Source organism: Blattabacterium sp. (Blatta orientalis) str. Tarazona (genome assembly GCF_000334405.1).
GTDB lineage: Bacteria > Bacteroidota > Bacteroidia > Flavobacteriales > Blattabacteriaceae > Blattabacterium.
The window spans coordinates 346,030-576,715 of record NC_020195.1 but is presented as its reverse complement, the minus strand read 5'-3'; the positions used below and the strand labels follow the sequence as shown (position 1 = coordinate 576,715).

Here is a 230,686-nt window from a genome sequence, read left to right as displayed (position 1 = left end):
TACCTATATAGTAACAGGAATAAGCACCATTACTATAATTGCTATTTATCTAAAAAAGAAAGGATGTTTACCTTTCTTTAATGAAAATCACTTACATGATTTAAGTAAATATCTTTTTTCCACTAGTTTATTGTGGACTTATTTGTGGTTTTCACAGTTTGTCCTTTATTGGTACGGAAACATACCGGAAGAAATTTCTTTTTTTCTAAAAAGAGAAGAAGTCTACGGGTCCATTCATTTTTGGATGCTTATTTCAAATTTTTTGATTCCTTTTTTAGGTTTAATGAGCAGCAGATGTAAAACTAATCCAAGAATAGTCTTTATAATTGCTAGTATATTACTTTTTGGACATTATATAGATATATACAATTTAATAGCTCCAGATGTAAATGGAATCTTTGATCCTAAATTTGGATTATCTGAAATAGGATCTTTCCTATTGATAGGTTCTATTTTTAGCTATATTTTATTTAGAAACTTAAACAAGAAAAACTTCATTCTATTGGAAACCCTCTTTTCAAGAAAGTAAAAAATACAAATATCCTTATATATAATCTGGAATCCTCAAATATTTTTCTCTAAAAAAAAATATTTTGCTCCATAAGGACTAAAAAATATGATTCCATGATAACTGGATAGATTTTCTATTTTATGAGGAAGAAAAAAAGTTTGATAAACTTCATATCGATTTAAAAGAATATTTTTTTTGGAAAACTTTGTCATTACTCTTCTTAAGTAGATTATTTTTTCCACAAAACCAATCATAAGACTTAATCAAAAAACTTTTTGAAAAAAAGAAGGAAAATTTACAGATTTAGTGATAATAATTTTAATCATGATTTTTTTCTTTTACAAAATTCATTATGGATTTATTAGATCCAAAAAGTGTTAATATATCTCCTTTTTGCAGAATCGTATCTCCAGTCACCAATCCGATTACTTTTCTTGTGGATGAATTTCCCTTATACGACATCGGATTTTTAATATCTCGTATTACAGTGATTAAAGAAACGGAATATTTTTGTGTTAATTTCAGACTTTTCACAGACTTTCCATTAAAGGAATACGGAGAAAAAACTTCTGCAATAGAATATTTATTATCCACTCTAAAATAATCTAAAGCATAATTAAAGGATATTTGTTTAGTTAATCGGAAAGCTGCGTCTTGTTCTGGATGTACAACATCGTTAATCCCCATTGCCTCTAATATAGTATCATGTATTTTTGATAAAGATCGACTAACTATTCTAAGATGTTTATATTTTTTTAGTATCGCCGTAGTTACTATTGATGATCCTTCGTTTTCTCCAATAGCTACAATTCCTAAATCAGCTTGTTGTATCGGCAATACTTTATAAGCGGCTTCATTATTAGCATCCATACATACAACATTGGCTATATGATCTTTTAATAAGTCCACCTTTTCCATTTTATGGTCTACTCCAAAAACTTCATGACCATTATCTGTTAAATTGAGAGCTAAAGATCTTCCAAAATTTCCTAAACCGATAATTATAATTTTCATAATATCATTAATTTATGAGAATATTTCCTTGAGGAACCCGATAATAATAATGACTATTTATTCTATTTTTTAATAATCCTACCATAATATTAAAAACTCCAATTCTTCCTAATAACATTAAAATGATTAATACTAACTTACTTCCATCAGATAAATTAGAAGTAACTCCTAAAGATAATCCTACTGTTGAAAAGCGGAAAAACTTCAAAAGAAATGGATAAAATCTCTTTTTCTGGATCCAAAAAAAGAATAATAAAAATGCTTATATATATGACAATTAAAGATAATATGATAATAGCAAAAGAACGTCTAACAGACTCTGAAGAAATCTCTTTTCTTTGAATTTCTAATCGATTCTTTCCTCTAGATAAAGAAATAACATTCATTAAGGCTAATGCAAAAGTACTTGTCTTAATTCCTCCACCTGTAGAAGCGGGGGAGGCACCAATCCACATCAAAAAAATAGTAAATAATATAGTAAGAGGAGTCCATTTATTCAGGTTCAATACTTGAAATCCCGCTGTTCTAGATGTGGCAGAAGAAAAAAATGAAGCAATCCATTTTCCAGTAAAAGAAGGATGTTCGATAAGAGAGAAATGCAATTCACTGAAATAATAAAAAATGGTTCCAGAAAAAAGTAAAATAAAGGTTGTGAATACAACAATTTTTGTATTCAAAGTAACAATATGAGCAGGATATCTAAAATATTCTTCTTTAAAAACTCTGTAAAAATATTTTTTGAGTGTAATCCATATATATGTAAAAAAATTAAATAAAATATTAAAACCTATTCCTCCCAATATTAATAAACAGGCAATAATAAATTGTAATAGATAATTAAACCTAACAGATTCAGAATAAAGACCTTTACTAAGAGTAGAAAATCCACTATTACAAAAAGCAGATATGGAATGGAAAATAGAAAAAAACAAAGGACTATCAGTTTCTATGAAGTTTTTTTCCTTATTAATAGAAAAATAAATTAACAAAGTTCCTATAATTTCTACTGTTAAAGTAAACAGAACAACTTTTACGGCTAAACTAAGAACATTATTAGTAGTTTTTGTATTCAAAAAATTGCTAATGTATATTCCTTCTCTAAAAGAAAAACCATCCCTAAAAAAATAACTAAAAAAAGAAGTGATGGTTAAAATTCCTAAACCTCCGAGTTCTACTAACGTTAGAATAATCACTTTCCCTAAATAGGTAAAATCTTTTGCGGTATCTAATACTACTAGACCTGTCACACAAACGGCACTAGTAGAAGTAAACAAAGCATCTATAAACGAGATATTTTTAACTGTGGAAGTCGGAAGCATAAGCAAGACTGCTCCTAAAAAAGATAGAAATACAAAACTAGTAATAAAAATAAAAGCAGGATTATGTATTTTTACATATATTATTCGCATGAAATAAGTAATACGAATCAATATGTATAAAGTCAAACAAATTAATAAGGTGATTTGTATATCTGTTATCTTATCAGTTTTGGAAAAAAAGAATTGTCCAACAGAAAAAATAAAAGAAGTAATTAAAATAAAAAAAGATAAAAAAATCATGGATTTATATCCCTTGTAAAGACTCCTTTCGAACAAAAAACAAAAATGAAAAATACTAAGTAGGAATATTATTCCCATGAGAATCCCTATATCTAAAACAGGATTTATAGATGTTTTCCACCCTAAAGAAATAATTATATAGAAAAATGTTATTGGAGTTATAAATGGTAATATATTTCGGAATATAATTTGGATCATAATTTTCTATGCTTACTTACTACTCTTATCTATGAAATATTTTTTATTCTCATATTCTCCAATATTTCCTTGTACACACTGATATCCTATAACATTATAATTAGTTCCTATTTTTGTTTTTCTTATTTTTTGCATGCCATCTAAACTGAATAATATTCCGGTAAAATAAATAATTTTATTTTTAATGATTGCATGAGCCCCAATCCTACCTTAGCAAAGGTAGCTACTTTCCAAGAGTTATTATATAATTTTTTTAATCGAGTATTTATATTTCCTCATTAAATAATACACAATGGGATGATGAGGAGAACGATTCTTCCAAAAAATCCTTTTTATAAGACTTTCGGTAGCTATAACGGCTTCTATTTTAGAATTCAATAAAAAATTTCTAGATCCTTTATATATTAATAATAAATCGGAAAAACTTCCCCGCTTCAAATAAGCAGAAAAAACTATTTTTTCTGGAAGAAAAGTAGGAACATCTTTTAAAGAATGCACAGCCATATCAATTTTTCTAGAAAGAAGAACATCAGTTAAATTTCTAGTGAAAATACCTACTTTGAAGGATTTTTTGAACTTCTATTGCTTGAGAAATAGCTAGCGGACTATCTCTTATTCCTATTCTATTCTAATAATTCTATTCAAAAAAATCTTTATTTGTTATTATAAATAACATGGAATAAATTTTTCAATGTTATTGAATTTTTTATTACAAAATTTCACGTAGGAAAGAAAAGACATATCCATTGCAGATGGATAAATAGGAAAAATAAAACGAAAATTATCCGTAAATAACTTCTCTACTTTTGGACAAATTATATTTCCAAATAAATATACTTTTTTATTCTCTGTTATAGACTTGAAAAAATAACCACCAAACTTTTTTATAGAAATAGGACATAATCTTTTTTTATATTTATTAAATAAAGTTGTATAAAAAAGATCAGATTTTGCATGTATCATAGGAATTAAAAATCCATCTTGGACATCTATTTTTTGACTCAAAATAGTTAATGAATCTAATGATAATAAGGGAATGCCTAAAGCATAACATAAACCTTTAGCAGCCGATATTCCTATTCTTAAGGAAGTGTAGGACCCTGGACCTTGACTTACACAAATGGATTGTAAATCATTTATATTAATTTTTGAAATTTTTATAGCATATTGTATAAATGTATGTAATTTTTCTGAATGAAGATGTTTATCTGTATGTTCTTCTATGGATATTAAGCATATGCCGTTTTTTGCTATGCTCACCGAGCAATTTTTTGTAGAAGTTTCCAAATTTAGGATCAAAGTCATATTATTTTTTTTTACAATCAAAATATTTAAAATGAAAAATAATGCAAAAAAAATAGTTCACTATATTGTTCAGTGGTTAAAAAAATACATAAAAAAAACTCAATCAAATGGTTTTGTTATTGGAATATCCGGAGGTATAGATTCTTCTGTGACCTCCATGTTAGTAGCTATGACTAAATACCCAACTTTCACATTAGAAATGCCTATTTTAGAAAAACATCCAAATTTTCTATCTGAACAACATGTAAATTTTTTAAAATCTAGATTTTTAAATGTTCATCATCTAAAAAAAGATCTATCTTCTTTATTCATTTCTTTTATTCACACTATGAATGATCATATTACAGAAAAAAAAAATAAACCTTTGGCTTTAGCCAATGCAAAATCTCGTATCCGTATGTTAACTCTATATTATTACGCAAATATAGAGAATTATTTAGTGGTAGGAACTGGAAATAAAGTAGAAGATTTTGGAGTTGGATTTTTTACAAAATATGGGGACGGAGGTGTCGATATACATCCTATAGCAGATTTAACTAAAAGTGAAATCCGTTTTCTTGCTAAAGAATTAAATATTATTGATGGAATACAAAAAGCTGAACCTACAGATGGATTATGGGAAGATAAAAGGTCAGATGAAGATCAGTTAGAAGCTACTTATGAAGAATTAGAATGGGCAATGAAAATCGCAGAAAAAAGGAAAAAAATTTTCATGAAACCTTTAAAGGAAGAGAATATGATATTTTGAAAAAATATCAATATCTACACAAAAAAACGAGCACAAAATTAGACCTATTCCTATCTGTGAAATTCCTAATATTTTAAGAAATGGAAAAATAATCTCCTAATTCTTGGAAAGAAAAAGAGAAACATATCAATCCAAAAACCTTTTCGTACCTTTGTTTTTCATGGATTAAGTTAAATTATGATGGGAGAAGAGTATAAAAAATTTTTAGAAAAAGATAATAAGGATACTAATTTTTTAGAAAATCATGAAACTCCAATACGTGATGATGCTTTTCTTATAAGCGATGAAAAAAAAATTGATAAAATAGAAAAACATTTTTTCCACATTATGGAAATTTTAGGTTTGGATATGAATGATGATAGTTTACGCAGTACACCTAAACGTGTAGCAAAAATGTTTATAAAAGAAATATTTAGCGGACTAAATCCAAAAAATCATCCTCATTTATCCACTTTTGAAAATAAATATAAATATAATCAGATGTTGATAGAAAAAAACATAATAGTTTATTCTACTTGTGAGCATCATTTTCTACCTATTGTTGGAAAAGCACATGTTGGCTACATTTCCAATGGAAAGGTAGTGGGTCTTTCTAAAATCAATAGAATCGTAAATTTTTACGCAAAAAGACCACAAGTTCAAGAACGTTTGACTATGCAAATTGTTAAATCTTTACAAAAAATACTAGATACAAAAAATGTTGCTTGTGTTATAGACGCAAAACATTTATGTGTAAATTCTCGTGGAATTCGAGATATAGATACCAGAACGATCACTACTGAATTAGTAGGAGCATTTAAAAAGATTCGGAATTCGAAGAGAATTTTTCCATTATATTGGAAGATCCTAATTTTATGAATATAGAAAATTATATACGTTATATACGAGATCATATACAAATATATAATTCTTTTACCGGAAAAAAAGAATTATTTAAACCTATTCATAAGGAATATATAGGAATTTATGTTTGTGGTCCCACTGTTTATAATCATCTTCATTTGGGAAACTGTCGGACTTTTATATTATTCGATTTAGTTTTCCGTTATTTTAAACATTTAGGTTATAAAGTCCGCTATATCAGAAATATTACGGATGTAGGACATTTAGAAAATGATAGTGATGATGGAGAAGACAAAATTCATCAAAGATCTCTTTTTGAGGGAATTGAGCCTATGGAAATTGTTCAAAAATATACTTTATCTTTTCATCATATATTAAATATTTTCAATACTTTACCTCCAAGTATTGAACCAACAGCTACTGGTCATATTATAGAACAAATTGAGATGATTCAAAAATTGATTCAAAAAAATTTAGCTTACGAAAATAATGGATCTGTTTATTTTAACGTAAAAAAATATAGCCAATTATGTTCTTATGGAATATTGAGTCATAATAGAATCGATCAACTTTTTAAGAAAGAATCTAATTTTCTGGGTGAAAAACAACATTTTCAAGATTTTTCTCTTTGGAAAAGAGCTAAACACAGTCATATTATGAACTGGAACTCTCCATGGGGAAAAGGAGTGCCAGGTTGGCATATAGAATGTACAACAATGAGTACAAAATATTTAGGAGAAGTTTTTGATATTCACGGTGGAGGAATAGATCTTAAATTTCCCCATCATGAATGTGAGTTAGCACAAGCAATAGGAGTTTATAACAAGAATCATCTTGCACATTATTGGATGCATACGCACATGCTTACTTTAAATGGAAAAAAAATGAGTAAATCCACAGGAAATTACTTATCCACAAAATATTTAATCTCTAAATATCATCCAATAGTCATTCGATTCTTTATATTACAATCTCATTATCGTAGCCTTTTAAACTTTTCTCAAAAAGGACTTATAGATGCAGAGAAAGGATATCATCGTTTAATTAATGCAATAGAAAAATTAGAATTTTTTTCTAAAAGTGATAAGGAAAATATATCAAAATTTGATGTAAATAAATGGATAAAAGATTGTTATGAAGCTATTAATGATGATTTTAACACACCTTTATTAATCTCCTATCTCTTCCAAGTGACTCACATTTTGAATCATTCTATTAACTATATAGGGAGTTCTATACATTTATTAAAAAAATATATGAATCATTTTTTATTTGATATACTTGGTCTTCAAAAAATAGAAAAAAATCCCTCTGAAAAAACGTCTAAAAAATTAAAAATACTTACTGAAATATTAATAAAAATTCGAACAGAAACAAGAAAAAAAAGAAATTGGGTTCTTTCAGATTTAATTCGCGAAGAACTATCGCGTATAGGGATTTCATTACATGATGACAAACTTGTTTAGTCTTTTTAATGTTTTAAAGCTTGATCTATATCTTCAAGAAGATCTTCTTCATTCTCTATTCCAAAAGATAAACGTATAAGAGAATCTTGAATTCCTGCGTTTCTTCTAACCTCTAAAGGAGTAGATTTATGCGTCATAGTTGCCGGATGACAAATTAAACTTTTTGTTCCTCCTAAACTTTCTGCTAGTTTAAATAATTTAGTAGAGGTTACAACTTTTTTTGCCGCTTCTATAGTATCCTCTTTAAGACTAAATGACACTATTCCTCCGAAATAGAGTTGTTGTTTTACTGCTATTCTATGATTTTTATGCTGGGATAATCCAGGATAATAAACCTTATCAATACAGGTATTTTTTTCTTCCAATAAAAAAGAGGCTATCTTAAATGCATTATCAGACTGTTTTTTAATACGTAGATACAAAGTTTGACACCCTCTTATAGTTAACCAACAATCAATAGGAGATAAAATTCCTCCAGTCGCATTTTGAATGTATTTTAATTGTTCATATAAATCTGGATTTTTCACGGTCATTAGTCCAGCTAATACATCTGAATGTCCTGCTAGATATTTTGTAGCGCTGTGAATAACTATATCTGCTCCTAAACTGAGAGGATTCTGAAGAGCTGGAGTAGCAAAAGTATTGTCTACAACAACTAAAATGTTTGGGTTTACTTTTTTAGAATTTTCACTAATATACTTAATATCAGATATTTTTAAAGTAGGATTAGTAGGAGATTCTAACCAAATCATCTTAGTTTTAGGAGTAAGGATAGAAATAACATTTTCTGCATAGGTAGTATCCACGAAATGGGTTCGAATTCCTAATTTTTTATATAAATTTAATAAACGAAAAGTCCCCCCATAAATATCATCCACAGCAACTATTTCATCTCCAAACTCTAATAATTTTAAAACAGCATCCACAGATGCTAACCCAGAAGAAAAAGCTAAACTCGCATAGCCTTTTTCTAAATCTGTAATTAATTTTTCCAATATTTTTCTTGTAGGATTATTGGTTCTTGTATAATCAAAACCTTTATGAACTCCAGGAGATTCTTGAATATAAGTAGAAGTCTGGTATATGGGAGTAGAGATAGCTCCTGTTAGAGGATCTGATAAAATGTTTTGAATTAGTTTTGTTTCTTCCTTCATCGTCATTGTATTTTGCACAAATTTATATACAAATGTACTCTTTCAATTCAAAAATTCAAAAAATGAAATTTGTAAATTCTTTTTTTTAGAGAATAGAATATTTACCTTTGTTTATGGAAAAAAATCTAAATTTGTTTCCTACTTTTTTTGAATGACTTTAGCTTTAAAAAAATTAGGATTATATTACTTTTTGATTTTTATTTTTCTTACAAATCTTTTTGCTAATGAAAATGAAAATAAAAATATAGATATAGCTAAGACTATTCTTGAACATGTAAGTGATTCTCACGAATGGCATGTTGTAGGAAATCATGAAAAGGGAATTATATTTTCTTTACCAATTATTTTGTGGAATAATGGATGGGAGTTTTTTTTATCCTCTCAATTTTCTCATGGAAAAGTAGTCAAAGGAAAATATGGAAATTATAAAATGTTTCAAGAAAAAATATATAAAACAAATTCTGTTGGAATTTTATATATAGATGCAAGAGGTTTTCCTAAAAATGATAGACCTTTGGATTTTTCTGTTACAAAAAATGTAGTGTCTATTGGAATATCCTTTTTAATATTATGTTACATTTTTAGGAGAATGAGATATAGCTATAAAAATCATCAAACGAAATGGAATTTCGGAATTTTCTTAGAATTCTTAATTTTATTTATTCGTAATGAAATAGTTATTCCAAATGTTGGGGAAAAAAAATATAAAACCTATTTTCCTTTTTTGTTGACTGTTTTTTTTTTCATATTGGTTAATAATTTAATAGGTCTTTTACCAGGATTCCCAAATGTTACAGGAAATATAAGTGTTACATTGGTTTTAGCAGTAATTACTTTCATAATCATCAATATTAAAGCCAATAAAAATTATTGGAAACATATTTTTTGGATGCCAAATGTTCCCATAGGGATAAAATTTTTGTTAGCCCCCATAGAATTTATAGGGATTTTCATTCGTCCATTAACTTTATGTATTCGTTTATTTGCTAATATTACTGCTGGGCACATCATTATTTTAAGTTTTATTTGCCTTATTTTTATTTTTAAAAATTTTTTTATTGCTAGTTTTTCCATTATTTTCGGCTTTTTTATTTCCTTGTTGGAAATTATGGTGGCTTTTTTGCAAGCCTTTATTTTTACGAATTTATCTTCTTTACTTATAGGAATGGCTGTAAAGGAATATGAACATAAAACGTATTAAAATAATATTATCATTATGGATATAAATTTAATTTATTCAGGTTTAGCCGCTTTAGGTGCTGGAATTGCTGTAATAGGAGCTGGTTTAGGAATTGGGAAAATTGGAAGTTCAGCCATGGATGCTATTGCTAGACAACCTGAAGCTTCAGGAAAGATACAAAATGCCATGATTGTTGCTGCAGCTCTTATTGAAGGAGCCGCTCTGTTTGGAATAGTAACCGCTTTATTAGCTGTGTTTAAATAAGTTTTTGTAATGGATTTGGTTACTCCTTCTATCGGTTTAATTGTTTGGCAGACAATAATATTTCTGATATTGATCTCCTTTCTTTCCAAATATGCGTGGAAACCAATTATGAAATTCATTGATCAAAGAGAGGAAAAAATTAGAATTTCTATAGAAAAGGCTGATTTAGTTCAAAAGGAATTGAAAATGGTAGAAAATAAAAAAAATCAAATTTTGAAAGAAACTCGCATAAAAAGAGATAGAATTTTGGAAGAGGCCATTCAAATTAGAGAAAAAATAAAACATAAAGCTATAGAAGAAGGTGTTTGGAGAAAAAAAGCTTATAGAAGAGACAAAAAAATTATGCAGGGAGAGAGAAAAATGGCCATACAGGAATTGAAAGATCAAATAGGGGATATTTCCATAATAATTGCCGAAAAAATCTTAAAGAAAGAGTTGGATCCAAATCAAAAAACGAATAAACAAGAAAAATTGATCAAAGAATTAGTAAACAAATTATAAAAATGTTTTCGAAAAAAAAAGTGACTAGACATTATGCTAAAGTTCTTTTTGAGCATTTGATGAATAACGAGAAAAGAGATTCTACTTATCATAAAATTAAAAAAATATCCTTCCTCTTATCTAAAAACATTGAGTTGAATAAGGTTTTGTGTACCTCTTTGTTAAGTCCTGCAAGGAAAATAAAAATTTTAGAAAAAATTTTCTATCCTTTCGATCCTTTTATTTTTCATTTTATAAAAATTTTAACAGCACGAAAAAGAGAACATCTTTCCAAAAAGATTTTTTTGGAATATCAAAAAATTTATCAGGAAAAAAAAGGATTGTTAAAATGCTCCCTTATTTCTGCTTTTCCATTAAGAATGGATCTTCAAAAAATTATTATAAATAAAATCATTTCTTTAGAATCAAAAAAAAATAATAAAAAATATCAGATTATTAATAAAATAGATGAATCCATTCTTGGAGGTTTTTTGCTTCGTATAGGATACAAAGAATGGGATTTTAGTGTGAAGGGACAATTATTTAGTATTCAAAAACTATTGAAAAATTCAGTTTAAAGCATTTATTTTCATGTCCGATTTAAAATATTCTGAAATATCATCGATTCTTAAAAGACAATTATCTGATTTTCAATATGAGTCGAAATTATCTGAATCCGGGGTTATTGTTCAAGTAGGAGATGGGGTAGCTAGATCTGTTGGATTGAATTCTGTATTTTCTGGAGAAATAGTGGAATTTCATACTGGAATAAAAGGAATAGCCTTGAATTTGGAAGAAGATCATGTAAGTATCGTCTTAGTAAATTCCTCTAAAGATGTCAAAGAAGGAGACATTGTAAAGCGTACAGGGAAGGTTCTTTCTCTTCCAGTTGGAGAGGGGATGCTAGGTCGCGTAGTGGATGTATTAGGAAATCCGATTGATGGAAAAGGCCCTATAGAAGGGCAATTATTTGATATGCCCTTGGAAAGAAAAGCTCCAGGTGTTATTTATAGAGAACCTGTAAAAGAACCTCTTCAAACAGGAATTAAATTTATAGATGCTATGATTCCTATAGGAAGAGGACAAAGAGAATTAATTATTGGAGATAGACAAACAGGGAAGACTACTATAGCCATTGATACTATTCTCAATCAGAAAGAATTGTATAATACAGATAAACAAGTTTATTGTATTTATGTAGCTATAAGCCAAAAAGGATCTACCATAGCCAGAATCACGAAAACTTTAGAGGATAAAGGAGCCATGTCCTATACAGTTATAGTCGCAGCAAATGCTTCTGATCCAGCAGCTATACAAGTGTTTGCTCCGTTTTCTGGTACGGCTATTGGAGAATACTTTCGTGATACGGGTCGTTCTTCTTTGGTAATTTATGATGATCTATCCAAACAAGCTGTTTCTTATAGGGAAGTATCTTTGTTATTACGACGTCCTCCTGGCAGAGAAGCATATCCAGGAGATGTTTTCTATTTGCATTCTAGATTATTAGAACGCGCAGCTAAAATAATAAAAGATACAAAAATAGCTCAAAAAATGAACGATATTCCAGAATCTATCAAAGAATATGTAAAAGGTGGAGGTTCTTTAACCGCACTTCCTATTATTGAAACACAATCTGGAGATGTTTCTTCTTATATTCCTACCAATGTCATTTCTATAACAGATGGACAAATTTTTTTAGAAAAAGATCTATTTCATTCTGGAGTACGTCCTGCAATTAATGAAAGTATTTCTGTTTCCCGGGTAGGAGGTTCTGCTCAAATTCAATCTATGAGAAAAATATCTGGAACTTTGAAATTAGACCAGGCTCAATTTCGAGAATTAGAATCTTTTTCAAAATTTGGTTCTGAATTAGATCCTATAACTATGGAAATTATAGAGAAGGGAAGAAGAAACATAGAAATATTAAAACAACCTCCTCATTCTCCATATAATATATCCGATCAGATTGCTATTATTTATGCTGGAACTAAAAATTTTTTGAAAAAAGTACCTATTGAAAAAATATCCTCTTTTGAAAAGGAATATCTTTTTTATTTAAATGAAAAACACCAAGAATTATTGAAAGATTTGAAAGAAGGGATTTTCAACAAAAAATTAGCTGAAATTCTGGAAAGAGTCGCCATGGAACTAAGTGAAAAATATTCTTCTTAAGAGAACTTTTATGTCTAATCCAAAAGAAATCAAAAAAAGAATTTTATCTATAGATTCCGTTGTAAAAACAACGGAAGCTATGAAAATGATTTCTATCGTGAAATTACGAAAATCCAAAGAATTGCTTTTACATATAAAAAGATACTCAGAATCTATAGAGCAATTATTTCAACATTTTCTGTTATCATTCCATGATAAATTAGAAAATATTCAGGATAACAAATATTTTTTTTCTTCAGGAAAAAAGAAATTGTTTATAGTCATAACTTCTAATCGTGGATTATGTGGAGCTTTCAATTCCTTAATTTTTGATAAAATTCATAGATATATTCAAGAAAACGGTTATTTGAAAAAAGATTGTATTTTTTTTTCTATCGGAAAAAAAGGATTTGATTTTTTATCGAGAAAATATAATATGTATAAGAAAAAAAAAAAAATACCAAATAATTTTACTTATAAATATAAAGATGTAATCATTTTTGTAAAAGAATTAATTGAAGATTTTTTTTCCAAAAAATTTCATTCGATATATTTGATTTACAACCATCTAAAAAATTCATTTTTTCAAGAAATAATTATAGAACAATTTTTTCCAATTATTTTTACAAATTTTGAAAATAAATCCTCAAAAAAATCATCTAATTATTCTATTTTAGAACCATCTAAAGAAGAAATTTTGGATTATATTATTCCTAAATTTCTTAGTGTGAAACTATTTAAAAGTATATTAGAATCATCTACTTCAGAACATACTGCACGTATGATGTCTATGCATAAAGCTACAGAAAGTGCCTCTGACATTAAAAAGAATCTTATGTTGAATTATAATAAAGAAAGACAAACTTCCATTACTAAGGAAATACTTGAAATTATTAGTGGATTAGAAGCTTTAAGTGAAACTAATTAATTAATGGGAGTGAAGGACATTCCGTTTATTGATTACATTTGTTGTTAAGTAATAAGGTTTTTTATTCAACATAAAAAAAATTATGAAAAAAATATTAACAGGAATTCAAAGTACAGGAACTCCTCATTTAGGGAATATTTTGGGAGTGATAATTCCATCTATAAATATGGCTAATAATTCAAAATACTCTTCGTTTATATTTGTGGCAGATTTACATTCACTGATACAAATGAAAGATCTGGAAACTATCCGTGATAATACTTATCAAATTGCGGCAGCATGGTTATCTTTTGGTTTAAATACAGAAAAAAGCATATTTTATAGACAGTCGGATGTTTCCGAAGTAACTGAATTAGCTTGGTATTTTAATTGTTTTTTTCCTTATCAAAGACTTACATTAGCTCATTCTTTCAAAAGAAAAATCAATCTGAAAGAGAAAATTAATGTAGGTTTGTTTACATATCCTATGTTAATGGCAGCTGATATATTGCTTTACAATGCAGAAGTCATTCCCGTAGGAAAAGATCAGTTACAACATATAGAAATAACACGCTATATAGCCAGTCGTTTAAATAAAAAAATAGGTCAAAAACTATTTGTTTTACCTAAAGCTTTCATCCCAATAGAAACTGGATTAGTTCCTGGGACAGATGGAAAAAAAATGAGTAAATCAAAAAAAAATTGGATTAATATTTTTTCTTCAGATGAAATTCTAAAAAAACAAATTATGAGCATTCATACGGATAATAAATCTTTAAAAGAAAAAAAAAATCCGGATAAAGATTGTATAATGGCTTTGTATAGATTGTTAGCTCCACTTGATAGAGTAGAAGAAATGAAAAAAAAATATATAAAGGGAGGATATGGATATTTAGAGGCTAAAAAAGAATTGTATGAGTGTATTCTAAAAAGATTTTCATCTGAAAGGATGAAATTTTCTTCTCTTGTAAAGAATAAATCTTTATTAGATCGTATTTTTTATTTAGGAGCTAAAAAAGCAAGAAATATAGCTTATGAAAGATTAAATAAGATTCGAAAAACTTTCAAATTTAATTCTTTATTTTAAGATTTTACATTGTGTCATAATGACACAATTATAAAACATGGCAAATCTTTTGCTTCTAGAGCATAGAATTGTTTTCTAAATATTTTTTATGTTATGAATATCAATCAAAAAAATACTGATTCTCAGAATGAAAAGAATCCTTTAGATCTATCTGAAATGGAAAATTCTTGTCAAGAAAAAACAGAACATTCATTAAAAGAAGTAGAAATTTTTAAAGAAAAATTGGAAAAAGAAAAAGATAAATTTTTACGTCTTTTTGCAGAATTTGAAAATTATAAAAAACGTATTCAAAAAGAAAGATTTGATCTTTTTAGATCTGCTCATCAACAAATTATTATAGATTTAATCCCTATTTTAGATGATTTTGAAAGAGGACTTAAAGAGCTGAAAAAATCAAAAGACGAAGCTCTCATTCAAGGAGTATCTCTAATACAGGAAAAACTCATAAAAATTTTAAAAGAAAAAGGATTGAATAAAATAAAAATCAAAAAAGGAGATGATTTTAATACTGATTTCCATGAGGCCATTACACAAATTCCAGCTACAACAGAAAATTTAAAAGGAAAGATTATGGAAATTATAGAATCTGGATATATCCTACAGGAAAGAGTTATACGACATGCCAAAGTTATTACTGGAAAATAATTAACTTTTATCTTCATGGTGAAAAAAGATTATTACGAAGTATTAGGTGTTTCTAGAAACGCTTCTTCAGAAGAAATTAAAAAAGCTTATCGAAAATTAGCCATTAAATATCATCCAGATAAAAATCCGGATAATAAAAAGAAAGCAGAAGAAAAATTCAAAGAAGCGGCTGAAGCTTATGAAGTATTAAGCAATCCGGAAAAAAGACAACGTTATGACAAATTTGGACATGCCGGTGTTAAAGGAAGTAGTTCTGGATCTGGAATGAATATGGAAGATATTTTTGCAAATTTTGGAGATATTTTTGCGGATGCCTTTGGAGAGGGATTTTCTGGTTTTGGATTTGGAAAATCAACACGAAATAGAACTATTAAAGGAAGCGATTTGAGAATCAGAGTAAAACTTACCTTAGAAGAAATAGCTAATGGAATAGAAAAAAAAGTAAAAGTAAAAAGATTGAAAGTAGCTAGTGGCGTTCACTTTAAAAATTGCACTTCTTGCAATGGAACGGGTCAAATTACCCGTATAGCTAATACCATTTTAGGGAGAATGCAAACAACTTCTCAATGTTCCATATGTTCTGGAACTGGAAAAAGTATTGATAATATCCCTTTTGGCGCTAATAAACATGGATTAATTAAAGAAGAAGAACTAGTAAATATACAAATACCTGCAGGGCTGACAGAGGGAATTCAACTTAAAGTTTCTGGAAAGGGAAATGAAGCTCCATTTGACGGAATTTCCGGAGATTTAATTGTATTAATTGAAGAAATTCCTCATCCAAAATTAAAAAGAGAAGGCTGTAATCTTCATTATGATTTATATATTTCATTCCCAGACGCGATATTAGGAGTCTCAAAAGAGGTTCCTACCATTAGTGGAAAAGCCCGTATTAAAATAGATCCAGGAACACAATCAGGAAAAACTCTCAGATTAAAAAATAAGGGATTACCTAATATTGAAGGATATGGATATGGAAGTCTTTTTATTCACGTGAACGTTTGGACTCCAAGAAAAATCAATGAAGAACAGAGAAAATTCTTTGAAAAAATGAGAAAAAATGAAAATTTTCTCCCTCATCCTGGAAATTCAGAAAAATCTTTTTTTGATCGTGTTCGAGAAATGTTTTCTTAAATTATATTTTTTTTTCAAACCCTATGTGCTCCTTTAAACTTTACAAAAAAAATCTATTCTTTATGAAAACTCCATTTTTGTCTTTTTATTCTGATGCAAAAAAAAAGAGTAGTAGTAGGACTTTCAGGAGGAGTTGATTCTAGTGTTGCAGCATTACTTCTCAAAAAACAAGGTTATGAGGTGATCGGTTTATTTATGCATAACTGGGATGATTCTGTTTTTAATCAATGTACTTGGAAAGAAGATAGTATTGATGCTTTGTTAGTAGCTAAAGATTTAAATATTCCTTTTCAAGTAGTAGAAATGAAAAAAGAATACGAGGAATCTATTATTAATTACATGTTTGACGGATATAGATCTGGGAAAACTCCTAATCCAGACATTTTGTGTAATCGAGAAATAAAATTCAATGTTTTTTTGAAAAAATCCATTGATTTAGGGGCTGATTTTATTGCCACAGGTCATTACGTTAATAAAAAAAAATTAATAAAAAATAATAAAATCATATATCGTCTTCTTGTTGGAAAAGATTCTAATAAAGATCAATCCTATTTTTTATGTCAGTTAACACAATATCAATTGAAAAAATCTCTATTTCCATTAGGTACATTGACTAAAAATCAAGTTCGTAAAATAGCGGAAAAAAATAGATTATGTAATGCATATAAAAAAGATTCTCAAGGATTGTGTTTTGTAGGGAAAATTCAATTATCCAGATTTCTTCAAAAAAAAATATTTCCAAAAAGAGGAGAAATCGTTATGATTGATTCAAACGCTTTAATGTATCATCCAAAAAAAAAACCTTTTTGTCAAAGGAAGAAGAATGTTTTTTTATCCAAAAGAAAAAAATATCAGAAATCAGATGGAAAAGTAATTGGATATCATCATGGGTCTCAATTTTTTACAAAAGGACAACGAAAAGGGATTTCTATAGGAGGATATAAGAAAGCTCTTTTTGTGATTGAAACCGATATCAAAGAAAATATAGTTTATACAGGGATGGGGAAAAATCATCCAGGTTTATATAAAAAATCCTTATTTATTCAGGAAAAAGACATTCATTGGATTCGGGAGGATCTAGCTCTATTAAATGGAGAAAAAATGGAGGTTTTTTGTAGAATTCGTTACAGACAACCTTTGCAAAAAGCCTTGTTATACAAAATCAAAAACGGAATGTTTATAGAATTTGAAATTCTACAATGTGCTATTACCGAAGGACAATTCGCTGTATGGTATTTGAATGAAGAATTAATAGGATCAGGAGTTATTTCATAAATTATTATAATATTTATCAGGATAGATTTATTTTTTTAATATTGAATCTATTTTTGATATCAAAATTGAAATATTTCAATAATAAATATGTTTTTTTATTGAAATAATAAAATACTTTATACAAACGAATTCTCAATTATAAACTTTAAAATATTTTCATTAATAAATAGAAAAATCAATTATATTTTAAAAATAAATACAGGAAAAACAATTTTATATAATCGATTTTTTTCATATTTTTGCATATTATATAATTTATGATATGCATAAGTAAATTTTCTTAAAGGAATAGTATTTTTTTTAATCCCTACTTGATAATCGATTCAGTAGGGCTTTTTGATTTATAAAACATCTCATGAAAAAAAGAATTAATAATTTTAGCAGAAAAATTACGGAAGAACCTAATTTACCAGCTTCACACGCTATGCTTTATGCCACAGGGTTAAAAGAAACGGATTTTTGTAAAGCTCAAATAGGAATAGTTAGTAACTGGTATGAAGGAAATCCTTGTAATATGCATTTGAATCAACTAGGAAAAAAGATAAAATCTTCGATCATAAATAAAAATTTAATAGGGTTTCAATTTACTACTATAGGAGTGAGTGATGGAATTACTATGGGAACCTCTGGGATGAGGTATTCACTTCCTTCCAGAGAATTAATAGCGGATAGTATAGAAACCGTGGTCGATTCACATCATTATGATGGAGTCATAGCTATACCTGGATGTGATAAAAATCTTCCAGGAGTTATGATGGCTTTACTAAGATTAAATAGACCTTCTATTATTGTCTATGGAGGTAGTATCTCTTCAGGTTGTTATAATGGGAAAAAATTAGACATTGTTTCTTCTTTTGAGGCTTTAGGTAAAAAAAATACTTGTAAAATATCAGAAAAAGAATATAAAGATATTGTAAAAAATTCCTGTCCAGGACCTGGAGCTTGCGGAGGAATGTACACAGCTAATACCATGGCTTCTGCTTTAGAAGCTATGGGAATGACGTTGCCTTATTCTTCGTCTTCTCCATCCACAAGTGAAAATAAGAAAATAGAGTGTGAAGAAGTTTCGATTTTTATTAAAAAACTTCTAGAAAAAAACATAAAGCCTAAAGATATTGTCACAAAAACTTCTATAGAAAATGGAGTGAAACTAGCTATGTGTTTAGGTGGATCTACTAATTTAGTTTTACACTTTTTAGCTATTGCTAAATCCGCAAATATAAATTTTACTTTAAAGAACTTTCAAAAAATCAGTAATCAAGTCCCTCTTATTGGAAATCTAAAACCAAGTGGAGTTTTTTTAATGGAGGATATCCATATGTATATTGGAGGAATGCCCGTTATTATAAAATATTTATTAAATGAAGGAATTTTATCTGGAGATTGTATAACAGTGACGGGGAAAACTTTATCTGAAAATATGAAAAATGTCCCGAATATGACTTTTAATCAAAAAATTATTTATTCCTTAAAAAAACCAATCAAGAAAGATGGACATATCCGAATTTTATATGGAAATCTTTCTCCAGAGGGAGCCATAGCAAAAATTACTGGTAAGGAAGGAATAATTTTAGAGGAAAAGCGAATGTTTTAATTCAGAAAAGAGGCAAATCAAGCTATTTTAAATCATAAAGTTCATCATGGAGATGTCGTGGTCATTAGATATGTAGGTCCAATAGGAGGTCCAGGAATGCCTGAAATGCTTAAACCAACGTCTTATATTATGGGTTCTGGATTAGGAAAAAATGTAGCTCTTATTACGGATGGACGGTTTTCTGGGGGATCACATGGATTTGTTGTCGGGCATATTACTCCAGAAGCCCAATCTGGAGGACCAATAGCTTTGATTAAAAATGGAGATTTCATTAAAATAGATGCAGAAAATAATACTATAACTCTTGAAGTAGAAGAAGAGGAAATAAAAAGAAGAAAGAAAGTTTGGACCTCGCCTGTATTAAAAGTGAAAAGAGGGTATCTATATAAATATATAAAAACCGTTTCTACAGCTTCCGAAGGTTGTATTACAGATCAATTTTAATTGTGTATGGAAAACAAGTTATTCTCTGGTTCAGAAATAGTAATAAAAACTCTTTTATATGAAGAAGTAGAATATATTTTTGGATATCCAGGTGGAGCTATTATGCCTATATATGATTCTCTACACGATTATTTAAATATGATTTCTCATATCTTAATGCGTCATGAGCAAGGATCTATTCATGCCGCACAAGGTTATGCTAGAGCTACTGGAAAAATAGGTGTATGTTTTACGACATCCGGTCCTGGAGCTACCAATTTAATTACTGGATTAGCAGACGCCTTAATAGATAGTACTCCCATCGTGTGTATTACTGGACAAGTATCTTCTCATCTTTTAGGTACTGATGCTTTTCAGGAAACGAATATTATAGATATATCTATTCCTGTGACCAAGTGGAATACTCAAGTTTTGAGAGCGAAAGATATTTGTGAATCTATCCAAAAAGGATTTTTTATAGCTAAAAAAGGGAGACCAGGACCCGTATTAATAGATATCACCAAAGATGCTCAATTTCAAAGAACTGAATTTCTTTATAATCGTTGTAAATATGTTAAAAATTTTCATCCATATCCTTGTATAAAAGAAGAAAGAATAAAAGAAGCTGCTGATTTAATCAATTCGTCTAAAAAACCTTTAATTCTTGTAGGGCAAGGAGTGATTTTGGCTCATGCAGAAAATGAATTTAAAAAATTTATCGAAAAAACTGGAATTCCAGTTGCTAGTACCCTTTTAGGATTAGGAAGTTTAGAAAGTCATCATCGTCTACATGTAGGAATGCTAGGAATGCATGGAAATTACGCCCCTAATCTTCTAACTAATCAGTGTGATATTCTCATTGCTATAGGCATGCGTTTTGATGATCGTGTTACAGGAGATGTAAATAAATATGCGAAACAAGCTAAAATTATCCATTTAGAAATAGATCCTTCTGAAGTTAACAAAAATATATTATGCCATATCCCTATTTTAGGAGATTGCAAAATTTCCTTAAAGAAATTGACTTCTTATGTCAAAGAATCTACTCATGAAAAAATGGATAGAAAAATTCTATCAATTAAGAAAAAAGAAGAAGAATCCGTCATAAAAAAGGATCTTAATCCAATGAAAGAGGGAATGACCATGGGGGAAGTGATTAAGTGGATAAATCAATATAAACAAAAAAATGCCATACTTGTAACAGACGTAGGGCAACATCAAATGATAGCTTCTAGATATTTTGATTTTACCTATAAAAAAAGTCAGATAACTTCTGGAGGTCTAGGAACCATGGGGTTTGCTTTACCTGCTTCTATAGGAGCAAAATTAGGGGCAAAAGAAAGACAAGTCATCTGTATTGTTGGAGATGGGGGGATTCAAATGACTATACAAGAAATGGGAACTATTTTACAGAATAACATTCCTATAAAAATTATATTACTAAATAATAATTTTTTGGGAATGGTTCGTCAATGGCAACAACTTTTTTTTGATAAACGTTATTCTTGTACAGAATTAGTTAATCCAAATTTTGTAAAATTAGCCGATGCTTACAATATTGAAGCAGAAAGAGTCAATAAAAGAGATGAATTAGAAATGGCTGTTAAAAAAGCATTCTCTTTCCCTAATGCTTTTTTGTTAGAAATAGTAGTAGAACAAGAGGATAATGTTTTTCCTATGATTCCTGCAGGAGCTTCTGTAGATGAGATTCGTTTAACATAATAATAATAAATAAATAATAAAAATACTATGAAGCATCAATTCAGAATAATAATTTTAGTGGAAAATCAAATAAGATTGTTGAGTAGAATACTTGTTCTATTGAATCGTAGAAATTTAAAAATTAATCATATCAATGTCTCTCATAATGAAAATGATACCATAGATATGGATAACGTTCAATATATTCTCGATTTAGAATGTCACGAAGAACAATTGATTAAATTGACAAAATTAATTGAAAAATTAATTGGGATCATTCATGTTTACTCTTTCAAAATAAAGGAAAAAAATTCCAGAGAAAATTCCTGGAAACAAATAGATTTACCATTAGCAACATCTTAATTAAGAAAATTAAATTTTAAATAAATCATGAAAATAAAATTTGAATCCGTAGAAGAAACCATTGTAACAAGAGAAGAGTTTCCATTATCGAAAGCTAAAGAAATCTTAAATAAAGAAACTATTTCTGTCTTAGGATATGGAGTTCAAGGACCTGGTCAATCTCTTAATCTAAAGGATAATGGTTTTAGAGTCATTGTGGGACAAAGAAGGAATTCTTTATCTTGGAAAAAAGCTTTAGAAGATGGATGGATTGAAGGAAAGAATCTTTTTTCCTTAGAAGAGGCTTCTGAAAGGGGAACTATATTGATGTATTTGCTATCAGATGCTGGTCAAATTTCTTTTTGGCCTACTCTTCATAAAAATCTGACCAAAGGAAAATCTTTATACTTTTCGCATGGATTTGGATTAACATTTTGTGAAAAAACTAAAATTCATCCTCCTAAGGATATAGATGTTTTTTTAGTAGCCCCCAAAGGTTCAGGAACAAGTTTAAGGAGACTTTTTAAACAAGGAAAAGGAATTAATTCTAGTTATGCCATTTATCAGGATTATAGTGGAAAAAGTTTAAAAAAAGCTCTTTCTATAGGTATAGGAATTGGATCTGGATATTTATTTGAAACAACTTTTCAAAAAGAAGTCTATTCTGATTTAGTAGGAGAAAGAGGAACTTTAATGGGAGCCATACAGGGAATTTTTTCCGCTCAATATCAGATTTTAAGAGAAAAAGGGCATTCTCCTTCGGAATCTTTCAACGAGACAGTAGAAGAATTAACTCAAAGTCTTATGCCATTAGTATCAGAAAATGGAATGGATTGGATGTATGCTAATTGTTCTACCACTGCACAAAGAGGTGCTTTAGATTGGTGGAAAAAATTTAGAGATGCTACTTTACCTGTATTTAGAAGTTTATATCAAGAAGTTTCTTCAGGAAACGAGGCTGAAAGAATTATAGAGGAAAATAGCCTTCCAGATTATAGATTGAAATTAGAAAAAGAATTGACTTCTCTTCGAGAAAGTGAATTATGGGAAGTAGGGAAGACGATTCGTGATCTAAGACCAGAAGAAAACAAGTAAATAAAATATTTTATTGACATTTTTTTATTTTTAAAATATTGAAAAATAAATTATATTTTCCTTCTTATGAAGAAGTTGTTAAGGCAAAAAACCTATTAAAAGATATTATTTATGAAACTCCCTTGCAGAGAAATTCTATTTTGTCCGAAAAATATCAAGCTAATATTTTTTTGAAAAGAGAAGATTTGCAGATTATACGTTCTTATAAAATTAGAGGAGCATATAATAAAATAAAAAGTTTATCCCATATAGAACTAAAAAAGGGAATTGTTTGTGCTAGTGCAGGAAATCATGCACAAGGTGTAGCTTATTCTTGTAATATATTACAATTACCAGGAAAAATTTATATGCCTAGTACTACTCCTAAACAAAAAGTAGAAAGAGTTAAGATGTTTGGAAAAGAAAATGTGGAAATTGTTCTTATTGGAGATACTTTCGATGCAGTAAGTTATGAAGCAATGAAAGATTGCAAAAAGAATAAAAAAATATTCATTCATCCTTTTGATGATATTAAAATTATTGAAGGTCAGGCTACTGTAGGTTTAGAGATTTTAAAACAATCTAATTATCACTCTATTGATTACGTTTTTATTCCTATTGGAGGAGGAGGGTTGGCTTCAGGCGTAGGAAGTATTTTTAAACAATTTAGTCCAAAAACTAAAATCATAGGAGTAGAACCTCAGGGCGCTCCATCTATGAGTTATTCTTTAAAAAAAGGAAAAGTAATAGAATTAAAAACCATAGATAGATTTATTGATGGTGCTTCAGTAAAAAAAGTAGGGGAATTAAACTTTAACATATGTAATCAAATTTTATCTGAAATAAAGACAGTCCCGGAAGGAAAGGTTTGTACTACTATTTTAGATTTATATAATTTGGAAGCTATTGTAGCCGAACCAGCTGGAGCTCTTTCAATATCTGCATTAGATTTTTATTCTAAAAAAATAAAAGGAAAGACTATAGTTTGTGTATTAAGCGGTGGAAATAACGATATTACTAGAACAGAAGAGATAAGAGAAAGATCTCTTTTATATGAAGAAAAAAAACATTATTTCATTGTAAAGTTTCCACAAAGAGCAGGAGCCTTAAAAGAATTTGTTAATAATATTTTGGGGCCAAAAGATGATATTGCTTATTTCGAATACTCGAAAAAAAATTCTAAAGAAGAAGGGCCAGCTATAATAGGAATAGAATTAGCAGATAAGAATGAATTTTCTGGATTACTAGGAAGAATGAAAAAGTATAAAGTTCATTTTCAGTATCTAAATAAAGATCCGGATTTATTTCGTGTTCTTATATAAATTTTGTACCCACGACTGGATTTGAACCAGCACATCCTAATCGGATACCACCCCCTCAAGGTGGCGTGTCTACCAATTCCACCACGTGGGCGATTAATTTGTAGAAGAAATAGGGTTTTTTCCATTAAAAATAATTGTAATGCTCCTAATGTAATGCTAAACAATTTACACGAGATCCATTAGATTCAAAAGGAATCTTTTAAGAAGAACTATATACAGATAACCAAGAAAATTTTTTAGTATAAGAATAATATAGATCTTAATCTTGATCTTTTAATTTATCGAAATTTTTTTCACTAAGAAACCGGCATTATTAATAAGTATGTCTACGAACATCCATTCCCATAAAATTTTTTCTATTTTTTTATAGGAATATTTTTTAGTTAAGTCCATTTCTAATGGAATAAAAATTCCAAATGGGTGATTTTTGAATTTTAATAATTTACTTCCATCTCTGGATATAGCTAAAACATAATGCCCCATATTTAAGAATTCTTTTGCTATTTCATATCCTATTCCATTTTCGCCACCTGTAATTATTACTTTCTTTTTCATCTTTTCGTAAAGATAATTTATTTTTGCTTAATAAAATTGATTTATATTATTATTTAATTAAAAAAAAAGAAAAAGAATATGAATATAGCAATAATAGGATATGGAAAAATGGGAAAATCTGTAGAAAAAATAGCGAAAATTAGAAATCATCAAATTTCCTTTTTTTCTAACGAAAGTCCTAATTGCATTTCCTTGAAAAATACGGATGTGGCTATAGAATTTACTCAGCCAGACTCTGCTTTTAAGAATATAAAAATTTGTTTGGAAAATAACATCCCTATAGTATGTGGAACTACAGGATGGCTAGAAAAATTTCCTTTTATTAAGGATCTTTGTAAAAAAAATAACGGAACTTTTTTATATTCTTCTAATTTCAGTATAGGGATGAATATATTTTTCGAGATCAATCATCAACTATCAAAATTTTTATCTACATACGCCACAGATTATGAAGTAAAAATTGAGGAAATTCATCATAAAGAAAAAATAGATAAACCTAGTGGAACGGCTATTTCTTTAGCAAAAGATATTATTAATAATAAAATGAAAAAAGCATGGATCTTAGATAAGAAAGATACAAAAGATCAAGTATTAATCATTTCCAAAAGATTGGAAAAAATTCCGGGAACACATATAGTGACATATCAATCTAAAATAGAAGATATAGAAATAAAACACAAAGCTCATAGCAGAGAAGGATTTGCATTAGGAGCCATTATAGCTGCAGAATGGATTAGAAATAAAAAAGGTTTTTTTTCTATGAAAGATGTATTAGGATTAGGAATATAGATCTGATCCTATCATCAGATGTATCAATATCTTTTTTTTAGTGGAATTTTTTTATTTCTTGAACATATTATTCATGTTTTCGGGACATGGAGACTGTTAAAAAAAATGGGAATCAGTTATCTTCAACAAATAATTCCAATATACAATATTGTTTTTCTTTTAAAAATTTCTCATAGACCTATTTGGTGGATTTTTTCTTTTATTTATTCCATTAACAAGTATTTTTTTGCTTATAACTTTATGGATAGATTTACTTCGTTTTTTGGAAAGACAAGTAAAAAAGATATTTTTTTATTTTTTCTATCTCTAGGAGGATATATCTATTATATAAATTACTCTAAAAAACTGGAAACATCCAAAATAATCTACAAAGAGAAAAAAAATACAGGATCAAATATCCTATTTGCTATGATTCTTTCTTTTCTTACACACACTTATATAGTTCAACCATTTGCCATTCCTACTTCTTCTATGGAAGGATCTTTACTAGTAGGTGATTTTATATTAGTCAGTAAAATTCATTATGGATTGCGAATGCCTATAACTCCAATATCTATCCCTTTTACACATAACACTATAATAGGTAAATGGAAATCTTATATTTCTTTTTTTCAATGGCCTTATTTCCGTTTCTCTCCTATACAATCTATAATGAGGAATGATATTGTAGTTTTTAATTTTCCTAAAGATTTAAATCATCAAGTAATAGATAGAAAAGAAAACTATATCAAACGTTGTGTAGGTTTACCGGGAGATATAATTTCTATTAAAAATGGAATTTTATTTGTAAATAAAAAACAGGAAAAAGAAAATGGGTTTCCCTATCAGATAAAAAAACAACAAGTTTATCTTATTAAAACAAAAAATATTCCATTAAATATAGAATTTCTTAAAGAAAATATGGATATAGAAGATATTGATATAATAGGGGAAAAAAATGACGAATATTTTTATCAAATTATGTTGACTGAAAAGAAAGCAATACAGATCAGAAATTTATTTGAAAATATAATTTATATCAAAAAATACCTATTACCAAGAAATTTTTCGGAAGATTCTATATTCCCAAGCCATTTTGGTTGGAACAGAGATTTTTTTGGCCCTTTGTATATTCCTAAGAAGGGAGATATTATTAAATTAAATTCAAAAAATATTCATATCTATTATGATATTCTTGTAGATGAAGGAAATAAAATAAGAAAAGAACGTTCATGTTTCGTCATCAATAATAAAAAAAATAATCATTATAAAATACAAAAAAACTATTACTTCATGATGGGAGATAATAGACATAATTCTTCCGATTCTCGTTATTGGGGATTCGTTCCGGAAGATCATATAGTAGGAAAACCTATATTCATATGGATGAGTATAGATTGGGATCGAAAAAATCCTTTAAATTTTCTCAATTGGAAATTTCGTTGGGATCGTATTATGACTACAGTAGATGGAAAAAACTCCTATTTATCCTTTTTTCTTACATTTTTATTTATATATTTTTCTTATTTCCTCTTTTATAAAAAAAATCCTGAATGATTTCTTAAAAGCGATTTTCTTTTTTTAGAAAAAAATTTCCTATAAAATAACCAGATAATATTCCTCCGATGTGAGCAAAATGTGCGACTCCAGGCGCCAAATTAAAAATAGCCGAAATCAAACTCCCAAAAATAAAAATCAGAAGAGCTTTTCGTACAGCAATTGGAAAAGGAAATGGTAAAATAAATATTTTGTGTTCTGGAAAATATCTAGCAAAAGCTCCTACTATTCCACTTACAGCTCCAGAAGCCCCCATCATTGGAGAATACATAGAACTGTAAAGATTGATACGTTGTTCTTGATTTAAATAATCAAATGTTCTTTTTGCTTGGGAAAAATCCAATGAATGAACGAAATAATAAAGAATACTAGTATTGAACACTAATTGTAATAACGCAGCTAAAATACCTGATAAAAAATAGGTGATCAAAAATTTTTTAATTCCTAACAAAGTTTCCATTTGGCCTCCAAACATGAATAAGGCTAACATGTTGAAAAAAATGTGCAGAAAAAGACGCTTGGAATGTACAAACATATGAGTAAAAATCTGATAGAATTCAAATCTATTATCCAAAGGATGATATAAAGAAAGAATATTTTCTATTTTATATTGTGAAAAAACAAAAGTAGCTGTATATACAAGTATATTAATACTAATTAAGTGTTTTACAGCATCTGAATTAAAATTTGATATATAAAAATTCACTTACAAAATTGTTTTTTAAAAAATTGTTATTTAACACAAAAAATATAGGATCTCCTGTATACGTATAACTTGTATTTTCACAAGAAAAAAATCTCTAATTAAACATTTCATTTTATCAGAATGTAATTTTGTCCCGTATTTTATGGCAGCAGATTTAGCTATAGATTTAATAAGTATTTTTTTGTTATTTTTTTCTCCTTTAGCAAAATTATATGTTAAAATATTGTGAAAAATTTCAACCAGAATATTTTTATGTATTTTTTCCGGAATAGAATATAAGTAGGCCGATTTTTTCCAAAAGTATAAATGAAATCCCATTTCAATTAAGTCATCTTTAATGTTATTTAATGAGTTTAATTCATGCTTTAACAGTCTCACTTCAATTGGAAAAAGAACTGTTGGCTTATTAATTTTTTTTTCTTTTTGAAAAAAAAATTCAAATAATATATTTTGATGAGCTCTATGTTGATCTACCAAGATGATATTTTCCTCCTTCCATGGAAAAATTATATATTTTCCATTTATCTGAAAAGTTTTTATATCTTTTTCATTAGAAACATAGCTAGATAACTTTTTTGTAAAATGAATATCGATAAAAAAATCTGATTTTTTCATTTTATGGATCAAATTCTCTAACTGAATTACTTTTCTTTTATAAGAAAGTTCTTCAAAAAAAGAATTATAATGATTCATCAAAAAAAATGATTCTTTATAGGAATCACAAGAAAATAAAAAATCTGAATGATTTAAATCCTCCTTTTTGACCTTATATTGACAAGATATAACATTTTTTATTTCCTGTTGAATCATATTTCCAATTAGATCTTCTTCCTCCAATTTTGCTTCTTTTTTTGTAGGATGAATATTCCAATTTACTAAACTTGGATCTATATGAATAAAAATAAAATAGGAAACTGTTTTTAAATTTTTTAAAATTCCATCATAAGCGGAAAGTATTTTTCTATGCAAGAAATTATTTTTTATGCTACGTTGGTTAACAAATAGAAATTGATCTCCTTTTCGTTGTACATAAGCATCTGGTTGACTAACAAAACCTTCTATAAGAATTCTACTTTTTTTGATGATAATTGGTATTAATATTTTATTTTTTTTACTAAAAATTTCTTGGATTCTATCCTTTAAAGAAGCCTTTTTAAAAGAAAAAAGAATTTTATCATTATGATAAAAACGATAGACAATATCTCTATGTGCTAAAACGATTTTATAAAATTCATTAACAATATGTTTAAATTCTATTCGGGAAGATTTTAAAAACCGTCTCCTAGCAGGAATTTTATAGAAAATGTTTTTCACAGAGATTCTAGTCCCTTGAAGCATATTTATGGGAATTTGTTTTTTTATTTTTCCTTCTTCTATAAGGAGATGAAACCCCATAACCTCTTCTTTATTTTTAGTTTGTATTTCTAGTTCAGAAATGAAAGCAATGGAAGCTAATGCTTCTCCACGAAATCCTTTCGTTCTAATTCTAAAAAGGTCCTCATTGGTTTTTATTTTAGAAGTAGCATATCGCTGATAACTCATTCTAGCATCATTAAAACTCATTCCATATCCGTTGTCTATTAATTGAATTAAAGTTTTTCCTGAATCTCTTATAAATACATCAATCATTTTAGCCTTTGCATCTATTGAATTTTCCATAAGTTCTTTTAATACAGAAGAAGGACGTTGTATTACTTCACCCGCAGCAATTTGATTGATCACTTTTTTAGGTAATAATTGAATAGAATTGTTCATCATTCAACAGATTTACGAAAAATCGCCATAGATAAAGCTGTTTTAGCGCATTCTATGCCTTTATTTCCTTTTTTTCCACCGGATCTATCCAAAGATTGCTGTTTATTTTTGTCAGTAAGAACACAAAATATAACTGGAACATCATATTGAATATTTATATCCTTTATTCCTTGTGAAACCGCTTGAGAAAGATACTTAAAATGACAAGTTTCTCCTTGTATAAGAGATCCTATGACAATAATAGAATCAAAATTATAACAAAGAGCTATTTTTTTAGCTGAATAAATGAGTTCATAGCTTCCTGGAACTTTCCAGGTTTTGATTCTTTCTTTTAAAATTCCTGATTGAATTAAAGTTTTATATGCTCCTTTATATAGTTTATCGGTAATATCATTATTCCATTGTGCCACTATAATAGCAAATCTTAGATCATTTTTTCTTAATTTATCTATTTGATATACAGGAGTTTTTTTCATGTAAAATTTACAATTTATTTTCAATAAACATAAGATATTTCTCTACACTTTCTTTATGCAGAAAAATAGGATATTTTTTTTCAATTTTTTTAAGAAAAATTTAGAATTTTTGTATTTTTTCATAGAAAAAGTTAATAATGCCGCTTTGTAATAATAAAGTGGCGTAGTGATTTCATTTTCTCTTATATTAGCTGCTTTAACGTAATTTTTTAAAGCCTCATTTTTATTTCTAATCTGTGCAAAGGCATCTCCTATCATTCCATATTTGATAGAGGATAAAAATTCATCTTTTGCAGAAAAATTTCTCATCATTTTTATAGATTCTTTATAGTTGCCTAATTTATAAAAGCAAATTCCAGCATAAAATTTAGAAATATTACCTGCTTTAGTAAAAGGATACTTAGTAACAATTCCATAAAATCCTAGATAAGGAATTTTTAATTTTTTTTTATTTAAAGCTTCATCTATAGCTCCCTGAGAAAGATATTTTTGTGCATAGTTTAATTCTTCCAGAGCTTTTTCCTCGGATGTAGATAAAACAAATTTTTTATAAAAAAAATAGATTCCTGCTGTTATAACAATTAGACTCAAAAAAAAACCATAATTTTTTCTTTTTAAAAAAGGACAAAGACTAAAATTTATCATAATGATAACAGGATTTTTTTTTCATTTTAAAGAAAATTGACTAAATTTTTTTCTAAAATATACATAAAATCATTTAGTTTTTTTTTCGTATTACTTCTATACTCTTTATTCTTTTATGATCTATGCTTCTTATAATGAAAGAATAGTTCAAAAAATTAATTTTTTGTTTCCGTTTTGGAAATTCTTTATTTCTTTCCATAAGAAATCCTCCCAAAGTATCTGCATCTCCTTTTTTTTTTCGTAAAAATACTTCCTCTTTTATTCCCATAATACGATAAAAATTGATCAGAGAAGTTTTTCCATCAAATAAATAATTATTCTGATTTAGTTTTGAATAAGACATGTCTTCTTCATCAAATTCATCTACAATATCTCCTACTATCTCCTCAATAACATCTTCAAGAGTAATTAATCCACAAGTTCCTCCGTATTCATCTACCACAATGGCTAAATGGATCTTTCTTTTTTTAAAATCACTTAAAAGATCATCTATTTTTTTGTTTTCTGGAACAAAAAAAGGAGGATGAATCAGTTTAGTCCATTGAAATTCTTTTTCATGAATAAATGGAAGAAGATCTTTAGCAAAAAGCACTCCTTCTATATCATCAATACTGTCTTTATAAATAGGAATTCTTGAATATCCCTGATAACGAACTAATTCTAAAACTTGAGAAAAAAGAGTATTGCTGCTCAAAGCAAACATATCTATTCTTGGAGTCATGATTTGATGTATTTCTGTATTTCCAAAATTTACAATTCTTTGCAAAAAGAGACATTCTTTAACATTTTTTTGATGAGAAGATGCAATTTTTAAAGCCTTTGAAAGTTGATCCACAGATATTCTATTTTTTTTCTTTCTCATCTTTTTTTCTATAAGTTTAGAAATTATGATCATAATTTTACTAAAAGGATCTAGGAGTTTTCCAAGAAAAATCAAGGTTTTTGACATAAAGAGAGCAAAACGAAAATTATTTTTTCGAGCATATATTTTTGGAATTATTTCTCCAAATAAAAGTAAAATAAAAGTTAAAAAGACCACTTCTAAAAGAAAATTTAGAGGAATTGAAAAACTTTTTTTCCAAGATTTTGTTATTAAATATGAGCTTAATATAACAATTCCTATATTAGAAAAATTATTGGATATCAATATTGTAGCTAAAAGTTTTTTTCTATTCTTAAGAACATTTAACACTCTATCTCCTCTAGATGGATTTTTTTTTATTTCTCTATCAATAGTTTTTTTTTCAAGACAAAAAAAAGCAGTTTCTGATCCAGATATAAGTGCAGAAAATAATAGTAAGATTATTATTAACACAAAATAAATAAATATTTGAAAATATAGAGTGCTTTCTAAAAAAATGATCGTCGAAGATTCTTTTTCCAAGAGATTTAATTTTGATGATAACAAAACTAAATCATTTTTTCATGTTTTAAAAACAAGGTAATTGGACGAGGAAAAGGGTATTCAACAATTTTTTCGTATGGAATGAAAAAAAAATTATCAAAGTATTTTTCTTTTTGAACATTTTGTATGATTCTACAATTTAAAAATTGAATGGATAAAGTCTGATGAGTTAACTTATGTATTACTTGATAAATAATAGAATCAGCAATTATCCTAAACCTCGTCCAAATCTTATCTTTTATTTCGCTAATGGAAAGATTTTTTTCTGATTCTATTAACGGAAAATCATACAAACCTTTCCATATGTCTTGGTTATTTCTTTTCTGAATACAGAGATGGTTCTTTTTATCCCATATAAAAACATAATAAAAAAATCTATGCAAAACAGATTTTTTTATTATGTTTTTAACAGGAAGATCATAGACTGTTCCATTTTTCAATGAAAAACAAGAAGATTTTACTGGACAGTAGAAACATTTAGCTTTCCTTGGAGTGCATAAAGTAGAACCTAAATCCATGACAGCTTGATTGAAAATGCCTGGATCGTTATGATCCATGATTTTTAAAATGAAAAATCTAAATATATTTTTTGCTCTAAAAGATGTGATATTATGGTAAATTCCTAGATATCTAGAAAATACTCTATAAGCATTTCCATCCAAAGCAGGAATCACTTCATCGAAACATATAGAAGCTACAGCTGCCCCTGTATATGGGCCTATCCCTTTATATTTGATTAATTCTTTATATTTTTTTGGAAAAAATCCACTTTGTTTTTCTTTTACCAATTGTTTAGCAAACAAATGTAAATAGCGAGCTCTTGTATAATAACCTAATCCTTCCCATTCTTTCAACACTTCTTTTTCTTCTGCATCGGCTAATTTTTCTAGATTAGGAAATTTTTTGACAAAATCTAAATAATATTTTATAGTTTTTGATACTCTTGTTTGTTGCAACATAAATTCCGAAACTAATACATAATATGGATTTTTAGTCTCTCTCCAAGGAAGTTTTCGATAATTATTTTTATACCAGTTTATTATTTTTTTAGAAAAATTCATATCTATGTTAATTTTAGAGCAATTTTATAAAAAATTGGTATATTTAGGAAACCGAATTTTGTTATTCGATATATAATGATTAAACATGACAAAAGCAGATATAATAACAGAAATCATATCCGAAACGGGATCTGAGAGAATTGACACGCAAAAGGTGATAGAAACGTTTATGAAAAAAATAAAACAAAGCTTAACATCTGGAGAAAATGTTTATTTACGAGGATTTGGATCCTTTATTATTAAATACAGAGCGAAAAAACTTGGACGTCATATATCAAAAGATATGTCTATTGTCATTCCAGAGCATAATATACCAGCATTTAAACCTGCAAAAGAATTTACTGAGTTAGTAAAAAAAAACGTCCCTATTAAAAAATAATATGTAGGTGATACACAACGACTTAAAATTATGCCCAACGGAAAAAAAGAAAAAGACGTAAAATTTCTACCCATAAAAGAAAAAAAAGAAATAGGAAAAATAGACATAAGAAAAAAAAATAAAAATTTTTATCAAAAGTTCATCTTTTATAATTTTTAAAACTTTTTTCCTTGTTTTTGTGTATGAATAAAGAGTTAGTTATAAATGCAGAAGAACAAGAAGTAAAAATAGCCCTTTTAGAAGAAGGGAAGTTGCTGGAACTTCACCGAGAAGTTTTCAATAAAAAGTTCTCTGTAGGGGATATATATTTAGGTGTAGTAAAAAAAATTTCATATGGATTAAATGCGGCTATCATTGATATAGGATATTCCAAAGGAGCTTTTTTGCATTATAATGATCTTGGATTTCAAATAGAAAAAATGTTAAGTCTGATAACTCAAAAAAAAATTCTTTTTTCTCAAAAAGGAGATAGGAGTTCTATAGAAAAAATTTTATATCCTGGACAAAAAATTTTGGTTCAAATTTCGAAAGAACCCATTTCCAATAAAGGACCAAAATTAACTGCAAAGTTATGTATTCCTGGAAGAAATTTAGTATTAATTCCTTTTTCAGAAAAGATTTCTATTTCTAAGAAAATTAAAAACACGAAAGAAAAAAGTCGATTAATTTCTTGTATAAAGAAAATACAACCAAAAGAATTTGGAATTATTATTCGAACGGCAGCTTATTCAAAAAAAGAACAAGTTTTTAAAAAAGAACTATTTTTTTTAAGAAAAAAATGGAAAAATATATTAAGTAATTTAATCAAATTACCTCCAGTTAGGGTTTTAAGCGAAAGTAGTAAAACTTCTTGTTTATTAAGAGATACATTCAATGATGATTTTAAATCTATTTATTGTAATAATAGGTTCCTTTGCCAGGAAATTCATTCTTATTTATCTTTTATCGCCCCAGAAAAAACCAGCATTATTAAACATTATAGAGGAGATATTCCCATATTTGAAAAATATGGGATTGAAAAACAGATACAAACTTCTTTGGGGAAAAATGTTCCTCTTGCAAATGGAGCTTATCTTGTTATTGAACATACTGAAGCTTTACATGTTATAGATGTAAATAGTGGGATGATTAATCACATTAAAAAAAATTGTACAGAATCAGAAAGAATAGATACTATATTAAAAATCAATCTTTTAGCTGCAACTGAAATCGCTAGACAACTGAGATTAAGGGACATGGGAGGAATAATTGTAGTAGATTTTATAGATATGTCTGAGCCCTATCAAAGAAAAAAATTATATGAACATTTGAAAGAAAAAATGAAAAATGATAGAGCCAAACATCAAATTTTACCTCCAAATGAATTTGGTTTAGTTCAATTTACTCGTCATAGAGTAAGAGCTGAATTAAAAGCTAATCATCATGATAAAAAACATCAAGAATCTCCTATAGTTTATATTCATCATTTAGAATTTATTCTAGAAACTCTTGTAAAAGATAAATTTCATAAAGGAATACAATTACATATACATACTTTTGTGGCGGCATATCTGAAAAAAGGATTTCCTTCTATTCAACATAAATGGCTGTTTAAATATAAAAAATGGATTAAAATTATTCCTAGAGATTCTTTTAAATACACGGAATATCAAATTTTCAATAAAAATAAAGAAGTAGTTTCCTCTAAAAGAAATTAATTTCTTAAATTTATTAATGTGGGCGTGGTGGAATTGGTAGACACGTCAGACTTAGGATCTGATGCCTATCAGGCATAAGGGTTCGAATCCCTTCGTCCGCACATTTTTCCTCCATCAATAGAATTTTTTTTGATCTTTGATAGGTGTATTTTCGATCAGAAATCGATAATCTATCATACAATCATCTCATCAAATGAAATAAGGGTATAAAATCCTTTTTTTGAAAAATATTTTCTCATTCCATCTCTATAACTGATTAAAACAAAATCACCTCCCCAAGCTCCTAAACTTTTTACCAAACCTAAATAATCTGGAAAATATGTTTCTTTTATAGTAGGGATATCTAATATTTCGGATATAATCTTTTCGTGTTTAAACAAAAGTTCTTCAATTCTTTTAAAGTTTACAAAAGGAATTTTTTGTGTAATAGAAGATATGAAATCCATACTTTTACTAAAGATCTTTAGATTTTTTTTTTTTAGAAAAAATCGGATACTTTCAGAAGTATTCTGTTTTTTGTTTAGATATAAAAAAAAAAGTTTTTTTTTAAATGATGGATTAAAATCTATAGGAATAACATGAGGTCCTTCATTTTTTAATCTTCTAAAAATTATAGGTTTCGAATAATATCCACAAGCAATATCATATCCACTTCCTGGAAAATTTTTTTCTAATAATAAATGAGGTTTTACTCTGGACCATTTTGCTATATTACTGATCAAAGTAGAACTACTTCCTAATCCCCAATTTCTAGGAAATTCTAATTTCGTTTTTACATATATTCCAAATGTATTGGAAAGAAAATTTTTTCGAATTTCTCTGGATTTTAGCAATAAATTTCTTAATCGAAAAGCCGTTTTTTTTTCTGTTTCATAACAGATATCTAAAGAAGGAAGTTGAAAGATTCCCTCAAACCAAAGTTTATCTTTTTCATCAAAACTCTTCCAGAGTAAAAATTTAGAAGATAAAGTAGATAAACAGGGATAGGTAGGTTTATTTTTATAATAAAATATGGTAAATGATTGTCCTTTAATTGTGGGTAAAGCTAAACCAAAAGCTCCATGCAAAATTAAATACTCTCCTGTTAATAACAATTTTCCATGACTATAATAATAAAAAAAATGTAAATCTTGTAATTTCATATTTTTAATTATTCTTTTTTATAATCTTCTTTATTATTCCTTGTAAAACGTTTCCTGGTCCTACTTCAGTAAATGAAACTGCTCCTTTTTGTATCATATTTTCTACTGATTGTTTCCATTTAACAGGAGAAGTTAACTGTTCGATAAGATTTTTTTTTATTTCATCAGAATTACTCACTGATTTAGCGATTACATTTTGATATATTGGACATTTAGAATCTTTAAAAGTAATTCTTTCCATAAAGATTTTTAATTTTTTTTTAGCTGGTTCCATAATAGGAGAATGAAATGCTCCATGAACGGGCAGTTTTAAAATTTTTTTAGCCCCAATTTCTTCTAAAGAAGCACAAACTCTTTTCAGAGCTTTTTCTTCTCCGGAAATTACTAATTGTCCAGGACTATTATAATTAGCTGGAACAATAATCCCAGGATCTTTTTTACAAACATTCTCTATTATCTCATCTTCTAACCCAAACACGACTGCCATCCCTCCATATATAGACTCACATATTTCTTGCATCAGAGTAGCTCTTTTATCTACTAATTTTAATCCATCCTCAAAAGAAAATACTTCAATAGCAGCTAAAGCAGAAAATTCTCCAAGAGAATGTCCAGCTACCATATCCGGATAAAAATCATTTAATATTTTTGCTTGTATTACTGAATAGATATAAATAGCCAATTGTGTGTACTTAGTTTTTTTTATAACTTTCATAGTAGAACCGTCGAACATGATGTTTGTCATTTTAAATCCCAAAACGTCATCGGACAATTGATACAATTTTTTTGCTAAACTAGAAGTTTTGTATAAATCTTTTCCCATGCCTAAAAATTGGGATCCTTGACCTGGAAATATATAAGCCTTCATATTCCTAATAAATTTTTAATTTGAACAAAATTAATAACGTTTTATAATGAAAATAACGGATACTCATACTCATTTATACATGAAACATTTTGATGTAGATAGAGATTTAGTCATAAAAAAAGCGATATTTAATGGAATAAATAGGTTCTTTCTTCCATCTATAGATAGCTCAACTATTCATAAAATATTAAAATTGGAAAAAAAATATCCGAAAATATGTTTTCCAATGATCGGATTGCATCCAAGTAAGGTCCATCCAGAAAGTTTAGAAAAAGAATTAAATAATATAAAAAAATGGTTAGATCTACATTCTTTCATTTCTTTAGGGGAAATTGGGATGGATTTTCACTTAGAAAAAAAATTTATTATGGAACAAAAATATGCTTTTCAAACTCAAATAAAATGGGCAAAAATGAAAAATTTACCTATAGTTATTCATTGCAGAAAAGCTTTTGATCAAGTTTTTGAAATTCTAGAAGAAACTTTTCCTACTACAAAAGGAATTTTTCATTGTTTTTCCGGAACTTTAGAACAAGCAAAAAAAATTATTGATTTTGGATTAAAACTAGGCATTGGAGGGATTATCACTTTTAAAAAAAACGATCTCAGCCACTTTTTACATAAAATTAGTTTAAAAAATATCGTATTAGAAACAGATTCTCCATATTTATCTCCAGATCCATTTAGAGGAAAAAGAAATGAACCCATTTATCTAAAAATAATTTTAAAAAAACTTTCTCAAGTTTATTCTATTCCAGAAGAAAAAATAGCTGACATTATTAATATGAATGTACAAGAACTTTTTTTTAATTAAATCATTTTATCCGGTTTTACTAATTTATCAAATTCCTCTATGGTTAAATATCCTAACCTAATAGCTTCTTCTTTTAAAGTAGTGTTATTCACATATGCACATCTTGCAATTTTTGCAGATTTTTCGTATCCTATGCTGGTGTTAAGCGCCGTCACTAGCATTAAAGATCTCTCTAGTAGTTCTTGAATCCTTGCATGATTTGGAGTGATCCCTTGAACACAAAGATTGGAAAAAGAAATGCTAGCATCTGACAAGAGTTGTGCAGACTGTAAAAAATTATAAGCCATTAAGGGTTTAGAAACATTTAATTCATAATTTCCTGATGCTCCAGCTATTGAAATAGCCATATCGTTTCCTATTATTTGTGTACAAACCATCATAAGAGCTTCACATTGTGTCGGATTTATTTTTCCAGGCATGATAGAAGATCCAGGTTCATTTTCAGGAATAAAAATCTCTCCTATTCCTGAACGAGGTCCAGAAGCTAAAAAACGGATATCGTTTGATATCTTCATTAAAGAAACCGCCATTTGTTTTATAGAAGCATGAGATTCTACTATGGCATCATGAGAGGCGATAGATTCGAATTTGTTATCTGCCACTTTAAATGGAAGTCCAGTATATTTACAAATATAGTCAATGACTTTAAAATCATATCCTTCAGGTGAATTTAATCCAGTTCCTACAGCTGTTCCTCCAATAGCTAACTCAGAAAGATGATCTAAAGTTTTTTTGATAGAATTTAACCCGTGATTCATTTGAGAAACATAACCGGAAAATTCTTGTCCTAAAGTTATTGGTACAGCATCCATAAGATGAGTTCTTCCTATTTTAACCACATTCTTGAATGAATGGCTTTTTTTTTCTAAGGTAGAACGCAATTTTTCCAGAGAAGGAATGGTTTTTTCTACCAATTTTTTATAAGAAGCCATATGCATGACGGTAGAATAAGTATCATTAGAAGATTGAGACTTATTAACATCATCATTAGGATGTATAAAAGACTTACTTTTTCCAAGTTTCTCTCCCATTAAAACTTTAGATCTATTAGATATCACTTCATTTACATTCATATTAGAATGCGTTCCAGATCCTGTCTGCCATATAACTAAAGGAAATTGATCATCTAATTTTCCTTCTAGAATTTCTTCACAAACCAAAGAGATAAAGTCTCTTTTCTTTTTGGACAAAATACCTAATTCAAAATTAGCATGTGCAGCCGCTTTTTTTAAAAGAGCAAAAGCGTAAATAATTTCCATAGGCATAGATCCTTCCAATCCGATTTTAAAGTTATTTCTTGATCTTTCTGTTTGTGCTCCCCAATACTTATCCACAGGAACTTGAACTTCTCCCAATGTATCTCTTTCTGTTCTAAAAATCATTTTCCTATTTTTTTACGAAATTAATAAACTTTATATAAAAAAAACATGTATGATAATTAAATTTATAGGATTTTTACTCTTCCTATTCATAGCCATATCTGGATTTTGGTGTGTTATTTTTTTATCTTTTTTTAGCATATACTGGCTTATCAGTGTAGGAATGAACATCATAAAAAAATTGTAAAAAAGAATCGAAAATAGAATAGCTTTTTATGAAAAAAAAAATATTTAAGAGTAAATATTTTTGGATCAGTCTATTTTTCTTTATATGGATGTTTTTTTTTGATACAAATTCTTTAGTATTACACTGGAAATTTAAAAAAAATATAAATAAAATGATCTCAGATAGAGATTCTTTAAAGAAAAAAATTTTTTTGGAAGGAAATCATTTAAAAAAATTAAAGACAGATCCTAAATATCTGGAAAAATTAGCTAGAGAAAAATTCTACATGAAAAAAGAAGATGAGGATTTGTTTGTCATAATAAAAAAAAATTAACGCCCCATATACACTAACAAAATACTTAAATCTGAAGGAGAAACGCCGCTAATTCTTGATGCTTGTGCCAATGAAATTGGACGATGATAAGCTAATTTTTCTCTAGCCTCTAGAGAGAGAGATTGTATTTTTTCATAATTAAAATTTTCGGGAATTTTAAGATTTTCAAGTTTTAACAATTTTTTTGCATTTTCTTTCTCTCTATCAAGATATCCTCTATATTTAATCCGAATAGATACTTGCTCCAAGATTTCTTGAGAAAAATTATTTTTTTCTATTTTATTTTTTAAGGATGGAATAGAAATAATATCATGGATATCAATTTCAGAACGGGATAGAATAATATCTATTTTTTTTTCATGAAATATGATTGGAGATTTTTTTTCAATCAAAATAGGATTGATAATTTCTGGTTTTAAATTCTCCTTTTGAAAAAAAGAAAGACATTTTTCTACCTTAGATTTTTTTTTATCTACTGCTTTCATTTTTCCATCTGAAATGAGCCCAATTTTATATCCCATATAGGTTAATCTTTCGTCTGCATTATCTTGACGTAATAACATTCTATACTCAGCTCTTGAAGTAAACATTCTATAGGGTTCTTCTGTTCCTTTTGTTATCAAATCATCTATTAAAACCCCTATGTAAGCTTGACTTCTTTTAAGAATAAAAGGGTCCTTTTGATGAATTTTTAAATGAGCATTAATTCCTGCAATTATACCTTGCGCGGCAGCTTCTTCATATCCTGTTGTTCCATTAATTTGTCCAGCAAAAAAAAGATTACTAATTAATCTACTTTCTAAAGTAAGTTTTAATTGTATAGGAGGAAAATAATCATATTCAATGGCATATCCTGGTCTTAACATTTTTGCTTTTTCAAATCCTGAAATGTTTCTCAAAGCTTGAGATTGTATTTTTTCTGGTAAAGAAGTTGAAAATCCATTTATATAGACTTCTACAGTATTCCAACCTTCTGGTTCTACAAAAATATGGTGTTCTTCTTTATCTGGAAATCTATAAATCTTTTCTTCAATAGAAGGACAATATCGAGGACTTATGCCTTGAATAGATCCTGTAAAAATTGGAGAAAGTTTTAAATTTTTACGAATTAAATCATGAACTTTTTTATTGGTACATGTAATATGGCATTTACGTTGTTTCCTTAATTTTATAGTATTTGAAAAAGAGAATTTCTTAGGATTTAAATCTCCTTCTTGAGATCCCATTTTATGGTAGTTTAAAGAACGTCCATCTACTCTTGGAGATGTTCCTGTTTTCATCCTTCCATATCGAAATCCTAAACTTTTTAATTGCTCTGTAATTCCTTTAACTTCTTGTTCCGCTATTCTTCCTCCACTAACAATCTTTTTTCCAATATGAATTTTTCCATTTAAAAATGTTCCATTTGTGAGAATAACCGATTTTCCTTTAATTTTTATTCCAAAAGAAGTTATAACTCCTTTTACTTTTTCCTTTTTTACAATTAAAGAAGTAACTGTATCCTGATATAGATCTAATTTTTTATTTTTTTCCAGAAAAGATCTCCAATTATTAGAAAATAATTTTCTATCACATTGAGCTCTTGGACTCCACATTGCAGGCCCCTTAGATTTATTTAACATTCTAAATTGTATCATACTATAATCTGTAATTATTCCGGAATAACCTCCTAAAGCATCTATCTCTCTTATAATCTGCCCCTTTGCTATTCCTCCTATAGCTGGATTACAAGACATTTGACCGATGGTTTGTAAATTTGTAGTGATTAGCAAAGTTTTGGACCCCATATTAGCAGAAGCGGATGCCGCTTCTGCTCCTGCATGACCACCTCCAACTACAATCACATCATAAGTATCTGAAAATAAAAACATGATTTTTTCAAAATTGAAATAAAATTAAATAAAACTCCTCTTTTTTCTTCATGAGTTTTTCATTTATTCTATCCTCATATCCCAAGAAATGCAATATCGCATGTATCATAACTCTTTTTAATTCAACTTGAAAAAGTTGATTCCATTGTTGAGAATTCTCTAAAACACGATCTATGCTAATAAAAACATCTCCAGATATATTATTAGGAGTATGAATAGAAGAATAAGCAAAAGCAATGACATCTGTATAATAATCTTTTTGTAGATATTTTTTATTTAGATTTAAAAGATAATGATCATTACAAAAAATATAATTAATATTTCCAACCTCTTTTCCTTCATTTCTTAATATAAGGTAGATAGTTTGAATAAGAAGAGATCTATTTGTAATAGAGAAGTTAGAAATTTCGTAAAAAAAATTAATCATAAAAAAATTTTTTTATTTTTACGACCACAAATAAATAATTCATATTAAATGAAATGAAAAAAATAAGAAATGCCATTCCAAATATCTTTACTTTATTAAATCTACTTTTTGGATGCATTTCTATAACTTTTTTGCAATCAAAATGTTTTGAATATTCTGCTATTTGCACCATATTTTCATTGACCTTTGATTTTCTAGATGGATTTCTTTCTAGATTCATGAAAAATGAAAGTAAATTAGGTAAAGAATTAGACTCTTTAGCAGATATGATCTCTTTCGGTTTAGTTCCATCGATTATCGTTTTTATTCTCTTGAAAAATATAGAAGGGAACCAAAAAGTTCCATTCATTGAATGGTCAGCTTTTCTAATTGCCATATTTTCTGCATGGCGTTTAGCGGAATTTAATATACAAAACTCTTCTAGAAAAAATTTTGGGTTAACTACTCCAGTAAATGCTTTGTTTTTTACTTCTTTATCTATTCTAAAAAGTAGAAATATAGATTTTCTTGTATTATCTCCTATAAAAATGCTTTTTACGATTTTCTTTTCTTGTTACTTTCTTATATCTAAAATAACAATGCTTTCCTTGGTTTTTAAAGGTATTTCTTGGAAAAAAAATAAAATACGTTATTTATTTTTATTGATTAGTATATTTCTTTTATTAATTTTACACTTAATAGCGTTACCATGCATTATCATTTTTTACATTATAACTTCAATTTATTTTCATAGATTTAGAAAAAATTCACATTAACACATGAAACTACGACTTTATCGTCCTATTTGCTTCTTCGATATAGAAGCTACAGGAGTCAATATTGGAAAAGATAGAATCATAGAAATATCTATATTGAAAATATTTCCAAATGGAAATCAAGAAGATAAAACCTGGCTTATTTTTCCGGAAATACCTATTCCACCAAAATCTACAGCTATTCATGGAATTAAAGATGAAGATGTCGCAGGACAATTACCATTTAAAGATGTAGCCATTCATATTTTTAGAATGATTGAAAATGCTGACTTAGCGGGATATAATTCTAATAGATTTGATATTCCTATTTTAGTGGAAGAAATGCTACGCGCTGGGATATCTTTCGATATCAAGAAACATAAAACAATAGATGTTCAAGTCATTTTTCATAAAATGGAACCTAGAACTCTTTCCGCTGCTTATAAATATTTTTGTAAAAAAAACCTGATAAAAGCTCATAGTTCTAAAGCAGATACATTTGCTACATACGAAATATTGCTGGCACAACTAGAAAAATATCAAGATCTAAAACAAGATGTAAAAAGTTTAAACCAGTTTTCCCACCAAAAAAATTTAGCGGACCTTGCTGGTTTTGTAAAGATAGATGAAGAAGGAAACGAAATATTTAATTTTGGAAAATATAAAGGAGAAAAAGTTTATGAAATTTTCGAAAAAGATCCAAATTATTATGGTTGGATACAGAATTCTGATTTTCCCTTATATACAAAAAAAATATTAACAGGTGTCAAATTACGGAAATTTAATAAATAATTATTTAGCAAGATCTTCTAATTTTTTTGAAATAAAAAGAGTTAAATTTTTACCATGCAACAAATTTTTGGATAAAAGAGTTAAATTGAAGGCCTCTTGAATAAGGATTCTTTTATTCTCTTCTTTTGGTTCCTTTAATATTTTTTTTATTAAAAGATGATTTGTGTTAACAATTAATTGATAAAATTTATTTTGATCATTTTCCACAATTTTTCTTTCTAGAGTATTCATCTCTCTCATTTCTCTCATTCTTCGTAAAAATTCTGGGATGATAATTAAAAAAGGGGAGTCCTTCTTTGACAAATTTTCCAATTTTACGGAAAATTTATATTCTTTCATTAAATGAGTGTTGATAAGATTTTTTAAATCTTCTTTCTCTTTTTCCGAAAGTTCGGAAGAATACTTTTCCTCTTTGTGAATTAATTTATCAATAGGATCTGAATCTATACGAACAAAAGAAATATCTGGATAATCCATTTCCAGTTTTTGGATCAAATGGACTGTAAGTGGACTATTCAAAACTAAAACTTCATAAGATCTATCTTCCGCATTTTTAATATAACTATATTGTCTTTCTTTATCTGAAGTATAGAGAAAAATAATTTTTCCATCTTTGTTCTTTTGAAAGTTTTTTATTTTTTCTTTGAATTCTTCCAAAGTAAAAAACATCCCATTTATAGTAGAAAAAATAAAGAATTTTTGGCTTTTCAAAAAATTTTTTGTGCTAATCATTCCATATTCTACGATAATTTTGATATATTCCCACTTCTTTTGGAAATTTCCCCTATCTGTTCTAAACATAGAATCTAGTTTATCCGATACCTTTCTTGTAATATATTTTGATATATTTTTTACAGATGTATCTGATTGCAAATGAGAACGTGATACATTAAGAGGAATGTCTGGAGAATCAATAACACCTTTTAATAAACTGAGAAAATCTGGAACCACCCCCTCTAAGTTATCCGTAATATAAACTTGATTTTGGTATAGATGTATTCTATCTCTCTGAAAATCAATTTTACTTTCTATTTTTGGAAAATATAAAATTCCTGTTAAACGAAAAGGATGATCGATATTTAAATGAATCCAAAATAAAGCATTTTCTAATTGATTTGGATATAATTCATGATAGAAATCTAGATAGTCTTTATCCCTTAAAAGGGTAGGATTTTTTTTCCAAGCAGGAGTAGTATTATTAATGGATATCTCTTCCTCTTTTTCTGTTGAAGACAGATAGATAATTATAGGCATAAATTTACAATATTTTTGAAGCAATTTTAAAATACGATCGTATTCTAAAAATTCTCTACTTTCTTCATTAAGAAAAAGAACTATTTCCGTTCCTCTATCTCTTTTTTCTATTTCCTTCATCCTGAATGTTGGAGTTCCTTCGCAAGACCAAAAGATAGAAGGTGAATCTTTTTTATAAGATTGAGTGTAAATAACTACCTTACTAGCTATCATAAAAGAAGAATAAAAACCTAATCCAAAATGTCCAATAATAGAAGATGCAGAATTTTTTTCTTGATATTTTTGAATGAATTCTTCCGCACCAGAAAAAGCTATTTGATTGATATATTTTTCTACTTCTTTTTTCGTCATTCCAATTCCATTATCGATGATATGAATGGTTTTATTTTCAATTTTTACTTTGATTTTTAAATCATCAATCCTTTCTTCTATTTTTCCTAATTTTGCTATAGTTTTTAATTTAAGAATAGCATCCGTTGCATTGGATACTAATTCTCTTAAAAAGACTTCTTGATCTGAATAAAGAAATCTTTTAATGATAGGAAAAATATTATCTGAAGTAACACTAATTTTATCCTTTTCCATAAAAATTCGAGATGTTTTATGCAAATAAAAGAAAAATCACAAAGATTATACCATTTTCAATGAAAAAAACATTATGTCAGTCCTATATTTGTATTTTTGGAATAAAAAAAGAATCAATAAACTTTTTTCCATCAAATTCTTTTAAATCTTGTATTTTTTCTCCTACTCCAATATATTGAATAGGAACTTGAAACTGATCCATGATCCCTATAACCACCCCACCTTTAGCTGTTCCTTCTAGTTTAGTTAATATTATGGAAGTAACTTTTACAAAAGAAATAAATTTTTTGACTTGTTCAAAAGCATTTTGTCCCGTAGAAGCATCCAAAACAAGCATAATTTCATGAGGAGCTTTAGGTATAACTTTTTTCATTACTCTACTTATTTTAGCAAGTTCTTCCATAAGACCAACGCGATTTTGCAATCGACCAGCTGTATCAATCAATACAATATCCACATTTCTAGATTGAGCAGATTGTAAAGTATCGTATGCTACAGACGCTGGATCTGCATACATATGTTGTTTTATTAGTGGGACATTAACTGTATTTGACCATATTTCAAGTTGATTTATAGCTGCTGCACGAAATGTATCCGCGGCACCTATAATTAAATTAAATTCCTTTTTTTTTAGAAAAAAAGCCAATTTTCCAATTGTAGTAGTTTTTCCAACTCCATTTACTCCGACCATCATAATTACGTATGGTTTTCTTTCTTCTTCTATTTTTTTTTCTAAACACTCATTTTTAATATTCTTAAATAGGAATTCAATTTCTTCTTTAAGAAATTTATATAATTCTTGAATCTCTCCCCCCCTATACTTTTCCTTTTGAATTTTTTTTTCAAGATTATTAATAATCTTTATAGTAGTTTCTGTTCCTATATCTGAAGATAACAATATTTCTTCTATATGATCAATAAAATCTGTATCTAATTTTGATTTTCGAAAAAAAAGACTCTTTATTCTAGAAAAGAAGGATTCCCTAGTTTTTTTCAATTCACGATCAAATGTTTCTTTCGTTTCCTTATTTTTTAGAAAAAACATGACATCTGTGATTTATTTCAAAATTAGTCATTTTTTTTAAAAAAATTCTTGACCTCGTTCTCAGTTAACATTTTATCTTCAAAAGCATAAGAACCAGATTTTTTTGATTTAATTATTCTAATAGCTAAAATCATTTTTTGGAAAATTTTTTTCTTTTTCTTTTCTGCAATTTTTTTAGACATATTTATTTAATTTCTTTATGAAGAGTATATTTTCTCAGTATCGAATTATATTTCTTTAATTCTATTCTGTTAGGAGTATTTTTTTTATTTTTAGTAGTCACATATCTAGAAATCCCACCAATCCCACTTTTTTTCTGTTCGGTACATTCCAAGATTATTTGAATCCGATTCCCTTTTTTTCCCATTAATATTTATATTTGAAACGTTTTAATGCTTTTTCGATTCCTATTTTATTAATAAGTTTAATAGCAGAAGTACAAATTTTTAAGGTGATCCACTTTTTTCTTTTGTTAAAAAAAACGTTTTTACATAGATTTATGTTGAAGCGACGTTTATTTTTGTTATTAGCATGAGAGACTCTATTCCCGATCATAGCTCTCTTTCCTGTAAGTTCACAAACTTTTGACATGATTATTTTTTTTGCTAACTTTAATCTCTTGATTTAGATAATGCTAATATAGATAAAATATATCTCTTTATTTCAAAAAAATCACCATCTAATTATTTTACATGTCAGGACACAGCAAATGGGCTAATATACAACATAGAAAATCTAATCAAGATTTTAGAAAATCTAAAAAGTTTTCTAAAATCATTAAAGAAATTTCTATTGCAGTTAAAGAATCAGGTTCAGATAAAACTTCGTTTCGTTTAAGAAATGCTCTACTCAATGCAAAATCCGTTAATATTCCTAAAAATACTATAGAAAGAGCTATACAAAAAGCTTCACAAGCTAATACGAATCATTTTAAAAATTTAAATTTAGAAGGAAAAATTTACGGAATTAGCATGATTGTAGAATGTATGACAGATAATAACATTAGAACTAATTCTGACATAAGAATTTTTTTTAACAAAAAAGGAGGAAGATTATGTCATAACGGGGAATTGATTCATTTATTTAATCGCATAGGATTTTTTTCAATAAGAAAAAAAAATGTACCTAACTCTATAGAAGATTTTGAACTTATGGTTATAGATTTCGGAGCAAAGGATCTTATAAAAGATGAAAAAATGGTTTATATATACACAGATTTTGAATATTTTGGAACCATGAAAAATCATTTAGAAAGATTGAATATTTTCCATCAATCTATAGTAAAACGTATAGCAAAACACCCAAAATATATTTCAGAAAAGGAAGAAGAAAGAGTATTAAATTTCATTGGAGAACTTGAAAAACATGAAGATGTAAAAAATATTTATTCCAATATAGTAAAAACATGAAAGTAAGATGTCCTATCGCATTTTTTTTGTAAAGAATGAGGAAAGTCCGGACACCATAGAGCAGTGCAATGGGTAATTCCCATCCACCGAAAGGTGAGGAATAGTGCAACAGAAAGAAAGTACAGGAAAGCTGTAGTGAAATCATGTAAACTCTGTACGGTGAAATGCCATGTATACCGGATAATTTGCTCGATTTGTATCGGGGGGTCGGCAGATAGAGATAGTGGGAAACTACCATCCTAGATAAATGATAGGTATAAAAACAGAATCCGGCTTATAGTCTTGCTTTCATGTTATGGAGAGATGGCCGAGAGGATTAAGGCGCACGTTTGGAAAGCGTGTTCACAAAAAAGTGTCAAGGGTTCGAATCCCTTTCTCTCCGCAGTAGTTTTTTATAGATCAAGAGTTCTCTATATCCCTTAATTGTTTTTCAATTAAGTTTTTTCTTACTCCCATTACAAGATCTATATCTTTGGAAGCCGCTTGTAATTTATCTTGTGCTTGATGAAGTAAAAATCCAAATTTTGTAAACTCCTTTTTTACAGTTTCTAGAATATTCCATACTTCAGAACTTCTTTTTTGAATAGCTAATGTTCGAAAACCTATTTGCAAACTATTTAACATAGCGGCTAATGTAGATGGTCCTGCGATTACTATTTTGTACTTTCTTTGCAATTCTTCTAATAAACTTGAATTTCTTACAATCTCTGCATATATGCCTTCAAAAGGCAAAAAAAGAATAGCAAAATCAGTAGTATGTGGAGGGTCTATGTATTTTTCCTTAATGTCTTTGGACATTTTTTTAAGAACAGATTCCATATTTTTTTTAGCCATTTCTAACTTTTTCTTTTCTCCGAGACTATAGGCCATTTGTATTTTTTCATAAGTTTCTTTTGGAAATTTTACATCAATTGGTAACCATATAACATTTCCATCTCCAAGTCCTGGAAGTTTAATAGCAAATTCTACTACACAATTCGTACTAGATTTAGTAATGACATTGCAGGCATATTGTTCTGGAGCCAAAATTTGTTGTAAAAGCATAGAAAGTTGCATTTCACTGAAACTTCCACAAACCTTCACATGATTTAAAGTTCTTTTTAATGCATTCACATCTTGTGCTAAAATTTTCATATCTCCCAATCCATTCTGTAAGAATAACAATTGATTTCCAATAAATTCAAAAGATTTTCCCAAATGTAAGTTCAAGGATTTTTGAAGTTTTTCATTCACAATTTCTCTAATCTCTTCTAGTTTTTTTTCTGTTATTCTAACTAATTTTTCTTGTTCTCTATGAACAACATTTAATTTATGAGATTGGTTCTCAAAAGAAAGATTCATTTTTTCCTCAATAGAATTTTGAAAATCTCTTATAGATTGTATCAGTCCCTCTTTAAAATCTTTCAAAGTATTTGCCAACTCACGTCGCTGATCTTTTGATTCCTCCCTTAAAAGAATTTCCAGTTTTCTAAAAAAAAAAGGAAAAAAACTATAGAACACAATAATAAAACTCCTAATGGATAGTAGATTACCATAAACAAAATAATCTCAAGAATTATTTTTTTGAAGAAGAAAATAAATAGCGGGAATAGGACTCGAACCTATGACCTTCGGGTTATGAGCCCGACGAGCTACCAACTGCTCCACCCCGCGAATTACATTAAGATAAATTTTTTTATTTATAAAACCAAATAATCGATAAAAATTTATCTTATCCATTCATAGATATTAGGAATTCTTCATTATTTTGAGTTCTAGCCATACGTGATCTTAAAAAATCCATAGCTTCTACAGGATTCATATCGGAAAGATGTTTTCGTAAAATCCACATCCTTTGTAAAGTATTTGGATCTAATAACAAATCATCTTTTCTAGTACTAGAAGAAACCAGATCAATAGCCGGATAAATTCGTTTGTTTGCAATTTTTCTATCTAATTGAAGTTCTTTATTTCCAGTTCCTTTAAATTCTTCAAAAATCACCTCATCCATTTTAGATCCTGTATCGATCATAGCAGTAGCAATAATAGATAAAGAACCTCCATTTTCTATATTTCTTGCTGCTCCAAAAAACCTTTTTGGTCTATGCAGAGCATTTGCGTCTACTCCTCCTGATAAAACTTTTCCAGATGCAGGAGCAACAGTGTTATAAGCTCTAGCTAAACGTGTTATAGAATCTAATAAAATGACTACATCATGAGAACATTCTACCATTCTCTTAGCTTTTTGCAACACTATATTAGCTACTTTCACATGTCTTTCTGCAGGTTCATCAAAAGTAGACGCGATCACTTCTCCTTTAACATTTCGTTGCATATCCGTTACTTCTTCTGGACGTTCATCAATAAGTAATATAATCAAATAGACTTCTGGATGATTAGCAGCAATAGCATTAGCTATTTCTTTTAATAAAGTAGTTTTTCCTGTTTTTGGAGGAGCAACGATCATCCCTCTTTGTCCTTTTCCTATAGGAGTAAAAAGATCGACTATTCTTGTAGAAAGAGTAGAATTTTTTTCAGCTAGTTTAAATTTTTCATTGGGAAATAGTGGAGTCAAATGTTCAAAAGAATCTCTTTCTCTGACAAAAGAAGGAGGCCTCCCATTTATTTCAAGAATTTTAATTAAAGGAAAATATTTTTCTCCATCTTTGGGTGGACGAACTTCTCCTCTTATGGTGTCTCCAGTTTTCATTCCAAAAAGTCTAATTTGAGATTGAGAAACGTAAATATCATCAGGAGATGATAAGTAATTAAAATCAGAAGATCTTAAAAATCCATAATTTTCTGGCATAATTTCTAATACTCCCTCACTAATTATAATGCCTTCAAATTCATATTCAGAAGTACGATATTTATTAGTGATTTTCTGTGAAAATCCACTTTCTGATCCAGTAGAAGATTCTGATCTATCATTTTTTTTCCAATTTTGAAAATATTTTTTTTGGTATTTTCCAGTTTCTTCTGAAAGTTTGGAATAATTTTTTAGATGTTCTTGATTCGTTAATTTTTTTTTCCCCTTGTCACTTTCTAAGAATGTTGTCTTGGACTCCGTATATTTTCGACCTTTAAATCCTTTTTTTAATAAAGAATTTTCTATCTTTGAATTTTTTGTAGATGTTGTATTTTTATTATTGTTACTATTGAAAATGGAAATAATTTTTTCTAGGAGTTCGTTTTTTCGTAGTTGTGTACATTTTTTTAATCCTGAAGAACGAGCAATCTCCTGTAATTCAAAAAGTTTTTTACTTTTTAATTCAGTAATATCAAACATAAAGTAATTGGGTTATATTTATGCCATTCTTGGCTTATAAGACAGTATATAATACTATAAACACAATACAATTATACAAATTAATTTGAACTTCTAGAGAATAAATTAGAAAATATTTTTTTACCTATGTTCTATCGGATACAAACTTTTTATTTATTTATATCCATATTAGTTTCTTCTATTTCTTTACATTTTTATCCCTATTCAAAAAAAAATATCAAGTCTTCTTTTTTTTTATTAGATAGATTCATTTTAATTGTTATAATAACATGTTTAATTCTATCTGTTTTAAGTTTTCTTTTTTTTAAAAAAAAGAAACTACAAATATTTATCAATGGTCTAAATATACTTCTAAATAGTACTATTTTTATACTGATTCTTATTTTTTCATGTCTTCAATCGAATAAATATTTCCTTCTTTCGAGAAAAACGAACCTTTTTCTTACATTTTTATCTATATGTTTCTTATATCTTTCTAGTAAAGCAATCAAAAAGGATATAAAATTAATCCATTCCATGGATAGAATACGATGAAAGATGAAATAAGTATTTAAATTCTTTTTTCTAAAAAAACATTGAAAAAAAATGAAGAAAATTTCATTAATTAAGAAATTTGAAATACTTGAAAAAGAATTTCATGAAATTTCCAATTCCATTATACAACCTCATATTGTATCCAATCAAAAAAAATATAAAACATTCTTAAAGAAGTATCGAAAGTTGGAAAAAGTAGTAAATATTTATGAGAAATACAAAAAAAAGTTAACATCTCTTCAAGAAGCTAACTCTATTTTAAAAAATGATTCAGATCCAGAAATGAAAGAAATAGCTTATTTGGAAAAAAATAAAATTTTGGAAGATCTGTCTGATATTGAAAAAAAATCAGATGATCTACTATTTTCTACTTCTCCTACAGAAAGAGAAAATTTAGAAGACGATCATAGAAATGCTATCGTAGAATTACGTTCTGGAACAGGAGGTGATGAGGCCTGTCTTTTTGTAGAAGATATATTGCGAATGTATATAATGTATTTCAAACAAGTAGGTTGGAAATATAAAATCATCCATGCTCAAAAAGGAGGGATCCAAGGTTACAAAGAAATAATTTTAGATGTGAGTGGAAAAAAAGGAGTTTATGGAAACTTAAAATTTGAATCTGGAGTCCACAGAGTTCAAAGGATCCCAAAAACAGAATCTCAAGGTAGAGTACACACATCTGCTATCACTGTAGCAGTACTACCTGAGATAAAAGATATAGAAATGAAAATTCATTTATCGGATATAAAAAAAGACACATTTAGATCCAGTGGATCTGGAGGACAACATGTAAATAAAACAGAATCAGCTGTACGATTAACACATATCCCAACTAAAATAACAGTAGAATGTCAAGAAGAACGTTCGCAACACAAAAATTTTGAAAAAGCTATGAACGTTTTACGATCACGTATTTATCAAAATGAAAAGGAAAAAAGATTTAAAGAACGATCTATTAAGAGAAAATCTTTAGTTTCTACAGGAGATAGATCCGTCAAAATACGCACATACAATTATCCTAAAGGAAGAGTGACGGATCATAGAATTCATAAATCCATTTATAATCTTGTAGGATTCATGAACGGGAATATTCAAGAAATGATTAATTTATTAAAACTATCTGAAAAAAATCAATAATTCTGATTTGATCCATTATCATTAAAATTGGAATCTAAATGAAGTGTATCTAAAAAATTTGTATTATAGTCTCCTTTCAAAAAGTCATTATTTTGCATAAGCTGTTTATGAAAAGGGACAGTCGTGCGAATTCCTTCTATTACAAATTCATCTAATGAACGACGCATTTTTTCAATAGTCTCTTTTCTACTTTTTGCGGTCGTGATAATTTTAGCAATCATAGAATCATAATAATGTGGGACTCTATATCCTGCATAAACATGGGTATCTACACGAACCCCTTTTCCTCCTGGTAAATGCATTTGAGTAATTTTACCAGGAACAGGACGAAAATCTTGAGAAGGTTCTTCTGCATTAACTCTACATTCCATAGAATACATTTTTGGATAATAATTTTTTCCAGAAAGTTTTTTTCCATTAGCTAAAAAAATTTGTTCTTGTATAAGATCTAAACCCGTTATTTCTTCGGTAATAGGATGTTCCACTTGAATTCTAGTATTCATTTCCATAAAATAAAAATTACGATTTTGATCTACTAAAAATTCTATAGTTCCTACTCCTTCATAACGAATAAATTCAGCAGCTTTTATGGCTACTTCTCCCATTTTCTTTCTCAAAGAAGGAGTTAAAAAAGGAGAAGGAGCCTCTTCCAACAGTTTTTGATTTCTTCGTTGAATGGAACAATCTCTTTCGGATAGATGACAAGCTTTTCCATATTGATCACTAATAATTTGTATTTCTATATGTCTTGGATTGAGAATTAATTTCTCTATATACATATCTTTCTTTCCAAAAAAGGCAAAAGATTCTTTTTTTGCTTCTTCCCAAGAACGCTTTAATCTTTCTTTATCTAAAACAGATCGTATTCCTTTTCCACCACCTCCAGAAACCGCTTTGATAATAAGAGGATACCCAATTTTTTCTGCAATTCTTTCTATTTCCTTATAAGAAGATTCCAAAAAAAAATCTGATCCAGGAAGACACGAAATTCCAGCTTTTTTCATAGTTTTTTTAGCTGAAATTTTATTTCCCATCTGAATGATATGATTTGGAAGTGGACCGATAAACTTAATTCCATGTTTTTTACACATAGATGAAAAATATGCATTTTCAGATAAAAAACCATATCCAGGATGAATAGCGTCTGCATTTGTGATTTCGGCTGCAGATATTAAATTTGGAACATTTAAATACGATTTATATGGAGAAGGAGGACCAATACAGACAGCTTCATCTGCAAAATAAACATGAAGACTATGTCTATCGGCTGTAGAATAAACAGCTACCGTTTTTATTCCCATTTCTTTAGCGGTACGTATCACTCGTAAGGCAATTTCTCCACGATTAGCAATTAATATTTTTTTAAACATAAATTTTGTATGTATACTTTTAATCATTAGGATCTAAAATAAATAAAGGTTGATCATAATCAACTGGAGTAGAGTCTTCTACAAGGATTTTCACGATTTTTCCATCTACTTCAGATTCTATATCATTAAATAGCTTCATAGCTTCTATCACACAAATTTTTGTTCCTATTTTTATCTTATCTCCTACTTTCACAAAGGGCTCTTTATCTGGATGAGGTCTACGATAGAAAGTTCCAATTATAGGAGATTTAATAGTAATGTACTGACTTTTATCAGGTTTTTTTTCCATTTCTAATTTAGAAAACCTATCGGAAAAATCAGGAACAGGAGAATAAATTCTTCTGTTCTTGGATAAAATTGGATTCAATAACTTTTTTCTTTTTTTTCTAAAAATGTTATTCTTAATATGAATTTGAGTTTCTCCTATTTTCACTCTTACTTCACGAATATTAGATTTAGAAATCAATTGAATCAGTGATTTAATATTTTTAAAATCCATAAATTTTACCGCCTACCTATTATTACATGGATGGATTATCTTTTTTCAATACCATTTTCCCTCTATAATATAGTTTCCCTTCATGCCAATAAGCATGGTGATATAAATGTTTTTGGTGATTTAAAGGACATTTAACTAATAAAGGTTCCTGTATTTTTAGATGAGTTCTTCTTTTATTTCTCCTAGATTTAGATTGCCTTCTTTTAGGATGTGCCATGATAATGTACTCTTTTAATAAATCACTAATTTAGAAAGAAAATCAAATGTTCTATAATAAAAATAATTTTTTTATATTTAATGATCATATCCTAATAAATTTTTCTTGATTTTTTTTATGCATCAATTAACTAAACGTAGTGTGGATTATTCCAAATGGTATAATGAAATTATCATTAAATCTGGTTTAGCAGAATTTTCCGGAATTCGTGGTTTTATGATTATAAAGCCATATGGTTTTTCTATATGGGAAATTATAAAAAACACATTAGACAAAATGTTTAAAGAAACGGGACATAAAAATGTTTATTTTCCTATGCTTATTCCTAAATCTTCTTTCTCAAAAGAAAAAAAACATATTGAAAATTTTTCTAGAGAATGCGCTATAGTCACACATTGTAAGTTGAAAAAAAATACAGATCAAGAAGAATTAACTGTAGATCCAAAATCTAAACTACAAGAAGAATTAGTTATTCGACCTACTTCTGAAAGTATCATATGGAAAACTTTTCGACATTGGATTCATTCTTATAGAGATCTTCCTCTTCTTTTGAATCAATGGGGAAACGCTATTAGATGGGAAATGCGAACCCGTTTATTTTTAAGAACCTCTGAGTTTTTATGGCAAGAAGGTCATACTGCTCATTCTACTGAAAAAGAAGCCATAGAAGAAACTAAAAAAATATTAAATATTTATACGGATTTCTCTGAAAAAGTTATGGCGATCCCTGTAGTACAAGGAATTAAACCATACATGGATAAATTTTCTGGTTCTGAAACCACATTTAGTCTAGAGGCCATGATGCAAGATGGAAAAGCTTTACAAATTGGAACTTCACATTTTCTTGGACAAAATTTTTCGAAAGCTTTCGATGTGAAATTCACTAATAAAAATGGAAAAAAAGAATATGTCTGGTCTACATCTTGGGGAGTTTCGACTAGATTAATAGGTGGAATAGTTATGTTACACTCAGATGATCACGGACTGATATTACCTCCTAAAATAGCTCCTATACAAATAGTTATCATTCCTATATACAAAAACCAGAAAGAATTAAGTAAAATAAATGAAATAGCTGAAAGAATCCAAAAAATTATAAAAGAAAAAGGATTTACTGTGAAATATGATAATAGAGAGATTTTTACTCCTGGATGGAAATTTCATGAATACGAAATGAAGGGAATCCCCATACGAATTAACATTGGATTGGATGAAATCCTAAAAGAAAAAGCAGAAGTTTTTAGAAGAGATACTTACGAAAAAGTAGATGTTTCTTGGAATCAGATTATCACTTTTATTCCAAAACTTCTTGATAAAATACAAAAGAATCTCTATCAAAGAGCTTTAAATAGAACCAAAAAATTGACCATGATTTCAGATCATTATGAGGATTTTAAAAAAAAAATAAAACGGTGTAGGAGGTTTTATTCTTGCTCATTGGGATGGAACAAAAAGTACAGGAAAAAAATTCAAGAAGAAACGGAAGCTACTATACGTTGTATTCCAATTTCTACTAAAAAAAAAGGAGGGAAGTGTATTTATTCTGGAAACCATTCTTCTCAAAGAGTTGTTTTTGCAAAATCTTATTAATTTAAGAAGATTAAAAAACGTTTAATTTTCCTATAAATTTATTTATAGATGGAAATTTTTTTTTTTGCAGAAGATCAACTAACTCTTTTCTCAATCTATCAAAAACAGAAACCCCTTCTTTTATAAATTGTGTTCCGATTTGAACCGCTGAGGCCCCACACAATATGTGTTCAAAAATATCTTTTCCGGAACAAATTCCACCACAACCTATTATAGGAATCTCTTTGCGTAGATAAGTATAAAATTGACGAATATTTGCTAATGCAAATGGTTTTATAGTTTTTCCTCCTATCCCTCCAAAACCCATTTTTGGTTGAATCACCACAGTTTCTTTATTGAGATCAATGAAAAGACCATTAGGCAAACTATTAATACAGGTAACAAAGAAAATAGGATATTTATTTAATATAAAAGCCATTTTTTTAATATGCCTATTTTCAAAATAAGGAGGTAACTTAACTCCTAAAGGTTTTTTATAAAATTTAAATATATTTTCGAGGAAATTCGGAATATTATTAAAATCATAACCTAATACTTGATCTTTTCCAAGAATATTTGGACAAGACAAATTTAATTCTACTGCACTGATACGGGAAGAAAGATTGGCTTTATGAAGAAGAAGATAATTTTCCTCTATAGAAAGTCCTGATATAGATAAAAAAAAAGGTTTTTTAGGATTTATTTTTTCTAAAAAATCTAAATAAAAATCTATTCCAAGATTGGGGAGGCCCATAGAATTAATGCTTCCAATATTCCATCCAAAATATCTAGGTTCTAAATTTCCTTTTCTTGGTTTTAAGGTACAACTTTTTGTCACAATAGCTCCGGAAGAACTAATAATCAACTTTTTAAGTTCTTTTTCTGTAGTACAGAGTACTCCTGAAGCATTCATAATACAAGAAGAAAGTTTAATCCCATTTATATCAGAAGATATATCTATTTTCTTTTTTTTCATGATCATAAAAATTGTGTAAGTAATATAATACAAAACCCACCAAGGAGAAAATTTTTAACTTTAACCAAAAAAGGTTTTTTATGGAAGAAAAAGAACAGTTTTTTTTAAAAATTTATAATTTAGGCATTATAAAATTTGGTCATTTTACCTTGAAAAGTGGAATGACTTCTCCTATATATATAGACTTTCGTCCAATAGCTTCTAGACCAGATTTATTAATAAAACTTTCTGATTTGCTTCTTAGTGAAGTTCCATATCATACGTTTGAACTTATTTGTGGAGTCCCCTATGCTGCTTTACCGATAGCTACTACTTTATCCTTAAGGTCAAATATTCCTTTGATTATTAAGAGAAAAGAAAATAAAGGTTATGGAACCAAACGAATGATAGAAGGGATTTACAAAAAAGGACAAAATTGTCTTCTTGTAGAAGATGTAATAACAAGTGGAGATAGTTTATTACAAACCGTGATAGATCTTGAAAAAGAGGGATTGATTATTAAAAATATTCTATCTATTCTTGATCGTGAACAAGGAGGAATAGATAATATAAAAAAAAGAGGATTTAATATACGGACTTTATTTCGTATAGGAGAAGTTTTAAAGATGTTAGAAAAAAAAGATCTTTTAAAGAAAAAAGAAATACATATAATTCAACTTTTTTTCAAAAAAAGAATAAAAAAATTTCAGGAAAAACGTCTTTCCTATGAAGAAAAAAAAGAAAAAATTTCTCATCCCATTGGAAAAAAACTTCTTGATATAACGTTGAAAAAAAAAACAAATTTGATTGTTTCTGCCGACTTAATATACTCTGAAAAAATTTTAGAACTAGTGAATTTGACAGGAGATTCCATTTGTGGATTGAAACTTCATGCAGATATTATTAGTGATTTTTCATCTTCATTCATTGCATCTCTTAAAAAAATTTCTGTAGAAAAGAAATTTTTATTATTTGAAGATAGAAAATTATGTGATGTGGGACCTATAAATTATCTACAATTACATCATGGGATACACAAAATTTCTTCTTGGGCAGATATTTTAACGGTACATCTACTTGCAGGAAGTATCAGTATACAAAACTTGAATATTCCTTCAAATATGGGATTAATTACTGTGTCTGAAATGTCTTCTTCTGGAAGATTATCTGATGATAATTATATAAGAAAAGCTTTAAACATCTCTTTGAAAAATCCAAAAGTAATTGGAACCGTAGCACAAAGAAGAGTAGACAATAGATTATTATTATTTACTCCTGGAATACATTTTTCTCAATCAAAAGAAAATTCTATGGGAAATACGTACATTCATCCTAATCTAGCTTTTCAAAAAAACAAAAGTGATTTTATCATAGTTGGAAAAGCTATTTATCAATCTAAAAATCCAAAATTTTTGGCAGAAAAATATAGAGAGATAGGATGGAAAGCTTATGAAAATGGACTTTAGAAATTATACTTAATACAACAAAACTTAAAATAAAAACATGAATAGATTAAGTTTTTTTTCAAAAAAATTAATGGGACTGATTATATTTTTGTTTAATTTGTGATAGATTAAGAGGAGGATAATAGAATAAAATCGTAGATATTATTAATGATATTTTATCATTTTTTATCCTCAAAAAAACTTTAGTTCGAAACTTAAAAATTTTTGAATAAATTTTGAATATGGAATGGATAAATTCATTAATCAGTTGTTTCATGATCCTTTTTAGCATTATAGATATACTAGGAAATGCTCCCATAATTATGGGTTTTAAATCTAAAGGAAATATTATAGAGACAAAAAAAGTGATAGTGACTTCTCTTATTATCTTTTTATCTTTTTTGTTTTTAGGACAACCTATGCTAAAAATTATTGGTGTAGATGTCCACTCTTTTTCCGTTGCAGGATCTATCGTTTTGTTTTTAATTGGATTAGAAATGATTTTAGGCATAGATCTTCATAAAGTAACAGAAAATGCCCAAACTTCTATCGTTCCAATTGCTTTTCCACTTATAGCTGGACCTGGATCCTTGACTACTCTAATTTCTCTAAGAACTACTTATGATGTAAATATTATTCTTATTTCTTTAATACTCAATATGATAGTAGTTTATTTCGTTATAGATAGATGTGATTTTATAGCTGAAAAAATAGGATCTAATGGTTTAGATATACTAAAAAAGATATTCGGGATCGTTTTATTGGCTTTTGCAGTAAAAATTTTTGGAGCTAACGCAGGTCAATTATTTCAATAAAGATGAGGTTTCAATATCTCTTATTATATTAAATATTTTTTTAATAGAGGGATTAATATCCTGAAATTTTGGTAAAAATTTTCCTATATAAATAAATACAATATGATAACTACAACTAGTTCTCTCTATTTTTTCTTCTAAAATAAATTTATTTAATAAAAAAGAGGCCCGCAATAAACGTTTTATTCTATTTCTATGTACGGCTTTTTTGAAATTTTTTTTTACCAAAGTTCCAATTAGCTCTGTCCATCTCGTTTTCTTTTCCTTATTTGGATACAATAAGAAAAAACTATAAATAGGGAATACAGGTAATAATTTTCCGTATTTGATTGTATTATAAATAATATTTTTTTTTCTTTTTACTTGAAAGCCCATACCTTATCTTATTATTTTTTCTCATTATTCATAAATTCCTCCAACTTAGAAACCATCCCTATAGATCCACAAATGAATGGAGTCCTTTGATGTAATTTGAAAGGTTCTATATCTAGAATTCTTTTTTTTCCATCAGAAGCTTTTCCACCAGCTTGTTCTGTTAAAAAGGCCATCGGATTACATTCATAAAGTAACCTCAATTTTCCATTTGGAGAAAGCGCTGTTTTGGGGTAAATATATATACCTCCTTGTATCAGATTTCTATGAAAATCTCCCACTAAAGATCCAATATATCGTGCCGTATAAGGGCGATTATCTTTTTCTTCTTGACAGTATCTTATAAATTTTTTGATACCATTAGGGAATCTAACATAATTCCCATCGTTGATAGAATAAATTTTTTCTACTTCTGGAAAATGAAGTTTAGGATGAGATAAATAAAAAGTTCCTACAGAAGGATCCAAAGTAAATCCATGTACTCCATTTCCTGTAGTATAGACCAATATAGTGGAGGATCCATAAATAATATATCCTGCAAGAATTTGTTTATTTCCTTTTTGCAAAAAATCTTCTATTCTTAAATCCATTTGAATAGGAGTCTTCTTGATATATACTGAAAATATAGTCCCAATAGACACATTGACATCTATATTGGAAGAACCATCTAGTGGATCTATTAAAACAATGTATTTCTTTTGAAAAGGATTTTCTTTTTCTCCCTTTATCACTATAAAATCTTTGCTTTCTTCCGAAGCAATTCCACAAACTACATTTCTGCTTTTAAATGATTCAATAAAAATTCTGTGTGCAAACTCATCTAGTTTCTGTTGATTTTCTCCTTGTATATTAGTTATTCCGGAACTTCCAATTTTTTCTGTTAAACCGGCTTTATTCACCTCCTTATTAATAGCTTTAGCTGCTAATTTAATAGAACTAAATAACCGTAATAAATCTTCTGTGGAATATAAAAAACGATCCCTATTTTCTATGATAAATTCTCCTAAGGTATACATGACGTATTTGGAAAATATATAAATATCAGATTTTTTTCTTTTCCAAAAACAACGAAGATTTTTAAAGAAAAAAAATATTCTATTTTGTATACAAATTTATAGTTAATATCATTTGAAAAAATAATGGAATATAAATTGTAAAAATTCAAATTTTAATCTTTAAAAAAAAAGTTATAAATTTTTTATTTTTAACCACAAAAAAAAAGAAGGAATAAATACATTATAAATAACTTTCATTCGTTTTTGAGTAATTTTATTAGTTCATGAAAATTCTTCAAATTTCATTTATATTATTATGGCGTGCCTGGTTTTTTCTAATCAATATCTTTTTAGTGCCATTATGGGCAGGAGCTTCTATTCCATTTCTTTTTAAAGATAAATATTATCATATTGCATATTGGTTTCACCAAATGTGGGCGAGAAGCAATCTTTTTCTCATGGGTTTTTGGTATGTCTTAGAAAAAGAGAAAGAAGAAACATTAGATAAGAATAAACAATATGTGATAATCAGTAATCATAGTTCTATTATGGACATAATGTTGATTTACTCTTTAATGAGAAACCATCCCTTAGTTTTTGTAGGAAAAGCTGAGCTAGCTAAACTTCCTTTTTTTGGTTTTGTTTATAGAAGAAGCAACATATTAATAGACAGGAAAAATTTATCTAGTTGCATGCAAGTATTTAAACAAATACAGGAAAAAGTAGATTCTGGAAAAAGTGTCTGTCTTTTCCCAGAAGGAGGAGTTCCTAATCCTTCTATTTTTTTAGATCATTTTAAAAGTGGGGCCTTTTCTATCGCTATAATAAAAAAAATACCTATTGTTCCATTTACCATAGCTGATATAAAAACAAAGTTTCCAAGTTTTCCTATTATAAAGGGAGGACCTGGAAAAATACGAATAAAACAACATCACTCCATTTCAACAAAAAACTTATCCTTAAAAGACAAAAATTTCCTAAAAGAAAAATGTTTTAATTTAATTAAATATCAATTAGAAAAATTTGAACGTGAAAAAATAAAAAATGATAATTAACTCGTGAACAAAAAAATTCATATTTACACAGATGGTTCTTCCAAAGGAAATCCTGGACCTGGGGGATATGCTATTTTTATAGAAGTAGTAGGAACTACTTATAGAAAAGTCCTTTCCGAAGGTTTTCGTTATACCACTAATAATCGAATGGAACTATTAGCCGTCATAGTTGGATTAGAAAAATTACAAAAAAAACAGAATATTGTGGTGTTTACCGATTCTAAATATGTGGTAAATACTATTCAAAAAAATTGGATAGATCAATGGAAAAAAAGAATTTTTATAAAAAAAAACGTAGATCTATGGATCCGATTTTTAGATATATTTAATCAACATTTTATTGTTTTTCAATGGATAAAAGGACATGATTTTCATTATATTAATGATTATTGTGATCGACTATCGGTAGAAGCTTCCAAAAGAAAGAATTTAAAAATAGATCATGTCTATGAAAAGAAAAAAAATATTCATTAATTATAATTTCTTTGTCTAAGGACTTCATATATGATTATAGACATAGCATTACTTACATTTAGAGAATCCATATCTCCAAACATAGGAATGGTTACTATTTTGTGAGCGATATTTAACCAAATAGGCGATACCCCCTTGCTTTCTGAACCTAAAACGATAGCTAAACGTGAAGAAAATTTAGTTCTATATAATTGTATAGACTTTTCATGAAATCCTGTTACTACAATTTCCATTTTTTTCTTTTGCAACCAGGAAATAATGGTTTTTTTTTCCTCAATGAGAATTTTGTTTGTAAAAACACTTCCTAGACTACATCTAATTATATTAGGATTGTAAATATAGGTTTTTATATTACATAATATAATGAAATGAACCCCGACCGCATCAGCTATTCTTAGCATAGATCCTAAATTTCCAGGTTTTTCTATCCCATCCAATATAAGAATAAAAGGATTTTTATAGATTTTTATATTTTCTAGTCTTTCAAGATTTTTTCTTTTAAATAAGGCAATGATCCCCCCGGAATTTTCTCTATAGGCTAATTTTTTGAAGGTTTTTATGCTAATAAAAAAAACAATGTGATTAAACGATTTGATAAGATTATATTTGTGAAATATTTTTTTGCATATGAAAATTTCTATGGGAAAAAAATTCCCTTTTATTGCCATTTCAAATTCTTTAATTCCTTCTACAAAAAATATTTTCCTGGAACTTTTTTTATAAATTTTTATTAAATTCTTAATTTTATGACAACGTGTCCCATATATGTTTTCCATGATTATGAAATTTCTAAAAAATATGATAGAACTTACATGAGTCTAGCTATAGAATGGTCAAAATTATCTTAGAATGAATTATGAAATTTCTAAAAAATATGATAGAACTTACATGAGTCTAGCTATAGAATGGTCAAAATTATCTTATTAGTAAAAAAAAAAGTAGGAGCTATTATAGTCAAAAATAATCGGATCATATCTGATGGATACAACGGGACTCCAAGTGGATTTGATAATATATGTGAAGATAAAAATGGAGAAACAAAATGGTATGTTTTACATGCAGAAGCGAATGCTATTTTAAAAATGTCTACTTCTTCGTATTCTTGTAAAGGCGCTTTTTTATACATTACACATTTTCCATGCAAAGAATGTAGCAAATTGATTTATCAATCTAAAATTAAAAGAGTAGTATATTTATATGATCATAAATATTCCATAAAAAATGATGGATTAAATTTTTTTAGAAAATCTAAAATCATAGTAGATCCTATTTTTATTTTTTTAAATGATCACGAAACCCAGATGGCGGAATAGGTAGACGCGTTGGACTCAAAATCCAATGATTTTACATCATGCGGGTTCGAATCCCGCTCTGGGTACTACTTTTATCACATATTCTTTAGAATAAGAAATATCGTTGAGAAAGCGGTAAAAAATCCGATGGGTTGGATGTTATTTTTTTCCCTTCTATATAAACGCTATAGTTTTTTGGATCTACCTCCAAATTTGGAGTTTCTCCATTTAATATCATGTCTTTTTTGGATAAAGAACGACATCCTTTGACTATCTTAATTTTCTTTTTTATTTCATTTTTTTCTAAAAAACCATCGTTGATAGCATGTGATGAAACAAAAATACTGCTCAATTTTGGTTCAAAATAACCAAACATTTTACGATACATAAATGGTTGTGGGGTAGGAATAGTGGCATTAGGATCTCCCATACTAGCGTACGCGACCATGCCACTTTTTATAACTAATTCAGGTTTCACTCCAAAAAAAGATGGCTTCCATAAGACCAAATCTGCCATTTTTCCAGTAGAAATGGATCCAACATATTCTGAAATTCCATGAGTGATAGCAGGATTTATGGTATATTTAGAAATATATCTCTTGACTCTAAAATTATCATTTTTATGAGAATCATTCTTTAGAGGTCCTCGTTCTTTTTTCATTTTATCTGCCGTTTGCCAAGTACGTTTTACGACTTCTCCAATTCTTCCCATAGCTTGAGAATCTGAACTAGTCATACTGATAGCTCCTATGTCATGTAATACTCCTTCTGCACTAATTGTTTCAGATCTAATACGTGATTTAGCAAAAGCGATGTCTTCCGGAAGATTGGAATCTAAATGATGACATATCATTAACATATCTAGATGTTCATCAAGAGTATTGTTAGTATAAGGCATAGTAGGACTTGTAGATGACGGTAAAATATTTGTATGAGATATCACTTTTAATAAATCAGGAGAATGGCCCCCTCCTGCTCCTTCTGTATGATAGGTATGAATAGTTCTATTTTTAAATGTTTTTAAAGTATCTTCTATATAACCAGATTCATTTAAGGAATCTGTATGAATATTTACTTGTACATCCATTTTTTCCGAGACATTTAAACATTGATCTATCACATATGGAGTACTTCCCCAATCCTCATGAATTTTTAATCCACCGGCACCAGCATTTATCTGTTCGATTAAAGCTTCAGGATGAGAACTATTTCCACTCGCAAGAAAGATAAAATTTATCGGAACGTGATCTGTACTTTTTAACATTCTTTGAATATTCCAAACTCCAGAAGTACAATTAGTAGCTATAGTTCCTGTAGTAGGACCTGATCCTCCACCAATAATGGTTGTCGTCCCATTTTCTAATGCGACTTCAAATAATTGAGGACAAATATAATGAACATGACTATCTACACTACCAGCCGTAACAATCAGGTTTTCTGAAGAAATAACTTCAGTTCCCGCGCCAATATACATATTTGAAGTCACCCCATCCATAAAATATGGATTCCCAGCTTTTCCTATCCCAACAATGATTCCATTCTTGATTCCAAGATCTGCTTTTATAACTCCCCAATGATCAATGATAATAGCATTGGTTAAAACTAAATCCAGAACTCCTTCGTTTCTAGTAGCAAATGGATGTTGCCCCATTCCATCTCGAATAACTTTACCTCCTCCGAAAACACACTCATCTCCATAAATAGTGTAATCTTTCTCAATTTCAATCCATAAAGAGGTATCTCCCAAACGGACTTTATCCCCTTTAGTCGGACCATACATACTTGCATAAGATTCTCTATCTAACTTTTTTATATTCATATTTTTGTATTCTCTTTTCCGGAAAAACCATAAATTTTTTGACTCCCACCTATTTTTACCAAAAAAACTTCTTTTGTTTCACCTGGCTCAAAACGAATAGACCTTCCAGAAGGAATATCTAGTCTATATCCTTTAGTTCCATTTCTATCAAAATGAAGAGCGGCATTTGTTTCATAAAAATGAAAATGAGACCCTATTTGTATGGGCCGATTTCCAACATTCGATACTACTCTTTCTATACGAGGTCTACCAGGTAATAAAGAAATCTCTTCTTTGAGAAGATCATATTGTCCTGGGATCATCATATTGTTATTGGAGGAATTTTTCTTAATGCTTTTTTTAATAGGATGGTGGATGGTTACCAGTTTTGTTCCATCAGGAAAAGTTGCTTCTACTTGAACATTATTAAGCATTTCATATACTCCATCCATCACTTGATCATAATGTAGGAGGCTTCCTGCTTCAAACATAAGTTCTTTCACTGTTTTTCCATCACGTGCGCCTTCCATAACATAATGAGTAATTAAAGCCACAGACTCAGGATAATTTAATTTCAATCCTCTTTCTAAACGCTTTTTTGCCAGTTCTCCAGCCATGTGAAGAAGAATTTTTTCCTTTTCATAAAAAGTTAAATGCATAAGAGTTATTTTTCAATTATCGTTGCAATAACAGTTCCAAATTTAAATATATTATTATCGAAAAAAAAATTAAACATTGTTCATCACATTGATGTTTTTTTCGTGTAACCTTTTGATAAAAAAAACACAAAAGGATTCGTATCTTTGAAAAGAAACCTGAAAGCTTTATTTCCCAAATAAATAAAAACTTTTCAAATTCACAGAAAATTATTCAAGAAAACTTTTTATGAAGAAACGATAGAAAAAATAATCTTCTGTAGAAATTTTTTAAACCTGAAAAAGACACTCCTCAGCAAATTATCATTATTTTTGTCTTCATAATAACAGGGGAAAATTGTTTTAATAAATAATTCATTAAAAAATGCAAGTTTTAAAATTTGGGGGAAGTTCCGTGGCTCATTCTGATTCCATAAAACGTATTTGTTCTTTATTAGAAAAGAAACCAAAAGGAAGATATGCTATTGTGGTATCTGCATTAGGAAATATTACCGATCAGTTAATTCAATGTGGAAAATTAGCTTCTGAAAGAAAAAATATTTATAAAAATATTTTAGAAGAAATAGAAATTCGTCATCTTAATATTATTAGAGAGTTATTTCCAATTACTTATCAAAGTCATTTAATTAGTTGGATAAAAAAGAATATCAATGATTTAGAAAGTTTATGTGACGGGGTTTTTCAGGTAGAAGAACTCTCAAAACGTTCTTTAGATAAAATCATGAGTTTTGGAGAACTAAGTTCTTCTTTTCTCATTGCGGAAAAACTAAAACAATCTGGTTTAGATGCTGTTTGCAAAGACAGTAGAGAGTTGATTATCACAGATTCTCAATTCGGATGTGCACAAGTAGATTTTATCACAAGCAATCACCATATTATTCAGTTTTTTAGGGAGAAAACATCCGAATATATTGTTTTACCAGGTTTTATAGGATCTACTTTAGAAAATGAAACCACCACTCTTGGGAGAGGAGGTTCTGATTATACGGCAGCTATTTTAGCAGCGGCCATATCTGCAAGTTTGCTTGAAATATGGACGGATGTGAGTGGAATGATGACGGCAAATCCAAAAATTGTGAATCAAGCCTTTCCTATTAAAGAGATTTCTTATGAAGAGGCTATGGAATTATCGCATTTTGGAGCAAAAGTTATTTATCCTCCTACGATACAACCAGCTATGAAAAAACATATTCCTATACAAATTAAAAATACTTTTTCTCCTGTAGATCCAGGAACTTTGATTTACATTAGCAAATGTACTAATATTAGTCAACCAGTTACCGGAATTTCTGGAATTCAGAATTTGGCTTTGCTGACTCTTGAAGGAAGTGGGATGGTAGGTATTCCAGGTTATTCAAAACGCTTATTTGAAGCTTTGTCACGTGAAAAAATAAATGTTATTTTTATTACCCAAAGTTCTTCAGAACATTCTATAACTACCGGGATCCATGAAATGGATGTCATCAAAGCAAAGGCTGCAATAGATAGCGAATTTGCTCAAGAGATCCATCAAAGACGTATTGATCCATTAACGATAGAAAAAGATCTTTGTATCATTGCCGTAGTGGGAGACAATATGAAAAATCTTCATGGAACTAGTGGGAAAATGTTTTCTTCCTTAGGGAGAAACAGTATTAATGTTAGAGCAATTGCACAAGGATCTACTGAAAAAAATATATCTGCTGTTATTCGAAAAACTGATTTTAAAAAAGCTTTGAATACCTTGCATGAAGCTTTTTTCGAAAGCCCTCCAAAACAAATTAATCTATTCATTTGTGGAGTAGGTAAAGTTGGAAGTAAATTACTTGAACAAATTGATCAACAACAAAATTACTTGCTTGAAGAGTTAAAGCTACAAGTAAGAGTAATTGGATTATCTAATAGCAAAAAAATGTATTTTGATGATAATGGGATAAATTTATTTCAATGGAAAAATCATCTGAATAAAAAAGGTCAGAAGATGAATATCTATTCTTTCATGGAAGAAGTCTGGAAATTTAATCTAAGAAATAGTTTATTTGTAGATAATACTGCTAGTGAAGAAATGGCTATGACTTATGAAAAATTTTTGCAGAATGGAATTGGAGTAATCACTTGTAACAAAATAGCTTGTTCTTCTGATTATGATCATTATAAAAGATTAAAAACTCTTTCTAGGCATTTTAAAGCTCCCTTTTTATTCGAAACCAATGTAGGAGCTAGTCTTCCAGTGATTAGTACTCTGAACGATCTTATAAATAGTGGAGATAAAATCAAAAAAATAGAATCTGTATTATCTGGAAGTTTAAATTTCATTTTTAATCATTTCGTAGGAGAAAAATCCTTTTTAGAAGTTGTAAAAGAAGCTCAATTAAAAGGATATACGGAACCAGATCCTCGCATTGATCTTAGTGGATTAGATGTCATGCGAAAAATACTTATTTTAGCAAGAGAATGTGGAGCGCCATTGGAACTTAGTGATATCCATCAAAAATCTTTTCTCCCTGAAAGTTGTTCGAAAGTTATTTCTATTGAAAATTTTTATCAAGAATTACATCAATATAGAGATTACTTTTTTAAAATTAGAAAAGAAGCAGAAAAAGAAAAAAAACGTCTACGTTTTATTGCTCGTTATGAAAATGGTCGAGCTTCTGTAGGTTTAGAATCTGTCAAACAAAGCCATCCTTTTTATCAGCTAGAAGGAAAAGATAATATGGTTTTATATAATACATCTCGTTATGCTGAACAACCTTTGATTATAAGGGGCGCAGGAGCTGGAGCAGAAGTAACTGCTTCTGGAGTATTTTCGGATATTATTAAAGCTACTAAATAAAAATCATGAATAGGATTAAAATATTGTCACCAGCTACTGTAGCTAATTTAGCTTGCGGTTTTGATGTTATTGGATTATCTTTAGATATTCCAGTAGATGAAATTCTTTTATACAAGTCAAATAATCCTGGAATACGTATTAATCGAATAGATGGAACCACATTACCTAATGATCCAAAAAAAAATGTAGCTTTTGTGGCTTTACAAGCTTTGTTAAAAAAATATCAGAAAAAACAAAGATTTTATAAAGAGAAAAAAATAGGTTTTGAAATAGAATTAATTAAAAATATACATCCAGGAAGTGGGATAGGCTCTAGTGCTGCTAGTGCTGCTGGGGTTGTATATGGAGCTAATATATTACTAGGAAACCCGTTTAATAGGATGCAACTGATACGTTTTGCTATGGAAGGAGAACGTATAGCCAGTGGAACTGCTCATGCGGATAATGTAGCTCCTGCTATTATGGGAGGAGTCACCTTAGTAAGAAGTTATCAACCTTTAGACATTACGAAATTGCATTCTCCAAATGAATTATGGGTAAGCATAATTCATCCACAAATTGAAATAAAAACTTCTGACGCTAGAGAAATACTAAAACAAAAAATCTTAATGACAGATGCTATCCGACAATGGGGAAATATAGGTGCATTAGTAGCAGGATTATATCAAGAAAATTATGAACTCATTAGTAGATCTCTAGAAGATTTTATTGTTGAACCCATACGTGCTATGCTGATTCCTGCATTTTACGAATTAAAAATAAGATGTAAAGAAATAGGAGCTTTAGGTGGAGGGATATCTGGATCAGGTCCTTCTGTATTTATGTTAAGTAAAGGAAATGATATCGCAAAAAAAGTTACTGAAGTGATGAATCGTGTTTATTCTCCATTAAAAGTAGATTATAAAACTTATACTTCTCCTATTAATCAACAAGGAGTAAAGGTTTCTGAAATCCTTTAAGAATCCAATCCGTTCAAAAAAAAATTTTTCTTTTATGTTATATTACAGTTTAGAAGATCATAAAAAACTAGTTTCTTTTGATAAGGCAGTTTTAAGAGGTTTAGCAATAGATGGAGGGCTATATTTTCCGGAATATATTCCTATTCTAAAACGTAAGTTCCTGGAAAATCTCCAAAAATATGATATATACACTATTGCTATGGAGGTTATTCAACCATATATAGGAAAATCTATTTCTGAAGAATCTATCTTACGTATTATTCAGAAAACTTTGAATTTCCCTTTTCCATTACAAAGAATTCACGACAATATATACGCGTTAGAGCTTTTTCATGGGCCGACTTTAGCCTTTAAAGACGTAGGGGCTAAATTTATGGCCGGATGTTTAAGTCATTTTTACAAAAAAATAGGGAAATTAGTTACTGTTTTAGTAGCCACTTCTGGAGATACTGGAGGGGCGGTTGCCAAAGGATTTCATAATGTTTCTGGAATAGAGGTTATCATATTATATCCCTATAAAGGGGTAAGCTTATTGCAGGAAAAGCAAATGACTTGTTTAGGGGGGAATATTCTAGCTATAGAAATAAAGGGAAATTTTGATGATTGCCAATCCATGGTTAAAAAAGCTTTCTTAGACAATAAAATACGAGATAAATATCTACTAACTTCTGCTAATTCTATTAACATAGCAAGATGGCTTCCTCAAATGTTTTATTATTTTTTAGCTTATAGAAAAATAATAGAAGAAAATAGAAAATTGATTTTTTCAGTTCCAAGTGGAAATTTTGGGAATATTTGTGCGGGAATGATGGCTGAAAAAATGGGATTGCCTATTAAGTATTTTATAGCATCCACAAATATTAATGACACCATTCCTAGATTTTTAAAAACGGAAAAATATCATCCTCTTCCAGTAAAAAAAACGATATCAAATGCCATGGACATATCCCATCCGAGTAATTTTTCTCGGATATGGCATTTATATAAAGAAAGCATAGTGCAATTACGAAAAAAATTGTCCTCTTATCAATTTACAGATGAAGAAACTTTAGCCATTATAGAAATGGTATGGAAAGAACATAAATATATGCTAGATCCCCATGGAGCTATTGGTTATTTAGGACTTATACAATACCTACAAGAGATTAAAGATCCTTTAGCTACAGCTGTTTTTTTAGAAACAGCTCATCCTATTAAATTTTTAGATCATATGCCATATTCTTTGCGAGAAGAAATTCTTATTCCTAAAAAATTAGAAGTTCTTTTGAATTCAGAAAAAAGTGAAAAAAAAATATCGATGTCCAACAATTACGATATGTTTCAAAATTGGTTAATTAATAGATAGGACTAATTATAAAGTTATAAATTAAACAGCTATGTCTCCTTTTATATGGGGATGAGGATTGTAATTGATTAATTTAAAATCTTCGAAAGAAAAATCAAATACATTTTTTACAGAGGGATTTAAAAGAATTTTTGGTAAGGGTTTAGGGGAACGTTGTATTTGAAGTTTCACTTGTTCTGTATGGTTATTATATATATGAGCATCCCCTATAGTATGAATGAGTTCTTTGGCTATAAAATTGAGTGTTTTAGCTACCATAGTAAGTAATAAAGCATAAGAAGCAATATTAAAAGGTAATCCAAGAAAAATATCTGCACTTCTTTGATATAATTGTAAAGACAATTGTTTTTTTTCGGAAACATAAAATTGAAAAAGTAAATGGCAGGGAGGTAATCTCATTTCTTGAATCATTCCTACATTCCAAGAAGAAACAATCAAACGTCGTGAATGAGGATTTGATTTTATTTCTTTTATAAGATTAGTGATTTGATCAATAAAATGACCATCATAAGCAGGCCATTTACGCCATTGTAATCCATATATTGGACCTAGATCTCCGTTTTCATTAGCCCATTCATTCCATATAGATACTTTATTTTCTTTTAGATACTGGATATTTGTATATCCTTTCAAAAACCATAATAACTCATAAATAATAGAACGGATGCTTAATTTCTTGGTAGTTAAAAGAGGAAATCCTTTTTTTAAATCAAATCTCATTTGATATCCAAATAAACTTTTTGTTCCTATCCCAGTACGATCCATTTTTTTTATTCCATTTTTTAAAACATTTTTTAAGAGATCCAAATATTGTTCCATAACTAAAGTTATTTCTTGAGTATTTTTGCATAAAAAAAACATAATATATGAATCAAAAGGTACTCTTTTTTCTACAAGAAGTGGATTAAAATTATCAGAGAATATAGCTTATCATTATGGAAATTTTTTAGGAAAAGTCCGTTTTTTGGAATTTAGTGATGGAGAATATTCCCCTTTTTTTGAACAGTCTGTTCGTGGATCACGAGTATTTTTGATTGGATCAACTTTTCCTCCAGTGGATAATTTGATGGAATTACTTTTAATGTGTGATGCAGCACGAAGGGCATCCGCTCATAACATTACACTTGTTATTCCATACTTTGGATGGGGGAGACAAGATCATAAGGATAAACCAAGGACTCCTATTGCCGCAAAACTTATAGCTAATTTAATGGTAGCATCAGGAGCTAATAGAGTAATGACCATGGATTTACATGCAGATCAGATTCAGGGTTTTTTTGATATTCCTGTAGATCATTTATATGCATCTAGAATATTTATTGATTATATAAAAAAATTGAAACTGGATCAACTAACCATAGCTTCTCCAGATATGGGAGGAGCAAAAAGAGCTAGAAGCTATGCAGGATATTTAGGAACAGATGTGGTGATCTGCTATAAAGAAAGAAAGAAGGCAAATGAAATAGAATTTATGAATCTTATTGGAAATGTCAAAGAAAAAAATATCATTCTCCTAGATGATATGGTAGATACAGCAGGAACTTTAACAGAAGCAGCTAGTCTAATTAAAAAACAAGGAGCTAAAAGTGTACGTGCTATAGCTACTCATCCCGTTTTGTCAGGAAATTCATATGAAAGAATCATAAAATCCTCTCTTGAAGAATTAGTTGTTACGGATACCATTCCTCTCAAAAAAAATAATGAAAAAATAAAAGTATTATCTTGCGCTCCTCTTTTTGCAGAAGTGATGCAATCGATCCATAATGATGAATCCATTAGTAATAAATTTATAATTTAATTTTTATGCAATATGTAAATATATCCGGAAAAAAAAGAAATATAGGGAAAAAGTTTATTGAAACCATTCGACTTTCCGGAGAAGTCCCTTGCATTTTATATGGAAAGGATATCAATATTCCATTTTCTACTTCCTTAGAAACTTTTAAAAAGTTGGTATATACACAAGAATTTTATGGGGTTTCTATTCAAATAGAAGGAGAAGATAAAAATATCAAAGCAGTTAAAAAAGAGATTCAATTTGATCCTATTAGTGAAAAAATTTTGCATGCTGATTTTTGCAAAATAGAAGATTATAAACCGATGATATTGGAAATTCCTATAAAAACTTTTGGAAGACCTATTGGAGTTTCCAAAGGGGGAGAATATTATTCTCCGATTAGAAAATTAAAAGTAAAAGCTTTTCCTTCTTCTTTTCCAAAATATATCAAATTGGATGTTCAATCTTTAGACATTGGAGATAGAATAACGGTAAAAGATCTACTGAAAAAGGAATATAATATTTTACATCCTTTAAATACTCTGGTAGCCAGAGTAAAAACTTCTCGTATTATTATTTCTACTGATGAGGTTGTGAAAAGCTCTCAAGACGAAAAAAAGACCTTAAATCTAAAGAAGATAAAAAAATTAAGAAATAAAATAATCAAGTGAATGATCGTTATTTTATGAAAATAGCCCTAGAAGAGGCTTTAATAGCTTTTCATAAAGATGAAGTCCCTATAGGAGCTGCAATAACATATGAAAATGTAATTATAGCTAGGGCACATAATTTAACTGAAACTTTAAGTGATATTACTGCACATGCAGAAATGTTAGTCATAAACTTAGCTTCTGATTATCTAGGAAAGAAATATATACAAGAATGTACTTTATATGTGACTATGGAACCTTGTATTATGTGTGCTGGAGCTTTGTTTTTTTCTCAAATAGGAAGAGTAGTATGTGGAACGCTAAATTATAAAAGAGGTTTTTTATATACGGGAATTAAATTGCATCCTAAAACAAAATTTTTATCTGGCATAATGAAAAATCAATGTAAGAATCTTCTACAGGAATTCTTCTTTTTCAAAAGAAAAAGGGGGATATAGGAGGGGGGGGGAGATAATGGAAATAGAACCCTTCCTTTGTATCTCCCCTCTAAAAAAGCCATGTTCAATGGCTTTCAGGGCTTCCCTTCCCCCTCCCCCGGATCCCCTTTCCGACTTCTCCGAATGAATTTATAAATTTAGATGAGAACTTTTTCTTTTTGCTTATTCGAAGTTTCAGAAGGACAGGGAATGTGGTCATTAAAACAATGAGTAAAACAATCCATTCCAAGTGGTTTTTAAGTTCTGGGAACCTTTTGTCTAGATAGTGTCCAGCTAACATGATAGAAAAAGTCCAAGCTAGTGCTCCTATAATATTATAGATCATAAATTTTTTAAAATCAACACGAATTGCCCCGGCAACAATGGGAGCAAAAGTTCGAAGCATTGGAAGAAAACGGCTTATAATAAGTGCTGTTGTTTTATATTTATTATAAAACAATTTGGCTATAAGAAGATGTTTTTTCTTAAAAAGAAAGGTATCTTTTTTTTTATATAATAAATTTCCGGATTTATACCCCAACCAATACCCTTGCATATTTCCAAGAATAGCTACTACTGCTACAATTAAAATAATTACAAAAAATGGAACATTATAAAAATTTTTGCATAAATCTTTTCCGAAAATTCCGGCAGTAAATAATAAAGAATCTCCTGGTAAAAAAAAACCAATAAAAAAACCAGTCTCTGCAAAAACAATTGCCAAAAGAATAAATAAAGCGGTATTTTCAAAATAGAAAAAAATCCATCTAGGATTGAAAAAATGCTGAAAAAAATCCCAAATATCTGACATTTTCAATAACGAATATGATTTTATTTCAAGAAAAACAAAGTTAAATATTTCCGTTTTTTATTAGGAATATTCTCAAAATATAGATCTAAAATATTTATTTTTACAGATATCAATTGAATTTTTATGGAGTATTTGTTCAAATTTATTAATATTTTAGGATGGGGACCAAATATATTTTTCATAATAGTTTTTTTCCTCTTTTTAATTTTTTGGTTATCCAAAATATTTTATTTTATTGATTAATTTGGTTAAATAAAAAAACACACGTATGTTGTCTGATAAGAGAAAAATTCTTTATTTTAATGAGGAAGGCTATATGATATTGGAAAATTATCTACTTAATCAGGTAGAATCCATAAGAAATACATTTATTTTAGTAGATCATTCTACCAATATTTATTGTCTTCCTTTCCTTCTTTCTCATGCAAAATTTTTAGAAAAATCTAAGATAATTCAAATTAAACCAGGAGAAAAGGAAAAAAATATTTATACCTGCATTCAAATATGGAAAAATCTAGAGAATTTTAAAGCTAATAGAAATAGTTTAATTATTAATTTAGGAGGAGGAGTAATTACAGATATAGGTGGATTTGTAGCATCTGTATTTAAAAGAGGAGTTCGTTTTATTAATATCCCTACCACGTTATTAGGAATGGTTGATGCATCTATAGGATATAAAACAGGAGTTAATTTAGAATCCATTAAAAATGAAATAGGTTCTTTTTATTCTCCAGAATTTTTAATTATTGATCCTCATTTTTTAAAAACTCTTCCTGAAAATGAATTTATTTCAGGAAAAGCTGAAATGTTTAAACATGGATTGATTGCAGATGAAAAATTTTGGATTGATATGAAAACCTCTACCATGGATGATCATAGAAAATCTTATTCTCAATGGGGGGATTTAATCCATAAATCCATATTAATAAAAAATAAAATCGTGGAGAAAGACCCTAAAGAAAAAGGATTAAGAAAAATTCTGAATTTTGGACACACTATTGGTCATGCTTTGGAAAGCTATTTTATGAATTATAAAAAAGGAAAACTTATACATGGTGTAGCTATAGCTATGGGAATGGTCTCTGAATCATGGTTATCATATAAAGTAAATGGATTGTCTATGAATAGTTATCAAGAAATAAAATCCATTCTTTCTGAATTATATCCTATAAAAAATATATCAGATTTAGAAATGAATAAAATATTTTCCATCATGGAGCATGATAAAAAAAACGATAGAAATAAAATTCAATTTTCCTTATTAAAAAAATAGGAACTTGTTCGTATAATTGTCAGGTCCCTTATTCCTTAATCAAAGAAAGTTTTTTACAAATCTAAGAAAAATATGTACTTTATCCTGATAAATACCATAATGTTTATAAAATGAATGAAGGAGAAAAATTAATTCCTATTAATATTGAAGATGAAATGAAATCATCTTACATAGATTACTCTATGTCTGTTATTGTATCCAGAGCTCTTCCTGATGCTAGAGATGGGTTAAAACCTGTACATAGGAGAGTATTATATGGAATGTACCAATTAGGAATTTTTTCTAATAATCCTTATAAAAAATCGGCTCGTATTGTTGGAGAAGTATTGGGAAAGTATCATCCACATGGAGACATTTCTGTTTATGAGACAATGGTTCGTATGGCGCAAAAATGGACTCTTCGTTATCCATTGATAGATGGACAAGGAAATTTTGGTTCATTAGATGCAGATCCACCTGCTGCAATGCGTTATACAGAAGTGAGAATGAAAAAAATGTCTGAAGAGATGTTATTGGACATCAAAAAAGAAACAGTGGATATGCAACTAAATTTTGATGATTCTATAGAAGAACCTACAGTTTTACCTACAAGAATTCCGAATCTTTTGATTAATGGATCTTCTGGAATTGCTGTGGGGATGGCTACCAACATTCCTCCTCATAATTTAAAAGAAACTATAAAAGCTATTTGCGCTTATATTGAGAACGATCAAATATCTATAGAACAGATAATGGAATCTATTAAAGCTCCGGATTTTCCTACGGGTGGAATTATTTATGGATATGAGGGAGTGAAGAAAGCTTTTTATACTGGAAGAGGACGTATCGTCTTACGTGCCAAAGTTCATTTGGAAGAAATTCAGGGAAGACAATGTATTATTGTGGACGAAATTCCCTATCAAGTAAATAAAGCCGAAATGATCACTAGGACTGTAGAATTAATGAGAGAAGGTAAAATGGAGGGGATTTATCAGATTCGGGATGAATCTGATAGAAAGGGGTTACGTATAGTATATCTGCTTAAACAGAATACGAATCCTCATATATTGTTGAATAATTTATTCAAATATACCTCTTTGCAAACTTATTTTAATGTAAATAACATTGCCTTAGTTAAAGGAAAACCTGTTCAACTAAATATTAAAGATCTTATCCAACATTTTGTGGACCATCGACAGGATGTTATTATTCGTCGGACTAAGTACGAATTGAAAAAATGTCAAGATCGTGTTCATACTTTGACAGGTTTTCTAACTATATTAGATCATTTAGATCAAATGATTGAATTAATCAAAGAATCCAAAGATCATCATGATGCTTGTAATAGACTCATCAAAATGTTTAAGATATCTGAAAATCAATCTAGATCTATTTTAGATATGCGTTTACAAAATTTGACTTCTTTAGAGTTAAAGAAAATAAAAAAAGAATATGAAGAATTAGTCAAAAAAATAGCATACTTAAAAAATGTGTTAATACAACATTCTATACGAATGCAAATTATCAAAAAAGAACTTTTAGATATTCAAGATAAATATCAAGATAAACGAAGAACGCAAATAGATTACTTGGGAAATGAAGTGCACATAGAAGATCTTATTGAAGATGAACAGGTAGTTCTTACTATTTCTCATGCAGGATATATTAAAAGAACTTCTTTATCCGAATACAAGCGTCAAGGAAGGGGAGGGATAGGAAATCGGGGGGCTTCTGCTAGAGAGTCTGATTTTTTCAAACATCTTCTCATAGCTACCAATCATCAATATTTGCTTTTTTTTACAGAAAAAGGGAAATGTTTTTGGTTAAGAGTTTATGAAATTCCAGAGGGATCAAAAATATCTAAAGGCAGGGCAATCCAAAATATGATTCACTTGCAACCAGATGATAAAGTAAATGCTTACATATTAACTGGAGATTTGACAAATAAAAAATATGTACAAAATCATTACGTGATGATGGTTACTCAAAAAGGAATTATTAAAAAAACTTCTTTAGAAAACTATTCACGCCCTAGAAAAGATGGAATTAATGCTATTGTGATTCGTAAAGGAGATTCTTTATTAGAAGCTATCTTAACTAAGGGAAATAGTCATGTTTTTATTGCTGTAAAAAGTGGAAAAATAATTCGTTTTTCAGAAAAAAAAGTTCGTGTTACTGGAAGAAATTCTTCTGGAGTAAGAGGAATTAATTTATCCATTTCAGAGGATACTGTAATTGGAATGATATGTGTAGAAGGACAGGAAAAAGGATATTTATTAGTTGTTTCGGAAAAAGGATTTGGGAAAAGAACTAATCTAAAAGATTATCGGATAACCAATCGTGGAGGAAAAGGAATCAAAACAATAAATATCACTCAAAAAACAGGTCGTTTAATTTCTATAAAACATGTCACGAATCAAGATGATCTAATGATCATTAAAAAATCCGGAATAATTATTCGTATTTCTGTATCGGATATCCGAGTGATGGGAAGAGATACCCAAGGGGTAAGGTTAATTAACCTCAAAGAAAAAGACGAAATCGCAGATGTTGAAAAAGTTAGTCAGACAATAATGGATTTTCATTAAAATCTCGTAAAATATTTACACATTCTTCTATATGAAAATCCTTCAACAAATTTTTTTTCCATTCTTGGTCAAATTTTGAGATAATTTGGTAAGAAGGAGGAAAAGATCGTAATTCATATACATTCAAGTAATTCTTTAAGGCTTGAAAATTTGCATTTATTTTTTGCATTTTTAAATTTTCATCCCAAAAATCTTTCCAATTTAGAGGAATATATTTCTTATTCAAAAAATTTTTTTCTAATAATTGTATGGTTTGATATATGGTCATCATATCCTGATATTTTTTCAAACGATTAATACTTTTCAACTTTATTTTTTCCAAATCTATTTTTCCTTTCCATAGTTGGTAAGAAATAGAATCAGTCCGATCCCACATCATAGAATTTGGTTGATCTTTTTCCATACCTCTAACTAAAAAAATATTATTTGGAATAACTATATCTGGATTGACACCCTTTAATTGAGTAGAATTTCCATTGACACGATAAAATTTATTCATAGTGAATTTTAAGGCTCCCAATTCTTTTTTATTAGAAAAAATAAATCTATTTAAGGGATAAAAGGTTTGAACGGTCCCCTTTCCATATGTTTGATAGCTCCCAACAATAATTCCTCTTTTATAATCTGCTATAGACGCAGCAAGAATTTCTGAAGCGGATGCTGATAGTTCATTAACTAAAATAACAAGGGGTCCTTTCCAAAGCAGTTCATTATTTTTATTTTTTAGTATTTTCTTTCTTCCAGAAGAAAGACCTACTTGTACTATAGGGACTTTTCCCAAAAAGAAACCAGCAATTTCTATAACAGTTTCTAATGAGCCTCCTCCATTATTTCTGATATCTATAATCAAACCTTTTATTTTTTCCTTTTTTAGCTCTTGAATAATCTTTTTCATATCTTGAGCCGCATTTCTTCCGTTTTTATTTTCAGGATTAAAATAAAATTCTGGTAATAGTATCAACCCATACTTATTCTCATTATCCAATATTGTGACACTTCTTGCAAAAATTTCTTTTTTTTCAATAACATCCCGAATGAGGATGACTTCTTTTATAGAACCATCTTTTTTTTGAATTGTTAATTTGACTTTACTTCCTTTTTTTCCTCTTATAAGACGAATGGAATTTTCCAATAACATTCCAATAATATTTTTGGATTCTGAATTTATATCTTTTGCTACTCTAATAATTTTATCTCCTACTTCTATTTTTTTACTTTTCCATGCTGGTCCACCAACAAGAAGTTTTACAATGGTCGCATAACCTTTATGATCTTGCAATTCAGCTCCAATTCCTTCTGTTTTTCCAGATATATTTAAATCAAAATTTTCCTTTTCTTTAGGAGAAAAATAGTTAGTATGAGGATCATATTGCGAGGTAATAGTATTTACGTACATGGAAAACCAGTCTGTTTTTTTTTCTATTTTTAATTTTCTAAATATTCTTGCATATATTCCTCTACCTTTTTCTTGCTTTTTTTCCTGGTTCATCCATCTGATATTTTTTTTGATGGATTTCCAAATATTTCCTTGTGGATTTTCTGGAGAAACGATTTCCATCAAAGTCAAATATTTTAGATATTTTCTCCATTCTTCTATCCATTCCTTTTTATTTTTAGGATAAGAAATTTTCTGTTCTCCAGGAATATAGACTTCTCTTTTATGAAAGTTGAAAGGTTTTTTTAAAATCTTAGAACAGATATTCTCTACTTCTTTTATTCTTTGATAAAAATATTTCATTGTAATGTTAAAAAAAGTGGGATCTCCATGAATCCAAGATTCGTCTAGTTTTTCTCGATAAAAAGAAATATCTTCTAAGTCTTTTTGTAAGAAAAAACGTTTTTGTAAATCTAAATTTGAAAAATATTGCTTATATACTTTTTGTGAAAATTCATTATTAATTTTAATAGGATTAGGATGTAAAAAATAGAGTGTTTTATATATAGTCTTTAATATGACACGATGTGTTTCTTCTTCTCCTTGTGGAGAACAGAAACTTAATAAAAAAGTAAAAATAAAACCAATTATTATATACTTAAAATTTTTAATTGAATTTACGATCATACTAATACAATAAATAACAAAATTACAAATATCTAGATCCTTTATGAAAAAATGAAAAACAAGCCAATTATTTTAGTAACAAACGATGATGGGATTATAGCTCCTGGAATTCGAACTCTTGTTCATACGATGAATTCTTTAGGAGATGTATATGTGGTAGCTCCAAATAAACCTAAATCTGGAATAGGACATGCTATAACTATGGATACAGTTGTATATTGTGATTCGGTAAAGATTGACAATGGGATCCAAAAGGAATGGGAATGTTCAGGAACTCCTGTAGACTGTGTTAAATTAGCAATCAATCACATTCTTCCAAGAAAACCTGATATTTGTGTATCTGGAATTAATCATGGATCCAATTCTTCCATAAACATCATGTATTCCGGAACAATTTCCGCGGTGATAGAAGCTGGAATAGAAGGAATTCCATCTGTTGGGTTTTCTCTTTTAGATTTTGATTGGAATGCAGATTTTGATCCATCCAAAAAATATGTATGGAAAATTGTAAAAAAAATTCTTCAAAATCCTATGGAAAGAGGAATCCTGAGTCTCAATGTGAATATTCCAAAATTGAGAAAAGAAGAAATTAGAGGAATTAAAATATGCAGACAGGCAGAAGCTAAATGGAAAGAAAGTTTTGATAAACGTTATAATCCAAAAGGAAGAGCTTATTATTGGTTAGTAGGAGATTTTGTTAATTTTGATAAAAAATCAGATACGGATGAATGGGCTTTAAAAAATGGATATGTTTCTGTCGTTCCTATTAAATTCGATTTTACAGATTACTCAACTTTAAATATTTTAAGATCTTGGAATTTCATATTATTCATTTTTTTTTGGGAATCTTCCTTATTTTAAAAAAAACTTTATAAATCGTGTCATCTATTGTAGAAGGAACTTTGAATCCAAAAAAATTTAAAGATTTTGTTGGACAACAGGATATCTTAGATAATTTAAAAATTTTTATTCAAGCTGCTAAAAAAAGAAAAGAGTCTTTGGATCATATCCTATTTCATGGACCTCCAGGATTAGGAAAAACTACGCTATCTCATATAGTCGCCAATGAGTTAGGTGTTAAAATCACTGTCACTTCAGGATCCGTTTTAGATAAACCAGGGGATTTAGCAGGATTACTCATTCATTTAAATTCAAATGATGTTCTGTTTATTGATGAAATTCATCGGCTATCACCTATAGTGGAAGAATATTTATATTCTGCCATGGAAAATTATAAAATAGATATTATAATTGATTCTGGATCTAATGCCAGATCAGTTCAAATTGATTTATCTCCTTTTACTTTAATAGGAGCCACTACAAGATCTGGATTATTAACAGCTCCTATGCGTTCTAGATTTGGGATCAATGGTCGGTTAACCTATTACAGAAAAGAATTATTAAAAAACATTGTAACTCGAAGAGCAAAAACATTAAACATTCCAATAACCGAAGAAGCCTCTTATGAAATTGCTAATCGAAGTAGAGGAACTCCACGCATAGCTAACGCTCTACTTCGTAGAGTTCGTGATTTTGCTCAAATAAAAGGAAACGGAACCATAGATATTCATATTTGTGATTTAGGATTACAAGCACTTAATGTGGATAAACATGGATTAGACGAAATGGATAATAGAATCATTGCGTCTATTATAGATCATTTTAAAGGAGGTCCTGTGGGAATAAACACGATAGCAACAGCTGTCAATGAAAATCCTGATACTATAGAAGAAGTTTATGAACCTTTTCTCATTCAAGAAGGATATTTAGTAAGAACCCCTAGAGGAAGAAAAGCAACATTATTAGCATATAAACATCTTAAACGAGATTTTGAAAAAAGATAGTTGAAATATTTGTGTTTTTATCTATTTATTTATAATAAATAAAAATTAACTTTGCCAAAAGTATCAAATTATAAAAATATCATGCCTTCAAATGTTCTTGTTGGTCTCCAATGGGGTGACGAGGGAAAAGGAAAAATTACAGATCTTCTTGCCAAAAATTCAAATTATGTAATTCGTTATCAAGGAGGAAATAACTCAGGTCATTCTATTCACATTAATAATCGTTATTTTATTCTTCATTTAATTCCTTCTGGAGTAGTTTATCCTTCTGTTAAATGCATTATAGGCCCTGGAGTAGTTATTGATCCTAAATCTTTAATTCTAGAAATACAAGATATAGAATCAATAGGAATCAATACCTCTCAAGTTTTTTTAGCAAAAAGAGCACATCTCACTATGCCATATCATCGTCTCTTAGATAAATACAAGGAAGAATCATTAGGAAATAAGTCTATTGGAACTACACATCGTGGAATTGGTCCTACTTATGAAGATAAAATAGCCCGTATGGGGATACGGGTTTTAGATTTTTTAAATCAAAAAATTTTTTATAGAAAATTAAAGGAAAACATTGATTATAAAAATCAGATTATAACAAAAATATATAAAAGAAAACCTGTTTCTTTTAAAGAAATATACGAAGAGTATATGGAGTATGCTAAAGAACTTTATCCACGTGTTATCGATGCTGTACATGAAATTCATAGAGCTTTTCATGAAGAAAAAAAAATTCTTTTTGAGGGAGCTCAAGCTATGCTACTAGACATAAATTATGGAACCTATCCATATGTAACTACTTCTTCAACTTCTACAGGAGGAGTTTGTGTAGGGGCTGGGGTACCTCCTACTTTCTTGAAAAATTTTATCGGAATAGCAAAAGCTTATTGTACGCGTGTAGGATATGGTCCTTTTCCTACAGAAATTAAGAATAAAGAAATGAGTCATTTTATCCGAGAAAAAGGAAAAGAATATGGAGCCACTACAAAAAGACCAAGAAGGTGTGGCTGGTTAGATTTGTTCTCTCTAAAATATTCTTGTATGATAAACGGAATTAATTACTTAATCATTACAAAATTAGATGTTTTAAGTCAATTAGAAACTATAAAAATCTGTGTAGAATACCGTATTCATGGAAAATCTATTCCAAATTTTCCAGCAAATATAGATTTTTTTGAAGAAAAAGTAGAAGCTATTTATATGGATTTTCCTGGTTGGAAACAAAATATTTCTCAAATTTATGAGTATGATGAACTACCAAAAAATTGCAAAAAATATATTAATTTTATTGAAAGTTATCTAAATTTGAATATCCTATTAATTTCTGTAGGATCTGAAAGAAGTCAAAATATTATCAAAGATAAATCTTCCTTTTTTAAAATATTTTCTTAGCTAGAAAGAAACCAATTAATTTAATTTTTTAAAAAATATTTTTGTGAAAGAATATAAAAATCCTTTGGTAGAACGATACAGTAGTCAAGAAATGTTGTATAATTTTTCTCCAAAAAAAAAATTTACTCACCTGGAGAAAACTTTGGTTAGCTTTAGCAGAAAGCCAAAAAAATTAGGTTTAAACATTAGTGAAGAACAAATAAATGACTTAAAAAATCATTTAGATGATATTGATTGGAATAGAGTTTCTTTTTATGAAAAAAAATTCCGTCATGATGTTATGGCTCATTTATATGCTTTTGGAGAAAAAGCAATTCTAGCTAAACCTATTATTCATTTAGGAGCCACAAGTGCTTTTTTAGGAGACAACACGGATCTTATTCTCATCCGTGATGGATTAGAGATTCTTCTTAAGAAATTAGTTAATGTTCTCTTTAGACTTAGGAATTTTACCTTAGAATATCATGACACTCCTACTTTAGCTTTTACCCATTATCAACCCGCTCAACTAACTACTGTAGGAAAACGTTCCTCTTTGTGGATGCAAAGTTTATTATTGGACGTAGAAGAATTAGAATTTAGATTACAAAATCTTAATTTCAGAGGAGTAAAAGGCACTGTAGGGACAGCAGCTAGTTTCAAAGAATTATTTGATGGAGATCTACAAAAAGTAAAAGATTTGGAAAAAGAAATCTCCAATAAATTTGGATTTGAAAAAGTTTTTCCTGTGACAGGTCAAACTTATGATAGAAAAATAGATGCACAAGTATTAAATTTATTATCTAATATTTCTCAATCTTCTCATAAGTTTAGCAATGATTTACGTTTACTACAAAACTTAAAAGAAATGGAAGAACCATTTGAAACAGAGCAGATTGGATCAAGCGCTATGGCATATAAACGAAATCCAGTGCGTAGTGAGCGTATAGCCTCTTTAGCAAAATATGTGATTTCTCTATCAAATAGTTCAGCTATGGTTGCAGCTACTCAGTGGTTGGAACGGACATTAGATGATTCAGCTAATAGAAGATTGGTAATAGCTCAATCATTCTTAGCTACAGATGCTATTTTAACAATTTGGAATAATATATTAGAAAATATAGTGGTCTATCCTAAAATGATTGAAAAACATATAGATCAAGAACTTCCATTTTTAATGACGGAATCTATTATTGTAGAGAGTGTAAAAAATGGAGCAGATAGACAAGAAATTCATGAAAGAATTAGAATTCATTCTATGAATACAAATTATAAAATAAAGTTAGAAGGAAAAAAAAATGATTTTTTACAACGTATTTTAGATGATAAAAAAATACCTATTAACGAAAAAAAAATAAATCAAATGCTTACCCCTAAGAATTTTATAGGATTTTCGTCGGATCAATCTATAGAATTTGTTGAGAAAAAGGTAAATCCTCTCTTAGATCGATTTTATCATTTTATTGATTCCAATATGGATTTAAAAGTTTAGAAAATTTCTATGTTCCATTTGATTCACAAATTTTAATGAATTTCAGAATTTATATACAAAAAAAAGTTCCTTTTGATATTGATTCTAGAAAATTATATCAGGAATTTAAAAATATGGAGATTTCATTATCTCAAGTGATTATTTATCATATATATGATTTTTTTCGTATAAAAAAAGAAGTTTTTATAGATAGTCTATATAAAATTTTTGTGGATCCTGTCACGGATATTTTACATAAAGAAATACATTTAAAAAATCCATATTTTTCTAGAGAATATTTACCAGGAAAATATGATCCGCGTGCAGACGCGGCTATGCAATGTATAAAAATTATAGATCCTCTATCTACAGTTTTTATAAAAACGGGTCAATTAATTGAATTGATAGGGATGAAGAATAAAAAAGAGGATCTTCATAAGATTAAAAAACATTGCATGAATCCACATATTTGGAAAGAAAAGAATCTTCATGAAATGAATTTCCCTTTTTTTGAGAAATCCAAAAAAAGAATAGGCAAAGATCATTATAGAATGGTAAATGGATTTATTCATTTTAATCATGAAAAAATGCAAAATCTTCATGAGAGGTTGGGTTTTTCTATAAAATTAAAGGATTTGTTTTTTATACAGCAATACTTTACTAAAGAAAATCGTGATCCTACAGAAGCAGAACTTAGGATTTTAGATACCTATTGGTCGGATCATTGTCGTCATACTACTTTTTTGACTACATTAGTGGACATAACATTTGATGGAATATTTAAAGAGACATATCAGAATATTTTTAATGAGTATTTAAGGGATAGGAGATCAATAGGAAGATCAGAACTTCCTATAAATTTGATGGATTTATCTAATCTCCCTTCTAAAGTTCTTTTTAAGAAAGGAAAATTAAAAAACTATGTATTCTCTCACGAACATAATGCTTGTATAATCATGGTCGATGTAGATATTCTAGGTAGTAAAAAGAAAGAAAAATGGTATCTATTATTTAAAAATGAAACTCATAATCATCCTACGGAAATTGATCCTTTTAGTGGAGCTTCTACTTGTATCGGTGGAGCGATTCGGGATTCTTTATCTTGTAGAGGATTTGTTTATCAAGCGATTAGATTAAGTGGATCTTCAAATCCTCTTGATCAAAAAACATTGAATGGAAAAATTCCGCAATACAAAATATGCTATGAATCCGCTTATGGTTATAGTTCTTATGGAAATCAAGTTGGGGTCGCTACTTCTCACATTCAAGAAATCTATCATGAAGGTTATCGAGCTAAAAGAATGGAGGTCGGAATGGTAGTTGGAGCCGTTCCAGTTGATGCCGTTAAACAAGAAAAGCCCAAAAAGGGAGACATTATTTTGTTGATTGGCGGGTTAACAGGAAGGGATGGAATGGGAGGTGCTACGGAATCTTCTAAAGAATCTGAATTAAAAAATTCATTTGAAAATATTCAGGTACAAAAAGGAAACCCAATAATAGAAAGAAAAATTCAAAGATTTTTTCGAAAAAAAGAAGTTATATCTTTGATTAAAAAGTGCAATGATTTTGGAGCAGGAGGAGCTTCCGTTGCTATTGGAGAATTGAGCAATAGTTTGGTTCTTCATTTAGATAAAATCCCTATTAGAAAACATGCGGATTTAGAAGCTATAGAAATTGCTCTTTCAGAATCTCAAGAACGGATGGCCGTTGTATTAGATCCATCAGATGTAAAAAAATTTATGAAATTAGCTCATGAAGAAAATATACTTTCCGTTCCCATTGCTATAGTAACTGATAATAAAAGGATAATATTCTCTCATAAACGAAAAGAACTTTTGAACTTGAAAAGTTCTTTTCTAAATACAGGTGGGGTTAATAAAAAACAGGTGGTTCATGTGAATTCTCCAACTACCATTTCTCCTTTTCAAAAATCAAAAAATATTCCTTTCAGCAAAGAAAACTTCTTAAAAACTCTTTCTCAATTAAATATTGCATCTCAAAAAAGTTTAGTAGAAATGTTCGATAGTACTGTAGGAGGGACTACGATATTGATGCCTTTTGGAGGGAAGTATCAAATGACTCCATCTGAAGGAAGTGTACATAAAATACCTGTTTTACAAAAAGATACAAATACTGTCAGTTTAGCTTCTTGGGGTTTTCATCCTGAAATTTCTACTTGGAGCCCTCTTCATGGAGGAGCTTATGCGGTGGTGGAATGTATTTCTAAAATTGTTTCTATGGGAGGCTCTTACAAAAATATCTATTTCAGTTTTCAAGAATATTACAAAAAATTAGGAAATAATCCAGAAGATTGGGGTCCACCATTTTCTTCTTTATTAGGAGCTTATCATGCTCAAATGTCATTTAATTTAGCATCTATTGGAGGAAAAGATAGCATGTCTGGAACATATAAAAATATACACGTTCCGCCAACATTAATAGCTTTTGGAGTGACCACCGAAGACTTTTCAAATATTGTATCTCCAGAATTTAAAAATATAGGAAATAAAATATATTTGTATCATCACAAACCATTGAAAAACGAAATGCCAGATTTTTATTCTTTGAAAAATGCATATGATAAAGTTTATGAAGGCATTCATTCAGGATCTATTGTATCAGTAAAAACGGTGAAAGACGGAGGAATTTCTGTATCTATAGCTAAAATGGCTTTTGGAAATCGTTTAGGAGTTTTTATCCGTTCTGTAAATCCTTTATTTGAGATCAGCATAGGTTCATTAATTATAGAATCTACTTCTTCTCTTTCAGAAGATTTCATTTTGATAGGAGAAATTGACTCTTCTAAGAGCTTAAATTTTAATGGAATATCTATTGATATAAATGAGGCTGTAGAAAATTGGGAAAAAACTTTGACTCCTATTTTTTCTAATAATAAGATCATTCATCGAAAAAAATTTCATAGAATCAATCTACATGAAAATATAAAAGAAGATATTTTTCCATTAGTATGGAAATCCAAAAAAAAAGTAACACCACGTGTATTTATTCCAATATTTCCTGGAACAAATTGTGAATGGGAATCTATTCACGCTTTTAAAAAAGAAGGAGCCATTATCAAAACTTTTGTATTTAAGAATTTAAAAAATAAAGATATTGGAGAATCCATAGAAAAAATGGAAAAATATATAAGGACTGTACAAATATTTATGCTTTGTGGTGGTTTTAGTGCTGGAGATGAACCTGATGGGGCTGCAAAGTTTATTACGTCTATTTTACATAATCCATACGTAAAAGATGCTGTTCAATACTTTCTTGATCAAGATGGATTGATTTTAGGTATTTGTAACGGGTTTCAAGCTCTCATAAAATCTGGATTGTTACCTTATGGAAAAATAGGCTTACGGAATTCACATTCTCCTACACTTACCTATAATGAAATAGGAAAGCATGTATCTCAATGTGTTCATATAAAAGTAATTACTGACAAGTCTCCCTGGTTAAATGGGATGAAAAATAAAATATATACGATTCCAATATCTCATAGTGAAGGAAGATTTTATGCTAGTGAAAAAATAACTAAAATTTTATTCAAAAAAAATCAAATAGCAACGCAATATGTAGATTTTAAAGGGACTCAAACATTAGAAAGGTTTTATAATCCTAATGGATCCGTTGGAGCTGTAGAAGGTCTATTAAGTGAAAATGGAAAAATTTATGGAAGAATGACTCATCCAGAGCGTTATAATCATGGATTGTTAAAAAATATCCCGAATATTCATGAACATTCCATTTTTAAAAATGCGGTACAATATTTTCTATAAAAATTATAAATATGAAAGTGGCTATATTTTGTGGAAGTATATCCGACAAATCGACTATGAAAATAGCGGAAGAAGTATTAAATAAATTCAATATAAATAATAAAACTTATGTGATATCTGCACATCGTATACCCGATATACTATCAAATACAATAAAAAAAATTGAATCTACAAAGGGAATGGAATTAATTATTGCTGGAGCTGGTTTGTCTGCTCATTTACCAGGAGTAATTTCTTCAAAAACTATTTTACCTGTTATCGGAGTTCCAATTCATTCCAAAAATGGATTGTTAGGAGGGCTAGACGCTCTTTTTTCCATGGTACAAATGCCTAAGGATGTTCCCGTCGCTACAGTTGGGATCAATAATGCCTATAATGCTGCTTTATTAGCCATTCATATATTAGCTATAAAATATAACGAAATCAAAAAATTATTACTAAAATTCAGAATGGAAATGAGAGAAAAATTAGTTACTGAAATAGAGAAATATTTATGATTATGAGCAGTATAACTAAAAAAAAGCTTTTATTAGAAGGAAAAACAAAAAAAATATATGCGACAGAGAATCCGCAGGAGGTCATTATTCATTATAAAGATAGCATAACGGCTTTGGATGGATTAAAGAAAGATTTTTTACAAGATAAAGGAATTTTGAATAATGAAATCACCACATTTATCTTTAAGTTTCTTAATTCTTGTGGAATAAAAACTCATTTTATTCGTAGAATAAATAATAGGGAACAATTGTGCCATAAAGTAGATATCATTCCATTAGAATTTGTTGTTCGTAATATTCTTGCTGGAAGTATTTCAAAACGTTTAGGAGTTAAAGAAGGATCCACTCCATTGAATACTATTTTTGAAATTTTTTATAAAAATGATAAACTAAAAGATCCATTGATTAATGATCACCATGCAGTTTTTTTAGGTTTAATTTCTTATGAAGAATTAAATATCATTTATCGCATAACTTCAAACATTAACAATATTCTAAAAAAATTTTTTTTAGATAAAAATATTATATTGGTAGATTTTAAAATAGAATTTGGAAAGAATTTAAAAAATCAAATTTTTCTTTCTGATGAAATCAGTCCTGATACTTGTCGTTTTTGGGATAAAAAAACAAGGGAAAAGCTTGATAAAGATATATTTAGAAGTGGGGTTTCTGAAAAGGTCTTTGATGCCTATATAGAAATATTAAAGAGGCTTAATGTAGGTTAATCCATTCACGGGACAAAGATCTTCTTTAAAGAAGAAAGATGATATCTAAATTATTCCCTATTTTCAATCAAAAAAAATCTTCTGATAAATTTCATGAGGAGTGCGGGATTTTTGGGATTTATTCTCCTCAAAAAGTTGATACATTTTCTTTAATTCAGTTTGGGTTATTTGCCTTGCAACACAGAGGTCAAGAGGCATGTGGTTTTTCCGTTTTACGAGATGGTTTTATTTTGTCCCATAAAAGTGAAGGTCTTGTTTTAGATTCTTTTCGAAAAATTTCGAATTCTGAATATTTTCATGGAAATGCGGCTATTGGACATACACGTTATTCTACAGAAGGAGGACAGAGCAAAAAAAACATTCAACCCTTTTTTGGAGAAGATTCCTATGGAAAAAGTACTATTTCCATAGTTCATAATGGAAATTTAATAAATGCTCAAAAAATTCGTAAAGATTTAGAATCAAAAGGGGTTACTTTTATATCCGAGTATTCGGATTCAGAAGTGATCTTACGTTTGATACAAAAATATTTGTCGGAATATGATAATAACTTAGAAATAGCTATTCAAAAAACTACTATAGATATTCAAGGAGCTTATTCTGTAATAGTCCTTATGGATAATAAAATAGCGGCATTTAGAGATCCAAATGGAATCCGTCCTTTATGTTATGGAATGCTTAATGAAAAAACTTATATATTCAGTTCTGAAACTTGCGGAATAGATTCTGTAGGAGGGTATTACATAAGAGATTTGTTTCCAGGAGAAATGGCTATTGTCGATAAAAAATCCATTCGATTCTCTCTTTTGAAAAAAGAGAAATATACAAAACGTAGAATTTGTTCCTTTGAGTATATTTATTTTTCACGCCCTGATTCTTTAATTGAGAATATAAATGTTTATGAAATCAGGGAAAAAAGTGGAGAAAAACTTTATGAGCAACATCCAGTAGAAGCAGATGTGGTTATTGGAGTTCCAGATTCTGGAGTTCCAGCATCTATTGGATACTCTAAAGCATCTGGAATCCCTTTCAAACCAATTTTAGTGAAAAATAAATATATTGGTAGATCTTTTATTATCCCCAAACAAGAGATGCGTGAAAAAATGGTAAATCTAAAACTTAATTCTATCTTAAATGAAATCAGAGGGAAACGTATTGTCATTATTGATGATTCCATAGTTCGTGGAACTACTAGTCGCAGATTAGTTTATATTTTAAGAAAAGCAGGAGCTAAAGAAATTCATTTTAGAAGTGCTTCTCCGCCTATTATAGCTCCATGTTATTTAGGAGTAGATACTCCAAGTAGAAAGGATCTCATTTCATATAATATTGATAAAGAGAAAATTGCTAAAATTTTAAATGTAGATAGTTTAGAATTTTTAAGCATGAGAAATTTAATTGATATTCTTGGAGGTAAAAATTACTGTTTCGGGTGTTTTACTGGAAACTATCCTATTCATATAAAGAAAAATGATTGTATATTATAAATTCTTGTAATAAATTCATCATGAAAGAAAGTCATCGGACCATACGTAAAATTTGTCCAATTTTAGAAAAAACTTATACCAAAAAGGTTCTAAGCAACTTGGATTATTTTTCGGCACTATATCAACTATCTTTATGCAGTTACAAAGAACCTGTTTTAGTATCTGGCGCAGATGGAATAGGAACTAAATTACGTTTAGCTATTGATTATAAAAAATATGATCTCATTGGAGCAGATTGTTTTGCTATGTGCGTGAATGATGTCTTATGTCATGGGGCAAAACCTTTGTTTTTTTTAGATTATTTAGCTTGTGGAAAATTGGATTCTAATATTGTAGAAAAAATAATACAGGGAATAGCTGACTCTTGTAAAAAAACTAATACATGTCTTATTGGGGGAGAAACTGCGGAGATGCCTGGAATTTATCAAGAAAAAGACTATGATATAGCTGGATTTTGTGTAGGAATAGTAGATAAGGAAAATATTATAGATGGAAAAAAAACTATACAGGAAGGAGATATTTTAATTGGACTTCCTTCTTCTGGAGTCCACAGCAATGGTTTTTCTTTAATTAGAAAGATTTTTTCTAAAGAAGATTTTTTGATGCATAGAATTAAAGAAAAACCATTTTATGAGATTCTTTTAATTCCAACTAAAATTTATCATGATCCTATTCATCTTTTGCTAAAAGAGTTTTTAATACATGGATTAGCTCATGTGACAGGAGGAGGAATCTCAGATAATTTATTTCGGATCCTTCCAGATAATTTGTCAGCTATAGTTGAAAAGAAAAAAATACCTGTTCAACCCGTTTTTAATCATATTCAGGAAAAAGGTTTTTTATCTGATCAGGAGATGTGGGAGACTTTTAATATGGGAGTAGGAATGATTGTAATAGTATCCGTTAAAGATAAATGCTCTCTCTTACAGAGATTATGTTCTTTAGGAGAAAATCCTTTTGTTTTTGGTCATCTAGTTAAAGGAAATAAAAGAGTATTTTTGAAATAAAAAATATTTTCATACATATGAAAAAACTTGCTTTTTTAGTTTCTGGAAGAGGAACTAATATGCTGCATATTATACAATCTATTTCTAATGGAGAGCTTTCTAATTTTAAAGTAAGTTTAGTAATTTCTGATAGATCTTGTAGAGCTATTCAATATGCCTACAAAGAAAATATTCAAACTTATTCTTTAAGAAGGACTAAGACTCTCTCTAAAGAGATAGACCATCTTATGAGGAAAGATCTTCCAGATTTTATAATTCTTTCTGGTTTTCTTTCTATTCTGGATGCAGAATTTTGTGAAAAATGGGCTGGAAAAATCATTAATATTCATCCTTCTCTTTTGCCTAAATATGGAGGGAAGGGAATGTACGGAATGAGAGTCCATCAAAAAGTTATCAATAATAAAGAAAAGATATCAGGAGCTACAGTTCATTATGTGACAAAAGATATAGATTCAGGAAACATAATTTTAAAAAAATCATGTAAAATTTCTTTCCAAGAGACTCCCATATCTTTATCCAAAAAAATATCTCTCATAGAAAAAGAGATTCTCATTCAATCTTTAAAGAATCTGTAGCCTATTGTTTATTTATTATTGGATAGTATACAAAATTGATTTATTATTATGAAAAGAGCTTTAATTAGTGTTTATGAAAAAAATGAAGAATTATTTGATTTTATCAGTTTTTTAGATAAAAAGGAATATCAAATTATTTCTACGGGAGGGACTTTTCAATATTTAAAAAAACATGGAATATCTAATCTTTTAGAAATATCGGATCTAATCTCCTTTCCAGAGATGTTAGATGGAAGAATAAAAACCATTCATCCTAATATTTATGCAGGAATTTTAGCAAATCGCTCCATGGAAAAACATATGAAATTTATCCGTTTTCACAAAATTTTTCCCATTGATATTGTCTTAGTAAATTTTTATCCATTTTTTGAAAAATTGTATCAAAAATCCTTCACAATCAATAGAAAAAATAATAATAATTCATTAATGGAATTTATAGATATAGGAGGCCCATCTATGCTACGCGCAGCAGCAAAAAATTTTTTTCATGTAACCCCTATTACAGATAAACATGATTACTTTCTAGTAAAAAAGGAAATTGAAAAATATGGATTTCCTTCATTAAAGTTGAGAAAAAAATTAGCTGGAAAAGTTTTTAATCTCACTTCTTCTTATGATTCTGCTATTTCTAAATATCTTCTCACGGAAGAAAATTTCCCCACTTATTTACATTGTTCTTATGAAAAAAAAATGAATCTCCGTTATGGAGAAAATCCCCATCAAAAAGCGGCTTATTATATCAGTACTATTGATCAAGGATCCATGCGGAATTTTCATCAATTACACGGAAAAGAGCTTTCTTTTAATAATTTAAGAGACATGGATATAGCTTGGAAAGTAATCTCTCAATTTTCTGAACCAGCTTGTTGTACCGTGAAGCATTCCACTCCTTGTGGAGTAGCATTAGGAAAAAATATTATGGAGGCTTTTCAAAAAACTTATTCTTCTGATCCTATTTCTTCTTTTGGAGGAATTCTTGCTGTTAATATTCCCATTACGAAAGAATTAGCGAAGAAAATAAACAGTCTTTTTTTAGAAGTAATTTTGTCTCCAAGCTATGAACAAGAGGGATTAAATATTCTAAAAATGAAAAAAAATCTTAGAATAATTAATATACATGAACCTATTTCTGATAGACTAGAATATGTAAAAATAGATGGAGGGATCTTAGTGCAAGAAGCAGATCATCTTTTTTATTCCGATTATAAAATTGTCACTAAAAATAAATTTTCCGATCAGGAAATAAGATCCTTATTTTTTGCTCAAAAAGTAGTAAAATATGTAAAATCTAATGCAATTGTTGTTGCTAGAGGAACACAAACTGTAGGAATTTCTGGAGGTCAAACCAACCGAATTTGGGCAGCTCGTCAAGCGATAGAAAGAGCTTTAGAAAAAACAAAGAAAAAAAAATTTAGTACTCGTTTCTGATGCTTTTTTCCTTTTCGTGATATAGTAGATGAAGCAGCTCGTTCTGGGGTTATAAAAGCTATTCTTCAACCAGGAGGTTCTATACGTGATGAAGAATCTGTAAAAGCTTGTGATGAATATGGAATAGCTATGGCTTTTACGGGAAAAAGACATTTTAAACATTAAAAATTATGAAAATTTTAATTCTTGGAAGTGGGGGTCGTGAACATGCTATTGGTAAAAAAATCTTAAAAGATTTTTCTCCCATGGAAATTTATTTTTATCCTGGAAATGGAGGAACCAGTCAAATAGGAAAAAATATAGAAAATTTTCATTCTACATCAGAGTTATGTTCTTTTGCTAAAAAAAATGCTATCGATATTACTATTGCTGGTTCTGAAACTTTTCTATGGGATGGAATTGTAGACGTATTTCAAAGTGATGGATTGAAAATAATTGGACCGCCTCATTTTTCCGCTAGACTAGAAGGAGATAGGGTTTTTTCTAAATCATTTATGAAAAAATATGGAGTACGTACTCCTAAATACAAAGTTTTTTCTTCTTATCAAGAAGCTATGGATTTTTTAGATAAAACCACTTATTCCGTGGCTATTAAAACTAGAGGATTATCCGAAGGAAAAGGAGTCTTATTAACACATAATAAAACAGAAGCGGAAAAAGCTTTGAATTCTATTTTGATAGAGAAGAAATTTGGAAAGTCTGGAAATCAAGTTATCATAGAAGAACTTCTACAAGGAAAAGAATCCTCTATATTGTCCATATTTAATGGAAAAGATATTATTCCTTTTTTATCCGTTAAAGATTACAAAAAAATTGGAGAAAAAGAAACAGGAAAGAATACAGGAGGAATGGGGAGTATTGCTCCTAATCCATATATGACAAGTGATGTTTGGATAGATTTCAAAGAAAATATATTAAAACCAACTTTAGAAGGTTTATTTTTAGAAAAATTAATTTTTTTTGGATTTATTTATTTTGGATTAATGATCAATTCAAATAGGGTATACTTATTAGAATATAATACTCGTCTGGGTGATCCTGAAACTCAAACTTTATTTCCATTAATGAATAGTAATTTTATTCACATAATCCAATCTATTCTCCTTCAGAAAGACATATCCATTTCTTGGAAAAAATTATGTTCTTGTTGTGTCGTTTTATCTTCAAAAGGTTATCCGGAAAAATTCCAATATGGAAAAGTTATAGAGGGGTTAAACTCTTTAAAAGAACCTTTTTATATCGCTGGAGCTGAAAAAGAAAAAGAAAAATGGATCACTTCAAAAGGACGTGTTTTAAATGTGGTAGGACTAGGATTTTCCATGGAAGAAGCTAGAAAAAATGCTTATAATAAAGTAAAAAAAGTTCATTTTGAAAACTTATATTTTAGAAAAGACATCGGTTTATAGTTTATTTTCTTTCTTTTTCATAAGAAAAAAATTCTAATGAAAAAAGACTTTATTTTAATATTAGATTTTGGTTCCCAATATAGCCATATGATGGCAAGGAGAATTCGGGAAATAGGGGTTTATGCTATTTTGTGTCCCTATGATATTTCTATTCAGAATATCGTATCGAAAAAACCAAAAGGAATTCTTTTATCAGGAAGCCCTTTTTCTATTTATGACGAAAAACCTCCATTAATATCTAGAAGATTATTTCAATTAAATATTCCTGTACTTGGAATTTGTTATGGAATGCAACTTATTTCTTTTCTTTTTGGAGGAAAAATAGAAAAATCAAAGTATAAAGAGTATGGAAAAACAAATTTTATCATAGATTTTCCTAAAAATAAATTATTTCATGGAATCCCTAAAAAATCATTTGTTTGGATGAGTCATTTTGATGAAGTGAAAAATCTTCCAAAAGAATTAAAAGTAATCGGACATACCCACTCTTGTGCTATTGCAGCTTTCATTCACAAGAATAAAGATATTTATGCTATACAATTTCATCCAGAAGTGAATCATACAGAATTTGGAGTCCATATCTTGAAAAATTTTATTCTTCATATATGCAAATGTCATCCAAATTGGGAACTAAATAATTTTGTACAAAAAACTGTAGAAAAGATAAAAAAACGTGTGTCTAGTAAAAAAGTTATACTAGGTTTTTCAGGTGGAGTAGATTCCTTTGTAGCCGCTTATATAATTCATCAAGCTATTGGAGATTCTTTACATTGTATTTTTGTGGATACGGGATTTCTTCTGGAAAAAGAAAAAGAAAAAATATCCCATATATGTAAAGAAATGAATTTTTCTATTAAAATAATAGATGCAAGAGAACGTTTTTTATCTAGTTTAACTGGAGTTATTGATCCTGAAATGAAAAGAAAAATTATAGGAAAAGAATTTATTTCTATATTTCAACAAGAATCAGAAAAAATTGAAAATGTAGAATTTTTGGCACAAGGAACTATTTATTCAGATGTGATAGAGTCTTCTATATTTCACAAAAATTTTTCTATTAAATCTCATCACAATGTAGGAGGATTACCTCATTTCATGAAGTTGAAGCTACTTGAACCTTTAAAAGAATTATTTAAAGATGAAGTCAGAAATCTAGGAAAAGAATTAGGAATTCCAAAAGAAATTTTATATCGTCATCCATTTCCTGGTCCTGGATTAAGCATTCGTATTCTTGGAGAAGTAAATAAGAAAAAAGTCTCTATCCTTCAAGAAGCAGAAAGTATTCTTTTACAAGAATTAAAAAATTCTGATCTTTATGAATCCGTAAGCCAAGCTTTTATGGTATTATTACCGGTAAAATCTGTAGGTGTTATGGGAGATAAAAGAACCTATGAATATGCAGCTGTTTTACGTGTGACAAAAACGGAAGATTTTATGACCGCTACATTTTCCCATTTACCTCACGATTTTTTAGAAAAAATTTCCAATAGAATTATTAATGAAGTAGATGGAATCAACCGTTTAGTATATGACATTACTTCTAAACCTCCAGCAACTATTGAATGGGAATAAACGGTTTTTTATATCATCATAGAAACAAGATTATATATATTTTTTTTTAATTCAGTCCTAGAAGAAATTATATCTATAAACCCATGTTCCAAGAGAAATTCTGCAGTTTGAAATCCTTCTGGAAGATCTTTTCCTATAGTTTCCTTAATAACTCTAGGACCAGCAAATCCAATTAAAGCTCCTGGTTCCGCTATGTTTATATCTCCAAGTAAGGCATAAGAAGCTGTAACCCCTCCTGTAGTTGGATCTGTAAGAACAGAAATGTAAGGAATTTTTGAATCTCGCAATTGGGTTAATCTAGCTATCGTCTTAGCCATTTGCATTAATGAAAAGGAAGATTCCATGATTCTTGCTCCTCCGGATTTGGATATCAATACATATGGAATTTTTTTTTCAATACAATATTTGATAGCTCTCGAGATTTTTTCTCCCACTACTGACCCCATAGATCCTCCTATAAAGGAAAAATCCATACAGGAAATTACTATATCCAATTCTTCCATTTTTCCCACTCCCGTTCTAATAGCATCATATAAATTTGTTTTTTTTCTTGCTTCTTTAACTCTATCTGTATATTTTTTGCAATCTATCCATTTTATAGGATCTTGACTTATCATTTTAACATTCATTTCTGAAAAATTCCCCTTATCAAAAAGAATCTCAAAATATTCTTTACTGTGAATTCTTACATGATATCCATCCTCCGGACTCACATAGGCATTTTTTTTTAGTTCATCTGTATCTATGATTTTTCCGCTAGGAGTCCTATACCAAAGACCTTTCGGCAAATATTTTCTATCCTTTATAGAAGTAATAATATTTTTTTTCTTTCTTAAAAACCAAGCCATGGTTTTATAAAGTGTTAATATTATTCATTAATTCAAAATATTTTTTTAGAGAGATCTTAAAATATTTTTCTCCTTCCCTAAGCCATATTCTAGGATCATAATATTTTTTATTTGGAATATTTTTTCCTTGTGGGTTTCCTATTTGTTTCTCTAAATATTTCTTATTTTTATTCATATAATTTCTGACCCCACAAGTAAAGGCATATTGTAAATCTGTGTCTACATTCATTTTTATCACTCCATAACTAATAGATTCTTGAATTTCTTTTATAGAAGATCCTGAACCTCCATGAAAAACCATAAAAACTGGTTTTTCTCTAGTATGAAATTTTTTTTGTATATACTCCTGAGTTTCTTTTAATATAACCGGACGTAGGACAACATTCCCAGGTTTATATACTCCATGAACATTTCCAAAGGAAGCAGCTATCATAAATTTTTTACTGATTTTCATCAATCTTTCATAGGCATAAGCTACTTCTTTAGGATGAGTATAAAGTTTATCCTTTTCTATATTAGAATGATCTACTCCATCCTCTTCTCCACCTGTTACTCCAAGCTCTATTTCAATAGTCATCTGAATTTTATTCATTCTTTCAAAGTATTTTTCACAAATTCCGATGTTTTCTTCTAAAGATTCTTGAGAAAGATCTAACATATGTGAACTAAATAACGTTTTTCCGAAATGTTTGTAATTTTCTTCATTAGCTTTTAGTAATCCGTCTATCCATGGAAGGTTTTTTTTAGAACAATGATCTGTATGAAGAATCACCGTAGCTTTATAAGCTTCGGCTAATTCATGAATATGTTTAGCGCTAGCTATAGCTCCTTTGATAGCGGCTTTTTGTCCTTCATTGCTTAATCCTTTTCCTGCATTAAAAATTGCGCCTCCATTGGACAATTGAATGATTACAGGAGAATTAACTTCTCCGGCCGTTTCCATTACAGAATTCATGGTATTAGATCCAATAACATTTACAGAAGGTATAGCAAAAATGTTTTCTCTAGCATATTCGAAGATTTCTTCGACAAGGCTACCAGTAGCTACCCCATAAGGAAATTTTTTAGACATGTGTTTTTTTAATTTAATTTATAAGGATGAACAAATGTAAAAAAAGAATTTTTTTTTAAAAGGATAAAGGAGAATGAATTCCAAAATTCATCAATGGTTCTTGAATTTTCAGATGAGAAATGATCCATTTTTTTCCCTTTTTTTTGATATGGGTCATAAAACTTATATGCAAAATCTATACGAAAGATAAAAAATTTAAGATCATATCGAAAACCTATTCCTCCCCCTAATGTTAATTCTTTGTAAAAAGAATTCCATTTTAAATTTCTTATTTCTTTTGTATTTTTTTTTTTTTTTATTCTAAAAACCAGATATTTCCTAAATCTAAAAAGATAACTGTCATCAGTTTAGAAAGTATTTCATATCTGTATTCGTGGACTAATAGAATTTTATTCTGAGAGAGAAATGTATTTTCAAAAAAAGCTTTTTTCTTCTCTGGTTGAATAATCTTCGTATAAAAAGAGTCCCATGTACGAAATTCTTCAGATCCTCTAAGGAAATAACTTTTTTCAAATGGAAGTTTTTCATAAGTAAAAATTATCCCAAAAAAGAACTTGGAGACTAAGGTGTGATATTTTTCTAAAAAACAAAATCTTTTAAAAGATAAATCATATTTAAAAAAAGAATAAGAAGGAATATTATTCCATTTTTTTTTGAGGAAAGATGTTTTCCGAAATAAAGGGGATAAAATATTTCCAGAAATCTCTATATTTTCACGTAATACAAACGGATTTCTTTTTCTCTTATCAAGAGTTTGATTCATTTCATAATTATAAATAATAGAATTTATGAAATAATCTTCCAAAAGAAGATTTTCTCTCTTCATTTTCATATATTCTTCGAATGTTTTTTTTATTTTTTTCGTTCGTATAGGATTTCTTTGATCGAAAAAAAAATTACTGATTTTTATCTTCTTTATCATTTTTGCAATGAATAATCTCTTTCTCAGGAAAAATTTTATTTTTTTTTCACAAAAAAAATTTTTAATATCCTCCTTATGAGAATTTTCTTCCTGTTCTAGATTTTTAACCAATTGAAAATTGATGATTTTTATTTTATGTTTTCTATAGGAATTATTCTTCCATTCATAATTCAATAAATTTGAAAAAAGCATTCTTCTTACACCCATATTTTTTTGACTATTTATTTGAAAAATAATGGAAGTAGGAAGTCTATACAAGGTTTTTTTTTGTTCTATATCTATAAAAGAGGATGGATAAATTAATTTTCCTTGTAAGGAAAATTTATACATATTCAAAAATTCTTTTTTCGAAGAAAAAAAATTTCCTTTTATGGACAACATTAAATTAGCCCCATTTTTAAGGAGGTTTCTACTTAATAAAGTTACTCCTGGATGTATTCCAATATCCATTTTTTTGGATATAGAATTTTCTATGTGAAATTTCAATTCATGATCTTTTAGAGTACTTAAAAAAATTTCTACATTTAAAAGAGAATTTCTATTATGATCTTTTTTTTCTTCTATCTTAAATTGATCAATATTAAAATTATGCAAAGAATAAATATTCTGTTGAGTACTCAAAATATCCTTTTTTTTATATAAAGATCCAGGTGTTATAGTCAAAATATCCGTGATCATTTTTGGATTAAATTTTTTACTTTTTGGAATATAAAATTTATATCCATTGTAAAAAATGGAATGATTTTCTTCTTGATTAATTCTTATCACGATTTCATTGAAAAAATATTTTCTATGTTTATTCGTAGAGGGATGAACCTTATTTACTTCCATATATAAATTTATTTTTTGATTTCCTATAGAAGGATCTATACGAGATTTAATATCGGATATATCAAAATTATAATAACCATGATCTTCATACATGTTTTTCATTCTTTCTATTTCCAATATCAGATTTGTTTCATCGTATTGTTCCCCTTCTTTAATCAAACTGGAATTAAGGTTATTTAGATATATATTTTTTAACTCTTTTTCTGGAAAATTATAAATAATGGAATTTATGAAATAAGGATTTCCAGTATAGATATTATAAATGATTTTTCCTTTCTTTTCATTTTCTCTCAACAAAGAAAAATCTGTATGGACATCCAAATAACCTTTGGAATAAAAATGAGAATTCAAATTCTGAATAGAATCTTTTGTTAGATTATTATCTATAATTATGGGTTTTTCTCCATTTTTAAAAAGAAACCAATTCCAAGAAATTTTTTTTTTAGAATACTTATTTCTTGGAATACGTTTTAATAAATGATTTAGCACTTTTTTATTCCTATGCTCTTTGGGAATAGAAAAAAAGGAAGAAAAAACCTCTTCTAAATCAGGATGAGAAAAATTATACATCATCAATTTTACAGGAAAAAAATTTAGCATTTTTTTATTCGGTTTTTGTTTCACATAGTTTTCCAAATTAGAAAAATGAACCTTTTTTCCGTTTATTATGAAAACATTTTTTGTAAGTAAATATTTTTCTTTAGGGACCTTTTTTGTCAAATGGCAGGACATAAAAAAGAAGAATAAGTAAAAAAAATATCTTTTCAAAATTTAACGATTTTAATTTTATCTTTAGAAAGATCATTCAAAAATTTATTATGCTGGTTCCATCCACATTAAAAATATACAACGCTTCAGCAGGTTCTGGAAAAACTTTCTTTCTAGTAAAAAATTACCTATATCTTCTATTAAAAAGCCCTCATCCTGAAGAATTTAAACGTATTTTGGCTATAACTTTTACCAATAAAGCTTCTGAAGAAATAAAAAAAAGAATATTACAATGTATAAAAGAATTTTCTAATCAAAAAATTAGAAATGAATATCATTTTTTGTTCGATCATCTTACAAAAAATTTGAAATTAACAAAAGATCAACTCTTCGAACGTTCTAAAAATATTTTATATGCAATTTTGGATGATTTTTCTTCTTTTTCTATAAGCACTATAGACAAATTTACTTATCGTACCATTCGATCCTTTCTTTACAAGAAGAATATAAATTTAGAAATGGATACAAAAAAATTTTTATGGGAGCTTGTCGATAAGCTATTAACTAATTCAGAGAAATGGTCGCATCTTTTGGTACAATTTTCTTTGGAAAAATTAAAAGAAGGAAAAAATTGGGACATCAGCAAAGAAATATTTAAAATAGCCCTCCTTATAGTAGAAGAGAATAGTTTTTTTCCTATGAAAAAAATTAAAATGCAATCTTTTGATAATTGGATCATCTTAAAGAATACTTTGTTAAATAGAACTCAAGAATTTGAAAAAATGTGTCAAAAACAAGGCGATAAATTTTTTGAATTTTTAAAAAAAAATTCTATTCAAAAACATTCCTTCCTTTATTTAGACTTACCAAAACTTTTTCAAAAACTTCGTATGGGAGATATTTTCCTAAATCCTTTCATTAATAATAAACGTCTTGAAAAAAATATTCAAATAGAGGCATTCTACAAAAAAAACACAGATGTCAATCAAAAAAATCTAATAGAAAAGAATAAAGAGGAAATACTTTTTTATATAAAAAAACTAAATTTCTATATAAAAAAAGTAATCTCCTCTTATCTATTAGATAAATTTTTTTTAAAAAACTTGAGTCTTTTATCTATAATACATGAAATAGAAAAAGAATACAAATCCTTAAAAAAGGAGAAAAAAATTCTTTTAAATGCTGAATTAAATCAAATTCTTTATGAAAGAATTCTTCAAGATCCCTTTCCACACATTTATGAAAAAAAGGGAATCCAATATAAACATTATTTGATAGATGAATTTCAAGATATTTCCATTCTACAATGGGAAAATCTTAGAATTTTAGTTGAAAATGCTTTATCGGAAAATGGTTCAGCTATGATAGTAGGAGATCCTAAACAATCTATATATGGTTGGAGAGGTGGAGATGCAAAGACATTTCTTCATCTTATTCATTATTCCTCTAAACATTACCATAAAGAAGTAGTCTCCATAGAGACTAACTTTCGTAGTTTTGAAGAAATTGTAAAATTTAATAATTCCCTTTATCAATCAGCATCTAAATTTTTTCATGATCCCATCTACCAAGATATATATAAAAAATCTAAACAAAAAATATTTAAAAAACCTAGGAGGATATGTAGAATTAAATTTCTTTTGCATAGAAAAAAAAATTATCAACAATATGTTTATAATCAAATAAAAGAAAAAATTCAAAAATTATTTATACAGAAGTATAAATTATCGGATATAGCTATTTTGGTTAGAAGTAACGAAGAAGGGAGTTTTTTGTCTGAAAAACTTACGGTAGATGGATTTATTGTAAATACTTCCGTTTCTCTTCTCATAAAAAATCATTTAGAAATAGAAATCATTATACAGTTTTTTTATGTTATTTTCAAACCTTATTGTTCCCAAAAGAGAGCTACTTTAATTTTATTGCTATTGAAAAATAAATTAATTCGCACTCAAAAAAAAGATCATGATTTTCTAATAGAAACTGTTTTTTTACCATTAAATCTTTTCCTAAAGAGATTAGATTTCAATAATTTATTAGATAATCCATCTCTATACAATAGAGCAGAAGATATAATTTCTGGATTTGGATTATTAAATCAATACAATACTGCTTCTATCTATTCTTTTTTAGATTTTGTTCATAGATCTATGAAAATTGTAGGAAATTCTATTGGAGATTTTTTAGAATATTGGGAATCCAAAAAAGAAAAAGAAAGTATCACTTTTTCTGAAAAAATAGATGCCATTCGTATTATGACTATTCACAAGTCTAAAGGTCTGCAATTTCCTGTAGTTATTCTCCCTTTTGCAGATTGGAATGCAGTTTCAAAAAGAAAGGAAGGAGCCTGGATAGATATCAGTCCTCATTTATATCATGGATTAGAGACTTTATACTTAGATATAGAACCGTATTTAAAAAAACATATAGAGGATTCTTCTCTCATAAAAATTTATGAGGATTATCTCTCCAAAACAAGATTTGATAATCTTAATTTATTATATGTAGCTACCACCCGTCCGGTGGAACACCTTATCATTTTTTCTAGACATGGAAATGATAAGTCGGTTTCATTTTACCTTAAAAATTTTCTTCATGAAAAAAAATTATGGAATGAAAACATATTTCAGTATTCTTTTGGAATAGAATGAGATTTTTTTATTTTACATGTTTTTCCGCATGATAAGAAGAACGAACTAATGGTCCACTTTCTACATATTTAAATCCCATTTTTAATCCAATTTCTTTCAATTCTTGAAATTTATCCGGATCAACAAAAAAACGAACTGGAAAGTGTTTTAAAGAAGGTTGCAAATATTGTCCGATAGTTAGGATATCTACTTGAGAATTTTTTATATCTCTCAGAGTTTCTAAAATTTCTTCTTCTTTTTCTCCAAGACCCAACATGATTCCCGTTTTTGTACGAATATTTTTATTTTTTTCCTTAATATACTGTAGAACTTCAAGACTTCGATCGTATTTAGCTTGAACACGAATTTCTTTTGTTAATCTAGGAACGGTTTCTAAGTTATGAGAAATAACTTCCGGATGGGTATCTATAATTTTATTTATTATTTTTTTATTTCCTTTAAAATCAGGAATTAAAGTTTCTATAGTTATATCTGGATTCATATATCTGGTCATTTGTATAGTTTTTATCCATATAGAAGAACCCATATCCTTTAAATCATCTCTATTGACAGAAGTAAGAACAGCATGTTTAATTTCCAATATTTTAATAGATCTAGCTACTTTTTCTGGTTCTTTCCAATCGACCTTTTCAGGACGTCCTGTTTTTACTCCACAAAACTTACAAGATCTTGTACAAATATTTCCCAATATCATGAAAGTAGCTACTCCTTTCCCCCAACATTCTCCTATATTAGGACAACTTCCACTTTGACATATTGTATTTAGTTTATGTAAAGAAACTAATTTTTGCAATTTCTTATAATTTTTTCCTATTGGAATTCTCACTCTTATCCAATTAGGTTTTTTTTTAATTAAGTTCATGATAGTTTTTTAAGGATTCTATTTTTTAATTAAAAAAAAAAATGTAATTTCGTACACTTCTTCTCCTATTGTTTACTCCAAAGATAATAAAATCAATTTTTTTTATAAATTTGTTTTTTTTGGTATTTTTTTGTATGGAAGTCTTAGTAAGAGATATTGCTAAAAAATTGGAAGATTTAGCTCCTGTAGAATATGCAGAATCCTATGATAATATAGGATTAATGGTTGGATCATATGATCAAAAAGTAAAAAAAATATTGATTACTTTGGATCTTACGGAAGAAGTTTTTTCAGAATCTTTAAAGAAAAAATGTAATCTTATAATCTCCTTTCATCCTATTATTTTTAAACCCATAAGAAGTTTAACTGGAAATTCTTATTCAGAAAGAGTTTTAATTTCTGCATTAAAAAATGATGTATCTATTTATGTGATTCATACCAATTTAGATTTGATCTGGAAGGGAACTCATTCTTATATATCTAAACTTTTACAATTAACTAGAGAAAAAGTCCTTTTTCCAAAGAAAGGATCTATAAAAAAATTAACGACCTATGTCCCAATTAATTATTGTGAAAAAGTAAGAAATTCTTTATTTGAGGCTGGGGCTGGAAACATTTCAAATTATAGTCATTGTAGTTATAATTTTGAGGGATTAGGAAGTTTTATGGGAAATGAAAAAACTCAACCTTTTTTCGGAAAAAAAGAATGTTTTCATATGGAAAAAGAAACTTGTATTAATGTCGTTTTTCCATCTCATAAATTGAATATAATTAAAGATGCACTTTTTAAAAGTCATCCTTATGAAGAAGTCGCTTACGAGATTTATAATATTGAAAATATAAATCCCTATCTAGGAATAGGAATAATAGGATATTTTCTAGAAGAGATAAATGAATCTGATTTTCTTTCTTCTTTAAAAAAGAAGATGAATTTATCCTGTATTAGACATTCTCCACTAACAGGAAAAAAATTACGAAAAGTTACGATGATAGCAGGTTCAGGTAGTTTTGGAATTGAAAAGGCTATAAAGGAAAAATCCGATGTTTTCATCTCCTCAGATTTCAAATATCATGATTTTTTCAAATCTGAAAAAAAAATTTTGATTGTAGATATAGGGCATTATGAATTGGAAAAAAGTACTAAAAATTTATTAAAATCTTTTTTAGATAAAAATTTTATTCATCTACCTATTTATGAATCAGAAATTCATACAAATCCAGTTCAATATTTTTATTGAAAAATATTATGGGAAATAAAATACAAGAAGTGGGAACCGTAGTAGATAAATTACGGGTGTTATATAATCTTCAATTAATAGATTCTCGTATAGATGAAATACAAAATTTCCGTAGAAATATCCCTATAGAACTTAGAAGTTTGGAAGAAAATCTAGACAAAATGAAAAAAAAATTAGAGTTTCTTCAGGAAGAGATTCTTTCTTTTAAACAGAATCTTGATAAAAGGAATAAAGAGATTAAATCTTCAGAGATTTTGATAAAAAAATACGAAAAACAAAAGGATAATGTGAGAAATAACAAAGAATTATATTCTCTTGATAAAGAAATTGATTATCAAAAATTAGAAATTCAATTATCTAAAAAAAGAATTCAAGAAATTAATCTGAACATTCAGAAAAATAAAGAAATATTAGAAAAAAAAGAAGAAGTTTTTAAACATAAAAAAGAACATCTTTTTCATAAAAAAAAAGAATTAAATCAGATTCTTTTAGAGAATGAGAAAGAGGAAAAAATTTTACTAGAAAAATCTAATTTTTTTTCTAAAAAAGTAGATAATAATTTATTAAAAACTTATAAAAAAATAAGGAATGGAGTGAAAAATGGAGTAGCTGTAGCTCCAGTACAAAGAGGAGCTCCATTAGGTTCTTATCTTTCCATTACTCCTCAGAAATATTCAGAACTTATACAACGTAAGAAACTTTTAATAGATGAACATAGTGGGAGAATATTAATAGATGCGGAATTAGCTGAAGAAGAGAAGAAAAATCTTTTGTTTTTTGTTCAAAAAAAAGAAAAATAACTTTATAATAGAAAATAATTATGGTACGTACTTATTCTTCTGATAAAATTAAAATAAAAATAAAAAATTTTGAATTATTAGAAACGGTTTCAGGAAAGAATAAATTTCTTAAAGATTTTTTTTCCGATAAGGCTACTGTGATTATGTTTATTTGCAATCATTGTCCATATGTGAAACACATTAATACAGAATTGGTACGTTTAGCTAATGATTATCTACATAAAGGAGTTTCCTTTTTAGCAATCAATTCTAATGATATAGAAAAATATCCAGAAGATTCTCCGGAAAATATGCAAAAAATATCTTATCAATTAGGTTATCCTTTTCCTTATTTTTTTGATGAAAAACAAGAAGTAGCTAAGTATTATGGAGCTAAATGCACTCCAGAATTTTTTCTATTTAACGGTGTAGGAGACTTATGTTATCATGGACAATTAGATGATTCTAGACCAGGAAATGGAATCCCCGTTACAGGATACGATGTAAGAAAAGTATTAGAAGGCCTTTTAAAAGGAATAGAAACATCTCTAACTACAAAACCTAGTTATGGATGTAATATCAAATGGAAAATATAAGATTTTTATGATAATTAGGAATAATACTTAAAAAATAATCGATAGATTCTGAAAGACTTTTTTCTAAAAGTCCTCCTGCCGCATTTTTATGTCCACCTCCTCCAAAATGTTTTCTAGAAAAAATATTAACATCGAAATCTCCTCTGGAACGAAAAGAAATTCTAATAGGAGATTTTTCTTTTTCCTCAAAAAATAAAACGGAAAAAACTATGTTTTTTATGCATAACCCATAGCTAATGATTCCCTCTGTATCCCCTTGTTTATATGGATAAGAATTTATATCAGAAGCCTTAATACTTGTATAAGCCGTCCGATATTTTTCTATCACTTTCAATTTTTTCAAGGCTTTAGACAAAAGTTTTAATTTATTTTCGCTATATCTTTCCTGTAAATGATTATATATTTTTTCAATATCAATTCCCTTTTCTATTAATTTACCCGCAATAAAATGAGTTTCTGATGTTACAGAAGGAAAACGAAAAAAACCAGTGTCCGTCATCAATCCAACATATAAACATGTAGCTATATTTTTATCAATTTTATCCAAATTTTTCATATTAGATATCAATCTAAATACTAAAATGCTGGTAGCAGCAACCGTAGGATCTGAAAACATAAAATCAAAATAAAAAGGAGATGGATGATGATCTATTAATATTTTTTTTGCTTTAGAAGCTGTAAAAAATTTCTGCAAGATCTTTATCCTTGATAAATTATTGAAATCTATAAAAAAAAATATAATCGGAATCTTCAATCTTTTTTTTACAAAAAATTGAGTTTCCTCAGAGAAAATAAGAATCTCCTCACTTCCAGGAAGCCATTTAAAAAATTCAGAATATTCTGTAGGAGATATTAAATCTACATCATGTTTAAGTTTTCTAAAATAAAATAAAAGAGCTAAAGAGGAACCTAAAGCATCTCCATCTGGATGAGTATGTGGAACTAATACTATTTTTTTTTTCTCATTTCCGTTAATGATAGAAAATAACATATAATTCATTATTTTTTTTTCAATCCTAATTCTTCTCCTTTTTTTAACATAAGAAAATAAGCAGAATGAAATTCATTGGATATTCTTCCTTCCAAAATAGATTCCTTAATAAAATTTTTTATGACTCCTATTTTTTTACATGGATTAATATGAAAAGTATTCATTATATCGTTTCCTGATATAGGAGATTTCAAGTTTTGAATCCGATCTCTTTCTTCCAGTTTTTTAATCCTTTCTAGGAGAAGAAATAAGTTATTTGCATATCGATTTTTTTTTTCTATATTTTTCGTAGTAATATCCGCTATACATAGTTTGATTATATCTTCGATATCTTTTCCCATATCAAATAAAAATCTACGGATGGCGGAATCACTAGTGTTCCCTTCTATTAACGCAACAGGTTTATAACTATGTTGTATCATTTTTTTTACATATCTCATAGGTTCTCCTTTTGGCAATTTCAAACGTTGAAATATTTTTGGAACCATTTTAGATCCTACTAATTCATGTGCATGAAAAGACCAACCTATTTTTGGTAAAAATTTTTTAGTATAAGCTTTCCCTATATCATGAAGCAAAGCTACCCATCTTAACCAAATAGAATTGCTTTCTTCTTGACTAATATTATCTACTACTTGCAAAGTATGATAAAAATTATCTTTATGCTTATATCCATTTTTTTCTTCTATTCCTTGCAATAAAGTTAATTCCGGTAATATAATTGATAATAATCCAGATTCATACAATAAAAATAATCCTATAGAAGGTTTTTTAGATAAAAGAATCTTATTGAATTCTTCTATAATTCTTTCCATAGAAACAATATTTATTCTGTTTCTATTTCTTTGAATAGATTGAAATGAAGATTTGTCAATAAAAAATTGAAGTTGAGTAGCAAATCGGATTGCTCGCATCATTCGCAATGGATCGTCAGAATAAGTAACATCTGAATTTAATGGAGTTCTTAATGTTTTTTTTTCTAAATCTGATAAACCTCCAAATGGATCGATTAATTCTCCGTAATTTCTCTCGTTCAAACTAATGGCTAAAGCATTAATTGTAAAATCTCTCCTCTTTTGATCATCTTGCAATGACCCTATCTCTATGATCGGTTTTCTACTGTATAAATGATATGATTCCTTTCTAGATCCTACGAATTCTATTTTGTGATTTTTATACTCTAGCATAGCAGTCCCAAAACGTTTAAATATATTTATTCTAGGAGTGGGGTTAATGTGTTTAGAGACTTCTTTGGCTAATCTAATCCCTTCTCCTATAGTTAGAATATCTAAATCTTTATAGATTCTTTTACCAAGTAAAAAATCCCTAACATAACCTCCTACTACATAACAATCTTGTTGTATTTTTTTAGCAGAAAGACTAATAATACGAAATATATTTCTATGAATAGCAGAAAATAACTTCATGGAAGTTTACATGCGTAATATTTTTACTTTATTTGAAACAATTTTTAGTATAGAGGAACTACTATAACTAGATATCTCTTTTCTACGGAAGTTTACCGCATAATCGATTTTCTTTAAAATAGAAGGACTGATTTCACAAAAGGATTTAGGAGTAGGAAATCCTGATAAATTAGCAGAAGTAGATATAATGGGTCTATCTAAATTTTTAATTAAACGAGAACAAAAAGGATCCATCGTTAAACGTATAGCTAAAGTATTATCTTTAGCTTGGAGATTTAATTTATAAATTATTTTCCTAGGATTGTCGTATACTATAGTGATAGGTTTTTTTCTATGATTTTCTTGAAGTATTTTTTTTACGAAAAAAGGAATCTCTTCTACTAATTCGTATAAACGATCCATGCTTTCTACTAAAAGAATCATAGTTTTCGAAAAACTTCTATTCTTTATTTTATATATTTTTTCTATAGCTTTTATATTAAAAGCATCACAACCTAATCCCCATACAGTATCTGTAGGATATAATAAGCTTTTTCCTTTTTTTAATATTTTTACACTTTTTTCTATTTCTTCGTAATAAAAAGACATGAAATTTACAAAACAATGTTATGAGTTCTCAAGGCTTCATTTAAAGATGTTTTTTTATTTGTGCTATCTTTTCTTTTCCCTATAATAAGAGCACATGGAACCTGATAGATTCCTGAAGGAAATTTTTTTGGAAAAGACCCAGGAATGACTACAGAAGATTTAGGAATGAGACCTTTTCTCTCCACAGATTTCTCTTTTGTAACATCAAATATTTTAGTAGAAGCGGTTAAAACTACATTAGCTCCTAACACAGCTTCTCTCTCTATAAGAACTCCTTCGACTAAAATACATCTAGATCCAATAAAAACATCGTCTTCAATAATCACTGGAGAAGCTTGTATAGGTTCTAAAACTCCTCCGATTCCAACTCCACCACTTATATGCACTCCACTTCCAATTTGAGCACAACTACCTACTGTAGCCCAAGTATCTACCATAGTTTTTTCTCCTATATAAGCTCCTATATTCACGTAAGAGGGCATAAGAATCACTCCAGGAGAAATATAAGACCCATAACGTGCTACAGCAGGGGGGACGACACGAATCCCTTTCTCTTTAAATTTATTCTTGATCGGAATTTTATCATAAAATTCTAATGGACCTAATTCGATCAAATTCATCTTTCTAATGGAAAAATACATAATTATAGCCTTTTTTATCCATTCATTTACCCTCCATTTTCCATTTAAAAACTCTGAAACCCTTATGGATCCTTTTTCTAAAAGATCTATAACGCGAATCACGAATTCCTTTATAGGACGACTACTACTGTCTGTAGACCGTTCTTCTCTATTTTTCCAAGCTCTTTCTATATCTAATTTAAGCTGATCTATTTTCATGAGATTAGAAACAAAAATATTTCAAAAACAAAATTAGTAAAAATAAAATAAGATAACAAGTATATATTTGTTATATTTTTATAAAAATGACAAGAATATTGGGAATAGATTACGGAAAAGTAATAACAGGTTTATCTATAACAGATTCTTTACAAAAATTTGCATTTGGACTAAATGCCATTCCAACTAAAAATTTAATGAGTTTTTTAGCCATTCTTATAGCTAAAAAACCTATAAAAAAAATTGTTATAGGATTACCTAAAACCTTAAACAACAAAAATGCTTTAATAGAAAAATCTATTCAGAATTTTATTTCTAAATTTCAGAAAAAAAATCCTAAAATTAGAATAGAACGAATAGATGAACGTTTTACATCTAAAATTGCTTTTTCTACTATGATAGAATTAGGTTTAGAAAAAAAAAAAAGAAGACAAAAAGGACTTATCAACAAAATAAGTGCAACAATCATTTTACAATCTTATCTTACAAAAAAAGAAAAAAAAATTAATCTATGATATTACCTATAGTCGTTTATGGAAATCCTATTCTAAGAAAGAAATGCATAGATATAGACATTTACTCTTGTAGAAAAAAAATACAGGAATTAGTCAAAGATATGTTCGAAACTATACACAAAGTGAAAGGAATTGGATTGGCTGCTCCTCAAATTGGGAAGAATATACGACTTTTTATAGTAGAAACTCCCTATTTATTAGAAAATGGAAAAGATATAGATAATTATAAAGAAGTTTTTATTAACGCTAGAATATTAAAAATCCATGGAAAAGAATATGAATTTAATGAAGGTTGTCTTAGTCTTCCTGGGATCATGGGAGATGTCAAAAGAAAATCTTACGTATCAATAGAATACTATGATCATAATTGGAAAAAAAAGAAAGAAACTCTAAAAGGAATATGTGCTCGAGTGATTCAACATGAGTATGATCATATGGAAGGAAAACTTTTTATAGATTATTTCTCTTCTAGAAAGAAAAAACTCATAGAAAAAAATTAAAGACCCTTTTGGATAGAAATAAAAACCCTAAGAAATGATATATTCTACTATTTTTTTAAAAGTATCCGGATCATTCATAGAAAAATCGGAAAGAAATTTTCTGTTAATTTTAATGTTTTTATCAGATAGTTTCTTCATAAATACAGAATAAGACATTCCATATATACGAGATCCAGCGTTTATACGTTGAATCCAAAGAGATTTGAAATCTCTTTTCTTTTTTTTTCTTCCTGAAAAAGCATAGCTAAAAGATTTCTCTACAGCGTTTTTAGCCACGGTATAAACCTTACTTCTTGCTCCATAAAATCCTTTTGCATATTTAAGTATTTTTTTACGTTTTCGTCTAGAGGAAACCGCATTTGTAGATCTTGGCATAACTTTTTAAGTTAGAATTGTTTTTTTATATTCTTTTTATCTGAACTTTTCAATAAAGAAAATTTAGAAAGACGACGTTTTCTTTTTTTCGATTTTTTAGTTAAAAGATGATTTTTAAATGCTTGTTTTTTTTTTATACGGCCATTAGCTGTTTTTTTAAATCTTTTTTTTGATCCTGATTTTGTTTTCAACTTAGGCATAATACTAAAACTTCTTTGGAGCTAAGATCATATACATTCTTTTTCCTTCCATAACGGGCATTTGTTCCACTCTTCCATATTCTTCAATTTCTTCTGCAAATTTTAACAATTTTATTTTTCCTTGATCTTTATATACTATTGAACGACCTTTAAAAAAAACAAAAACTTTCACTTTATCCCCACGCATTAAAAATTTTTCCGCACTCTTTATTTTTACTTTTCCATCATGATCCCCTATTTGTGGACCAAATCGAATTTCTTTAGTATTTACTTTAATTTGTTTTGCTTTAAATTGCTTCTTTTTTTTCTTCTGTTCATACAGAAATTTTTTATAATCCAGTATTTTGCATACTGGAGGATACACTTTAGGATTAATTTCTACTAAATCTAATTCCTTATCTCTAGCAAATTGAAGAGCTTCCTGGATAGAATAAATCCTGTTTTCTACTATATTCCCCACTAAACGCACCTGATCAGAATTAATATAGGCATTAATGCGATGTCCCTCTTTTTTTTCGGTAACGGACGATATATTCTCTTTTTTTATGCCCCCTGGAAAATTTCTTTTTTATGATAATTTTATAAATTTAATTAGTTTCTTTAAAAATAGCATCTATTCCATTGGAAAGAGTAAATATCCCTATATGACCTAATCCATGACGTCGTAATGAAATCATTTTATTTTTTTCTTCTTTTTCTCCCAAAATAATCATATAAGGAATTTTGTTTTCTTCAGAATCCCTGATTTTCTTATCAATTTTCTCGTTCCTTTCATCAATAAACACACGAATATTATGATTTAACATCAAATTTAAAATTTTTTTTGCATAAATTATATATTTATCACTTATAGGAAGAATAACGGCTTGATTAGGAACCAACCACAAGGGAAGATTTCCTTTTGTGTGTTCTATAAGAAGAGCGATTAAACGTTCTAAAGAACCAAAAGGGGCACGGTGGATCATAACTGGACGAAGTCTCTCATTATTTTTTCCCTTATAATATAAATCAAATCTTTCAGGCAAATTATAATCTACTTGAATAGTTCCTAGTTGCCAGTTCCTTTCCAAAGAATCTTTGATAAGAAAATCTAATTTAGGACCATAAAAAGCTGCTTCTCCATAATGAAGAGAGGCATCTAGTTTTTCTTCTTTAACAGCTTGAATAATAGCATTTTCAGCCATTTCCCAATTTTTATCCGATCCAATATAGTTATGGAGTTTTTTGGGATCTCTCAATGAAACTCTAATCGTATATTCCAAAAAACCTAAACGACGAAATACGTAAAAAACTAAATTTATGACTTTTTTAAACTCTTCCAATAGCTGATCATCCGTACAAAAAATATGAGCGTCATCTTGTGTAAAACATCTCACTCTTGTCAGACCATGAAGTTCTCCACTTTGTTCATACCTATAAACGGTTCCAAATTCTGCAAAACGTTTAGGAAGATCACGATAGGACCATTCTTGAGAACGATAAACTTCACAATGATGAGGACAATTCATTGGTTTCAATAGGAATTCTTCTTCTGAATGAGGAGTTTGAATCGGTTTAAAACTGTCTTTCCCATATTTCTCCCAATGTCCGCTTCTCACATACAATTTTTTATGTCCAATATGTGGAGTCATAATCATCTCATATCCTGATTTTTTCTGAATATCCGTCAAAAATTCTTCTAAATTTCTTCTAAAAATTGTTCCTCTAGGTAACCATAATGGCAATCCCGTTCCAACTCTATCAGAAAAAATAAAAAACTTTAGTTTTTTCCCTATTTTTCTGTGATCCAGATTAGAAACTGAATATTTATTCATTATACGAATCAAATAAGTTAACTATAACTTTTTGAAAAAAAGTTACGAGTTTTTTCATTTTATTGATAAATATAATGCAGCTGCCATTAAACTACCAAGAATAGGTCCTAATACAGGAATAAAAGCGTAATCCCAGTTACTCTTTGTTTTTCCACCATATAAAGAAATTATAGAATATACAATTCTTGGACCTAAATCACGAGCAGGATTAATAGCATATCCCGTGGTTCCCCCTAAAGATAATCCAATTCCTAATATAATTAAAGCGGATGGAAAAGCTCCAAAATATCCTAATCCTACAAGGGGATATTTTTTTTCATCAAAAAAAATAGACTCTTCTGTAAGGTAGAAAGTAACAAACATAAAAATAAAAGTGGCTAATATTTCACTCAATAAATTAGAATATAAATTTCTTATAGAAGGATTTGTAGTGAATACAGATAATTTATCTTGTTCATTTTTAGTTTCTGAGAAATGATCTTTATATAAAATCCAAACCAATAAAGACCCCAACATAGCTCCTATAAATTGGGAAAATATATAAACAGGAACAAGATTCCATTTAAACTTTCCAATTATAGCGTACCCTATTGTTACAGAAGGATTTAAATGTCCACCACTATAAGGAGCGGAAACTAATATTCCCATAAAAACAGCTAATGCCCATCCAATAGTGATAGTGACCCATCCACCATCTCCATGTCCTTTTGTTTTAGACAATAGAACATTGGCCACTACTCCATTTCCTAAAAAAACCAAAATCATGGTTCCTATAATCTCTGCAGATATTTTTGTCATTATTATTATTATAATTAAAAACTTTATTTGCTAGACCAAGAACGTGTTGTTTTTATTGCTTTTTCCAACCTTGAATTCGTTCCAAACGACTTGACATCCCTTTTGGTTCAAAAACCTGTTCTAATTTCCATTTATCTTGAATATCATCCAAACTAGTCCAGTAATTAACAGCTAATCCAGCTAAATAAGCAGCACCTGCTGCTGTAAGTTCAGAGATTTTGGATTTAACTACTTTGACATTTAAAATATCAGATTGAAATTGCATTAATAATTTATTAACCGTTGCTCCTCCATCTACACGAAGTTCTTTTATAGAAATCCCAGAATCTGCTTCCATAGCTTTAAGAACATCCATATTTTGAAAAGCAATACTTTCCAAAGCGGCACGTACGAAATGGGCAGAAGAAGTCCCCCTAGTAATTCCAACAATAGTCCCTCTAGCTTTTTGATCCCAGTAAGGTGCCCCCAAGCCAGAAAATGCAGGAACCATATACATACCTTCCGTATTATCTACTGAAGAGGCTAATTTTTCCGCTTCACTTGAAGATAAAAGTAAACCTAACCCATCTCTAAGCCATTGCACAACTGCTCCAGCAATAAATACACTTCCCTCTAAAGCATATTGAACCTGATCTTTAATTTTCCAAGCAATAGTAGTTATTAAATTATTTCGAGAGAAAACAGGAGTTTCTCCAACATTCATTAACATAAAACAACCTGTTCCATAAGTATTTTTGACCATTCCAATTTTAGTGCACATTTGACCAAATAGAGCGGCCTGTTGATCTCCAGCAATTCCAGATATAGGAATTTTATGGGATAAGATATGACCCGTAGTATAACCAAAAATTTCACTAGAAGACTTTACTTCTGGAAGCATTTTTTTTGGAATATCAAATAATTTGATTAAATCTTGATCCCAACTAAGGGTATGAATATTAAAAAGCATGGTTCTAGATGCATTAGTGACATCCGTTACATGAATTTCTTTACCGGTTAAATTCCATATCAACCATGAATCTATAGTTCCAAAAGCTAATTTTCCAGAATTAGCTTTTTTCCTAGCTCCTGGAACATTTTCTAATATCCATTTAATTTTAGTAGCAGAAAAATAAGGATCTATAATAAGACCGGTTTTTTTTCGAATCATTTCAGTCAAACCGTCACACTTCATCTGATCACAATAACTAGATGTCCGTCTGTCTTGCCATACTATCGCATTATAAATAGGCTCTCCAGTTTTTCTATCCCATACCACAGTTGTTTCTCTTTGGTTAGTAATTCCTATTGAAACAATATTTCTCCCTTCTAAATTTGCTTTTAAAATTGCCTCTAAAGCTACTGAAGCTTGTGTAGACCATATTTCTTCTGCATTATGTTCTACCCATCCAGGATAAGGATAAATTTGTGTAAATTCTCTTTGAGCTACGGATATAATATTTCCAATCCTATCAAAAACAATAGCTCTAGAACTAGTAGTTCCTTGATCTAATGATAGCACATATTTTTTCATAAGCATATAATGATGTTCTCTCTGACTTAAACTGGATAATAATATTGCATAGCTAACTCTTTGAAAGCAGATACCTGTGATTTTTCCCATGTTTTATCTCGAGAAAGTTCTTGAGCCATTAATGCTGCTACTCTTGGTGCTATATCTATCGCTTTTTTAGCATTTAAAAATAATAAACGAAACCTTCTTGCTAAAACATCTTCAATCGTTCTAGCCATTTCATGACGGACCATCCAAATAACTTCTGCTTCAGTACAATAATAAGAAGGACATTTAGATATTAAGGGTTTTTCCCATAGAGGATTTTCCTCAATTAATTTTTGAATGCGAGATTCATCCTCTCCATAAATTTTCAGATTTTTTGTTATAGAAGGAACTTTATTTAATTTTCCTATTTCAATAGCTTTATTGACAGTTTCTTCTGCCATTTTTCTATATGTTGTCCATTTTCCACCTATGATAGTTACTAGTCCAGAAGGACTAATCATCAGTTTATGAGATCTAGATATGTCTTTAGTATGAGTGTAAGCAGAAGAAGAAAAATGACGAGGAACAAAAAGAGGACGTAAACCTGAAAAAGCACTTAGAATATCCTTTTTTTTCGGTGTATATACAAAGTATTGTTTAAAAGTATGTAGAATAAAATCTATTTCTTTTTCTAAAGGTTTAGGATCAAGATCACTCTTATCTAAACAAGTATCTGTAGTTCCTATCAAAACATGATCATACCATGGAATACTAAAAAGAATTCTACCATCCGTAGTTTTTGGAATGACTATAGCATTGGAACTGCTAAAAAATGATTTTTTTAAAACAATATGCGTCCCTTGACTAGGTTTTATTAAAATAGGCCATGTAGATTCATCCATTTTAGAAATAGAATCTGAAAAAACCCCTGTGGCATTAATAACTGTTTTTGAAAAAATAGAATACTTTTTTTTAGTTTCAAGATCATAAGCTATCACTCCAGATATTTTTCCTATTTCTTTAATAAGATTTTTTACTTGAAAATAATTCAACACGACTCCTCCTTGCTGAACACAAGTTTTGGCTAAATTAATAGCCAAACGAGCATCATCAAACTGTCCATCATAATATAAAATACCTCCTTTCAAACTATTTGGTCGAATTTCAGGAAATATTTTCAGTATTTCATTTCTGGATAAAAATTGAGATTTTCCAAAACTAAGAGAACCAGCTAACCATTCATAAAATTTCAAACCAACCCAATAAAAAAAACCCATTCTCCAACTAAAAATAGGAATAACAAATCGTTGTTTTTTTACCAAATGAGGAGCATTTTTCAACAAATGTCCTCTTTCCTGTAAAGCTTCATAGACTAATTTTATATTTCCTTGAGCCAAATATCGTATTCCTCCGTGAATTAATTTAGTACTACGACTAGAAGTTCCTTTAGAAAAGTCAGATTGTTCTAAAAGAAGAGTTTTATAACCTCTAGAAGCTGAATCTAAAGCTATTCCCAATCCTGTCGCTCCCCCTCCAATAACCAAAACATCCCAAATATTTTTTTTTTCTAAAATTCCTAAAAATCTTTCTCTATTTAAAAAACCTTTCATCATGGTTTACTCATTCATATACATAATAATTCCATCAAAAATTGTATATCATCCCCATTTGGGTCTTGAAAAAATTATTCATATCAAACGAACAAAATTAAAAATATTTTCAATAAAAGAAAATTTTTATTAAAATTAATCCAATATAAACAACCTATCTACTATTTTCTTTATTAATCATTTTAGATAAAAAATTTTTTATCATTTTGGATCCTGAACTAGCATGAATAGTTTTCATCATTTTACTTATGCTATAAAATTGTTTTAAAAAAAGGTCAATTTCTCTTAAGGAAACTCCAGAACCTTTTGAAATTCTTTTTTTCTTCTCACATCATCAAGTATTTTTGGATGATTTCTTTCATATGGAGTCATAGATAGAATTATAGATTCTATTTCTTTGAAAGAATCTTTTTTTCGTTTTTATGCTCAAAAAATCTATCCATGCCAGGAATCATGGACATAAGATTCTTCATACTTCCTATTTTTTTTACTTGTTGAAGTTGTTCTAAAAGATCCTCAAAATTAAAACGATTTTTTGAAATTTTCTTATAAATCTTTTGAGTTTCTTTCTCATTAAATTGTTCTTGAACTTTTTCTACTAAAGAAACGATATCTCCCATTCCTAAAATCCTATTAGCTATTCTTTCTGGGTGAAAAATTTCTATATCTTCTATCTTTTCTCCATTACTAATAAATTTTATAGGTTTACCAATGACACTAGACATAGTAATAGCTGATCCTCCTCTACTATCTCCATCTAATTTAGTCATTACTATCCCATCAAAATTCAGAGTATGAGAAAAAATTTGAGCCGTATTTATAGCGTCTTGTCCAGTCATGGAGTCCACAACGAATAAAGTTTCATCTGGGTTAGAATACTGATAAATTTTTTGAATTTCATCCATCATCTTTTTATCAATAGCTAATCTACCTGCAGTATCAATAATAACTACATTATACTTTTTTTGAGAAGCATAAATAAGAGATTTTTCAATAATCTCTATTACATTTTTATTTTCTTTTAAAAAAAAATAAGGAAGATGAACTTTATCTGCAATAATTTTCAGTTGATCTATAGCTGCAGGACGATAAATATCTGCAGCTACTAATAAAGGATTTTTTATTTTTTTTTCTACACAAAAAAAAGCGAGCTTAGAAGAAAAAGAAGTCTTGCCACTTCCTTGTAAACCGCAAATCAAAATAATGGAAGGATTATTAGAAATATTTATTTCTCTATTTTTTTTCCCCATGAGGGTGACTAACTCATCATATACTAGTTTTATAATTAGCTGTTTTGGATTTAAAGAAGTTAATACTTTTTTACCTATAGATTTTTCTTTAACTTTTTGAACAAAGGTTTTAGCAATCTTGTAATTAACATCAGCATCAATAAGAGCTCTACGAATTTCTTTCATAGTCTCTGCAATATTTATTTCAGTTATTTTTCTATTTCCCTTTAAAATATGAAAAGCTTTATTCAATTTTTTTTGTAAATGTTCAAACATAAACGTTTATTTTTTTTTACATACGGTCAAGCATTTTTATGCCTAATAAATTCATTCCAGATTTTAAAATGTTCCCTGTCACATGAATGATATTCATACAAATATTACTATGAATTACATTTAAAGGGTTTATTACTCTTGTATTTTGATACAAATGGTTAAATATTTTAGCTACTTCATAGATATAATTAGCTACTAAAGAAGGATTCAAATCTCTTGCAGATTTTTTTAATATTAATGGATATTTTTGAAGAATTTTAATCATTTTTTTTTCATGTATATCCAATTTTTCATTAGAAAAATCCTTATGAGTCAAGGAATAAAAACAAGTAAATTTTCGTTCTATTGAACGAATTCTCGAATAAGCATATTGGATATATGGACCTGTCTTTCCCTTGAGATCTATAGACTTATCAGGATAAAAAATAATCCTTTTCTTAGGATCTACTTGTAAGAAATGATACTTTATAGCTCCAACTCCTATTATTTCTGCATATTTTTCCTGTTCTTCTTTTGGAAAATCTTTTAAAAAATTTTTTTTTACAATAGAAGACATTTCCGATATCAAACTATCAGCATCTATAATATTCCCTTTTCTTGATTTCATTCTTCCACTTGGCAAATCTACCATTCCATAAGAAAGATGAGTTAATTTTTTCACCCATATGTATCCTAAACGTTTCAGGATAGTAAAAAGTACTTTAAAATGATAATCTTGTTCTTTCCCTACAATATAAATGAGTTGATCTATATCATCATACTTTCTAAAACGCTCTACAGCAGTTCCTATGTCTTGGGTGATGTATACAGAAGTTTCATCTGATCGTAATAAAAGTTTTTGATCAAAACCTTCTTTAATTAAATCCACCCAAATAGACCCATCTTTTTTTTGAAAAAAAATTCCCTTTTTAAAACCCTCTTTTATGATATTTTTTCCAATTTCATAAACATCACTTTCATATTCTACTTGGTCAAAAATTATTCCTAATTTTTTATAAGTTTCTTTGAATCCTTCATAAACCCATTTATTCATTCTTTTCCAAAGATTCCTAGTTTCAGAATCGCCTGATTCCCATTTTTTTAACATATTTCTAGTCTTTTTGAGAATTGGAATATAATTCTGATTATTATAATTTATTTGAGAAAATTTTTGAACTTCTTCACAATAAATTTTCTCAAATAAATTATAATATTTTCCCACGAAATGGTCTCCTTTCATCCCTACCCTATCAGGGGTTTCTCCTTTTCCTAATTCTTTCCAAGCTATCATAGACTTACATATATGTATTCCTCTATCATTAATTATCTGTATTTTAGTAGTTTTATATCCAACCATTTTCAATATTTCGGATAAAGAATAACCAATAAGACTATTTCGAATATGACCTAAATGAAGAGGTTTATTTGCATTGGGAGAAGAATATTCAATCATGATATTTTTATCAGACAATTTTAAATCATAAAAATTTTTATTTAACATATTTATAAGAAGATAAAGATAATAACTGTCCTTAAAAATAAAATTTAAAAACCCCCCAACAATAGAAAAACTAATCAAACCTTTTAATTGATCCTTTACGTAATTTCCAATATTTTTTCCAATTTCTTCTGCAGGTTTTTTTAATATTTTAGACAAAGAAAATAAAACAAAAGTAATATCTCCTAGATGTTCTTTTTTAGTATATTGAAAATCCAACCTAGGACAAGGATCTAATCTGTATAAAATAGAAATGGATTTTCTGATGGTCCCCTCTATAGATGGAAAATCATCATTCATAAGACTACAGAAATCTTTTTAATTTTAATCTCCATCCAAAAGGATCTTCCGAAAAGTTATGCTGAATGTCTAATAGTTTTTTCTTCAATAAAATAGATGTTCTTTGATCATCTGGAATATCTGGTAAAGAAAAATTTACCCCTTGATAACTAATAGTTTGAAAATAATTCACCACTACGGCTGTTCCACAACCAAAAGCTTCTTTTAAGGCTCCTTTTTTTAATCCATCTATTATTTCTGAAACACTTAAATCTCTTTCTTCTATATCTATTCCTTCTTTCTTAGCTAAAGCAAGAAGACTTTTGCAAGTGATTCCACTTAATATATTTTCATTAGCTCGTGGAGTAATGAGTTTATTTTTCAACCAAAAAAAAACATTCATCGTTCCCAATTCTTCAATCCATGTATGAGTGGATGAATCTGTCCATAAGATCTGATCGAAGCCTTCTTCTCTTGCTAATCTAGTAGGATAAAAAGAAGAGGCATAGTTTCCAGCAGCTTTAGCAAATCCAACTCCTCCTGATGCAGAACGACTATATTTTTCTTCTATTTTTATTTTTAAGGGATATTCATAATAAGCATCTACCGGGGTAGATATAATCATAAATAAATAATCCTTAGATGGTTTAGCAGATAAAACTCTATCCATTGCAATTAAGAAAGGACGAATATATAAAGATTGTCCATAATGTTTTGGGACCCAATCTCGATCTATATCTATTAGTTTTTTTAATCCATTCATAAATATAGATTCTGGAATAGAGGGCATTTCTAAACGTTTAGCAGATCTATTTATTCTTTTAAAATTTTCTTCTGGACGAAATAAAAAAACTTCTTCATTTTTATCTTTATAAGCTTTCATTCCTTCGAAAACAGCCTGTCCATAGTGAAATACAAGAGATTTTGGAGAAATGTTTATATTTTCGAATGGTTTAATGATTGAATTCTTCCATTCTCCGTTTCTAAACTCTGAACAAAACATGTGATCCGAACAATGATTTCCAAAAGAAATATTGTTAAAATCTATCTCGTCTATTCTAGAATGTAAGGTTTTTTCTATTTTCATAACGGAAAAAAACTTTATCTTTAAGATTCCAAAGATAATTAATAATAAATATTTTATTCTTTATTTTTTGCAAAAAAAATATTAATAATCCTAAATTTTCTAACTATCCTGCATGATTTTTAATACTTTTTCTACAATGTTTTCAACAGATGGTTTTGAAAAATAATCTCCATCAGATCCATAAGGAGGACGATGTTCTTGAGCCGTAATTGTAATAGGAGGACTATCTAAATAATAGTATCCGCTTTGTTCTTCTAATACTTTTTGAAGAATATAAGCAGAAGCACCTCCTGGAACATCTTCGTCTATAATTAATAATCTATTTGTTTTTCTTAAGCTTTTTCCAATATCTTTTTGAAGATCAAAAGGCAATAGAGATTGAATATCAATTATTTCAGGATAAATATTTATTTTAGATAATTCTTCTGCGGCCTCATGAACAATTCTCCATGTAGAACCATAAGTAACAATCGTAATATCCTTTCCTATTCTAGTCACTTCTACTATTCCAATAGGAGTTCTAAAATAACCTAAGTTTTCCGGAAGTTTTTCCTTTATTCTATAACCATTTAGACATTCAATCACTAAAGCTGGATCATCTCCAGCTAAAAGAGTATTATAAAAGCCCGCAGCTTTTACCATATTTCTTGGAACAAGTACAAAAATTCCTCTTAAATAATTGATTATTCCTCCCATAGGGGAACCAGAATGCCAGATCCCTTCTAAACGATGTCCTCTTGTTCGAATAATAACGGGAGATTTTTGTCCTCCTTTTGTTCTGTATTGCAAACAAGCAAGATCATCACTCATAATTTGCAAAGCATACAGGATATAATCTAAATATTGAATTTCAACTATAGGACGAAGTCCACGCAAAGCAAGACCAATTCCCTGTCCAAGAATAGTTGATTCACGTATTCCCGTATCAAAAACTCGTGATTCTCCATATTTTTTTTGAAGACCTTCTAGTCCTTGATTTACGTCTCCAATTTTACCGACATCTTCTCCAAAGATTAAAAGATCAGGGTATAATTCTAATAACTTATCAAAATTCTCTCTTAAAACGATTCTTCCGTCTACTTCACAAGAATTTTTCTTATTATATACCGGAAAAACTTCGGAAAGTTTTACGGAAGCTTTTTCAGAAATGCTATATAAATGTGAAGAATAGTTCTCTTGTTCTTCCTGGTATTTTTTTTTAAACCATTTTATCAGACATTCTTTCTGATAAGACTCTTCTTTCGAAAGAAGATACAAAGATCTTCGTACAACACGAAAAATGGATTTTTTTGTATGTAACTGTTTAATAGTGAGCAATTCTTTGATAGAATTTTTTATACATTTTTTACGTGGAAATGCATATTGCAATTTTTTCAAAATACTAACAGCTTCATTCTTTATTTTTTCAATAGGCTTTTGAAACGCTTCCCAAGCTTTTTTTTGTTCCTGAAGAACATATTCTTTGGCTTCTACATCTATTTTATTCAGAAAATCTCCATCCGCGATCTTTTTAACAAGGCCAGTGTCTGTTTTAAACTGAAAATTCAAAATCCAATCCCTAAATTTTTTGATTCCATCGTTTTTCATTTCCCATTCTAAACGCTCTTTAGATTTATATCGTTCATGTGATGAAGAGGTAGAATGTCCTTGTGGTTGGGTGAGATCCGTAACATGTATTATAACTGGAATATGTTCATAACGAGCTATTTTATCTGCTTGAACATACGTTTTTGTAAGGTCCATGTAATTGGATCCATTTACACGAAGGATTTCTATTCCATTTTCTTTTTGAGTTCTCTGAAATCCGGATAAAAGATCGCTAATATTTCGTTTTGAAAATTGATACTTATTAGGAACGGATATTCCATAATCATCATCCCAAATAGAAAGGATAATAGGGATTTGTAATACAGAAGCGGCATTCACGGTTTCCCAAAACAAACCTTCAGAAATGCTTGCATTTCCAATGGTTCCAAAAGCGACTTCATTTCCATTATGAGAAAACATTTTATGTGTTCTCTTCAAATTTCTTAAATTCTTATAAATTTTAGAAGCTTGAGCCAGACCTAATAGTCTTGGCATTTGTCCAGCTGTAGAAGAAATATCTGCACTAGAGTTTTTTTGTTTTATGAGGTTTTTCCAATTTCCATCTTTGTTCAGAAGACGTGTTCCAAAATGAGAAGTCATCATTCTACCAGAAGAAACAGGTTCTGCTTCTAGATCAGAATGCGCATATAATTGAGAAAAAAAACTTTTTACATTTAAAACTCCAATAGCCATCATAAAAGTTTGATCTCTATAATATCCAGATCTAAAGTCTCCATTTTTAAAAACTTTAGCCATAGCTAGTTGAGGGATTTCTTTTCCATCTCCAAATATTCCGAATTTAGCTCTTCCATTTAAGACTTCTTTACGACCTAGAAGACTTGTTTCACGACTAATTCTTGCTAATTTATAATCAGTCAAAATCATTTTTAGAAACAAATCGAAAGAGGTTTTCCCTTCATTTCCCCCCATTCCAGATTTTCTACTATTTTTATTCATTAATACTAATTTTTTTTGTATGAAAATACAGTTTTCAGATTTTCTTAACAAAAAAGAAAAAATGAAGTTTATTTTTGATATATTGCTTAATAAAAAAACAAAAATGATCTCTCACATGATGGGAAAAATCACATTGGCTGTCATCAAGCCGGATTCTGTTGAAAAAGGATATATAGGGCCTATTTTGTTTCATATAGTCAATGCAGGATTTTATATTAGGGCACTTAAAATGACGGATCTTTCTAAAAGATCTGCCAAGAAATTTTATGCAGAACATAAAGAAAGTCTTTTTTTCGATTCTTTAGTGAATTTTATGTCTTCCGGACCAATAGTTTCTATTCTTCTAGAAAAAGAAAATGCAGTAGAAGATTTTAGAACTTTAATAGGAGATAAAAATCCCATTCATGCAGCTGAAGGGACTATACGAAAGTTATATGCAAGTTCTTTAGAAAAAAATGCGATTCATGGATCAGATAGTAATCAAAATGCTTTTAGAGAATGTCTATTTTATTTCTCTCATCGCGAAATTTTCTGGTAATTCAACTTAATTCCAAAAATTTGTATTTTGTAATTAGAATTAGGAAGAAACATTTAAAATGAAAAAAAGTTTTTTAATTATTATTTCCACTATTTTAATCTTAATATTTGTAATCAGTTTATGGATAACTGGAACATATAATCAACTAGTCAAATTGAATGAAAACATAAAAAAACAATGGAGTCAAGTGGAAAACGTTTATCAAAGACGAGCAGATTTGATTCCAAACTTAGTAAAAACGGTAAAAGGATCTGCTACTTTTGAAAAAAGTACTCTGAATCAGGTCATAGAAGCAAGAGCAAAAGCAACTTCCATGAATATAAATCCCAATAATTTAAATCAATATCAAATAAGTAGGTTTCAAAGAGCGCAAGAAGGATTACAAAGTTCTCTTAGCAGATTATTATTAATTGTGGAAAATTATCCTCATCTAAAATCAACACAAAATTTTTCAGAATTACAAAATCAATTAGAAGGAACAGAAAATCGTATTAATGTGGAAAGAAACAGTTTTAATGATCAAGTAAATCATTTTAATACTTATAGAAATAAATTTCCAAAAATTATCATCGCAAATTTTTTTCCTCAATTTAGAGAAAAAGGATATTTCAAATCTCAAATAGGATCAGAAAAAGCTCCTATTGTAAATTTTCAGGATTAGAAAACATAGCAAAAAAATTTTAGATGAAAAAAATTCTAAAAGAAGTTATTAAATTTTTACTCATTTTACTAATTTTCACAAATTTAATACAAGGAAAACAATTAAATATCCCTGATAAACCAAAAAAAATATATCCCGTTAACGACTATGCAGGAGTTTTATCCCACATTCAAATACAAAAATTAAATGAAAGACTCATTCAATATTCAAAAAAAACCTCCACAGAAATTTTAATTTCTATTGTTCGAGATCTTTATGGAGAAGATCCAAATTTTTTAGCTTCTAAATGGGGAAATAAATGGCGTATTGGAAAAAAATATAAAAACAATGGAATTATCATATTATTATCTATTAACGATAAAAAAATATCCATACAAAATGGATACGGAATAGAGCCATACTTGACCGATTTTACCACTCGACGCATCATCCAAAAAATAAAACCTTTTTTAAAGAAAAATCTATACTATGAAGCTATAGATATCAGTATTAAAGATATATTCAAAATCATGAAAAATGAATATATAAATAAGGAAAACAAAAAAAACCATTTTTCCAAATGGAATTTGGCTTTTTCTATTAGTGTTTTTTTTATTATATTTTTTTTCTTATGTAAAAAAGTAATAGACCCATCATCATTAAATATATTATTTTTAACGAATATTCTATTCAAAAAAAAATATTCTGATAATGAAGATAATTTTGACGGATTCGGGGAAGGTGGAAATTTTTGGAGGTGGTGGATCATGCGAAAACTGGTGATCTAATCTAGATTTTTATTTTTTTTTGTTAAAAATTCTTCAAGATGAGCTATTTTTTTCAAAGTATCACTTTCTTTCTTTTTTTCCTTTAAAAGGATTTCTTTTGGAACAGATTTCACATATTTATTGTTGGATAAATTCTTCCGAATCATAGATAATAAATTATAAAAATATTGAATTTTTTTTTCAATGTGAATAAGATCTCTTTTCTTAGAAGAATACTTTCTATCTAAAGATAAAAAATATTTATCCGTTCCTAAAAAAAAGGAAAAAAATTGTTCTTTTTTAGGTTTTTTTAAAACATGAATGATTTTAGATAAGTTTGCTAATTTTAATATTATGGAATGGGATTCTTTCTCTGCTCCTTCTTTCAGATAAAATAAAACTAAACTTTTTTTATAAGGAATATTCATTTTATTTCTTATAGAACGTATTTGAGATATAATTTGAACAGCCCTTTCAAAAGAAACTAAAATTTTATGATTATAGGATTTTTTTTTAGGCCAAGAAGAAATAATTAAAGCTTCTTCTCTTGTTCTTTTTTTAAGAAGACTCCAAATTTCTTCTGAAAGAAAAGGCATATATGGATGTAATAATTTTAACACATTCTCAAACCACTTAATTGTATTTAAATAGACGGGTTTAGATATCCCTTTTCCAAAAACAGGTTTAATAATTTCAAGAAACCAAGAACAAAAATCATTCCAAATTAATTTGTATAAAATCATCAATGATTCATCAAATTTATATTGATGAAAATATTTTTCAAAAATTTCCAAAACATGATAAAAACGATTTTCAAACCATCTAATAGCCTTTTTAGATGCTTCAGGAAGATCTTTATTTTTTTCTTCTATCTTCCAACTTTTTATCAGACGAAAAGCATTCCATATCTTATTAGAAAAATTTCTTCCTTGTAAACAGATATTTTCCTCAAAATGAAAATCTTTTCCTGCACTAGCTCTTAGCATAATCCCCATACGAACAGCATCTGCTCCATATTTTTCAATTAAATCTACAGGATTTGGAGAATTATTTAGAGATTTAGATATTTTCTGATTTTTATCATCTCTTACTATTCCAGTAAAATAAACCTTCTTAAAGGGTTTTTTTTCTGAAAAAAAACCAGCCATAATCATACGTGCAACCCAAAAAAACAAGATATCTGAACCTGTTACTAAATCTTCAGTAGGATAATAATAAGATATTTCTCGATTATGGGGATGAATAAATCCATCAAATACAGACATAGGTAAGATCCAGGAAGAAAACCATGTATCTAGAACATCTGGTTCTTGTCTAATTTTATCATCCTTTAAATGAGGATCATGACTTTTAATTTTCGCTTTTATTAAGGCTTGTTCCAAGTTTTCTGCTACTACAAAATCATTTTTTGAATTTCCATAATAATAAACTGGGATACGATGTCCCCACCACAATTGTCTAGATATATTCCAATCACGAATTTTATCCATCCATTGAAAATAAATTTTTTTAAATCTACTTGGATAAAATCGGATTTCTCCATTTTTAACTGCTTCTACAGCAGGAATAGACATTTTTTTCATCTTTAAAAACCATTGAAGAGACAATTTTTGTTCTACTACGGTTTTTGTTCTTTCTGAGAATCCAATTTTTTGATTAAAGTTATCTACCTTAGACAGAGCTCCTAAGGTAGATAACTCTTTTATTATATTTTTTCTCACTTCAAAACGATCCATTCCTTTATAATGAAGACCTTTTTCATTGAGAGTCGCATCTTCATTAAAAATATCAATTATCTCTAAATGATATGTATCAGCAATAGCTTTATCGTTTATGTCATGAGCTGGAGTGATTTTTAAACATCCTGATCCAAAATATGGATCTACATATGAATCTTGAATAATAGGAATCAATCGATTGATTATTGGGATTCTAGCATATTTTCCCTTTAAATGAAAATAACGATTGTCATCTGGATGAAAACAAATAGCTGTGTCCCCAAACATGGTTTCAGGACGAGTCGTAGCAATAGTCACAAAATATTTTTCCCCTTCTATTGGATATTTTATATAAAAAAGTTTTCCTTTTTGTTCTCGATAGAAGACTTCTTCATCAGAAATAGTAGTTTTAGCTTCTGGATCCCAATTCACTACACGATACCCCCTGTATATATATCCCTTCTCATATAAATCTATAAAAACTTTTGTAACAGATTTGGATAATTTCTTGTTCATAGTAAATTGAACACGGTTCCAATCACAAGAACACCCCAATTTTTTTAGTTGATTTAAAATAATGTTCTTATGTTTCTCAGACCATTCCGAAACATGTGATAAAAATTTATCTCTTCCTATAAGGATTTTAGACAATCCTTTTTCCTTTAATTGATGAACTACTTTTGCTTCTGTAGCAATAGAAGCATGATCCATCCCGGGAATCCAACAAGGATTGTATCCTTTCATTCTTGCATATCTAATCAATATGTCCTGTATAGTATTATTCAAAATATGTCCTATATGAAGAACTCCAGTAATATTAGGAGGTGGCATCAAAATTGTATAAGGAGGCTCCTTTCCTGGTAAAGAAAAAAAATAATTTCCCTTCATCCAATGATGATAGATTCTATTTTCAACAGATTTTGGGTCATATTTAATTGGAATATCCATAAATTTAAAAATATAAAAAAAAATGAAAATTATACTGATTTCTGCTGTTTCTAGCAATGGATTTATAGGAAAAAATAATCAATTAATGTGGCATTTACCTAATGATTTAAAACGTTTCAAAAATATGACTTTTGGAGAACCCGTTCTTATGGGTCGGAAAACTTTTGAATCCATTGGGAAAATTCTTCCAGGAAGAAGAAATATTATACTAACAAAAAAAAATAAAATACATTTCTTCTCCTCAACTAATAATAATAAGAATAATCCTCGCGGAACTTTTGAAGTATATTCTTCTTTGAAACAGGTTTATGACTTAAATTATAAAAAAATATTTGTGATAGGAGGAGAGAAAATCTATACTTCTACTATAGATAAAGCTCATATCATAGAATTAACTGTAATTCACAAAAAATTTTACGGAGATGCAAAATTTCCAAAAATTTCTCTTAGAAAGTGGAAAAAAACATATGAATTTTTTCATGAAAAAGATAAACATCATTTATATAATTACAGTTTTATACGATATGAAAGAAAAGACTAATTATTTATTCTCTTCTATCTAGTTCTTTTTTGATCCTAGCTGCAAGTTCATAACATTCATTGACAACTGCATGATTTAATAAAGCGTTAAGATCTCTTTCTGTCATTTTTTCTAAATCTTGTTGACTTTTTTCTTTGTTAAAAACAAGTGGAACAGAATTTTCAATCCCTTCAGAAGAAGGGAGCTCATTTTCTTTATTATCGATAGGAAATCCATTTTCGAAATAAATTCCAGCCTTATCAAATATTTCTTTTGTAGTATATATGGGAGCTTGAAACCTCACAGCTAAAGCTACCGCATCGGATGTTTTGGAATCTATCTTATGTTCTTTATTTTCTCCTTCAAACAGGATATAAGAAAAAAATATCCCATTGACTAATTTATATATAACAACTGCTTTTAACCTTATATGAAATACTTTAGCAAAAGTAAGAAATAGATCATGTGTAAAAGATCTAGATGGATCTCTTTTTCCTAGAGCATAAGCAATAGATTGGGCTTGCAAACTCTCTATGATAATAGGAAGTTTTATTCTTCCAGATTCTTCTTCCAGTAATAAAACATATATCCCAGATTGTATTTGACTTAAGGATATTCCACGTATAGCTAATCTGATGAGTTTTTCCATAGAAAAAATATATATCTAGATATCACCAAATATACTAAATTTGAAAGTAAATTTTATGGATGATTCATTTAAAAATAGAAATATATAAAATTCTTTGTAAAAATTGTTGTTATATGTAATAATTTTTTTTATATATTTAAGAATCGTATACTGTAACTATGTAAATATTTAAAATTTTTATTATGAATACTTCTATTAGATTTCTAATTCCAACAATTTTTCTATCGTTAGGAGTTTGTCTAATCTCCTGTAATGATGAGATCACTTCTGCTGATGAATCTGGATTAAAAAATAAAAACGAAACATCCCCTTCTATTCCTCCTCCAAATCCTTCCTTTGCTAGTTCTAATCCAACAACACCTACACCCACTCCTATGCCTCCTTTCCTTCCTACTGATCCTTCTGATGAAGATAAACCTTCTTTTTCGATTCCTACTGATCTTAACCAAGAAGATTTATCTAAAAGAATAAAAGAGATAGGTGAAAAAATAGAAAGATTAGAAAGAGAGAGCGAATTTCATCATAATGAATTCTATCAGATGGTTGGGGTACAAAAAGGAATATTGAATGAAGTTAAAAGAAAAAAAACGGTAATGAAATCTAAACCCTATGGTTCAGAAGAACAATTAAAAGCTAAAAAAGAATTTGAAGATCAAAAAAAATTAGGAAAAGAAAGATTAAAAATACTTAGAGAAAAAAATTTGTTTCTGAGTCAACTAACTAAATCTATAACAGAAGCTAAAAATGAACAACTCGCTCTTCAGAAAATACAAGAAGATTTACAAAAAAAAAATAAAAATAAATCAACCAACAAAAACGAGAATACAGATCAAACAACAACACAGGACCAAAAAAACTGATTGATTGATTATTATCTTAATTTATCAAAAAAAAACGGAAAAGGTAGATATTAGATTAGGCTTCCTTTTCCGTTATTATTTTATATAATACTTAAACATTTGAGAACTTTTACATTATGATGAAAGAAAAAACTTTTCGTGAAGTCCTAGCAGAAGCTATGAGTGAAGAAATGAGAAGAGATGACGCTGTATATCTTATGGGAGAAGAAGTGGCTCAATATCATGGAGCTTATAAAGCTTCTAAAGGAATGCTTGAGGAATTCGGCCCAAAAAGAGTTATCGATACACCTATATCAGAATTAGGATTTTCTGGAATAGGAGTAGGTTCTTCCATGAACGGATGCAGACCTATTATTGAATTTATGACTTTTAATTTCTCTTTAGTCGCCATGGACCAAATTATTAATAATGCGGCAAAAATACGTTATATGAGTGGAGGGCAATGGAATATCCCTATTGTTTTTAGAGGGCCTACTGGATCTGCTGGACAATTAGGAGCTACACATTCTCAATCTTTTGAAAGTTGGTATGCTAGTTGTCCTGGATTAAAAGTAGTAATTCCATGTAATCCATATGATGCTAAAGGACTTTTAAAATCCGCTATAAGAGATGATAATCCCGTAATTTTTATGGAATCTGAACAAATGTATGGGGATAAAATGATGATTCCAGAAGAAGAATATATTCTTCCTATTGGAAAAGCTGAAGTAAAAAAAGAAGGAACAGATGTTAGTTTAGTTTCTTTTGGAAAGATTATGAAAATGGCCTTAAATATTGCTAATAAATTAGATCAAGAAAACATTAGTGTAGAAGTCATAGATATTCGTACTATTCGTCCGTTAGATTATGAATCTATACTTTTTTCTGTGAAAAAAACTAATCGTTTAGTGATTTTAGAGGAATCCTGGCCTTTTTCTTCAATAGCCTCTGAAGTCTCTTACATTATACAAAAAAAAGCGTTTGACTACTTAGATGCCCCTATAAGTAGAATCACTCTGCTTGACACTCCTGCACCTTATGCTTCTAATTTAATTAAAGCTTGGTTTCCAAATGAAGAAAAAATTATCAAGGCTATAAAAAAACCCTTTATCTTATCTAATTAATACACAGCTTGAACTATCTTATAAATATTTTCTGGTTTATCCATGGTGTAATAATGGATCACTTCCACACCAGAATCTTTTAGTTCCTTAGATTGTTGGATGGCCCATTCAATTCCAATATGAGAAATCATTTTTTTATCTTTTACTTTTTCAATTTCTTTCACTAATTCATGAGGAATATTTAAATAAAAACGAGAAGGAAGACTATTTAACTGTTTTTTAGAAGAAATTGGTTTAATTCCAGGTATTATAGGCACAGTAATTCCTTCTGATCTGCATTTTTTGACAAAAGAAAAGTATTTATGATTATCAAAAAACATTTGAGTCACAATGTAATTAGCTCCTGCTTCCACTTTTTTCTTTAAAAAGAATAAATCACTTTCCATATTTGGCGCTTCTAAATGTTTTTCTGGATATCCAGCTATTCCAATACAAAAATCAAATAATGGAGAGTCTTTTTGTTCGAAAGTATTATCAAGGTATTTCCCATTGTTCAGGTTTTGAACTTGTTCAACCAATTCTACAGCATATTGATGACCGTCTTTTTTTGAAAAAAAACTCTTTTCAGATTTTAAAGGATCCCCTCTAAGAACTAAAACATTATCTATTCCTAAAAAATTTAGATCTATCAAAGCATTTTCCGTCATTTGTCTATTGAAACCGCCACAAATGAGATGTGGCACCGCGTCTATTCCATATTTATTCATAATAGCCGCACAAATTCCTACAGTTCCTGGACGTCGTGAAATAGTTCTTCTTTGTAAAAGTCCGTTTTCTTTTTCTACATAAATAAATTCTTCACGATGATATGTGACATCAATGAAAGGAGGATTAAATTCCATTAGAGGATCTAATGTATAAAAAATATCTTTGATGTCATGTCCTCTTAAAGGGGGTAATATTTCAAAAGAAAATAAACTTTTTTTAGCTTTAGCTATATGATCAGTGACTTTCATAACATAAAAACTTTTTTATTGAATATTATAAAATCCTGTATAAGGAACTAAAACCTTAGGAATATTAATTTGATTGACTGTTTGATTATTTTCTAATAAAGCTGCCATAATCCTTGGTAAAGCCAAAGCGCTTCCATTAAGAGTGTGACATAATTCTATTTTTCCTGTCATGGTTTTATATCTAAGATTTAATCTATTAGATTGGAAATTAGTACAATTAGAAATGGAACTAACTTCTAACCATTTTTTTTGTGCCATAGAATAAACTTCAAAATCATAAGTTATTGCAGAAGCAAATCCTAAATCTTTTCCCATTAAACGAATAAGACGAAATGGCAATTCTAAAGATTTTAAAATGTTTTGAATATGGGAAATCATTTCCTCTAAATAATAAAAAGAAGTATCAGGAGTAGTAATTTGAATAATTTCTACCTTTTCGAATTGATGCAGTCTATTTAATCCTCGTACTTTAGATCCGTAAGATCCAGCTTCTCTTCTAAAACAAGATGTATAAGTAGTGGATTTTATAGGTAAATCTCTATAACTTAATAAATTATTCCTATAACAGTTCATAAGAGGAATTTCTCCAGTTGGAATAAGATAAAAATTATCTTTTTCTATTAAATACATTTGACCTTCTTTATCCGGGATTTGTCCTGTAGAATAGCCTGATATTTCATTAATCAAATAAGGAAAACTGTACTCCTTATAGGAAGCTTGTATATTTTGATCTAAGAAATATTGAATTAAACCTCTTTGCAGTTTAGCTCCTCTTCCAATATATACTGGAAATCCAGATCCACATATTTTTGTTCCTAAATATAAATCAAATAACTGAAATTTTTTGGCTAACTCCCAATGAGGAAGAGCATTTTCAATTCTTATTGAATGAGGAGCTTCTTCTTGAAAAAGAAAATCGTCTTTTTCTAAATTTTTTTTTACTATTTCATCAGGAATATTAGGAATTTGATCTAATTTTTTTTCTAAATTTTGAATAATATTTTTTAATTGAATATGAAGATTTTTTTTTTCTTTTTTAAAGAAAGAGATTCCTCTTTTAAGGATTTTATTGGGATTTTTTTTTCCATTTTTATCACCTATAATATGGCTTATTTTTTTGGAAATTTTATTTTCATTCTCTGAGATTTTATTGATCTCATATTGTATTTTTTTCTTACTTTTATCTAAGATTAATATCTCATCTATTAAGTTTATTTTTTCAAATTTTCTTTTTTCTAGTCCTGATAAAATTTTTTCCCTGTTTTTACGTATGAAAGAGACTTGAAGCATAGAAAAAATTAAAATCGTATTTATAAGTCTTCACAAGATACAAATAATATATTTTCTATCTTTGCATAATGCGTGAATCTTTTTTTCATAAAAAATTTGATCAATACTTTTTAAAAGACAAAAATATAGCTAAGAAAATTGTCAAGAATCTTTCTTTTCAAAATTATAATACTGTCGTTGAAATAGGTCCAGGATTAGGAATATTGACTCGTTATTTATTAACTCCATGGCGCAAAGTATTTTTAATAGAAATTGATAAAAAATTAATCCTGTTTTTAAGAAAAAATTTTTCAGTTTCTAAAAATCAAATCATACACAAAGATTTTTTAAAATGGAATCCTGAAGAAATGAATCTAAAAAACTTCGCAATAATTGGAAATTTTCCTTATAGAATTTCCTCTCAAATTTTATTTCATATATTAAGATATAATCAATACATCCCAGAATGTATTGGAATGTTTCAAAAAGAAGTAGCCGAACGTATAACATCTCATGAAGGAAATAAAACCTATGGAATTTTATCTGTTCTCGTACAAACATTTTATGAAGTGAAATATCTGTTTACAGTAAATAAACATGTTTTTTTTCCTATCCCAAATGTAAAATCTGCCGTAATTTCTTTAAAGAGAAAAGAAAGAAAAATTTTCTGTAATAAGGATCTTTTATTTCAATGTGTGAAAATAGCTTTTAATCAAAGAAGGAAAACTTTAAAAAATGCTTTACAATATTTTATTAAAGAAACGCCAAATTATTATGACCTCCCATTCTTAAATAAAAGAGCAGAACAATTATCTGTAAAAGATTTTCTTCAATTAACAAAAGAAATAGAAAATAGAAAATGACTCAATTATTAAATGGAAATAAATTAGCTATCGATATAAGAAAAGAAATTTCTAAGGAAATAGAAAAAAGCATACGAAATAAAAAAAAGAGACTTCCTCATCTTGGAATCATTTTATTAGGAACTAATAGTTCCAGTTTAACCTATGTAAACAGCAAAATACAAGAATGCAAAAATATCGGAATAGAATCTTCATTAATCCATTTACCAAATGATAGTTCAGAAAGAGAATTATTAAAAGAAATTCAAAAAATGAATAAAAATCCGTTAATAGATGGTTTTATAGTTCAATTACCTCTTCAAAAGCATATCAATTCAGATAAAATAATTATGTCTATTAATCCAAGAAAAGATGTAGATGGATTTCATCCAGAAAATTTTGGAAAAATGTCTTTGGATATGAAGGCATTTTTTCCTGCAACCGCACTAGGCATATTAACTATTTTAGAGAGATATAAAATAGAAATATCTGGAAAACATACTGTGGTTATTGGAAGAAGTCGTATAGTAGGAAGACCCATAAGTATTTTAATGAGCAGGAAAAACTATCTTGGAAATAGCACGGTAACACTTACTCATAGTCAGACTCCAAATATAGATTACTATACAAAACAAGCAGATATCATTATAACTGCGGTAGGGAATCCTGGTTTTTTAACTGGAAAAATGATTAAAGAGGGAGCTATAGTTATAGATGTAGGTATAACTAAAGTAAAAAATGGAAAAAAATCTTTTTTAAAAGGAGATGTTGATTTCAATAGTGTTTATGGAAAAGCTTCTTATCTAACCCCTGTTCCAGGTGGTGTAGGCCCTATGACCCGCATTATGCTTATAAAAAATACTTTAATAGCAGCATTAAATAATGAAAATAAATAACGTTTCTTTTCCTGTTAAAGAGACCTTTTATTCTATACAAGGAGAAGGTTTTTTTTCTGGAATAGCCGCCTATTTTATTCGTTTTGAAGGATGCAATATTCAATGTGATTGGTGTGATACAAAAAGTAGTTGGAAAATAGAAAAAAAGGATTTTTTAACAGTTCATAAAATCATTAATAATATCAATGAAAAGGTAAAAACTATTGTTATTACTGGTGGAGAACCTATGATGTGGAATCTAACTCCTTTAACAAGTCTTCTTAAAAAAAAAGGATATCGCATTCATGTTGAAACTTCTGGATCTTATCCTATTCACGAAAAAAATATAGATTGGATCACCATTTCTCCTAAAAAGAAAAAACGTCCTTTGAAGGAAAATTACAAAAAAATGAATGAATTAAAAATAATTATTTGTAATGAAAGCGATTTTTCTTTTGCAGAAGAACAAGCTTTTTATGTTAAAAAATCCAATTGTGTATTATGTTTACAACCTGAATGGAAAAACAACATTAAAATACTTCCAAAAATAATTTCTTATATAAAAAATCATCCTAAATGGAAAATATCTCTTCAAATTCATAAAATATTAAATATTCCTTAATGGTTTTTACTTTTATGTCTCTTTTCTAAAAGATTTATTACGTTATGAATAGTCACCCCTTTACTATATAAAAGAAGAATATAATGAAATAACAAATCCGCAGATTCATTCAAAAAAAGACTTCGATTATTGTCTTTAGATTCAATAATCATTTCAACAGCTTCTTCTCCTAATTTTTGAGATATTTTATTAACCCCTTTTTTGAATAATTTAACAACATAAGAATTTTCATCTTTTTGATTGACTCTATTAGAAATTATATTCTCCAAATGAAACAAAAAATTCATTTTATTCATTTCTTTCCAACAGGTATCCGTTCCTTTATGGCAAATAGGACCTGTAGGTTCTGCTTTAATCAATAATGTATCTCTATCACAATCAATCAATATCTTTTTGATTAAAAGATAATTTTTACTAACTTCTCCTTTGGTCCACAGTCTTTTTTTAGACCTACTATAAAAAGTCACTTTTTTTTCTTCAATACTTTTTTTATACGCCTCTTGATTCATATAACCAAGCATTAAAACTTTATTAGTTTTGTTATCTTGAATAATAACAGGAATCAAATCGTCTTTAAAATTTATTTGTTTTATTGGAACATCCTTCATTTTTTAATTTATTTGTTAGTTCTAACGGGAATATTATGATAATTTAAATAACATTTTAACTCAGAAATTTCTATTTCTTTATAATGAAAAATACTGGCGGCTAGAGCAGCATCCGCTTTTCCACTTTTAAATACTTGATAAAAATCTTCTAATTTCCCAGCACCACCTGAGGCTATAATAGGTATAGAAAGTTTTTCAGAAATTTTTTTAGTGATATCTAAAGCAAATCCGTTTTTTGTCCCGTCATGATTCATAGAGGTTAATAAGATCTCTCCAGCACCCATATCAGCTCCTTCTTTAGCCCAATCTAAAGCTTTTTTCCTGGTAGAAACTCTTCCTCCGTTTAAATAGACCCTCCATTCATTTTCTTCATATTTTGCATCAATTGCTAAAACTATACATTGACTTCCAAATCTTCTGGAAAGAATTTCTAAAATTTTTGGCTTTTTAAAAGCTGCAGTATTAATAGATATCTTATCAGCCCCTGCATTTAATAATAATTCAACGTCTTTTTCTTCCTCTATTCCTCCTCCTACTGTAAAAGGAATATTTATATGACGAGAGATTTCTCTAACTAAACTTGAGAAAGTCTTACGTCTTTCATTTGTTGCTGTGATATCCAAGAAAATTAATTCATCAGCACCTTGTTGCGTGTACCAACTACCCAATTTTATGGGATCTCCAGCATCTTTTAGATGTTGAAATTTCACTCCTTTTACAGTTCTCCCATTTTTTATATCTAAACAAGGTATAATACGCTTAACTAACATAAATAATTTTATTTATCTTCCTTCCAATCTATAAGATCTGACAACGATATCTTATTTTCATATATTGCCTTTCCGATAATAACTCCATGACAGCCTAAATCGTCTAATTTTTTTAGATCCTCTATATTCCTTACTCCTCCACTTGCAATAAATTCAATATCGGGAAATCTTTGAAGAATTTCCTCATATAAAGAAAAAGAAGGACCGGAAAGGTTCCCATCTTTATATATGTCCGTACAAAAAATTTTTCTCACCCCATGACTTTTTTTTTCTTTTAAGAAATCCCAAAAAGGAATTTCATACAATTTAGTCCATCCATTCACAGCTATTTTATTGTCTCTAACATCCACTCCAAGAAGGATTTTTTCATTTCCATAAATATGGATCCATTTCTTAAAAAGAAATGGATCTTTTACCGCAATACTCCCAACTGTGGCCATGCAACCTCCATTCTCAAATACAATTCGTACATCTTCATCAGTATGAATCCCCCCTCCAAAATCAATAATTAAATGTGTGAATTTTGCTATTTTTTCCAAAACTTTCCAATGAATAACTTTTCCCTTTTTTGCCCCATCTAAATCCACTAGATGTAATCTAGATATTCCATGATCTTCTAGTAAAAAAGCAACATCTAACGGATCTTTATTATAAATTTTTTTTCTTTTATAGTCTCCCTGTATCAAACGAACACATTTTCCATCAATAAGATCTATAGCTGCTATAATCTGCATTATATGAGTAATTTATATTATAATAATCGAATAAAATTTTCCAATATTTTATGTCCTATATAAGAAGATTTCTCTGGATGAAATTGGACGGCGTAAAGTTTTTTTTGTATTGCAGAACTATACGGAATGATATAATCTGTTTCAGCTACGGTCTCCTTTCCCAAAGGAGCATAATAACTATGAACAAAATATTGATAACTTCCATCTGGAATATTTTCAAATAAAGGTCCTTTTAGCTTGTAAATGGTATTCCAACCAATTTGAGGAATTTTATCATTTTTATCTTCTGAATGAAATTTTTTAACAAACAAATCAAAAATCCCCATGCAGGTTGTGTTACTTTCTTCTGAATACTTGCAAAGTAATTGCATTCCCAGACATATTCCTAGTACAGGTTGTTCTAATTTAGATAGAAGAATATCTAATTTTTTTTCTCTCAAGTATTTCATAGCAAAATTAGCTTCTCCTACTCCAGGTAGAATGATTCTTTCCGCATTTTGAATAGATTTTTTTGAATCGGTAACAATAGCTTCTACTCCTATTCTTTCCAAAGAAAAAAGAACAGATTGTACATTTCCAGCAGGATATTTTACAATAATTGTTTTCATAATTTTTTCATTAAAAAATTTTTACAACATTCCTTTAGAACTAGGCAGCTTATTGGTTCTATTTTTTTTTATCGCCATTTTAATAGCTTTAGCAAAAGCTTTAAAAATGGATTCTATTTTATGATGATCGTTTTTTCCAATAGCGTGAACATAAAGATTACATCTTGCAGAATAGGAAAAAGATTTAAAGAAATGAATAAACATCTCCGTAGGAACTTTCCCTATTTTTTCTCTAATAAATTTTGCCTTCCAAGTTAATTGACTTCTACCTCCAAGATCTAATGCAACTGTAGCCAAACAGTCATCCATAGGAAGAGAAAAAAAACCATAACGTTCTATTCCTCGTTTATCTATAATAGATTGATAAAAAATTTCTCCTAAAGTAATTGCTGTATCTTCAATGGTATGATGTTCATCTACCTCAAGATCTCCTATTGTATGAATATTTAAATCCATAAGACTATGGAAGGCCATTTGTTCTAAAAGATGATCTAAAAAACCTAATCCTGTTTGTATTTTCGCTTTTCCTTCTCCATAAAGTTGAATAGTTATTTTTACGTCTGTTTCTAATGTTTTTCGTTTATGTTTAAAAATTCTTTTAGTAGACTTTAAATATTCATAAATCCTTTCCCAACTATCAGTTTCTAACGCAATGATCTTTTTTAAGGATTTTTTTTCTATAGATAAGTTTTTTTCTTCCATAAGAATATTAGGATTGATCCATATAGATTTACATCCCAAATTTTTAGCTAACAAAACATCAGTTAATCTATCTCCAATCACAAAAGATTTTTCAAGATTGTAACCAGAATGAAAATAAGAAGTCAACATTCCTATTCCAGGTTTTCTTGTAGGAGAATTTTCTTCTGGAAAAGTTCTATCTATATGAACAGAAGAAAAATGAATTCCTTCCGTTTTTAATATTTTTAGAATATGATTATGTATAGGCCAAAAATTTTTTTCAGGAAACTTATCCGTTCCTAATCCATCTTGATTGGTAACCATCACAAAATCATAATTTAATTCATGAGCTATTTTAGTTAAAAAAAATAGAACCCTTGGATAAAAATTCACCTTTTCAAGAGAATCAATTTGATAAGTAGGCGGGGCTTCTTGAATGATGGTTCCATCTCTATCAATAAATAATATTCTTTTCATTATCCTTTTTTTATCCCAATATGTTGAAACATTTAAACGAAATTTTCAGAGTATTCTTTGATTTTATCTATCAAATATTCATTTTCTTCATGAGTTCCTATTGTTATTCTTAAACATTCATTACAAAAAATAATTTTTGAACGATCCCTAACTACAATATTTTTTTCTATCAAATATTTATAAAGGTTTTTTGATGAAAAAGGAACTTTAACTAGTAAAAAATTGGAAGAACTAGGATAAACTTTTTGTATAATGGAAATTTTATTTAGAGACTCCTCCATATATTTTCTTTCTGAAAGAATGCTTTTTAAATAGTAAAAAAATAGATCTTTATTATCAAGTGCCTGAATAGCTATTTTTTGAGAAATTTTACTGATATTATAGGGATATTTAATTTTATTCATCCATTGAATGATCTTTTCAGAAGTAATAGCTATTCCTATTCTCAATCCAGCTAATCCCCAAGATTTAGAAAGCGTTTGCAAAACGATTAAATTCGGATATTTATCTATTTCTAGAGAAAAAGATTCTTGATCTGAAAAATCTATATAAGCTTCATCCAAAACGACGATTCCTGTAAATTTATTTATAATTCTTTGAATATCTTGTTTTTTCAAATCATTTCCAGTAGGATTATTCGGAGAACAAATAAAAATTATTTTGCTATATTGATTAATTTTATCTTCTATTTGTTTCAAATTTAATTGATATTCCTCTTCAGTTAAAAAAACTTTCACTACATCTACTCCATGAATTTTTCCACTTACTTCATACATACCATAAGTAGGAGGAAAAATGATAGAATGATCTATTTTTGGACGAGAAAAGATACGATAAACTAAATCAATAATTTCATCACTTCCATTTCCCAAAAAAATTTTAGATGAAGGAATATTTTTAACCTCTGATATTTTCCTTTTTAATTCTTTCTGTAATGGATCTGGATATCTATTATATGAATTAGAAAAAGATAAAGGAGCTCCAAAAGAATTTTCATTAGCATCTAAAAAAATGGAATTTTTTCCTTGATTGTATTCTTCTCTAGCAGATAAGTAAGGATCTACATTCAGAATATTTTCCCTAATTAAAGATTTTAAATCAAAATTTTTACTAGTCATGATGCATTTTCATTCATTTTTCAATCGAATATCAATGGATTTTTTATGTGCTATTAAACCTTCTGTTAAAGATAGTTCACCAACACATTTTGATAAACCTCGTAATCCTTTTTTGGTAATTTTTTGAAAAGTTATTTTTTTTATAAAACTATCTACAGATACTCCACTATAAGATTTTGCGTACCCATAAGTAGGAAGCACATGATTTGTTCCAGAAGCATAATCTCCCACACTGACTGGAGAATAATTTCCCAGAAATACAGATCCAGCATTTTTTATTTTATCTCCCCAATAAGAAGCATTATGACAATTAATGATTAAATGTTCTGGAGCCACTTGATTGATCAAATGAATGCTTTCTTCCAAAGAAGAAAGAACAATCATTTTGCTCCTTTCCAAAGATTTTTTCATAATATTTTGTCTAGTGGAAAAACTAGTTAATTGTTTTTTTAATTCTTTTTTTATTTTTTCCATCCAGGATATACTTATGGTAATTAAAAGAATGTAACTTTCTGGATCATGCTCTGATTGAGAAATTAAATCAGAAGCAACATATTCTGGATTGGCTGTTTCATCTGCTAAAATAACAACTTCTGAAGGTCCAGCAGGCATATCTATAGAAACTATTCTTTTTTGTGCTACAATTTGTTTAGCTAGTGTAACATAAGAATTTCCTGGACCAAATATTTTGTAAACAGAAGAAACACTTTCAGTTCCATAAGCCATAGCAGCAATAGCTTGAGCTCCTCCTATTTTATAAATTCGTTTTATTCCTATATACTTAGCTGTATATAAAATGGATGGATGTATTTTTCCATTTTTATTTGGAGGAGAGCACAAAATAATATCTTCGCATCCAGCTAAATTACTAGGAATTCCTAACATTAATACAGTAGATAATAAAGGGGAAGAACCTCCAGGGATATATAAACCTACTTTTTCTATAGGAACAGATTTTCTCCAACAAATAACTCCTGGAGAGACTTCTATTTTTGATTCTTTCTGTATTTGTGGTTTATGAAAAGATTGGATGTTTTCATGTGCGACTTCAATAGATTTTTTCAAACAATCTGAAATGTTTTTACTGGATTCATTTATTTCTTCCTCAGAAATTTGAATATGTTTTAAATTCACATGATCATATTTTTTTGTATAGCTTTTTAAAGCTAGATCCCCGTATAGTTTCACATTATTTATAATAGGCAAAACTAAATCACTCAATCTAGAAACATCTCGTATAGATCTTTTTATAATAGATTTCCATGTTTTAAATGGAGGATGTATATACACTTGAATGTCCATAAATAATATCTGTTAAAGTATAATTTTTTCTATGGGAAGTACTAATATATCTTGTGCCCCAAGCGCTTTTAAATTTTCTACAATTCCCCAAAAATCATTTTCATTTACCACAGAATGGACAGAACTACATTCTGAATTTGCTAATGGAAGAATGGCTGGACTTTTGATTCCTGGAAGATAAGATATTATTTTTTCTAATCGTTCATTAGGGACATTTAAAAGAATATATTTATTATTTTTAGCTTTTTTTACAGCTCGTATTCTAAATAGAAGTTTATCCATGATAATATTTTGTGGGGACCCCAAATGAAGATGAGAGGCTAAAACAGCTTCAGATTGAAGGATGGTTTCTACTTCTTTTAATCCATTCATAAAAAGTGTAGACCCACTACTCACTAAATCACAAATACAATCTGCTAATCCTATTCCAGGAGCAATTTCCACTGCTCCAGATATTTCGTGAATTTCCGCTTTTATATATTTTTTTTCGAAAAATTCTCTAACTAAAAAAGGATAACTAGTTGCAATTTTTTTTCCGTTTAAATCATTTGTATCTCTATATATCAAAGATTTAGGAACTGCTATGGAAAGACGACATTTTCCAAACCCCAAAGTTTCTTTGATTTGTATTTTTTTTCTTTTCTCTAAAAGAACATTTTTTCCTACAATTCCTATATCCGCTACTCCATCTTCTAAATATTGAGGAATATCATCATCTCGTAGGAAAAGGATTTCCAACGGAAAATTAAGAGCTGTTGTCTTCAATTTATCTATCCCAATATTAATCTCAATGCTGCAATCTTTAAGCAACTTTATGGAGTCTTCATAAAGACGACCTGATTTTTGAATAGCTATTTTAAGTTTATCCATATAAAAAATAATAAAAGCTTACTTTTTGTAAGCTTTTTATTTTAGTAATCTTTATAGATTTAGATTTAATGCATTACAGCAAATATAAAAAACTATTTTGAATATTCTTTAACCTTTTTGAAACTCTAATGATTTAGATGATTACTTTTAATTATTATTAATAAAATATTTCTTTTTTCCTATGAAAATTATTAGTTATAATATTAATGGAATTAGATCTGGAATAAATAAAGGATTGCTCCATTGGATTAAATCTTCTCAACCAGATGTTCTATGTTTACAAGAAATAAAGGCATCTAAAGAACAAATTAAAACAAGTTTATTTGATTATCTTGGTTATTATCATTATTGGTTTCCTTCAACGAAAAGAAAAGGATATAGTGGAGTAGGCATTTTATGCAAAGAAAAACCTCATCACATAGAATATGGAATAGGAATAGAATCCATTGATACAGAAGGTAGAGTTCTACGTATTGACTTAAAAAAAATATCAGTGATAAGTCTTTATATTCCTTCTGGAAAACATCTAATAAACAGATTAAATTTTAAATTCTATTTCATGGATAATTTTTTTTCTTACATAAAAAAAATTCAAAAAAAATTAAAAAATCTTGTCATTTGTGGAGATTATAATATCTGTCATCATGAAATAGATATTCATGATCCTATACGAAATAGAAAAATTTCCGGTTTTTTACCAGAAGAAAGAAAATGGATGAGTGATTTTTTAAATTTAGGATTTATAGACAGTTTTAGAAATTATGTTAAAGAGGCTAATCATTATAGTTGGTGGAGTTATTATTCTAATGCAAAAAAGAATAATAAAGGTTGGAGAATTGATTATGCTATGGTGAGTAGATCTTTAAAAAATAAGATGAATAAAGCTTATCTATTACCTGAAATACCATATTCAGATCATTGCCCAACTGTATTAGAAATTGAAATAAATTAAAAATAGAAAAAATGACCTGACTGGGATTCGAACCCAGGACCCTTACATTAAAAGTGTAATGCTCTACCAGCTGAGCTACCAGGTCTTCATAATTTCTTGTGAGCAAATATACTACAATAAATTTTGTGTTTTTATGAAAATTACTCTAATCGGATATATGGGAAGTGGAAAAACTTCTATAGGAAAAATTTTATCTAGAGAATTAAAATTGGATTTCTATGATTTAGATGCTATCCTTGTAAAGGACCAAAAGGATTCTATTTATAATATTTTTCAAAAAAAAGGAGAAAATAATTTTAGAGAAATAGAACATTTAATGGTTAAAAAATTTTTAAAAACACATCAAAAATATATTCTTTCTGTTGGTGGAGGGACCCCTTGTTATTATAATAATATGGATTTATTAAATAAATTTTCAAAAACTTTTTATCTGAAAACCCAGAGTTATATTTTATTTAAAAGATTATATAAAGAAAAAGCAACTAGACCTTTAATAGCTCATTTATCTAAGAATGAATTATTTCAATTTATCATTCAGCATTTATCCAAAAGAATCTTTTTTTACGAGAAATCTTATAAAAAAATAGAGGTCCATGGAAAATCTGAATACAAAATAGTTGAAGAAATTGTAAAACATTTAATAGAATTATGAAGAATTTCTCATATGATCATTTTTTTTTAGAGAAAATTATAAAATCTTTTTCCTTAGTAGAAAAGAAAAAAATTTGTGTAGCTGTAAGTGGTGGATTAGATAGCATGGTTCTTTTAAATTTATTACTTCTTGTCCCTAACCTTACATTAGGAGTAGCTCATTGCAATTTTACTCTTAGAGATAAAGAATCTAATGAGGACGAAAATTTTGTGAAAAATTTTTGTGTAAAAAAACATATTTTATGTCACGTAAAAAGATTTAACACTTTTGATTTTTCGAAAAGAAATAAGTTTTCTATACAAATGGCAGCTAGAAAACTTAGATATGATTGGTTTGAGGATTTATTAGAGAAACATTCCTATGATCATATGGCATTAGGACATCATTTAAATGATTCAGTAGAAACTTTTTTTATCAATATAATGAGAGGAACTGGACTAAAAGGGTTATTAGGGATTCCTATAGAAAATAGAAAATTTATTCGTCCTCTTTCTAGTTTTACTAAAGAAGAAATTTTACACTATGCTAAAATGAAAAAAGTTAATTGGAGGTTAGATCACAGTAATCAAGAAAAGAAATATTTAAGAAATAAAATACGTCTAATCACATCTACTTTTTCAGATTCTTTCTACAAAGGATTTAAAAAAAGTATAAAATATCTTCATCAGGAAAATTTAGTTATAGAAAGTGAGGTAACAAAAATTAATAAAGAGATTACTATGGAAAAAAAAGAGAATCCATTTTTTTGGAAAATTGAATGCAAAAAAATTAAGGAATTACAACCATTGTCTTTTTATTTATTCAAATTATTTTTTCCATATGGATTTTCTAATATAGAAGATTTAAAAAACCTTCTTTATGCACAATCTGGAAAACAATTATTCTCAAAAAAATATCGAATTATCAAAAATAGAAATCATTGGATTTTGGTAAAAAATCAAAATTCTTCAAAAGAAATATATATGATATCGAATCTAAAAGATCATAAAAAAACTTATTTACCCATTCATCTAAAATTTTTTTTGAATCCAAAAAAAAAAAATAATAACAGAAGCATCCTTCATAGATTTAGATAAAATTCAATTTCCTTTACAATTAAGAACATGGAGAAAAGGAGATTTTTTTTATCCTTTAAACATGAAAGGGAAAAAAAATTAAGCAAATATTATAAAGAAAAAAAATTTTCTCTTTTTGAAAAGGACCATACCTGGTTATTAGTTAATGGAAATGAGAGAATTATTTTGATTGTAGGAAATCGTTTAGATGATAGATTTAAAGTAACAGAAAAAACAAAAAGAATATTGGGAGTAAAAATATAATTGATTTATTATACCTTATTAATGCAAATACCATTAGGATTTTTTTTAATTTTGGAAAGAATTAGTTATTCTATTTATGAAAATACATAATTTCAATGCAGGTCCTTCTATTTTGCCAAAACAAGTGATTAGGAAATCAGCTCAATCTGTCGTTGATTATAATCAATGCGGATTATCTTTACTTGAAATCTCTCATAGAAGTAAAGATTTTCTAGAAATAATGGAAAAAACCACTGATTTAGTAAAACGTGTGATGAATTTAAATGAAGACTATGCTATTTTATTCCTTCAAGGAGGAGCCACATTGCAATTTAGTATGGTCCCATATAATTTGATGAGAAAAGAAGCAGCTTATTTAGACACAGGAATATGGGCTTATAATGCAATTAAAGAAGCGGAAAAATTTGGAAAAGTAAGAATCCTTTTTTCTGGAAAAAAAAAGGACTATACATATATATCAAAAACTTATCAAGTTCCAGATGAAGTAGATTATTTTCATTGTACGTCGAATAATACCATTGTAGGGACACAAATGAAAAAATTTCCTCATACTACTATACCAATAGTTTGTGATATGTCTTCCGATATTTTTAGTAGAAAATTAAATTTTTGTCAATTTAGTTTAATCTATGCTTCTGCTCAAAAAAATGTAAGTTCTGCAGGAATGACTATTGTTATAGTAAAAAAAGAAATTTTAGGAAAAATAAAAAGAAATATTCCTTCCTATCTTGATTATAATATTCATATAAAAAATAACAGGATTTTAAATACGCCAAATGTATTTTCTATTTATACTTCTATGCTAACTCTAGAATGGATAGAAAATAAAGGAGGTCTTTCTATTTTAGAAAAAGAGAATCAAAAAAAAGCAAAATTATTATATGACGAAATAGATAAGAGTAATTTATTTGAAAATAAAATTCATAAAGAAGATCGTTCGAATATGAACGTTTCCTTCTTTTTAAAGAAAAAAAATCTAGAAAAAGAATTTAATTCCATGTGGAAAAAAGGAAATATTGTAGGATTAGATGGTTATAGATCTTTAGGAGGATATCGTGCGAGTATATATAACGCGCTTCCATTAGAAAGTGTTCAATTTTTAATTGAGATAATGAAAGAATTTGAAAAAAATTTTCTTAAAAAGAAAAAAAATGAAAGGTCTTGAATGTAGATTTTTTTCCATCAAAAAATCCATCCCTAAAAACATTAAAATTTTAGCTGTATCTAAAAACCAAAATATCTCTTCCATAGAGAAATTATATCAAATAGGACATAGAGATTTTGGAGAAAATTATGTTCAAGAAATGATCAAAAAATATCAAAAATTACCGAAAGATATTCATTGGCATATGATTGGAGGAATTCAGAAAAACAAATTGAAATACATAGTTCCTTTCATTCATCTCATCCATAGTGTTCAAAACATAGAACATCTTCAAATAATTAATAAAGAAGCTTTTAAACATAATCGTGTAATAAAATGTCTATTACAAATAAAAATTTGTAATGAAAAAAATAAAACTGGCATAACAAATCAAGAAGCAGATAATATCATGAATAATGATATTTATCATCATATGAAAAATGTAAAAATTATTGGATTAATGGGGATGGCTTCTCTTCATGGTTCTACTCAAAAAATAAAACAGGAATTTTATTCTTTAAAAAAATTATATAATGAATATCAAAGAAAATACCAACATCATATTCTATCCATGGGAATGAGTAATGATTATCCCATAGCTATAGAATATGGAAGCACCCATATTCGGTTAGGGACATCTCTTTTTGGAAAAAGAAAACTACCCTAAAATAGATTTTATATATTCTCGAATACTAGATTCCAATCTAGTTTTATTTAATGATTGAATGAAAGAACTTCCTATTATTCCTCCATTTGCATATTGACATGAAATTTCAAAGGTTTTTTTATCTCTTATTCCAAATCCAATTAATTTAGGTACATGTGTAGAAAGTTTTTGTATTCTCTTAAAATAGGAAATTTGCTTTTCTCCAAAAGGAATGGGCTCTCCAGTTACAGAATTAGAAGAAATTAAATATAAAAAACCATCGGTTATTTCACTTAATAAGGAAATTCTATCTGGATCTGTTTTTGGTGTAATCAAGAAGATCATAGATAACAAATGTTTTTTAAACATTTTTTGATATTTTTCTACAAAAACATTGACAGGTAAATCTGGAAAAATTAGTCCAGATACCCCTGATTCATTACTTTCTTTTAAAAACTTTTCTTCTCCAAATTGATAAAACTGATTGTAATACCCCATAAGAATAATAGGGGTTCTTATAGAATCTTTAATCTTTTTTATTTGTGAAAATAACAAAGAAATATTCATTCCATTTTTTAACGAAATTTTATTACTATTTTGAATGACTATTCCATCTGCTAAAGGATCCGAATAAGGAATCCCTATTTCAATTAAATCTACAGGAAGATCCTGTAAAGTAGTTACTATTTTTTCTGTACTACTTATGGTTGGATAACCTGCTGTGAAATAAATGCACAATATATTTTTCTTTTTTAATTCAAAAAATTTATGTAGTTTGTTCATATTTAGAATACTTATCAAAAAATTTATTATAGACATTAATATCCTTATCTCCTCTTCCCGATAAATTAACAATAATCACATCGTTTATTTTAGACGGAATTTTTTTTAATGCAGCTAATGCATGAGCACTTTCCAATGCAGGAATAATTCCTTCTAATCGGATCAAGTCATATCCTGCTTGCAAAGCTTCTTCATCTGTAGCATGTAAAAAATTTACACGTTTTTTTAAAAAAAGATTTGCATGCATAGGCCCTATTCCTGGATAATCTAAACCAGCTGATATAGAATAAGTAGGAAGTACCTGACCGTCTTTATTCTGTAAAAGAAAGGTCATACTTCCATGTAATACTCCTTTAGTTCCGCAATGTATAGAAGCAGCTGTCTTTTTTGTATGTACTCCTAAACCAGCAGCTTCCACTGCAATGAGATTTACGAAATCATGATCTAAAAAATGATAGAAAGATCCCGCGGCATTACTTCCTCCACCTATACAAGCGATAATATAATTTGGAAATTCACATCCTTCTTTCTCTTCTAATTGTTTCTTTATTTCTTCGCTTATAATCGATTGAAAATCGGCAACCATTTGAGGATACGGATGAGGACCTATTGTGGATCCTATTAAATAATAACATTCTGAATGATTGATCCAAAAACGAATAGCTTCATTAACTGCATCTTTAAGTGTTTTATCTCCACTAAGAACTGGAATAACTTTAGCTCCAAGAGCCTTCATTCGTAACACATTAGAAGATTGACGTTCCATATCTTTCTCGCCAATAAAAATCATACATTCTAAATTCATTAAAGCACAAGTAGTAGCTGTTGCTACTCCATGTTGTCCTGCACCGGTTTCAGCAATAATTTTTTTTTTCCCTAATATCTTAGCTAATAAGGTTTGACCTACCGTATTGTTAATTTTATGGGATCCCGTATGATTTAAATCTTCTCTTTTAAGATAAATTTTACCTCCATATTTATCGGAATATTTTTTACTAAAAAATAAAGGAGTAGGTCTTCCTACGTAATTCTTTAATATATTTTTAAATGATTTTTGAAATTCTGAACTTTTAATAATTTTTTGATAATGAGTTTGTAATTCAATTATTTGTCCTTGTAACATTTCAGGAATAAAAGCTCCTCCAAATGAGTCGTAATATCCATTTTTATCTGCTAAGTATTTCATTATTCTCTTATTTTTTTCATAAAACTGTTTACTGCTATATTTATTTTTTTTTCCTGGCTCTATTTCAAATTGACTATTAATATCAATTCCAAACATTTTAGAATGCGAATGAAAAAAATTTTTAATCTTATCAAAATCATTCTTTCCTAAACCACCACTTAAAAAAAATGGAACATCAAAATTATATTCATATAATTTTTCCCATCTGAATTTTTTTCCACTTCCTCCATAGGATAGGGTTTTAGTATCAAATAAAAAATAATCACATAAGGATATATAATCTTTAACCTTTTTGAAGGAAAAAGATTCTTCTATACTAAAGGTTTTTATTAATTTTAAGCCTTTTTTTAACAGATTTTCACAATAAAAAGGACTCTCTTTTCCATGTAATTGAACAAAGTCCAATTTTTTTTCTTTACTAATTTTTAATACATTGTATTTTGATTCATTCACGAAAACTCCCGTTTTCAATATTCCTTTTTTTAATTTTGGAGGAATGAAATCATATCCTACAAATCTAGGAGAACTAGGATAATAAATAAAACCTAAAAAATCTGGAAATAAATTAGATATTTCTTGTATATGAAATTTCATTCCGCATACCTTTATTTTTAAATGCCTAAATTTCATTGTGATTTTTATTTTCGTGACTTTTTAATGCATTAATCATATTTCTACAACTCTTTCCAGGATCTTTATCTTTCATGAAATTTTCTCCAATTAAAAAACCTTGAAATCCTTTTTTTCGTAAATGCAGAATACTTTCAACATCTGTAATTCCACTTTCTGCCATTTTCATATAATTTTTAGGAATTTTTGAAACTAATTTTGAACAATTTTTGAAATCTACAAGAAAGGTTCGTAAATTTCGATTGTTAATTCCTATGATATCTGAATTTTCTGTCAATTTTTCTATTTCTTTTTCACAGTGTATTTCTATAATCACTTCTAAATTGATACTCTTTGCTAAAGAAGCAAAATCTTTAATTTTTTTCTTAGAGAGAATTTCTGCTATCAATAAAATAACATCAGATCCTATAGATTTTGATTCTATAATTTGATATTCATCAATAATAAAATCCTTTCTTAATAAAGGAATAGAAACAATTGAACGTGTTTTTGTTAAGTTTTCATTTTTTCCAGAAAAAAAGGAATAATCTGTAAGAATAGATATTCCACTAGCACCAGCTTTTTCATAATCTTTGACCACTTTTTCCATGGATATTGTATCATTGATTATTCCTTTAGAAGGAGACTTACGCTTAAATTCTGCAATAATTCCAGCGAAACTTTTTTCTATACTCCTAACTAAAGAAAGAGATTTTCTATTAAATAGAATACTCTTTTCCAGTTTTTGTATGGGATAGAGGATCCTATTTTTGGATACTTCTTTTTGCTTTACAGAAATAATTTTATCAAGAATATTCATAAATCTAACAACTTTTTGAGAATATTTTTAGCTTTTCCGCTTTCCAGAGAATATTTCGCTTTATCATAATTATGTTCCCAACTATCTTTATTTAAAAGACTCAAGGCAAATGTAGCGTTGATTAAAACAACTTCATTTTGAGCTACAGTTCCTTCTCCAGATAATACTCTAATAAATATCCGTGTATTTTCTTCCGTATCTTTTCCACCTTTTAATTCCTCAGGATTAATCTTATTTTTTCCTAATTCTTCTACAGTATAAAATTCTTCTCCATTTGGAGAATAACATTTTATATCCCCAGTAAGTGAAATTTCATCATAACCATCTAAGCTGTGAATGATCGCGTAATTATTCTCCGTATTTTGATATATATAATAATACATTCTGGCTAATTCTAGATTGTGAACTCCTAATAATTGATTTTTTGGTTTTCCAGGATTTAATAATGGTCCAAGTAGATTAAAAAAAGTTCTTATGCCTAGTTCTTTCCTTATAGAAGACAGGATATCTAATGTCGGATGAAATATAGGAGCATGTAAATAACAAAATCCCGCTTCTTCTAATTGTTTTCTTAATTTTTCTTCTTTATTCGTGAAATGGTAACCTAACTCTTCTAAAAGATTTGAAGATCCAGTTCTGGAGGAAAAACCAAAATTTCCATGTTTGATTACTTTTTCTCCTGCTCCTGCAACAATAAAACATGCTAGAGTAGAAATATTGAAAGTATTTTTTCCATCTCCACCTGTTCCAACAATGTCAATAGCATGAAAATCTGTTAGATTCACTGGAATACATAATTCCATCAAAGCCTTCTGAAATCCTAATATTTCATCTAAAGAAGGTTTTCTCATGTTATACACTATTGCCATGGCCATGACTTGAGTAGGATTTATTTTTCCTTTTAATAGATCTATAAGAATATTTTTAGCTTCTTCTTTTGTAAGAGTTTTTTCTAAAAAGAGATGATTCAATATTTTTAACATAATTAATTCATATTCAACCAATTATCTATAATTTTTTCTCCATATGGAGTTAAAATAGATTCTGGATGAAATTGAACTCCACGTACATCATAAAATCTATGACGTAAAGCCATAATTTCTCCTTTATCTCCAATAGCTGTAATCTTAAGATCTCTAGGAAAATTTCGGGGAGAGATGATCCAGGAATGATAACGTCCAACTTTTATCTCTCTAGGAATTTTTTGAAAAAGAATTTCTTGTGGATCAACAATTTTGATTAAACTAGTTATTCCATGATAAACTTCTTTAGTATTTAGAAGAGTAGCTCCAAATACTTCTCCTATAGCTTGCTGACCTAAACAAACTCCAAAAATACTTTTAGTAGAAGCATATTTTTTGACTAAAGGTTTTAAAATATGCGCCTCATCAGGAATACCAGGCCCTGGAGAAAGAATTATTTTTCTGTATTTTTCTATATCCGAAAGTTTAATTTCATTGTTTCTAGATACTTTTACAGGATTTTTTGTAAGTTTTTTTACTGCGTGAACAAGATTGTATGTAAAAGAATCATAATTATCCAATATTAGTATTTTACTTCTCATACTTCTTCATATATTTTGAGCTAATTCTATAGCCTTAAATAAGGCCATAAGTTTATTATTCACTTCTTCCAACTCTTTTTCTTCTTTAGAATCGGAAACTATGCCTGCTCCAGCCTGAAAAAAAAGAATATTGTTTTTACTGACAAAAGAACGAATAACAATAGCTGTATTAATATAATTATTATCTAATCCAAAAAATCCAATGGCTCCACCATATACTCCTCTATGTTGATTTTCTATTTGATCAATCAATTCCATAGCTTTGTATTTAGGTGCTCCAGAAAGTGTTCCTGCAGGAAAAGAATCTCCAAATACTTTTATAATGGATATATTTTTTTCCAATTTTCCAGATACTTTGGAGACCATATGTAATACATGTGAAAATTCTTGTATTTCCTTAAAATATTCTACTCTTACATTGGAGGAATTTCTACTTAAATCATTTCTTGCTAAATCAACTAACATGACATGTTCTGCATTTTCTTTAGGATTCTTAGAAAGATCTTCAGATAATTTTTTATCTGTATTTTCATCCCCTGATCTTCTTATCGTCCCTGCTATCGGATTTATGTAGGCAATTTGATTATGAATAATCAATTGAGATTCTGGAGAACAACCAAATAACTTATAGTTTCCATAATCAAAATAAAATAAATATGGAGAAGGATTAATAAATCGTAAAGAACGATACACATTAAACTCATCTCCTTTAAATTTTTGTTGAAATTGACGGGATAGGACAATTTGGAACACATCTCCACGTAAACAAGCTTTTATTCCTCTATCTACCATTTTTTGATATTCTTGATCTGTAACGTTAGACGAACGACTTCCTATAGATTTGAAATAAAAAACCGAAAAATTTTTTCTTTTAACTAATTCAATTAATTGATCTATAGATAGATTTTCAACATTAGGAAATTTATGTTCTATTAGATACATTTCATTATAAAATGGATGAAATATTATTAAATTTCCATAAAATCCAAATCTGATTTGTGGTAAATTATAAGATTCTTTAATAGGAACATGAAACTGAATATTTTCAAAATATTGAATACTATCGTAAGATATATATCCATAAAAACCAGAATAAGAAATTGAAGTGTTTTCACTTTGAAATTTTTGGAAAAAATCATCAATTAAAATTGGAAGATCCAATCTATCATTTATGAAAATATGTTTATGAACACAATTTGGATACGATATACGTACTACATTTTTATCTAAAATCAATTCAGAAACTGGATTAATACAAAGAATGGAAGAATATCTATTTTTAATAGAATAATCGGAAGTTTCTAATAATAAAGTTTTCGGAAAACGATCTCTTAGTTTTAAATATAATTCTATTGGTGTAGTACTATCAGCCAAAATTTTTTTCTGAATAGTTCTAAAACTAAATTTGAACATGATTTATAACATTTTGACATGATGAAAAAAAGGCCGCCACAAAGACGAGCCTCAGAAATATTTTCCTTTCCCTTGTTAAGGACTGACTAATGAAAATGAAATTGAAGATTATCTATATTTTTTCAGAATCTACCTCTTACAAAGATAAATAAATTTTTCATATCTATGGATATTTATAAGTAGTAGAATTTGTAATCCAATTGCAATTATTAATTATATGAAAATATTCATTTTTACTTTTTTATTTATAGGATTTTATGTCTCTCCCTCCATGGAAATAAAAACTATGGATCCAAAAAATTTTTCTATGAATATTTATCATTCTGTTCTTCCTTCTCCTCAAAATTATAAATACTGGACTGAAGAAAATCCTCAAAAAAAAAATTTAGATATAACATCTCTTTCTATAAAAAAATATTATTCTCATAATTTTTTTAGACAAGATAATTTTGGTTCATTTCAATATCAGGAAAAAGAAATCTTCATTCCTTTTTTTGATAAGAATCCTAACGTTTTTTTTCTCGTGAAAAGATTCGATATTTTGACGTAAAGACTCCGCTTTCAGAGATTTTTTATATGAGAATCCCTTATAAAATCCTGGGGGGTTTTTTTACTCAAAGCCCTAATAAAAAAACTAACTATTCTATGGAATACAGAAATCTTTTTTTCAAAAAAACCAAAAATAGAAAAGCATAACAGTTTTTTTTTAATCACATTTACTACCGATCAAAGTCATCCCCCCTATCATTATAAATTATGGGGACATTATCTCTATCAAAATTTTTATAGAAAAAAAGAAACAAAAAAATATTTTGGAACACTACGGATAATGTGAATTCTTTTCAAGAAAAAAGAATTTCTTTTATCAAAGAATGGATATAACTTTTCTTCGAAAAATTTTTCCTTTCTCATCCTGGATAAAATTAGAGAATGGAAAATCCTTTTTTTTGAAAAACCATATAGAATACACAAAATATTTTAAAACTCATTTTTCTTCGAAAAAAGAATTTACAAACAATATGATCAATATATCATATTTAAAAAATGAGTGTTTTTTAATTTTAAATCAGGAAAAATCAAATATAGAAATAGGAGTTTCTTATGATAAGATCCGTTCTCAATTATTTTCAAATCATTTATTCTATAAAGTTTTTATGAATCTTAATAAAAAAGAGGATCTAAATATAAATAGATTTACAATGGAAGCGAAGATTAATTATTTGGTTAACAAAATGTTTAAATTTCATTCCAATGGAAAATGGATGATAGAAAATGTGGATAAATTCAGAAACTATTTACAAGCAAACATTCAATTGGATACAATTTTTTTTCCAGAATTTTATCTTGTAACAAATTTAAACATAAACAAGAATATCTTTCCTTATTTTATCAATTTATCCCTTTTTCAAAGAGATAATAACTGTTATAATAGGAAACAAAATAATATCGTATTAAACACAAAATCAATAGACTTCTCTATATTTTATAAAAATATGGATTGTTCTTTGAAAATATCTCAAATAAACCGTCCTTATCAAAAGGAGAATAACAATCTTTTATATTGGAAGTATATATCTTCCTGCATTTTGAAAATAGGAGTTATTCATGACCTATGGAAGCTTCAATTCAATCATATGATTTTATATCAAAAGCAGAACTCGGATCAGTTAATTTTTTCCATTCCAAATTTTCTTTCAAGAAATACCATATCTTACAAAGATTATTATTTTCATAAAACCTTATTAATCCAAACTGGATTTTCTATTCATTATTTTAGTAAATTTTTCTATCAAAACTCTTCCTACCCATTTGATCTATTTTATTTTTATTTAGAGAACGAATGTTTACCAGAAAGAATAGGAGGAAGTCCTTTTATAGATTATTTCTTGAATTTCAAGTTATTTAGAACTAACTTTTATGCTAGCATACAAAATATAGGCTTTCCTGAAGAGAATCAAAAAACTAAACAACCAAATTTATTTATTAAAATAGGTCTGTTATGGAACCTTTTTACTTGAGGCTATTCATAGAAAAAAAATTCGTAATTTTATCCCTGATGAAAGAATTTTTTTATTTTTTCTTCTTCTTTTCCATGACTTTTATATTGTTATATTCAAAAGGAGAGAAAAAAGAGGAAATAGAAATACAAAATGTTATTAAATATGTTAAAAAATATGCTTTATTTGCTGTTGAGGAAATGGAGATGTCTGGAATACCAGCTAGCATTAAATTAGGACAGGGAATTTTAGAGTCATCTGTTGGAAATAGTTCTTTAGCTAAAGCAACCAATAATCATTTTGGAATAAAATGTGGAAAAACTTGGCGGGGAGATGTTTATTATCACGATGATGATCTCCCAAAGGAATGTTTTCGTAAATATAATTCTGTCCGAGAATCTTTTAATGATCATTCCAAATTTTTGAAAAACAACGTTATTCTGTAACTTTTTTTCTTAAAAAAAAGATTATCGAAGTTGGGCTATAGGCCTTAAAAAGGCGGGTTATGCTACTTCATCAAATTATGATAATCGATTAATTTATCAAATAGAAAAGTATTTTTTATGGATTTTAGATCAAGAACCAGATCAAGGAATAGAAAAAATATTAGATAAATATTTAATAAAAATAAGGAGTTCACGATCCACTATTTTTGATTCTTTTTTCTATAAAATTTTTCGGTTTTTTATGTCAGAAAAATAAAATCATTAAAAATGAATCCTAATAATTTAAAGTATAGCAAAAATCATGAATGGATAGGCTTAGAGGTTAATAAAGAAAAAACCTATATTGGAATTACTCATTTTGCCCAAAAGGAATTAGGAGATATTATCTACCTAGATATAGATGAGACTGTTGTAGGAACGGAAATTCAAGAAGGAAAGGTTTTTGGAACCATAGAAGCTGTTAAAACAGTGTCAGATTTATTTATGCCTGTTTCCGGAAAAATACTAGAAATTAATAAAGTTTTATTCTCAAAACCAGAGCATATAAATAAAAATCCTTATGAAGAAGGCTGGATTCTTCAAATAAAAATTTTGGATAAGAAAGAATATGATCGGTTAATGTCTTTCGAAGAATACAAAAAATATATAGGAGAATAAATAATTTCTTAATGAAAAAAACGGAAAATTTTTATTTTCTTGATGATGAAAAAATAGAAGAAAAAATAATTGACTTTAAAGATAAAAATATTACTTCTGTTCGTTTTTTCATCCCTTCCATTTATTGTAGTTCGTGTATTTCTGTTTTGGAAAATCTATCTAATCATCATAAATATATTCTTGAATCTACTGTAGATTTTTCTAATAAAAAAGTTGGAATAATATTCAAAAATAAAAGACTGAAATTAAGCGAATTAGCTGTTTTCCTTGAAAAAATTGGTTATAAACCATCTATCAATTCTGAATCTATCGAAGATAACCAGAAAAAAATATTTGACAGAAAATTGATAGGGAAATTAGCTGTTTCTTTTTTTTGTTTTGGAAACATTATGCTTTTAGCTCTTCCAGAATATGTAGGAGCTTATGAAGATATATGGTTTTTAGAAAACCGTAATTTTTTCCGTTATTTAATGGGAATTCTTTCTTTTCCGGTAGTTTTATTTTCTCTTATGGATCATGTAAAATATGCTCTTTTAGGATTAAAAAAACACATCTTTAATATGGATATCCCTATTACTATAGGAATAGTAGTTCTTTTTTTATGGAGTTGTTATGAAGTTTTTTTAGATCTAGGATCTGGATATTTTGATAGTCTTGCTGGTTTTTCTTTTTTTTTACTTCTTAGTAGAATGTTTCAAATTCATACTCATAGAAAAATTCTATCTTTTGACAAAAATTACAAATCTTTTTATCCTATTTACGTATCAAGAATTTGCAATAATAAAGAAGAAAAAATTTTACTATCCTCTTTAAAAAAAGGGGATGTCATTGCAATCCGAAACGAAGAAATTATTCCTGCAGATTCTATTCTAATAAAAGGAATAGCTTCATTAGATAATAGTTTTATCACAGGAGAATCTCATTTAATTAATAAAAAAATTGGAGAACGCATTTATGCTGGATCTAAACAAAAAGGAGAGATTATTTATTTAAAAATAATTAAAAATATAGATCAAAGTTATTTGAGTTTATTATGGAACAAAAAAAAATTCCATCATAAAAAATTACTTCATCTAAATTCCATATCTAATAGATTTAGCCAATATTTCACTCCTATTATTTTAATTATTTCTATCATAACAGGAATATATTGGTCTTTTATTAATGTATCAAAAGTTTTTCAAACTACTTTTTCCGTATTGATTATCACTTGTCCTTGTGCTTTAGTTCTTTCAAGTCCATTGATTTTTGGAAACATTATCCGATTTTTTTCTAAAAAGGGATTTTATGTAAAAGATATTTTTACCATGGAAAGAATTTCTACAATAAGTACTTTAATTTTTGACAAAACAGGAACTATTACGGATCCTAATAAAGAAAAAGTTTTTTTTATCGGAAAAAAGCTTAGACATAAAGAAAAAAAAATTATAGCCTCTTTATTAAGAAATTCAAATCATCCTTTAAGTAAAAAAATTTTTACAGAGTTATCTATAAAAGAATATTACTCTGTAAATAATTTTCAGGAAATTATAGGTCAGGGAATGCAAGGGGTCATTCAAAATGTTTCAGTAAAAATTGGATCCCAAAAATATTTAGGGATCACAATAAACAATTGTAAAGAGACAACAGTGGTTGTTTCTATAAACGAAAAATTTTTCGGTTATTTTTTATTTAGAAACTTTTATCGTAAGGGAATAAAAAAGATTTTCAAAAATCTGAAAAAATATGAAATTGTTATTTTATCCGGAGATAATAATGAATTAGAAAAAAAATATTTAGAATCTATTTTGCAAAAATCCAGTAAAATTCTTTTTAATCAAAGTCCAGAAGAAAAATTTAATTATGTAAAAAAAATCCAAAGAAATGGAAAACAGGTAATGATGATTGGAGACGGAATCAATGATTATGCTGCATTAAATCAAAGTGAAGTGGGCGTTGCTATTTCAGAAAATCCAAGCAATTTTTTTCCTAGTTGTGATGCTTTTATTCAATCCAATTATTTGGATAAAATTTTTTTGTTTTTAAAAATATCAAAAATAGCTACTAGATTAGTAATTGTTAACTTTATGATTAGTTTGTTTTACAATAGCATAGGAATCATCTTTGCGGTTACCGGTCATTTAAAACCTTTCATCGCTGCTATTTTAATGCCTTTAAGTTCTTTATCAGTTATTATCTTTTCCATCTTATCTACTTGGATGGTTTCGCGTAGATTTCTATCTTAGCTGATATAAAATAAAACTTTTTTATTTGTGTTATATGGATATATTAATTATTATGATATTGTCTAGTCTTTTTTTAGGAGGAATTTTTCTTATAATTTTTTTAATAAGTCTTTATTCTGGTCAGTTTGATGATTATGAATCTCCTAGAATTAGAATTTTAATAGATGATACTTATAAAGAAAAAAAATAATAATTCTATATTATTATGATTATGAAAATAGAAACGAACTATTACAACAATCGTATTGTAAAAGCTTTCCTATATGCTACAGTATTTTGGGCTATTGTTGGATTTTTTGCAGGTTTGTTCATTGCACTTCTTTTATTTTATCCGGAACTTCCAGAATTTTTATTGGGAAGCAAATTAAAAAATTCTCAAGGAGTCATAGGGTTTGGTCGTTGGAGAATGTTACATACTAATACGGCTGTATTTGCTTTTGTAGGAAATGTGATTTTTACAGGTTCTTATTATTCTTTACAACGTCTACTGAAAACAAGAATTTTCAGTGATCTTCTTAGTTGGATTCATTTTTGGGGATGGCAACTCTTCATTTTTTTCACTTGGATTACTTTCTTGTTTGGAATAAATACTAGTAAAGAATACGCTGAACATGAATGGCCTATAGATATATGGATTTTTTGTATTTGGATTATTTATGGAATAAATATGATAGGAAGTATTTTAAAAAGAAAAATCCAGCATCTATATGTAAGCATTTGGTTTTTTTTGGGGACCTGGGTTGCTGTAGCTATGTTGCACCTATTTAATAATCTTGAATTACCTATTGATCTTCTTTCTTTCAAAAGTTATTCTATATATGCAGGAGTTCAGGATGCTTTAATGCAATGGTGGTATGGACATAATGCTGTAGCATTTATTTTAACTACCCCTATACTTGGATTAATGTATTATTTTGTTCCAAAAGCTTCTAATCAACCTATTTTTTCCTACAAACTTTCTATTATTCATTTTTGGTCCTTAATATTTATCTATATATGGGCTGGGCCACATCATCTCATGTATACATCTCTTCCTAATTGGGCTCAAATGTTGGGGACTATTTTTTCTATTATGCTCATTGCTCCTTCTTGGGGTGGGATGTTAAATGGATTACTTACTTTAAGAGGAGATTGGAAAAAAGTGAAAAGAGATCCTGTTTTAAAATTTTTTTTAGTAGGCATTATTTGTTATGGGATGGCTACTTTTGAAGGGCCCATGTTAGCTACTAAGACCTTAAATTCCATTGGACATTTTACAGACTGGATCATTGCTCATGTTCATTTAGGAACTTTAGGTTGGAATGGATTCATGGCTTTTGGAATAATTTATTGGTTGACACAAAAATTGTGGAATACAAAACTATATTCTATATCATTAGCCAATATTCATTTTTGGTTAGGAATGTTGGGAATCATATTATATATTTTTCCCCTGTATTTTGGATCCGTTTTACAAGCTGAAATGTGGAAAAAATTTAATCCTGATGGAACTTTAGCATATAAAAACTTTTTGGATACAGTTATATCAATTATTCCTTTTTATAAAATAAGATTTATTGGCGGGATGATCTATTTTATAGGTTTTATTATGATGATTTATAATCTATATAAGACGATAAAAAAAGGATATTTTGTTAATGATGAGGCTTTTCAAGGGGTACTTTTTTCCGATAAAAAAATAGAAAAAAAAGAAAAATTTCATAGTTGGTTAGAACAAAAACCCATACAATTTACTATTCTTTCCTTCATCGCAGTTGCTATTGGAGGATTTATAGAAATAATTCCTACTTTAGTGATAAAATCCAACGTTCCTACTATTTCTAGTGTTAAGCCTTATAAAGCTCTTGAATTAGAAGGTAGAGATTTATTTGTAAGAGAAGGTTGTAATGCTTGTCATAGTGCACAAGTTCGTCCTTTTCGAGATGAAGTCGTTCGTTATGGAGAATATTCAAAAGCTGGAGAATTTGTATACGATCATCCATTTCTATGGGGCTCTAAACGTACTGGACCTGATCTAGCTAGAGAGGGAGGAAAAAATCCTAATTCTTGGCATTTCAACCATATGGACAATCCTCGTTCTACATCTCCAGGGTCTATTATGCCTAGATACCCTTGGCTAATTTATAACAAATTAGACCGATCAAATACAGAAAAAAAAATAAAAGCTATGGTTAAGTTAGGGGTTCCATATACTTTGGAATACATAAAAAACATGCATAAAGATATGGATATTCAAGCTCATAAAATTGTATCTGATATTTATAAGGAATACCCAAGTTTAAAAAAAGAAATAGAAAGACAGAAAGAAAAAGAAAAAGATAAATTTATTCCTTTGGAAAAAAGAGAGATAATAGCACTTATTGCTTATTTACAACGTTTAGGGACAGATATTAAATCTTGAAAAATTAATGACAAACTTTTTAAAAAAATATTTTTCAACAGAAAAATCTATTGGAATATTTCAATCCATTATGTTAATTTTATTCTTATTTGCTTTTTTTTTCATTTTATTTTTTATTTTTTCAAAATCTAAGAAATATTATCAAAAAATAAGTCTACTTCCTTTAGAAAATAAAGATAAGAAACAGGAGTCTATATGAGATCAAAAATTCCTTTTTTTATTATGATTCCTTCTGTTTTATCCGTTATAATGTTTATGTTCTATGTTTTTTTAGGTTTTAATAATCGAACTTACATAGTTCATCCAGTTACTATATCCTTTTTTGTTGTTATAACGATATTATTGTTGATTTTAGATTCTATTGATAATTTAATCTATCGTAGAAAACTAAAATTTCTTACAGAAGAAGAAAGACGAAAAATTTTTGAAGAAAATGAAGGAAATTATTTTTATAGACTCTATAAATTTATATTTCATGATCCTAAAAAAAAGAGTCAAGAGGTAAAAAAAATAGATCATGGATTTGATGGAATTTTTGAATTAGACAATAAATTGCCAATGTGGTGGGTTCATCTTTTTTATCTTACGATCGTTTTTTCTACAATTTATTTTTTTTCCTGTTTATTCACGGATTTTTCTAATCCTTATAAAGAATATGAAGTAGCTTATCAGAATCAACTGAAAGAAATAGAAATTTTTGAAAAAAATACGCCACAAGTAACTGTAGAAAATGCTTTTTTTGATCAAAAATTTATTGATAGCGGGAAAACCCTTTTTGAAGAAAATTGCGCTACTTGTCATCAATCGGATGGAAGTGGTAACATAGGTCCTAATTTAACAGATAATTACTGGATAAACATAATGGAAAAAAATTTATTTAAGAATATATTTTCTATTATATGGTATGGAAGCAAGAATAATCCTACTATGCGTGCTTTTGGTCAATCAGGTGAAATTAAAGGAAATGATATCCAGAAAATATCTAGTTATGTTTATTTCATAAATAAAAAACTAAAAAAGCCTATAAAAAATAAAGCTCCTCAAGGAAAAAAAATTCTAGATTGGGACAAATGAAATATTGGTTTTCACTTTAAATATTCCTAATTTTTAGTTTTTTGTATTTTTTTAAAACGTTATAAGTTTGGATTATGAAAATAAAATTCAGTTGGGAAACAGGAATTGTATTATCTTTGGTTACTTTTATAATTTTCATCACTTATATTGCGTTTTTTTTTCCTCATGTAGGAAGTCAACTTGTATCAGATAAGTATTATGAAGAAGAAATGAAATATCAAGAAATTATAAATGAAAAGAAAAATGTATTAAAACTTCCTAAGAAAATTAAGATTTTCATCTTATCTTCTGGAATTAAAATTATATTTCCACCAATTTTAGATAATATTCATGGTTTTTTTACTTTATTCCGATCTTCGTCTAAAGATTTAGATGTGACCAGGTCTTTTAAGATGTTGAAATCTTCAAGTAAGATATTATTTATTCCAAAAAACCTTTTGAAAAAAGGACATTACAAACTTATAATTAGATGGAAATCTTGTGAAAAAAGATTCTTTTTTGAGAAAGATTTATTTTGGTTATCATAATGTTTACTTACTTGTACTACCTTTTTTTATCTGTTTTCAGAATTATTAATATTTAGCATAATGAGAAAAAACATAAATAGTCTTCGTGAAGAATCTTTAAACTATCATAGTCAATTTCCTTCTGGAAAAATTCAGATTTCTCCCACAAAAAAATATAGCAGTCAAAGAGATTTATCCCTAGCGTATTCACCAGGAGTTGCAGAGCCTTGTAAAGAAATAGCTCATTCATCTAGAGAAGTATATAAATACACCTCCAAAGGAAATCTTGTAGCTGTTATTACTAATGGAAGCGCTGTTCTCGGTCTTGGAAATATAGGAGCTTTAGCTTCTAAACCTGTTATGGAAGGAAAATCACTTTTATTTAAAATATTTTCTGGAATTGATGTATTTGACATAGAAATTGATGAATCTGATCCAGAAAAATTCATAGATGTGGTAAAAGCTATAGCTCCAACTTTTGGAGGAATCAATTTAGAAGATATAAAAGCTCCAGAAGCATTTGAAATTGAAAGAAGGTTAAAATCTGAACTAAATATTCCAGTTATGCATGACGATCAACATGGAACGGCTATTATTTCAGGAGCTGCATTACTTAATGCGATCACTTATGTTGGAAAAAATATTCAAGACATAAAAATGGTGGTTAGTGGAGCAGGGGCTGCAGCTATTTCTTGTACAAGGACTTATAAACAACTTGGAGTAGGACCTGAAAATATTCTTATGTTTGATAGCAAGGGATTGTTACATGTTTCACGAACAGACTTGAATCAAGAAAAAAAAGAATTTGCTGTAAACACTTCTTGGATTCAAAATTTAGAAGAAGCTATTAAAAACGCTGATGTTTTTATAGGTTTATCCATAGGGGGAATATTAACTCCAAAAATGTTAAAAAGTATGGCTAAAGATCCGATTGTGTTTGCTATGGCAAATCCTGATCCTGAAATTGATTATAACTTAGCCGTAAAAATCCGTCCAGACGTTATTGTAGCTACTGGAAGAAGTGATTATCCAAATCAGGTGAATAATGTACTAGGATTTCCTTATATTTTTAGAGGAGCTTTGGATGTACAAGCTTGTATGATCAATGATGAAATGAAGTTAGCAGCTGTTCATGCTATTGCTTCCTTGGCAAAGGAACCTGTTCCAGAACAAGTAAATATTGTTTATAATAAAAAAAATATTTTTTTTGGAAAAGAATATATTATTCCTAAACCTTTTGACAATCGTCTGATTACTCGTGTAGCGCCAGCTGTAGCTAAAGCAGCTATGGATTCTGGAGTTGCGAGGAATCCTATTTTAGATTGGAAAATCTATAAAGAAAAATTGCTCGACAGAATGGGATACGAAAGTAAAATGCTTAGAATGATTCAAAATAGAGCACGTACAAATCCGAAAAAGGTAGTTTTTTGCAATGGAGAAGAATATGACGTTCTGAAATCCGTTCAGATTTTAAGTGAAGAAGGGATAGTTTCTATTCCCATTGTTTTAGGAAATGAAGATCGTATAAAACGTTTAATACATGAAAATAATTTGGATGTAGAATTAATTATTATAGATCCTGAAAAGGAAGAAAATAGAGAGAAATTAGAATTCTACGCGAACATTCTTTGGAAAAGAAGAAATAGAAAAGGATTAACTCTATACGATGCAAAAATTCGCATGCGAACCAATGACCATTTTGGAGCCATGATGGTTGATCAAGGAGAAGCCGATGCAGTGATTACAGGATATTCCAGGAGTTTTTCATTAAGTTTACGACCTATGTTAGAAGTTATTGGTAGAGCTGATTCGGTTCATAAAACAGCAGGAATGATGATTTTGTTAACGAAACGTGGTCCTTTATTTTTAGCAGATACTGCTGTCATTCCAAATCCAACTAGTGAAGAACTAGCTAGAATTGCTCTAATGGCGGCTCATGTTGTTAAAGGTTTTGATATAGAGCCCCATATAGCCATGTTATCCTTTCAAAATTTTTCATCAAATTCTAAAACTTCTTCTAAAGTATCCCAAACTGTTGCTTTTTTACATAAAAAATATCCATATCTAATAGTAGATGGGGAGTTACAACCTGATTTCGCTTTGAACGAATTTTTATTAGCCAGTAAATTTCCTTTTTCAAAACTTGTTAAAAAAAGAGCAAATATTTTTATTTTTCCAAATCTAGAATCAGGAAATCTAACTTATAAATTTATTAGAGGATTAGGGGATATTCAAACCATTGGTCCTGTGATGCTAGGAATGCGAAAACCAGCACACGTTATGCAAATGCAATCAAACATAGAAGAAATAGTGAATCTAGCCACTTTATCCGTAATAGATGCACAAATTAGAAAAAATTAAAAAGATGTCTCTTCACAAGTGTTTCTTTTCCAAAAAGAATTTTAATTTGTTCGTTAAAAAACGGAGAAATAGAACTAGATGTATAAAAAATTGGATTATTATTCCATGTTGAATGAAGGCATAATAAATTATTTTCATATAATTTTTTTTTGATTTCCTGAACTACAATTTTTTGAATGTCAATTATACGAACTTTTTCACGGAAAAAATTATCTATTTCCTTTTTCAGAAATAAATAATGTGTGCAAGCCAATAATAACGTATCTATTTCTATTGATTTAAAATGATTTAAATAGTTTTTTATAAGATAATTTATCTTTTTTTTTTCAAATCCATTTTCAATGATTGTAGCTAATAATGGCATAGATATTTGAACAATATCTAAATTTGGGCAATATTTTTTAATGTTTTTTTGATAAAAGTTAGAACGAATTGTAGCAGGGGTAGCCATAATCCCTATCCTTTTAGAAGAAATTAACACTTTATTTTTTACTATAGGTTCTATAACATTGAATATTAATATTTTTTTCAAAAATTTTTTTTGTATAACATCTAAAGCATTAGATACTATAGAATTACAAGCTATTACTATAGCTTTGCATTTTTTTTCATAAAGAAAAGATGCTATTTTCATAGAATGATTTCTAATAAATTCTTTAGATTTATTTCCGTAAGGCATGTTTTTAGTATCTCCAAAATAAATTATACATTCATTAGGCATATAATTTTTAATTTCTTTGGCTATAAGGAGTCCTCCGATTCCAGAATCAAATATTCCTATCGGAGAACATGGACTTATTCCCATTTTTTAGGATTTTAAAGTGAAAAAAATCAAATCAATAAATGAAATGGAAAACGAATAAAGATAAAATAAACAAAAAAAACATTCTATCTTAATTATTAGACAAAATCATACATATTCATCTAATCCCTAAATGTTTTTAATTTATTTTTTAATCTTGCTGCTTTATTCATATGTATAATGTTTTTTTTAGCTAATTTATCTATCATAGAAATTACCTTGGAATATTGTTTCCTTTTTTTTTCTTTCATTAATTTCTTTATAGCTGTCCTTGTACTCTTATATACATATTTATTACGAAAACGCCTAGTATGATTTTGTCTAATTCTTTTTAAAGCCGATAAATGATTTGCCATAAAATAATCTCGTATTACTATAGCCCATAGGGGAATCGAACCCCTCTTTCCAGGATGAAAACCTGACGTCCTAACCAATAGACGAATGGGCCTGAAAAAAAATACTTATACGAATACAAATTAAATTTTTTTTATATTTAATACAAGTATTTTACTTAACTTACATTTGATCATCTCTTAATTTATTAGAATTTCTTTTGAAAAAGGAAAAAAAATAAAAAATTATCCTGATCATAAATTCTAAAATTATTTTATTTATTATATTTTATTCTCATTTTTTTTCTATTCCATTCCTATATGGAGATATGGAATACAAAAAAAAATATGAAAGAATTTTCTTCAGAAAGAAGAGAAATCACTCATACAATAAGAAAAATTCTTTTCATAATTCTATTATTGAAAAAGCTAAAGATTATATGTATACTCCGTACAAATATGGGGGAAATACTAAAAATGGAATAGATTGTTCTGCTTTCATAAAAAAGATTTTCGCTTCTCATAAGATTTCATTACCACGTATAACTTCTAATCAAGCTAAAAAAGGTTACTTCGTTCCAAAAAAATCCATAGAAAAAGGAGATCTATTATTTTTTGCTACAGGCGCTTCTAAAAGAAAAATTAATCATGTGGGAATGGTGATACATGTAGATACTCATAACATATTCTTTATTCATGCTTCTACATCAAATGGAGTGACTATCTCCCCATTTTATCAAAAATATTGGAATAATAGATTTATTACAGCAAGAAGAATTCTTTATTCCTCATAATAATCAATTGAAAAACCTAAATACTTTAAATCTTTCCAAAAATCAGGATATGATTTTTCTACTACATTTTTGTCTTCTATTTGTATAGGATACAATAATCCAAACGGAGAAAAAGACATAGCCATTCTGTGGTCTTGATAAGTTTTTATATTGATCTTTGAATTGATTTCTTTTTGAAAAAAATCTGTTATTTCTAAACAGGAATTGGTAATTTTTATTTTTATCCCAAATTTGAATAATTCATTTTTTAATGCTCGTAACCGATCCGTTTCTTTAATTTTTAAGGTTTCTAAACCTTTTAAGCGGCATCTTATACCAATGGCGGCACAAGTTACCACAATAGTTTGCGCTAGATCTGGAGTTTTATTCAAATCCAAATTGATGATCCTTGGTGGAATAAAATTAAACCTTTTATTCAGTGTAATTATACTTTTGTCAAAAATTGTAGATATTCCAAAATATTTTTCATATATGGATGATACTTCTCTATCTCCTTGTAAACTTTCATTTTTATAGGAGCTTAAAGTAATATGACTTTTTTTTGCGATGGTAACCATGGAGTAATAATAAGAAGCAGAACTCCAGTCGGATTCTATAGAAAAATGTTTTTGTCCTTTTTCTTTTCCTGGATAAATATGAATAATTTTATCTCTCCAAAAAGCTTTTATTCCTGCTAAAATTAACAAATCAAAGGTCATTTTTATATATGGAATAGATGTGATATTTTCTTTTAAATATATTTTAAGACCCATTTGAAATGTACTAGCTATTAACATCAAAGAACTAATATACTGGCTGCTAATTTTTGCATTAATATCTATTTCTCCTCCAAAAATTTTCTTCCCAAAAATTTTTATTGGTGGATACCCTACTTTTTCCAAATAGATAATTTCCGATCCTAATTTTTTCAAAGCTTCTACAAGTCCGGAAATAGGCCTTTCTTTCATTCTATTGGATCCGGTCAATATAACTTCTTTTCCTTCCTGTACAGATAAGTATGAAGTTAAAAAACGCATGGCAGTTCCAGCATGATGGATATCAAGAATGTTAGAAGTGCTGTTTAAACTTTTTTTTAAAACTTGAGTATCTTCACAATTAGAAAGATTTTCAATCTGAATCTCATCCGTATAAATGGCTCTTAAAATTAAAAGACGATTAGATATACTTTTAGATCCCGTTATTGATACAGAACCATATAGAGAGTTCTGTTTTTTATGAATATTAATGTAAGAAGACATATTATTTTAGTTTTTCATTATTATGGTGTCTTTCATGATCTCTTATTTTCTTTTTTTTTAATTTTTTGTTAAAAGATTTTTCCAAATCAATTCCAGTTTGATTAGCTAGACAAAGTAAAACAAACAATACATCTGCTAATTCTTCTCCAAGATCCTCTTTTTTTGAATATTTCTTGTAGGATTGTTCTCCATAATTTCTAGCAATAATTCTAGAAACTTCGCCAACCTCTTCAGATAAAAGAATAGTGTTAGTTAATACGTTAAAATAACGTATTCCATGATTCTTTATCCAATTATGAACTAATTTTTGCAGATTTTTTATTTCCAAATTATTTCTTTTCTTGATTACTTTTTTTTTTCTAGTAAAATTTTAACATGATCTATAATAGAATCACGATCGATTTTATATTTCTTTAATAACTCTATGGGTTTTCCACTCTCTCCAAAAGTGTCATTCACGGCAACTATACTTTGATGGATAGAAAACCTTTTAGTAGTCAGAATTCTAGCAATACTCTCTCCTAACCCTCCCCAATAATTATGTTCTTCTGCAGTCACAATACATTTTGTTTTATCTACAGAATTTAAAATGGTTTTTTCATCTAATGGTTTTATAGTGTGAACATTAATTACTTCACAAGAAATTCGTTTTTTTTCATGTAAAATTCTAGCCGCTTCCAAGGATTCCCATACTAGATGACCTGTACTAACAATAGTAACATCTTTTCCTTCCGTTAAAAGAATTGCTTTTCCTATTTGAAATATTTGACTTTCACTTGTGAAATTTGGCACAGAAGGTCTACCAAAACGGAGATATACCGGTCCTAAATAATTGGCTATAGCTAAAGTAGCTGCATAAGTTTGATTATAATCACAAGTATTAATTACAGTCATTCCAGGCAACATTTTCATCAGTCCAATATCTTCCAGACTTTGATGTGTCGCTCCATCTTCTCCCAAAGTTAAACCAGAGTGAGAAGCGCATATTTTTACATTTTTATAGGAATAAGCAATAGATTGACGTATCTGATCATAGACACGGGATGTCGCAAAATTAGCGAAAGTTCCAGCAAAAGGAATATAATTTCCAATGCTAAGTCCAGCAGCAATGTTGATCATATTAGCTTCAGCAATTCCTATTTGGAAAAATCGTTCTGGAAATTCTTTAGAAAATTGATCCATAAATAGAGAACTAGTAAGATCAGCACATAAGGCCACTACTTTAGTATTTTTTCTTCCTAATAATGTTAAAGCGTCTCCAAATCCAGCTCTAGTTTCTTTCAATCCTTTATTTTCATATATTTTCATAATTTCTTTGCATTCTTTTATATTATTGAAAAATCTCCTAAAGTTTCAGGAAGTTGAGATAGTGCTTTTTCTAATTCTTTTTCATTAGGAGATTTTCCATGCCATGCATTACTTCCTTCCATAAAATCTACCCCATATCCCATTTGAGTGTACAGGATAATTAAAACTGGTTTTCCTTTTCTCGTCTCATTTTTTGCTTTTTTTAAAATATTAATCACTTTATCAAGATTGTTTCCTTCCAATTCTTCTAAAACTTTCCAATCAAAAGATTGAAATTTTTCTTTCAAATTTCCAAGGGATAAAACTTCATCAGTAGTTCCATCTATTTGTTGACCATTATAATCTACAGTAGCTATATAATTATCGATATGTTTAGAACCCGCATATAAAACTGCTTCCCATATCTGTCCTTCGTTCAATTCTCCATCCCCATGTAAGCTGTAAATATAACAATCATCGTCTTTACTAAGTTTTTTGGATAGAGCGGATCCAATGGCTACTGACATCCCTTGACCTAAAGATCCTGAAGAAATTCGTATCCCTGGAAGTTCTCCATGTGTAGAAGGATGACCTTGTAAACGAGAATTTAATTTTCTAAAAGAAGATAATTCGTTTATGGGAAAAAAACCAGAACGAGCTAATATACTGTAATAAACGGGGGATATATGTCCATTGGATAGAAAAAAAAGATCTTCATTTAAGCCTTCCATCGTAAACTTTTTAGGATTATAATGCATGATTTCTTGATACAAAGCAACAAAGTATTCTGTACATCCTAAAGATCCACCAGGATGTCCAGAATTTGCGTTATTTACCATGCGTAAGATGTCTCTTCTCACTTGAAAACATAAGTCCTTTAAATAACGTCTGCGTACATTCATAAACTGTTTGTTTTTTTTCTTAAATTTTATAGAATTTTTTTTGCACAAAAGTAATAATTAATTATGAGTATCATAAACAGAAAAGCTAGATTTCAGTATAAATATATAGAAGAATATATAGCTGGGATTCAACTATTTGGAACAGAAGTAAAATCTATAAGACTAAATCAAGCCAATATTACGGATAGTTTTTGTCAAATAAAAAATGGAGAATTATATTCCATTAACATGTATATAGCTGAATATAAATTTGGAACCAATTGGAATCACCAAAGTAAAAGAGATAGAAAATTATTATTAACAAAAAAAGAATTAATCAGAATAGAAAAAAAACTGAAAGAACCGGGACTTACCCTGATTCCTACTAAATTATTTTTTAGTGATAAAGGATATATAAAAGTACAAATTTTTTGGCAAAAGGAAAAAAAATATATGATAAACGTGAATCCATTCGAAATAGAGATATTCTTCGTGAGCTACAACGATCCTTATAAAAGATTCTGTTTAAAATCATATCATTATATTACATAATAATATATATTTGTTTAGTTTCAAAGAAATTATAGTTTTATGAAAAACGTCAATTTTTTTATTATTGCTTTATTTGCTTTATTTTCATCTGGATTTTCTCAACATTCTCAAAAAAAATGGTTTATTCGTATAGGAGCGAATGATATTAACTATTATCCCATAAATTCTCCTTTCAAAGATTTTTTTCAGAAAAAAAATAATAGTATAAATCCTCTGTTTTCTAATATAGAATTTGGATATAATATAACTAAAAACATAGGGGGGGGGGTTAACGCTTCGTTGGGGATGGTAGACAATAATAGATGGAAAATCATAGATAATTTTTTTGTAAAATTTAGCCCTGGAATAAAATTCTATTTTTTTCCTCATAACTGGCTGGATCCCTATTTAAAATTAGGAGCAGGTTATCATTATTTTGACTATCAAAATAGAAAATTAAGGAAATCAGGATTAAAAATTTATCAACTGGATAAGAAAAATTTTTTTCTATTAGATGGTGGATTGGGAATGAATTTTTGGATCGTATCTAATTTTGGGGTAAACGTTCAAAGCAATTACAATCAAGTAATATTTTCTTCTAAGTCCAAAGATTATTTGAATTTTTGGGAACATTCCATAGGGGTTGTCTATCGTTTTGGAGGAGAATATAATCCTTATCCGGATAAAAATGAATCTAAAAAAATAGTTGAAATCAAAGAAAAAGAAAATTCTTATTTGCCTTCTCTCATAGAAAAAAAAGAGGAAAAAAATATTGAAGAAAATTCGGAGAATAAAATTTGCTGCAAAAAAGAAGACTTAGACAACGATGGAATTTTAGATAGAGAGGATTTATGTCCTAACAAATTTGGGTTAAAAAAATTTAAAGGATGTCCTGATACAGATTCCGATAATATTCCAGACCATGAAGATGTATGTCCAAAAAAATATGGAAAAAAAGAAAACAAAGGATGTCCTAATGGTGTTTTTTTTCCTCCTATTTTATTTGATTTAGGAAAATTTTCCTTATCTCCTAATTCATTAGCAATTATTGATGAAATATATGAAATTATGATAAAAAAACTTCCTAATTCAAAATTTTATATAAATGGATATACAGATTCTTATGGAAAACATTCTTACAATAAAATTTTATCCATAAAAAGAGCAAATTCTGTATTTGAAGCTTTAGTTTATAAAGGAATAGATCCTTCTAGGATGGAAATAAGAAAACTAGAAAAATCTGTTAAAAGAAATAAAGGAAGACTTGTAGAAATAACTATACGAAGATCATAATAAAAAACCTCTTGAAGAGGTTTTTTATTTCTTTTTAGAAACATAAAAAGAAATATAGATACTAAATTGATAAAGAATCATTAAAGGAATCAAAACCACTATGGTGCTAAAAATATCCCCAGGAGTAATTGCTGAAGCTAGAATTAATAAGATCAAAAAAGCATGTTTTCTATATTTTTTTAAAAAAGGATAGGAGATTAATTCTATTTTAGTGAGAAAGTATATAAAAATTGGAAACAAAAAAGTGATTCCCATAGATAGTATAGAATGCATGATCAAAGATATATAATCCGATAAATCAAATATATTTCTTGGAAAAGAACTAATCCTAAAAGTATAACCAAAATGAATTAAAAATGGACATAAAATGAAATAACCGAAAAGAACTCCTAATATAAATAGAAATGTCACCATTAGAATGATCCCTCTAGAATATTTTCTTTCTTCATCCGAAAGGGCTGGTTTTATGAATTTCCAAAATTCATAAAATATATAAGGAAAAGATAAGATGAATCCTCCAATAAAACAGGTCCATACATACATATTAAATTGTCCAAATATTTGTCTGTTTTGGATTTCCAAATTGTGAGAAAAAAAATAAAAGGAATGATGATTCCGGTGAAATATTTTTCCTAATTTATGGAATAAGCGATAAGTAATAAAATCCGTTTTTGCTGGACCAAAAAGAATATAATCAAATATAACATTCTTATTATTCATTAAAATAATCGTCGCAATTATCATTGCACACACACTATGAATTAAATGTTTTCTGAGCTCATCAATATGTTCCCAAAACGGCATCTCCTTTTTTTCATTTTTCATATCTATCTGAAAAAACCTAGAATAAAAATTTTTAATTTTTGAAAAAAATTAGTAATATTTTTTTTCTGTCTGCAAAAACAAAAATCAATATACAATGAAATGTGGAATTATTGGTCTTCCAAATATAGGAAAATCTACTCTATTTAACCTTATTTCCAATTCTCAAGTTTTATCAGAAAACTTCCCTTTTTGTACTATAGAACCTAATTATGGAATCACAAACGTTCCAGATAAAAGATTGTATGAATTAAAAACATTCATTAACACTATGAAAATAGTTCCATCAAAGATACAAATAGTGGATATTGCTGGATTAATTAAAGGTTCACATAAAGGAGACGGATTAGGAAATAAATTCCTATCTCATATTCGTGAAACAAATGTTATTATTCATATGATACGTTGTTTCAGAGATATTAAAGTTCTTCACGTAGAAGGATCCATCAACCCTATTAGGGATAAAGAAATTATTGATATAGAATTACAGTTGAAAGATCTAGAGACCCTAGAAAATAAATTAAATAAAATTGATAAAAAATCAAAAAATAATCATAAATGTTTTATAAAAACACTAAAAAAAATAATTGATCATCTAAAAAAAGGAAAAAATATAAGAAGATATCCACTAAAAGAAAATGAAAAAAATGACATAAAAGATTTACATTTATTAACCATTAAGCCTGTTCTTTATGTATGCAATATAGATGAAAAAGATTCCAATAATCCTCTCTATCTAAAAAATATAAAAAAAATGGTGGAAAAAGAAAAATCCCCTATGGTAGTTTTATCGTTAAAAAACGAATCTAATAATCAAAAAGAAAAAAAAAGTATTTTTTATCAATCAGGAATTAATAAGCTCATCTTAGATGCTTATAAATTATTAAATTTACAAAGTTTTTTTACAGTAGGAAAAGAAGAAATACGTGCTTGGTCTATTCCTAATCATTGGACCGCTTATCAAGCTTCTTCTGTCATCCATACAGATTTGAAAAAAGGATTTATATGCGCAGAAGTCATTCATTATAATGATTTTATCAAATATGGATCAGAAGAAGAAGCAAAAAAAGCTGGAAAACGACTTTTGGTCGGAAAAAATTATCTTGTTCAAGATGGAGATATTATACATTTTAGATTCAATCGATAAAAAATTTTGAAGAATTAATCCCTTTTAAAGTTTCAAAAATTAATTGAACAGTTTGTTCTACATCTTTTTTATGAACCATTTCTACTGTAGTATGCATATATTTAAGAGGAATAGATATCAAAGCAGACAATACTCCTTTATTAGAATAGGCAAAAGCATCCGTATCTGTTCCGGTATATCTAGATGAAACTAAACGTTGAAAAGGAATTTTTCTATTTATAGCAGTATTAAAAATAAATTCTCTAATATTTTTCTGTATAGAAGGAGCATATACCACAACAGGACCTAAACCACATTTAATATCTCCTTGTGTTTTTTTATCCATCATAGGGGTAGAAGTATCATGGGTGACATCAGTGACGATAGCCATATGAGGTTTTATAGCCTGAGAAATCATTTTAGCCCCTCTTAATCCTACTTCTTCCTGAACAGAATTTACCACATATAATCCAAATTTTAAATTTTGGCCACATTCTCTTATTTTTTTGACTACTTCTGCAATTATAAATCCTCCTATTTTATTATCTAATGATCTGCATACAAAATAGTTATGATTCATAATCAAAAATTCATCAGGATAAGTGATGACACAACCTACATGAACCCCCATTCTCTCTACTTCTTTTCTATCAAAAGCTCCAATATCTACAAATATATTATCAACATTAGGAGTTTTATCTTCTGAAGATTTTCTTGTATGAATAGCAGGCCAACCAAATACTCCATGGACTAACCCTTTTTCTGTATGGATCACCACTCTTTTTGATGGAGCTATTTGAGGATCTGATCCTCCATTACGGGAAACATAGATAATTCCATCTTCTGTTATATGATTTACATACCAAGAAATTTCATCTGCATGAGCTTCAATAATTAATTTGTATGGAGAATTATTAGGATTTAGTATCCCTACAACTGTCCCATATAAATCCGTTTCTATTTTTTCTACATAAGGATTAATATAATTTTTCCATATTTCTTGTCCTTCACTTTCGTATCCTATTGGGGAAAAACTATTTAAATATTTTCCAAGAAATTTTATAGAATCCTCGTTTATTGAATAATGATTTTTATTTTTCATGATTTTTTTCCATTAAATATGGATCCATCCTTCAAATATAAACTGAACAGAACCAGTTAAATATATTTTTTTATATCGATTATGTTTTTTTCAAATGATACCCATAATTTTCCTCCTAATGTGGAGATTAACACCTTTTTTTCCTTATCGGTAGATATCCTTCCCGTTTCATATGCAGCAAGAACAGAAGCCGTAATTCCTGTCCCACAGGATAAAGTTTCATTTTCAACACCTCGTTCATAAGTGCGTACTTGAAGTGTATTTTTTCCAGATATTTCTACAAAATTTACATTTACTCCTCCTTTAGAAGAATAGAATTTATGAAATCTAATTTTTCTTCCCTGTTTGCAAACGTCTATTTCTTTTATGTTATTCACGAAAAGAACATGATGTGGAGATCCAGTATTCAAAAAGACGTATTTTTTTGATATTTTTATCATATCTATTTTTAGATCAATGAGATTCAAAGAAATTAATCCTCTATCCTGAATAATTCCACAATGATCTCCATCTATAGCTCTAAAATAGATTTTATTTTCTTTTGGAATTCCTAGTTTTTTTGAAAAGGCAATAGCACAACGTCCTCCATTTCCACACATAGTACTTTCTCTTCCATCAGAATTATAATATTTCATGTAAAAATCGCGGGAAGGATCATTTTTAATCAAAATAATCCCATCTGCTCCAATTCCAAAATGTCTATCACATAATCTTGTAAAAAGAGAAGGATCCTCTTCAGGGATTATTTTTTTCCGATTATCTAGTATGATGAAATCATTCCCTGTCCCCTGGTACTTAAAAAAATCCATTTTCATACATACCAAAAAAAAATAAGACGAATTTAGCATTATTTTTTGAATAAAGTTTACTTTTTACTATATATATTTGTATAAGAATTGTTTAACTAAACATGAAGAAAATAGTTATTTATATTATTTCCAGTAGTATTCTTAGTTCAGTAATGACTATTGCAGCATACAAGAAATATGCTAAAGAAGAAGCCCATCTATTTCCGTCGTATGGAAACTCGTTCGAAAAGACAAAACTACCCTCTTCTAATCCATCCTCATTAGTTAGTTCTTCTGGATTACCAGATTTTACTAGAGTTGTAGAAAAAACCATCCATGCGGTAGTCAATGTCAAAAATTATTCTAAAAAATATAGCAACAAATTACATTTTGATCCATTTGACTTTTTTTTCGGATTTCCTGATGATTTTGGAGAAAGAGGAAAAATTCCTCAAAAAAATGATATTCCAGGACTTCATGGATCTGGAGTTTTAGTATCTCCTGATGGATACATTGTCACTAATAATCATGTTATAAAAGATGCAGATAAAATAGAAGTGACTCTTAGTGATCAAAGAACTTATAGGGCAAAACTAATTGGAACAGATACAAGTACTGATATAGCCTTATTAAAAATCAATGAAAAAAATTTGCCTTTTATTTATTTTTCGGATTCTAATAAAGTACAAATAGGAGAATGGGTTTTAGCAATCGGAAATCCTTTTGATTTGAACTCCACTGTGACCGCAGGCATCATAAGTGCTAAAAATAGAAGTCTAGGCATATTGAGAGGAGAAACGCAAGCAGCTATAGAATCTTTTTTTCAAACAGATGCAGCTGTTAATCCGGGAAATAGTGGAGGGGCTTTAGTAAACACAAATGGAGAGTTAATTGGAATTAATACGGCAATCTCTTCCAATTCAGGAAATTTTATAGGGTATAGTTTTGCTGCTCCTTCTAATTTAGTGGCAAAAGTCATCCAGGACATCAAAAAATACGGAACCGTACAACGAGCCTATTTAGGAGTTAGAGGAATGGATCTTTCTAAAGCGGAATATTTGAAAGCTTATAATCATGAAATGCATCAAAATATAAAACCACAACAGGGTTTTTTAATCGGAGAAGTTTTTGAAAGAAGTGGAGCTTATGATGCAGGTCTTAAAAAAGGAGACATTATTAAAAGTATAGATGGTAGACCCATTCAAAATGTGGCAGACTTATCTGTTATTGTAGGAACAAAATATCCGGGAGAAAAAGTAAAAGTGAAGATTATCAGAAACGGAAAAATGAAATTTTTTAATGTGACTTTAAAAGATTCACAAGGAAGAAAAAAAATTAGAAAAAAAGAGGAAATCACTCCATCAGAATTACTAGGTGCAACATTTTCGACTCTTGGAAAAGAATATAAAAAAGATTTTGGAATTGATTATGGAATTAGAATCCAAGAAATCCGAACAGGGAGATTGAGTGCTATAGGAATGGAAGAAGGAGACATTATTTTATCTATTAATGGAGAAAAAATGAGAAATCCTAGTGATGTAGACCGTGTTTTAAAAAAATACTCCGGAGATGTGACAATAAAATCCATTAAACAAAATGGTCAAGTATATATAGCAGGATTTGAAATGAATTAATTTAATTCCGATTTCTATTCCAATAAAGAAAAAATGTAATCATTCCGAAAATCACATTTGGGAGCCAAACAGATAAATAAGAAGGAATATAATCTTTTATAGAGTATACTTTGGATATTTCTGTACAAAAGATATATATAAATGCCAATATTATCCCCATGATGAAATTATGGGTGGGTTCTCCTTTTTTTGATGAGATAGATAATCCTAAAAGAGTCAATATAAAATTAGAAAAAGGATAGCTTGTTCTTTGATAATATTCATTTAAGTGCGTATTTATGTTCCCATTTCCTCTCTCTTTTTCTCTATCAATAAACTTTCTCAATTCAGAAATGCTCATTGTTTCTGCTATATATTCTTCTGGTAAAAGTTCTTCAGGAGTCATAGAAAAATTTTGAATTTTATGAATCCCTTTGAAAAAAATATCCTTATTCTTATTTAGATAGGTTTCACTATAATTAGATAGGATATATACACGATGTTTTTTGTACCAAAATATATTTTTAGCTTTCAGAAGATATATCAATTTATTTCCATTGAACTTTTGATAGATACAATCTTGTCCTATGTTCTTCTTTCTGGAAAAATTTCGAATAAATAAATATTCATTATTTGAAATTTTTGTACTTATGGTCTGATTATTTTCGTATTTATTTTTGTATCTGGAACTTAATAGATATTGGTAATGAAATTTGTTTTTCATTTTATTAGCTAAGGGTAAAAAAGAATAATTAATTATTAAGGCTCCCATTCCTATAAGGGAAGCTGAAATTAAATAAGGAATCGTTATCCTTTTAAAACTAATTCCACTTGCTAGAATAGCATTTATTTCTGAATGTTTATTTAATCTAGATGTAAAAAAAATAATTGATAAAAAAACGGAAATCGGGGAAAATGTATAGGCTAACCATATGGACCAAAAGGGATAATAATATATTAAAGCTTCTTTAATGGATCCTTGATTGTTTTCCAATCTATGCATTCTTTGAGAAAGATCTATAATAACAGAGATGATCTGTAATAGAATAGTAATAAATATAAAGGTAACAAGAATATTACGAATGATATAACGGTCTAGTATTTTCATTTTATAAACGTTCTTGTAGTAAAGGAATTACTGATTTCTTCCAAGAAAAAAGGTTTCTTGTAAAAGATGGGTTCTAGCTTTTTTCATGAGATTTAAGTAAAAAGAAAGGTTGTGTAAAGAAGCAATTTGTTTTGCTAAATTTTCTTTAGAAAAAAAAAGATGTCTTACATAAGATTTGCTATAGGATCGATCTACATAAGAGTTTCCATATTCATCTAAACAGGAAAAATCTTTTTCCCACTTTTTATTTTTTATATTCATAATCCCTTTCCAGGTAAATAACATTCCATGACGTCCATTTCGTGTAGGAAGTACGCAATCGAACATATCAATCCCAAGTGCTATTCCTTCTAAAATATCTACAGGATTTCCTACTCCCATTAAATATCTAGGTTTTTCTTTAGGCAAAATATCCGTGACTATATCAGTAATAGATTGTGTTTGTTCTTTAGTTTCTCCTAAACTTAATCCACCTATAGCATTTCCTTCAGCTTCTTCTAATAAGGCTATCTTTTCTGCAGAACATCTTCTTAAATCTGGATAAATACTTCCTTGAACAATAGGAAAAAAACTTTGCTTATAATCATATTTTTCTGGATTTTCTTTTAAATAAGAATAACATCTTCTTAACCAAAGATGTGTTTTTTCTAGAGAAGATTTTGCCTCTTTATAACTACAGGGATAAGGAGGACAATCATCAAAAGCCATAATCATATCACCGCCTATAAAACGTTGAATTTCCATAGATTTTTCCGGAGAAAAAAAATGGAAAGACCCATTTATCATAGACTTAAATAAGACTCCATTTTCGGTTATTTTATTAGATTTTCTCATAGAATAAATTTGAAACCCTCCACTATCTGTTAAGATAGACTCTTTCCAATTCATAAACGAGTGAAGTCCTCCTGCATGATGCAAGACTTCTATTCCAGGACGAAAATACAAATGATAAGTATTTCCAAGGATAATCTTCGATCCTACATCATATAGTTCATGTGTTGGAATAGATTTTACACTTCCTTTTGAAGCTACTGGCATAAAAATAGGGGTTTCCATTTTTCCATGATCTGTTTCCAATATACCTGCTCTTGCTTTAGAAAAACGATCAGTTTTTATTAAATTAAATTTCATTTTGAATAAAAAATTTTTTTGTAAAAATTAAATATTTCTAAGAATCATATGTGCAACATATGGGGATAAAGCATAATTTCGTTTTCTATGGGAAAAAAAGATCTATTCAAATCAAAGAAAAAAAAATGAATTATTATCATGAACCAGTTCTTTTAAAAGAAAGTATAGATAATTTTGTGACGGACAGAAATGGAATTTATGTAGATGTAACATTTGGTGGTGGAGGACATTCTTCTTCTATTCTAAAAAAATTAAATGAAAATGCATCTTTAATAGCTTTCGATCAGGACAAAGAAGCCATAAAAAATAATCCCATCCGAGATAGACGTCTTCATTTATTTCACAAGAATTTTATACACTTAAAACCAATATTGAAAAAACTTCGTATTGAAAAAGTGTCAGGTGTATTAGCGGATTTAGGCCTATCTTCTTCTCAAATAGACAATCCCATTAGAGGTTTTTCTCATCAGTTGAATTGTATTTTGGATATGAGAATGAATCAAGAATCCACTCATTCTGCTATAGATATTATTAATCGATATTCGAAAGAGGAATTATTTCATATATTTTCTAAATATGGAGAATTCAAAAATGCAATAATAATTGCTGAAAAAATATTAGAAGAACGTTTAAGAAAACCCATTACCACTACATGGGATTTAGTGAAGATTTTTTTTAGAAAAAAAACATCTTTTAAAAAAAGAAAAAGATTTTTTTCTAGACTTTTCCAATCTATACGAATAGAAGTCAATAATGAAATCAATGTTTTAAAAAATCTTTTGCTAGAATCTTCTACGATTATTCTACCAGGAGGTAGAATGGCTATTATTTCATATCATTCAATAGAAGATAGGATCACAAAATTTTTTTTTAAAAAAGGAGTTTTTCATAAGAAAAAAATGAATAATATACTTCCATTTAAAATGATCCATAAAAAAGTTATTCAACCAAGGTATCAAGATATTATTAATAATCCAAGATCCAGAAGTGCTCGATTAAGAATTGCAGAAAAACTATAAAATAAATCACCCATCAAATGAAAACAAATTTTTCTATCAAAGACATACTGAAAGGAAAATTTTTAGTGAAAAAAAATGCATATCGTAGTTGGAATTTTATTGTCTTTATTACTATTCTATCTTTAATCAGCATTACTAGTTCACACATGATGGATATAAAAATTAGAAAAATAACGAAAATTAGTGAAGAAATGAAGGAGTTGAAATCTGAATATGCAGATATTCACAGTAAATATATGCAAATGCAATTAGCATCTGTCTTAAATAGACTAGTAAATATTAATGGGTTAAAACATTTAGATGAACCCCCATACGAATTAATTTTAGAAGAAAAAAAAGAGATGGATACAAGAAAAAAATGATGAAACGAAAAAGATATATTTTATTATATAAATCTTACTTGATTGGTTTTTTTTTCATCTCTATTGCAGCATTAATTATTTTTAATTTATTTCATATTCAAAATTATTCAGAAGGATACCAAAAATCTGTTATAGAAAAAACAATTAGAACTAATTTAATTAAAGCTAAACGTGGAAATATTTATGCTGCAGATAACAGTCTTTTAGCTATGTCTATCATTAGGTATAATATTCATATTGATTTTAGATCAATCTCAGATAAATTATTTCAAGAAAATATTTCTTTTTTGTGCAATTCTTTGGAATCTTTGTTTAAAAGACCAAGATCTTTTTTTATAAAAAGTTCCAATAACGAAAAAAAAAAGGGAAATAGATATTTTTTATTAGCAAAAAATTTAGATTATCCTCATTTAAAAGCATTACGAAATTTTCCCATTTTTAATAAAGGACAAATAAAAGGAGGTTTTATCGTAGAAAAGAAAACATGCAGAGTTCATACACTAGAAAATATTGGAAAAAGAACATTAGGATACGATGATCATAGAGGAAAAGCTGGATTAGAAGGAGCCTATAGTAAATTTCTTAAAGGAAAAGATGGAAAACGATTAGAACAACGTATCAGCTCTAAAATATGGAAACCATTAAATTCAGGAAATGAAATTGACCCAGAAGATGGAAAAGATGTATATTCTACTATCGATATCTATTTACAAGATATAGCTTATCATGCCCTGCTTCAAGAATTATCCATTTCTCATGCAGATCACGGATGTGTCATTCTCATGGAGGTCAAAAGTGGAGAAATTTTGGCTATGATCAATCTGGAAAAAACAAAAAAAAATACTTATGAAGATTTAAGAAATTTTTCTGTATGGGAAGGAAGTGAACCTGGATCTACTTTCAAGACCATGGCTATTCTTGCAGCTTTAGAAGACAAAAAAATAGACATAGACATGATTGTGAATACTAAAGGTGGAGTTCTTAAATTGAGAGGAAAAAAAATCCGCGATAGTCATTACAAAGGATATGGAGAAATGAATCCAAAACAGATTTTGGAACGTTCTTCAAACGTAGGAATAGCAAAAATTATTTATGAGAATTACAAAGAAAATCCAAAAAAATTCATAGAACACTTGTGCAAATGGAAATTAGATAAAAAAATAGGGATAGACATTCCAGGTGAAAGCCAGCCATTCATCCCAAAACCTGGAAAAGAAAATTGGAGTAGCATCACGTTACCATGGATGACTTTTGGATATAATATAAAACTAACTCCTTTACAAATTCTCATTTTTTATAACGCTATTGCTAACCAAGGAAAAATGATTAAACCTATTTTCATTAGAGAAATGAAATTCCATGGAAAAAGTATCAAAAAATATACAACTCCTATTGTTATGAATCCTTCTATAGCTGCAAAAGAATCTCTAAAAAAAATTCAGAATATGTTAGAAGGTGTCGTAAAAAATGGAACCGCAAAAAAATATTATCATCCAGAATATCCTTATGCAGGAAAAACAGGAACTACACAGTTAGATTATTGGATAAAAGGAAAACCTTTATCTTACAATAGTTCTTTTGTAGGATATTTTCCTGCTAATAATCCAAAATATTCTTGTATTGTAGTCATTTCAAGACCAGAAAAAGGATATTACGGAATAGAAGTAGCAGTTCCTGTGTTTGATAAAATAGCTAGATCTATCTATCCAAGAATAGGAAAGAAAACACTTTATAAAAAAAAAGTGGATATTGATTGGATTAAAAAAATTAAAGAATCCACAAACTATTCTTTCAACTATTTTTTTGATAAAGGGATTATGCCTAATATTATTTCTTTTCCTGGAAAAGACATTATTCCTATTTTTGAAAATAGAGGTTTAAATATACAATATCAAGGGATAGGAAAAGTTATTACTCAATCCGTAAAACCAGGAAATAAGTTGAAAAAAAATCAAATTATATTTCTGAAACTAGAAGAATGAAAAAAATATTAAAATATCTTCTAAAAAAAGTACATGTATTAGAAATTATAGGAAATCCTCAAAAATGGATAAAAGGGATTTCTATATGTTCTCAATTTGTAGAAATAGATACGATATTTTTTGCTATAAAAGGAAAAAAAAAAAATGGACATCAATTTATTACGGAGTCTATAGAAAAAGGAGCTAACACTGTAGTTTGTGAAAAAAAACCTATTCTCCTTCATAAAAATATCACCTATGTAATTGTAAAAAATTCGATGGAGGCTTTAGGAACTATTTCTTCTAATTTTTATGATCATCCTACAAAAAAAATAAAATTAGTAGGCATTACAGGAACGAATGGAAAAACATCTGTGGCCGCCATCCTTCACCATTTATTTTATAAAATGGGAGAAAAAAGTATTCTTATTTCTACCATAGGGATTAAAATTCTATCTCAGGAATTTCCTACCAAACATACTACCCCAAGTATTGTTGATATTAATAAATATTTAAATTTATCAATCCAAAAAGGATGTAAATATGCATTTATGGAAGTGAGTTCACATGGAATTCATCAAAAAAGAATTGCAGGGTTATTATTTACAGGGGGGGTATTGACTAATATTACCCATGATCATTTAGATTATCATAAATCTTTTGAAGATTATCTATCCACTAAAAAATCTTTTTTTGAAAATTTTTTGCCTAAAAATGCTTTTGCTTTAATTAATTCTGATGATCAAAATTCACATAAAATCAGAAAAAATGTTTTGGCTAAAACTTATTTTTATGGGTTGAAAAAAAAAGCAGATTACAGGATAAAAATTATGAAAAAAAATATCCATGGAACAAAATTGCTAATTGATGGACACAAATTTTTCACCTTTTTAATTGGAGAATTTAATGTTTACAATCTTTTGGCTTGCTACGCTACAGCTATATTATTGGGGAAAAATAAAGAGGAAATTTTGCAAAAAATAAATACTATTCCACCTATAAAAGGGCGTTTTGAACAATTTATCTCATCCTATTCAGGAATTCGGATAATTGTGGATTACGCCCACAATCCAGATGGAATTAAGAACCTTTTAAAAGCCATTCATGAAATAAAAAAACAGGAGGAAAGATTAATTTGTATAATAGGTTGTGGAGGAAATAGAGATAAGGAGAAACGTTCTTTAATGGGAAAAATAGTTTATGAAACATGTGATTTCTCTATTTTTACCTCAGATAATCCTAGAGAAGAGGATCCAGAAAAAATATTAATAGATATGAAGAATTTTAGATCTTCTATAAGTAAAGAGAATATTTTAACTATCGTTAACAGAAAAGAAGCTATTCGAACAGCCATTCAAATAGCCAGAGAAAAAGATATTATTGTCATAGCAGGAAAAGGACACGAAAATTATCAAGAAATTCAAGGAAAACGTTATCCTTTTGACGATATGGAAATTGCTAAAACCTTATTTTCTGAATTTTCTTAGATGTATGATAAGATGGTGTTTTTAAATAATGCGAGTTCTTCTTTTCCGATATTTTTCAGAGCTGTAGTCTCTTTCATTTTATCTACTTGTATCGCCTTGTTTTTTTATAAAGTAATTATCTTCTGGAATCAAAAAAAAAACAAGATAGGAGAACAGGTCCGAGATCTTGGACTTACTGGACAAAAAGATAAAGAAGGAACTCCAACAATGGGAGGAATTATTATTATAGTTTCTACATTAATTTCTACGATTTTTTTTTCTACATTGAGTAATATATATGTAATTATTCTTATAATCACTACCTTATGGATGGGAGGGATTGGATTTATCGATGATTACATCAAAATAAAATATAATAAACATGGACTTAATGCCATTTGGAAAATATTAGGTCAAATAATCTTAGGTATTTTTATCGGAAGTACAATGTATTTTCATAAGAATATCACAACCATTTCGTGTAAAAATTTATATGTAAAACAACCTTCTTCCGTAGCAGTAGAAAAACATGGTTTTAAAACGACCTTTCCTATTATTAGAAATGAATTTGATTACGCGGACATTTTATGTTTGTATAATGAGAAATGGAAAAAATTTGCCTGGATCATTTTTATTCCTATCGTCATTCTTTTTATTACTTCATTGTCCAATGGCGCTAATCTCACAGATGGAATTGATGGTTTAACAGCTGGAGTTTCTTCTATCATTTTGGGAACCTTATCTTTATTCTCTTTAATTTCTAGTAATAAAATTTTCTCCTCTTATTTTAACTTTATCTATATTCCTGACATAGGAGAGATTGTGATATTCTCTTTTTCTTTTTTAGGATCCTTAATTGGATTTCTATGGTTTAATAGCTATCCAGCACAAATTTTTATGGGAGATACCGGAAGTTTAACTATAGGGGGGGTAATAGCAACCTTAGCTATTATAACTAGAAAAGAATTAATCCTACCCATTCTATGTGGCATTTTTTTTATAGAAAATATTTCTGTAATAGTACAAGTTTTTTATTTTAGATACTCTAAAAAAAAATATGGAATAGGAAAAAGAATCTTTTTGATGGCTCCTTTACACCATCATTTTCAAAAAACAGGTTATCATGAAAGTAAGATAGTCAATCGTTTTTTTATCATACAAATGATGCTTTCTATGGTCGTCTTGATTTTGTTAATTCGATAATTAATAATCCTCTTAATGGAAAAGAATAAAAATTTAATAGTGGTATTAGGTGGAGGAGAAAGTGGAGTAGGAGCAGCTTTATTAGCCAAGAAAATGGGTTTAAAAATTTTTGTATCTGATTCTGGAATTATTCAAAATAAATACAAGAAAATTTTATCAAAAAATAGAATTCCTTTTGAGGAAAAGGGACATACAGAAAGTATCATCTTTCAAAAGGCTATTAAAGTGATAAAAAGCCCTGGAATTTCTAGACAAGATCCATTAATAAAGAAAATTAATTTTTTGGATATTCCCATGGTTTCTGAATTAGAATTCGGAAAAAGTTATCTGAAAAACTCCTATATTATTTCCATTACAGGAAGTAATGGAAAAACAACCACCAGTTACATAGTTTATAAAATCCTTCAGGAAGAAGGATTTCATGTAGAGATAGCAGGAAATATAGGTCGTAGTTTTTCACGAGAAGGTTTTAAAAAAAAAGATGTTTATGTCTTAGAAGTGAGTAGTTTTCAACTGGATGATTGCTTAAATTTTCGTTCAAATATAGCCGTTTTATTAAACATCACAAGGGACCATTTAGATAGATATCATAATGATATTGAAAGTTACATATCTTCTAAATTTAGAATTTCTACTCAGCAAAATAAGGAGGATATTTTTATTTATAATCATGATGATCCTCTCATCAGAAAAGGATTTCAAAAATATCCCATTTTGTCCAATTGTATTCCTTTTTCTATTCAGGAAGAATTATGCGTAGGCGCTTATCTCAAAGAGAATAAGATATTTTTTCGGAATAAATTTAATCAAGAAAGATGTCTTTTACATGTAGACCAAATTCCTTTAAAAGGAGATCATAATCTCTATAATATATTGGCTTCATTACTCGTTTCCGTAACATTAAATGTTCGAAATACATCTATGATCCATCCTATATTAGGATTGAAACCTATAGAGCATCGGATGGAAAAAGTACTAAATATTAATGGGGTTCAATTTATTAATGATTCTAAAGCCACTAATGTGAATGCTGTTTTTTATGCATTAAAAAGTATGAAAGCTCCTATAATATGGATTGCAGGAGGAAAGGATAAAGGGAATGATTATAGAGAGATCCTCCCCTTAGTTAAAGAAAAAGTAAAAGCCATTATTTTTTTAGGAAAAAATAATAAGAACTTTATAAGTTTTTTTCGAGATGTCATTGATATTATTTTGGATACGAACAGCCTTAAAAAGGCTGTTCGTATGGCTTACCTTTTATCTATTCATGGAGATAACATTTTGTTATCTCCTGCATGTTCTAGCTTTGATCTTTTCCAAGATTATAAGGAAAGAGGTCTTAGATTTAAACAAGAAGTAAGAAAACTTTTCTATGAATATGAAAAAAATAGATATTTTTAGATATCTAAAAGGAGATAAATATTTATGGGCTTTCATTACTTTATTAGCTCTATTTTCTTTTTTACCTGTATACTCAGCGAGTACTAATTTAGTTGCTATCTATGGAGAACCGAATACCGTATTCGGTTATTTATTCAAACATGCCCTTTTTTTGTTAGTAGGGTTTTGTATTCTTTTTTTTACTCAGTTTATAGACTATAAATATTTTTATCGTATGTCTATACTTTCAATCCCTATAGTCTCGATTTTACTTATTTTCACAATTATTCAGGGAAAAGAACTAGATGGAGTTAACGCTTCTCGTTGGTTACATATCCCTATTATTAATATATCTTTTCAAACTTCCAGTATTGCTGGATTAGTTTTGTTTATTTACTGTGCTAGATATTTAGCTCAAAAAAAGAAAGAACGCATGAACTTGATCCACTCTTTTTTCCCATTGATTTGTCCCATATTTTTAATTATTGGACTTATATTTCCCGCTAATGGTTCTACCGCGATTCTTGTTTTTATTTCAGTTTTAATTATTCTTTTTATAGGAGGATATCCATTTACTGGAGTTATAGGGATTTTATTGATGGGAATCATAGCAGCAGGAATATACATTTATTCTGTAATAAAATGGGGAGATAAAAATCCCATGAATAGAGTTTATACATGGAAAAATCGTATAGAAAATTTTTTGGATCATGATTCTGAAGAAAGTTATCAAATGAAACAATCTAAAACAGCTATTGTTTTGGGAAAGAAGTTTGGTCGTGGACCTGGAAAAAGCGTTCTGAAAGCTTTTCTTCCACAATCTTCTTCAGACTTTATTTATGCAATTATTATAGAAGAATATGGATCTATTGGAGGGATTTTACTTTTGTTTATTTATATTCTTATTTTGCTGAGAATTATGGTTATTTCTACGAAAATACAAAATTATTTTTGTTCTTTGTTGGTCCTTTCTGTAGGTTTTCCTATTATTAATCAAGCACTCATTAATATGGGAATAGCTGTTGGTTTATTTCCTGTGACAGGACAAACTTTACCATTAATTAGCGCTGGAGGAACTTCTATGTGGGTGACTTTTTTTAGTTTTGGGATCATATTAAGTGTTAGCAGAATCATAGATGATACTCCTTGTTACATGGAAAAAAGGAATTTCTCATGAAAACACCTAGAATAATTATTGGTAGTGGAGGCACTGGAGGGCATATTTATCCAGGTATAGCTATAGCAGATGAATTGAGAAACCAGATTCCAGAAGTTAATATTTTGTTTATTGGATCCAGGAAGCACATGGAAATGCAAGAAATCCCGAAATTTGGATATCCAATTGAAGGAATTTGTATTTCAGGAGGAAAAGATAAATTGTTTTCTATAGCAGGATTTTTTTTATCTATGGAACTGATATATAGTTTTTTTTTAGTAAAGAAAATTTTAGAAAAATTTTCTCCGGATATAGTTATTGGAACAGGAGGATACGTTAGTTTTCCAACTTTATATGCTGCAGAAAAAAAGAAAATTCCTATTCTACTTCAAGAACAGAATTCTTTTCCTGGATTTACCAATAGAATATTTTCTCGTTATGCTAAAAAAATATGTATTGCTTATGAAGAAGCTAAAAAATATTTTCCAAAAGAAAAAACTATAATCACGGGGAATCCCGTTAGATCCGGAATCTTACAAGAATTACCCAGTAGAGATCAGGCTTGTATTCATTTAGGATTGAAAGTGAATCGACCTATTATTTTATCTATAGGGGGTAGTCAAGGATCCAATAGTATTAATAAAGCTTGGATGAAAGGGTTAAAAAGACTGATTCATCTAGATATACAACTTATTTGGCAAATAGGAAAAGCAGATATTCATAATATAAAAAAAAATAGGATTTCTCATCATCATAATTTCCTTTTAATGGAGTTTATTGAAAATCTTCCGATATGTTATGCAGCAGCAGATATCATTGTATCTAGAGCTGGAGCTTTAACTATATCAGAAATATGTTTAATAGGAAAACCTTATATTTTAATTCCTTTTCCTTGGTCCTCAGATGACCATCAGAATAAAAATGCTAAAATATTAGCGGATAAAGAGGCTGCTTTGATCATTAAAAATGAGGAAGTAGAGAAAAAATTAGTGAATTATACTATCGAGCTACTTAATGATTGTAGAAGAAAAAAAAAAATGAGTAGGAATATTTTAAAATTAGGAAGACCTAAAGCAACGAACGATATTGTCAACGAGATTTTACAGATTATTAATTAATTTATGAATCTAAATAAAATTGATTCTTTTTATTTTCTAGGAATAGGAGGAATTGGAATGAGTTCCTTAGCTCTATATTTTCATTACATGGGAAAAAAAGTTTCTGGATATGATAGATCTAGAACCCTTATCACAAAAAAATTAGAAAAAGAGGGCGTATTGATCAACTATCATGATAGTACAGAATTTTTGCCTGAATGGATCCATTCGACACGATGTTTAATTGTTTATACCCCGGCTATTCCAGATAATCATAAACAATGGATGTTTCTGAAAAAATATGGAAAAAATATAAAAAAACGTTCTCAGGTATTAGCTTTAATTACAGAAAATAAAATTTGTATAGCTATAGGAGGAACACATGGAAAAACCACTACTTGTATTTTACTAGGACATATCTTACATAGTACTGGAAAAAAGGTTACGGCTTTTTTAGGAGGAATCTCTGAAAATTATCAATCTAATCTTATTTTGAATCATAGAACGGAAATCTTCTTGGTAGAAGCAGATGAATTTGACCACTCTTTTTTACATTTATCTCCGAATATAGCATGTATTACGTGTTTAGATCAAGATCATGTAGATACTTATCCAAAAAAAGAAGCCTTGATACAGGCTTATATAGATTTTTCAAAAAAAATAAAAAGTCCATATAAAAAACTATTCCTTAGTAAAAAGAAAGGAGAATCTTTTCCGTCTAAAAATGCTATCTATTATTCTGTAGAAAAAGAAGAAAATTATTATTCCAATCATCTTTTGATAAAAGAAAATCAATGGTTTTTTGATTTTCATACTCCGAAAGAAACCTGGAAATCTATTCCATTACCTATTCCAGGTTTACATAATTTAAAAAATGTCACGGCGGCTTTAGCTATATCTGACTATTTGAAAATAAAAGAGAAAGATGTTCGAAGATCCTTATTTTTATTTAAAGGGATTAAAAGAAGGTACTCCATCCATTATAAATCTAGAAAAAAAATATATATAGATGATTACGCCCATCATCCGACAGAAATAAACGCCTTAATTAGCACTATAAGAACATGTTTTCCGGATAAAAAAATATTAGGAATATTTCAACCCCATTTATTTAGTAGGACTAAATTCTTTGAAGAAGATTTTGCAAAAAGTTTAGAAAAATTGGACCTGTTAATTTTATTAGATATTTATCCAGCTAGGGAATTCCCAATTAAGGGAGTTACTTCTAATAGTTTATTAGATAAAATAAAAATGAATTCTAAAAATAAAGAATTGGTCCCAATATCCAAAGTTTTAGAAAAAATTGAAAAAAAAATTTTAGACATTCTACTTACAATAGGAGCGGGAAATATTGATACCTTGATCCTTCCTATCAAAAAATGGTTATATAAACGATATGGATAAATGAGAAAAAATAAAACAGTCTTTATTTCTATTTTATTATTATATATGATTTTTATGATATTCTTTTTTTATTTTTCTCAAAAAACACATAAAAATAGGAGCTTGAAAAAGCTCCATATCATCATGGATCCCTTATCTAAGGATCATTTTGTAAATGAAGAAATTATTAATAAACTTCTAAAAATAGAAAAAATTGAAAAAAAAATCGGTCAATTATGTATATTCACAATGGAAAAAAAATTAAATAATTACCCTTTTATAAAAAAATCTGAAGTATTTCTTAGTGTAGATGGGACTCTGAATATTAAAATTTTGCAAAAAGAACCTATTTTAAGAATAAAAAATGGAAATAAAGAATATTATCTTACTAAAGAAGCGGAAAGTTTAGAACTTTCTTCTATTTATTCTTCCAAAGTTCTTTTAGCAAAAGGATCTTTTTCAAAGGAAGAAAAAAAACATTTAGCTGATTTAGTCCAAACCATAAATTCGGATGAATTCTTCAAAAACCAAATTATTAGTATAAAAAAAACGGTTCCTAACTTATTTGTTTTGATTCCTAAAATAGGAAATCATCATATTATATTAGGAGATATCAAAGATTTTAAAAGTAAATTGAATAAATTAAAAGCTTTTTATAAGCAGTATCTAAATAAAATCGATATGAATCAATATCAAAGTATTGATTTACAATATAAGGACCAAGTAGTCGCAAAAAAAAGATAAGTCTATGGAATATCAAGATATAGCTATTGGTCTTGATGTGGGGACCACGAAGATTGTAGCTATGGTAGGAAGGAGAAATGAATATAATAAAATTGAGATTTTAGGCATAGGGAGATCTAAAAGTACAGGTGTACATAGAGGTGTTGTCAACAATATTACTCAGACTATTGAATCTATTCGAGAAGCCGTCTCTGAGGCTGAACGAAGTTCAGGATTAAAAATAAAAGAAGTTATTGTTGGTATTGCTGGACAACATATTAGAAGCCTACAACATAATGATTATATTACTCGATTAGATTTCGAAAATGTGATTAATCAGAAAGATATACAAAAATTAATAGATCAAGTCCATAAACTAGTTATGCTTCCAGGAGAAGAAATCATTCATGTTCTTCCACAGGAATATAAAGTCGATAGTCAATCAGAAATAGGAGAACCTATAGGAATGTATGGAAGTCGTTTAGAAGCTAATTTTCATGTAGTTGTAGGACAAATTTCTTCGATTAGAAATATTGGAAGATGTGTAAAAGCTGCAGGATTGAATTTATCTGGAATGACTTTAGAGCCTTTAGCCTCTGCAGAGGCTGTATTAAATACGGAAGAAAGGGAAGCCGGTGTCGCATTAGTAGACATAGGAGGAGGGACGACGGATATTGCTATATTTAAAGACAATATTATTCGTCACACTGCCGTTATTCCTTTTGGAGGAAATGTGATCACGGAAAATATTAAAACGGATTGTTTAATTATTGAACGACAAGCCGAATTACTCAAAATAAAATTTGGATCTTCATGGCCTGGAGAAAATAAAGAAACAGAAATTGTTTGCATTCCTGGATTAAGAGGTCGTGATCCTAAGGAAATTTCCTTGAAACGTCTTTCTCAAATTATTCATACTAGGGTATGTGAAATTTTAGAACAAGTCAATATAGAAATAAAACATTATGGAAATGAAGAACAAAAAAAACGACTTATAGCAGGACTCGTGATGACAGGAGGCGGATCTCAACTAAAACACATTCGTCCTTTAACAGAATATATTACTGGAATGGATGTCCGTATAGGTTATTCTAATGAACATATTGCTGGAGGAGAAAACGGCCTGATAAGTAATCCAGAATACGCAACGTCTATAGGTTTAGTTATAAAGGGACTTGAGGATCAGAAAAAATATTTTTGTACAGAAATGGGGTATAGATATGAGGAAAATAATCCTTCCGAATTATTCTCAACCCAATTATATAATAATAAAAATCGTAGATTCAATAAGGAAACATATTATGAGAATGAGGATTCTTTAAAAAAGAAGAAAAAAACTAAATCTAAATCTTTTTTTGAAATTTGGGCAGATAAGTTTCGTCAAATACTGAATGATACAGAATAATAAACAATGAAAAAAGAAAATTTTATAATGCAAAAAAAAGAGAACGTTCCATTTGGATTTTCTAAAAATCGTTCAGCTGCTATAAAAGTTATCGGTGTAGGAGGTGGTGGAAGTAATGCTTTAAGTTATATGTTTGAACAAGGGATTACGGGAGTAGACTTTATAGCGTGTAATACAGATGCACAAGCCTTAAATAATAATCCAGTTCCAGTAAAAATTCAATTAGGAGCTTCTATTACAGAAGGATTAGGTGCTGGAGCAGATCCAGAAATAGGAGAAAAAGCGGCCTTAGAAAGTCTAGAAGAAATTAAAAGTATTTTAGATTCTAATACAAAAATGACCTTTATTACGGCAGGCATGGGAGGAGGAACGGGAACAGGAGCCGCTCCAATTATTGCAGGTATTTCTAAAGAAAAAGGAATTCTTACTGTAGGAATTGTCACTATCCCATTTCATTTTGAAGGAAAAATGAGATTACAACAAGCTCAAAAAGGAATAGAAGCATTAAGGAAAAATGTGGATTCTCTCATTGTTATTAATAATGATAAATTAAGGGAATTGTATGGAAATCTTGGATTTAAAGCTGGATTTGCAAAAGCAGATGAAGTTCTTACTACTGCAGCTAAGGGAATTGCAGAAGTGATCACTCACCATTATAAACAAAATATAGATTTAAGAGATACCAGAACAGTTCTTAAAGAAAGCGGAACAGCTGTTATGGGATCCGCTATTTCTGTTGGAGAAAATAGAGCTAAAGATGCAGTGGGACAAGCCTTAGATTCTCCCTTATTGAATGATAACAAGATAACAGGAGCTAAAAATGTTCTTTTACTTATTGTTTCAGGAAGAATCGAAATTACCATAGATGAAATCGGAATCATCAGTGATTATATACAAGCAGAGGCAGGTAATAATGCTAATATTATAATGGGGATAGGGGAAGACGAAAGTTTGGAAGAAAGTATTTCAGTGACTATAGTAGCAACTGGATTTCCAACAGAAGTTCAAAGGGCTATTAATCATGAAGAAAAAAAAATATTTCATAGGTTAGAAGAACCTTATAAACAAAAATTAACGAAAATAGAGGGAATTCATTCTTATTCAAGACGAATTGGACCTATTTCTTCTAAAGAAAAGGCTTATAAAAGCAGTTTAAGAAGAACTACTTCTCCTAAGGGAAACTTGTCTTTCAATCATCAAAGAAAAAATGTTTTTAATCAATCTATTAATCATACAACCAATACTACAGTAGAAAAAAAATATCTGTTAGAAGATAATTTTGATCTTCCTATTTCTTCCGAAGAAAAAGTATTGAAAGAGAATATGAAACGTGCTCATATGCTAAAAAAAGAAAATAATCAAAATGAGGACCTTAATAATTATGAAGCTTAGTTTAGTTAGGTATGGAACATCCTAGTATTCCCAAAGGAACCAGAGATTTTTCATCCATGGAGATGAATAAAAGAAACTATTTAATTCAAATTATTCGAAATAAATTTGAACTTTTTGGTTTCTCTCCCATAGAAACCCCTTCTTTTGAAAAAATTTCTACTCTTATGGGAAAATATGGAGAAGAAGGTGACTACTTAATGTTTAAGTTGCTTCATTCAGGAGATTTTTTGAGAAAAAAAAAAGAAAATACTGTTTTTAATAATCAGTATTTTATGAAACATATATCCAATAAAGCTCTTAGATATGATTTAACAATTCCTTTTGTACGCTATGTAGTCATGCATAGAAATGAAATTTTTTTTCCTTTTAAAAGATATCAAATACAACCAGTATGGCGTGCAGATAAACCACAAAAAGAAAGATTTAGAGAATTTTATCAGTGTGATGCGGATATGATTGGGACCTACTCATTATCTTCTTTATGGCAAGAAGTTGAGTTCATCCAACTTTGTGATGAAATATTTACAGAATTAAATTTTCCTATAATTATCAATATTAATCATCGAGATATTTTGGGAGGATTAGTAGAAATTTCTGGAATAGAAAATCATTTATGGAAAGATTTTACGACCTCTTTAGATAAATGGGATAAGAAAGGAAGAAATATAGTAAAAAAAGAAATGCTTCGTAAAGGAATTTCCTCGAATTCTTTTGAAAAAATAGCATGTTTTTTTGATATGAAAGAAAATTTTTCAAAAAAAATAGAATCTTTAACTATCGCTTTCCAATCCTCTGAAAGAGGAAAAAAAGGAATAAAAGATCTCAGTTTTATCTTTCAAAAGATAAAAAATATTTCTTTAAAAAAGACAAAATTGAAATGGAATGTTTCTTTAGCTAGAGGAATGAATTATTATACAGGTCCCATATTTGAAATATTTCCAGATAATAAGGGAACCTGTATGAAAAATTCTATTGGAGGAGGTGGAAGATATGATCAATTATCTAGCTTTTTTGGAATGAAAAATCTTTCTGGCGTAGGAGTCTCTTTGGGTTTAGATAGAATATATATAGCCATGGAAAAAGAGAATTTATTTTCAACTATTTCTAGTAGTCCTTCAAAAGTATTGTTTATTAATTTCGGAGATGAAGAGGTTTTATATGCATATAACATGATAAATTTTTTAAGAAAAAAAGGAATTTCCACTCAATTGTATCCTAATGCCGTAAAAATAAGTAAACAATTCAGGTATGCAAACGAGAATCACATTCCATTTGCTATTAGTATAGGAAAAAATGAAATAGAAAAAAAGAAAATACGAGTCAAAAATCTAAAAAAAAGAATAGAAACCGAATATGATAATATCCAAGAAGTAGCTCATCAATTAATGAAAAAAAACCATAATTAAAAATAGGTTTTTTTGTTATTAAGTGCTTTTTGATTCCAAATCATATAACCTTCTATAGCCAATAAGGCCAAAAAAATAAATAAAAAACCTGTTAATATGAGACCTTTCAAAAAATAAATAGGTACGGAAATAAGGTTTCCAACCATCCAAAATATCCAATTTTCTACTTTTTTCATAGCCATCTGATACATTCCAGAAAAAAAAATCCCCGTGGTCAATACATCCATCCAATCAAAAGGGGTTTGAAGTTTTCCATTGAAAAAATAAACCGTTATACTGAAAAGACAAGTGGATACAAACCATAAAAGCGTATAGAAATAATCTTTTTTATCGGAAAAAGTTATAGATAATTTTTTATTTTTTTGGTCCTTTTTAAATAGCCAAACATACCATCCATAGCCACTCATTCCTGTATAATATATGTTAATAATAAAATCTCCATAAAGAGAAGTCACGAAAGTCAAATAACTGTATATAATAGTACTCACTATTCCTATTGGATATAACCATATGTTGTTTTTTTGTGCAAAGACAACACTGGATATACTAAATATTACAGCCGTAAATTCCAAAAGAATATGAATCCAACTACTATGAGGATAAGGTGACAAAAGGATCCTAATCCATTCCTTCATCATCATCCCTATCTATAATATAAACCAGGTAGTGGTCATCTATTTTTCTGTAAAAAGCAGAAAACCTCTTACTATAGGAATCTTTCATAATCCAACAGGATATGCAAAAATCCTTTTTTATGCAAAAAGGGGAAACTTTATAGCGATCTAAAAAACTGGGGAAAATTCCTCCCTCTAATTTGTATAAACTTTCTTTAATTCCCCATATGATATGTAGATAATCTATTTCGTAGTTTTGATGGATAAAAATAGATTCATCCTCTCTAATAAATTTTTTCTTTACTCTAACTATTTTTTTTCGTAACTTCTCTATGTCTATACCTATATGATAGGAGCTGATGGCTATAGCTATTTTTTCAAAAGAATGACTGAATGAAATATACTTTTCTTGAGGAAAAAGAAAAGGTTTTCTTTTTTCATTGTAAAAAACATTCTTATTTATTCCTATATATCTTAGAGCGTAGCGTACTCCTAAAAATTCTTTTTTTCGTTTTTCTGATAAGTAAAGAAGGTGTTTTTTATCTTTTTCCGAAAGAATTAATAATTTTTCCAAAAATCGAGTTTTTAAATGACCCCATTTGAAAACGATAACTTTCGTATGAAAATGAGGAATTTTTAACATAGATATTTTTTTTTACTCCAATAATAGAATAAATTAGAAAAAGATATCTCCTCTAATTAAAAATATAAAAATAAAATTAGATATTTCTGAAAAAAGAAGGACTGGAATAATGAAAAAAAAATAACGAAAGCATTAGAAAATGTATTTCTTAATAAAAGAAATATTATGGAATCTGGAATCGTCAAAAAAATAGATGTATTTCATGAGGAAATCCGAATATATATAAGCTTATCCAATCCGACTATGCATATGAAAAAAAAATTGGGACGAAATATCCAACAGGCTATAAAATATCAAAATGTAGATAAAAAAATACGAATAGAAATGAAATTAGATACTTCTAGAAAAAAAAAGACTGAAATAAAAAATATCATAGCCATAGCTTCAGGAAAAGGAGGAGTTGGAAAATCCACAATAGCAACTAATATCTCGGTTTCTTTAGTAAAAATGGGGTTTCATGTAGGTTTATTAGATGCAGATATTTATGGTCCTTCTATTCCATTAATGTTCAATTTAGAAGAAAATAAAATATCTTCCTGTATTGTCCAGAAGAATGGAACTTCTATCATGAATCCTATCACTAGTTATGGAGTAAAGATTCTATCTTTAGGTTTCTTTTCAAAATCTGGACAGGCTATTGTTTGGAGGGGCCCCATGGCTACTAAAGCCTTAAGACAATTTATTCATGAAACCGATTGGGGTGGATTAGATTTTCTAATTGTAGATTTACCACCAGGTACAGGGGACATCCATTTATCACTTGTGCAGGAAATTCCATTAAAAGGAATTGTTATTGTTAGTACTCCTCAGAAAATTTCTTTATCGGATGTGCATAGATCTGTAGGAATGTTTCGTCTTAAATCTATTCATGTCCCCATACTTGGAATCATAGAAAATATGTCTTTTTTTATTCCAAAAGATTCCAAAGAAAAATACTATTTATTTGGAAAAAATGGAGTGAAAAATTTTTCCAAAAAAATGAATATTTTTTTTCTTGGAGAGATTCCACTGTTACAAGACATACGAGTATCTTCAGATTTAGGGATTCCTGTTGTTTTACAAAACGATTCTATAAGAAAAACTTTTGTAAAAATTACGAAAAATATGATAGATAATTTGCCAATAGTTCCCCTTTCCTAGAAAAGAGATTCTAAATTTTTTTAATAGATCTTAAAAACAAAGTTTGATAAATTCTTTGACAATCAATATTAAAAGAGGGATTGATTTTTCTGTTTCTTGAAAAAATGATTTCATCAAATGGATGGATTCATAAGATCCTTTTTGTTCAGATAACCCCATCCCCATCATAATGGATATAGCAAAAACTCGTAAATCCATACATCTAGCTGTAATCACGGATGAAACAATATTACTCATTCCAACACTATCCCCACCCATGGATCGTATCATTGCATATTCTGAATGGGTTTTATAATGGGGATAAGGATAAGCGACATAGACCCCTTTTTGTATGATAATATTGTGATTCATGGCTATATTCTCTGCCATTTCAATCATTTTTTGATCATAGGGTTCTGTTATTCCAAAAAAATTATTCTTCATAAATTTTTTCATATTAGGACTTTCTGGGAAAAGATTAATATGATCTTTTACCAACATTACATCTCCTGTTTTGTAGTTTGGATTCACTCCTCCAGAAATATTAATTAATATCAACTTATCTATCCCCATATTTTTACACATGACTAGAGGAAGAGGAGTATATTCCTCCTCATAATAAGAGGAAAAAGGTTCTATTAAAAATAGAACCTTTTTCCCTTCTATATCTCCGGATATAAATTTTCCATATACTTTTGTAAAATTTGGGATGTCCTCGTAAGGAATGCATATAGGATTTTTTATTTCATGGACCAATTGATGAAACTGATTTCCTAATAATATTATTCCAAATTCAGGTTTTTCTTTGATTTTTTTTTGTATATATTCTGTGGATTTTTCTTCTAAATTCATTGAAATAAAAATTTTTTTCTTTTCTATTTACAAAATAGAGAAAAATAAAACAAAGGTAAATGCTTTCCTTTAGATAGTGAAGTCTTACTTCTTTTTCATTATTTAGTGTTTTTTTCACGAACTATCGTATGAGATGAACTTCTCTTGATAAAACAAGGCCCAACTTATTTTTTATGTCTTGAGTTATTTTTTCTGAAAAAGAATATATATCCATTCCACTAGCTCTTCCATAATTTACCAAAACTATAGGTTGTTTTTCATATACACCTACATCCCCCTGTTTTTTTCCTTTCCATCCTATAGTTTCAATCAAGGAACTAGCAGATAGTTTCACTTGATTAGTAGAAATAGAATATCCTGTAATAGTTGGATATTTAGATTTTAATTTTTTAAAATCCAATATCCCTATTATTGGATTCATAAAAAAGCTACCAGCATTTCCTATTTTTTTTGGGTTTGGAAGTTTTCTATTTCTAATGTAAAGAATAGCTTTACTTAAATCGTACATAGTTGGTTTTTTAATATTCATTTTTTTTAATTCTTCTTGAATCTCAATGGAATAAGTGTTCAACTTGTGATACTTTTTTCTTAATAGAAAGGAAACAGATAAAACCAAAAATTTATTTTTGAAACGTGGATGTTTGAAAAAAGAATGACGATATTCTAGTTGACATTCTTCTCGTGTGAAGATTCGCATTTTTCCATTATTCGTTTCATATACTTGAACTTCCAACAAAGTATCCTTTACTTCTGCTCCATAGGCTCCAATGTTTTGAATTGGAGCTGCCCCAACCGAACCAGGAATAAACGATAAATTCTCTAATCCACTGAAACCTTTTTTTATAGTCCAACCTACAAATTCCTTCCAATTTTCTCCGGCAAAAGCTTGAACAACTGCTTGATTCTCGTTTTCCTTAATCACTTTCTTCCCTTTGATCCCAATTTTAATTACCATTCCTTGATAATAATTCTTTAAAAAAAGAATATTACTCCCATTTCCCAAAAAAAGTTTTGGAATGGATGGATGTTTAAAGAAAATTTTTTGTATATCTTCTATACTTTTCACATTTACAAAATAATGTGCATAAACATTTATTCCAAATGTATTAAAATTTTTGAGAGAAAAATTTTTTTTAATATCTAACATAGAGAAAAATTTTTTTCTAAATAAACAAAGACAATTTTGTGCGTAAATATTGTATGATTAAATTTATTATAAATATAAAATTGTTATTATGAAAAAAGGAGGAAGTTTTTTTGGGGAGTGATTCTGGGGACAATGGCAGGTTTAATACTGGGAATTTTGTTAGCTCCAAGAAAAGAGGATAAAATTAGAAATATACTAGGAAAAAAGACAGAAGAGCTGAAAGATAATTTACAAGAAATAAGTAAAAAAATAGGAAAAAAAGTACATAGAATTAAATCTAACTTTGAGGCAAAATGGAAAAAAAATAAAAAAGATAAAATGGACAAAGTCGAAGAGGAATTGGGGACTTAATTTTTTTATCTAAAAAATGTTTGTTTTTATTAAAAATTTTATCAAGAAAAAATTTCAATTTTTTCAAAATGAAGCGATTAAAGTGGTAGCGGCCATCATGACAGAAATTTTTATGAATTTTTTTTTCCTTTTACTTGGCGGAATGATCCTTTTTTCAGGAAGCCTTGCCTTGTCTTTTTTTCTATCCTATTATTTTGGAAATTATGTGGTAGGATTTGGGATTATTACTATCTTATATCTTTTTCTTTTCTTTTTATCTTTTTTTCTGTAAAGACATTATACGATTTTTCATTAAAAATTCCTTTTTTAAAGTTTTAAAAAAATAAAATCATGTAATCTCATGAGTAAATTAGAAATTATTTATGGAATACATCCCTTAATAGAAGCTATTCAATCCAAAAGGAGTATTAGTAAGTTATTTTTTCAAATAGGATGGAAAAAAAAATGTAATCCTTATTACAAAAAGTTAATCTCTCTCTCCAAGAGAGAAAATATCCCCATTCATATCGTTCCTAAAAATAAATTTCATCAGTTGAACAATAAAAATCATCAAGGAGTTTTTGCTCTTCTCTCTCCAATAGAAACTTATTCCATAGAAGATTTACTTCCTATATTTTATGAAAAAGGAAAAAACCCACTTTTGCTCATTTTAGATCGTATTACGGATGTAAGAAATTTTGGATCTATCATTCGTACTGCTGCATGTGCTGGTGTAGATGCTATCATTATTCCAACAAAATATACAGCCCTGATTGGCTCTGATTCTATCAAAACTTCTTCAGGAGCTTTATTTAAAGTACCAATATGTCAAGAAAAAAATATTAAAAAAACTATAGAGTATTTGATAAAGTACGGGTTAAAGGTTGTTTCCGCTACGGAAAAATCCAATATCTATTGGTATAAAATAGATTTTTCAGGTCCTACGGCTATCATTCTTGGAAATGAATCCAATGGGATTTGTCCTAAATATTTAGAAATAACCTCCGAAAAGGCAAAAATTCCAGCTATACACGGGATATCCTCTTTAAATGTTTCTGTAGCTTGTGGGATCCTTTTATATGAAGTATTCAGACAAAGAGAATTCAAATAATAATAATATTAAAAATCACTCTGAAATTGTCTTAAAAAACGAATATCATTATCAAAATAGACTCTAATGTCATCAATTTGATAAATCAATAATGCAAGACGTTCTATCCCTATCCCAAAAGCAAATCCAGAATAAATTTCTGAATCAATATTTACGTTTTTCAATACTTGTGGATCTATCATCCCACATCCCATAATCTCTAACCACCCTGTATGATTATTATATATATCCACTTCTGCACTAGGTTCTGTAAATGGAAAATACGAAGGACGGAATCTAATTTTTACTTCTCCAAAAAGAGAGTTGATCAAATAATGAATAGTTTGTTTTAGGTCTGAAAAGGATACTTTTTTATCGATATAAAAACCTTCTGCTTGGTGGAACATAAAATAGGAACGAGAGGAAATCGTTTCATTTCTATATACTTTTCCGACAGATAAAACACGAGAAGGCGGACTGTTTTTTTTCATATATCGTATTTGTACAGAGGAAGTATGTGTGCGCAATACAATATCTGGATTTTTGCATAAAAAAAAGGTATCCTGCATATCCCTAGATGGGTGATCTATAGGGATATTTAAAGCCGTAAAGTTATGCCAATCATCTTCAATTTCAGGTCCTTCTACATAAGAAAATCCAATTTTTCTAAAGACGTCTATAATCCTATTTATTATAATAGATATGGGGTGTATAGATCCTACTTCTATAGATTTTCCTGGAATTGTAGGATCAAAATTTTTATCATCATCTTTGATGAAGTTTTTAGAATGATCTATTTGTATTTTTTTTTGAACCTCCTTTTTTAAATCATTGATGATTTTACCAAAAATTTTTCTTTCTTGAATAGGAAGTTTTTTTAATTTTTTAAATAAAACCGTCAAAATTCCCTTTTTTTTACCCAAAAATTTAATTCTGAAGGCTTCTAGAGCTTCAGAATTTTTAGCCTGAAAACAGTTTATCTCCTTTTTTATTTGATCCACTTTTTGATCCATAAAATTTTATGATTTATGAATATCCTTCAGAATATTTTCTTCACTCATATAACGAATGATAGCTTTTTTAATTAAAAACGATTGTTCTTCTTTGTTTAAAAAGGGAAGATCCTTTTTCAAAAGATAATGAGGCCATCCTTCTCTGTCTCTTCCAATAAACCTATAATAACCAAAAGGTTCTAATATTCTACATATAGAAATATGTAAAATATTAATTTTATCTTCTCTATTCAAAAAAATATTTTTTCCTTTCCCAAGCTCTTGAATCCCTATCAGGTAAATAATCCCAATGAGATCAATTTCTCCTTCTATGTAAAAATGATTTCGTATATATAAAATGACTTTATTCCAATTTATATGAAATTTTTGTATTAAATTTTTTTTCATTTTTTAGTAAAAAAAGTTATTTATGGTTGGCACAGATATCATTATTCTAATTATCGTTTTATATGGTGCATATAAAGGGTATAGAAAAGGATTACTCTCCCAGTTATTTGTATTTATGATATGTTTTTTTTTCCTATACAAAGGAATCAAGATTTTTCACTTTTTTTCAGAAGGATTGCTAAAAAAATACAGTAAGGAAGAACCCTTTCTTACAGGTTTTTCTCTAATCATTTCATTTTTTTTTATAATATTTATAGCTTTTTTAACTAAAAAAATCATAGAAATGATTTTGAAAATCACATGGCTAAAACCCTTTGATAAAGGATTTGGTGGTCTTTTAGGCCTGATAAAATATTTTTTTTATCTATCAATATGGCTTTTTTTTCTTAAAGAAGCAAATAAAAAAATAAATTTAATTCCTTATAATTTTTTTTCAAATTCCTTTGAAAAAGAGTTTCAATACATTTTTTATATATCTAGGAAAGAATTTTTGTTTTTTTAAAAAAGTTAGAAGAATTATACTTTTTATTTTTAAATATCATTAAATGAACTTTCAAAAAAAGATTTTTTCTATAGAATCCAAAAAAGAATTTGAATCTTTAACTTTAGAGATATTCAATTATCAAGTAAGAAATAACCAGATTTACAGAAATTATCTTCAACTATTAAAAATTGATCCATTTCGGATTACCAATATTTCTGAAATCCCATTTTTTCCTATTTCCTTTTTTAAAACCCATTGTATTTGTAGTCTATCAAAAAGTATTCCAGAAATTATTTTTACCAGTACTGGAACGACAGGAATAAAAAGTAAACATTATGTAGCTGATTTGCTTATTTATAGGAATAGCATTTGTAAAGGATTTGAATATTTTTATGGTCCCGTAGAAAAATTCCAATTTTTAGCTTTGTTTCCTTTCTATAGAGAGGATTCTTCTTTAATTTATATGATGAAATATTTGATCCAAAAAACATATAAAAATGGAAGTAATTTTATTTTTTTTCAAAAAATCCCTCCTCTTCATTATGAAAAAACTATTTTAATTTTTGGGATAAGTTTTTCTTTATTAAACTTTGTCGAGTCTCATAGGGAGACTATTCTAGATGGATATAATAAAGATAATGTAATTCTCATGGAAACAGGAGGAATGAAGGGGAAAAGAAAAGAAATCATACGAGAAGAATTACACCATCTTTTAAAGAAAGGTTTTTGTGTAAAAAATATTCACTCTGAATATGGAATGACCGAATTGCTTTCTCAAGCATATGCAAAAAAAGACGGCATTTTTAGATGTCCTCCTTGGATGAAAGTATACATCAGAGATCCGGAAGATCCTTTTATACATATAGAGAACCATAAAATAGGTGGAATTGATATTATTGATTTATCTAATTATTTATCTTGTCCTTTTATTTCTACCAATGATTTAGGAAAAAAAATAAACGATGAGGAATTCGAAGTATTAGGAAGGATGGATTTGTCAGACGTACGGGGATGCAGTCTGATGACATTTTAAATAATTTTTAAAAAGCTAGAAAAGAAGCGTCTTTTTTGACGAAATATGGGATAATCCCTCGGTATGTAACAGAAGGATCTCTTCTATATTTTCTGTAATTTTTTTGGATGGGAGAAGGACGTCCAATATCAATAGAGTGTTCTTTTTTCCATATTTTTTATGGATGATTCCCATCACCTGTTGATTCATCTGTTCCTCAATTTCCTTGAGAATTTGAATTTTGATTGTACAATTTACTTGTTGAAAACTTCTATTTCTGGTGATTTTTTTGATTATATGGAAGTGTTCCATCATCAAATGTTCAAGTATCAATAAATTTTTTTTTGCTTGTATTTTAAAGGTTTATGACTATTACTCACATGAAATAAAGTGCGATTAGTAATCACATCGGAAGATTCAATGATCTCTTTAATTTTATTGTATATTCGCATATAAAGTCTCCCAGCAATAGGTTCACTGTTTTTCGTTTTTCTAATCACTAGAATTAAAGAGTTCTGGATGCTCGTAAAACTTTCTTTTACTTTTAAAAAGTGCTTCCTACTATATTGAAGGCTTTTTAAATCTTCTTTAGTTATCCCTTCTATACTATTTTTATAAATATTTTCGATTGATTCCAGGATAGGTACTAAAATATCCATAGTTTTGTTTAAAGTTTTCCCTAAAGTCAGCTCATCGGTTCCAAAAATTTTTCTTTGATCTTCAAATTTTTTAGATAGCCCTTTCTGATAGTTTTTATAACTCTTGTAAAAAACAAAACCAATTAAAAACATAAAAAATATAAGGGCCCATGCTTTTAAAAAAAACAAAAAAGACGCTGTAATTCCTGCCATGGTAAAAGCGATTAAACCTGTTAAAAACCAACCTCTTATAACTTTTAATACTCCTGAAACTCTGTAAACGGCGCTTTCTCGATCCCAGGCTCTATCTGAAAGAGAAGTCCCCATAGAAACCATAAAAGTGACAAAAGTAGTTGATAGTGGGAGTTTCTGAACGGTAGCTATAGATATCAATATACTAGATATGGTTAAATTTGCAGAAGCTCTAACTAAGTCAAAAGCAACGTTTTCATTTTGTATTTTTTGCTTAAAATTTTTTTCTATTTTTACTAGGAATCTTTTTGGAAATAATTTGAAAAATTTATTCCCAAAATATAAAAAAAATCGAACAATTCCTCTTGCTAAAGAATTAGATAAAAATTTTTCGGTCCCTTCATTTTGTCTACTTAAATTAATTTCTGTGCTAACGATGGTTTTTGTTTTTTTAGAAAACCAAAGCGTCAATATCATAATTATACCTGCAAAAATTAAAACTATAGATGGGACCTGTACATTTCCAGATAAACTTTTCATATTAAATCTTTCGGCAGGAGGACTTCCTGCTTCTTTCCATATATTATAAGATTGTATACTAGCTATAGGAATTCCTATAAAGTTTACTAAATCATTTCCTGCAAAAGCCATGGCTAAAGAGAAGGTTCCATATAATACAACAAATTTTAAGATATTATATCCTAAAGAAACAAATATCTTTGCCACAAGAGTCCATGTGGAAAATAAGACCAGTAAAAAAACAAAAAAATGATGATGTATGCACTTGATAAAATGTTGAATCAATAAAGAGAATCCTGTCAAATTATCTTCCATGAACCCTTTCAAAGTACTATGTAGACCTCTTACAATCAAAAAATAAGTCATACTACTCAATGAAATAGCCGCCCATATTACTCCTACATATTTTAATCTACTTTTATATTCAAAACTTAATAAAAATCGTATGAAATAATGAATGAAAGCTCCTGAAAAAAAAGAAATTAGAATAGATAAAAAAATTCCTACTCCAATGGTCAATGTTTTTTCCGCTTTAATGTATTGACTTAAATAATGAAGCGGTTCATTACTTAATGGGGAAGCTATTTTTATCATAGCTATACTAAAAGCTCCACCTAATAAGCAAAAAACCATAGAGACTGTAGTAGAAGTAGGTAATCCTAAAGTGTTAAAAACATCCAATAAAATAATATCGGATATCATAACAGCTAAGAAAATAAAGGTTAGATCTGAAAAATGAAAATAAGACGGATCAAAAACCCCTTTTCTTGCTACTTCCATCATTCCACTGGATAAAAAAGCTCCCAATAAAATACCTAAACTAGCAAAAATCATGATGATTTTACGAGAAGCTACTTTAGATCCAATAGCAGAATTGAGAAAATTGACTGCGTCATTAATTAAACCTACAATAAGATCAAAAATAGATAAGACAAAAAGGATCACTATAATTGAGGGATAAAAAAGTTTCATAATAAAGAGGTAAGTATTAATTTTACGACAAAAACAAAAGTATATTATTTTTTGGGTTTGTTTTTTTTAGAAATTGAAAATACCTATTTTACAATTTTTTTAAAGATTCTTTGATCAGATTTTCTACAGTAAATTCAGGGTTTTTATCCAAGATCTCCTCTAAAACTTTTTTAGATTCTTTAGGAGAAAAACCTAGTACGATCAAAGCGCTTAAAGCCTCTTTTTTTATGAAAGTAGGGGTCTTATCGAAAAAGTTAACGTTTTTTACTTTTTTAGGAATATTAGAAGGAATAATAGAAATTTTATCTTTCAGTTCTATGATAATTCTCTGAGCAGTTTTTCTTCCGATTCCCTTCACATGATTGAATACTTCTATATCTTCTCTAGATATAGATTCTTCTATTTCATGTGGGGTTAAGGAAGATAGTATAGTTATAGCAGAACTTGGACCTATTCCATTTACGGATATCAAATGAGAAAATATTTTTCTTTCTATTCTTTCAAAAAAACCATACAATACATGTTGATTTTCCTTGATAAAAAGATAAGTATATATAGAAATTTCTTTTCCTTCTTCTTCTGATAAAGAAGAATAGGTATACGAAGATATATGAAGGGAATATCCGACTCCATTACAATCTATTATTAAAGAAGATTGATTTTTTTCTATTAACTTTCCTCTTAAATGTGTGATCACCGTTTTATTAATACAAAAGATGAACCATTATTTTTTCCTAAAAAGAATTTGTATGGGGACTCCTCTAAAATCGAAGTGATCACGAATTTTATTTTCAATAAATCTTTTATAAGATTCTTTTATATAATGAGGAAAATTAGAGAAAAAAATAAACTTTGGGGTGGATGTCGGTAACTGAGTACAATATTTAATAGTAATCAACTTTTTTTGTACAGATGGAGGAGGAGTTTTTTGAAAAATGGGTAACATAACTCTATTTAATAAATTCGTTTTTAATCTTTTTTTACGTATTTTGAAAACCTGATCAGCTATGGGGAGGATGTTATATATTCCATCTTTATTTTTTGCAGAGATAAAAAGGATGGGGACATTGTCAAATGGAGAAATTTTTTTTCGAATGAAAATTTCGAAATTTTTTTGCAGAGAACAATTTTTTCCATGATTTAATAAATCCCATTTGTTAATAAGAATGATTATTCCTTTCTGATTTCTTTCAACTAATCTAAAAATATTTCTATCCTGTGACTCCCATCCACGAACCGCATCTACCATTAAAAGACAAATATCTGTGGATTCAATGCTTCTTACTGTTCTCATAGTAGAATAAAATTCAAGACTTTCACTTATTTTTGATTTTTTTCTTACTCCAGGTGTATCCACTAAAATACATTTATATCCAAATTTTTTGTAGGAAACATCAAGACTATCTCTCGTGGTCCCAGAAACATTTGTGACAATATGATGATTTTTTTCTAAAAACGAGTTAATCAATGTAGATTTTCCAACATTTGGACGTCCTATGACCGAAAAACGGGGAAGAACTTCTTTTTCCACTATTTCTTTTTTTCCTAAGGATTTCAAGATTTCTATTAATCTATCCAGTAATTCGCCCGTTCCACTTCCATTTATAGCGGATATGTAGTAATAATCCCTAAATCCTAAACAAAAAAAATCTGTGTTATGATACATGTATTTTCCGTTATCTACTTTATTCACTACTAATAAAATAGATTTTTTATACTTTCTAAGTAGTTGAGAGATTTCTACATCTATATCTAATATCCCTATTTTTATATCCACTAAAAATAAAATGACATCGGCCTCTTTTATGGCTATTAAAATTTGCTTGATAATTTCTGCATCCAGTAGATTTTTATGGATGGGGTTATAACCACCTGTATCTACCAAAGAAAAATGAACTCCATTCCATTCAGATTCTCCATAAATACGATCTCGTGTAACTCCACTTCTGACATGAACAATAGCTTTCATTCGTCCTACAAAACGGTTAAATAGAGTAGATTTTCCGACATTTGGACGTCCCACTATAGATACGATGTAACTCATTGTCACTAATTATTCACAAAGGTATAATTTTTTCACTAGTTTCATTCATAGATTCTTAGTCAAAGTGTATATTACTGAAAAAAAAATGCGTATAGATATTGTTAGCGTGGTTCCGGAAATTCTCAAGGGAACTTTTTCAAGTTCTCTTATTAAAAGAGCTATGAATAAAGGAATCATGGATATTCATATTCATGATTTACGAAAATATGGTTTAGGAAAGCGTAAAAAGGTGGACGACTATCCTTATGGAGGGGGATCTGGGATGATTCTTAGAATAGAACCTGTATATCAGTGTTTTGATAAATTATTATCAGAAAGAAATTATGATGAAAAAATTTTTATGACTCCTGATGGAATACTTTTTTCACAAAAATATGCTAACGTATTAACTTGTAAGAAAAATATTCTTATCCTGTGTGGTCGTTATAAAGGAATTGATCAGAGAATTAGAGATCATTTAATTTCCAAAGAAATATCTATTGGTCCTTATGTGTTATCTGGAGGAGAACTAGCTGCGGCTGTTGTAGTAGAAACCATCGCCAGATTATTACCAGGAGTCCTGCATAATCCAGATTCCATGATCACAGATTCGTTTCAAATGGAAAAAATGGGAGCCCCACCTATTTACACTCGTCCAGAAATTTACAAAGGATGGTCCGTCCCAAAAATACTTTTATCTGGACATCACAAAAAAATAAAAGAATGGATTTTTAAAAAATCTATCCAAAAAAAATTGGATTCTTAAAGATTTACATTATGGATTTTTTCCATAAACTAACCGTTCAATCACTTTTTGAATGATCTCAAAATCAAATTTATTTATCAGTTTTCGCATCATATCTCTAATTTCTTGATTACACAAATTCCCTATACTTCCTTCATGAGAATGAGAAAAATTTTTTTTTAATGGTTTAAAACGTTCATTTTTAATATCTGTAGCCACCTTTTGATAAGCTTCTCTAAAAGAATATCCTTTCTGTACAAGTTGATTAACTACTTCTACACTGAATAAGTATTTATACTTATCCTCTCGAAGAATGTCCTTTCTAACCACAATATGATTCAACATGTATCTAAATATGGAAAAACACTTTTTTAATTCATCAAAAACAGGTAAAAATCTTTCTTTAATTATTTGAAAATCTCTATGGTATCCGGAACACAAATTGGATACAATTAAAGAAATTTCATTCGGCAATGAAGATATTCTATTGCATTTAGCTCGTATGATTTCAAAAACATCTGGATTTTTCTTATGAGGCATAATACTAGATCCGGTAGTAAGAAAATCAGGAAAACTAATGAAATTATAGTTTTGACTTAAATATAAGCAAATATCTTGGGACATCTTACTCAAAGTTCTGGCTAAAGAAGCAAGGGATTCTGTTACTATTCTTTCCATTTTTCCTCGTCCCATTTGAGCATATACAACATTGTAATTTAAATTTTCAAATCCTAATAATTCCGTTGTCATTTTCCGATTTAAAGGAAAAGAAGATCCGTAACCAGCAGCGGAACCTAAAGGGTTTTTATTGGTAATCCGATAAGCTGTGTGAATTAATAACATATCATCTATTAAACTTTCCGCATATGCCGAAAACCAAAGTCCAAAAGAAGAAGGCATAGCAATTTGATAATGGGTATAACCAGGCATTAATATATTTTTATATTGTTCACTTAATTGTAATAATAAATCAAAAAAAGAATAGACTATTAATACAATTTCTTTGATTTCTGTACGAATAAAAAGTTTCAGATCTACCAATATTTGATCATTTCTGGATCTACCACTGTGAATTTTCTTTCCAACTTTTCCTAAACGATCTGTTAACAAAAATTCTATTTGAGAATGAACATCCTCTATTCCTTCATCCATTTGAAAATTATTTGTTAATATTTCGTGTATATAAATGTGACGTAATTCTTTAATTAAAATTTCTAAATCTTTTTGATTTAATAATCCAATACTTTCTAACATCATCACATGAGCTATGGTTCCAATAACGTCATGTGGGGCTAAAAGTAAATCTAATTTTGAATCTTTACCTGAAGTAAATTCTTCTATTTCTCTATTCCTATTATGAGAATGAATATCTTTTTCCCAAATTTTCACGTGATAGCATGTTTTAGATTTTTTCTATCTTTACTTTAAAGATCCTATAAAACTATAAATTTTTATGAAAATAGGAAAAATTTCTAATAAAATTAGAATGGGTTATGAGTAATAAAAATACAGATTATACAGCAGATAGCATACAGTCTCTAGAAGGGATTGAACACATAAGGCTTAGACCTTCTATGTATATTGGAGACGTAGGGATTAGAGGATTGCATCATTTAGTAAATGAAGTCATAGATAATTCCGTAGATGAATCCTTAGCAGGTTATTGTAATAAAATATGGGTGACCATTCACAAAAATGGATTTATTACAGTCCTGGATAATGGTCGTGGTATTCCCATAGATATTCATAAGAAAGAAGGAAAGTCTGCTCTTGAAGTAGTCATGACAAAAATAGGAGCGGGTGGTAAATTTGACAAAAACTCTTATAAAGTTTCTGGAGGATTGCATGGAGTAGGGATATCCTGTGTAAATGCCTTGTCCAAAAGACTTATAGTGACAGTTTATCGTAACAGAAAAGTTTACCAACAAGAATATTTGATAGGAACACCTATTGATAGGGTCCAATGTTTAGGAAAAACCCATTTACAAGGAACAAAAATTCATTATCTAGCTGATAATTCTATTTTCAATTCGATCACATATCATTATGAAATATTATCCACACGTTTGAAAGAATTAGCTTTTCTAAATAAAGGATTGCACTTATTTTTAAAAGACGAAAGGAATAACATAGAAGAGCATTTTTTCTCTAAAAATGGATTAAAAGAATACCTTCCTATTCTAGATAAGAATCAAGAATCCTTAACAAGGAGCATTATTTTTATTGAAGGAGAAAAAGAAAATACCATAGTGGAAGTAGCCATGCAGTACAATACTTCTTTCAAAGAGAAAATTTATTCTTATGTGAATAATATCAATACTTCGGAGGGAGGGACTCATATTTCTGGATTTAGAAGAGCTTTAACAAGGACATTTAAGAAATATACGGATAGATATGGACTTTTATCTAACAAAGATAATAAAAAAGATAAAGTAGATTTGACGGGAGATGATTTCCGAGAAGGTCTTACAGCTATTATATCTGTCAGGGTAATGGAACCTCAATTTGAAGGACAAACTAAAACAAAATTAAGCAATCACGAAGTAGGAGGAATTGTAGATAAAATTGTGGGGGAGATGTTAAACAGTTATCTAGAAGAAAACCCCAGTGAGAGAAGAAAAATTATTGATAAAGTTATCTTATCGGCTAAAGCACGTCAAGCTGCTAAAAAAGCTCGTGAATTAATACAAAAAAAGAGTCCCATATACAATAGCATTTTACCTGGAAAATTAGCGGATTGTTCTTTCAATAATCCAGAGAATTGTGAAATCTATTTGGTAGAAGGAGATTCTGCAGGGGGAACGGCTAAACAAGGTAGAGATCGGAGCTTTCAAGCTATTTTACCTTTACGAGGAAAAATCCTAAATGTAGAAAAAGCTATGCAATATAAAATATTTGAAAATGAAGAAATTAGAAATATATTTACCTCATTGGGGGTTTCTATTGGAACCGAAGAAGATCCAAAAAATTTAAATGTAAAAAAACTTAGATATAATAAAATTATTATTATGACAGATGCAGATATAGATGGAAGTCATATTTCCACTTTGATTTTAACATTGTTCTTTCGTTATATGAAGCTCTTAATAGAAAAAGGACATATCTATATTGCGACGCCTCCTCTTTATTTAATCAGAAAAGGCAATCATTCTCAATATGCTTGGAGTGATGAGGAAAGAGAAAAAATTCTCCAAAGATTAGGAGAAAGAAAAAAAATCAATATCCAACGTTATAAAGGATTAGGAGAAATGAATGCGGAACAACTTTGGGAAACGACTATGAATCCAAAAAAAAGGACTTTACGAAAGGTTCATATAGAAAACCTTTCGGAAGCCGATAAAATATTTTCCATTCTTATGGGAGCGGAAGTACCTCCACGTAGAAGTTTCATAGAAAAAAATGCAATTCATGCAAAAATTGATGTTTAATGAATTACATTCAATCAATCCTATTAGGGATTATTGAAGGTCTTACAGAATTTTTTCCTATTTCTTCTACAGGACATATGATCCTTGCAGCTTCCATTATGGGAATCCTAGAAAAAAAGATCACGAAATTATTCCTGATTTCTGTTCAACTTGGAGCGGTTTTTTCTGTGGTTTTTTTTATCGGTAAAAAAATTTTTTTTCAAAAAGCAGATTTTTATCTAAAAATTTTTCTAGCTAGTTTTCCTATAGGAATTTTTGGTTTTTTCTTGAATAGAAGAACAAATTTCTTCTTAGGAAATCCACTCATAGTCGCTTTTTTTCTTATTATAGGAGGAATAATTCTTTTGAAAGTGGAAAATTTTTATGAAAAAAATTTGGATAAAAGTAATCATATCAATTATTTTCAAGCTTTTATTATTGGATTATGCCAATGTATGGCTCTGATTCCAGGAGTATCTAGAAGTGCCGCTACTATAGTTGCTTGTCTGTTACAAAATGTTCATAGAAAAAATGCTATTGAATTTTCTTTTTTTTTATCTGTCCCGGTTATTGTTATTGCCACATGTAAAAAATTATTTGACTATTATTTTCAATTAACTTCTTTCAGTTTTCCATGGAATTTTCGTATTATTATTTCCATGTCCAAAGAACTTTTTCTACAAGAAATCCAGTTTTTGATTATTGGAAATATAGTGGCTTTCATTACAGGAATTCTATCCATAAAATGTTTTATGGCATATTTAAAAAGAAATAATTTTAAATTATTCGGATATTATAGAATTATTTTGGGACTGTTCTTTATTGTTATACATTATTTTTTTCAACCGATTGAAAAGTTTAAGATTTGAAAAATTTATCAGAATACGCATTCGAAAAGGATCAACTTTTATTAATAGATAAACCGTGGGGATGGACTTCTTTTAAAGTGGTGAAAATCATCAGAAAAAAAATTAGGAATTTTCTTGGAAAAAACTTAAAAATAGGACATGCGGGAACTCTAGATCCTCTTGCTACAGGACTTTTAATTATTCTTATAGGGAGAGAATACACAAAAAAAACGGATTCTATTCAAAATTATAAAAAAACTTATACAGGGATTATCAAACTGGGTTGCACGACTCAATCTTTTGATTCAGAAACAGAAGAATATAATTTTTCTTCCACTTCACATATCACCCCTGAACTTGTTCAAGAAATATCTAAAAAATTTAAGGGAGAAATAGATCAAATTCCACCATCTTTTTCTGCCTTGCGAATGGAAGGAAAACGATTCTATGAATATGCTAGAAAAGGAAAAAAAATAAATTCTATGAAGCCTAGAAAAGTAAAAATTTATAAATTTTATATCTTAAAAATTGGAATCCCTTATATTCAATTTTTTGTAGAATGCGGGAAAGGAACTTATATTCGATCCATAGCCAAAGATTTTGGAATCGCAATGAAAAGCGGAGCCTATTTACTTTCTTTAAGAAGAGAAAGTATAGGTCCTTTCTCTATTAGAAATAGTTATTCTATAGATTTTTAACTTTCAAAAAGGATGAATTTTACAGGTTATCTTGTTTTTTTTTTAACCAAACATGAAATTTTTGATTGGCCTCTTCATCATTAAATGCCCCTTTTTTAACTCCTTCTAATAAATGTTTTTTTAGTAAAACTCCTTTTTTAGAAAAAATGGATTTTACTGTATCTGTTGGTTGGGCTCCTTTCATTAACCAGGATACAGATTTTTGTATTTTTAATACTGTTGAAGGAGGATCCGTATGAGGATTGTAAGTCCCCAGTTTTTCAATAAATTTTCCATCTCGTGGAGCACGAGCATCAGCTACAACTATATGGTAAATAGGTCTATGTTTTTTCCCAATTCTTTTTAAACGTATTTTAACAGACATAATTAATTCATTATTTTCTAGAAAAAATTTTCTTTATCTTGTAGTCTTAGTAATTTAGTACAAAAATATCGTTTCTTTTATCCTTAAAAAAAAAACGATGATTTTTTTGTTCCTGGAGTTAGGTTTTTTTTCATCTAAAAATAGCCTTAGGCATAATGATTTTTGAAAAAAAATGGTATATATTTACATTTTTCCTAGACCCGTTGTGTAACGGTAGCACAGCAGATTTTGGTTCTGTTAGTTGGGGTTCGAGTCCCTACGGGTCTGTTACCAAATAATCCTTTGCATAGATGTTGAATTTTACAAAATGAGTATTGGAATGAAAGTAAAAAAAGAAAAAATTTTACTAATAGCATTTTTAAGTGTTTTAGCATATGTTTTTATCCACTTATCAAAATCCTTTTTGGGATTGGATAAATGGACTCTTTGCATGTTTAGATGTTTCGTAATATCTCTGTTCATGTTTTATGCCTTTCTGAAAAAGGACTTAACAACTTGGATCTTGTTATCCATCATCATAGGAATAGAAGTCGGACTAGATCAACCGAAGATTGCTATAGAACTAAGATTTTTATCTCAAATATTTTTGAGAATGATCAAAACTATTATAGCTCCAATATTATTTTCCACTTTAATAGTGGGGATAGCTAGTCACTCTAATATTAAACAATTAGGGAGTATGGGATGGAAATCTCTCCTGTATTTCGAAATAGTAACTACTTTAGCCTTATTCATTGGTCTTATTGCCATTAATGTATCTCAAGCAGGAATAGGAATCGTAATGCCTTCAGGAATGATGGGACAGCAATTACCGAAAGTAGAAAGTAAATCTTGGCAAGATACAATTCTTCATGTTTTTCCAGAAAATTTCATTAAATCCGTCTATCATGGAGATGTGTTACCTATTGTAGTCTTTTCAGTTATTTTTGGTGTATCTATGGTTTTTTTGGATGAAAAAAAACGTAGTCCTCTATTACTCTTTGCAGAAAGTCTTTCAGAGATTATGTTTAAATTCACTAAGATCATCATGTATTTTGCTCCTATAGGAGTAGGATCCGCTATAGCTTATACAGTAGGACATATGGGGTTGGATATATTATATAATCTTTTTCAATTATTATTGACGCTTTATATTGCTTTGCTTATATTTTTAATAGTGGTTTTACTCCCTATTCTTTTATGGATTAAAGTTCCTTTAAGAGGGTTCGTAAAAGCCTTAACGGAACCTGTATCCTTAGCATTTGCTACTACGAGTTCAGAATCTGCCTTACCTCTTCTTATGGAAAATTTAGAAAAATTAGGTGTTCCTAGAAAAATTGTTGCTTTTGTGATTCCTACAGGTTATAGTTTTAATTTAGATGGAACGACTCTTTATTTATCTTTAGCTACTGTATTTGTAGCACAAGCTTCTGGAATTCCTTTAAGTTTTAGTCAACAAATATTTATAGGTTTAACTTTAATTTTAACTAGTAAAGGGGTGGCTGGAGTCCCAAGAGCTTCTTTAGTAATTCTTTTAGCTACTGTAGCGTCTTTTGGATTACCTACTTGGCCTATATTAGCAATTATAGGAATAGATGAATTGATGGATATGGCTCGTACTACTGTAAATGTTATAGGAAATGGATTGGCGAGTTGTGTCATTGCTCGTTCAGAAGGAGAATTAGACGATAAAAAAATGTTAGATTATATAAAAAAACGTGAGAACTAACGGTTAAGGAATTAAATCGTATTTTTTGAAGAAAAGTTGTTTTTTTATAGAAAAAAAAAATATTCTCTAGTTACAAATGGAGTAGTTACGAAAAAAAGTCCTTCCAATATCGCTCTAATAAAATATTGGGGAAAGCAAAAAAATAAAATTCAAATTCCGTCTAATTCGTCTATTAGTTATTCTCTAGGAAAGGTTTATACGGAAACGCGATTAATTTATCATCTGAGAGAAAAAAAAAAGAAATCTATAAGAATTTTCTTTTCTGGAAAAGAAAATTCTAGTTTTCTTCCAAAAATTTTGGAATTTTTTCATAGGATTTCACTTTATTGTTCTTATTTACGAGATTTCAATTTTTTGATAGAAACCAAGAATACTTTTCCACACAGTAGTGGGATAGCTTCTTCTGCTTCCTCTATGAGTGCTTTAGCTTTATGTATCATGGAAATAGAAAAAAAATTAGTTTCTTCTTTAGAAGAAGACTTCTTTTTAAGAAAAGCTTCTTTTTTAGCAAGATTGGGTTCTGGAAGCGCCTGTAGATCTATATATCCTGGACTTGTTGGTTTGGGGGGGCACAAATCCATAAAGGGAAGTAATAATCTTTATGCTATCCCTTATCCCTATAAAATACACCCCATTTTTACAAAAATGGGAGATACCATTTTAGTAATAGATGAATATCCTAAAAAAATTTTGAGTTCAAAAGGACATCAATTAATGATTCACAATCCTTATGCTAAAGAAAGATTTAAATGTGCTAATAAAAACATGGATAGACTAATATCCATATTAAAAATGGGGGATTTACAAGAATTTGGAGAATTAATAGAACATGAAGCTTTGACGCTACATGCCATGATTATGACCTCTCATCCCTATTTCTTATGGATGAAACCGAATACACTTCACGTGCTTTATAAAGTATGGGATTTTAGAAAACAAAGCAAAAAAAATATCTATTTTACACTAGATGCAGGAGCAAATGTTCACCTTTTATATCCTATTCAAGAAATAGTTTCCATCAGAAAATGGATATATAGTGATCTTTTTTCTTATTGTAAAAAAATTATCGAAAGTTTTTGTCAATAAATGGATTGATTGTCTATCTTTGTTATGAACAGAAATGGTGGACGTAGCTCAGTTGGTTTAGAGCATCAGATTGTGGTTCTGAGGGTCGCCGGTTCGAATCCGGTCGTCCACCCATTCATTTCATCATTACATTAATGTTTTTTTTATTCTTGTTAAAGCCTCTATAATTTTCTTTTCTGTGGAAGCATAAGAAATTCGTAAACACTCCTTATCTCCAAAAGCACTTCCACTAACAGTAGCTACTTGAGCTTTTTCAAGTAAAAAGTCAGATAAATCGTCCGAATTTTGAATAATCCTTCCATAAAATTTTTTCCCAAAAAGATCTGAAACCTTTGGAAAAACATAAAAAGCGCCATGTGGTTTATTTATCTGAAATCCGTTAATCTCTTTTATCATTTTCAAAACTAAATCTCTTCTTTTTTTAAACTCCTTGATCATATATTTTATTTCACTGGGGGAAGCTTTTAATGCAGAAATGGCTGCACGTTGTGCGATAGAATTAGCACAAGAAGTTATTTGTCCCTGTATTTTATCACAAGACTTAGCAATCCATTCTGGAGCTCCAATATATCCAATTCTCCATCCAGTCATAGAGAAAGCTTTAGATAAACCATTTAAGGTGATGACTTGATTATAGATATCAGGAAAAATAGCAATACTGGTATGTTTTTCTTCGTAACAAATATGTTCATAAATTTCATCAGAAAGAATAAGGATTTTCGGATGTTTCTTAAAAATTTCTGATAAAGTTTTTAATTCTTCATAGGAGTAAACACTTCCTGTAGGATTACAAGGTGTACTAAAAATAAATAATTTTGTTTGAGGTGTAATAGCTTCTTCTAACTGTTTTGGATGAATTTTAAAATTTTTCTCCATAGTTGTTGGAATGATAACAGGATCGGCTTCACACAATTTGACCATCTGGTAATAACTCACCCAATAAGGAGCGGGAATAATCACTTCATCGTTTCGATTAAGTAAAGATAAAAGAGCATTCATAATAGATTGTTTTCCCCCAGTAGAAACAACAATCTGAGACGGGAAATATTTCAATCCATTATCACGAGAAAATTTTTTGCATATTGTTTCTCTAAGTTCTAAATATCCGGAGACTGGAGTATAGTAATGATAACCTTCATTAATAGCCTTTTTAGCCGCGTCTAAAACAAAATCCGGTGGATAAAAGTTAGGTTCTCCCAAACTTAAGTTGATAATGTCATATCCTTTATTTTTTAATTCTCTAGCTTTACTAGACATAGCTAGAGTTTGCGAATAAGATATATTTTGCAAACGTTGGGATAATCTATTTTTCATAGATGGATAATTTGAAATGATTACAAATCTAAATAAATTTGATTATAAATTTTTATTCCTCTATCAATATGGAATTGATTCAAAAATATTTTCCAGATCTATTGGATCAACAAATATATAAATTGTCTTCTTTAAAAAAATTATATGCATATTGGAATGCTTATGTAAATCTTATTTCTAGAAAAACATTCCACAATTTTTATCAGCAACATGTTCTTTTTTGTTTAGGAATTGCTAAAGTTTTTACTTTTTTTCCTGGATCATGTGTTATGGACTTAGGAACAGGAGGAGGGTTTCCAGGGATCCCTTTATCCATAGTTTTTCCTCATACAGAATTTATATTAGTGGATTCTATTAGTAAAAAAATTAAAATCGTAGAGAAAATCATATATAATCTGAACATAAAAAATGCGTATACTATTTGTATACGTGCAGAAAAATTGGAAAATAAATTTGATTTTGTGGTTAGCAGAGCTGTAGCAAAAATATCTAAAATTCATAATTGGATCAAAAATAAATTTAGATGTCCATCTATTCATAATGGAGCCTTATATCTAAAAGGAGGAGATCTTTCTGATGAATTAAAAAAATTTCCTCATGCGGTAGAATATCCTCTAATTAATTATTTTAGAGAACCATTTTTAAAACAAAAAAAGTTATTTGGATTTCCAATATTTTAATTTTAGATTTAACTCAATTAAGATGAATCCTAAAAAAATTTTTATTGAAAAAGTAAAACAAAAAGGAGGATGGGTGAATGCTCATGCTCACTTGGACAGAGCTTATACTCTCACAAGAAAAAATTTTAAATACTCTTATTTTTCTATTAAAAAAAAATGGTATTTAGTTGATGAAATGAAACGTTTAGCTACAGAAGAGGACATTTATATTCGGATGGAAAAAGCTTTGGAATACTTTTTAATACAAGGAACACAAGCTTTATGTACTTTTATTGATGTGGATGAAGTTATTGAAGACAGAGCATTAAAAGCCGCTAATAAATTGAAAAATAATTATGGTCATTCAATACATATTCGTTTTGCTAATCAAGTTCTTAAAGGGGTTTTAGATAAAAAATCTAAATATTGGTTCGATAAGTCTGTAGAATTTGTGGATATTATTGGTGGATTACCCGCTAAAGATTATGGAAGAGAAGATGAACATCTCGATATTTTATTAAAACAGCTAAAAAAAGGAAAGTTAGTACATGTCCATGTAGATCAATTTAATACTGATGAGGAAAAAGAAACTGAAAAACTAGCAAAAAAAACTATTGAATACGGCCTACAAGGAAAAGTAGTGGCCATACATAGTATTTCTTTAGCTGCACATACTAGAAAATATCGTTATGAAATTTACAAATTAATGAAAAGAGCTAATTTAATGGTAATATCTTGTCCTATTGCTTGGATTGATCATACTAGAAGTGAACGTTTAACTCCCAGTCATAATTCTATTACTCCAGTAGATGAAATGCTTCCTGAAGGAATTATAGTGGCTTTTGGAACCGATAATATCTGTGATATATACAAACCTTTTTCTGATGGAAATCTTTGGATAGAATTACGTGTGATGTTAGAAGCATGTCATTATTATGACATAGACCATTTGGTGAAAATCGCTACGGAAAATGGATTAAAAGTATTAGGATTGAAATAGAAAATTCCTATACTCTACTTCACTTTATTTTCTGGACGCATTTGTGGAAAAAGCAAAACATCTTGGATAGAATTTTGTTTTGTAAATAACATCACCAATCGGTCTATTCCAATTCCAATTCCTGCTGTAGGAGGCATTCCAAATTCTAAAGCACGTATAAAATCTTTATCCAAAAACATAGATTCCTTTTTTTCGGAAAATTTAATTTGTTCTCGCAAACGATCAAGTTGATCTATAGGATCATTAAGTTCTGAATAGGCATTAGCAATTTCTTGTCCATTGATAATAAGTTCAAAACGTTCTGATAGATTTTTTTTATAACGATGCCTTTTAGTTAAAGGACTCATTTCTACAGGATAATCAATAATAAAAGTAGGATTTTTGTAATGTTTTTCACATTTTTCTTCAAAAATGTTTTCAATCAGTTTTCCTTTGTTCATCTGTGGATTTTCCTCTATATGCAATTTTTGACAAACTTTTCTTAATTCCTCTTCTTCCATCTCTCTAAGATCAAATCCAGTATGTGTTTGAATAGCATCCAATATAGGGATACGAGGAAACGGAATTTGAAAACTAATAGAATCGTTTTCTATTAAAATGTCCTTAAAATTTTTTTTCACTTGATGGAAAATACACTTCAGAAGTTTTTCTGTAAAATTCATCATCCAGTAATAATCTTTATAAGCTACATAGAGTTCTAATACAGTAAATTCTGGATTATGAAGACGATCCATCCCCTCATTTCTAAAATTTTTTGAAAATTCATAAACTCCGTGAAATCCTCCAATTATAAGTCTTTTCAAATAAAGTTCATTAGCTATACGTAAATACAATGGAATCCCAAGAGAATTATGATAGGTAACGAAAGGACGAGCTACGGCTCCACCAGGAATAGATTGTAAAATAGGAGTGTCTACTTCTAGATAACCTTTATCATCCAGAAAATTTCTGATTTCTCGTATTATATGAGTGCGTTTTAAAAAAATTTCTTTTACATGATCATTCACAATAAGATCTACATAACGCATACGATAACGTTGTTCTGTATTGGAAAAAGCATCATATATTTTTTTATTTTTATCCACTTTTACTTGTGGTAATGGACGTAAAGATTTAGAAAGTAAAGTTAACTTATGGACATGGATAGTAATTTCATTCATTTTAGTCTTAAATAAAAAACCTTGAACTCCAATAATATCTCCTATATCTATAAGTTTTTTTAAAAGAATATTGTAGGACTCTTCTTTTCCTATTTTTTCTGAGTCAAAATGATTCTTCTTAAAGTAGATTTGGATACGCCCTGTATGGTCTTTAATTTCTCCAAAAGAAGCCTTTCCTAAAATACGTAAACTGATTAAACGTCCAGCTATACTAATGGATTCCTTTTCTGTAAAATCCTCTTGTATATTAATAATGGGAATTGTAATTCTATATTCATTTGATGGATAAGGGTTTAATCCTAATAGTTTTAGTTCTTTTAATTTTTTTCTACGTATAATTTGTTGTTCTGATAAATTTTGCATAAAAATATCCTTATTCATTTCATGCAGAGTCACGGATGTTATAGTCATAAACCATACGAAGGTACATTTGTTTTTTTGATTATATTAAATAAATTTTTAATAAAAACGATGAAAAAAAAAATCCTATTTTTCGAGGATTTAGGAATGAAAGGATATAAAGAAACTTGGGAATATCAAAAAATATTGTTTAATAACCTGATCCAAAAAAAAGTAAAAAATAGACCTTTTCAAAAAGAAAAACCTGGACATTTGCTATTTGTAGAACATCCCCATGTATATACTATAGGGAAAAATGGAAAAAATAAACATTTATTAGTCACCTCGGATTTTTTAAAAAAAATAGATGCGAGATTTTATCAAACCGATAGAGGAGGAGATATCACTTACCATGGTCCTGGGCAACTGGTTGCATATCCAATTTTAAATATGGATTATTTTTTTACGGATATTCATAAATACTTACGTCTTTTGGAAGAAGTTATTATCCATTTTTTATTAAGAAATTATGGAATAAAAGGAGAGAGAGAAAAAGGAAAAACAGGAGTTTGGTTAATAAAAAATGGAATATCTAGGAAAATATGCGCGATAGGAATCAGAATGAGTCGTTGGGTTACTATGCATGGGTTTGCTCTAAATGTAAATACAGATTTACGATATTTTGATCATATTATTCCTTGTGGAATTTTCAATAAAGAAGTAACTTCCTTAAAGAAAGAATTACAAAATCATATCTCCTTTTCCGAGGCGAAACATCTAGTAAAAAAATCTTTTCAAGAAATTTTTAATGTAGAATTCATTCATCCTCTATAATAGATTTAGCTATCACGATCCCATCTTGATCTACTTTCGTTAGTAGCACATCTTGTACTGTATTTGAAAATAAGGGATTCGAATCGATTTTTGTTCGAATATAATTTTCCGTATATCCATACAAATATCCGTGATTCACAGAATTATTTTCAAACAAAACGGTTTTTTTCGTATAAATCTGTTTTTCACAAAAAGAACGATATTTTTGTTTGGAAAGAACTCTTAATATTATTTTCCGTTTTCTTTGTACTTCTGGAGAGACCTTTTTCTGTATGGTAAGAGATTTTGTATTTGGTCTTTGAGAATAGGGAAATATATGTAGAAAAGAAATCTCCAATTTTTTCAAAAAATGATAAGTTTCTAAAAAATGTTCATGTGTTTCTCCAGGAAATCCAACAATGATATCTGAACCTATATAAGCATCCGGGATTAAATTACGGATGTATTGTACTTTTTCTTGATAAAGCTCTCGTCTATAACGTCTCTGCATTTTTCCCAATATATAATTACTTCCAGATTGCAAAGGAATATGAAAATGAGGCATAAAAAGTCTGCTTTTCGATAACAATTCAATACATTTCTCTTTCAATAAATTAGGTTCTATTGAAGATAAACGTATTCTTCCCTTTTCTTTTATTTGATCTATAGCCTGTATCAAATCAAAAAAGGTATAGGAACGACCTGGATGGTTCCCATATATATTTTTTCCATAATCTCCAATATTTATTCCTGTTAACACTATCTCTTTTATCCCTTTTTTAAAAAGAAACCTTATATTTTTCAATATATTTTCTATACTCTCAGAACGAGAAAAACCTCTGGAAATGGGAATGATGCAATAACTACACTTGTAATCACATCCATCCTGAATTTTCAAAAAAGAACGAGTTCTATCTCCAATAGAATAGGAGGGAAAATAAGAATTTGTTTCCTTTGAAATAATTTTTGCAGGATTTTTTTTGAATAAATTTTCTTGATCAAGATAGTCTATTATTTGAAATTTTTCTTTCATTCCCAAAACTAGATCTACACCGGGAAAGGAAGAAATTTCTTTCGGATGAACTTGAGCATAACATCCTATCGCTATCACAAAAGCTTTTGCATTTTTCTTCATAAAAAAACGTACTACATACTTGAAATCTTTCTCTGCCTTTTCAGTTACAGAACAAGTATTTATCACATAAATGTCTGCGAAACTCTTGAAAGAGACAAGTTCATAATTTGAATTCGAAAGTTTTCTTGCTATAGTAGAAGTCTCTGCGTAATTTAATTTGCACCCTATTGTATAAAATGCTATTTTTTTTCTATTCATTTTCAGATGAATAGAAATCTAAAAGGCCACGATGACTAGCCTTAATAGCTCTTTTTCCCTTTATCCAGTTTGCTGGACAAACTTCTCCACTTTTTTCATAATACTGAAGTGCGTCTATCATACGAATGGCTTCATTGACGTTCCTACCTAAAGGAAAGTCATTGATTAAAATATGTCGGATGATTCCTTGTTTGTCTATTAAAAATAAACCTCTATAAGCAATAAGTTCTCCAGTAGATTTTAACTCTTCCTTATCGAAAATCCAATCTCCAGATAAAACCCCATAGTTATGGGATATGGTTTTATTTATGTCAGAAACAAGAGGATAAGTAACCCCATATATTCCTCCTTTTTCTTTTGGGATTTGCAACCAAGCCCAGTGGGATTGTTCTGTATCCGTAGATATCGCAATAACTTGCACATTTCTGGATTCAAAATCCTTCATTTTTTCTTGAAAGGCATATATTTCTGTAGGGCAGACAAAAGTAAAATCCTTGGGATAGAAAAAAAGCAATACATATTTACTTCCCTGAAACTTTTCTAAAGTAAAATTTTTTACAATATCTTTTCCATTCAATACCGCGCTCGCTGCAAAATTAGGCGCTTTCTTTGCAATTAATGTATTCATTTTTCGATATTTTATATGCACGAATTTACCAAAATTCTTATAAGAATCAAAAGGATTGTTTTATTTTCTTTAATAGGATTAGGCTATTTTTTTTATACATATCTATGTAACTTCTTATTAAATTCGTTTTTTAAATTTGTTAAATACATGATTTTTTTTAGAATCATTTGATTCTTATCTCTTCGTATTTCTTTCTGAAAATTACGAATTTCTTGTTGAATTAATTTCAAAATATATTGGGTTTTATATCTCAATAAAATGTCCATGAGATATCTATCTATGTTTTCTTCTTGGGAGGACACTTTAATTCCTTTTCTATTCCATTGGGATAATGAATAAGATTTTTTCTTTTTTTCATTTTCTACAACTAAAGAAGGGTTCTTTCCTATATTTTTTTTTTGCAAACAGATTTCATCAAATATTTTTTGATGAGAATCCAAAGAAAAACGAAAATTATAGTCTTGAAAAGTATGGAATATTTCTTCGAAAACCGTAGTAGTATGGGTCCCTTCTTTTTTAAATATTTTATTCCCATAATTCAAAATCAGTTGAATCAATTTTTCTTCAAGGAGAAGAAGAGTATTATTTCTTTCTGAATTAAGGAGAATTTGATTATTCTCAATCTTTTTATATAGTTTTTTTTTCTTGTTTATTCGTTCCAATTCATAAATTAGAACTTCTTGACGAAGTTGGAATAACTTAGAAGTTTCTTGTATGCATAATTCTCTTTGAAGAAGATTGGGAATTTTTGAAATACTCTTCAAAATATTCAAAACTAAAAAGGATTTTTTCATGGGATCATCTTGGTGGAATTTTTTCATATATTTTTTTTTTGAAAGAAATAAAATGATAACTTTTTTTCCTAAAAACTCTCTTAATTGAGAAGAGGAATATTTTTTAGCCAAATAATCTGGATCTTCCCCATTATAAAAAAATAATATCCGTAGATCCATTTCTTGTTCCAAGATCATATTAATCACTCTTAAAGAAGCTTGAATTCCAGAACGATCTCCATCATAAAAAAGAACGATAGATTTCGTGAATCTCTTGATTAAAAAGATTTGATCTATGGTTAGTGAAGTTCCAGAGGATGAAACTACATTTTTTATTCCAGATTGATGTAGAGAAAGTACATCTGTATATCCTTCTACTAAATAACAAAGGTCCTCTTTTAAAATATTTTTTTGAGCTTGAAATAAACCATACAAAATTTTACTCTTTCGAAAAATATCGTTTTCGGATGAATTTAAATATTTGATAGAACGTAAAGAATTATCAATTTTCCTACCTCCAAATCCTATCACCCTTCCTGATAGATCATGTATGGGGAACATCACTCTTTTACGAAAACAGTCAAAATGATTAGATCTTTTGAATCCAGTAAGACCAGATTTTTTTAGATCCTGTATTTGAAACCCTTTTTTTAAAGCGGTTTCCGTAAATTTTGTCCAAGAGGAAGGTGCAAAACCTAA

220 protein-coding genes, 9 tRNA genes, 1 other RNA gene and 6 pseudogenes (2 of these 236 running past the window's edge) are annotated in these 230,686 nt (G+C 28.5%); 128 read left to right on the top strand and 108 right to left on the bottom strand.

Going from position 1 to position 230,686, the window contains the following annotated elements; genetic code table 11:
* Positions 1 to 529, top strand: the 3' end of a protein-coding gene (locus BLBBOR_RS02865; RefSeq protein WP_015370932.1) for a hypothetical protein. It extends 725 nt beyond the left edge of the window; 529 of the gene's 1,254 nt are visible here — the last part of the coding sequence; the start codon falls outside the window, past its left edge; its stop codon occupies positions 527 to 529.
* 35 nt (positions 530 to 564) lie between these two features.
* On the opposite strand, the gene BLBBOR_RS02860 is transcribed toward BLBBOR_RS02865, so the two are convergent.
* From BLBBOR_RS02860 to tsaB, 7 genes are all read right to left on the bottom strand, one after another.
* Positions 565 to 723: a hypothetical protein gene (locus BLBBOR_RS02860; RefSeq protein ID WP_200858160.1), complete on the bottom strand. Its 159-nt coding sequence runs from the start codon at positions 721 to 723 to the stop codon at positions 565 to 567.
* Positions 724 to 829: 106 nt separating this feature from the next.
* Positions 830 to 1,525, bottom strand: coding sequence for a TrkA family potassium uptake protein (locus tag BLBBOR_RS02855; protein ID WP_015370931.1), 696 nt, complete (start codon positions 1,523 to 1,525; stop codon positions 830 to 832).
* A gap of 7 nt (positions 1,526 to 1,532) precedes the next feature.
* Positions 1,533 to 1,733 (bottom strand): potassium transporter TrkG, encoded by a 201-nt coding sequence (locus BLBBOR_RS03335; protein ID WP_255343410.1) that lies wholly within the window; start codon positions 1,731 to 1,733, stop codon positions 1,533 to 1,535.
* On the bottom strand, positions 1,681 to 3,282 hold the full coding sequence (locus tag BLBBOR_RS02850; protein ID WP_015370930.1) for a TrkH family potassium uptake protein: 1,602 nt from the start codon (positions 3,280 to 3,282) through the stop codon (positions 1,681 to 1,683). The genes BLBBOR_RS03335 and BLBBOR_RS02850 overlap by 53 nt, the downstream gene beginning before the upstream one ends.
* Positions 3,283 to 3,294: 12 nt before the next feature.
* Positions 3,295 to 3,417 carry a hypothetical protein gene (locus BLBBOR_RS03330; RefSeq protein WP_255343409.1) on the bottom strand — a complete coding sequence of 41 codons (123 nt, stop codon included), beginning with the start codon at positions 3,415 to 3,417 and terminating at the stop codon, positions 3,295 to 3,297.
* A 105-nt stretch (positions 3,418 to 3,522) separates the two neighbouring features.
* Complete coding sequence (locus BLBBOR_RS03315; RefSeq protein ID WP_048818552.1) at positions 3,523 to 3,786, bottom strand: hypothetical protein; 264 nt, start codon at positions 3,784 to 3,786, stop codon at positions 3,523 to 3,525.
* A gap of 159 nt (positions 3,787 to 3,945) precedes the next feature.
* Complete coding sequence (tsaB, locus tag BLBBOR_RS02840) at positions 3,946 to 4,587, bottom strand: tRNA (adenosine(37)-N6)-threonylcarbamoyltransferase complex dimerization subunit type 1 TsaB (protein ID WP_015370929.1); 642 nt, start codon at positions 4,585 to 4,587, stop codon at positions 3,946 to 3,948.
* A 31-nt stretch (positions 4,588 to 4,618) separates the two neighbouring features.
* Here tsaB and nadE point away from each other — a divergent pair, with 31 nt between their 5' ends.
* The 3 genes and pseudogenes from nadE (at position 4,619) to cysS (ending at position 7,644) form a co-directional block, all read left to right on the top strand.
* Positions 4,619 to 5,335, top strand: a complete 717-nt coding sequence (nadE, locus tag BLBBOR_RS02835) for an NAD(+) synthase (RefSeq protein WP_015370928.1) — start codon at positions 4,619 to 4,621, stop codon at positions 5,333 to 5,335.
* Positions 5,336 to 5,512: 177 nt separating this feature from the next.
* Positions 5,513 to 6,185: pseudogene (folE, locus tag BLBBOR_RS02830) on the top strand (GTP cyclohydrolase I FolE).
* Positions 6,186 to 6,189: 4 nt separating this feature from the next.
* Complete coding sequence (cysS, locus tag BLBBOR_RS02825) at positions 6,190 to 7,644, top strand: cysteine--tRNA ligase (RefSeq protein WP_015370926.1); 1,455 nt, start codon at positions 6,190 to 6,192, stop codon at positions 7,642 to 7,644.
* 5 nt (positions 7,645 to 7,649) lie between these two features.
* On the opposite strand, the gene BLBBOR_RS02820 is transcribed toward cysS, so the two are convergent.
* Positions 7,650 to 8,798 (bottom strand): PLP-dependent aspartate aminotransferase family protein, encoded by a 1,149-nt coding sequence (locus tag BLBBOR_RS02820; RefSeq protein WP_045118232.1) that lies wholly within the window; start codon positions 8,796 to 8,798, stop codon positions 7,650 to 7,652.
* Positions 8,799 to 8,949: 151 nt separating this feature from the next.
* On the opposite strand from BLBBOR_RS02820, the gene atpB reads away from it, so the two are divergent.
* The 15 genes and pseudogenes from atpB (at position 8,950) to ilvA (ending at position 24,377) form a co-directional block, all read left to right on the top strand.
* Positions 8,950 to 9,999, top strand: coding sequence for a F0F1 ATP synthase subunit A (gene atpB, locus BLBBOR_RS02815; protein WP_015370924.1), 1,050 nt, complete (start codon positions 8,950 to 8,952; stop codon positions 9,997 to 9,999).
* A 15-nt stretch (positions 10,000 to 10,014) separates the two neighbouring features.
* Positions 10,015 to 10,242 carry an ATP synthase F0 subunit C gene (atpE, locus tag BLBBOR_RS02810; protein ID WP_015370923.1) on the top strand — a complete coding sequence of 76 codons (228 nt, stop codon included), beginning with the start codon at positions 10,015 to 10,017 and terminating at the stop codon, positions 10,240 to 10,242.
* A gap of 9 nt (positions 10,243 to 10,251) precedes the next feature.
* Positions 10,252 to 10,743 (top strand): F0F1 ATP synthase subunit B, encoded by a 492-nt coding sequence (gene atpF, locus BLBBOR_RS02805; RefSeq protein WP_015370922.1) that lies wholly within the window; start codon positions 10,252 to 10,254, stop codon positions 10,741 to 10,743.
* Between the two features lie 2 nt (positions 10,744 to 10,745).
* Complete coding sequence (gene atpH, locus BLBBOR_RS02800; protein ID WP_015370921.1) at positions 10,746 to 11,300, top strand: ATP synthase F1 subunit delta; 555 nt, start codon at positions 10,746 to 10,748, stop codon at positions 11,298 to 11,300.
* 13 nt (positions 11,301 to 11,313) lie between these two features.
* Positions 11,314 to 12,894, top strand: coding sequence for a F0F1 ATP synthase subunit alpha (atpA, locus tag BLBBOR_RS02795; RefSeq protein WP_015370920.1), 1,581 nt, complete (start codon positions 11,314 to 11,316; stop codon positions 12,892 to 12,894).
* 10 nt (positions 12,895 to 12,904) lie between these two features.
* Entirely contained in the window at positions 12,905 to 13,801 is an 897-nt protein-coding gene (gene atpG, locus BLBBOR_RS02790) for an ATP synthase F1 subunit gamma (RefSeq protein WP_015370919.1), read from the top strand.
* Positions 13,802 to 13,883: 82 nt separating this feature from the next.
* Positions 13,884 to 14,867, top strand: a complete 984-nt coding sequence (gene trpS / locus BLBBOR_RS02785) for a tryptophan--tRNA ligase (RefSeq protein ID WP_015370918.1) — start codon at positions 13,884 to 13,886, stop codon at positions 14,865 to 14,867.
* A 93-nt stretch (positions 14,868 to 14,960) separates the two neighbouring features.
* On the top strand, positions 14,961 to 15,512 hold the full coding sequence (locus BLBBOR_RS02780; RefSeq protein WP_015370917.1) for a nucleotide exchange factor GrpE: 552 nt from the start codon (positions 14,961 to 14,963) through the stop codon (positions 15,510 to 15,512).
* A 15-nt stretch (positions 15,513 to 15,527) separates the two neighbouring features.
* Positions 15,528 to 16,646, top strand: a complete 1,119-nt coding sequence (gene dnaJ / locus BLBBOR_RS02775) for a molecular chaperone DnaJ (protein ID WP_015370916.1) — start codon at positions 15,528 to 15,530, stop codon at positions 16,644 to 16,646.
* Between the two features lie 93 nt (positions 16,647 to 16,739).
* Positions 16,740 to 17,921, top strand: a complete 1,182-nt coding sequence (gene mnmA / locus BLBBOR_RS02770; protein WP_015370915.1) for a tRNA 2-thiouridine(34) synthase MnmA — start codon at positions 16,740 to 16,742, stop codon at positions 17,919 to 17,921.
* A 355-nt stretch (positions 17,922 to 18,276) separates the two neighbouring features.
* Positions 18,277 to 19,959: pseudogene (gene ilvD, locus BLBBOR_RS02765) on the top strand (dihydroxy-acid dehydratase).
* Between the two features lie 6 nt (positions 19,960 to 19,965).
* Positions 19,966 to 21,660 carry a biosynthetic-type acetolactate synthase large subunit gene (ilvB, locus tag BLBBOR_RS02760; protein ID WP_015370913.1) on the top strand — a complete coding sequence of 565 codons (1,695 nt, stop codon included), beginning with the start codon at positions 19,966 to 19,968 and terminating at the stop codon, positions 21,658 to 21,660.
* A gap of 27 nt (positions 21,661 to 21,687) precedes the next feature.
* Positions 21,688 to 22,002, top strand: a complete 315-nt coding sequence (locus BLBBOR_RS02755) for an acetolactate synthase I/III small subunit (RefSeq protein ID WP_015370912.1) — start codon at positions 21,688 to 21,690, stop codon at positions 22,000 to 22,002.
* A gap of 27 nt (positions 22,003 to 22,029) precedes the next feature.
* Complete coding sequence (ilvC, locus tag BLBBOR_RS02750) at positions 22,030 to 23,076, top strand: ketol-acid reductoisomerase (RefSeq protein ID WP_015370911.1); 1,047 nt, start codon at positions 22,030 to 22,032, stop codon at positions 23,074 to 23,076.
* 38 nt (positions 23,077 to 23,114) lie between these two features.
* Positions 23,115 to 24,377, top strand: a complete 1,263-nt coding sequence (ilvA, locus tag BLBBOR_RS02745) for a threonine ammonia-lyase (RefSeq protein WP_015370910.1) — start codon at positions 23,115 to 23,117, stop codon at positions 24,375 to 24,377.
* A gap of 6 nt (positions 24,378 to 24,383) precedes the next feature.
* Here ilvA and BLBBOR_RS02740 read toward each other — a convergent pair.
* Together BLBBOR_RS02740 and BLBBOR_RS02735 are read right to left on the bottom strand one after the other, a co-directional pair.
* Positions 24,384 to 24,468 (bottom strand) — tRNA-Leu (locus BLBBOR_RS02740).
* 182 nt (positions 24,469 to 24,650) lie between these two features.
* Positions 24,651 to 24,932, bottom strand: coding sequence for an SDR family NAD(P)-dependent oxidoreductase (locus BLBBOR_RS02735; RefSeq protein ID WP_048818551.1), 282 nt, complete (start codon positions 24,930 to 24,932; stop codon positions 24,651 to 24,653).
* 78 nt (positions 24,933 to 25,010) lie between these two features.
* Here BLBBOR_RS02735 and dapB point away from each other — a divergent pair, with 78 nt between their 5' ends.
* Positions 25,011 to 25,721: a 4-hydroxy-tetrahydrodipicolinate reductase gene (gene dapB / locus BLBBOR_RS02730; RefSeq protein ID WP_015370909.1), complete on the top strand. Its 711-nt coding sequence runs from the start codon at positions 25,011 to 25,013 to the stop codon at positions 25,719 to 25,721.
* Positions 25,722 to 25,826: 105 nt separating this feature from the next.
* A complete protein-coding gene (lepB, locus tag BLBBOR_RS02725; RefSeq protein ID WP_235043217.1) occupies positions 25,827 to 27,257 on the top strand; it encodes a signal peptidase I in 1,431 nt (476 codons plus the stop codon).
* 4 nt (positions 27,258 to 27,261) lie between these two features.
* On the opposite strand, the gene BLBBOR_RS02720 is transcribed toward lepB, so the two are convergent.
* The 6 genes from BLBBOR_RS02720 to mutY all read right to left on the bottom strand — a co-directional run bounded on the left by BLBBOR_RS02720 (position 27,262) and on the right by mutY (position 33,305).
* A complete protein-coding gene (locus BLBBOR_RS02720) occupies positions 27,262 to 27,963 on the bottom strand; it encodes a rhomboid family intramembrane serine protease (RefSeq protein WP_015370907.1) in 702 nt (233 codons plus the stop codon).
* Between the two features lie 30 nt (positions 27,964 to 27,993).
* Positions 27,994 to 29,721 (bottom strand): DNA mismatch repair endonuclease MutL, encoded by a 1,728-nt coding sequence (gene mutL / locus BLBBOR_RS02715; RefSeq protein ID WP_235043216.1) that lies wholly within the window; start codon positions 29,719 to 29,721, stop codon positions 27,994 to 27,996.
* Positions 29,718 to 30,194, bottom strand: coding sequence for a 6,7-dimethyl-8-ribityllumazine synthase (ribH, locus tag BLBBOR_RS02710; protein ID WP_015370905.1), 477 nt, complete (start codon positions 30,192 to 30,194; stop codon positions 29,718 to 29,720). The genes mutL and ribH overlap by 4 nt, the downstream gene beginning before the upstream one ends.
* 42 nt (positions 30,195 to 30,236) lie before the next feature.
* The gene (locus tag BLBBOR_RS02705; RefSeq protein WP_015370904.1) at positions 30,237 to 30,839 is read right to left on the bottom strand and encodes a tol-pal system YbgF family protein; all 603 of its coding nucleotides are present in this window, start codon (positions 30,837 to 30,839) and stop codon (positions 30,237 to 30,239) included.
* A gap of 73 nt (positions 30,840 to 30,912) precedes the next feature.
* Positions 30,913 to 32,223 carry a gliding motility-associated protein GldE gene (gene gldE, locus BLBBOR_RS02700; protein WP_015370903.1) on the bottom strand — a complete coding sequence of 437 codons (1,311 nt, stop codon included), beginning with the start codon at positions 32,221 to 32,223 and terminating at the stop codon, positions 30,913 to 30,915.
* A 26-nt stretch (positions 32,224 to 32,249) separates the two neighbouring features.
* On the bottom strand, positions 32,250 to 33,305 hold the full coding sequence (mutY, locus tag BLBBOR_RS02695; RefSeq protein WP_015370902.1) for an A/G-specific adenine glycosylase: 1,056 nt from the start codon (positions 33,303 to 33,305) through the stop codon (positions 32,250 to 32,252).
* A gap of 85 nt (positions 33,306 to 33,390) precedes the next feature.
* Between mutY and BLBBOR_RS02690 the strand changes: the two genes are divergently transcribed.
* The 4 genes from BLBBOR_RS02690 to BLBBOR_RS02680 all read left to right on the top strand — a co-directional run bounded on the left by BLBBOR_RS02690 (position 33,391) and on the right by BLBBOR_RS02680 (position 35,482).
* The gene (locus BLBBOR_RS02690) at positions 33,391 to 33,684 is read left to right on the top strand and encodes an HU family DNA-binding protein (protein ID WP_015370901.1); all 294 of its coding nucleotides are present in this window, start codon (positions 33,391 to 33,393) and stop codon (positions 33,682 to 33,684) included.
* A 30-nt stretch (positions 33,685 to 33,714) separates the two neighbouring features.
* The gene (locus BLBBOR_RS03325; RefSeq protein WP_255343408.1) at positions 33,715 to 33,843 is read left to right on the top strand and encodes a hypothetical protein; all 129 of its coding nucleotides are present in this window, start codon (positions 33,715 to 33,717) and stop codon (positions 33,841 to 33,843) included.
* Positions 33,844 to 33,866: 23 nt separating this feature from the next.
* On the top strand, positions 33,867 to 35,381 hold the full coding sequence (locus BLBBOR_RS02685) for a ribonuclease E/G (protein ID WP_015370900.1): 1,515 nt from the start codon (positions 33,867 to 33,869) through the stop codon (positions 35,379 to 35,381).
* A gap of 18 nt (positions 35,382 to 35,399) precedes the next feature.
* A tRNA-Leu gene (locus tag BLBBOR_RS02680) sits at positions 35,400 to 35,482 on the top strand.
* Between the two features lie 72 nt (positions 35,483 to 35,554).
* On the opposite strand, the gene BLBBOR_RS02675 is transcribed toward BLBBOR_RS02680, so the two are convergent.
* Positions 35,555 to 36,523, bottom strand: coding sequence for a GYDIA family GHMP kinase (locus BLBBOR_RS02675; RefSeq protein WP_015370899.1), 969 nt, complete (start codon positions 36,521 to 36,523; stop codon positions 35,555 to 35,557).
* Positions 36,524 to 36,527: 4 nt separating this feature from the next.
* Entirely contained in the window at positions 36,528 to 37,391 is an 864-nt protein-coding gene (gene fabD / locus BLBBOR_RS02670) for an ACP S-malonyltransferase (protein ID WP_015370898.1), read from the bottom strand.
* A gap of 46 nt (positions 37,392 to 37,437) precedes the next feature.
* Here fabD and BLBBOR_RS02665 point away from each other — a divergent pair, with 46 nt between their 5' ends.
* Positions 37,438 to 38,205 carry a TatD family hydrolase gene (locus BLBBOR_RS02665; RefSeq protein WP_015370897.1) on the top strand — a complete coding sequence of 256 codons (768 nt, stop codon included), beginning with the start codon at positions 37,438 to 37,440 and terminating at the stop codon, positions 38,203 to 38,205.
* Here the strand turns inward: BLBBOR_RS02665 and fumC are convergent.
* A complete protein-coding gene (fumC, locus tag BLBBOR_RS02660; protein ID WP_015370896.1) occupies positions 38,202 to 39,587 on the bottom strand; it encodes a class II fumarate hydratase in 1,386 nt (461 codons plus the stop codon). The two genes, BLBBOR_RS02665 and fumC, sit on opposite strands and share 4 nt — an antisense overlap.
* A 212-nt stretch (positions 39,588 to 39,799) precedes the next feature.
* Here fumC and BLBBOR_RS02655 point away from each other — a divergent pair, with 212 nt between their 5' ends.
* Complete coding sequence (locus tag BLBBOR_RS02655) at positions 39,800 to 40,084, top strand: septum formation initiator family protein (RefSeq protein ID WP_015370895.1); 285 nt, start codon at positions 39,800 to 39,802, stop codon at positions 40,082 to 40,084.
* Here BLBBOR_RS02655 and mnmG read toward each other — a convergent pair.
* Positions 40,081 to 41,955, bottom strand: a complete 1,875-nt coding sequence (gene mnmG, locus BLBBOR_RS02650) for a tRNA uridine-5-carboxymethylaminomethyl(34) synthesis enzyme MnmG (RefSeq protein WP_015370894.1) — start codon at positions 41,953 to 41,955, stop codon at positions 40,081 to 40,083. The two genes, BLBBOR_RS02655 and mnmG, sit on opposite strands and share 4 nt — an antisense overlap.
* Before the next feature lie 7 nt (positions 41,956 to 41,962).
* Entirely contained in the window at positions 41,963 to 42,382 is a 420-nt protein-coding gene (ybeY, locus tag BLBBOR_RS02645) for an rRNA maturation RNase YbeY (RefSeq protein WP_015370893.1), read from the bottom strand.
* A 53-nt stretch (positions 42,383 to 42,435) separates the two neighbouring features.
* Between ybeY and BLBBOR_RS02640 the strand changes: the two genes are divergently transcribed.
* Both BLBBOR_RS02640 and BLBBOR_RS02635 read left to right on the top strand, forming a co-directional pair.
* Positions 42,436 to 43,137 carry a phosphatidylcholine/phosphatidylserine synthase gene (locus BLBBOR_RS02640; protein WP_015370892.1) on the top strand — a complete coding sequence of 234 codons (702 nt, stop codon included), beginning with the start codon at positions 42,436 to 42,438 and terminating at the stop codon, positions 43,135 to 43,137.
* A 3-nt stretch (positions 43,138 to 43,140) separates the two neighbouring features.
* A complete protein-coding gene (locus BLBBOR_RS02635) occupies positions 43,141 to 43,908 on the top strand; it encodes a 3'-5' exonuclease (protein WP_015370891.1) in 768 nt (255 codons plus the stop codon).
* On the opposite strand, the gene htpG is transcribed toward BLBBOR_RS02635, so the two are convergent.
* The 5 genes from htpG to rpmB form a co-directional block, all read right to left on the bottom strand.
* The gene (gene htpG, locus BLBBOR_RS02630) at positions 43,909 to 45,747 is read right to left on the bottom strand and encodes a molecular chaperone HtpG (RefSeq protein WP_015370890.1); all 1,839 of its coding nucleotides are present in this window, start codon (positions 45,745 to 45,747) and stop codon (positions 43,909 to 43,911) included.
* Between the two features lie 82 nt (positions 45,748 to 45,829).
* Complete coding sequence (ftsY, locus tag BLBBOR_RS02625; protein ID WP_015370889.1) at positions 45,830 to 46,792, bottom strand: signal recognition particle-docking protein FtsY; 963 nt, start codon at positions 46,790 to 46,792, stop codon at positions 45,830 to 45,832.
* A gap of 23 nt (positions 46,793 to 46,815) precedes the next feature.
* Positions 46,816 to 46,974 carry a DUF4295 family protein gene (locus BLBBOR_RS03230; protein WP_015370888.1) on the bottom strand — a complete coding sequence of 53 codons (159 nt, stop codon included), beginning with the start codon at positions 46,972 to 46,974 and terminating at the stop codon, positions 46,816 to 46,818.
* 2 nt (positions 46,975 to 46,976) lie between these two features.
* Positions 46,977 to 47,159, bottom strand: coding sequence for a 50S ribosomal protein L33 (rpmG, locus tag BLBBOR_RS02620; protein ID WP_015370887.1), 183 nt, complete (start codon positions 47,157 to 47,159; stop codon positions 46,977 to 46,979).
* Entirely contained in the window at positions 47,159 to 47,383 is a 225-nt protein-coding gene (gene rpmB / locus BLBBOR_RS02615; RefSeq protein ID WP_015370886.1) for a 50S ribosomal protein L28, read from the bottom strand. Before rpmB ends, rpmG begins: the two co-directional genes overlap by 1 nt.
* Positions 47,384 to 47,484: 101 nt before the next feature.
* Here rpmB and BLBBOR_RS02610 point away from each other — a divergent pair, with 101 nt between their 5' ends.
* The 3 genes from BLBBOR_RS02610 (at position 47,485) to BLBBOR_RS02605 (ending at position 48,583) form a co-directional block, all read left to right on the top strand.
* The gene (locus tag BLBBOR_RS02610; protein WP_015370885.1) at positions 47,485 to 48,201 is read left to right on the top strand and encodes a YebC/PmpR family DNA-binding transcriptional regulator; all 717 of its coding nucleotides are present in this window, start codon (positions 47,485 to 47,487) and stop codon (positions 48,199 to 48,201) included.
* An RNA gene (gene rnpB, locus BLBBOR_RS03170) (RNase P RNA component class A) lies at positions 48,201 to 48,494 on the top strand. Before BLBBOR_RS02610 ends, rnpB begins: the two co-directional genes overlap by 1 nt.
* Before the next feature lie 4 nt (positions 48,495 to 48,498).
* Positions 48,499 to 48,583: transfer RNA gene (locus BLBBOR_RS02605), tRNA-Ser, on the top strand.
* Between the two features lie 17 nt (positions 48,584 to 48,600).
* Here BLBBOR_RS02605 and BLBBOR_RS02600 read toward each other — a convergent pair.
* The 3 genes from BLBBOR_RS02600 to rho all read right to left on the bottom strand — a co-directional run bounded on the left by BLBBOR_RS02600 (position 48,601) and on the right by rho (position 51,469).
* Entirely contained in the window at positions 48,601 to 49,701 is a 1,101-nt protein-coding gene (locus tag BLBBOR_RS02600) for a DNA recombination protein RmuC (protein WP_015370884.1), read from the bottom strand.
* Between the two features lie 80 nt (positions 49,702 to 49,781).
* A tRNA-Met gene (locus BLBBOR_RS02595) sits at positions 49,782 to 49,854 on the bottom strand.
* 58 nt (positions 49,855 to 49,912) lie between these two features.
* Positions 49,913 to 51,469, bottom strand: a complete 1,557-nt coding sequence (gene rho / locus BLBBOR_RS02590) for a transcription termination factor Rho (protein ID WP_015370883.1) — start codon at positions 51,467 to 51,469, stop codon at positions 49,913 to 49,915.
* Positions 51,470 to 51,595: 126 nt separating this feature from the next.
* Between rho and BLBBOR_RS02585 the strand changes: the two genes are divergently transcribed.
* Together BLBBOR_RS02585 and prfA are read left to right on the top strand one after the other, a co-directional pair.
* Entirely contained in the window at positions 51,596 to 52,003 is a 408-nt protein-coding gene (locus BLBBOR_RS02585) for a DUF4293 family protein (RefSeq protein ID WP_015370882.1), read from the top strand.
* Between the two features lie 51 nt (positions 52,004 to 52,054).
* Positions 52,055 to 53,143 (top strand): peptide chain release factor 1, encoded by a 1,089-nt coding sequence (prfA, locus tag BLBBOR_RS02580; protein WP_015370881.1) that lies wholly within the window; start codon positions 52,055 to 52,057, stop codon positions 53,141 to 53,143.
* On the opposite strand, the gene accC is transcribed toward prfA, so the two are convergent.
* The 3 genes from accC to rpmF are packed head-to-tail and all read right to left on the bottom strand — an operon-like array spanning position 53,137 to position 55,229.
* The gene (accC, locus tag BLBBOR_RS02575; protein WP_015370880.1) at positions 53,137 to 54,513 is read right to left on the bottom strand and encodes an acetyl-CoA carboxylase biotin carboxylase subunit; all 1,377 of its coding nucleotides are present in this window, start codon (positions 54,511 to 54,513) and stop codon (positions 53,137 to 53,139) included. The genes prfA and accC overlap by 7 nt on opposite strands.
* Before the next feature lie 19 nt (positions 54,514 to 54,532).
* A complete protein-coding gene (gene accB / locus BLBBOR_RS02570) occupies positions 54,533 to 55,012 on the bottom strand; it encodes an acetyl-CoA carboxylase biotin carboxyl carrier protein (protein ID WP_015370879.1) in 480 nt (159 codons plus the stop codon).
* A gap of 22 nt (positions 55,013 to 55,034) precedes the next feature.
* Positions 55,035 to 55,229 carry a 50S ribosomal protein L32 gene (rpmF, locus tag BLBBOR_RS02565; protein ID WP_015370878.1) on the bottom strand — a complete coding sequence of 65 codons (195 nt, stop codon included), beginning with the start codon at positions 55,227 to 55,229 and terminating at the stop codon, positions 55,035 to 55,037.
* A 117-nt stretch (positions 55,230 to 55,346) separates the two neighbouring features.
* Here rpmF and proS point away from each other — a divergent pair, with 117 nt between their 5' ends.
* Positions 55,347 to 56,819: a proline--tRNA ligase gene (proS, locus tag BLBBOR_RS02560; RefSeq protein ID WP_015370877.1), complete on the top strand. Its 1,473-nt coding sequence runs from the start codon at positions 55,347 to 55,349 to the stop codon at positions 56,817 to 56,819.
* Positions 56,820 to 56,829: 10 nt separating this feature from the next.
* On the opposite strand, the gene BLBBOR_RS02555 is transcribed toward proS, so the two are convergent.
* Complete coding sequence (locus BLBBOR_RS02555; protein WP_015370876.1) at positions 56,830 to 57,780, bottom strand: dihydroorotate oxidase; 951 nt, start codon at positions 57,778 to 57,780, stop codon at positions 56,830 to 56,832.
* 74 nt (positions 57,781 to 57,854) lie between these two features.
* Here BLBBOR_RS02555 and pyrF point away from each other — a divergent pair, with 74 nt between their 5' ends.
* Entirely contained in the window at positions 57,855 to 59,219 is a 1,365-nt protein-coding gene (gene pyrF / locus BLBBOR_RS02550) for an orotidine-5'-phosphate decarboxylase (RefSeq protein ID WP_015370875.1), read from the top strand.
* A 221-nt stretch (positions 59,220 to 59,440) separates the two neighbouring features.
* Positions 59,441 to 60,013 carry a MarC family protein gene (locus tag BLBBOR_RS02545; protein ID WP_015370874.1) on the top strand — a complete coding sequence of 191 codons (573 nt, stop codon included), beginning with the start codon at positions 59,441 to 59,443 and terminating at the stop codon, positions 60,011 to 60,013.
* On the opposite strand, the gene BLBBOR_RS03155 is transcribed toward BLBBOR_RS02545, so the two are convergent.
* Both BLBBOR_RS03155 and fbp read right to left on the bottom strand, forming a co-directional pair.
* Positions 60,002 to 60,388, bottom strand: a complete 387-nt coding sequence (locus BLBBOR_RS03155; RefSeq protein WP_015370873.1) for a ribonuclease P protein component — start codon at positions 60,386 to 60,388, stop codon at positions 60,002 to 60,004. The two genes, BLBBOR_RS02545 and BLBBOR_RS03155, sit on opposite strands and share 12 nt — an antisense overlap.
* A gap of 11 nt (positions 60,389 to 60,399) precedes the next feature.
* Positions 60,400 to 61,401: a class 1 fructose-bisphosphatase gene (fbp, locus tag BLBBOR_RS02535; RefSeq protein ID WP_015370872.1), complete on the bottom strand. Its 1,002-nt coding sequence runs from the start codon at positions 61,399 to 61,401 to the stop codon at positions 60,400 to 60,402.
* 263 nt (positions 61,402 to 61,664) lie between these two features.
* On the opposite strand from fbp, the gene BLBBOR_RS02530 reads away from it, so the two are divergent.
* Together BLBBOR_RS02530 and BLBBOR_RS02525 are read left to right on the top strand one after the other, a co-directional pair.
* Entirely contained in the window at positions 61,665 to 62,435 is a 771-nt protein-coding gene (locus BLBBOR_RS02530; protein ID WP_015370871.1) for a 1-acyl-sn-glycerol-3-phosphate acyltransferase, read from the top strand.
* 3 nt (positions 62,436 to 62,438) lie between these two features.
* Entirely contained in the window at positions 62,439 to 62,909 is a 471-nt protein-coding gene (locus BLBBOR_RS02525) for a ribonuclease HI (RefSeq protein WP_015370870.1), read from the top strand.
* Here the strand turns inward: BLBBOR_RS02525 and BLBBOR_RS02520 are convergent.
* The gene (locus tag BLBBOR_RS02520) at positions 62,906 to 63,685 is read right to left on the bottom strand and encodes an RNA methyltransferase (protein WP_015370869.1); all 780 of its coding nucleotides are present in this window, start codon (positions 63,683 to 63,685) and stop codon (positions 62,906 to 62,908) included. The genes BLBBOR_RS02525 and BLBBOR_RS02520 overlap by 4 nt on opposite strands.
* 129 nt (positions 63,686 to 63,814) lie before the next feature.
* Here BLBBOR_RS02520 and BLBBOR_RS03225 point away from each other — a divergent pair, with 129 nt between their 5' ends.
* Together BLBBOR_RS03225 and BLBBOR_RS02510 are read left to right on the top strand one after the other, a co-directional pair.
* Positions 63,815 to 64,222 carry a deaminase gene (locus BLBBOR_RS03225; RefSeq protein WP_015370868.1) on the top strand — a complete coding sequence of 136 codons (408 nt, stop codon included), beginning with the start codon at positions 63,815 to 63,817 and terminating at the stop codon, positions 64,220 to 64,222.
* Positions 64,205 to 64,287, top strand: a tRNA-Leu gene (locus BLBBOR_RS02510). Before BLBBOR_RS03225 ends, BLBBOR_RS02510 begins: the two co-directional genes overlap by 18 nt.
* Positions 64,288 to 64,307: 20 nt before the next feature.
* On the opposite strand, the gene ureC is transcribed toward BLBBOR_RS02510, so the two are convergent.
* Positions 64,308 to 66,020, bottom strand: coding sequence for an urease subunit alpha (gene ureC / locus BLBBOR_RS02505; RefSeq protein ID WP_015370867.1), 1,713 nt, complete (start codon positions 66,018 to 66,020; stop codon positions 64,308 to 64,310).
* On the bottom strand, positions 66,017 to 66,658 hold the full coding sequence (locus BLBBOR_RS02500; protein ID WP_015370866.1) for an urease subunit gamma: 642 nt from the start codon (positions 66,656 to 66,658) through the stop codon (positions 66,017 to 66,019). The genes ureC and BLBBOR_RS02500 overlap by 4 nt, the downstream gene beginning before the upstream one ends.
* Positions 66,659 to 67,019: 361 nt before the next feature.
* Here BLBBOR_RS02500 and thrA point away from each other — a divergent pair, with 361 nt between their 5' ends.
* The 3 genes from thrA to thrC are packed head-to-tail and all read left to right on the top strand — an operon-like array spanning position 67,020 to position 71,771.
* The gene (gene thrA, locus BLBBOR_RS02495) at positions 67,020 to 69,467 is read left to right on the top strand and encodes a bifunctional aspartate kinase/homoserine dehydrogenase I (protein ID WP_015370865.1); all 2,448 of its coding nucleotides are present in this window, start codon (positions 67,020 to 67,022) and stop codon (positions 69,465 to 69,467) included.
* A 5-nt stretch (positions 69,468 to 69,472) separates the two neighbouring features.
* The gene (locus BLBBOR_RS02490; RefSeq protein ID WP_015370864.1) at positions 69,473 to 70,426 is read left to right on the top strand and encodes a homoserine kinase; all 954 of its coding nucleotides are present in this window, start codon (positions 69,473 to 69,475) and stop codon (positions 70,424 to 70,426) included.
* 34 nt (positions 70,427 to 70,460) lie between these two features.
* Positions 70,461 to 71,771: a threonine synthase gene (gene thrC, locus BLBBOR_RS02485; RefSeq protein WP_015370863.1), complete on the top strand. Its 1,311-nt coding sequence runs from the start codon at positions 70,461 to 70,463 to the stop codon at positions 71,769 to 71,771.
* Between the two features lie 21 nt (positions 71,772 to 71,792).
* Here the strand turns inward: thrC and BLBBOR_RS02480 are convergent, their stop codons facing one another.
* Positions 71,793 to 72,590 carry a thymidylate synthase gene (locus BLBBOR_RS02480; RefSeq protein WP_015370862.1) on the bottom strand — a complete coding sequence of 266 codons (798 nt, stop codon included), beginning with the start codon at positions 72,588 to 72,590 and terminating at the stop codon, positions 71,793 to 71,795.
* Positions 72,591 to 72,615: 25 nt separating this feature from the next.
* On the opposite strand from BLBBOR_RS02480, the gene BLBBOR_RS02475 reads away from it, so the two are divergent.
* The 3 genes from BLBBOR_RS02475 to BLBBOR_RS02465 are packed head-to-tail and all read left to right on the top strand — an operon-like array spanning position 72,616 to position 74,656.
* On the top strand, positions 72,616 to 73,569 hold the full coding sequence (locus BLBBOR_RS02475) for a ribose-phosphate pyrophosphokinase (protein WP_015370861.1): 954 nt from the start codon (positions 72,616 to 72,618) through the stop codon (positions 73,567 to 73,569).
* 5 nt (positions 73,570 to 73,574) lie between these two features.
* Positions 73,575 to 74,219, top strand: a complete 645-nt coding sequence (locus BLBBOR_RS02470; RefSeq protein WP_015370860.1) for a 50S ribosomal protein L25 — start codon at positions 73,575 to 73,577, stop codon at positions 74,217 to 74,219.
* Between the two features lie 14 nt (positions 74,220 to 74,233).
* A complete protein-coding gene (locus BLBBOR_RS02465) occupies positions 74,234 to 74,656 on the top strand; it encodes a nucleoside deaminase (RefSeq protein WP_015370859.1) in 423 nt (140 codons plus the stop codon).
* Positions 74,657 to 74,720: 64 nt separating this feature from the next.
* Here BLBBOR_RS02465 and BLBBOR_RS02460 read toward each other — a convergent pair whose 3' ends face one another.
* Positions 74,721 to 75,446, bottom strand: coding sequence for a DedA family protein (locus BLBBOR_RS02460; RefSeq protein WP_015370858.1), 726 nt, complete (start codon positions 75,444 to 75,446; stop codon positions 74,721 to 74,723).
* 20 nt (positions 75,447 to 75,466) lie between these two features.
* Positions 75,467 to 75,628, bottom strand: coding sequence for a hypothetical protein (locus BLBBOR_RS03260; RefSeq protein WP_158320636.1), 162 nt, complete (start codon positions 75,626 to 75,628; stop codon positions 75,467 to 75,469).
* A gap of 86 nt (positions 75,629 to 75,714) precedes the next feature.
* Between BLBBOR_RS03260 and aroB the strand changes: the two genes are divergently transcribed.
* Both aroB and gyrA read left to right on the top strand, forming a co-directional pair.
* Positions 75,715 to 76,719: a 3-dehydroquinate synthase gene (gene aroB, locus BLBBOR_RS02455; protein ID WP_015370857.1), complete on the top strand. Its 1,005-nt coding sequence runs from the start codon at positions 75,715 to 75,717 to the stop codon at positions 76,717 to 76,719.
* 110 nt (positions 76,720 to 76,829) lie between these two features.
* The gene (gyrA, locus tag BLBBOR_RS02450) at positions 76,830 to 79,286 is read left to right on the top strand and encodes a DNA gyrase subunit A (RefSeq protein ID WP_015370856.1); all 2,457 of its coding nucleotides are present in this window, start codon (positions 76,830 to 76,832) and stop codon (positions 79,284 to 79,286) included.
* Here the strand turns inward: gyrA and BLBBOR_RS02445 are convergent.
* Complete coding sequence (locus tag BLBBOR_RS02445) at positions 79,258 to 81,348, bottom strand: carboxy terminal-processing peptidase (RefSeq protein WP_015370855.1); 2,091 nt, start codon at positions 81,346 to 81,348, stop codon at positions 79,258 to 79,260. The genes gyrA and BLBBOR_RS02445 overlap by 29 nt on opposite strands.
* Before the next feature lie 51 nt (positions 81,349 to 81,399).
* Between BLBBOR_RS02445 and surE the strand changes: the two genes are divergently transcribed.
* From surE to guaA, 13 genes and pseudogenes are all read left to right on the top strand, one after another.
* The gene (surE, locus tag BLBBOR_RS02440) at positions 81,400 to 82,209 is read left to right on the top strand and encodes a 5'/3'-nucleotidase SurE (RefSeq protein ID WP_015370854.1); all 810 of its coding nucleotides are present in this window, start codon (positions 81,400 to 81,402) and stop codon (positions 82,207 to 82,209) included.
* A gap of 17 nt (positions 82,210 to 82,226) precedes the next feature.
* On the top strand, positions 82,227 to 83,192 hold the full coding sequence (ruvB, locus tag BLBBOR_RS02435; RefSeq protein WP_015370853.1) for a Holliday junction branch migration DNA helicase RuvB: 966 nt from the start codon (positions 82,227 to 82,229) through the stop codon (positions 83,190 to 83,192).
* 81 nt (positions 83,193 to 83,273) lie between these two features.
* Positions 83,274 to 84,581, top strand: a complete 1,308-nt coding sequence (locus BLBBOR_RS02430; protein WP_015370852.1) for an adenylosuccinate synthase — start codon at positions 83,274 to 83,276, stop codon at positions 84,579 to 84,581.
* 43 nt (positions 84,582 to 84,624) lie between these two features.
* Positions 84,625 to 86,052: an adenylosuccinate lyase gene (gene purB / locus BLBBOR_RS02425; RefSeq protein ID WP_015370851.1), complete on the top strand. Its 1,428-nt coding sequence runs from the start codon at positions 84,625 to 84,627 to the stop codon at positions 86,050 to 86,052.
* A gap of 35 nt (positions 86,053 to 86,087) precedes the next feature.
* On the top strand, positions 86,088 to 89,813 hold the full coding sequence (locus BLBBOR_RS02420) for a phosphoribosylformylglycinamidine synthase (RefSeq protein WP_015370850.1): 3,726 nt from the start codon (positions 86,088 to 86,090) through the stop codon (positions 89,811 to 89,813).
* Positions 89,814 to 89,824: 11 nt separating this feature from the next.
* A complete protein-coding gene (gene purE / locus BLBBOR_RS02415; protein ID WP_015370849.1) occupies positions 89,825 to 90,310 on the top strand; it encodes a 5-(carboxyamino)imidazole ribonucleotide mutase in 486 nt (161 codons plus the stop codon).
* Positions 90,311 to 90,312: 2 nt separating this feature from the next.
* Positions 90,313 to 91,035 (top strand): phosphoribosylaminoimidazolesuccinocarboxamide synthase, encoded by a 723-nt coding sequence (gene purC / locus BLBBOR_RS02410; RefSeq protein WP_045118257.1) that lies wholly within the window; start codon positions 90,313 to 90,315, stop codon positions 91,033 to 91,035.
* A 38-nt stretch (positions 91,036 to 91,073) separates the two neighbouring features.
* Positions 91,074 to 92,522: an amidophosphoribosyltransferase gene (purF, locus tag BLBBOR_RS02405; protein ID WP_015370847.1), complete on the top strand. Its 1,449-nt coding sequence runs from the start codon at positions 91,074 to 91,076 to the stop codon at positions 92,520 to 92,522.
* Between the two features lie 20 nt (positions 92,523 to 92,542).
* Positions 92,543 to 93,529, top strand: a complete 987-nt coding sequence (gene purM, locus BLBBOR_RS02400; protein ID WP_015370846.1) for a phosphoribosylformylglycinamidine cyclo-ligase — start codon at positions 92,543 to 92,545, stop codon at positions 93,527 to 93,529.
* A 17-nt stretch (positions 93,530 to 93,546) separates the two neighbouring features.
* A complete protein-coding gene (locus BLBBOR_RS02395; protein WP_015370845.1) occupies positions 93,547 to 94,104 on the top strand; it encodes a formyltransferase family protein in 558 nt (185 codons plus the stop codon).
* Positions 94,105 to 94,152: 48 nt separating this feature from the next.
* Positions 94,153 to 95,697: pseudogene (gene purH / locus BLBBOR_RS02390) on the top strand (bifunctional phosphoribosylaminoimidazolecarboxamide formyltransferase/IMP cyclohydrolase).
* A gap of 5 nt (positions 95,698 to 95,702) precedes the next feature.
* On the top strand, positions 95,703 to 96,938 hold the full coding sequence (gene purD, locus BLBBOR_RS02385; protein ID WP_015370843.1) for a phosphoribosylamine--glycine ligase: 1,236 nt from the start codon (positions 95,703 to 95,705) through the stop codon (positions 96,936 to 96,938).
* A gap of 36 nt (positions 96,939 to 96,974) precedes the next feature.
* Entirely contained in the window at positions 96,975 to 98,510 is a 1,536-nt protein-coding gene (gene guaA / locus BLBBOR_RS02380; protein ID WP_015370842.1) for a glutamine-hydrolyzing GMP synthase, read from the top strand.
* 8 nt (positions 98,511 to 98,518) lie between these two features.
* On the opposite strand, the gene accD is transcribed toward guaA, so the two are convergent.
* From accD to BLBBOR_RS02365, 3 genes are all read right to left on the bottom strand, one after another.
* On the bottom strand, positions 98,519 to 99,358 hold the full coding sequence (gene accD / locus BLBBOR_RS02375; RefSeq protein ID WP_015370841.1) for an acetyl-CoA carboxylase, carboxyltransferase subunit beta: 840 nt from the start codon (positions 99,356 to 99,358) through the stop codon (positions 98,519 to 98,521).
* 4 nt (positions 99,359 to 99,362) lie between these two features.
* On the bottom strand, positions 99,363 to 100,430 hold the full coding sequence (gene fbaA, locus BLBBOR_RS02370) for a class II fructose-bisphosphate aldolase (protein WP_015370840.1): 1,068 nt from the start codon (positions 100,428 to 100,430) through the stop codon (positions 99,363 to 99,365).
* A 295-nt stretch (positions 100,431 to 100,725) separates the two neighbouring features.
* Complete coding sequence (locus BLBBOR_RS02365) at positions 100,726 to 102,915, bottom strand: POTRA domain-containing protein (protein ID WP_015370839.1); 2,190 nt, start codon at positions 102,913 to 102,915, stop codon at positions 100,726 to 100,728.
* 86 nt (positions 102,916 to 103,001) lie between these two features.
* Between BLBBOR_RS02365 and BLBBOR_RS02360 the strand changes: the two genes are divergently transcribed.
* Positions 103,002 to 105,542, top strand: a complete 2,541-nt coding sequence (locus BLBBOR_RS02360; protein ID WP_015370838.1) for an exodeoxyribonuclease V subunit beta — start codon at positions 103,002 to 103,004, stop codon at positions 105,540 to 105,542.
* A 7-nt stretch (positions 105,543 to 105,549) separates the two neighbouring features.
* On the opposite strand, the gene lipA is transcribed toward BLBBOR_RS02360, so the two are convergent.
* On the bottom strand, positions 105,550 to 106,404 hold the full coding sequence (gene lipA, locus BLBBOR_RS02355) for a lipoyl synthase (protein WP_015370837.1): 855 nt from the start codon (positions 106,402 to 106,404) through the stop codon (positions 105,550 to 105,552).
* Positions 106,405 to 106,538: 134 nt separating this feature from the next.
* Between lipA and BLBBOR_RS02350 the strand changes: the two genes are divergently transcribed.
* Genes BLBBOR_RS02350 through BLBBOR_RS02340 form a run of 3 tightly spaced genes read left to right on the top strand, consistent with a single transcriptional unit; the run spans position 106,539 to position 109,017 of the window.
* Complete coding sequence (locus BLBBOR_RS02350) at positions 106,539 to 107,642, top strand: Nif3-like dinuclear metal center hexameric protein (protein ID WP_015370836.1); 1,104 nt, start codon at positions 106,539 to 106,541, stop codon at positions 107,640 to 107,642.
* A gap of 8 nt (positions 107,643 to 107,650) precedes the next feature.
* Positions 107,651 to 108,442 (top strand): zinc ribbon domain-containing protein, encoded by a 792-nt coding sequence (locus BLBBOR_RS02345; protein WP_015370835.1) that lies wholly within the window; start codon positions 107,651 to 107,653, stop codon positions 108,440 to 108,442.
* A gap of 20 nt (positions 108,443 to 108,462) precedes the next feature.
* Entirely contained in the window at positions 108,463 to 109,017 is a 555-nt protein-coding gene (locus BLBBOR_RS02340) for a thioredoxin family protein (RefSeq protein WP_015370834.1), read from the top strand.
* On the opposite strand, the gene BLBBOR_RS02335 is transcribed toward BLBBOR_RS02340, so the two are convergent.
* From BLBBOR_RS02335 to BLBBOR_RS02320, 4 genes are read right to left on the bottom strand one after another with little or no spacing between them, the layout of a single operon-like run.
* A complete protein-coding gene (locus BLBBOR_RS02335; RefSeq protein ID WP_015370833.1) occupies positions 109,001 to 110,008 on the bottom strand; it encodes a bifunctional oligoribonuclease/PAP phosphatase NrnA in 1,008 nt (335 codons plus the stop codon). The genes BLBBOR_RS02340 and BLBBOR_RS02335 overlap by 17 nt on opposite strands.
* Positions 110,009 to 110,016: 8 nt before the next feature.
* Complete coding sequence (locus BLBBOR_RS02330; RefSeq protein WP_015370832.1) at positions 110,017 to 111,435, bottom strand: CCA tRNA nucleotidyltransferase; 1,419 nt, start codon at positions 111,433 to 111,435, stop codon at positions 110,017 to 110,019.
* A gap of 6 nt (positions 111,436 to 111,441) precedes the next feature.
* Positions 111,442 to 112,023, bottom strand: coding sequence for an L-threonylcarbamoyladenylate synthase (locus tag BLBBOR_RS02325; protein ID WP_015370831.1), 582 nt, complete (start codon positions 112,021 to 112,023; stop codon positions 111,442 to 111,444).
* Between the two features lie 5 nt (positions 112,024 to 112,028).
* Positions 112,029 to 112,862: a 2,3,4,5-tetrahydropyridine-2,6-dicarboxylate N-succinyltransferase gene (locus BLBBOR_RS02320; protein ID WP_015370830.1), complete on the bottom strand. Its 834-nt coding sequence runs from the start codon at positions 112,860 to 112,862 to the stop codon at positions 112,029 to 112,031.
* An 86-nt stretch (positions 112,863 to 112,948) separates the two neighbouring features.
* Between BLBBOR_RS02320 and ruvX the strand changes: the two genes are divergently transcribed.
* Together ruvX and def are read left to right on the top strand one after the other, a co-directional pair.
* Positions 112,949 to 113,377: a Holliday junction resolvase RuvX gene (gene ruvX / locus BLBBOR_RS02315; protein ID WP_015370829.1), complete on the top strand. Its 429-nt coding sequence runs from the start codon at positions 112,949 to 112,951 to the stop codon at positions 113,375 to 113,377.
* Entirely contained in the window at positions 113,374 to 113,877 is a 504-nt protein-coding gene (gene def, locus BLBBOR_RS02310; protein WP_015370828.1) for a peptide deformylase, read from the top strand. Before ruvX ends, def begins: the two co-directional genes overlap by 4 nt.
* A 27-nt stretch (positions 113,878 to 113,904) precedes the next feature.
* On the opposite strand, the gene rplT is transcribed toward def, so the two are convergent.
* The 11 genes and pseudogenes from rplT to BLBBOR_RS02255 all read right to left on the bottom strand — a co-directional run bounded on the left by rplT (position 113,905) and on the right by BLBBOR_RS02255 (position 127,046).
* Complete coding sequence (gene rplT / locus BLBBOR_RS02305) at positions 113,905 to 114,252, bottom strand: 50S ribosomal protein L20 (RefSeq protein WP_015370827.1); 348 nt, start codon at positions 114,250 to 114,252, stop codon at positions 113,905 to 113,907.
* 11 nt (positions 114,253 to 114,263) lie between these two features.
* Complete coding sequence (gene rpmI / locus BLBBOR_RS02300) at positions 114,264 to 114,452, bottom strand: 50S ribosomal protein L35 (protein WP_015370826.1); 189 nt, start codon at positions 114,450 to 114,452, stop codon at positions 114,264 to 114,266.
* 4 nt (positions 114,453 to 114,456) lie between these two features.
* Entirely contained in the window at positions 114,457 to 114,921 is a 465-nt protein-coding gene (gene infC / locus BLBBOR_RS02295) for a translation initiation factor IF-3 (protein WP_015370825.1), read from the bottom strand.
* Positions 114,922 to 115,039: 118 nt separating this feature from the next.
* Positions 115,040 to 116,266: a threonine--tRNA ligase gene (thrS, locus tag BLBBOR_RS02290; protein ID WP_015370824.1), complete on the bottom strand. Its 1,227-nt coding sequence runs from the start codon at positions 116,264 to 116,266 to the stop codon at positions 115,040 to 115,042.
* Between the two features lie 54 nt (positions 116,267 to 116,320).
* On the bottom strand, positions 116,321 to 117,064 hold the full coding sequence (locus tag BLBBOR_RS02285) for an MIP/aquaporin family protein (RefSeq protein ID WP_015370823.1): 744 nt from the start codon (positions 117,062 to 117,064) through the stop codon (positions 116,321 to 116,323).
* 23 nt (positions 117,065 to 117,087) lie between these two features.
* Positions 117,088 to 118,583: pseudogene (gene glpK / locus BLBBOR_RS02280) on the bottom strand (glycerol kinase GlpK).
* Between the two features lie 20 nt (positions 118,584 to 118,603).
* A complete protein-coding gene (locus tag BLBBOR_RS02275; protein WP_015370821.1) occupies positions 118,604 to 120,157 on the bottom strand; it encodes a glycerol-3-phosphate dehydrogenase/oxidase in 1,554 nt (517 codons plus the stop codon).
* Between the two features lie 151 nt (positions 120,158 to 120,308).
* Positions 120,309 to 121,659 (bottom strand): annotated as a pseudogene (gene ffh, locus BLBBOR_RS02270) (signal recognition particle protein).
* Positions 121,660 to 121,675: 16 nt separating this feature from the next.
* Positions 121,676 to 123,436 (bottom strand): arginine--tRNA ligase, encoded by a 1,761-nt coding sequence (gene argS, locus BLBBOR_RS02265; RefSeq protein WP_015370819.1) that lies wholly within the window; start codon positions 123,434 to 123,436, stop codon positions 121,676 to 121,678.
* A 4-nt stretch (positions 123,437 to 123,440) separates the two neighbouring features.
* Positions 123,441 to 124,502 carry a branched-chain amino acid aminotransferase gene (locus tag BLBBOR_RS02260; protein WP_015370818.1) on the bottom strand — a complete coding sequence of 354 codons (1,062 nt, stop codon included), beginning with the start codon at positions 124,500 to 124,502 and terminating at the stop codon, positions 123,441 to 123,443.
* Positions 124,503 to 124,601: 99 nt separating this feature from the next.
* Positions 124,602 to 127,046 carry a thiamine pyrophosphate-dependent enzyme gene (locus BLBBOR_RS02255; protein ID WP_015370817.1) on the bottom strand — a complete coding sequence of 815 codons (2,445 nt, stop codon included), beginning with the start codon at positions 127,044 to 127,046 and terminating at the stop codon, positions 124,602 to 124,604.
* Between the two features lie 115 nt (positions 127,047 to 127,161).
* Between BLBBOR_RS02255 and ndk the strand changes: the two genes are divergently transcribed.
* The 3 genes from ndk to BLBBOR_RS02240 are packed head-to-tail and all read left to right on the top strand — an operon-like array spanning position 127,162 to position 129,012.
* Positions 127,162 to 127,584: a nucleoside-diphosphate kinase gene (ndk, locus tag BLBBOR_RS02250; protein ID WP_045118252.1), complete on the top strand. Its 423-nt coding sequence runs from the start codon at positions 127,162 to 127,164 to the stop codon at positions 127,582 to 127,584.
* 58 nt (positions 127,585 to 127,642) lie between these two features.
* Positions 127,643 to 128,245 carry a LemA family protein gene (locus BLBBOR_RS02245; protein ID WP_015370815.1) on the top strand — a complete coding sequence of 201 codons (603 nt, stop codon included), beginning with the start codon at positions 127,643 to 127,645 and terminating at the stop codon, positions 128,243 to 128,245.
* A gap of 23 nt (positions 128,246 to 128,268) precedes the next feature.
* The gene (locus tag BLBBOR_RS02240) at positions 128,269 to 129,012 is read left to right on the top strand and encodes a YgcG family protein (RefSeq protein ID WP_015370814.1); all 744 of its coding nucleotides are present in this window, start codon (positions 128,269 to 128,271) and stop codon (positions 129,010 to 129,012) included.
* Here BLBBOR_RS02240 and BLBBOR_RS02235 read toward each other — a convergent pair.
* Positions 129,009 to 131,657, bottom strand: coding sequence for a valine--tRNA ligase (locus tag BLBBOR_RS02235; protein WP_015370813.1), 2,649 nt, complete (start codon positions 131,655 to 131,657; stop codon positions 129,009 to 129,011). The two genes, BLBBOR_RS02240 and BLBBOR_RS02235, sit on opposite strands and share 4 nt — an antisense overlap.
* A gap of 22 nt (positions 131,658 to 131,679) precedes the next feature.
* Between BLBBOR_RS02235 and BLBBOR_RS02230 the strand changes: the two genes are divergently transcribed.
* On the top strand, positions 131,680 to 132,198 hold the full coding sequence (locus BLBBOR_RS02230) for a dihydrofolate reductase (RefSeq protein WP_015370812.1): 519 nt from the start codon (positions 131,680 to 131,682) through the stop codon (positions 132,196 to 132,198).
* Positions 132,199 to 132,202: 4 nt separating this feature from the next.
* Here the strand turns inward: BLBBOR_RS02230 and BLBBOR_RS02225 are convergent, their stop codons facing one another.
* On the bottom strand, positions 132,203 to 132,826 hold the full coding sequence (locus BLBBOR_RS02225) for a bifunctional nuclease family protein (protein WP_015370811.1): 624 nt from the start codon (positions 132,824 to 132,826) through the stop codon (positions 132,203 to 132,205).
* Positions 132,827 to 133,008: 182 nt separating this feature from the next.
* On the opposite strand from BLBBOR_RS02225, the gene BLBBOR_RS02220 reads away from it, so the two are divergent.
* Entirely contained in the window at positions 133,009 to 133,686 is a 678-nt protein-coding gene (locus tag BLBBOR_RS02220) for a hypothetical protein (RefSeq protein ID WP_015370810.1), read from the top strand.
* Between the two features lie 119 nt (positions 133,687 to 133,805).
* On the top strand, positions 133,806 to 134,789 hold the full coding sequence (locus BLBBOR_RS02215) for a pyruvate dehydrogenase complex E1 component subunit beta (RefSeq protein WP_015370809.1): 984 nt from the start codon (positions 133,806 to 133,808) through the stop codon (positions 134,787 to 134,789).
* Here the strand turns inward: BLBBOR_RS02215 and metF are convergent.
* A complete protein-coding gene (gene metF / locus BLBBOR_RS02210; protein ID WP_015370808.1) occupies positions 134,786 to 135,745 on the bottom strand; it encodes a methylenetetrahydrofolate reductase [NAD(P)H] in 960 nt (319 codons plus the stop codon). The genes BLBBOR_RS02215 and metF overlap by 4 nt on opposite strands.
* Positions 135,746 to 135,760: 15 nt before the next feature.
* Positions 135,761 to 137,035 (bottom strand): serine--tRNA ligase, encoded by a 1,275-nt coding sequence (gene serS / locus BLBBOR_RS02205; protein WP_015370807.1) that lies wholly within the window; start codon positions 137,033 to 137,035, stop codon positions 135,761 to 135,763.
* Between the two features lie 68 nt (positions 137,036 to 137,103).
* On the opposite strand from serS, the gene rsmA reads away from it, so the two are divergent.
* Genes rsmA through BLBBOR_RS02190 form a run of 3 tightly spaced genes read left to right on the top strand, consistent with a single transcriptional unit; the run spans position 137,104 to position 139,353 of the window.
* Positions 137,104 to 137,877, top strand: coding sequence for a 16S rRNA (adenine(1518)-N(6)/adenine(1519)-N(6))-dimethyltransferase RsmA (gene rsmA, locus BLBBOR_RS02200; protein ID WP_015370806.1), 774 nt, complete (start codon positions 137,104 to 137,106; stop codon positions 137,875 to 137,877).
* Entirely contained in the window at positions 137,874 to 138,752 is an 879-nt protein-coding gene (locus BLBBOR_RS02195) for a bifunctional 5,10-methylenetetrahydrofolate dehydrogenase/5,10-methenyltetrahydrofolate cyclohydrolase (protein WP_015370805.1), read from the top strand. The genes rsmA and BLBBOR_RS02195 overlap by 4 nt, the downstream gene beginning before the upstream one ends.
* Complete coding sequence (locus tag BLBBOR_RS02190) at positions 138,739 to 139,353, top strand: 7-carboxy-7-deazaguanine synthase QueE (protein WP_015370804.1); 615 nt, start codon at positions 138,739 to 138,741, stop codon at positions 139,351 to 139,353. The genes BLBBOR_RS02195 and BLBBOR_RS02190 overlap by 14 nt, the downstream gene beginning before the upstream one ends.
* Here the strand turns inward: BLBBOR_RS02190 and hisIE are convergent.
* Genes hisIE through hisG form a run of 8 tightly spaced genes read right to left on the bottom strand, consistent with a single transcriptional unit; the run spans position 139,350 to position 146,521 of the window.
* The gene (gene hisIE / locus BLBBOR_RS02185) at positions 139,350 to 139,961 is read right to left on the bottom strand and encodes a bifunctional phosphoribosyl-AMP cyclohydrolase/phosphoribosyl-ATP diphosphatase HisIE (RefSeq protein WP_015370803.1); all 612 of its coding nucleotides are present in this window, start codon (positions 139,959 to 139,961) and stop codon (positions 139,350 to 139,352) included. The two genes, BLBBOR_RS02190 and hisIE, sit on opposite strands and share 4 nt — an antisense overlap.
* A gap of 8 nt (positions 139,962 to 139,969) precedes the next feature.
* Positions 139,970 to 140,731 (bottom strand): imidazole glycerol phosphate synthase subunit HisF, encoded by a 762-nt coding sequence (gene hisF / locus BLBBOR_RS02180; protein WP_015370802.1) that lies wholly within the window; start codon positions 140,729 to 140,731, stop codon positions 139,970 to 139,972.
* Between the two features lie 8 nt (positions 140,732 to 140,739).
* A complete protein-coding gene (gene hisA, locus BLBBOR_RS02175; protein ID WP_015370801.1) occupies positions 140,740 to 141,465 on the bottom strand; it encodes a 1-(5-phosphoribosyl)-5-[(5-phosphoribosylamino)methylideneamino]imidazole-4-carboxamide isomerase in 726 nt (241 codons plus the stop codon).
* 17 nt (positions 141,466 to 141,482) lie between these two features.
* Complete coding sequence (hisH, locus tag BLBBOR_RS02170) at positions 141,483 to 142,073, bottom strand: imidazole glycerol phosphate synthase subunit HisH (protein ID WP_015370800.1); 591 nt, start codon at positions 142,071 to 142,073, stop codon at positions 141,483 to 141,485.
* A 21-nt stretch (positions 142,074 to 142,094) separates the two neighbouring features.
* A complete protein-coding gene (hisB, locus tag BLBBOR_RS02165) occupies positions 142,095 to 143,231 on the bottom strand; it encodes a bifunctional histidinol-phosphatase/imidazoleglycerol-phosphate dehydratase HisB (protein WP_015370799.1) in 1,137 nt (378 codons plus the stop codon).
* 32 nt (positions 143,232 to 143,263) lie between these two features.
* A complete protein-coding gene (gene hisC / locus BLBBOR_RS02160) occupies positions 143,264 to 144,349 on the bottom strand; it encodes a histidinol-phosphate transaminase (RefSeq protein WP_015370798.1) in 1,086 nt (361 codons plus the stop codon).
* Between the two features lie 9 nt (positions 144,350 to 144,358).
* Positions 144,359 to 145,651: a histidinol dehydrogenase gene (hisD, locus tag BLBBOR_RS02155; protein WP_015370797.1), complete on the bottom strand. Its 1,293-nt coding sequence runs from the start codon at positions 145,649 to 145,651 to the stop codon at positions 144,359 to 144,361.
* A 12-nt stretch (positions 145,652 to 145,663) separates the two neighbouring features.
* Positions 145,664 to 146,521 carry an ATP phosphoribosyltransferase gene (hisG, locus tag BLBBOR_RS02150; protein WP_015370796.1) on the bottom strand — a complete coding sequence of 286 codons (858 nt, stop codon included), beginning with the start codon at positions 146,519 to 146,521 and terminating at the stop codon, positions 145,664 to 145,666.
* 181 nt (positions 146,522 to 146,702) lie between these two features.
* Here hisG and BLBBOR_RS02145 point away from each other — a divergent pair, with 181 nt between their 5' ends.
* Positions 146,703 to 147,473: an exodeoxyribonuclease III gene (locus BLBBOR_RS02145; protein WP_015370795.1), complete on the top strand. Its 771-nt coding sequence runs from the start codon at positions 146,703 to 146,705 to the stop codon at positions 147,471 to 147,473.
* 12 nt (positions 147,474 to 147,485) lie between these two features.
* Here BLBBOR_RS02145 and BLBBOR_RS02140 read toward each other — a convergent pair.
* Positions 147,486 to 147,558: transfer RNA gene (locus BLBBOR_RS02140), tRNA-Lys, on the bottom strand.
* A 48-nt stretch (positions 147,559 to 147,606) separates the two neighbouring features.
* Between BLBBOR_RS02140 and BLBBOR_RS02135 the strand changes: the two genes are divergently transcribed.
* The 5 genes from BLBBOR_RS02135 (at position 147,607) to BLBBOR_RS02120 (ending at position 151,255) form a co-directional block, all read left to right on the top strand.
* On the top strand, positions 147,607 to 148,125 hold the full coding sequence (locus BLBBOR_RS02135) for a shikimate kinase (RefSeq protein WP_015370794.1): 519 nt from the start codon (positions 147,607 to 147,609) through the stop codon (positions 148,123 to 148,125).
* Positions 148,122 to 149,201: a tRNA lysidine(34) synthetase TilS gene (gene tilS, locus BLBBOR_RS02130; protein ID WP_015370793.1), complete on the top strand. Its 1,080-nt coding sequence runs from the start codon at positions 148,122 to 148,124 to the stop codon at positions 149,199 to 149,201. The genes BLBBOR_RS02135 and tilS overlap by 4 nt, the downstream gene beginning before the upstream one ends.
* Before the next feature lie 27 nt (positions 149,202 to 149,228).
* On the top strand, positions 149,229 to 149,444 hold the full coding sequence (locus BLBBOR_RS03310; protein WP_235043212.1) for a tRNA lysidine(34) synthetase TilS C-terminal domain-containing protein: 216 nt from the start codon (positions 149,229 to 149,231) through the stop codon (positions 149,442 to 149,444).
* A gap of 76 nt (positions 149,445 to 149,520) precedes the next feature.
* Positions 149,521 to 150,609, top strand: coding sequence for a 3-phosphoserine/phosphohydroxythreonine transaminase (gene serC, locus BLBBOR_RS02125; RefSeq protein WP_015370792.1), 1,089 nt, complete (start codon positions 149,521 to 149,523; stop codon positions 150,607 to 150,609).
* On the top strand, positions 150,596 to 151,255 hold the full coding sequence (locus BLBBOR_RS02120) for a YggS family pyridoxal phosphate-dependent enzyme (RefSeq protein ID WP_015370791.1): 660 nt from the start codon (positions 150,596 to 150,598) through the stop codon (positions 151,253 to 151,255). The genes serC and BLBBOR_RS02120 overlap by 14 nt, the downstream gene beginning before the upstream one ends.
* Here BLBBOR_RS02120 and trpA read toward each other — a convergent pair.
* From trpA to BLBBOR_RS02090, 6 genes are read right to left on the bottom strand one after another with little or no spacing between them, the layout of a single operon-like run.
* On the bottom strand, positions 151,247 to 152,017 hold the full coding sequence (gene trpA / locus BLBBOR_RS02115; protein ID WP_015370790.1) for a tryptophan synthase subunit alpha: 771 nt from the start codon (positions 152,015 to 152,017) through the stop codon (positions 151,247 to 151,249). The genes BLBBOR_RS02120 and trpA overlap by 9 nt on opposite strands.
* The gene (locus BLBBOR_RS02110; protein ID WP_235043211.1) at positions 152,001 to 153,797 is read right to left on the bottom strand and encodes a bifunctional phosphoribosylanthranilate isomerase/tryptophan synthase subunit beta; all 1,797 of its coding nucleotides are present in this window, start codon (positions 153,795 to 153,797) and stop codon (positions 152,001 to 152,003) included. Before BLBBOR_RS02110 ends, trpA begins: the two co-directional genes overlap by 17 nt.
* 25 nt (positions 153,798 to 153,822) lie before the next feature.
* Positions 153,823 to 154,632: an indole-3-glycerol phosphate synthase TrpC gene (gene trpC, locus BLBBOR_RS02105; protein WP_015370788.1), complete on the bottom strand. Its 810-nt coding sequence runs from the start codon at positions 154,630 to 154,632 to the stop codon at positions 153,823 to 153,825.
* Positions 154,629 to 155,615: an anthranilate phosphoribosyltransferase gene (gene trpD / locus BLBBOR_RS02100; RefSeq protein ID WP_015370787.1), complete on the bottom strand. Its 987-nt coding sequence runs from the start codon at positions 155,613 to 155,615 to the stop codon at positions 154,629 to 154,631. Before trpD ends, trpC begins: the two co-directional genes overlap by 4 nt.
* A gap of 2 nt (positions 155,616 to 155,617) precedes the next feature.
* Positions 155,618 to 156,196 (bottom strand): aminodeoxychorismate/anthranilate synthase component II, encoded by a 579-nt coding sequence (locus tag BLBBOR_RS02095; RefSeq protein WP_015370786.1) that lies wholly within the window; start codon positions 156,194 to 156,196, stop codon positions 155,618 to 155,620.
* 6 nt (positions 156,197 to 156,202) lie between these two features.
* Entirely contained in the window at positions 156,203 to 157,609 is a 1,407-nt protein-coding gene (locus BLBBOR_RS02090; protein WP_015370785.1) for an anthranilate synthase component I family protein, read from the bottom strand.
* Between the two features lie 217 nt (positions 157,610 to 157,826).
* On the opposite strand from BLBBOR_RS02090, the gene BLBBOR_RS02085 reads away from it, so the two are divergent.
* The 11 genes from BLBBOR_RS02085 (at position 157,827) to BLBBOR_RS02035 (ending at position 169,276) form a co-directional block, all read left to right on the top strand.
* Positions 157,827 to 158,159, top strand: a complete 333-nt coding sequence (locus BLBBOR_RS02085) for a hypothetical protein (RefSeq protein ID WP_045118229.1) — start codon at positions 157,827 to 157,829, stop codon at positions 158,157 to 158,159.
* A 322-nt stretch (positions 158,160 to 158,481) separates the two neighbouring features.
* Entirely contained in the window at positions 158,482 to 159,627 is a 1,146-nt protein-coding gene (locus BLBBOR_RS02080; RefSeq protein WP_045118228.1) for a putative porin, read from the top strand.
* A 38-nt stretch (positions 159,628 to 159,665) separates the two neighbouring features.
* Positions 159,666 to 160,052, top strand: coding sequence for a glucosaminidase domain-containing protein (locus BLBBOR_RS03305; protein ID WP_235043210.1), 387 nt, complete (start codon positions 159,666 to 159,668; stop codon positions 160,050 to 160,052).
* Between the two features lie 267 nt (positions 160,053 to 160,319).
* Positions 160,320 to 160,709: a glycine cleavage system protein GcvH gene (gene gcvH, locus BLBBOR_RS02070; protein WP_015370783.1), complete on the top strand. Its 390-nt coding sequence runs from the start codon at positions 160,320 to 160,322 to the stop codon at positions 160,707 to 160,709.
* Positions 160,710 to 160,720: 11 nt separating this feature from the next.
* Positions 160,721 to 162,934 carry a cation-translocating P-type ATPase gene (locus BLBBOR_RS02065; RefSeq protein WP_015370782.1) on the top strand — a complete coding sequence of 738 codons (2,214 nt, stop codon included), beginning with the start codon at positions 160,721 to 160,723 and terminating at the stop codon, positions 162,932 to 162,934.
* A 34-nt stretch (positions 162,935 to 162,968) separates the two neighbouring features.
* Positions 162,969 to 163,124 carry a cbb3-type cytochrome oxidase assembly protein CcoS gene (ccoS, locus tag BLBBOR_RS02060; RefSeq protein WP_012821381.1) on the top strand — a complete coding sequence of 52 codons (156 nt, stop codon included), beginning with the start codon at positions 162,969 to 162,971 and terminating at the stop codon, positions 163,122 to 163,124.
* A gap of 21 nt (positions 163,125 to 163,145) precedes the next feature.
* Entirely contained in the window at positions 163,146 to 165,335 is a 2,190-nt protein-coding gene (gene ccoN / locus BLBBOR_RS02055) for a cytochrome-c oxidase, cbb3-type subunit I (RefSeq protein WP_015370781.1), read from the top strand.
* Positions 165,336 to 165,342: 7 nt separating this feature from the next.
* Positions 165,343 to 165,534, top strand: coding sequence for a hypothetical protein (locus tag BLBBOR_RS02050; RefSeq protein ID WP_015370780.1), 192 nt, complete (start codon positions 165,343 to 165,345; stop codon positions 165,532 to 165,534).
* On the top strand, positions 165,531 to 166,409 hold the full coding sequence (locus BLBBOR_RS02045) for a cbb3-type cytochrome c oxidase N-terminal domain-containing protein (RefSeq protein WP_015370779.1): 879 nt from the start codon (positions 165,531 to 165,533) through the stop codon (positions 166,407 to 166,409). Before BLBBOR_RS02050 ends, BLBBOR_RS02045 begins: the two co-directional genes overlap by 4 nt.
* A 74-nt stretch (positions 166,410 to 166,483) precedes the next feature.
* Complete coding sequence (locus BLBBOR_RS02040; RefSeq protein WP_015370778.1) at positions 166,484 to 166,936, top strand: FixH family protein; 453 nt, start codon at positions 166,484 to 166,486, stop codon at positions 166,934 to 166,936.
* Between the two features lie 60 nt (positions 166,937 to 166,996).
* Positions 166,997 to 169,276, top strand: a complete 2,280-nt coding sequence (locus tag BLBBOR_RS02035) for an NADP-dependent malic enzyme (RefSeq protein WP_015370777.1) — start codon at positions 166,997 to 166,999, stop codon at positions 169,274 to 169,276.
* On the opposite strand, the gene murI is transcribed toward BLBBOR_RS02035, so the two are convergent.
* From murI to BLBBOR_RS02020, 3 genes are all read right to left on the bottom strand, one after another.
* Positions 169,263 to 170,081 (bottom strand): glutamate racemase, encoded by an 819-nt coding sequence (gene murI, locus BLBBOR_RS02030; protein ID WP_015370776.1) that lies wholly within the window; start codon positions 170,079 to 170,081, stop codon positions 169,263 to 169,265. The two genes, BLBBOR_RS02035 and murI, sit on opposite strands and share 14 nt — an antisense overlap.
* 119 nt (positions 170,082 to 170,200) lie before the next feature.
* Positions 170,201 to 170,434 (bottom strand): 30S ribosomal protein S20, encoded by a 234-nt coding sequence (gene rpsT, locus BLBBOR_RS02025; RefSeq protein WP_015370775.1) that lies wholly within the window; start codon positions 170,432 to 170,434, stop codon positions 170,201 to 170,203.
* Positions 170,435 to 170,454: 20 nt separating this feature from the next.
* Positions 170,455 to 170,526, bottom strand: a tRNA-Glu gene (locus BLBBOR_RS02020).
* A gap of 213 nt (positions 170,527 to 170,739) precedes the next feature.
* Between BLBBOR_RS02020 and BLBBOR_RS02015 the strand changes: the two genes are divergently transcribed.
* Positions 170,740 to 171,204 (top strand): C40 family peptidase, encoded by a 465-nt coding sequence (locus tag BLBBOR_RS02015; RefSeq protein ID WP_015370774.1) that lies wholly within the window; start codon positions 170,740 to 170,742, stop codon positions 171,202 to 171,204.
* Here the strand turns inward: BLBBOR_RS02015 and BLBBOR_RS02010 are convergent.
* From BLBBOR_RS02010 to BLBBOR_RS01995, 4 genes are read right to left on the bottom strand one after another with little or no spacing between them, the layout of a single operon-like run.
* Positions 171,192 to 172,442: a 3-phosphoshikimate 1-carboxyvinyltransferase gene (locus BLBBOR_RS02010; RefSeq protein ID WP_015370773.1), complete on the bottom strand. Its 1,251-nt coding sequence runs from the start codon at positions 172,440 to 172,442 to the stop codon at positions 171,192 to 171,194. The two genes, BLBBOR_RS02015 and BLBBOR_RS02010, sit on opposite strands and share 13 nt — an antisense overlap.
* 1 nt (position 172,443) lies before the next feature.
* Complete coding sequence (locus tag BLBBOR_RS02005) at positions 172,444 to 172,770, bottom strand: MazG nucleotide pyrophosphohydrolase domain-containing protein (protein WP_015370772.1); 327 nt, start codon at positions 172,768 to 172,770, stop codon at positions 172,444 to 172,446.
* 17 nt (positions 172,771 to 172,787) lie between these two features.
* Positions 172,788 to 173,750 carry a transketolase family protein gene (locus tag BLBBOR_RS02000; protein ID WP_015370771.1) on the bottom strand — a complete coding sequence of 321 codons (963 nt, stop codon included), beginning with the start codon at positions 173,748 to 173,750 and terminating at the stop codon, positions 172,788 to 172,790.
* 17 nt (positions 173,751 to 173,767) lie between these two features.
* Positions 173,768 to 174,661, bottom strand: a complete 894-nt coding sequence (locus BLBBOR_RS01995; protein ID WP_255343413.1) for a transketolase — start codon at positions 174,659 to 174,661, stop codon at positions 173,768 to 173,770.
* A gap of 33 nt (positions 174,662 to 174,694) precedes the next feature.
* Between BLBBOR_RS01995 and smpB the strand changes: the two genes are divergently transcribed.
* Together smpB and BLBBOR_RS01985 are read left to right on the top strand one after the other, a co-directional pair.
* A complete protein-coding gene (smpB, locus tag BLBBOR_RS01990) occupies positions 174,695 to 175,162 on the top strand; it encodes an SsrA-binding protein SmpB (RefSeq protein ID WP_015370769.1) in 468 nt (155 codons plus the stop codon).
* Between the two features lie 39 nt (positions 175,163 to 175,201).
* Entirely contained in the window at positions 175,202 to 176,434 is a 1,233-nt protein-coding gene (locus BLBBOR_RS01985; RefSeq protein WP_015370768.1) for an OmpA family protein, read from the top strand.
* A 24-nt stretch (positions 176,435 to 176,458) separates the two neighbouring features.
* On the opposite strand, the gene tatC is transcribed toward BLBBOR_RS01985, so the two are convergent.
* Positions 176,459 to 177,259, bottom strand: coding sequence for a twin-arginine translocase subunit TatC (gene tatC / locus BLBBOR_RS01980; RefSeq protein ID WP_015370767.1), 801 nt, complete (start codon positions 177,257 to 177,259; stop codon positions 176,459 to 176,461).
* A 94-nt stretch (positions 177,260 to 177,353) separates the two neighbouring features.
* On the opposite strand from tatC, the gene ychF reads away from it, so the two are divergent.
* Positions 177,354 to 178,403, top strand: a complete 1,050-nt coding sequence (gene ychF, locus BLBBOR_RS01975; RefSeq protein WP_015370766.1) for a redox-regulated ATPase YchF — start codon at positions 177,354 to 177,356, stop codon at positions 178,401 to 178,403.
* Here ychF and BLBBOR_RS01970 read toward each other — a convergent pair.
* Both BLBBOR_RS01970 and dapF read right to left on the bottom strand, forming a co-directional pair.
* Positions 178,393 to 179,484 carry a M42 family metallopeptidase gene (locus BLBBOR_RS01970; RefSeq protein WP_015370765.1) on the bottom strand — a complete coding sequence of 364 codons (1,092 nt, stop codon included), beginning with the start codon at positions 179,482 to 179,484 and terminating at the stop codon, positions 178,393 to 178,395. The two genes, ychF and BLBBOR_RS01970, sit on opposite strands and share 11 nt — an antisense overlap.
* A gap of 56 nt (positions 179,485 to 179,540) precedes the next feature.
* Positions 179,541 to 180,293, bottom strand: a complete 753-nt coding sequence (gene dapF, locus BLBBOR_RS01965) for a diaminopimelate epimerase (protein WP_369727264.1) — start codon at positions 180,291 to 180,293, stop codon at positions 179,541 to 179,543.
* Positions 180,294 to 180,394: 101 nt separating this feature from the next.
* Here dapF and BLBBOR_RS01960 point away from each other — a divergent pair, with 101 nt between their 5' ends.
* Positions 180,395 to 181,906 carry a Do family serine endopeptidase gene (locus tag BLBBOR_RS01960; RefSeq protein ID WP_015370763.1) on the top strand — a complete coding sequence of 504 codons (1,512 nt, stop codon included), beginning with the start codon at positions 180,395 to 180,397 and terminating at the stop codon, positions 181,904 to 181,906.
* 1 nt (position 181,907) lies between these two features.
* Here BLBBOR_RS01960 and BLBBOR_RS01955 read toward each other — a convergent pair whose 3' ends face one another.
* Positions 181,908 to 182,993: an LptF/LptG family permease gene (locus tag BLBBOR_RS01955; protein ID WP_015370762.1), complete on the bottom strand. Its 1,086-nt coding sequence runs from the start codon at positions 182,991 to 182,993 to the stop codon at positions 181,908 to 181,910.
* A gap of 1 nt (position 182,994) precedes the next feature.
* A pseudogene (gene tgt / locus BLBBOR_RS01950) lies at positions 182,995 to 184,124 on the bottom strand (tRNA guanosine(34) transglycosylase Tgt).
* A gap of 125 nt (positions 184,125 to 184,249) precedes the next feature.
* Between tgt and rsmH the strand changes: the two are divergent.
* The 13 genes from rsmH (at position 184,250) to hisS (ending at position 200,077) form a co-directional block, all read left to right on the top strand.
* Complete coding sequence (rsmH, locus tag BLBBOR_RS01945) at positions 184,250 to 185,143, top strand: 16S rRNA (cytosine(1402)-N(4))-methyltransferase RsmH (RefSeq protein WP_045118250.1); 894 nt, start codon at positions 184,250 to 184,252, stop codon at positions 185,141 to 185,143.
* 17 nt (positions 185,144 to 185,160) lie between these two features.
* A complete protein-coding gene (locus tag BLBBOR_RS01940; protein ID WP_015370759.1) occupies positions 185,161 to 185,505 on the top strand; it encodes an FtsL-like putative cell division protein in 345 nt (114 codons plus the stop codon).
* Positions 185,502 to 187,487, top strand: coding sequence for a penicillin-binding protein (locus BLBBOR_RS01935; protein ID WP_015370758.1), 1,986 nt, complete (start codon positions 185,502 to 185,504; stop codon positions 187,485 to 187,487). Before BLBBOR_RS01940 ends, BLBBOR_RS01935 begins: the two co-directional genes overlap by 4 nt.
* Positions 187,484 to 188,953, top strand: coding sequence for a UDP-N-acetylmuramoyl-L-alanyl-D-glutamate--2,6-diaminopimelate ligase (locus tag BLBBOR_RS01930; RefSeq protein ID WP_015370757.1), 1,470 nt, complete (start codon positions 187,484 to 187,486; stop codon positions 188,951 to 188,953). Before BLBBOR_RS01935 ends, BLBBOR_RS01930 begins: the two co-directional genes overlap by 4 nt.
* Positions 188,954 to 190,135 (top strand): phospho-N-acetylmuramoyl-pentapeptide-transferase, encoded by a 1,182-nt coding sequence (mraY, locus tag BLBBOR_RS01925; RefSeq protein ID WP_015370756.1) that lies wholly within the window; start codon positions 188,954 to 188,956, stop codon positions 190,133 to 190,135.
* 15 nt (positions 190,136 to 190,150) lie between these two features.
* Complete coding sequence (gene murD / locus BLBBOR_RS01920) at positions 190,151 to 191,536, top strand: UDP-N-acetylmuramoyl-L-alanine--D-glutamate ligase (protein WP_015370755.1); 1,386 nt, start codon at positions 190,151 to 190,153, stop codon at positions 191,534 to 191,536.
* Positions 191,508 to 192,692 (top strand): FtsW/RodA/SpoVE family cell cycle protein, encoded by a 1,185-nt coding sequence (locus BLBBOR_RS01915; RefSeq protein ID WP_015370754.1) that lies wholly within the window; start codon positions 191,508 to 191,510, stop codon positions 192,690 to 192,692. The genes murD and BLBBOR_RS01915 overlap by 29 nt, the downstream gene beginning before the upstream one ends.
* Positions 192,689 to 193,789 (top strand): undecaprenyldiphospho-muramoylpentapeptide beta-N-acetylglucosaminyltransferase, encoded by a 1,101-nt coding sequence (gene murG / locus BLBBOR_RS01910; protein ID WP_015370753.1) that lies wholly within the window; start codon positions 192,689 to 192,691, stop codon positions 193,787 to 193,789. The genes BLBBOR_RS01915 and murG overlap by 4 nt, the downstream gene beginning before the upstream one ends.
* Positions 193,790 to 193,792: 3 nt before the next feature.
* Positions 193,793 to 195,172 carry a UDP-N-acetylmuramate--L-alanine ligase gene (gene murC / locus BLBBOR_RS01905; protein WP_015370752.1) on the top strand — a complete coding sequence of 460 codons (1,380 nt, stop codon included), beginning with the start codon at positions 193,793 to 193,795 and terminating at the stop codon, positions 195,170 to 195,172.
* Positions 195,173 to 195,295: 123 nt separating this feature from the next.
* Positions 195,296 to 195,895, top strand: coding sequence for a cell division protein FtsQ/DivIB (locus tag BLBBOR_RS01900; RefSeq protein WP_235043207.1), 600 nt, complete (start codon positions 195,296 to 195,298; stop codon positions 195,893 to 195,895).
* A gap of 4 nt (positions 195,896 to 195,899) precedes the next feature.
* Complete coding sequence (gene ftsA, locus BLBBOR_RS01895) at positions 195,900 to 197,279, top strand: cell division protein FtsA (protein ID WP_015370750.1); 1,380 nt, start codon at positions 195,900 to 195,902, stop codon at positions 197,277 to 197,279.
* Positions 197,280 to 197,285: 6 nt separating this feature from the next.
* Positions 197,286 to 198,671 (top strand): cell division protein FtsZ, encoded by a 1,386-nt coding sequence (ftsZ, locus tag BLBBOR_RS01890; protein ID WP_015370749.1) that lies wholly within the window; start codon positions 197,286 to 197,288, stop codon positions 198,669 to 198,671.
* A gap of 11 nt (positions 198,672 to 198,682) precedes the next feature.
* Positions 198,683 to 200,077 (top strand): histidine--tRNA ligase, encoded by a 1,395-nt coding sequence (gene hisS, locus BLBBOR_RS01885; RefSeq protein WP_015370748.1) that lies wholly within the window; start codon positions 198,683 to 198,685, stop codon positions 200,075 to 200,077.
* Here the strand turns inward: hisS and pnuC are convergent.
* Both pnuC and BLBBOR_RS01875 read right to left on the bottom strand, forming a co-directional pair.
* Entirely contained in the window at positions 200,074 to 200,712 is a 639-nt protein-coding gene (gene pnuC, locus BLBBOR_RS01880; protein WP_015370747.1) for a nicotinamide riboside transporter PnuC, read from the bottom strand. The genes hisS and pnuC overlap by 4 nt on opposite strands.
* Positions 200,696 to 201,334: a 4'-phosphopantetheinyl transferase superfamily protein gene (locus BLBBOR_RS01875; protein ID WP_015370746.1), complete on the bottom strand. Its 639-nt coding sequence runs from the start codon at positions 201,332 to 201,334 to the stop codon at positions 200,696 to 200,698. The genes pnuC and BLBBOR_RS01875 overlap by 17 nt, the downstream gene beginning before the upstream one ends.
* A 165-nt stretch (positions 201,335 to 201,499) precedes the next feature.
* Between BLBBOR_RS01875 and BLBBOR_RS01870 the strand changes: the two genes are divergently transcribed.
* Positions 201,500 to 202,474 carry an Mrp/NBP35 family ATP-binding protein gene (locus BLBBOR_RS01870; protein ID WP_015370745.1) on the top strand — a complete coding sequence of 325 codons (975 nt, stop codon included), beginning with the start codon at positions 201,500 to 201,502 and terminating at the stop codon, positions 202,472 to 202,474.
* Between the two features lie 30 nt (positions 202,475 to 202,504).
* On the opposite strand, the gene BLBBOR_RS01865 is transcribed toward BLBBOR_RS01870, so the two are convergent.
* The gene (locus BLBBOR_RS01865) at positions 202,505 to 203,305 is read right to left on the bottom strand and encodes a purine-nucleoside phosphorylase (RefSeq protein WP_015370744.1); all 801 of its coding nucleotides are present in this window, start codon (positions 203,303 to 203,305) and stop codon (positions 202,505 to 202,507) included.
* Between the two features lie 121 nt (positions 203,306 to 203,426).
* Positions 203,427 to 204,452 (bottom strand): UDP-N-acetylmuramate dehydrogenase, encoded by a 1,026-nt coding sequence (murB, locus tag BLBBOR_RS01860; protein ID WP_015370743.1) that lies wholly within the window; start codon positions 204,450 to 204,452, stop codon positions 203,427 to 203,429.
* A 132-nt stretch (positions 204,453 to 204,584) separates the two neighbouring features.
* Here murB and BLBBOR_RS01855 point away from each other — a divergent pair, with 132 nt between their 5' ends.
* Entirely contained in the window at positions 204,585 to 204,803 is a 219-nt protein-coding gene (locus BLBBOR_RS01855) for a YtxH domain-containing protein (protein ID WP_045118226.1), read from the top strand.
* Between the two features lie 340 nt (positions 204,804 to 205,143).
* The gene (gene rlmB / locus BLBBOR_RS01845; RefSeq protein WP_015370742.1) at positions 205,144 to 205,893 is read left to right on the top strand and encodes a 23S rRNA (guanosine(2251)-2'-O)-methyltransferase RlmB; all 750 of its coding nucleotides are present in this window, start codon (positions 205,144 to 205,146) and stop codon (positions 205,891 to 205,893) included.
* Between the two features lie 8 nt (positions 205,894 to 205,901).
* Here rlmB and pheS read toward each other — a convergent pair whose 3' ends face one another.
* Both pheS and BLBBOR_RS01835 read right to left on the bottom strand, forming a co-directional pair.
* Entirely contained in the window at positions 205,902 to 206,885 is a 984-nt protein-coding gene (gene pheS / locus BLBBOR_RS01840; protein WP_015370741.1) for a phenylalanine--tRNA ligase subunit alpha, read from the bottom strand.
* 6 nt (positions 206,886 to 206,891) lie between these two features.
* Entirely contained in the window at positions 206,892 to 207,272 is a 381-nt protein-coding gene (locus tag BLBBOR_RS01835) for a hypothetical protein (RefSeq protein WP_015370740.1), read from the bottom strand.
* Positions 207,273 to 207,294: 22 nt separating this feature from the next.
* Here BLBBOR_RS01835 and BLBBOR_RS01830 point away from each other — a divergent pair, with 22 nt between their 5' ends.
* Positions 207,295 to 207,774, top strand: a complete 480-nt coding sequence (locus BLBBOR_RS01830; RefSeq protein ID WP_015370739.1) for a CvpA family protein — start codon at positions 207,295 to 207,297, stop codon at positions 207,772 to 207,774.
* A gap of 43 nt (positions 207,775 to 207,817) precedes the next feature.
* A complete protein-coding gene (locus tag BLBBOR_RS01825; protein WP_015370738.1) occupies positions 207,818 to 208,789 on the top strand; it encodes an acyl-protein synthetase in 972 nt (323 codons plus the stop codon).
* Between the two features lie 308 nt (positions 208,790 to 209,097).
* Here the strand turns inward: BLBBOR_RS01825 and BLBBOR_RS01820 are convergent, their stop codons facing one another.
* The 3 genes from BLBBOR_RS01820 to der form a co-directional block, all read right to left on the bottom strand.
* Positions 209,098 to 211,089, bottom strand: a complete 1,992-nt coding sequence (locus BLBBOR_RS01820) for an inorganic phosphate transporter (RefSeq protein ID WP_015370737.1) — start codon at positions 211,087 to 211,089, stop codon at positions 209,098 to 209,100.
* Between the two features lie 88 nt (positions 211,090 to 211,177).
* Positions 211,178 to 211,786 carry a Holliday junction branch migration protein RuvA gene (gene ruvA, locus BLBBOR_RS01815; RefSeq protein WP_015370736.1) on the bottom strand — a complete coding sequence of 203 codons (609 nt, stop codon included), beginning with the start codon at positions 211,784 to 211,786 and terminating at the stop codon, positions 211,178 to 211,180.
* Positions 211,787 to 211,813: 27 nt separating this feature from the next.
* On the bottom strand, positions 211,814 to 213,133 hold the full coding sequence (gene der, locus BLBBOR_RS01810) for a ribosome biogenesis GTPase Der (protein WP_015370735.1): 1,320 nt from the start codon (positions 213,131 to 213,133) through the stop codon (positions 211,814 to 211,816).
* A gap of 85 nt (positions 213,134 to 213,218) precedes the next feature.
* Between der and trmD the strand changes: the two genes are divergently transcribed.
* Positions 213,219 to 213,878: a tRNA (guanosine(37)-N1)-methyltransferase TrmD gene (gene trmD / locus BLBBOR_RS01805; protein ID WP_015370734.1), complete on the top strand. Its 660-nt coding sequence runs from the start codon at positions 213,219 to 213,221 to the stop codon at positions 213,876 to 213,878.
* A gap of 9 nt (positions 213,879 to 213,887) precedes the next feature.
* Here trmD and argH read toward each other — a convergent pair whose 3' ends face one another.
* Positions 213,888 to 215,246 (bottom strand): argininosuccinate lyase, encoded by a 1,359-nt coding sequence (argH, locus tag BLBBOR_RS01800; protein ID WP_015370733.1) that lies wholly within the window; start codon positions 215,244 to 215,246, stop codon positions 213,888 to 213,890.
* 104 nt (positions 215,247 to 215,350) lie between these two features.
* Between argH and gyrB the strand changes: the two genes are divergently transcribed.
* From gyrB to truB, 3 genes are read left to right on the top strand one after another with little or no spacing between them, the layout of a single operon-like run.
* Positions 215,351 to 217,285, top strand: coding sequence for a DNA topoisomerase (ATP-hydrolyzing) subunit B (gene gyrB, locus BLBBOR_RS01795; RefSeq protein WP_015370732.1), 1,935 nt, complete (start codon positions 215,351 to 215,353; stop codon positions 217,283 to 217,285).
* Positions 217,285 to 218,133, top strand: a complete 849-nt coding sequence (locus tag BLBBOR_RS01790) for an undecaprenyl-diphosphate phosphatase (protein WP_015370731.1) — start codon at positions 217,285 to 217,287, stop codon at positions 218,131 to 218,133. The genes gyrB and BLBBOR_RS01790 overlap by 1 nt, the downstream gene beginning before the upstream one ends.
* Positions 218,130 to 218,810, top strand: a complete 681-nt coding sequence (gene truB, locus BLBBOR_RS01785) for a tRNA pseudouridine(55) synthase TruB (RefSeq protein ID WP_015370730.1) — start codon at positions 218,130 to 218,132, stop codon at positions 218,808 to 218,810. Before BLBBOR_RS01790 ends, truB begins: the two co-directional genes overlap by 4 nt.
* Before the next feature lie 19 nt (positions 218,811 to 218,829).
* Here truB and rpsP read toward each other — a convergent pair whose 3' ends face one another.
* Entirely contained in the window at positions 218,830 to 219,174 is a 345-nt protein-coding gene (gene rpsP / locus BLBBOR_RS01780) for a 30S ribosomal protein S16 (RefSeq protein WP_015370729.1), read from the bottom strand.
* Positions 219,175 to 219,370: 196 nt separating this feature from the next.
* Between rpsP and BLBBOR_RS01775 the strand changes: the two genes are divergently transcribed.
* The 4 genes from BLBBOR_RS01775 to BLBBOR_RS01760 all read left to right on the top strand — a co-directional run bounded on the left by BLBBOR_RS01775 (position 219,371) and on the right by BLBBOR_RS01760 (position 222,080).
* A tRNA-Gln gene (locus BLBBOR_RS01775) sits at positions 219,371 to 219,441 on the top strand.
* 40 nt (positions 219,442 to 219,481) lie between these two features.
* Positions 219,482 to 220,882: a dicarboxylate/amino acid:cation symporter gene (locus BLBBOR_RS01770; protein ID WP_015370728.1), complete on the top strand. Its 1,401-nt coding sequence runs from the start codon at positions 219,482 to 219,484 to the stop codon at positions 220,880 to 220,882.
* Between the two features lie 36 nt (positions 220,883 to 220,918).
* Positions 220,919 to 221,968 carry a diphosphomevalonate/mevalonate 3,5-bisphosphate decarboxylase family protein gene (locus tag BLBBOR_RS01765; protein WP_015370727.1) on the top strand — a complete coding sequence of 350 codons (1,050 nt, stop codon included), beginning with the start codon at positions 220,919 to 220,921 and terminating at the stop codon, positions 221,966 to 221,968.
* Positions 221,969 to 222,005: 37 nt separating this feature from the next.
* A tRNA-His gene (locus tag BLBBOR_RS01760) sits at positions 222,006 to 222,080 on the top strand.
* A 14-nt stretch (positions 222,081 to 222,094) separates the two neighbouring features.
* Here the strand turns inward: BLBBOR_RS01760 and BLBBOR_RS01755 are convergent.
* The gene (locus tag BLBBOR_RS01755) at positions 222,095 to 223,282 is read right to left on the bottom strand and encodes a pyridoxal phosphate-dependent aminotransferase (protein ID WP_015370726.1); all 1,188 of its coding nucleotides are present in this window, start codon (positions 223,280 to 223,282) and stop codon (positions 222,095 to 222,097) included.
* 38 nt (positions 223,283 to 223,320) lie between these two features.
* Between BLBBOR_RS01755 and rsmG the strand changes: the two genes are divergently transcribed.
* The gene (gene rsmG / locus BLBBOR_RS01750) at positions 223,321 to 223,962 is read left to right on the top strand and encodes a 16S rRNA (guanine(527)-N(7))-methyltransferase RsmG (RefSeq protein WP_235043204.1); all 642 of its coding nucleotides are present in this window, start codon (positions 223,321 to 223,323) and stop codon (positions 223,960 to 223,962) included.
* Positions 223,963 to 223,984: 22 nt separating this feature from the next.
* Complete coding sequence (locus BLBBOR_RS01745; protein WP_045118248.1) at positions 223,985 to 224,941, top strand: amidohydrolase family protein; 957 nt, start codon at positions 223,985 to 223,987, stop codon at positions 224,939 to 224,941.
* A gap of 14 nt (positions 224,942 to 224,955) precedes the next feature.
* On the opposite strand, the gene lysS is transcribed toward BLBBOR_RS01745, so the two are convergent.
* On the bottom strand, positions 224,956 to 226,464 hold the full coding sequence (gene lysS / locus BLBBOR_RS01740) for a lysine--tRNA ligase (protein WP_015370723.1): 1,509 nt from the start codon (positions 226,462 to 226,464) through the stop codon (positions 224,956 to 224,958).
* Positions 226,465 to 226,572: 108 nt separating this feature from the next.
* Between lysS and lipB the strand changes: the two genes are divergently transcribed.
* The gene (gene lipB / locus BLBBOR_RS01735; RefSeq protein WP_015370722.1) at positions 226,573 to 227,274 is read left to right on the top strand and encodes a lipoyl(octanoyl) transferase LipB; all 702 of its coding nucleotides are present in this window, start codon (positions 226,573 to 226,575) and stop codon (positions 227,272 to 227,274) included.
* Here the strand turns inward: lipB and mtaB are convergent.
* The 3 genes from mtaB to dnaG form a co-directional block, all read right to left on the bottom strand.
* Complete coding sequence (mtaB, locus tag BLBBOR_RS01730) at positions 227,258 to 228,586, bottom strand: tRNA (N(6)-L-threonylcarbamoyladenosine(37)-C(2))-methylthiotransferase MtaB (protein ID WP_015370721.1); 1,329 nt, start codon at positions 228,584 to 228,586, stop codon at positions 227,258 to 227,260. The genes lipB and mtaB overlap by 17 nt on opposite strands.
* Positions 228,579 to 229,214: a peroxiredoxin gene (locus BLBBOR_RS01725; protein ID WP_015370720.1), complete on the bottom strand. Its 636-nt coding sequence runs from the start codon at positions 229,212 to 229,214 to the stop codon at positions 228,579 to 228,581. The genes mtaB and BLBBOR_RS01725 overlap by 8 nt, the downstream gene beginning before the upstream one ends.
* Before the next feature lie 92 nt (positions 229,215 to 229,306).
* Positions 229,307 to 230,686: the 3' portion of a DNA primase gene (gene dnaG / locus BLBBOR_RS01720; protein WP_015370719.1), read on the bottom strand. Its footprint extends 465 nt past the window's final position; 1,380 of the gene's 1,845 nt are visible here — the last part of the coding sequence; its start codon lies off the right edge, out of view — the gene reads right to left on this strand; it ends in the stop codon at positions 229,307 to 229,309.

Excerpts from the sequence above, each read along its gene's own strand:
- ccoS (WP_012821381.1), top strand. The coding sequence starts at position 162,969 with ATGGATATATTAATTATTATGATATTGTCTAGTCTTTTTTTAGGAGGA.
- murD (WP_015370755.1), top strand. The coding sequence starts at position 190,151 with ATGGAAAAGAATAAAAATTTAATAGTGGTATTAGGTGGAGGAGAAAGT.
- purC (WP_045118257.1), top strand. The coding sequence starts at position 90,313 with ATGAGCAGTATAACTAAAAAAAAGCTTTTATTAGAAGGAAAAACAAAA.
- BLBBOR_RS02610 (WP_015370885.1), top strand. The coding sequence starts at position 47,485 with ATGTCAGGACACAGCAAATGGGCTAATATACAACATAGAAAATCTAAT.
- BLBBOR_RS02110 (WP_235043211.1), bottom strand. The coding sequence starts at position 153,797 with ATGAAATTTCATATACAAGAAATATCTAATTTATTTCCAGATTTTTTA.
- rpsP (WP_015370729.1), bottom strand. The coding sequence starts at position 219,174 with ATGTCTGTTAAAATACGTTTAAAAAGAATTGGGAAAAAACATAGACCT.
- dapB (WP_015370909.1), top strand. The coding sequence starts at position 25,011 with ATGAATATAGCAATAATAGGATATGGAAAAATGGGAAAATCTGTAGAA.
- rho (WP_015370883.1), bottom strand. The coding sequence starts at position 51,469 with ATGTTTGATATTACTGAATTAAAAAGTAAAAAACTTTTTGAATTACAG.
- BLBBOR_RS02585 (WP_015370882.1), top strand. The coding sequence starts at position 51,596 with ATGTTCTATCGGATACAAACTTTTTATTTATTTATATCCATATTAGTT.
- lipA (WP_015370837.1), bottom strand. The coding sequence starts at position 106,404 with ATGAACTTAATTAAAAAAAAACCTAATTGGATAAGAGTGAGAATTCCA.
- ureC (WP_015370867.1), bottom strand. The coding sequence starts at position 66,020 with ATGAATATAAAAAAGTTAGATAGAGAATCTTATGCAAGTATGTATGGT.
- fabD (WP_015370898.1), bottom strand. The coding sequence starts at position 37,391 with ATGAAGGCTTATATATTTCCAGGTCAAGGATCCCAATTTTTAGGCATG.
- accB (WP_015370879.1), bottom strand. The coding sequence starts at position 55,012 with ATGGATTTTAAAAATATTAAATCACTGATTCAATTGATTTCTAAATCT.
- BLBBOR_RS01830 (WP_015370739.1), top strand. The coding sequence starts at position 207,295 with ATGGTTGGCACAGATATCATTATTCTAATTATCGTTTTATATGGTGCA.
- ybeY (WP_015370893.1), bottom strand. The coding sequence starts at position 42,382 with ATGATTAATTTTTTTTACGAAATTTCTAACTTCTCTATTACAAATAGA.
- BLBBOR_RS02145 (WP_015370795.1), top strand. The coding sequence starts at position 146,703 with ATGAAAATTATTAGTTATAATATTAATGGAATTAGATCTGGAATAAAT.
- BLBBOR_RS02340 (WP_015370834.1), top strand. The coding sequence starts at position 108,463 with ATGGTACGTACTTATTCTTCTGATAAAATTAAAATAAAAATAAAAAAT.
- BLBBOR_RS02230 (WP_015370812.1), top strand. The coding sequence starts at position 131,680 with ATGAAAATTATACTGATTTCTGCTGTTTCTAGCAATGGATTTATAGGA.
- BLBBOR_RS01900 (WP_235043207.1), top strand. The coding sequence starts at position 195,296 with ATGGATCCCTTATCTAAGGATCATTTTGTAAATGAAGAAATTATTAAT.
- rpmB (WP_015370886.1), bottom strand. The coding sequence starts at position 47,383 with ATGTCAAAAGTTTGTGAACTTACAGGAAAGAGAGCTATGATCGGGAAT.
- lepB (WP_235043217.1), top strand. The coding sequence starts at position 25,827 with ATGGGAATCAGTTATCTTCAACAAATAATTCCAATATACAATATTGTT.
- rplT (WP_015370827.1), bottom strand. The coding sequence starts at position 114,252 with ATGCCAAGATCTACAAATGCGGTTTCCTCTAGACGAAAACGTAAAAAA.
- BLBBOR_RS02065 (WP_015370782.1), top strand. The coding sequence starts at position 160,721 with ATGAAAAAAACGGAAAATTTTTATTTTCTTGATGATGAAAAAATAGAA.
- BLBBOR_RS03305 (WP_235043210.1), top strand. The coding sequence starts at position 159,666 with ATGAAAGAATTTTTTTATTTTTTCTTCTTCTTTTCCATGACTTTTATA.
- def (WP_015370828.1), top strand. The coding sequence starts at position 113,374 with ATGATATTACCTATAGTCGTTTATGGAAATCCTATTCTAAGAAAGAAA.
- BLBBOR_RS02460 (WP_015370858.1), bottom strand. The coding sequence starts at position 75,446 with ATGTCAGATATTTGGGATTTTTTTCAGCATTTTTTCAATCCTAGATGG.
- purE (WP_015370849.1), top strand. The coding sequence starts at position 89,825 with ATGAAAGTGGCTATATTTTGTGGAAGTATATCCGACAAATCGACTATG.
- BLBBOR_RS02275 (WP_015370821.1), bottom strand. The coding sequence starts at position 120,157 with ATGATGAAAGGTTTTTTAAATAGAGAAAGATTTTTAGGAATTTTAGAA.
- BLBBOR_RS02325 (WP_015370831.1), bottom strand. The coding sequence starts at position 112,023 with ATGTCTTTTTATTACGAAGAAATAGAAAAAAGTGTAAAAATATTAAAA.
- BLBBOR_RS01960 (WP_015370763.1), top strand. The coding sequence starts at position 180,395 with ATGAAGAAAATAGTTATTTATATTATTTCCAGTAGTATTCTTAGTTCA.
- mraY (WP_015370756.1), top strand. The coding sequence starts at position 188,954 with ATGTATGATAAGATGGTGTTTTTAAATAATGCGAGTTCTTCTTTTCCG.
- hisF (WP_015370802.1), bottom strand. The coding sequence starts at position 140,731 with ATGTTAGTTAAGCGTATTATACCTTGTTTAGATATAAAAAATGGGAGA.
- ftsZ (WP_015370749.1), top strand. The coding sequence starts at position 197,286 with ATGAAAAAAGAAAATTTTATAATGCAAAAAAAAGAGAACGTTCCATTT.
- trmD (WP_015370734.1), top strand. The coding sequence starts at position 213,219 with ATGCGTATAGATATTGTTAGCGTGGTTCCGGAAATTCTCAAGGGAACT.
- hisG (WP_015370796.1), bottom strand. The coding sequence starts at position 146,521 with ATGGATAAACTTAAAATAGCTATTCAAAAATCAGGTCGTCTTTATGAA.
- BLBBOR_RS02195 (WP_015370805.1), top strand. The coding sequence starts at position 137,874 with ATGACTCAATTATTAAATGGAAATAAATTAGCTATCGATATAAGAAAA.
- BLBBOR_RS02235 (WP_015370813.1), bottom strand. The coding sequence starts at position 131,657 with ATGGATATTCCAATTAAATATGACCCAAAATCTGTTGAAAATAGAATC.
- purF (WP_015370847.1), top strand. The coding sequence starts at position 91,074 with ATGATATCTAAATTATTCCCTATTTTCAATCAAAAAAAATCTTCTGAT.
- lipB (WP_015370722.1), top strand. The coding sequence starts at position 226,573 with ATGAAAAAAAAAATCCTATTTTTCGAGGATTTAGGAATGAAAGGATAT.
- BLBBOR_RS03155 (WP_015370873.1), bottom strand. The coding sequence starts at position 60,388 with ATGGGCTTTCAAGTAAAAAGAAAAAAAAATATTATTTATAATACAATC.
- BLBBOR_RS02665 (WP_015370897.1), top strand. The coding sequence starts at position 37,438 with ATGAAAATAACGGATACTCATACTCATTTATACATGAAACATTTTGAT.
- ftsA (WP_015370750.1), top strand. The coding sequence starts at position 195,900 with ATGGAATATCAAGATATAGCTATTGGTCTTGATGTGGGGACCACGAAG.
- BLBBOR_RS02220 (WP_015370810.1), top strand. The coding sequence starts at position 133,009 with ATGAATACTTCTATTAGATTTCTAATTCCAACAATTTTTCTATCGTTA.
- mtaB (WP_015370721.1), bottom strand. The coding sequence starts at position 228,586 with ATGAATAGAAAAAAAATAGCATTTTATACAATAGGGTGCAAATTAAAT.
- purM (WP_015370846.1), top strand. The coding sequence starts at position 92,543 with ATGAAAGAAAGTCATCGGACCATACGTAAAATTTGTCCAATTTTAGAA.
- BLBBOR_RS02855 (WP_015370931.1), bottom strand. The coding sequence starts at position 1,525 with ATGAAAATTATAATTATCGGTTTAGGAAATTTTGGAAGATCTTTAGCT.
- BLBBOR_RS02095 (WP_015370786.1), bottom strand. The coding sequence starts at position 156,196 with ATGAGAAGTAAAATACTAATATTGGATAATTATGATTCTTTTACATAC.
- atpE (WP_015370923.1), top strand. The coding sequence starts at position 10,015 with ATGGATATAAATTTAATTTATTCAGGTTTAGCCGCTTTAGGTGCTGGA.
- ruvX (WP_015370829.1), top strand. The coding sequence starts at position 112,949 with ATGACAAGAATATTGGGAATAGATTACGGAAAAGTAATAACAGGTTTA.
- ilvC (WP_015370911.1), top strand. The coding sequence starts at position 22,030 with ATGAAAATAAAATTTGAATCCGTAGAAGAAACCATTGTAACAAGAGAA.
- BLBBOR_RS02685 (WP_015370900.1), top strand. The coding sequence starts at position 33,867 with ATGAATAAAGAGTTAGTTATAAATGCAGAAGAACAAGAAGTAAAAATA.
- BLBBOR_RS02635 (WP_015370891.1), top strand. The coding sequence starts at position 43,141 with ATGAAACTACGACTTTATCGTCCTATTTGCTTCTTCGATATAGAAGCT.
- cysS (WP_015370926.1), top strand. The coding sequence starts at position 6,190 with ATGAATATAGAAAATTATATACGTTATATACGAGATCATATACAAATA.
- hisS (WP_015370748.1), top strand. The coding sequence starts at position 198,683 with ATGGAACATCCTAGTATTCCCAAAGGAACCAGAGATTTTTCATCCATG.
- metF (WP_015370808.1), bottom strand. The coding sequence starts at position 135,745 with ATGAAAGTCACTGATCATATAGCTAAAGCTAAAAAAAGTTTATTTTCT.
- BLBBOR_RS02690 (WP_015370901.1), top strand. The coding sequence starts at position 33,391 with ATGACAAAAGCAGATATAATAACAGAAATCATATCCGAAACGGGATCT.
- ilvB (WP_015370913.1), top strand. The coding sequence starts at position 19,966 with ATGGAAAACAAGTTATTCTCTGGTTCAGAAATAGTAATAAAAACTCTT.
- prfA (WP_015370881.1), top strand. The coding sequence starts at position 52,055 with ATGAAGAAAATTTCATTAATTAAGAAATTTGAAATACTTGAAAAAGAA.
- BLBBOR_RS02480 (WP_015370862.1), bottom strand. The coding sequence starts at position 72,590 with ATGGAACAATATTTGGATCTCTTAAAAAATGTTTTAAAAAATGGAATA.
- BLBBOR_RS02335 (WP_015370833.1), bottom strand. The coding sequence starts at position 110,008 with ATGTTATTTTCTATCATTAACGGAAATGAGAAAAAAAAAATAGTATTA.
- hisC (WP_015370798.1), bottom strand. The coding sequence starts at position 144,349 with ATGACTAGTAAAAATTTTGATTTAAAATCTTTAATTAGGGAAAATATT.
- hisIE (WP_015370803.1), bottom strand. The coding sequence starts at position 139,961 with ATGAAGGATGTTCCAATAAAACAAATAAATTTTAAAGACGATTTGATT.
- ftsY (WP_015370889.1), bottom strand. The coding sequence starts at position 46,792 with ATGTTTTTTCTAAAAAATAAGGAAACGAAAGAAACATTTGATCGTGAA.
- BLBBOR_RS02850 (WP_015370930.1), bottom strand. The coding sequence starts at position 3,282 with ATGATCCAAATTATATTCCGAAATATATTACCATTTATAACTCCAATA.
- htpG (WP_015370890.1), bottom strand. The coding sequence starts at position 45,747 with ATGGAAAAGGATAAAATTAGTGTTACTTCAGATAATATTTTTCCTATC.
- BLBBOR_RS02080 (WP_045118228.1), top strand. The coding sequence starts at position 158,482 with ATGGATATAACTTTTCTTCGAAAAATTTTTCCTTTCTCATCCTGGATA.
- murC (WP_015370752.1), top strand. The coding sequence starts at position 193,793 with ATGAATCTAAATAAAATTGATTCTTTTTATTTTCTAGGAATAGGAGGA.
- BLBBOR_RS01755 (WP_015370726.1), bottom strand. The coding sequence starts at position 223,282 with ATGAAAAATAGATTATCCCAACGTTTGCAAAATATATCTTATTCGCAA.
- thrS (WP_015370824.1), bottom strand. The coding sequence starts at position 116,266 with ATGAATAAATATTCAGTTTCTAATCTGGATCACAGAAAAATAGGGAAA.
- BLBBOR_RS02820 (WP_045118232.1), bottom strand. The coding sequence starts at position 8,798 with ATGAAGGAAGAAACAAAACTAATTCAAAACATTTTATCAGATCCTCTA.
- BLBBOR_RS02360 (WP_015370838.1), top strand. The coding sequence starts at position 103,002 with ATGCTGGTTCCATCCACATTAAAAATATACAACGCTTCAGCAGGTTCT.
- BLBBOR_RS02490 (WP_015370864.1), top strand. The coding sequence starts at position 69,473 with ATGAATAGGATTAAAATATTGTCACCAGCTACTGTAGCTAATTTAGCT.
- rpsT (WP_015370775.1), bottom strand. The coding sequence starts at position 170,434 with ATGGCAAATCATTTATCGGCTTTAAAAAGAATTAGACAAAATCATACT.
- trpS (WP_015370918.1), top strand. The coding sequence starts at position 13,884 with ATGAAAAAAATATTAACAGGAATTCAAAGTACAGGAACTCCTCATTTA.
- BLBBOR_RS01875 (WP_015370746.1), bottom strand. The coding sequence starts at position 201,334 with ATGTTAAAAATTCCTCATTTTCATACGAAAGTTATCGTTTTCAAATGG.
- BLBBOR_RS02085 (WP_045118229.1), top strand. The coding sequence starts at position 157,827 with ATGAAAATATTCATTTTTACTTTTTTATTTATAGGATTTTATGTCTCT.
- murI (WP_015370776.1), bottom strand. The coding sequence starts at position 170,081 with ATGGGAATAAGTCCATGTTCTCCGATAGGAATATTTGATTCTGGAATC.
- BLBBOR_RS02675 (WP_015370899.1), bottom strand. The coding sequence starts at position 36,523 with ATGAAATTACAAGATTTACATTTTTTTTATTATTATAGTCATGGAAAA.
- BLBBOR_RS02350 (WP_015370836.1), top strand. The coding sequence starts at position 106,539 with ATGGAAGTCTTAGTAAGAGATATTGCTAAAAAATTGGAAGATTTAGCT.
- surE (WP_015370854.1), top strand. The coding sequence starts at position 81,400 with ATGAAAAACAAGCCAATTATTTTAGTAACAAACGATGATGGGATTATA.
- BLBBOR_RS01825 (WP_015370738.1), top strand. The coding sequence starts at position 207,818 with ATGAACTTTCAAAAAAAGATTTTTTCTATAGAATCCAAAAAAGAATTT.
- BLBBOR_RS02395 (WP_015370845.1), top strand. The coding sequence starts at position 93,547 with ATGAAAAAACTTGCTTTTTTAGTTTCTGGAAGAGGAACTAATATGCTG.
- lysS (WP_015370723.1), bottom strand. The coding sequence starts at position 226,464 with ATGCAAAATTTATCAGAACAACAAATTATACGTAGAAAAAAATTAAAA.
- BLBBOR_RS02000 (WP_015370771.1), bottom strand. The coding sequence starts at position 173,750 with ATGAAAATATATGAAAATAAAGGATTGAAAGAAACTAGAGCTGGATTT.
- atpG (WP_015370919.1), top strand. The coding sequence starts at position 12,905 with ATGTCTAATCCAAAAGAAATCAAAAAAAGAATTTTATCTATAGATTCC.
- thrC (WP_015370863.1), top strand. The coding sequence starts at position 70,461 with ATGTTATATTACAGTTTAGAAGATCATAAAAAACTAGTTTCTTTTGAT.
- BLBBOR_RS02555 (WP_015370876.1), bottom strand. The coding sequence starts at position 57,780 with ATGATCATGAAAAAAAAGAAAATAGATATATCTTCTGATATAAATGGG.
- ychF (WP_015370766.1), top strand. The coding sequence starts at position 177,354 with ATGAAATGTGGAATTATTGGTCTTCCAAATATAGGAAAATCTACTCTA.
- BLBBOR_RS02465 (WP_015370859.1), top strand. The coding sequence starts at position 74,234 with ATGAAAATAGCCCTAGAAGAGGCTTTAATAGCTTTTCATAAAGATGAA.
- BLBBOR_RS01970 (WP_015370765.1), bottom strand. The coding sequence starts at position 179,484 with ATGAAAAATAAAAATCATTATTCAATAAACGAGGATTCTATAAAATTT.
- BLBBOR_RS02735 (WP_048818551.1), bottom strand. The coding sequence starts at position 24,932 with ATGAAAAAGAAAGTAATAATTACAGGTGGCGAAAATGGAATAGGATAT.
- BLBBOR_RS02045 (WP_015370779.1), top strand. The coding sequence starts at position 165,531 with ATGAGATCAAAAATTCCTTTTTTTATTATGATTCCTTCTGTTTTATCC.
- BLBBOR_RS03260 (WP_158320636.1), bottom strand. The coding sequence starts at position 75,628 with ATGAAAAATATATTTGGTCCCCATCCTAAAATATTAATAAATTTGAAC.
- BLBBOR_RS01915 (WP_015370754.1), top strand. The coding sequence starts at position 191,508 with ATGAATATGAAAAAAATAGATATTTTTAGATATCTAAAAGGAGATAAA.
- rpmG (WP_015370887.1), bottom strand. The coding sequence starts at position 47,159 with ATGGGAAAAAAAGGGAATCGGATTCAAATAATCTTGGAATGTACCGAA.
- BLBBOR_RS01865 (WP_015370744.1), bottom strand. The coding sequence starts at position 203,305 with ATGAATTTAGAAGAAAAATCCACAGAATATATACAAAAAAAAATCAAA.
- BLBBOR_RS02225 (WP_015370811.1), bottom strand. The coding sequence starts at position 132,826 with ATGGAAAAACTCATCAGATTAGCTATACGTGGAATATCCTTAAGTCAA.
- hisD (WP_015370797.1), bottom strand. The coding sequence starts at position 145,651 with ATGGACATTCAAGTGTATATACATCCTCCATTTAAAACATGGAAATCT.
- hisH (WP_015370800.1), bottom strand. The coding sequence starts at position 142,073 with ATGAAAACAATTATTGTAAAATATCCTGCTGGAAATGTACAATCTGTT.
- BLBBOR_RS02755 (WP_015370912.1), top strand. The coding sequence starts at position 21,688 with ATGAAGCATCAATTCAGAATAATAATTTTAGTGGAAAATCAAATAAGA.
- der (WP_015370735.1), bottom strand. The coding sequence starts at position 213,133 with ATGAGTTACATCGTATCTATAGTGGGACGTCCAAATGTCGGAAAATCT.
- mnmA (WP_015370915.1), top strand. The coding sequence starts at position 16,740 with ATGCAAAAAAAAAGAGTAGTAGTAGGACTTTCAGGAGGAGTTGATTCT.
- atpA (WP_015370920.1), top strand. The coding sequence starts at position 11,314 with ATGTCCGATTTAAAATATTCTGAAATATCATCGATTCTTAAAAGACAA.
- mutL (WP_235043216.1), bottom strand. The coding sequence starts at position 29,721 with ATGATGAACAATTCTATTCAATTATTACCTAAAAAAGTGATCAATCAA.
- mutY (WP_015370902.1), bottom strand. The coding sequence starts at position 33,305 with ATGAATTTTTCTAAAAAAATAATAAACTGGTATAAAAATAATTATCGA.
- purD (WP_015370843.1), top strand. The coding sequence starts at position 95,703 with ATGAAAATTTTAATTCTTGGAAGTGGGGGTCGTGAACATGCTATTGGT.
- BLBBOR_RS02010 (WP_015370773.1), bottom strand. The coding sequence starts at position 172,442 with ATGTCTTCTTACATTAATATTCATAAAAAACAGAACTCTCTATATGGT.
- trpA (WP_015370790.1), bottom strand. The coding sequence starts at position 152,017 with ATGAACAAACTACATAAATTTTTTGAATTAAAAAAGAAAAATATATTG.
- BLBBOR_RS02285 (WP_015370823.1), bottom strand. The coding sequence starts at position 117,064 with ATGACAAAAATATCTGCAGAGATTATAGGAACCATGATTTTGGTTTTT.
- BLBBOR_RS03330 (WP_255343409.1), bottom strand. The coding sequence starts at position 3,417 with ATGCAAAAAATAAGAAAAACAAAAATAGGAACTAATTATAATGTTATA.
- accC (WP_015370880.1), bottom strand. The coding sequence starts at position 54,513 with ATGTTTAAAAAAATATTAATTGCTAATCGTGGAGAAATTGCCTTACGA.
- BLBBOR_RS01955 (WP_015370762.1), bottom strand. The coding sequence starts at position 182,993 with ATGAAAATACTAGACCGTTATATCATTCGTAATATTCTTGTTACCTTT.
- pnuC (WP_015370747.1), bottom strand. The coding sequence starts at position 200,712 with ATGAAGGAATGGATTAGGATCCTTTTGTCACCTTATCCTCATAGTAGT.
- BLBBOR_RS01930 (WP_015370757.1), top strand. The coding sequence starts at position 187,484 with ATGAAAAAAATATTAAAATATCTTCTAAAAAAAGTACATGTATTAGAA.
- serC (WP_015370792.1), top strand. The coding sequence starts at position 149,521 with ATGAAAATACATAATTTCAATGCAGGTCCTTCTATTTTGCCAAAACAA.
- BLBBOR_RS01870 (WP_015370745.1), top strand. The coding sequence starts at position 201,500 with ATGGAATCTGGAATCGTCAAAAAAATAGATGTATTTCATGAGGAAATC.
- fumC (WP_015370896.1), bottom strand. The coding sequence starts at position 39,587 with ATGATTTTTAGAACAGAAAGAGATACATTGGGAGAAGTTCAAGTTCCT.
- dapF (WP_369727264.1), bottom strand. The coding sequence starts at position 180,293 with ATGGATTTTTTTAAGTACCAGGGGACAGGGAATGATTTCATCATACTA.
- gyrA (WP_015370856.1), top strand. The coding sequence starts at position 76,830 with ATGAATGAAGGAGAAAAATTAATTCCTATTAATATTGAAGATGAAATG.
- ndk (WP_045118252.1), top strand. The coding sequence starts at position 127,162 with ATGATGGGAAAAATCACATTGGCTGTCATCAAGCCGGATTCTGTTGAA.
- BLBBOR_RS02330 (WP_015370832.1), bottom strand. The coding sequence starts at position 111,435 with ATGAAGTTATTTTCTGCTATTCATAGAAATATATTTCGTATTATTAGT.
- mnmG (WP_015370894.1), bottom strand. The coding sequence starts at position 41,955 with ATGTTTTTATTTTCAGATACTTATGATGTGATTGTAGTTGGAGGTGGT.
- BLBBOR_RS01745 (WP_045118248.1), top strand. The coding sequence starts at position 223,985 with ATGAATCCTAAAAAAATTTTTATTGAAAAAGTAAAACAAAAAGGAGGA.
- BLBBOR_RS02260 (WP_015370818.1), bottom strand. The coding sequence starts at position 124,502 with ATGAAAATAGAAAAAACCTTACATTCTAGAATAGACGAGATAGATTTT.
- BLBBOR_RS02530 (WP_015370871.1), top strand. The coding sequence starts at position 61,665 with ATGAAAATTCTTCAAATTTCATTTATATTATTATGGCGTGCCTGGTTT.
- ccoN (WP_015370781.1), top strand. The coding sequence starts at position 163,146 with ATGAAAATAGAAACGAACTATTACAACAATCGTATTGTAAAAGCTTTC.
- BLBBOR_RS02320 (WP_015370830.1), bottom strand. The coding sequence starts at position 112,862 with ATGAAAATAGATCAGCTTAAATTAGATATAGAAAGAGCTTGGAAAAAT.
- BLBBOR_RS02245 (WP_015370815.1), top strand. The coding sequence starts at position 127,643 with ATGAAAAAAAGTTTTTTAATTATTATTTCCACTATTTTAATCTTAATA.
- BLBBOR_RS02545 (WP_015370874.1), top strand. The coding sequence starts at position 59,441 with ATGGAATGGATAAATTCATTAATCAGTTGTTTCATGATCCTTTTTAGC.
- BLBBOR_RS01940 (WP_015370759.1), top strand. The coding sequence starts at position 185,161 with ATGAAAACAAATTTTTCTATCAAAGACATACTGAAAGGAAAATTTTTA.
- BLBBOR_RS02655 (WP_015370895.1), top strand. The coding sequence starts at position 39,800 with ATGAAAAAAAAAATATTTAAGAGTAAATATTTTTGGATCAGTCTATTT.
- proS (WP_015370877.1), top strand. The coding sequence starts at position 55,347 with ATGCATCAATTAACTAAACGTAGTGTGGATTATTCCAAATGGTATAAT.
- BLBBOR_RS03230 (WP_015370888.1), bottom strand. The coding sequence starts at position 46,974 with ATGTCTAAAAAAATTGCAGAAAAGAAAAAGAAAAAAATTTTCCAAAAA.
- accD (WP_015370841.1), bottom strand. The coding sequence starts at position 99,358 with ATGGCTTGGTTTTTAAGAAAGAAAAAAAATATTATTACTTCTATAAAG.
- BLBBOR_RS01935 (WP_015370758.1), top strand. The coding sequence starts at position 185,502 with ATGATGAAACGAAAAAGATATATTTTATTATATAAATCTTACTTGATT.
- BLBBOR_RS02500 (WP_015370866.1), bottom strand. The coding sequence starts at position 66,658 with ATGCATTTAACTTTTTATGAAAAGGAAAAAATTCTTCTTCACATGGCT.
- rsmH (WP_045118250.1), top strand. The coding sequence starts at position 184,250 with ATGAATTATTATCATGAACCAGTTCTTTTAAAAGAAAGTATAGATAAT.
- nadE (WP_015370928.1), top strand. The coding sequence starts at position 4,619 with ATGAAAAATAATGCAAAAAAAATAGTTCACTATATTGTTCAGTGGTTA.
- BLBBOR_RS02240 (WP_015370814.1), top strand. The coding sequence starts at position 128,269 with ATGAAAAAAATTCTAAAAGAAGTTATTAAATTTTTACTCATTTTACTA.
- rlmB (WP_015370742.1), top strand. The coding sequence starts at position 205,144 with ATGAGTAAATTAGAAATTATTTATGGAATACATCCCTTAATAGAAGCT.
- BLBBOR_RS02640 (WP_015370892.1), top strand. The coding sequence starts at position 42,436 with ATGAAAAAAATAAGAAATGCCATTCCAAATATCTTTACTTTATTAAAT.
- fbp (WP_015370872.1), bottom strand. The coding sequence starts at position 61,401 with ATGTATACCTTAGGAGAATTTATCATAGAAAATAGGGATCGTTTTTTA.
- thrA (WP_015370865.1), top strand. The coding sequence starts at position 67,020 with ATGCAAGTTTTAAAATTTGGGGGAAGTTCCGTGGCTCATTCTGATTCC.
- BLBBOR_RS02035 (WP_015370777.1), top strand. The coding sequence starts at position 166,997 with ATGAGAAAAAACATAAATAGTCTTCGTGAAGAATCTTTAAACTATCAT.
- hisA (WP_015370801.1), bottom strand. The coding sequence starts at position 141,465 with ATGCAGATTATAGCAGCTATAGATCTTATTGATGGAAAATGTGTTCGT.
- BLBBOR_RS03325 (WP_255343408.1), top strand. The coding sequence starts at position 33,715 with ATGCCCAACGGAAAAAAAGAAAAAGACGTAAAATTTCTACCCATAAAA.
- tilS (WP_015370793.1), top strand. The coding sequence starts at position 148,122 with ATGAAGAATTTCTCATATGATCATTTTTTTTTAGAGAAAATTATAAAA.
- BLBBOR_RS02050 (WP_015370780.1), top strand. The coding sequence starts at position 165,343 with ATGACAAACTTTTTAAAAAAATATTTTTCAACAGAAAAATCTATTGGA.
- BLBBOR_RS01770 (WP_015370728.1), top strand. The coding sequence starts at position 219,482 with ATGAGTATTGGAATGAAAGTAAAAAAAGAAAAAATTTTACTAATAGCA.
- BLBBOR_RS02255 (WP_015370817.1), bottom strand. The coding sequence starts at position 127,046 with ATGAATAAAAATAGTAGAAAATCTGGAATGGGGGGAAATGAAGGGAAA.
- BLBBOR_RS02345 (WP_015370835.1), top strand. The coding sequence starts at position 107,651 with ATGGGAAATAAAATACAAGAAGTGGGAACCGTAGTAGATAAATTACGG.
- dnaJ (WP_015370916.1), top strand. The coding sequence starts at position 15,528 with ATGGTGAAAAAAGATTATTACGAAGTATTAGGTGTTTCTAGAAACGCT.
- BLBBOR_RS01855 (WP_045118226.1), top strand. The coding sequence starts at position 204,585 with ATGGCAGGTTTAATACTGGGAATTTTGTTAGCTCCAAGAAAAGAGGAT.
- BLBBOR_RS02040 (WP_015370778.1), top strand. The coding sequence starts at position 166,484 with ATGAAAATAAAATTCAGTTGGGAAACAGGAATTGTATTATCTTTGGTT.
- BLBBOR_RS01985 (WP_015370768.1), top strand. The coding sequence starts at position 175,202 with ATGAAAAACGTCAATTTTTTTATTATTGCTTTATTTGCTTTATTTTCA.
- serS (WP_015370807.1), bottom strand. The coding sequence starts at position 137,035 with ATGCTTCAAGTCTCTTTCATACGTAAAAACAGGGAAAAAATTTTATCA.
- gcvH (WP_015370783.1), top strand. The coding sequence starts at position 160,320 with ATGAATCCTAATAATTTAAAGTATAGCAAAAATCATGAATGGATAGGC.
- fbaA (WP_015370840.1), bottom strand. The coding sequence starts at position 100,430 with ATGTCTAAAAAATTTCCTTATGGGGTAGCTACTGGTAGCCTTGTCGAA.
- murB (WP_015370743.1), bottom strand. The coding sequence starts at position 204,452 with ATGTTAGATATTAAAAAAAATTTTTCTCTCAAAAATTTTAATACATTT.
- BLBBOR_RS01835 (WP_015370740.1), bottom strand. The coding sequence starts at position 207,272 with ATGAAAAAAAATTTAATACAAAAATTTCATATAAATTGGAATAAAGTC.
- BLBBOR_RS02420 (WP_015370850.1), top strand. The coding sequence starts at position 86,088 with ATGAATTTCAGAATTTATATACAAAAAAAAGTTCCTTTTGATATTGAT.
- pyrF (WP_015370875.1), top strand. The coding sequence starts at position 57,855 with ATGGAAGAAAAAGAACAGTTTTTTTTAAAAATTTATAATTTAGGCATT.
- BLBBOR_RS02445 (WP_015370855.1), bottom strand. The coding sequence starts at position 81,348 with ATGATCGTAAATTCAATTAAAAATTTTAAGTATATAATAATTGGTTTT.
- tatC (WP_015370767.1), bottom strand. The coding sequence starts at position 177,259 with ATGAAAAATGAAAAAAAGGAGATGCCGTTTTGGGAACATATTGATGAG.
- BLBBOR_RS02135 (WP_015370794.1), top strand. The coding sequence starts at position 147,607 with ATGAAAATTACTCTAATCGGATATATGGGAAGTGGAAAAACTTCTATA.
- smpB (WP_015370769.1), top strand. The coding sequence starts at position 174,695 with ATGAGTATCATAAACAGAAAAGCTAGATTTCAGTATAAATATATAGAA.
- rpmI (WP_015370826.1), bottom strand. The coding sequence starts at position 114,452 with ATGCCTAAGTTGAAAACAAAATCAGGATCAAAAAAAAGATTTAAAAAA.
- BLBBOR_RS02190 (WP_015370804.1), top strand. The coding sequence starts at position 138,739 with ATGAAAATAAATAACGTTTCTTTTCCTGTTAAAGAGACCTTTTATTCT.
- BLBBOR_RS01725 (WP_015370720.1), bottom strand. The coding sequence starts at position 229,214 with ATGAATACATTAATTGCAAAGAAAGCGCCTAATTTTGCAGCGAGCGCG.
- BLBBOR_RS02860 (WP_200858160.1), bottom strand. The coding sequence starts at position 723 with ATGACAAAGTTTTCCAAAAAAAATATTCTTTTAAATCGATATGAAGTT.
- BLBBOR_RS01790 (WP_015370731.1), top strand. The coding sequence starts at position 217,285 with ATGAATTACATTCAATCAATCCTATTAGGGATTATTGAAGGTCTTACA.
- BLBBOR_RS02430 (WP_015370852.1), top strand. The coding sequence starts at position 83,274 with ATGCCTTCAAATGTTCTTGTTGGTCTCCAATGGGGTGACGAGGGAAAA.
- atpH (WP_015370921.1), top strand. The coding sequence starts at position 10,746 with ATGTTTTCGAAAAAAAAAGTGACTAGACATTATGCTAAAGTTCTTTTT.
- hisB (WP_015370799.1), bottom strand. The coding sequence starts at position 143,231 with ATGAAAAGAATATTATTTATTGATAGAGATGGAACCATCATTCAAGAA.
- ribH (WP_015370905.1), bottom strand. The coding sequence starts at position 30,194 with ATGAAAAAAACTCCTGTATATCAAATAGATAAATTAAGAAAAAATGAT.
- BLBBOR_RS03225 (WP_015370868.1), top strand. The coding sequence starts at position 63,815 with ATGGTCAAAATTATCTTATTAGTAAAAAAAAAAGTAGGAGCTATTATA.
- BLBBOR_RS02090 (WP_015370785.1), bottom strand. The coding sequence starts at position 157,609 with ATGTTCAAATTTAGTTTTAGAACTATTCAGAAAAAAATTTTGGCTGAT.
- BLBBOR_RS02365 (WP_015370839.1), bottom strand. The coding sequence starts at position 102,915 with ATGTCCTGCCATTTGACAAAAAAGGTCCCTAAAGAAAAATATTTACTT.
- argS (WP_015370819.1), bottom strand. The coding sequence starts at position 123,436 with ATGAATGATGATTTTCCATCTATAGAGGGGACCATCAGAAAATCCATT.
- BLBBOR_RS02120 (WP_015370791.1), top strand. The coding sequence starts at position 150,596 with ATGAAAGGTCTTGAATGTAGATTTTTTTCCATCAAAAAATCCATCCCT.
- guaA (WP_015370842.1), top strand. The coding sequence starts at position 96,975 with ATGAAAAAAGACTTTATTTTAATATTAGATTTTGGTTCCCAATATAGC.
- trpC (WP_015370788.1), bottom strand. The coding sequence starts at position 154,632 with ATGAATATTCTTGATAAAATTATTTCTGTAAAGCAAAAAGAAGTATCC.
- pheS (WP_015370741.1), bottom strand. The coding sequence starts at position 206,885 with ATGGATCAAAAAGTGGATCAAATAAAAAAGGAGATAAACTGTTTTCAG.
- rsmA (WP_015370806.1), top strand. The coding sequence starts at position 137,104 with ATGCGTGAATCTTTTTTTCATAAAAAATTTGATCAATACTTTTTAAAA.
- trpD (WP_015370787.1), bottom strand. The coding sequence starts at position 155,615 with ATGTTAAAAATATTGAATCATCTCTTTTTAGAAAAAACTCTTACAAAA.
- tsaB (WP_015370929.1), bottom strand. The coding sequence starts at position 4,587 with ATGACTTTGATCCTAAATTTGGAAACTTCTACAAAAAATTGCTCGGTG.
- BLBBOR_RS01820 (WP_015370737.1), bottom strand. The coding sequence starts at position 211,089 with ATGAAACTTTTTTATCCCTCAATTATAGTGATCCTTTTTGTCTTATCT.
- BLBBOR_RS02520 (WP_015370869.1), bottom strand. The coding sequence starts at position 63,685 with ATGGAAAACATATATGGGACACGTTGTCATAAAATTAAGAATTTAATA.
- murG (WP_015370753.1), top strand. The coding sequence starts at position 192,689 with ATGAAAACACCTAGAATAATTATTGGTAGTGGAGGCACTGGAGGGCAT.
- BLBBOR_RS02015 (WP_015370774.1), top strand. The coding sequence starts at position 170,740 with ATGGAATACAAAAAAAAATATGAAAGAATTTTCTTCAGAAAGAAGAGA.
- BLBBOR_RS02215 (WP_015370809.1), top strand. The coding sequence starts at position 133,806 with ATGAAAGAAAAAACTTTTCGTGAAGTCCTAGCAGAAGCTATGAGTGAA.
- aroB (WP_015370857.1), top strand. The coding sequence starts at position 75,715 with ATGTTGTCTGATAAGAGAAAAATTCTTTATTTTAATGAGGAAGGCTAT.
- BLBBOR_RS03310 (WP_235043212.1), top strand. The coding sequence starts at position 149,229 with ATGGAGAAAAGGAGATTTTTTTTATCCTTTAAACATGAAAGGGAAAAA.
- atpF (WP_015370922.1), top strand. The coding sequence starts at position 10,252 with ATGGATTTGGTTACTCCTTCTATCGGTTTAATTGTTTGGCAGACAATA.
- BLBBOR_RS02705 (WP_015370904.1), bottom strand. The coding sequence starts at position 30,839 with ATGATAAATTTTAGTCTTTGTCCTTTTTTAAAAAGAAAAAATTATGGT.
- gyrB (WP_015370732.1), top strand. The coding sequence starts at position 215,351 with ATGAGTAATAAAAATACAGATTATACAGCAGATAGCATACAGTCTCTA.
- atpB (WP_015370924.1), top strand. The coding sequence starts at position 8,950 with ATGACTTTAGCTTTAAAAAAATTAGGATTATATTACTTTTTGATTTTT.
- BLBBOR_RS03315 (WP_048818552.1), bottom strand. The coding sequence starts at position 3,786 with ATGGCTGTGCATTCTTTAAAAGATGTTCCTACTTTTCTTCCAGAAAAA.
- BLBBOR_RS02780 (WP_015370917.1), top strand. The coding sequence starts at position 14,961 with ATGAATATCAATCAAAAAAATACTGATTCTCAGAATGAAAAGAATCCT.
- rpmF (WP_015370878.1), bottom strand. The coding sequence starts at position 55,229 with ATGGCACATCCTAAAAGAAGGCAATCTAAATCTAGGAGAAATAAAAGA.
- BLBBOR_RS02470 (WP_015370860.1), top strand. The coding sequence starts at position 73,575 with ATGCAATATGTAAATATATCCGGAAAAAAAAGAAATATAGGGAAAAAG.